We start from the raw sequence: 221,376 nt of genomic DNA, 5'->3' as shown, positions 1-221,376 counted from the left end.
GCCGGGGCCGCCCATTGACCCATTGACGGGGCGCGAGCTGGATCAGCAATCGGTGCTATCGGTGGCCGAGCTTGATGCCTTTGATGCCTTCTTTTCCGATGTCTATGAGGGCGCCGAGGCGATGGGCATCCCCGCCAAGGACGCCATTTCCGAAGCAGGCCTCGGCCAGTTCGAAATCAACCTCGATCACCAGGACGCCATGCGCTGCGCCGACGATGCATGGCTGTTCAAGGCCCTGGTCAAGGGCCTGGCGCGCAAACACGGATTTGCCGCCACCTTCATGGCGAAACCCTATGCCGAAGAGGCCGGGAACGGCATGCATGTGCATTTCTCGGTGGTGGATGAGGCCGGGGACAACATCTTCGACAATGGCACCGATACCGGGTCCGACCTGCTGCTGAATGCTGTGGCCGGCTGTCTGGCGGCGATGCCCGCCAGCACGCTGATCTTTGCCCCGCACGGCAATTCCTACGACCGGCTGATCCCCGGCGCCCATGCGCCCACCAGCGCCGCCTGGGCCTATGAAAACCGCACCGCCGCCATCCGTATCCCCGGCGGCAGCCCCAAGGCCCGCCGGATCGAACACCGGGCCGCGGGCGGCGACATCAACCCCTATCTGATGCTGGCCACCGTGCTGGGCGCGGCCCTCGTGGGGATCGAAGACGCGATGCAGCCCCCCGCCCCCTCCAGCGGCAATATCTACGACATCAAGGGGCTGCCACAGCTTGCCGCCAGCTGGGCCGAGGCCATCGATCTGTTTGAAAGCGATCCGCTGATCGCCCGCATTCTGCCCGCCATGGCAATCCGCAACCTGGTGATGACAAAACGGCAGGAACTGGCCGAATTCGCCAACCGCCCGCAAGAGGCCCACTGGCTGTCCTGGCTTGAGGCGGTATGATCTCTTGCCCGAGCATCATGTATCGGATAGGGTGAATTTGATCAAATTTGGTGACCTATGAAAATCGGCATTCTGCAAACCGGCCATGCCCCCGAAGACCTGATCGAAAGCTCGGGCGACTATGACGAAATGTTCCGCACGCTTTTGGGGGGGAACGGCTTTGAATTCCAAACCTGGGCTGTGGTGGATGGTATCTTCCCGGATGGACCGGAAGAGGCCGATGCCTGGCTGATCACCGGATCCAAACACGGCGCCTATGAGCCGCACGCCTGGATCCCCCCGCTGGAGGAACTGATCCGCCAGATCAATGCCCGCAAACAGCCCATGGCGGGGATCTGCTTTGGCCATCAGATCATCGCGCAGGCTCTTGGCGGCACGGTTGCCAAATACGATGGGGGCTGGGCCGTGGGTCATGTGACCTATCAGCAAGACGGCAAGGAAATCACCCTTAACGCCTGGCACCAGGATCAGGTGATCCAGCGCCCCGAAGGCGCCCGCGTGCTGGCAGGGAATGCCTTCTGCGAGAATGGCATCCTGGCCTATGGCGACCACATCTGGACCGTGCAGCCCCATCCCGAGTTCTCGAACGGCTTCGTGCAGGGCCTGATCGAAAAACGCGGTCGCGGCGTGGTGCCGGATCAGATCCTCGACAGCGCCGCCCAAGGTCTGAACACCCCCGTAGACAATCCTGAAATCGCAACCTTCCTCGCAGAGTTTTTCAAGAAAGAGAGGACCTGATGTCCGCCTGGCTCGACGCCCTTCCAGATGCCGCAAAATCCTACCTGGAGGGCCGTCGTCTCGACGAGGTTGAATGCATCATCTCGGACCTTCCGGGCATCGCCCGAGGCAAGGCGGTGCCAGCCAGCAAGTTCGAGAAACAAGAGTATTTCCACCTGCCCGACAGCATCTTCTACCAGACCATCACCGGCGACTGGGGCGAGGCTGCCGGAGAGGATGGCTTCATCGAACGGGACATGATCCTTTACCCCGACATGACCACGGTGACGGCAGCCCCCTGGACCGGCGACTGGACATTGCAGGTGATCCACGATGCCTATGACCGCGACGGCGACCCGATTGCCTGCTCGCCGCGCAACGTGTTGAAGCGGGTGGTTCAGCTCTATCATGACAAGGGCTGGGATCCGGTCGTGGCGCCGGAGATGGAGTTCTTTCTGGTGGCGCGCAATGTCGATCCCGCCCATGAGATCAAGCCGATGATGGGCCGCTCGGGCCGCCCCGCCGCCGCGCGCCAGGCCTATTCGATGACGGCTGTTGATGAATTCGGCCCGGTGATCGACGACATCTACGACTTTGCCGAGGCGCAGGGCTTCGAGATCGACGGCATCACCCAGGAAGGCGGCGCCGGGCAGTTGGAAATCAACCTGCGCCATGGCGATCCGGTGAAGCTGGCGGATGAGGTCTTCTACTTCAAGCGCCTGATCCGCGAGGCCGCGCTGCGCCACGACTGCTTTGCCACCTTCATGGCAAAACCGATCGCGGATGAGCCCGGCTCGGCCATGCATATCCACCACTCGATCATCGACAAGGAAACCGGCGAAAACATCTTCTCCGGCCCACAAGGCGGTGAAACGGATGCCTTCTATCACTTCATCGCCGGGCTGCAGAACCACCTGCCCGCCGGCGTCGCGGTGATGGCGCCCTATGTGAACTCCTACCGGCGCTACGTGAAGGACCACGCCGCCCCCATCAACCTGGAATGGGGCCGCGACAACCGCACCACCGGGATCCGCGTGCCGCTCTCCGGCCCCGCGGCGCGCCGCGTGGAAAACCGCCTTGCCGGGATGGACTGCAACCCGTACCTCGGCATCGCCGTATCGCTGGCCTGCGGCTATCTCGGTCTCATCGAAGAGGAACGCCCCCGCCGCCAGTTCAAGGGCGACGCCTATGAGGGCGACGGCGACATTCCCCAGGTCATGGGACAGGCGCTGGATCTCTTTGACGAGGCCAGCAAGCTGCACGAGGTCCTCGGCCCTGAGTTCGCCCGCGTCTATGGCATCGTCAAACGCACCGAATACGAGGAATTCCTACAGGTGATCTCCCCCTGGGAGCGTGAGCACCTGCTGCTGAACGTCTGATCCTTGGTTCCTGCCGCCCGCGCGGTGCTACACCGACCAAATCCCGCGCCGCTGATCCCGGCGCGCCCCGTCTGCATGAGGTGATCCCATGGGTTTGAACCTGCTCTATTCCAATGACCGCAAGGGCCACTACCCGGACAGCTGGTACGCGGCAACGGCGACCGCAACCGCGCCATTTCCCGCGCTAAAGGGCGATATCCGGGCCGATGTCTGCATCGTTGGCGGCGGTTACACCGGCCTGTCTGCCGCGCTGCACCTGGCAGAGGCTGGCATGGAGGTGGTCCTCCTGGAGGCACACCGCGTCGGTTTTGGCGCCTCTGGCCGCAATGGCGGGCAGCTTGGCAGCGGGCAGCGCATGGATCAGGAAGGTCTCGAAAGCCTGATGGGTGAGACAGAGTCCCGGAAACTCTGGCAATTGGGGGAAGAGGCGAAGGATCTGGTGAAATCCCTGATCGCCCGTCATGACATCGATTGCCACCTGAAACCAGGGGTGGCCTGGACCGGCTCCTCCCACGCTGAGGTCAAACATCTGCACGACTATGGCCACCACCTGCAGGAGCGCTATGGGTACGATCAGCTTGAAATCCTAGACCAGAGCGCTTGCCATGCCATGTGCCCATCACCGGATTACAAGGGCGGTTTCCTTGACCATGGCGCGGCCCATCTGCACCCGCTGAACTATGCCCTGGGCCTGGCCCGGGCGGCCGATGCGGCCGGCGCAAAGATCTATGAACAAAGCGAAGCCCTGGAGATCAGCGAAGGCGCCAAGGTCAAGCTGCGCACGGCGGCAGGCAGCGTCACCGCCGATCACCTGATCCTGGCCTGTAATGGCTACCTTGGCGGGCTCAACCGTCAGGTTGCGGCCCGCGTGATGCCGATCAACAATTTCGTGGTCGCCACCGAACCCCTGGGAGACAGGGCGACCGAAGTGCTGACCCGCGATGTGGCCGTGGCCGACAGCAAATTTGTGGTCAACTACTTCCGCCTCAGCCACGACAAAAGGCTGCTGTTCGGCGGCGGCGAAAGCTATGGCTACCGCTTTCCCACCGATATCGAAGCGACGGTGCGCAAGCCCATGCTTCAGATCTTCCCGCACCTGCGGGATGTGCGCGTCGATTACGCCTGGGGCGGGACCCTGGGCATCACCATGAAACGCATGCCCTATCTTGCCAGGCTGGCGCCCAATGTCCTGTCGGCCTCGGGCTATTCCGGCCACGGGGTCGGCACTGCCACCCATGCCGGGCAGTTGATGGCGCAGGCCATCAAGGGACAGGCCGAAGGCTTTGACACCATGGCCCGCGTCCCCGCCCCGGCCTTTCCCGGCGGATCGCGCCTGCGCTCGCCGCTATTGGTGCTGGCAATGACCTGGTTCGCCATGCGGGACCGTTTGGGGCTCTGATCGCGGCGCAAACACGCACAGCCTCTCCTGCGACATCGCAACAGTTCTGTGAATTTTTTCCCGTCCGACGGTTGAAGCCGGGCCTTTTGCTTGGCTTTACCCGCCTGCTGTTTTAGAATTACCAAATCAGATATTTGGGAAATTGAAATATGACGCTGCCCCCGAACGTTCATGACGCCGAACCGATCCCCGCAGCCGCCCGCGAGGCGATTGACGCGCTGATGCAATCGGGCGACCTGTTTCGCTACACCGCCCCAGAGGATGCCCCCGTCGCCCTGCTGGAACAGGAGTTCGCGGAACTGATCGGCTGCAAATATGCCCTTGCGGTCTCCTCCTGCTCGGCAGCGCTGTTCCTGTCGTTGAAGGCGCTGGGCCTGCCCCGTGATGCCCGTGTGCTGATCCCCGGCTTCACCTTCGCGGCCGTTCCCTCCTCTGTGGTGCATGCCGATTGCATCCCCGTTCTGTGCGAGGTGGGCGAGAATTACCGCATCGACATCGCCGATTTCGAGACGCGTCTGGATCAGGACATCTCGGCCGTGATCATCAGCCACATGCGCGGTCACACCTCGGACATGGATGCCATCATGGCCCTGTGCGCGGCCCGCGACATCCCGGTGATCGAGGATGCCGCCCATTCGCTCGGCACCACCTGGAACGGGCAGAACATCGGAACCATTGGCCGGGTCGGCTGCTTCTCCTTCCAGTCCTACAAGATGATCAACGCGGGCGAAGGCGGTATCCTGGTCACCGACGATGCCGACCTGGTGGCCCGCGCGGTGATCATGTCGGGGGCCTATGAGCACAACTGGCAGAAACACAAAGGTCCGCGCGGTGAGAACACTCCGGACCTGGCCGAGGCCTTTGCCAAATGGCAGAACCAGCTGCCGCTCTATAACCTCCGGATGAGCAACCTTTCCGCCGCCGTGATCCGCCCGCAGCTGCCGGAACTGGCGCGCCGGGTGCGGGACGGGCTGACGAACCATGACTATGTGGCGGACCGCCTGAATGCCGCCCCCTATTTCGACGTGCCCGCCCCGCTGGCGCCTGAACGGCGCGCGCCGGATTCGATCCAGTTCAATCTGGTCGGCATGAACGAGGAAGAGATCAAGGCCTTTGCCAAATCCGCCGCCGAAAAGGGCGTCAAGGTGCAGGTCTTTGGTCTCTCCACGGACAATGCCCGCGCTTTCTGGAACTGGCAATTCCTTTCGGATCTGCCCGAACTGCCGCAGACCCGTGCCATGCTGATGAAGGCCTGCGACGTGCGCCTGCCGGTGCGTCTGACCAAGGCGGAACTGGATATCACCGTCGATATCCTGCTGGCCGCAGCCAATGAAACCATGGGCCGCGCCGCAGCCTGACCCTTCGCCATGGACGCGCCCGCGCCGCGCCTCTGCGCGGCGCTTGGCCCAACGGCTCCGCGCCGCCCGTCAGGGCTGCGCAGGATCGGGCGGGAGCGCCCCCGCCAAGGCCCTTCCCAGAGACGAAAAAACCCGGCAAAACAGCCGGGTTTCATCAGGTCAGACATGGAGCAGGCTGCCGCCAGAGCCGCGTCACCGGATCACTTGATCCTGGACAGCTTGTCCTGCAACTCGCTCAACTGGCGCTTGATCGCATCCAGATCCTCTTCCCCTTCGCTGTCGGACCCTGCGCTGTCCGGTTCGGGCGTACTGCTGCCCCCGGTCCAACCGCTGGACAATCCCCCGGTCATCGCCTTGAGGAAGGCTTCCTGCTGCGCCTTCATCGCCTCGAACCCCGGCATGTTCGCCATCGGGTTCATCGCATTCATGTTTTCCATCATCTTCGACTGACTGTCGCGCAGCATGTCAAAGGAGCTCTGCAGGAACTGCGGCATCACACCGCCGCCCGGCACCATGTAGCTGCGCACAAGATCGTTCAGCACATTGACCGGCAGCACGTTCTCGCCGCGGCTTTCATGTTCGGCAATGATCTGCAAAAGATACTGGCGCGTCAGATCGTCTCCGGTCTTGAGGTCGACGATCTGCACCTCGCGCCCATCCCGGATGAACCCGGCGATATCCTCCAGCGTGACGTAATCGCTGGTCTCGGTGTTATACAGGCGCCGACTGGCGTAGCGCTTGATAAGCAGGGGCTTTTCCTGTTCCGCCATGTCATACCTCCCCAGACATGATGCATTGCAGAAAACCCTATGCGAGCGCAGAACAAAAGAAAAGCCTCGCAGGGCCTTAGGCGGAAAATGTTCCCCTTCCTGCCCTCAGAGCCTGCAAAAACCGCTTGACCTAAAGTTGGCTTGAACTTTTACACAGCTCCCCCCAACGGCAACTGCACAGGACGGGCTGCGACATGCGCGTATTGCTCTTGGGGGGCACCGGCTCCATCGGAACCGCCATCACGCGGGAACTTGTCCATCATGGCCACTCGGTGACGGGACTTGCACGCTCGGAGCAATCCGCGGCCCGGCTGGCAGAAATTGGCGCCCTCCCGCTACGCGGCAATCTCAAGGAGCCGCAGCGCTGGTCCGACAGGGTGCACCATGTGGATGCGGTGATCCAGGCCGCTGCCACCTTCGAAGCGGATATGGGAGAGACCGACCGCAAGGTGATCACCGAGCTGCTGAACCAGGCGGCCCGGCGCGACACGCCGCTCAGGTTTCTCTATACCGGGGGCTGCTGGCTGTACGGCGCAACCGGAGAGCGGATTGCCGATGAAACCACCTTCAAACGACCAATCTCCAGTTTCGAGTGGATGATAGCGCAGGCCAGGCAGGTGCTCACCGCAAAAGGCGTGTCAGCAGCGGTTCTGCACCCGGCGATGGTCTATCACGAGGATGGTGGCGGCGTTTTTTCCCGCTATCTGGACGCGGCCCGCCGGGAGGATCCGATCGAGGCCTGGGGTGGCCTCGGCACCCGCTGGCCGCTGGTGCATCGTGACGATCTGGCCCGGGCCTATCGCAGCCTGTTGGAGCGCCCGGATCTGACCGGTGAATTCAACGTCTGCGCCCAGTCCGGCGTTCCCGCCCACGAGATCATCAGTGAAATCACCCGTAGACGCGATCACGCCTCGGGCTATGTGGTGCGCACCCTGAAATATGTGCTGTGCAAATACGGCGATTGGGCCGAAGGCCCGACGCTGGATCAGCAACTCTGCGCCGAGAAACTGAAACTCTCATGCGGCTGGGAGCCAGAGCACCGCTGTTTCACCCAGGCAGCCTTTTAAGCCCGAGGTCATTGGCCCCGGACCCGAAACGAAAAGGGCAGGCCCGCGTGGCCTGCCCTTTCATCACATGTTGGCACCGATTGGGAGGAGAGCTGGTGCCTCCATGTGTTGGTTCTTACTTCGCGGCCGCTTTCTTGGCTGCGGTGGTCACCTCTTCGGTGGCCTTCTTCACAGCGGCGGACGCCTCTTCGCTGATGTCCTTACCGGCGGCCATCAGCAGCTCGACGGTTTCGGTCTGTGCCTTCTTGGCGATCTCGGCGAAGGCAGCCATGTTTTCGGCGGCCACTTCAGCGGAGGCGCTGGCGAAATCGGTCGCGGCCTTTGCGTAATCGGCCGGCTCTGCCTGGGCCTTGGAGACGGCGCCCAGCTTGGCCAGGGTGTCTTTGGTCCATTTGGTCGAGATTTCCGCGGACTGCTCAGCGGCGCCCAGCGCAACTGCTGCCAGCTTCTCGTTCAGAGCGGCGGAGTTCTTGAAGGCATCTTCCATGGCTTTGGTGTCCATCGGGAATGCGCCCATCATGTCTTTCATCATCGCAGTAAAATCTTGGGTCTTAGCCATCGTACTGGTTCCTTTCGCTGCAGGATCCGGGACAACCCCGCCTGCCCTTGTCTGAAACCAATATGCTTTCTGCAGCGCAGCATTTCAAGAAATTTCTTGCCGCACTGCAGAAAATCTTCGCAAAGGCTTTAATATCAGGATCTTGCAACCTTGCGCACATAGCTCCCCGGGGCCGCAGCCAGGGGTGGATGCTGCGAATCACCGGGTTCTCGGGCCGGAACCTGCTTGCCGGAGCGCTTCTTCAGCCAGGCCTCCCAGCGGGGCCACCAGGAGCCTTCGTTGAAGGTGGCGCCCTCCATCCAGGCCTCGGCATCGCCTTTCAGATCGTCATTGGTGTAATGACCATATTTGTTGCGCGAGGGCGGGTTCACGATGCCCGCGATATGGCCCGACTGCGACACGATGAAGGTCTTGCTGCGCGATCCCATCTGCTGCACGCCGCGGTAGCAATCCTTCCAGCGGGCGATGTGATCGGTCTCGCAGGTCACCGCCATCAGCGGCACATCCACATCCCGCACATGCAGCTTGTGGCCGAGGATCTCGAAGCCGTCATTGACGAAATCATTGCTCTGGCACAGGCCGCGCAGATACTGGATCGCCATCTTGCCGGGCAGGTTGGCGCCGTCGCCGTTCCAATAGAGCAGATCAAAGGCCGGCGGCGTCTCTCCCATCATGTAGCTGCGGATCGCTGGCGCGTAGACCAGATCATTGGCCCGCAGGAACGAGAAGGTCCGCGCCATGATATAGGAAGGCAGCAATCCATCGTCGCCGATCTGCTCTTCGATGGCATCGACGAAATCGTTCTGCAGGAAGGGGGTGAATTCGCCCTGATCGCCAAAATCGGTGAGCGCGGTAAAGAAGGTGGCCGATTTCACCGATTTGTCGCCGCGCTGTTTCATCAGGGACAGCGTCAGGCTCAGCGTGGTTCCGGCGATGCAATAGCCGACGGCATTCACCTGCTTGACCTTGCAGATCTTTTTGACCTCATCGATGGCGGTCAGGAAGCCTTCCTCGATGTAGTCTTCCAGGCCCACATCCGCATAAGAGGCATCCGGGTTCACCCAGGAGACGACGAACAGCGTGTAGCCCTGCTCTGTCACCCATTTGATCAGGCTGTTCTGCGCCTTGAGGTCGAGAATGTAGAACTTGTTGATCCAGGGCGGGAACAGAATGATCGGTGTTTCATGCACCGTATCGGTGGTGGGGCGATACTGGATCACCTCCATCATCCGGTTGCGAAAGACGACCTCTCCCGGCGTGGTGGCAAGATTGCGACCAACCTCGAAGGCGGTGTCATCGGCCAGACGCACAATCAACTCCCCGTCGTTGGCCTCCAGATCGGCAACGAGGTTCTCAAGCCCCTTGATCAGCGACTGTCCCTCGGTCTCCAACGCCCGTTCCAGGGCATCCGGGTTGGTGGGCAGGAAATTGGTCGGCGCCATCATGTGGATGATCTGATCGGCAAAATAGGACAGGCGCTGCTTGTCGACCGGGTTCAGATCGTCGGCTTCCTCCACCGCGTCACGGATGGCCTCGGCATTGGTCAGATACTGTTGCTTGATGAAGCGGAAGTAGGGGTTCTTGTCCCACATCGGGTTGCTGAAGCGACCGTCCTTCGGCGCTGCGTCGCGTTCCTCCTCCACATGGCCGGTCAGAACCTGCTGCGCTTCGGCGAAATTCAGCACCGATTTGCCCCAATATTCGATCTGATGCTCCAGCATCTTGGCCGGGTTTTCCAGCATCGAGGCCCAGTACGAGGTTGCTGCACGTGCGAACAATTCGTGATTCGGAGCATCAAGTCCCGGATGATGAGGCTTCTTCGAGGCCATCACATCAACCAGCCGCTTGGAGAGTTGTTCTACTTTTTCGAGATTTTCCTTAAGCCGTTCAATGTGTTCAGGCGAAGTTTCGGCATCCATCACGTCGCTTGTTGTCATCTTAAAGAATCCCCCCTACTCTTTCTGCTGTGCAGAATTCTTACCAAAGCAGTCTACGGTAAAGTGACACGAGGTTCTAATCTCTGCGCATCATCCGCCCATGATTTGTGCAATGGGTTGCAGGGCGGACACCGAAAAGGAGCAGCCATGCGCTACATGATGTCCTACGACCTGATGGAAACCGCCCGCAACATGAACCAATGGCTGGGGGCAACGGCCTTGTCGATGGCATCCTACCCGGCCTTTTCCGCCATCCCGAACCCCGCGCTCAGCTGGATGGCAGCCTGGGGCGAGGTGACCGAGCGGACCTTTCAGCGCATGGTGGCGCGCCCCGACTGGGGGATCGGCACCTTCACCTGCGAAGACGGGAAGGACCACACGGTCGAAATCGACACGGTGGTGGAACGGGCGTTTGGAGATCTGATCCATTTCCGCGTCGTCGGCCGCGAGGTGCAGCCGCGCAAGGTACTGCTGGTGGCGCCGATGTCCGGCCACTACGCGACGCTGTTGCGCTCCACCGTCAAAAGCCTGGTGGAAAACTGCGAGGTCTATGTCACTGACTGGCATAACGCCCGCGACATCCCCGTGTCGGCCGGCAAGTTCGATATCGAGGATTACACGCTTTATCTGGTCGACTTCATGCGCGAACTGGGACCCGAAACCCATGTGATCGCCGTTTGCCAGCCCGCGCCACTGACCCTAGCCGCCACCGCTTACCTGGCCGAACAGGACCCCGAGGCGCAGCCCTCTTCGCTGACACTGATCGGCGGCCCTGTGGACCCTGACGCCACCCCGACCGAGGTCACCGACTTTGGCCGCCGCGTAACCATGGGCCAGCTGGAAGAAACCATGATCCAGCGCGTCGGCTTCAAATACGCCGGTGTCGGGCGCAAGGTCTATCCGGGGCTGCTGCAGCTGTCCTCCTTCATGTCGATGAACATGGACCGCCATTCCAAGGCCTTCATGGACCAGATCCAGCGGGTCTCCCAGGGCGAGGCCTCGGATCATGACGCGCACAACCGGTTCTATGATGAATACCTGGCGGTGATGGACATGACGGCGGAATTCTACCTGTCCACGGTCGAGCGCGTGTTCAAGAACGGCGAGATCGCCAAGAACGAATTCGTCGTCGATGGCCACAAGGTCGACATCGGCAAAATCACCGATGTGGCCGTGAAAACGGTTGAAGGCGCCAATGATGACATCTCGGCCCCGGGTCAGTGTATCGCGGCGCTGGATCTCTGCACGGGTCTGCCGGATTCAAAAAAGGCCAGCCACGTGGAGCCGGGTGCCGGTCACTACGGCATCTTTGCCGGTCGCAGCTGGCGCAACAACATCCGCCCGCTGGTGATCGACTTCATGAATGCCAACACGCGCAGCGACAAGCCGAAAGGCAAGCGCGCAAAACCCAAGATCGCGGCGGTCTGACGTCATGGCGACTGCCCCCGATCAATCCGTCTGCACCTTTTCTTGTACGTGCGGCGGATTGCAGGGGCATATCGCGCCCGAGGCGCTGAAAACAGGCACCCATATCGCCTGCTACTGCGCCGATTGCCGCGCCAATGAGATCTATCACGGGCGCCCTGACCCGGCGCCTGATCCGGTAGAGCTGTTTCAGCTGTCCCCCGATGCAATCCACATCACCAAGGGCGCAGAGAACCTGCGCCTGATGCGGCTTGGCCCCAAGGGGCTGTTTCGCTGGTATGCGGGATGTTGCGGCACGCCCTTTGCCAATACCCTGAAGACTCCGGGTCTGCCCTTTGCCGGCATGCGAACCAATCTCTTTGCCCAGCCAGAGATCTTCGGCAAGATCACCACCCGCGCCTTCATGCCCCGTCCGGGAAAGCCTCCGCTGACCAAAGGCGCCCTGTCGATGGTCTACGGCCTCTTCACGCGGATGGTGGCTGCCCGCCTGTCGGGACGCTGGAAGGAGACCCCGTTCTTCGACATCGAAACCGGCCGCCCAATCTGCGAACCGATTGTGCTCAGCAAGGCAGAGCGGACCGCCGCAACCCGGGGTTAACCGGCCGCAGACTGCCGCACCGCAGGGGTGGACAACCATTGCAGCAGGGCGCGCGTGACCGCCTCTGGCTGTTCCAGGCTCGGCAGATGCCCGGCCCCCGCAATGACTTCCAATCTGGCATGGGGGATGAGATCCGCCAGCAACTGGTGCCGTTTCACCGGCGTGAGCCGATCGTATTCGCCGCACAGGACCAGCGCAGGCACATGGCAACGGCGCGCCGCGGCCTGTTGATCCATGCGCCGCTGCAGCGCGCGGCTTTGTGCCACGAAAACATCGCTGCCAAAGGTCAGCCCCATCTGCCGCACCGTCTCAAGGATCGCAGGGCGAGCGGGAGCCGGTGCCAGGCATTCTGCCGGCAGCGCCTTTTCCAGCATCTCCGCCAGACGCCCGGTCCGCGCCCCGATGATCAAGGGCTCCCGTTCGGCCGCCTGGGCCGGGGTTTCCGCCAGCGGCGTCGTTGCCATCAGGCACAGGCGGCTGACCCGCTGCGGCGCACGGCGCATGATCTCCATCGCGATGATCCCGCCCATGGAAAGCCCCGCCAGCGCAAAACGGTCGGGCAGCATGGTCAGGATATGCGCGGCAATCGCCTCGATCCTCTCGCCCCCCAACAGGGGCGCCACGGTGACCGGAAGATGGGCCGACAGCGCTTCGATCTGGGGCTGGAACAGCCGCGCATCGCACATCATTCCGGGAAGCATCACCAGCGGTTCTGTTCCCAGCGGGCTGGATCCAACCTCGGACATCTCGTGTGTCATGCGCCCTACCTTATCGTTACTCCCGCCGAACCATCGAGCTCTCTGCGATCGGAGGTTTCCCATCAACCATGGGCAACAACAGGAAAAAGCGCAAGAAATTTGACCTCAAGATGAGACGGGAAACCCGTTCCAGCGAAAGGCACCATCTTCGGAGAGCGGAGAAAACGGGTTGTGGGCGATCTCCCAGATGTGACCGTCCGGCGCGCGGAAATAGCCGATGTAGCCGCCCCAGAACACCTCTGCTGCGGGGCGCAGGATCTCGGCCCCTGCCGCACGTGCGGCTTCCATCAAGGCGTCCACCTCCTGCGGGCTGCGCAGGTTGTGGCTAAGGGTCATCGCCCCGGTGCCCAGCGCCGCAACCGGCAGGCCGATGTCCTCGGCCAGCTTGTCGAGCGGATATAACCCCAGCGTCTGGGACATCAGATCAAAGGCGATCACCCCATCGGGGCTCTGTGCCCGCTGCCAGCCCAGCGCCTCGTAAAAGGCGGCGGCGCGCTCCATGTCGGGCACCCCAAGGGTGATCAGGCTGACACGTTGCTCCATCACTTCACCTCCAGATCGGAGAGCCAGGACAGGATATCCTGCACCGCCGTATCGGTTTGCCCCGGCGACATCACATCCCCCGCCATCACATGGGCGTAAGGATCATCATCCGGGCCGGGATCACGGTTCTGTAGCTTAACCAGCCCGCCCCAGCGCGCGGCCACCTTTTGCGTCAGGTCCGGGCGCACCACCTGATCCTTTTCAGAGAACCAGAACAGGGCCGGGATGCGCGTCTCTTCGAGCTTCAACTGCGTGACCGCCTTCACAAGTGCGGCCATCGGCATTGCCGCCACCGACGGGTACGATGTGGTCCAGAACCGTTCATGCTCCGGGCTGCGCGCCGGGAAGGAGCGTTCTTTCCCGGCCAGCAGCGGCAGCCAGTGACGCGCAGCGGGCCAGGTCAGCAGGGCGGCCACCGGGTGATTGATGCCATAGTTGGGCGAGACCATTACGATCCCCGCCAGATCGCGCGACAGTTCGGGATCCAGCGCCGCTGCCGTCATCAGCGTGGCCCCGGTGGAGGTGGCAATCACCACCACGCGCTCGCCTACCTTACGCGCCGCCGCCAGCGCCTCGGCCAGATCCTGCATCCAGTCATTGACGGTAGGCTCAGCCATGGCCGAGCCCGGGCGCCCGTGACCGGCCAGCCGGGTATAGACGAGGTTTGCACCCAGCGCCTGCGCCACGCGGTCCGGCACCGGGCGGATTTCCTCGGAGGTGCCCGAAAAGCCATGGATATAGACCACCGAGACGGGCGTGCGCGCCTCAGGCTCCCCCGCCCAGATCACTCGTTTCTCGGTCCCCGGCGTGATATCGGAAAAGGCGCCTTCCACACGTTCAAAATAGGCCGCAACTCCCCCATCGAATTTCGCGGGATCAAACGACGCCTTCAGATCCACAGGTTCATAGGGGCCAAAGGTCCAAAGCCCAGCCCCAAGAACCCCCAGCCCAAGGACGGCCTTTCCCAGCGCCCCCAAGATCCCCTCCATTACGCATCCCCCAGCACATCCAGCACCGCCTTCTCGATCAGTGTCAGGCAGGCCGCATCAGAGAACCGGTGATCTGCATCCTTGACCAGGGTCAGGCGCATATCGGCGCAGTCCGCATGGTCGAGCAGCCGGAGCGCCGTCTCGGTGGAAACCGCCGTGTCGGCCGTCCCTTGCAGGCAGCGCACCGGGAAGGGCAAGCTGAGCGGCGCGCGCAGGACAAGGCGGTTGCGCCCATCCTCGATCATGCGTTTGGAAATCCGGTAGGGCTCCATATAGTCGCTGGGCAGCTCCACATAGCCCTGCGTCTCCAGTTCGGCCTTCTGGCCTTCGGTGAAGCTGGCCCAATAGCCGTCCTCGGTGAAATCCGGTGCGGCGGCGATTGTGACCATCCCCGCAATCCGCTCTGGCCGCACGCGTGCCAGCAGAAGCGCCTGCCAGCCCCCCATGGAAGAGCCGACCGGCACGATGGCTCCATCGGTCAGCGCATCAATGGCTGCCAGCGTATCCTCATGCCAATCGCCGATACATCCCTCTTCAAAGGTACCCGAGCTTTCGCCATGGCCGGAATAGTCGAACCGCAAGAAGGCGCGGCCTTGCGCCTTGGCCCAGGCCTCCAGGTGCACCGCCTTGGTGCCTTCCATGTCCGACTTCAAACCGCCAAGGAAAACAATGGTCGGACCTGTTCCGGCTGTTAGGTGATAGGCGAGCCGCCGTCCCTGAGCGGTGTCCAGATAGTTGGCCGTCATCGCAAAATTCCTTTGTCCTATCCCTGTTTTTCAAAGCACTGCCATGTCCGGCGGCGATTTGCAAAACCAAGGTTTCACCTGCGTGCCGCGAAGATGGCCCAGGACCGCAAGCAACCGCGTTCAGATGCTCAGCGCCAAGATGCGAGAGACTTCAGCAAGTGGCCGATCCGACTCCGCCTGCCAGGTATTGAACGCCTCCTGCGCGGCCAGCATGGCTTTTTTCGAACTGGGCGCGTTTGAACCAACGCCCTCTGCCACCAGCCGGGCAACCACGTCGCGGGTAAAGACATATCCATCGCGTCCCAGATGCCGCAGCACGTAGGCCCCGGTGGTACCGCCCAGCCGAGATCCTTCGGATTTGAGCCACAGCAGGAGTTCCCCGAACCGCGCATCCGGCCAATCCGCGATTTTGCGACCAAATCCGCCTGCCTCAGCCGAGACCTCTTGGATGAAGACCGCGTTTTCCTGAACGGCCCGCACTTTTGGGGCGTTTCGCACGATCCGCCTGTCCTTGAGCAGCGCATCGAACCACTCCTCCGACATCATTGCCACGCGCCCGACGTCAAAGCCCTCGAAGGCCGCAACGATATCGTCATGCTTGTTCTCGATCACCTTGGTGCTCATGCCGGTGGCAAAGATTCCCATCGCCATGGTTTCAAGCCAGATGTGATCGGGCACGGCTGCCACCACGTCCTTGGGCTGCACCTTCGGAAGCTTGGCCTCAACGGCGGCAAGCCCGCCATGGCGTTCTATTGCAATGTCCAAAATCTCTTCAAATCTACGCATGGTCGTCTTTCAATCAAGAGAAACACCGCTGAAGCGTGAACCCGCTCCCGACAAAAGGCAAGACGGGAGACAAATACCTGCATCACAGATGATCCCTACCATCGCCTTCGGCGGCGCCAGCAGCGACCACAGTGGTTGACAGCGGCGGCGCCTCGGTCAAAAAGGGCACAGACACCATAACCCGCAACCGGGCGTTCAGTGGGCGCCAAACCGACGAGGAGCAGCCGATATGGCCCAAATCTCTCTCACCCTTCCTGATGGCAATGCACGTTCCTATGACGCAGGCGTAACTCCTGCTCAGGTGGCTGCCGATATCTCCACATCTTTGGCAAAAAAGGCAATTTCAGCCACCGTCGATGGCCAGCATTGGGATCTGCAATGGCCGATCAATGCCGATGCCTCCATCGCCCTGCACACGATGAAGGACGAAGAGCAGGCGAATGAGCTGATCCGCCACGATCTGGCCCATGTCATGGCCCGCGCCGTGCAGGAGATATGGCCCGACACCAAGGTCACCATCGGCCCGGTGATCGAGAACGGCTGGTATTACGACTTTGACCGCGCCGAACCCTTCACCCCCGAAGATCTGGGCGTGATCGAGAAGAAGATGAAGGAAATCATCAACAAGCGCGAGCCGGTGACCACCGAGGTCTGGGATCGCGCGCGTGCGGTGAAATTCTACGAGGCCAACAACGAGCCCTACAAGGTCGAGCTGATCGACGCCATTCCCGGCGACGAACCGCTGCGCATGTACTGGCACGGCCATTGGCAGGATCTCTGCCGTGGTCCACACCTGCAGCACACCGGTCAACTGCCGGGCGATGCCTTCAAGCTGATGTCCATCGCAGGCGCCTATTGGCGCGGCGACAGTGACCGCGCCATGCTGCAGCGGATCTATGGCGTGGCCTTTACAGGCAAGGAAAAGCTGAAGGCCCATCTCACCATGCTGGAGGAGGCCGCCAAGCGCGATCACCGCAAGCTGGGCCGCGAAATGAACCTGTTTCACATGCAGGAAGAAGCCCCCGGTCAGGTCTTCTGGCACCCCAACGGCTGGAAGGTCTACACCACGCTTCAGGACTACATGCGCCGCCAACAGGAACGCGGCGGCTATGTGGAGGTGAACACGCCGCAGGTGGTGGACCGCAAGCTGTGGGAGGCCTCGGGCCACTGGGACAAGTACCAGGAGAACATGTTCATCGTCGAAGTGGACGAGGACCATGCCCGCGAAAAGGCGGTCAACGCGCTGAAGCCGATGAACTGCCCCTGCCACGTGCAGGTCTTCAACCAGGGTCTGAAATCCTACCGCGACCTGCCGCTGCGCATGGCCGAGTTCGGCTCCTGCGCACGCTATGAACCCTCGGGCGCGCTGCACGGGATCATGCGGGTGCGCGGCTTTACCCAGGATGATGGCCATATCTTCTGCACCGAAGACCAGATCGAAAGCGAAACCGCCCGTTTCATCGACTTCCTGTCGAAGATCTACGCCGACCTCGGCTTCCATGACTGGACCATCAAGCTCTCGACCCGCCCGGAACAACGGATCGGCTCGGACGAAAGCTGGGACTTCGTGGAAAAGGCGCTGGGCGATGCCTGCAAGGCGGCCGGCTATGATTACGAGATCCTCGAGGGCGAAGGCGCCTTCTACGGGCCGAAGCTGGAGTTCACCCTGACCGACGCGATCGGCCGGAACTGGCAGTGCGGCACCCTGCAGGTGGATCCCAACCTGCCGGAACGGCTCGATGCGACCTATATCGGGCAGGATGGCAACAAGCATCGCCCCTTCATGCTGCACCGGGCAACGCTGGGCTCCTTCGAGCGTTTCATCGGCATCCTGATCGAGGAACACGCAGGCAAGCTGCCCTTCTGGCTGGCGCCGCGTCAGGTGGTTGTGGCCTCCATCACCTCGGAGGCGGACGATTACGTCAATGAAGTCGTGCAGACCCTGCGCGATGCGGGCGTGCGCGCCGAAGCGGATATCCGCAACGAGAAGATCAACTACAAGGTCCGCGAGCACTCGGTGGGCAAGGTTCCGGTGATCCTCGCTGTCGGCCACCGCGAGGTGGAAGAGCGCACCGTTTCCGTGCGCCGCCTGGGCGAAAAACAGACCAAGGTCGAAAGCCTGGCGGATGTAACAAAGGCCCTTGGCCGCGAGGCAACACCGCCTGATCTTCTGTAACATTTGGCGCAGATCAATCGCTTCTTCCGGCTCCCACCTGGGGGCCGGTTTTCGTTTGGGGCGCAAATTCCCTTTAAACACTGACCCTTGAATGCATTTCACCTGTCACGGGTTCTGACGCACGCGTGAGGCACAGCCTCGTGAATTCAAAGCGCTGTGCAGCTGGGCTAGAGTGTTCTCGTACCCCAAGCGGATCACATCGATACCGCATCCCATACCGAGGAGGACACTTACATGTCGAAGCACGCCAAATCTCTTGCTGTCGCCAGCGCCGTTGCCGCAGCCCTGACCGCAGCAACCACCATGCCTGCCGCCGCCCAGAGCAAGGAAAAATGCTATGGCATTTCCCTGGCCGGCAAGAACGACTGCGCCGCCGGTCCCGGCACCACCTGCGCCGGCTCTTCGGTTGTCGATTACCAGGGCAACGCCTGGACGCTGGTCGATGCAGGTACCTGCCTTGACATCGAACTGCCGGAAATGGCCGATGGCACCGCGCGCAAGGGCTCGCTGGAACCGCTGGAACGCGACCTGCCCGCATAACCCTCTCTCCATAGCGGGGGGCGCAGGATCGCGCCCTTCGCGCCATCCCTGTTGATGTTCGCTCTTCCCGAAGTGTCAGGATACGCCATGTTGGACAGCACCAGATCTGACCGGCTGCCCGCCGCCCCCGGTGTGGGCTACAAGCCGCAGCATTTCGACGCCCTGATCCGCGCGCCCGAACACCGGGACGGCCCCGGCCCGGTGCGCTGGCTGGAGATCCACGCGGAAAACTACATGGGCGATGGCGGGCGCCCGCTGGCGCAATTGCGCCACCTGGCGGAGCGCTACGCCATCTCGGTTCATGGCGTGGGTCTTTCGATCGGCGGCGAAGGGCCGCTGGATGCGGATCATCTCGCCCGCCTCAAGTCCCTCGTGGGCTGGCTCAATCCTGCAAGCTTTTCCGAACATCTGGCCTGGTCCACCCATGACAGCCATTTCCTGAACGACCTGCTGCCCCTGCCCTATACCAAGGCCACGCTCTCCCGTGTCTGCGCGCATATCGACCAGCTGCAAGACGCCATTGGCCGCAAGATGCTGCTGGAGAACCCCTCCAGCTATCTCGCCTTTGCCGAAAGCGACTGGTCCGAGCCAGACTTTCTGGCCGAGGTCAGCCGCCGCACCGGCTGCGGGCTTCTCTTGGATGTGAACAACGTCTTTGTTTCGGCCACCAATCTGGAGTTCTCCCCAACCGGCTATATCGACGCCTTCGCGCTCGACAAGGTGGGCGAGATCCACCTGGGCGGCCATGACGAGGATGAGGACGACCACGGCGCGCCGCTGTTGATCGACAGCCATGGCGGCGAGGTGGTGGATCCAGTCTGGTCGCTGCTGGACTATACCCTGGGCAAATCCGGCCCCAAGCCGATCCTGATCGAATGGGACACCGATGTGCCGGACTGGCCGGTGCTGCTGAACGAAGCGGTGCGGGCCGACTGGGCCTTGTCGAAACTGGCGCCCACCGCGGTGATGGCATGACCCAGTCGCAAACGGAATTTGCCGAGGCGCTTCTTGCGCCCGAGGCCCCGGTGCCCGGCGGCTTGCAGGATGCTGCAGGGCGCCCGGCGGGGCGCCGGTTTTCCGTTTACAGGAACAATGTCGCCGCCTCCCTGACCGAAGCGCTGCACGAAGGCTTCCCGGCTGTCGCCAGTCTGCTCGGCAAGGAGAACATGGACGGGCTGGCGGGGATATACCTGCGCCAGCACCCGCCAGCATCTCCGCTGATGATGCATTTTGGCGCGGAGTTTCCCGACTTTCTCGCCGGGATGAGCCAGCTTTCCCACCTTGGCTACCTACCGGATGTAGCCCGGCTGGAACTGGCCCTGCGCCGCTCCTATCACGCGGCAGATGCAGCCCCCCTGCCCGCCGAACGCTTGGCAGGCCTCTCCCCGGATGCGCTGATGGCCGCGCGCCTGCAGCTTGCCCCGGCGGTGGAGTTACTCAAATCCGACTGGCCGCTGTTTGATATCTGGCGCTATGCCACCCAAGAGGGCGCCCCGAAACCCCAGGCCAGCGCCCAGGACGTGCTGATCACCCGCCCAGACTTTGACCCGGTGGCGCAGCCGCTGCCCCCGGGATCCGCCCAGTGGATCGCTGCCCTGCGGGTTGGGCACAGCATCGGCGAGGCTTTTGAAACCACACTCGAAATTACTCTCGATTTCGACCTATCCGCACCGCTTGCCCTGTTGTTGGAGGGGGGCGGTTTGACCGATCTCATGACATAAAGGAAATCCCCATGCGTTCTGTTGTTTCGCTTCACAACGCGGTCTTCGAGATGATCGAGACCGCGGGCAGCTGGCTTTTGCCTATCGCTGCGCGGTTCGTCTTTGCCGCAACCCTGCTGATGTATTTCTGGGTCTCGGGCGTGACCAAGCTCGGGGACGGCATTCTGGGCCTGTTCTCGCCCTCCATCGGCGCCTATTCGCAGATCTTCCCGAAGCAGCTAGAGGCGGTCGGCTATGACGTCTCGCAACTGGGGGTGTTCCACTGGCTGGTGGTGATCGCGGGCACCTGGGCCGAGTTCATCCTGCCCCTGCTGCTCATCATCGGGCTGTTCACCCGTCTGGCGGCCCTCGGCATGATCGGCTTTGTGGTGGTGCAGTCCCTCACCGATATCTACGGCCACCATGGCACCGACCTCAAAACCCTGGGAGCCTGGTTCGATCGCTTTCCCGATGGCGTGATCCTGGATCAGCGGCTGTTCTGGGTCTTCCTGTTGAGCCTTCTGGTGGTCAAGGGTGCCGGCGCCCTGTCGGTCGATGCGCTGCTGCGCGACAGGCAGATGGAACAGGTCCCGGCCTGATGGGCCGCATGTGCCAGTGACAAAGCAAAGGCCATCCCGACAAGAGAAATCGGGATGGCCTTTTGCTATTCCACTGTGCTCAGCGCTCACTCCGGCAGAAGCGCTGCCTGAACGGACTTGTCCCAGCCCAGAAACAGGGCCCCGTCCTTTTCGATCAGCGGTCGCTTCATCAGTGCTGGATGCTTGCGCAGCAGATCAAGCGGCGCCTCTGCGCGCTCTGCCTCGCTGAGCCCCCGCCAGGTCGTGGACCGCGTGTTCACCAGCTTGTCCCCGAAGGTGGCCAGCGCCTGCTCCAGCATCGCATCCGGCACGCCCTCGCCTCTGACATCGACAAGCTGCGCCTCCGGCAACAGTTTCAGCGCCTTGCGGCAGGTATCGCAGGTCTTCAATCCAAAAAGCTGCATCTTCCAGTCATCTCTCCCGTTCACTTCGCAGGCGCAATTTGCGGTAGAATTCGGATCCCAGCCTTGATTTTCGCATCATACCTGCAACAGTTGATGGCGCTTTACCACGTTTGGGTTTCGTTTGTCTTCGCACATCCGGCGCCTTGGTCAGGCTATTTGTGAATACCCCGCACCTGTTCGGGGGAGTACTACGGTAGAAGGAGACACGGGAAATGCCAAGTGGCACCGTGAAATGGTTCAACACCACAAAGGGTTACGGATTTATCGAACCCGACACCGGCGGCAAGGATGTTTTCGTTCACATCTCTCAGGTCGAGCGATCGGGATTGAAAGGGCTCGCTGACAATATGAAAGTCGGCTATCAACTCACCGAAGGTCGGGACGGTCGCGAAATGGCCGGTGAACTGGTCGAACTCTGACCGCCTGCGGGCATGATCAGAGCCTCAACAATTCTGTCCGTTTTGGCCGGTCGGGCCTCCCCTCTCAGCACGCGGATGAAGACAGGGCTGTTCAGGGCCTTCCGCCCGCACAGCGATCTTCAGGCGGGATCTTGAGCCGGGATCCTGAGGTATTCGACCAAGATGCAGCGCGGCGCTGTCAAGCGCAGGGTGCTTGTGCCGATGCGTGCCCAATCCTGCTCTGCAAACTTGGGAAAGAAGGTATCAGCCCCCTCAACCGCAAGATCCACCTCGGTGATCAATAGGCGGTCGGCGCGCTCCATCATTGCGCCATAGATCCCGGCGCCGCCGATCCCGTAGATGCGCCGGTATCCCCGCCCATAGGCCAAGTCGATGGCCTCATCGATTGAGGCGCAGACCGTCTCGGCAGCCTTCGGATCAGATGATACGACAATGTTCAGCCTGTTTTTCAAAGGCTTGACCGGCAGGCTGTCCCAGGTGAGGCGCCCCATGATGATGGCGCCCCCAAGGGTTTCCCGCTGAAAGGCCTTCAGATCCTCTGGCGCGTGCCAGGGAATGGTATTGTTCTTGCCAATGGCGCCATCGCGGGCGCGGGCTGCAATCAAAGTGATCATCTCTCGTCCTTCCCGCTCAGACCGCCACCGGGGCCTTGATCGCCGGATCGGGATCGTAGTTCAGGAACTCGAAATCCTCGTAGCGGAAATCGAAGATCGACGTGACCTCCCGTTTGATCCGCAGGCTGGGCAGGGGTTTTGGCGTGCGCGACAGCTGCTCCTGCACCTGATCCATATGGTTGGTGTAGATATGCGCATCGCCCATGGTGTGAATGAAATCCCCCACCTCATAGCCGGTCACATGGGCCAGCATCGCCTGCAGCAGCGCATAAGAGGCGATATTGAAGGGCACGCCCAGGAACATGTCGGCAGAGCGCTGATAGAGCTGCAGATGCAGCTTGCCGCCCAGGATGCGCACCTGCCACAGGGTATGGCAGGGCGGCAGCGCCATATCCGGCACATCCGCCGGGTTCCAGGCGGAAACGATCAGGCGGCGACTGTCGGGGGAGGTCTCGATCATCCGCACCAGATCGGCAATCTGATCGACGCTGCCCGCACGATAGAGCGGCTCGTCCCCGGTGGTGCCGGGAACCAGCTCCAGCCGGGGAAACCGGCGCCACTGGTAGCCATAGACCGGCCCCAGGTCACCGTTTTCATCAGCCCATTCATCCCAGATCGACACGCCGTTGTCCTTGAGATAGCGGATATTCGTATCGCCGGAGAGGAACCACAGCAGCTCGTGAACGATCGAGCGCAGGTGCAACTTCTTGGTGGTGACCAGCGGAAACCCATCGGCCAGGGGATAGCGCGCCTGCATGCCGAAACAGGACAGCGTGCCGGTGCCGGTGCGGTCACTGCTTGGCACACCGTGATCCAGAATATGGCGCAATGCATCGTGATATTGCTGCATGGTTTCCCCCTTGCCGCCCCTTACCAGCCCTTGCCCACCTGGCGGGCCGCTTTATCCACGGTCATAGCCGTTGCACGCGGTCACGCCAAGGCCCGGCGGCCAGACAAAACATATAGGACTATGGCTTTCCAGTCAGTCTTCCGCATAAAGCCGCACGCCCAGGCGCAAACCCGTTGACTTTTCGCCTGCAGCAGAAAAGGGTGAAGAAAAAACGCCGAGAACTTCGAGCAGAGGCAGGCACATCATGAACAAGATCACAGGCGCATTTATTGCGGCGCTTGCGCTATCCGCATGCGGGGGTGGCAATCCGTTCTCCGAAGACACGACGGACGCAGGCACCGGGACCGACACAGGCACCGACACCGGAACGGGCATCGACAGCGATGGTATCCCGCCGGGCACGGCCTCACCCGCTCCGGAAGTCGGCATTTTCCGCCGTGAGGGCACCAGCACCGAAGAGCCCTATGACGGCAACGGCTATGCCACCGACATCAGCTACAACCGGCGCAACGACACCTTCTCGGTCGACAACCTCGCCTTTGACGGTGACGGAACCTATGCCCGCGGCTCTGCGGTCAGCAGCCTGGGGCCCTTTGCGGTCTACGAGGCGGATGCGCAATACACCGACATCAACGACAGTGAGGCGATCAACCAGTTCACCCATCGCGCCATCTATGGCGTCAGCACCTCGGGCAATACCCAGTTCGCCATCGTGCGCACCGGCGCCTATGCGGATTACGGGTTCGGTGGCTTCATCTATCAGCGCGACAACGCCGTCACCCTGCCCTCCTCCGGGCAGGCGCAGTACAATGGCACGCTGGCCGGGATCCGCGATTTCAACGGCTCCGGCGGCCTCGAATACACCACGGCGGATGTGCAGATCGCCATCGACTTTGACGATTTCAACCCGACCACGGGCGGACGCGGAGACGCGGTATCCGGCACCCTGTCCAACCGCACCATCTACGATATGAACGGCGCCGACATCACCAGTGACGTCATCAACCGGATCAACGCCGACAACAACCTGACCCTATCGGGCATCCCGGTCGTGACCTTCGATGTCGGCCCCAACAACCTGGACGAAAACGGCGAGATCATCGGCACGCTGCACAGCAGATACACCGATGCAAACGGCGAGTTGCAGATCTACGAGACCGGCAATTACTACGCCATCGTGTCCGGCGACGATGCCGAGGAGATCGTCGGGGTTGTCGTTCTGGAAAACACCCTGGATCCGATCGCCGCCTCGACCCGTGAAACCGGCGGCTTCATCGTCTACAACAACGTCCCCTAATGCGGCGCGCCCGGCGCATAGGAAAATCAGCACATCGGGGGGGGGCGCTGCTGTTCTGCGCGCTCCTGCCCTGGGTTGGCAGCGGCCCGCTGGCCGCAGCCCCCGAAGACCGCACCGTGCTGACCCCGCCGCAGATGCGCACTGCGGCGGCCGATTTGCTGCGCCTGCGCAACCCGAGGCAGGCCATGGCGCTTGCGGATGCGCTGATTGCGCGCGACCCGCATGACCGCTCGGCCCTGCTGATCAGGTCCCGTTCCGCACGGGACCTGGGCGATTACACCCTGGCGCGCAAGGCGGCCAAACAGGCCTGGACCCTTTCCGAAACAGAGGAAGAGAAATACGCCGCTGCCCTGATCATGGCGCAGGCGCTGTCCTCGGGCGGTCAACGCACCCTGGCGCAATTCTGGCTGCGCCGGGCGGTCGAACACGCACCCGACAAGCACCTGGAGCGCCGGGCGGTGCGGGATTTCCGCTATCTGCGCGCCAGCACCCCCTGGCTGCACCGGTTCTCATTCTCGGTTTCCCCGGAATCCAATATCAACAACGGCTCCTCCGAACGCTCTTCCTTCCTGAATTACGAATTGTCCGAACTGCTGCTGGGACAACCGGTCGAGTATCAACTGGGCGGAAGCCAGCGCGCGCTTTCGGGAATCGAATATGCGCTGGGGCTGCAGTCCAGATACAGGTTTCACCAGACCGCCACGCGGGCGCATGATCTGGCCTTTTCGCTGACTGCCCGCAGCTACACGCTGTCCTCAGAGGCAAAGGCCCAGGCGCCTGGCGTGGAGGGCAATGATTTTGCCTTCACCTCCTATCAGATCGGCTATGGGCTGCGCGGCATCAACCTAGGGCAGAAGGGCGAGTTTCGCGCGGCGGCGGACCTTGGCCAAAGCTGGTACGGCGGTGAGGAATATGCGCGCTTCCTACGCCTGTCAGCCGGTCAAAGCTTCAAGTTAGACCGGGGCCGCAGGATCAACGCGCGCCTGTCGCATGAAATCCAGGACGGGATTCTCACCAGCGATCAAAACACCTGGCGCGCCGACATGTCCTACAGTTTCAAGCTGCCGTCCGGTGCCGCGCTCTGGACCAATCTGACCCTTGCCGGAGCGACCTCGAACCAGGCCGCCGATGAATTCGAGGAAATCGGCGTCCGCACTCAGCTGACGCTGGCCAAGCCCATATTCGGAGCAACCGCGCAGTTCGGCCTATGGGGACGCATCCGCGATTACGACCAGTCCCCCCATAGCCCGGACGGACGACAGGATGACCGCTTCCAGGCGGATCTGTCCCTCACGTTCAACAAGATCGACTACTACGGTTTCAACCCGACGCTTCGGATGTCTGCCGCCAAGGTGGACAGCAATATCGGACTCTACGAATCGCATCGATTTGGCGTGAATTTCGGCATTCAGTCGGCGTTCTGAGCTCCGCCCCTCGACTTTCCCGCCCTGACAGCTAAGCTCTCCCCCAAGCGAAATCTGACCAGGGAACAACTGATGCCCCTTACCTATCTGCATACCATGATCCGGGTGAAGGATCTGGAGAAGTCCATGGCCTTTTTCAAGCTCCTGGGCCTGGAAGAGACACGCCGCTACGACAGTGAAGAAGGCCGCTTCTCGCTGATCTTCCTGGCGCCTCCCGGACAGCACGAAGCGCCGATCGAACTCACCTACAACTGGGACGGCGACGACGGCCTGCCCAGCGACAGCCGCCATTTCGGGCATCTCGCCTATGGCGTCGATAACATCTACGCGATGTGCCAGCATCTGCAGGACAACGGTGTCACCATCAATCGCCCGCCGCGGGATGGGCGCATGGCCTTTGTCCGCTCGCCGGACAATGTCTCGGTCGAACTGCTGCAAAACGGCGACGCGCTGGAGCCTGCCGAACCCTGGGCCAGCATGGAAAGCACCGGCCACTGGTGAGCAGACACAACATGTCATTATGACGAAGGCGGCCCAGTGGGCCGCCTTGTTTAGTCTTGACTTGACCTTGTTGCTCGCAGGCTGAACCTACCGTGACTGCTGCAGCTGATACCGCCTGATGACAGCGGCTGCCGCTTATGCGCCTAGCCCGGACCGTTTCCGTCCGGGCGCTTGGGGGTGTGATCTGGGGGGAGGTATTCTTACCTGAGCGACGCCCCGTTTTGGGGGAACTGTTCTGGCGTCGCTGATGTCCAAACCTTGAATTCTTCAAGTCGGTGAAATGTGGCTGCCTTTTGCAGCTTTAGTCCCAAAGCGCCGATCTGGCAGGCAGGGCAGCAATTCTTGCCGCAGACCGTCACGCGGTCCAGAAACGCCTGCGCAAAAGGTCAGTAGATATAGCGGATCTGGTCAGACCAGTAACGCTCTACCCGTTTCAATGCGGTTGTGATGTCATCGATCCCCTCGCCGCTGATCACGCCCTTGCCTTCCAGGCCTTCGGCATGACGGGAGAACAGACCCGCTACGATGTCGCGAATCTCGCGGCCACGCGGCGTCAGACGCACACGCACGGACCGGCGATCGATCTCGCAACGCTGGTGATGCATATAGCCCATGTCCACCAGCTTCTTCAGGTTGTAGCTGACATTGCTGCCCTGATAGTAGCCGCGCGTCTTCAACTCGCCAGCGGTGACCTCATTGTCCCCGATGTTGAACAGAAGCAGCGCCTGCACCGCATTAATTTCCAGAACGCCGACGCGTTCAAATTCATCCTTGATCACATCCAGCAGCAGGCGGTGCAGACGCTCCACCAGTGCCAGCGCTTCAAGATAGCCAGTCATGAACCCTTTGCGGTCCTGCTGGCCAATTGGCATTTCCATACTCATGCGCATCTCCGACTCGAATTTGCTGAGACAGAGAATGCAGACAATTCCCGAAAAATCAGTTAAGCTGGATTTTTATGATTATTGATAGGTTTGCGATATGTCGTGCACCAGGTCCCGAAAGACATCAGGCGCGCCGACTTGCCCCGTAACCCATTGATATAAATCCTGATCGTTCTCATGAAGCAGACGGTCATAGAGATCAAGCCGAGCCGCATCCATACCGTCCAGATTAGCATCCGCGAAAGCAGACAGCAGGATATCCATCTCCTTGATGCCGCGCCGCATCGAGCGCATGCGCAGCCTTTTGAGTCGATTTTCACGGGTTTCCATCTGTTCTGTCATCAGAATCGCTCGTCTTATTGGGCCGCGTTTTGCAGCAGGGTTCGCAGTTTCTTCTCCAGCCTCGCGGCGCGGTCGGAATTGGCACGCAGCTCGGTGCGCAGGTCCCGCAGCTCGCTCAGCACGGCGGCGAAATCGCCTGTCTCAAGCTCCAGATCGCCAGGTTCGGACATGCCTTCTCCCTCGCCGGTCAACAGCCAGCTCATGGAGACATTGAGCAGCCCCGACATCATCGACAGCTTGTTGGCACGTGGCTCAGAGAGATCCTGCTCCCAGCCCATCAGCGTGGATTTCTTCACCCCGAGCCGCCGCGCCAGCTGGCTCTGGTTCATGCCGGCCGCCTCGCGCGCCGCAGCCACCCGATCCCCGAAGGTCGCAGCATCGGGGCCGAACCAGTCTGTCGTTTCATTGGCCATTTTAGCTCTCCCTTGATCGATTGGGCCGATGCCGCTTGATCGTGATTTGGCCGCACCCTATGACAGTTGCCAGCAACATTCAAACCGAGGCCTTTTGCCATGTCTTTCCTGTCCGCAACACTTTCTCGCGTGAAACCGTCACCCTCCATCGCGATCAGCACCCTGGCGGGCGAGTTGAAGGCGCAGGGCCGCGACATCATCGGCCTGAGCGCGGGTGAACCGGATTTCGACACACCGCAGAACATCAAGGATGCCGCCGTCGCCGCCATTGCAGCGGGCAAGACCAAATACACCGCCCCCGATGGCATTCCAGAACTGAAAGAGGCGATCTGCGCCAAGATGAAGCGCGACCACGGGTTGACCTACATGCCCAACCAGGTCTCGGTCGGCACCGGCGGCAAACAGACGCTGTATAACGCGCTGATGGCCACCCTGAACCCCGGTGACGAGGTCATCATTCCGGCGCCTTACTGGGTCAGCTATCCGGATATGGTGCTCTTGGCAGGCGGCACGCCGGTTGCGGTAGAGGCCACGCTGGAAAACAGTTTCAAGCTGACGCCCGAACAGCTTGAGGCCGCCATCACACCAAATACCAAATGGTTCATCTTCAACTCCCCGTCCAACCCCAGCGGCGCAGGCTATAGCCGGGCCGAGTTGAAGGCGCTGACCGATGTGCTGATGCGCCATCCTCATGTCTGGGTGATGACGGATGACATGTATGAACATCTGGTCTTTGACGGGTTCGAGTTCTGCACCCCGGCCGAGGTGGAGCCGGGCCTTTATGAGCGTACGCTCACCTGCAATGGCGTCTCCAAGGCCTATGCCATGACCGGCTGGCGTATCGGCTATGCCGCGGGCCCCGAACATCTGATCGCCGCCATGCGCAAGGTGCAGTCGCAATCGACCTCCAACCCCTGTTCGATCAGCCAATGGGCCGCGGTAGAGGCGCTGAACGGTCCGCAGGATTTCATCGCGGAAAACAACGTCGCCTTCAAACGCCGCCGGGATCTGGTGGTGAGCGCCCTCAATGCAATCGACGGCATCACCTGCCCCACACCAGAAGGGGCATTCTATGTCTACCCTTCAATCGCCGGGCTGATCGGCAAGACCTCCCCCAAGGGCACGGTCATTGCCGATGACGAGGCCTTTGCCACCGCATTGCTGGCCGAGCAGGATGTGGCCGTGGTCTTTGGCGCGGCCTTTGGCCTGTCGCCGAATTTCCGCGTCAGCTATGCCACCTCGGATGAAGCCCTGGTGGAGGCCTGCCGCCGCATCAAAAGCTTCTGTGACAGTCTGAGCTGAACCGGAGAAACCCCCATGTCGACCGCGCTGCCAGAGTATTACTTCCGCGTCCGCGACAACGGCGCCTTCGTGTTCCGGGTGGATACGGAAAACCGGCAGCGACGGATCGACATGGATCAGATCGCGGTTGTGAACATCCGCAATGGCGAGATTCGCGCCCACGGGGATCGCGAACTCAGCTCTCGCGACCTTGCCGAGATCAAGGCCTGGATGGACGAGCGCAGCGAAACGCTGGCCCGGCGCGAGGTGGACGATATCCATCGCGCCGTGGACCATCTGAACCTGACCACCCATTGGGTGCAGAGCCGGGCCAGTGACGCGCAGCTGGACGAGGTCACCGATGCGCTGTTGATGGCCATGCACGATCTGCGCAGCGTTCTGGTGCGCAAGAAGGCAGATCGGTTGATGCGCCAGCGCAAGGACTGATCCTCCTGCTTACTGCGCAGGCGAAGGCGAAGGCACCGTCAGGATCGACCGTCGCCAGAATCGCAACAGCAGGAAAAACCCGGCGCAGCTCAGCCCGATGACCAGCCCGTACCAGACACCGACACCGCCCCAGCCGAAGGTGAAGCCAAAGAGATAGGACGCCGGGATACCAATTGCCCAATAGCTCAGCGCGGCAATGACCATCGGCACCCCGGTATCCTGCACCCCTCGCAACAGCCCCAGGGCCACGACCTGCATGCCGTCCATCAGCTGAAACAGGGCCGCGGCGGCCAGCAGCCCGGCCCCGATCAGCAGGATCTGCGGCTTGTCGGGATCGTCGGGGGCCAGGAACAGCGAAATCAACGGATCCGGCGCTGCCAGGAACAGCACGATCGTCGCCAGGGACATGGCCAGCGACAGGACGATCACCACCCGTGCGCCCCGCGCCATATGCAAGCGATCCCGCCGCCCAAAGGCATTCCCGGCGCGGATCGTTGCCGCATTGGACAGGCCCAGATGTACCATGAAGGTCAGCCCCGACAGGGTGATGGCCACCCCATGCGCCGCCAGAGTGGCCGTGCCCAGCCAGCCCATCATCATCGCCGAGGCGGTGAACAGGCTGATCTCGCTGAGATTGGTGAGACCAATCGGCAGCCCGAGGCGAAACACCAGACCCAGCATCTCCCAGTCGGGACGGTGAAAGTTGCGCAACAGCTCATGTTGGGCCAAGGCCCGCAGCGCGTAGATCAAGATGGCAACAAGCGACACGCCCTGGGTCAGGATCGACGCCAGCGCCGCCCCCTCGATCCCCATTTCGGCGGCGCCAAGGTTGCCAAAGATCAGCGCGTAGTTGACGACAGCATTCAGCACCGCGGCCAGAACGGTGACCCACAGGACAATCTGGGTGCGCTCCAGGGCGGCTAGGTAGGACTTCAGCACCATCACCAACAAGGCCGGGAACAGTCCCCACCCGGCAAGCCGCAGGTAGGTTGCCGCATCGGCAGCCACCCCGTGTTTTTGCCCCAAGAGCAGAAGGATCGGCTCGGAATACCACATGGCGGGCAGCGCGATGACCCCATAGCCCAGCGACAGCCACAGCCCCATGCGGGTGGTCCGGCGGATCTGGCGCTCCTCCCCCGCCCCGGCCGCTGCCGCCACCAGGGGCATCACCGCAAAGGCAAAGCCGGCACCCAGCATGAAAAAGACAAAGAAATAGGAGCCGGCCAATGTCACCGCCGCCAGTTCCTCGGCTCCATACCATCCCAGCATGATCGTGTCGGTCATTCCGATCGCAAACTGGGCCACATGCCCGCCGATCAGGGGCAGGCCCAGAACCGCCACGGCACGGGCATGGTCACGATATGCTATCCTAGTCTCCATGGATCCGCCTTATGCCCGGCAAAGGGGGCTGGCAATAGGCCTCAACCGGTTTTCTGCGCCACGCCCATCTGCAGCCACAGGTTTGGGAGGCGCCGGTCAGTGACGCAGTGTCACCAAGAATTCACGCAACAATCACTTCACATGCCGGGTGCGCGAACTACCGTTGCTCCACTTATTGACAGGAGAGCATTCATGCGCGAACAGTTTACAGTGATCGGCCTTGCCGCAGGTCTGGCCGCAGCTGCGCCAGGCGTGGCATCAGCAGAGAACCGGATTGACCGGATCCGCCCGGACGCCCCGGAGCTGGCAGCCTTTGGCAGCTATGCAATCGGCGTTCAGACGCTGGAGTTCGTCAACCCGGGCCAGCATGACATTCTGAACACCACGGCGGACAGCCAGCCGCTTTATGACCGCCCGCTGACCGTGGAGGTCTGGTATCCGGCGGCAGATGCAACCGCCGCGGGCGGCAGTTATCAGACCGTGCTGCGCGATGGCGTCACACCCACCACCCTGCAGGGCCGCGCCACCCGTGCCGCCACGCCGGTCAGCGGAGCGCGTTTTCCCCTGGTGGTGATCTCGCACGGCTATCCGGGCAACCGTTACCTGCTGTCTCACCTGGGCGAAAACCTTGCCTCCAAGGGCTATGTCACCGTCTCCATCGATCACACCGACAGCACCTATTCCGATCAGGCGGCCTTTGGCTCGACCCTGTTGAACCGCCCCTTGGACCAGAAGTTCGTCATTGATCAGATGGCCGCGTTGGAAGGGCCGTTGGGCGAGATCACCGATACCACGCAGACCGGGGTGATCGGCTATTCCATGGGGGGCTACGGGGCGCTGATCTTTGCAGGGGCCGGGGTGACCGAAGCCTCCACCGGATATAGTTGGGGCACCCCCGCGGGCCTGCTGAAACGCCACCAGGCCGGGTCCAACAGCCACGCCGCGCTGATCGACGAGCGGGTCAAGGCGGTGATCTCCATCGGCCCCTGGGGCATGAATACCGGTTTCTGGGACGCCGCCGGGCTGGCTGGCGTTGAAAAACCCATCCTGATGATGGCGGGCGGCGCCGACGATGTATCCAAATACCCCGCCATGCGGCAGATCTTCGAAGGCATGGTCAATACCACCCGCCACCTGCTGACCTTTGAGGCGGCCAATCACAATGCCGCGGCCCCCATGCCTGCCCCCATTGAAAGCTGGGAGCCATCGGACAAGCTCGATTTCGTGCCCTTCGAGCACTATACGGATGCGGTCTGGGACACCAACCGGATGAACAATATCGCCCAGCATTTCGCCACTGCCTATATGGATCTGCATCTGAAGGGCGATGCGGAGAAGGCCGCCTATCTTGACCTCATTGTGCGCGCCGCCGATGGCGTCGTCGATCTGGATGATAACGGCAAGCAACAAGCAGGACATAGCTACTGGAAAGGCTTTGCGCCGCGCACCGCGCAGGGGCTGACCTTCGAAACCCTGCCCAAAGGGAAATAAAAAGGCATGCGCCCCGCCGCTGGCCTGCATCCTGCGGCGGGGGCTATGTCACAGCGCGCGCAGCATGATCTGCAGCGCCAAGGCGGCAATCACCGCACCGGCCAACAGTTCCAACCCGGCAGCAAGGGCCAGTGCCCCGCGCCCCTGCAACCGCTGCAGACTGCCCTCGCGCAGGAAGACCGAAGCCACGGCAACGGCAACTGTCACGCTGGCGGTTCCCAACCCCATCACAAAGGCCCCCGCGATCCCGGCGTAAAGGACATCCATCCGCCAGGTCACCAACAGCAGAAACACCGCCCCGGTACAGGGACGCATCGCGACCGCACCAATGATCGCCAGGGCATCGCGCAGACCGTGGACCTGTGCCGCTTCCTCAAGGGTCGGGCCGTGCCGGTGCCCGCAGCTGGGACAGGTGCCACCATGATCATGGTCGTGGTCGTGATGATTATGCTCATGCACAGGCCCGTGGTCGCATCCCGCATGATCTTTATGCAGCTCTTGGGCGCGAGCGACAGGACGCAACGCCCACAATCGGCGCCCGCCGCGCAACACAAGGTAAAGCCCCAGACAGGCAATCAGCCCATAGGATATCGGCGCCAGGACCCCCTCGGCCACGTCGGTCAAACGCTGCCTGCTCCAGTCGAACGCGACCAGGCCACCGGCCACCAGAACCACCGCCGTGGCCGCCTGCGCCAGGGACGAGGCCACCGCCAGCCCGGCCAGCCGCGCCAGGGCAACCGGCCTGCCGATGCCATAGCCTCCGATCACCAGTTTGCCGTGCCCCGGTCCGGCCGCATGAAAGAACCCATAGGCAAAACACAAGGACAAGAGCGACATCAGCGCCCCCGGTTGCCCTGCCTTCAGCGCCCTCAGCCCGCGTGCCAGAGCGTTTTGCGCCTCGCGCTGCCCCTCGGCGGCCCAGCGCGCAACGTCCTGTGCGCCGCCAAATCCCCAAAGCCAGAGAGCCACGGCAACAACGGCAAGGGCAAGAACAGCCGTCAGGATCCGCATGTCACCCCTCGCAGATCAACAATACGGTGTCCGCAAAGGCCGCGCCCACCTCTGGGTAGGCGGTCTCGGCCTGATCGGCGGGCATGGCATAGAGCAGCTCTTCAACCAGAGTATAGGCCCGGTCGAGATCCGGCGGCGTGATGTCCACCCGGCATCCCGGGCTGACCGATACCTCTTGGGTGACGGTATAGGCCGTATAATAGGTGGGATCATAGGCCTTGATGGTCACCCCATCCGCCGCGACAGGCTGCTGGAGGGGGCGCCGGTGGCGGGTGACGATCCGCCCGTCCACGACCTCGGTCGAGACATGTTCGGGCGCACCCAAGGCAATCGGCGCCTCATTGCGGCTCAGATAGGTATCGCCGGCATAGCCCGCGGTCCAGCGCAGGTCGAACCCCTGCAGAAGGCCCAATTCGGCCGGGTTCAACCGGCCATCCATATCGCCATCAAGACCGAGATCCTCGAAGACGAGGAGCGAATAGAATTCATCGTAGACCCATGTGACTTCCACCGCATCAAGCCGCCCGCCCCCGTCAACGGAAAGCGAAAGCCCTGTGTCCACAAAGACATGCGGATGCGCCTGCACGGCGGCAGGCGCAAAGATCAGGGCGGCACAGGCTGCAAGGCGGGCTTGGATCAGGGTCATTTCAAAGGTTTAGCGACCCCTGAGCAGACCGGCAAGTGCTCCCCCTGCAGTAGCCCGTGTACAGTGGCAATAGTCAGCGCATGCGGGTGTCGGGATGCAGCGCCTTGCCAAGGATGTGGTCGGACCTGTGGATCACATGATGCGCCTGGCCAATGATCAACGGATCCGGTGCCGTGGCGATTTCGGGATCCTTGTCAGGATAGTCCAGCGTGCTCAGGAAATGGCGCATGCAGTTCAGACGCGCGCGTTTCTTGCAATTGGACTTCACCACGGTCCAGGGGGCATCGGCGGTATCCGTATAGAAGAACATCGCCTCCTTGGCCTCGGTGTAATCGTCCCACTTGTCCAGCGATGCCTTGTCGATGGGCGACAGCTTCCACTGTTTCAGCGGATCGGTCTCGCGCGATTTGAAGCGGCGCAGCTGTTCGTCCTGGGTGACCGAGAACCAGTATTTGTAGAACCGGATGCCCGAACGCACCAGCATCTGCTCCAGGTCCGGCGTCTGGCGCATGAACTCCAGGTATTCGCTGGGTTCGCAGAAGCCCATCACACGCTCAACGCCCGCCCGGTTGTACCAGGAGCGGTCATAGAGCACGATTTCACCGCTGGTGGGGAGGTGCTGCAGGTAGCGTTGGAAATACCACTGGCCGCGTTCTTCATCGGTTGGCTTGTTCAGGGCCACCACCCGTGCGTGGCGCGGGTTCAGGTGTTCGGTGAAGCGTTTGATGGTTCCGCCCTTGCCGGCCGCATCGCGCCCTTCGAACAGCATCACGAATTTCTCGCCGGTCTCCAGCGCCCAATGCTGCACCTTGAGCAATTCGGCCTGCAGCTTGGCCTTTTCATCCTCATAGGCCTTGCGGGCCATCTTGCGGGCATAGGGGTACTTGCCACTTTCAAAGGCACGGCGGATCTCGTCCGGCGCGGGCTTGGTTGCGGCGCTGTCGGTCTGGCCATTCGCTGGGGCTTGGGGCTGAGGGGGGGATGTCGGCATCTGGTACTCCTAATAAATCAAACTTGGGACGGATCCTAACATGGCTCGCCCCATCCATCGCTGACCTGTGTCAAACAGATTCAAAAACTGCCGGTGACGTGACGAACCGCTTGCACGGTCGGGGTCGCCGCACCAGCCTGTGACGAAAACCGGAGGATCTTGTAGTGCAGACAGGTTTCGAGACCCTGAACGGCCAGCCGTTCTACGTAAGGTGCTGGGGTGATCCCTCTCTGCCGCCCCTGCTGATGTTGCATGGCTTCCCCGAATATGGCGGTGCCTGGCAGGAGCTGGCAGAGCAGATGTGCCACCGCTTTCACTGCATTGCCCCGGATCAGCGCGGCTATGGGCAAAGCTGGGCACCGCAAGAGGTCGAGGATTACGCCACCTCCAAGCTGGTTGCCGACATGGCCGCCTTGATCGACCGGATCGGAGCGCCGCTGACCGTTCTCGGCCACGATTGGGGGGCGGCGGTGGCCTATGGGCTGGCGATGTTCCGCCCCGAACTGGTGTCGAGGCTGATCATCGCCAACGGGGTGCACCCGGTGCCCTTCCAGCGCGCCCTGGCCAGTGGGGGGCCGCAGGCCGCTGCATCACAGTACATTCTATCCCTGCGGCGGGAGGGATCCGAGGCACGGCTGATGGCCGATGACTTCAAGATCCTGCGCGCCCTGTTTTCCGCCCATATGGATCTTGGCTGGCTCACCGGCGAACAGCTGGACGCGTATAAGGCCGAGTGGTCACGCCCCGGGCGCATGCGCGGCATGGTGAACTGGTACCGGGCCTCGCCCTTGCAGGTTGCGCGGCCAGAGCAACCGATCCCGATGCCCGAACTGCCGCTGGAGCGCCTGCATGTACCGCAGCCGCACCTGTTGATCTGGGGGGCCGACGACACCGCGCTGCTCCCGGAGGCCACCGAAGGTCTGCAAGAGTTCGCCCCGCATCTGAGCCGTGTCGACATCCCCGGCTGCGACCACTGGCTGCACCACCAGAAGCCCAAGGAGATGGCCGCCGCGATCCTGTCCTGGCTGGAGGCTTGACCACCCTCCCAGTCGGATGCGACCTCAGCTGTGGTTCCAGTCGTCCGGGTTGTCCGAATTGTTCGGGCTCAACCCCAGCACATCGCCCTTGGTGGAACAGCCCAGCCCAAGCACCGTCCGGTTGGCGTAAGAGAAATAGGCGGTGACCTGGTTGATCTCCAGGATCTGCCCGTCATCGAACCCGGCCTGGCGCAGCGCCTCGACATCGGATTGCTCCAGGCTGGACGGGGCCTGCGTCAGTTTTCGTGCATATCCCATCGCCACCTGTTGGGCAGGGTCCAGCGGCGCCGCCTCGGGATCACGCGCCTCGATCGCGGCGCGTATGGCCTGCCCGCGCGCCTCATCCCCCAGCAGCCGCTGCAAACCCGCAAAATGATGTTCGACGCAATAGGCGCAATCGTTCAGCGAAGACACCCAGACGCCCAGCACCTCGAGGAACCACTTTGGCAGCGTATTTCCCGAATGGTGCAGCACGTTCTTGTAGATCGCCATATGCCCCTCCATCGAATGAGGGCGCAGGCTGTGCACCATCATGATGTTGTCGACATTGCCACCAGGTCCGGTGACGCGATCGTAGAGCCTCTTCAGCTTGCCGGTGGCCTCGGCAAAGGGAATGGTGTTGATCCAGGCCATGCATGTCCTCCCGTGGTTGCCAGGCAGATTAGCCGTCCTCTCGCGAGGCGAAAGCCATTTGCCCCGGGGAAGCGATCACAATTCCGGCAGCTCTGCCAGTCGTGCCACCGCCGCAATGGCCGCCTTGATATCCTGCTCCTGCGTACGATGGTTGGTGATGGCTGCGCGCAGCATTGTGACTTCGCCTGCGCGGGTGGTGGAGAATACCGCCTCACCACTGTTCTGCAGGACCTGGGCGATCTTTGCGTTCAGCCGCGATTGCGCCTCGGGCGGCAGATCCGCGCGGGCCGTGAACACACAGACGTTGGAGACGACCCTGCCCCCCAGTGCCATCCTGGGGTGTTCCTCGACCTCCGCCCCCATCAGGGCTGCAAGGGCGCAGTTGCCCGTGATGGCGGCGGCAAAGGCCGCTTCCCCGTATGCCTCCAGCGCGCACCAAACCTTGAGCGCGCGATTGCCGCGCGACAGATCGATGCCGTAGTCGCAATACCAGGGATCACCCCCGGCAAGGCCGCTCTCGGCGCCTTCCAGATAGGCCGGGCGCGCGGCAAAGGCGGCGCGATGGGCTGCCTCATCCGCGATCAGCACGAGGCCGCAGTCATAGCCCACATACATCCATTTATGGAAATCAAGCGCGATACTGTCGGCCCGGCCGATCCCGTCACTCAAGGACCGCCAGGGGGCATCCGCGATCCGCGTCCATGCGCCAAAGGCCCCGTCCACATGCAGCCACAAGCGATGCTCTGCAGCGAGATCCGCCAGCGCATCTAGGTCATCAAACAGCCCCAGATCGACAGACCCCGCCGTTCCCACCAGTAGGAAGGGCACTGCACCTGCGTCCCGGTCTGCCGCAATCATCCGGGACAGCGCCTCTGGGTCCATCTGCCCGTCCTTCAGCGGCACCTGGCGTAGATTGTCGGCCCCGACCCCGATCAGCTCCAGCGCCTTGCGGGTGGCATTGTGCACGCCCACCCCCGCATAGGCCGCGAGCCGCACAGCCCCCTGCCCGGTCTTGCGCACATCAGGCAGTGCCCGCACCCGGGCTGCCTGAAAGGCGATCACCGTCGCCTGCGAGGTTCCCGTGGTCAAAACGCCGCTAGCGCCCTCGGGCAGGCCCATCTTGGCTCGGGTCCAGTCGATCACCGCGCGCTCCATGTAAACGGCGCCATGATCGCGCCCGCCGACATTGGCATTGACCACCGCCCCCGCCATGCCCGCGATCAGGTCCGAGGCCAGCCCAGTCCCCTGCACCCAGCCCCAGAAGCGCGGATGGATATTGCCGCCATGATGGGGCAGCACGTCCCGTTCGATCCGCCCCACCAGATCACCGCCCTGCCCGATCTGGTAGCGCTGCGGCAAATCCCCCGGCACCGGCTGCCAGGGACGATCCCGCACATGCTCGAGCTGATCCAGCGCAGCCTCCAGCATCCGATGCGCCTCGCCTCGGAAAGCCGTCCAATCCTTTGGATCCAGATCATTCCCACCTGTCATCCGCCCATGCCTCCAGCAGCTGTTTCCGCCTACATGACATATGGAAGCAAGCTTATCCACAGGGCCGCTCCCCCTCTTCCCCGCAAGGCTGACACCTGCCATAATGCCCCTCAACCAAAAGCAACCAAGAGCAGCCCGACAAAGATGGCCAACGATCTTCTGAGCACGCCTGACGCCGAAACCTATGACGCCTCCTCGATCGAGGTGCTGGAGGGGCTGGAGCCCGTCCGCCAACGCCCCGGCATGTATATTGGCGGCACCGATGAACGCGCGCTGCATCACATGGTGGCCGAGATCCTCGACAACTCCATGGACGAGGCGGTCGCGGGCCATGCCAACCGGATCGAGGTGGAGCTGCACGCCGATTACTCGGTCACCGTGCGCGACAACGGTCGCGGCATCCCGATCGACCCGCATCCCAAGTTCCCGGACAAATCCGCGCTTGAGGTCATCCTGTGTACCCTACACGCGGGCGGCAAGTTTTCCGGCAAGGCCTATCAGACCTCGGGCGGTCTGCATGGGGTCGGCTCCTCCGTGGTGAACGCGCTGTCGGATTCGATGGTCGTACAGGTCGCCAAGAACAAGGAGCTGTTCGAGCAACGCTTTTCGCGTGGCATCCCGCAGGGGCCGGTGGAAAAGGTGGGCGCCGCCCCTAACCGGCGCGGCACATCCGTGACCTTCCACGCGGACGAGCAGATCTTCGGCTCGCACCGGTTCAAGCCCAAGCGGCTGATGACCCTGGTGCGGTCAAAGGCCTACCTGTTCTCGGGCGTCGAGATCCGCTGGAAATCCGCGATTGACGATGGCGAAACCCCGCAGGAGGCCACATTCCACTTCCCCGGCGGCCTGAAAGACTACCTGTCCGAGGTGCTGGGCAAGGCCACCACCTATGCCGACGCGCCCTTTGCCGGCAAGGTCGAGTTCCGCGAAAAATTCGGCGAGCCGGGCTATGTGGAATGGGCGATCAACTGGACCCCGACCCGCGACGGTTTCATCCAGAGCTACTGTAACACCGTGCCCACGCCCGAGGGCGGCACCCATGTTGCGGGCTTCTGGGCCGCAATCCTGAAGGGCATCAAGGCCTACGGGGAGCTGGTCGGCAACAAGAAGGCAGGCCAGATTTCGCGCGATGATCTTCTGACCGGGGGCTGCGCGCTGGTCTCCTGCTTCATCGCCGATCCCGCCTTCGTGGGCCAGACCAAGGATCGCCTGTCGACCGAAAGCGCCAACCGCATGGTGGAAAACTCGGTCCGCGATCATTTCGACAACTGGCTGGCCGCTGACACAAAATCCGCCGGCGCCATCCTCGATTTCCTTGTCCTGCGCGCCGAAGAACGCCTGCGCCGCAAGCAGGAGAAAGAAACCCAGCGCAAAAGCGCCACCAAGAAACTGCGCCTGCCGGGCAAGCTGACCGATTGCACCTCCAAGGACCGCACAGGCACCGAGCTGTTCATCGTGGAAGGCGACTCGGCCGGTGGATCCGGCAAGGGCGCGCGCAACCGGGAATATCAGGCGCTACTGCCGCTGAAGGGCAAGATCCTGAACGTGTTGGGCGCGGCCTCGAACAAGCTGGGATCGAACCAGGAAATCAGCGACCTGTGCGAGGCGCTGGGGGTTGGCCTTGGCACCAAGTTCAACCTCGATGATCTGCGTTATGACAAGATCATCATCATGACCGATGCGGATGTGGACGGGGCGCATATCGCCTCGCTATTGATGACCTTCTTCTTCACCCAGATGCGCCCGCTGATCGACGGCGGCCACCTGTACCTTGCCTGCCCGCCCCTGTTCCGCCTGACCCAAGGCGCGCGCCGGGTCTATTGCCTTGACGAGGCAGAGCGCGACGTCTGGCTGGAAAAGGGCTTGGGCGGCAAGGGCAAGATCGATGTCTCCCGCTTCAAGGGTCTGGGCGAAATGGACGCGAAAGACCTGAAAGAGACCACCATGGATCCCAAGACCCGCAAGCTGATCCGGGTCACGATCGACGAGGACGAACCGGGCGAGACCGGCGATCTGGTGGAGCGTCTGATGGGCAAGAAACCCGAACTGCGGTTCCAGTATATTCAGGAGAACGCGAAGTTCGTGGAGGAGCTGGATGTTTAAAACAAGAAGACCCAGCCAGTGCTGGGTCTTCTAGTTTAAGAATTCGCGTTTACGCTGCTTTTCGAGTTTTGTTCTGCTCAGCATCGACGTTGCGTACGAACAATGTCGTCTGTTTGAGTTCACAAACCCCCACTTCCCTAATGGCCTTCAGAAATGCGCCATACAGCTGCGCTTTCCGCTGGTTATTTTCCATAGTAGCCTCTCACAGTGTTTCTAAGCGCCATTATACGCAGATAACAGTTACGCTTTGCTTACAAATAGCCACGACCCTACCATTTTAACAGATGAAAAGTGGCTCAACTGATCCAAATTCTCCGCGAACTTGCGAAAAATCGCCACATCGGCAGGGCTGCGGAAGTGAACTTTCACGTGAGGGCATGGCAGCCTTGTATCGGATTCGTTCAATACCCGCTCGAAAACCGTCGAAAGAAGGCGCGCATACTCGTCCTCACTGTAATCACCAAAGTCATATTTTGGAGCCAATATCAGGTGGCGAACTCTCAGCACCCGTCCCGTAAACTTAGGAATGAATGCTCCGTTGAGGAAACAAACAGCTTCATACGCTTCATCGTCTCCCTGAATGCCATACACTCCGGACCATTTGTCGTTAACGCAAGTCTCGATCTGATCCGCAAGCATGGGTAGGGTAGTAGGCATGTACGACACAAAGTCTTCATCAAACTCGTGACATTCTCGTTTCCATTTCTCGAGAAACTCACTCCACGAACCATCGTCATGGGACAACCGCTTCATAAAGCCTCCTATATTTCAAAGTCTTAAGGTCAAACCAAGCCAAACACAATCCATAGGAGATTCTTGCCACCATTCAACACGCGAAGCAATAACATTCTACATCCTACCACAATCCGAAGGTGTTGAACCGCTGTACTAAGCGAGATCTCAAGCAACAGGCATAGCGCCTCCCGAAGGAGAAGCGCGCGCGCAATTGCCCGTTTCCATTACCTCTGGCTGCCGCTAACCTCGCCCCAAAAACAGGGAGAGACCCATGACCCCACAGGATTTGCAGTCCGTTCTGGCCGAAGGCTTTGCCGATTGGGTGCAGGCGCTGGATCTGACCGTGACCGAGGCCAGCCCAGAGGAAACAACCCTCCGCATGCCGCTGACACCGAACCTTGCGCGCATGGGCGGGATCGTCTCGGGTCAGGCCTTGGCCGCACTTGCCGATACCTCGATGGTGCTGGCGGCCTTTGCCCATAATGGAGCCGTGCGGGCGCTGGCGACGACGGATCTGCACACGCAATTCCTGCGCCCCGGTGTGGGCACCGCGATCCTCTGCCGTGCATCCGTGGTGCGGGCCGGGAAATCGCTGGTCTTTGCCCGCGCCGAGATGAGCGAAGAGGACAGTGGCAAGCTGGTCGCCACCGCCACCGCAAGCTTCTATGCCGCATAAGGCAGCTTTGCAGCCCGCGCCTGCTGCGCTAGCCTGATGCCATGATCCTGCGTCTTGTCCTGATTGCCCTGATCCTCAGCTCCTGTGGGCGCGCATTGACGCCGCAGGAGCACGCCTTCCTGTCGGATATTCACGGGGCAGATGTGCAGGTGGAGAAGCTGCGTATCGTCGATGGCGCGCCGGTGCCGACCACCACCTTTTATCGCAAACCGCGCCCGCGGGTGGCCTGCCGTGAACGCATCCTGCCACCGATGAAGGAAGGCCGTGTCACCTCCTCCCCGGCGGCGATGACGGTCTTCAACAAGATCCTGTTCATCAGCGACTGGTACGCGGAGAACTACCTGCCCGCCTACCCCGAACGGCTGTACCTGGTGGAGGCGATGCTGCTCGCCCATGAGGTCACCCATGTCTGGCAATGGCAGAACCGGGCGCGCACCGGCTATACGCCGCTTCTGGCCGCCGCCGAGCACCAGGGCAACCCCGATCCCTACCTCTTCGAATTGGATCAAAGCCCCGATTTCCTGAGCTACGGCTACGAACAGCAGGGCGCCATCGTCGAGGAATACGTCTGCTGCCGCGCCTTGGCGCCACAGGGCGCGCGCACCAAGCGGCTGCATGCCATGCTGAAAGAAGTGATGCCGGTCACCGACCTTCCAAAGACCCGCCAAAGCGACGTCTACCTGCCCTGGAAGAACGCCGATCTGCGCGGGATCTGCAACTAGGCGCGTTAGGCTTCCGGCTGGAGGCTTTCGAGATAGGTCATCAGCGCCGCCAGCGGGCGCGGCGTCGGCGTCAGGGTGCCGTCTACCTCGACCGGGATCAGGTCGCCTTCCAGCAGGGTTCCGAACTCCGGCATGAGGTCTGCGCCGACCTTGCCGCGCCCGTATCCATCAATCTGCGACATCACCTTGGCACGCGGAAAATCACCGCCGTGACGGGCGCTGATCCGGCGCAGATCCGGTGCCTTGCCGGTGGTCTCACGGTTGGCGATCTCTGCGTTGGTGCCGTGGCAGATGGCACAGTTGCGGTTGAAGATCGCCTGCCCCTCCTCTGGGGTGGGCATGCTGATCACCGCTTCGGTGCAGGCCACCGCCAGGGCTGCCAATACCGGAAGGGCCAACAGGGTTGCTCTTCTATTCATCGTATCGCTCCTGCCGAATGGGTCGCGCCGAATACGCTGTTTTTTCGAAGTTTAGCCGCCTCTTTGAGCAGGGTAAACCGCTTCTCCATGAGCCGCGAACACGTGCGGTTCCCGGCTCAGGAGATCTGCAGCAGCTTGCCCTGTTCAAGCCGCAGCATGCGGTCCATACGCGCGGCAAGGTCAAGGTTATGGGTGGCGATCAGCGCCGCCAGGCCAGAGCTGCGCACCAGCTCCATCAGAACCTCGAACACCTGATCGGAAGTGCCGGGATCAAGGTTGCCGGTCGGCTCATCCGCCAGCAGGACGCTGGGCCGGTTGGCAAGCGCCCGACAGAAGGCAACCCGCTGCTGCTCCCCACCGGACAGTTCTGCCGGGCGGTGCGCGGCACGTGCCGAAAGGCCGACAAGATCCAACAGCTCCCTGGCCCGCTGCTCTGCCTCTTTCGGGCGTGTCCCATCGGCCAGTTGCGGCAGGATGATATTCTCGGCGGCGGTGAATTCGGGCAGAAGGTGGTGGAACTGGTAGATAAAGCCGATATCGCGGCGGCGCAGGCGGGTGCGGCTGCCCTCCCCCAGGCCTGTGACCTCTTGCCCCGCAATCGACAGGCTGCCCGCATCCGGCGTGTCGAGCAGGCCCGCGATATGCAGAAGGGTGGATTTCCCGGCCCCGGAGGGCGCCACCAGGGCCACCACCTCTCCGGGTTGCAGCGACAGATCGACACCGCGCAGGACGTCCACCTGCGCACTGCTGCCACGATTATAGGCCTTGGTGATGCCCTTCAAATCCAACGCCATCGGCGGGTTCCCTGCGGTCAGATCATTCATAGCGCAGCGCCTCCACCGGGTTCAGCCGGGCGGCGCGCCGGGCCGGGAAGATGGTGACCACGAAAGACAGCCCCAGCGACAGTGCCACGGCAGACAGCACATCGGGCAGGTTCAGCTCGGCCGGGAGCGCGTAGATGCCCCGGATCGACGGGTCCCAGACACCGCCGCCCATGACATAGTTCACGAAAGAGAAGATCGGATCGATATAAAGCGCAAATATGCAGCCCAGGATCACGCCGCAGATGGTGCCGATGACGCCGGTGAAGGCGCCGCAGATGAAGAAGACGCGCATCACCGACCCTTCACTCAGGCCGATGGTGCGCAGGATGCCAATGTCACGGCCCTTGTTCTTGACCAGCATGATCAGCCCCGAGACGATATTCATGGTGGCGATCAGCACCAGGATCGACAGGATGATGAACATCACGTTGTCCTCCACCTCCAGCGCGCGCAGGAAGCCGCCCGAGGCATCGCGCCAGGTCCAGGCGCCGATCCCCTGCCCCGCCGCCATCATCAACGGCACGACGACGCGATCCACCGCTTCGGGATCCGCAACCATCACCTCGATCTCATCGGCGACGCCTTCGCGGTTGAAAAAGGCCTGGGCCTCGGCAAAGGGCATATAGAGCCGGGTGCGGTCGATGTCATAACGGCCGGCGGTGAAGATATAGACCACCTCATAGGCGTTAACGCGCGGGCTGGTGCCAAAAGGGGTTTTCACGCCATTTGGGGAGATCAGCTTGATCCTGTCGCCAGCACTGACGCCAAGCTCGCGCGCGACCCCCGATCCGATGGCGACGCCCTGTTCAAAGCGGGCCAGATCGCCAGAGTAGTCCTCGCTTTGCGCCACGCCCGGAATCGCCTGGAGATCCGCAGCCGAAATCCCGAAGACCTCCACCCCCGCATTGCGCTGGCGCAGATTGGCCATGACCTGCCCCTTGATCAAAGGTGCGGCGCGCATGACGCCGGGCACCTCGCCCACGCGGGCGGCAAGGTCGGTGTAGTCTTCCAATCTGCGATCCAGGCGCCCGTCCTCGGTCATCTCGCCATAGGAATAGAGCGTCACATGGGCATTGGCGCCCAGGATGGTGCCGACAAATTCTGAGCGAAACCCCGAGCGCACCGCCAGGGTGGCAATCAGCGCAAAGACCGCAAGCGTGATGCCAATCAGGCTGATCCAGGTCATCACGCTGACACCGCCCTCGGCCCGGCGCGCGCGCAGATAACGCCATGCAATGATCCATTCAAAACGCGCAAATGGCGGGGGGGAGGAGGTCATGGCTGCTCGGCTCTTTCGTGGCGCGGATTATTGCTTGCGCCAAGCCTATTGTGCGCCACAAACAGGGTCAAGCGCACCCATTTGCGACAGCCTATTCTAGCGGATCGAAAGCCCACGCACACCGCACATTCACGTGAACCTCGGCCCTACGTCCTGAGCGCCTTTCCCACCTCAACCCACGGGAAAGAGAGCAAAAATCGCGTTTTTGTGGTTTCACGGGGATCTCGCTGCCAGGTGATGGAACGTGAGGGTCGCAAGGCTATCCGGCGGACGTGTTCAACGGCAGGCTGCACCCACTTCAGCAACGAAGTCCTACACAACAACCACGGGCACAGTTTCATGACCGACATTCGAATTGTAACAACCAACACCTCCCTGCACGGCGGCACCTTCCTGACGCCGCTTTGGTTTGCCGCCCATGACGGCTCTTTCGACCTCTACACCAATGGCGAGGCAGCCTCGGCAGGGCTAGAGGCCCTGGCCGAAGACGGCAATTTCGCCCCGATCAATGACGAGGTTCTTGCCGCTGACGCAGATGCGGTGACCGGCGCCGTCCTGGGCGCCGCCGGTCCGATTGCCACCGGTGAAACCGCAAGCAGCACTGTCAGCCTCGATGGCAGCGCGACCAGCCATATCTCGCTGAGTGCGATGATCCTGCCGTCAAACGATGCCTTCATCGGCACCGAGAGCGCCATTCGCCTGTTTGATGAAGACGGCAATTTCCTGGGCGCCCAGAACATTCGCTTTGACGGCGCTGACGTTCTTGATGCCGGAACCGAGGAAAACACCGAAGAGGATGCAGCCTTTTTGAACCAGACGGCGGCCGATACAGGCGTTGATGAAAACGGCGTTGTGCATGAGCACCCGGGCTTCCTGGACGATGGCAATATCCTGGGCGGCACCAATGCGGCCGGCGCCTTCATTGATCCCGAGGCCGCGGATTTCACCCAGCCCGGCGCACAGATTGCGGACGTGCATATCAACACCGTGGAGACCTTCGAAGGCAGCCGTGGCTCGGATGTGCTGATCGGTTCGGCCTCTGATGATCTTGCGAGCGGCGGACGTGGCCAGGACGCCTTGCTGGGGCGTTTGGGCTGGGACGAACTGTCGGGGAACGCGGGTCGTGACTATCTTGATGGCGGCAAGGGCAATGACACGCTGGACGGTGGCCGTGGCAATGACGTTCTGCTTGGCGGCCAGGGTGCGGACGTCTTTGTCTTTGAACAGGGTGACAAGCGGGATCGCATTCAGGACTTCAATGCGGATGAAGACGTCCTGACCCTGTCCATCGAAGGCATCGAGAGCCTGGATGATCTGACAGCCCTCGCCGAACAACGCGGCCAGAACACGGTGATCGATTTTGGTGAAGGCGATGTCCTGGTGTTGCGCGGCCTTGAGCTGGACAGTCTGACCGATCTGAACGTGGACTTTTTCTAAGTCAGGCGGATCACCTCGGCAGCCCTCCGGTCTACTGCTGGAGGGGAAACGCAAAAGGCAGGCCATCCGGCCTGCCTTTCATCCTATCGTCCAATGGCAAGTCTCAGAAACCGCGACCGGCGGTATGCGGCTCATAGATCTTGGCGATCTTCTTCACCGCCTCTTCCGGGCTCAGCTCTTCACTCTCGCCGGTGCGGCGGCAGGTGACTTCGACCACGCCGTTTTTCAGCCCGCGCGGGCCGACTGTGATGCGCCAAGGCAGACCGATCAGGTCCATGGTGGCGAACTTGCCGCCAGCGCGTTCCTTGCGGTCATCATACAGCGGCTCAAGGCCCGCTGCGACAAGCGCTGCATAGATCTGGTTGCAAGCCGCGTCTGCTTCGTCATCGCCCTGCTTGAGGTTGACGATCCCGCAGTGGAAAGGCGTCACACCCTCCGGCCAGATAATGCCGTTTTCATCGTGGCTCGCCTCGATGATGGCGCCAACCAGGCGGGAGACCCCGATCCCGTGGCTGCCCATGTGCACCGGGATGGACTTGCCATCAGGCCCCTGCACGGTGGCACCCAGGGGATCGGAGTATTTGGTGCCGAAATAGAAGATCTGCCCCACCTCGATACCACGGGCGCTACGTTGCCGTTCGGCTGGGATCTGGTCGAACAGACCTGCATCATGGGTTTCATCGGTGCGGGCGTAGAGCGCCGTGAATTCTTCCATCACCGCGTGGCACTGGTCCACATCGTTATAGTCGATGTCCCGCTCGCCCAGGCGAATATCGGTGACGGCGCTGTCATAGAAGACCTCGGATTCGCCGGTGTCGGCCAAGACCAGGAATTCGTGCGTGTCATCGCCGCCGATGGGGCCGGAATCCGCGCGCATCGGGATCGCCTGCAGGCCCATGCGCTCGTAGGTGCGCAGGTAGCTCACCAGGTGACGGTTGTAGGCGTGCAGCGCGTCTTCCTTGGTCAGGTCGAAGTTGTAGCCGTCCTTCATGTAGAACTCACGCCCCCGCATCACGCCGAAACGCGGACGGATCTCGTCGCGGAACTTCCACTGGATCTGATACATGGTCAGCGGCAGATCCTTGTAGCTGCTGACATGGCTACGGAAGATATCGGTGATCAGCTCTTCGGCGGTGGGGGTGAACAGCAGGTCCCGGTCATGACGATCGGTGATGCGCAGCATTTCCTCGCCGTAGGCATCATAGCGCCCGCTCTCGCGCCACAGGTCGGCCGATTGCATGGTCGGCATCAGGACCGGGATATGGCCCGCGCGCATCTGTTCTTCGTGGACGATGCCTTCGATCTTCTTCAGCACCTTGAAGCCCAGCGGCAGCCAGGAATAGATCCCGGCGGCGGATTGTTTGATCATGCCGGCCCGCAGCATGTAGCGGTGGCTGACGATCTGAGCCTCGGAGGGCGTCTCTTTCAGAACAGGCAGGAAGTAACGGGACAGGCGCATGTCGCTCTCATTCGTTCGAAGGGTTTTCATGCGGTCTAAGCCATCGTCGCGCCTCAGGCAATCGGGCTTTGAAAATGAGGCGCACTGCGCTTGGACTTTCCAGGCAGAAAAATACTTGAACAATGATTTCAGTTTGTGAATGGTCAAACAAACCCATCGGAGGCGCGCATGCACGATACAATCACTGAACCCGCTCGGGAGATCCCTGTCGTGCACCGTACCGATGTGCTCGTGGTCGGCTCTGGTCCCGGCGGGCTGGCGGCGGCCTTGGCGGCGGCCCGCTGCGGGGTGGAGGTCACGCTTCTGGAGCGGTTCGGCTGCTTTGGCGGCAATATCACCACCGTCGGGGTCGAGGGCTTTGCCTGGTACCGCCACGAGCAGACGGTCGAGGCAGGCGGCATCGGCTGGGAGTTCGAGGAACGCGCCAAGGCGATGGACGCGGCCGTTCCCGAAAGCCAGTCCCTGTCCTATGAGCTGGACGCCGAAGGTTTCAAACTGGTGGCAGACAAGCTGGTCGAGGAGGCGGGCATTCACCCGATGCTCCACCGCATGTTCGTGGCGCCAATCCGCGAGGGCAACCGGATCACCGGCGTCATCGTGGAATCCAAGGCCGGACGCGAGGCAATCCTGGCCCGGCGCGTCATCGATGCCACGGGAGATGCAGACATCGCGCATGCGATGGGCGCCCCCACGATCAAGACCCCGATCGAGGAAATGCAAGCCGCCAGCGTGATGTTCCACATCGCGGGCGTCGACAAGCAGAAGTTCATGGAAGGCGTCAAGGCCGACCCGCAAACCTACAAGGACTGGTCCACCGGTGAATGGGAGGTCGAGACCTCGGGCAAGGAGGATGACATGTTCTCGCCCTTCCTGGCCAAACCCTTTGCCCAGGCCTTGCGCGACGGGGTGATCCCGGCGCATCTCAATACCATCGGCGGCACCTGGGGCGCGGTGCATGACAGCGGCGAGATGACCTATATGAACCTGGTGCACCTGGCGGGCTGCGACGGCACCGATCCCGACAGCATGACCCGGTTCGAGATCGAGGGCCGCAAGCAGGCCATGCACGCGATCAATGCGCTGAAAGCCTATACGCCGGGCTGCGAAGGCGCGCGGCTGCGCAACTTTGGCATGACCATCGGTATCCGCGACACCCGCAAGATCGACGCGCATCACAACATCACCGAGGATGAGACCCGCAACCAAGGCCGGTTCGAGGATACCATCGGGATCTACCCCGAATTCATCGACGGCTACGGCATCCTGATCCTGCCCACCACCGGGCGCTACATGCAGATCCCCTATCGCGCGATGCTGCCGAAGGGCGTCGAGAACCTGCTGGTCACCGGTCGTGCCATCGGCGGCGACAAGCTGGCCCATGCCGCCACCCGCAACATGGCCTGCTGCGCCGTTGCCGGTCAGGGGGCAGGCGTTGCGGCGGCCCTGTCGGTGAAGTCGTCCTGCAGCCCGCAGGACATCGCCATCTCTGCCGTGCAGGCCGAGTTGACCCGCCAGGGTGTGCGGATCCACTAAACGAGCCCCGGCCTGTTGACCCCATAACCCGGTTTCCCGCTCATATCGCACTTGCGGCCGCTTGGCGGTTGCATGCGCGTGCAGCATGGGCAATGACTGGACGAGACTGGCAGACAGATCATCAAAGGGCAGCTTGCGCATGGCACTACCGGCGAAGAAGCAGTTTCTCTACTGGGGCATTGCCGCCTTGGTCTTTGCGGTGGTGCTTTGGGCGCTTGGCGATGTGCTTTTGCCGTTTGTGCTGGGCGCGGCGATTGCCTATCTGATCGACCCCATTGCCGACCGGCTCGAGGCCGCGGGCCTCAGCCGGGCCGCGTCCACCGCGGTCATTACAGTCGGCGCCATGCTGACCTTTCTGCTCATGCTGCTGGTGGTCCTGCCGACGCTGATCTATCAGCTCAGCGACCTGATCCGGGTGCTGCCCGAAGCCTTTCGGGATCTGCGCGCCTTTGCGCAAGCGCAGTTCCCCTCGGTCTTTACCGAAGGCAGCCGCGCGCAACAGACCATCGCCTCCATCGCCGGAACCCTACAGGGCAAGGGGATCGAGCTGTTCGAATCGCTGGTCGGCTCGGCCATGTCCGTGGTCAATCTGCTGGTGCTTTTCGTGATCGTGCCGGTGGTTGCGGTCTACCTGCTGCTGGACTGGGACCGGATGATCGAGCGGATCGACGCCTTGCTGCCGCTGGATCACGCCCCGGTCATTCGCAGGCTGGCAGCTGATATCGACAAGGTTCTGGCCTCCTTCATCCGCGGCATGGGCACGGTCTGCCTGATCCTCGGCGTCTATTACGCCGTGGCCCTGATGGTCGTGGGTCTGAACTTCGGGCTGGCTGTGGGCTTCATTGCAGGGCTTGTCACCTTCATTCCCTACCTGGGGGCCCTGATCGGCGGCGCCCTGGCCATTGGCCTCGCGCTGTTCCAGTTCTGGGGTGAATGGTGGTCCATCGGGCTGGTTGCGGGCATCTTCGTGATCGGCCAGGTGATCGAGGGCAACTACCTGACTCCCAAGCTCGTCGGTGGATCGGTGGGGCTGCACCCGGTCTGGCTGCTCCTGGCCCTGTCGGTCTTTGGTGCGCTCTTTGGCTTTGTCGGCATGCTGGTGGCCGTTCCGGTGGCGGCAGCCTTGGGCGTGGTTGCACGTTTCCTCACGGAACAGTATCTGGACAGCCGATTGTACCAGGGACTGAGCCACCGGGATTCGAAGAAGTAACATGGCGCAACAGCTGAGTTTCGATCTGCCCGCCAAGACCGCGCTGGGCCGCGACGATTTCTTTGTGGCCCCGTCCAATGCAATGGCCGTGGCCCTGCTTGATCCCGGCTTTTCCTGGCCCAGTGGCAAGCTGGTGCTGACGGGACCGGCGGGATCGGGAAAGACCCACCTTGCCCATGTCTGGGCCAAGGCCTCGGGGGCGCGGATCCTGCAGGTAGAGGATCTGACCGAAGCCATGGTGCCCGCATTGGCCGCCGGTCCGGTGGTCGTCGAAGATGTGCCGCTCATCGCCCGGGACACGGCCGCACAGAAAGCCCTGTTCCACCTGCACAACCTGGTCCTTGCCAACGGGCATGCCATGATGATGACCGGCCGCGCGGCGCCCAATCTCTGGGGCCTCAGCCTGCCCGACCTGCAAAGCCGGGTTCAGGCCGCCACCCATGCCGAACTGCAGCCACCGGATGATGCGCTGCTCGCCGTGGTTCTGGCAAAGCTCTTCAACGATCGCCAGATCACACCGAAACCCGATGTGATCCCCTATCTGGTGGCCCATATGGACCGGTCCTTTGCCGCTGCCGCTCGCATCGTGGAACAGCTTGACCGGCTGTCGCTGGCGGAAAAACGCACCCTGTCGCGCCCCCTTGCGGTGCGGCTGATGTCGCAAGAACCGGGGATCAACGCCCCGGAAACCATCGCCGGATCCAAGAGTTGACCCAGCCCCCTTCCTTCGCCCATCCTGCAGCAAGACACCTAACGGAGCGCTCATGACCGTGACCGAGGACCCTGCCACCGCCGACTGGGGGCCCTTTGGGCGACCGCTGTTTGACGATCCCAGTGCGCGGGCGCTGTCGAGGGTGGGCGTGGTGGACGTGGGATCGAACTCGGTCCGTCTGGTGGTTTTTGACGGCGCCGCCCGCAGCCCGGCCTATTTCTACAACGAGAAGATCATGTGCGCGCTTGGCGCCGGGCTCTCGGAAACCGGGCGTCTCAATCCCGAGGGGCGCAGCCGCGCCCTGGCCGCCCTGCGCCGCTTTCAATGCCTGGCCGAAGGCATGGGATTGCCGCCTCTTTCCGTTGTCGCCACGGCCGCGGTGCGCGACGCGAGCGACGGGCCGGACTTCTGTGCCGATGTGCTGCGGGAAACCGGGCTCAAGATCTGGGTCATCGACGGGCGCGAAGAGGCGCGGCTATCGGCGCAGGGGGTTCTCTTGGGCTGGCCCGGCTCCTATGGTCTGGTCTGCGACATCGGCGGCTCGTCCATGGAGCTGGCGGAAATTCACGACGGCGAAGTCGGCAAGCGGGTGACCTCTTCCCTGGGGCCGTTGAAACTGCGCGACATCAAGGGCGGGCGACGTGGACGCAAGGCGCATATCGCCAGCGTGATGGATGAGCTGCACGCCGAGATGGGCAAGCAGAAGGACCGCCTGTTCCTGGTGGGCGGCAGCTGGCGCGCCATCGCCCGAATCGACATGGCGCGGCGCGGCTATCCCCTGAAGGTGCTGCACGAATACCGGATGAGCGCAAAGAGCGTGCGTGAAACACTGAAGTACATCGAGAAGCGCGACCTTGAGGAGCTGCGGGCCGAGACCGGGATTTCATCGGCGCGGATGTCGCTGGTGCCCTATGCCATCGATGTGCTGACCCGGCTGGTCAAGACCTTCAAGCCCAAGGATATCGCGATCTCCAGCTACGGGATCCGCGAGGGGCTGCTGTATGAACAGATGCCCCAGCGCCTGCGCGAACGCGATCCCCTGATTGAAGCCGGCCGTTTTGCCGAAGCCAAGGACGCGCGCATCCCGGGCTTTGGCAAGACGCTCTATGATTTCGTGATCCCCCTGTTCAGCAACCGACCGCACACGAAAAAGCGCCTGATCAAGGCCGCCTGTCTGCTGCATGACGTCAGCTGGCGCGCCCATCCCGATTATCGCGCCGAGGTCTGTTTCGACAACGCCACCCGCGCCAATCTCGGCGGGCTGAAACACTCCGAACGCGTCTTCCTGGGGCTGGCGCTGCTGCACCGCTACCGCAACAAACGCCAGGGAACCGCTTTTGAATACCTCTATGACCTGCTGGACGAAAAGGGCCAGAGGGAAGCGGAGATCCTTGGCAAGGCGATGCGGTTTGGCGCCATGCTGATGGTCAGTGACACCGGCGAAATCGGCGCATTCAAATGGCAGCCGCGCAAGAAGCACCTGACGCTGGAGCTTCCGCGCGCGGCAGAGCCTCTGTATGGGGAGGTTGCCGAGGCCCGCCTGCGCTCTCTCTGCGACACGCTGGAAGCCGAACTGAAGGTCAAGATCTCCGGCTGATACCGGGCGAATTCGCCCGGCAGGCGCCCAGATCACAGATCGATGGCATTGCCTTCCGGGGCGGGGTTTTCCTGTGGATCATCCGGCGCCGGATCGGGTTTTCTGCGAATGATGATATCGCCATTGGGGAGGATTTCCGGCAGCTCATAGCGGCTCCAGTCCTCCACCTCGGCGGCGATCTCGGCAAGGGCCGGTCCCATGCGGGCCAGGAAATCCCGCATCGACGGACCAACCTCGCTGGCGAAATTCTCGGCGAACTCCTGCAGATCGTCCAAAGCCGGGCTCATCTCCTGACGCAGCCCTTCCCAGAACAGCTCTGCCCCTCTTTCCATCAAACCCTTGCCGTTATTGTCTGCCTGCTCGGCAGCGACTGGTGCCACGAGGCAGCTCAGGCACAGGGCGCTTATGCATAATGTCCGTTTCATGACACCAATATAGGCAGGGTACGCGACGATTTTAAGTCAGATCGATATCCAGGCTGACCGGGAAATGATCCGACGCCATCAAGAGCGCCTCGCGCAGCACCTCATCCTTGTAGCAGGCGGCATCCTCGAACGGGTGCCAGATCCGCCAGCGCGGGTTGCACCCCTCCAACCCCTTGGAGATCATCACGTAGTCAAGACAGGCGCGGAAGAAACGTTTCCTGTCTTCATCGTAGAACCGCGCGGTGCTGGGCGGGCTTCCGGGGCGCGGCTGGCTCAGGATCTGAGCATGGGGATCGCGCAACTCCTGCCCCATGATGATCTCGACCGAGGAGCGACCAAAAAGCCGCTCGTACTCATCCAGACCGGGACCATCGTTCAAATCCCCCATCACGATCAGATCGTCCCCCGCCGCCATATGCGCCTCGATGCGCCGGTGCAGCCAAATCGCCTGTGCCAGCTGGGTGCGCCGGTTCTCCAGCGCCCGCTGGATGATCGCATCATGCCCCTGCACGCCATAGGGGGCCTTGGATTTCAGATGCGCACCGATCAGGCGGAGTGTCCTGCCGCCATGAAGGGTGACCGCCAGTTCCAGGGGCGGCTTGGAAAACCGCACCCTGTCAGGCCGTTCATCGATATCAAGATCAATTTCGAAACTGCCGTCAAAGCGGGGCGCCTCCGGGCTGCTTTGGGCGTCATGTTCGGCGCTGAGCACCGCCGGATCATACATCAGGGCGATTTCCTGATGGGTATCGGTGGCAAAACCGCTGACCACCTCGCAGGCGCGCAGGCCCGCCTCGGCAGCAAAGGCGCCAAGCGCGCGCACGGTGCGCTGGCGCCGCCCGGTATTGGGCGCCTCGATCACCATCACCGCATCCGCATCCAGCGTCTGAAACACATGCGCCAGCGACACCGCCTGGGTGTAGCGGTCCACATCGTAGCGCCCAGAGGGCTTGTCATCCAGAATCAGCTGGTCGTTCTTGTCGAACAGATGCGAGAACCACTCGACGTTATAGGTGACCAGCCGCATGGGTCCCGCATCCGTTGATCTCGTCCCAGGCGCGGTTGATATCGATCATCCGTTTTTCCGCCAGGCGCACCGCCTCTTCGGGGACACCGCGCGCCATCATCGCATCCGGGTGAGTTTCCCGCACCAGGCGGCGCCAGTGCTTGCGGATCTCGACGAGGGGCATATCGGCAGGCACGCCGAGCACCGCATAAGGATCCTTTGGCGCATCGGTCACAAACCGCGCCCGCAGGGCAGTGAACTGCTGCGGGGTTTGCCCGAAGATGCGGCTCACCTCTTCCAGAAACTCGTTCTCGCCGGGGTGGTAGAACCCATCCGCCATGGCGATGTGAAACAGACCCTCCATCAGGTCGCACAGGGTGGCCGGGTCATTGGCAAACATGCGCTGGATACGGGCGGCATAATCCTGGTAGCCCGCCACATCGGTGCGCGCCATGTTGAACACCCGGGCCGCACCCGCCTCGTCAGCGCGGGCAATCTGGAAAACCTCGCGAAAGGCGGTGACCTCGTCCCGCGTCACCTGCCCGTCCGCCTTGGCCATCTTGGCGCCCAGGGCGATCACCGCGATGGCAAAACCGACGGTACGCTCAGGCGGTGCCTTAAGCTTGTCAAAGACATGCGCCAGGCTTTCCCCCTTGGCCAGCGCGCCCAGCGCCTCGGATATGCGGGTCCACAGAGACATGCCCAGAGGTTAACCGGTCTGCGCCGCGCTGTCAGGGGCTGCGTCGGCCTCTACCGTCAGAATTTTCTGCATCAGCACAAGATCCAGCCACCGCCCCGCCTTGCGACCGACCTGCGGCAGGCGTCCCACCTCGTCAAATCCCATGGCGGCGTGAAAGGCCAAGCCTCCGGTATTGACCGCGCTGATCCCTGCCACAAGCACATGGATCCCCTCGGCGCGCGCGACATCCTCGATCGCGGCGATCAGGGCGCGGCCTGCCCCGCGGCCACGGGCCGTTTCGGCCAGGTAGATCGTGTGTTCGCAGGTGCGGGCATAGCCGGGGCCCGCGCGAAAGGCCCCCAGGCTCACATAGCCAAGGAGCGTGCCTGCCTCTTCGGCCACCTGAAAGCGTGCGCCTTTTTGAGCAATCTCGCTGGCGATCTGATCCGCAGGTTTCTCTGCCGTCGTGAAGGTGATCAGCGTGTCGCGGATGATCTGATTGGTGATCTGCGCGATCCCGCCCGCATCCGCCGCAGTGGCCTGTCGGACGATCACCGCAGGACCCGCTGCCCATGCGGGGTGTCGAATTCCGCTTCCATGGCGGCAGGCCCGGTCTCGAACACCAACCGCCCATCGTTGAGCGGCAGCATCTCCTCCAGCTTCGCCGCGTCAGGATGAGAGATCACCAGGCGACGCAGCGCGCAGCCCTGCTGCTCCAGCCGGGGGGCGGGGTGATCGCTGTGCCATTCAATGAGCGCCGGAAAGAGATTGCCATAGGGCAGCTTGCCATCTGCAGGCACTGCCATGTCCCAGACCAGATCGCCGCGCGTCAATGCGACGGGCGTACCAGCCCCGTCCGGCATCCGCTCCAGCAGTTTCGGCAGGCCGGTTGTGCGACAGATCCAGTTGGTGAGACGCGGCGTCCCGCTGAAATTATCAAGATCAAACCAGCACGGGCTGCGTTCCGGCGTTGCACCCGGATCAAGGGCGATGGCTTCCAGATACAACCCATCCGCCAGCCCCAAAAGCCGGTTGTGGGTGCCAAAAACCTGGTGCTGCCCACCCGCCTGCAGCGGGACGCCCAGCGCTGTCTCAACGTAGTCTGCAGCCGCCTCCAGCGTCTCGCCGGCCACGGCAATGTGATCCAGTTCCATCATCGCCTATCACTCCCCTGTTTTCGCCGCACCTTAACGGCAAATCCAAGGTTCACAACGTGAAAGCCACGGCGCCCAACCACCCTATCAAACAGGAAACCCGGCGCCACTGGGGCACCGGGTCGTTTTCTTGGCGTTTTGTCCGCGCTAGCGGATCAACGGGATCAGCTGCGCGCTTCGCGGATCAGCTTCAGGATATCCTGCGCCGCCTCGGGGATATTGGTGCCGGGGCCGAAGATCGCCTTGACGCCATTATCATAGAGGAACTGATAGTCCTGCTGCGGGATAACACCGCCGCAGATCACGATGATATCCTCGGCGCCCTGCTCCTTCAGCTCTTTGATCAGCTGCGGTGCCAGCGTCTTGTGACCGGCCGCCTGGCTGGAGATGCCCACGACATGCACGTCGTTGTCGATGGCATCCTGTGCCGCCTCGGCCGGGGTCTGGAACAGCGGCCCCACGTCAACGTCAAAACCGATATCGGCAAAGGCGGTGGCAATCACCTTGGCGCCGCGGTCATGACCGTCCTGGCCCATCTTCACCACCAAGAGGCGCGGACGGCGGCCTTCTTCCTCCGCGAAGTCCTCGATGGATTTCTGGATCGCGGCAAAGCCTTCGTCGCCTTCGTAAGCGGCGCCGTAAACGCCCGCCAGGGTTTTCACCTCGGCGCGGTGACGGCCGAATTCTTTTTCCATTGCCATGCTGATTTCCCCAACAGAGGCCCGGGCACGGGCAGCTTCGACAGCGGCTTCCAGAAGGTTGCCACCTTCCTTTGCACGACGGGTGACCTCATCCAATGCACTCTGACAGGCGGCCTCGTCGCGTGTTGCGCGGATCTGTTGCAACCGGGCAATCTGGCTTTCGCGCACCGCGACATTGTCCACGTCGAGAATGTCGATCGGATCTTCCTTTTCCTTGCGGTACTTGTTCACGCCGACGATCACCTCTTCGCCGCGATCGATCATTGCCTGACGTTTGGCCGCGGTTTCCTCGATGCGCAGTTTCGGAATGCCGCTGGCCACCGCCTTGGTCATGCCGCCCATATCCTCGACGTCCTGGATGATGGCCCAGGCCTTTTCGATCAGCTCTTCGGTCAGGCTTTCGACGTAGAACGACCCAGCCAGGGGATCGACCACCTTGGTCACGCCGGTTTCCTCCTGCAGCACCAGCTGGGTGTTGCGCGCGATGCGGGCCGAGAAGTCGGTCGGCAGGGCAATGGCTTCATCCAGCGCGTTGGTATGCAGGGACTGGGTGCCGCCCAGAACCGCCGACATCGCCTCATAGGCGGTGCGGATCACGTTGTTATAGGGATCCTGCTCCTGCAGGGAGACCCCCGAGGTCTGGCAGTGGGTGCGCAGCATCTTGGAGCGGTCGTTCTTGGCACCGAATTCGGTCATCACCCGGTACCACAGGGTCCGCGCCGCGCGCAGCTTGGCGATTTCCATGAAGAAATTCATGCCGATGGCAAAGAAGAACGACAGGCGGCCGGCGAATTTGTCCACGTCCATGCCGGCATTGATCGCCGCCCGCACGTATTCACGGCCATCGGCAATGGTATAGGCCAGTTCCTGCACCAGGTTCGCACCCGCTTCCTGCATGTGATAGCCGGAAATCGAGATCGAGTTGAATTTCGGCATCTCGTTCGAGGTATATTCGATGATGTCCGAAATGATCCGCATCGAAGGTTCGGGCGGATAGATATAGGTGTTGCGCACCATGAACTCTTTCAGAATGTCGTTCTGAATGGTGCCCGCCAGCAAGCTCTTGTCGTGCCCCTGCTCTTCGCCTGCGACGATGAAGTTGGCCAGGATCGGGATCACCGCGCCGTTCATGGTCATCGAGACCGAAACCTTGTCGAGCGGGATACCATCAAAGAGGATCTTCATATCCTCGACACTGTCGATGGCCACGCCGGCCTTGCCGACATCGCCGACCACCCGTTCGTGGTCACTGTCATAGCCGCGGTGGGTGGCCAGGTCGAAGGCGACCGAAACCCCCTGCTGACCGGCGGCCAGGTTGCGGCGGTAAAAGGCGTTGGATTCTTCCGCCGTGGAAAACCCTGCATATTGGCGGATGGTCCAGGGGCGGCCTGCATACATGGTGGCCTTCACACCGCGGGTAAACGGTGCAAATCCAGGGATCGTGCCGACATGCGGCAGATCCTTCGTGTCCTCAGCCGTGTAGAGCGGCTTGACGTCGATATCCTCGAGCGTCTTCCAGGTGAGATCGTCGAGCGGGCGTCCGCGCAGCTCTTTTTCAGCCAGAGCCCGCCAATCGTCTGTCTTCGTCATGGGGTCTTCCTCTCGTCAAGTCGTTCTGGGGCAGGTTCTGTCCCGCCACCTGTTTGTCTGGGTCATACATCAGCCGGATCTGCGACAGCCCGTCGGCGCCCGCAGCCAGCCACATCAAATCGTCCGCATAGCGTTCACGCAGGGCGGCACTTTGCACCTCGTCCAGCGGCCGCCAGCGTCCTTCGCCCTGCGGCAGGGCAAGGGCGGCAGAGGTCGGCATCGTGCGGCGCAGCTCTTCCAGCCGCGGCGAGGCGGCATGGCGCATACGCGCATTCTCACGCGGCCCCTTGCAGCCGGTCAGCAGTTCCAACTGCAACTCGGGCCGTCCACCGAAGGTCTCGAACGGCAGCACGCGGATCTCGACCTCCGGCATGGAGCAGGCGATATCCGTCAGCACATCCCGCCAGCTGCGCGTGCTGTGCAGCAGCCGGTCCAGTTGCCCGGCGACCGGCACCCGGTGGCCGCGCGCCACCGCATAGGTCAGTGCCGAGGTCCAATAGCTTTCCAGGCTGCGCAGGTTGACCGCCAGAACCGAGATGTTCCCGTCAAAGGCCTCGTGAAAACGTGCCAGCCGTTCGCCCACACCGCAGTATAGGTCGGCCAGGCGCAGGTTCTCGCGGATGCTGCCCATCATGTTCTCGTCGCTGATCAGCAACTGTTGCGTGCCCGCCTGCCGGGCCTCGTCCAGGCGCATCTTCAGTCGCCCGCGCGCCCGTTTGGCACCCTTGGCAGCCCCGATCACCGACGGATTGGGCAGGATACCGTGAAACAGCCCCTCGCGGGTGCGATCCGGCCCCCAGGCCACCAGGCCCTGCTCGGCCAGCGGGGCGGCATTGAAGCGCAGATAATCCTGAAACGAAGTTGTGGCGCACCGGTGGGCACCCAGATGAACAATCACTTGCATCGCTTTTCCAGTCCTTTGGACAGGCCCGCCTTTTTGCGGACGGTGAGAGGAAGACGGCGTGATCATGCGCAGCACACCCTCTCAAAGCGGTTAATGCGAGTTGAATTTTTTTCCCGCCCCATGCAATCGACCATCGCATTCGCCAAGGCGCGGCATATATTGTCGGCAACAGGAGGAGCCATGAAACCCATCCTAGCCCTTGTTCTGACAGCTTTTCTGCCCACAGCCGTCCTGGCCGAAGACACAGCGCAGCCGGATGCCCCGGCCTGGATCCTGCCGGAATATGAAGGCGATCTCAGCGCGTTCCTGTGGCACAACAGGCCGGTGGTGGTCTTTGCCGACAGCGCCGAAGACCCGCGGTTCCAGGACCAGTTGCAGCGGCTGGAAAAAGGCGCCGAGGATCTGTTGGAGCGGGATGTAGTGGTTCTGACCGACACCGATCCGGGCAAAAACTCCGAATTGCGCAAGAAGCTGCGCCCCAGGGGATTCATGCTGGTGCTGGTGGGCAAGGATGGTGGTGTGAAACTGCGCAAACCGCATCCCTGGTCGGTGCGCGAGCTGAGCCGCACCATCGACAAGTTTCCGTCCCGCCTGCGCGAGGTGGAGGAGCGTCGCGGCAGCTGACGGGTTAGCCGTTGCCGCGCACGTAGATCAGGGCGCCCGCCTGCCGGTCCACCACGATCATCGCATCCCCGTCGGGCACGAAGATCAGCCGCGACTGCGGGTTCATGATCGCCTGATAGTAGATCGACTTGACCAGTTCGGACATGCAATTGGCACCCGCCAGCCCGGAGTTCAGCACGCTGATCCCCTGCGGCAGGTCGCGCGACATGATCTCTTCGGTCAGCATATTGGGTGTCTTGCCGCCCACGTCGAAGGATACCGGCTTGCCTTCGGAGAGCATCTTCATGCCAGTCGACACCGATCGCGCCTTGGACACCAGCGAACTGATCCGCGGGCTTGCCGTGTGAAACACCGCCGCCGTACAGGTCGAGGAAGATTCGAAGAAATAGGTATCGCCCAGTTGCACCCAAGGCGAGACCATCGCGCGCACCTCTTCCTCCTCGTCCAGCGCGCAGGCCGACAAGAGAAACAGGCCCGCCATCAGAGCCAAAGTCATACGCCGCATATGGTGCCTCCAGAACCCCTTGATACCGATCACACCGGGGCAGTCTGACATCCACTCCTGAAGAATTGGTGCACGTGACGGTCATTAGACCGGACGCGATGGTCGGGGCAGCCCCGGAGACAGGCATCCGCCCGCCCCCGGCCCGGACAGAGGCGCATGGCCCCATCTGGAAAGCTGCCCCGTGGTGCATCTTATTCGAACTCCATGATCACATCGTCCACCGCCAGGCTGTCGCCCGCGCTGGCGTTGATCTTGGAAACCACACCCTTCTTCTCGGCGCGCAGGATATTCTCCATCTTCATCGCCTCGACGGTGCAGAGCGCCTGACCTTCCTGGACTTCCTGACCGACTTCCACATCGACCTTCACGATCAGACCCGGCATCGGGCAGAGCAGCAGTTTCGAAGTGTCCGGCGGAAGTTTCTCCGGCATCAGACGGGCGAGTTCCGCCTGACGGGGGGTGCGCACATGCACCTTCAGATCGGCGCCACGGCTGCGGATGCGGAAGCCGCCCGAGATCTTGCCCACTTTCAGAACCAGCATGTCGCCATCGGTGGACACCCGCGCCAGCTGATCGCCCGGCGTCCAGTCAGATGCCACCCGGATCGAGGTTCCGTCGGCGAACCGCACGGTCGATCCGTCGTGATCGGCGTCGATCTCAACGTCGAAGGACTGCCCCTGCAGGGTTACAACCCAATCGGTGCCAACCTTGCGCTCGTGGTTGTCCATACGGCCCGACACGCGGGTGCGGCGGATTTCGGCGACCCGGTGCATGGCAGCAGTCGCAGCCGCGATACGGCGCAGCTCCCCTTCGGGCAGCTCCACGCCTTCGAAGCCTTCGGGGTATTCTTCGGCGATGAAGGCGGTAGTCATGTCACCGCTGACGAATTTCGGATGATCCATCACCGCCGACAGGAACGGCAGGTTGTGACCGATGCCTTCCACTTCGAACCCGTCCAGCGCATCGCGCATGGCGGCGATTGCGGCCTCGCGGGTGGGCGCCCAGGTGCAGAGCTTGGCGATCATCGGGTCGTAATACATCGAGATCTCGCCGCCCTCGTAGACGCCGGTATCGTTGCGCACCGCAACCACGCCCTCGGGCGCATCCCCCTGCCATTTGCCGTTTTCCAAGAGCGGCCCGGAGGCCTGCTCTGCCGGGGGACGGTAGCGGGTCAGACGTCCGATCGAGGGCAGGAAGTTGCGATAGGGATCTTCGGCATAAAGACGGTTCTCGATCGCCCAGCCGGTCAGTTTCACATCGTCCTGGGTGATCGACAGCGGCTCACCACCGGCAACCCGGATCATCTGCTCCACCAGGTCAACACCGGTGATCAGCTCGGTCACGGGGTGTTCCACCTGCAGGCGGGTGTTCATTTCCAGGAAGTAGAAGTTCTTGTCGCCATCGACGATGAATTCCACGGTACCGGCAGAGGCATAGCCCACGGCCTTGGCCAAGGCGACGGCCTGCTCGCCCATCGCCTTGCGGGTGGCTTCATCAAGGAAGGGCGACGGCGCCTCTTCGACGACCTTCTGGTTGCGGCGCTGGATCGAGCATTCCCGCTCGCCCAGGTAGATGCCGTTGCCATGGGTATCGCACAGGACCTGGATCTCGATGTGGCGGGGTTGCGTCACGAATTTCTCGATGAAGATCCGGTCATCCCCGAAAGAGTTTGCCGCCTCGTTCTTGGAGGACTGGAAGCCTTCGCGGGCCTCTTCATCGTTCCAGGCGATCCGCATGCCCTTGCCGCCACCGCCGGCGGAGGCCTTGATCATCACCGGGTAGCCGATCTCGTTGGAGATCTTCACCGCCTCGTCGGCGTCCTCGATGAGGCCCATATAGCCGGGCACCGTGCTGACCTGGGCATCCTGGGCGATCTTCTTGGAGGTGATCTTGTCCCCCATGCTTTCGATGGCGCCAACGGGGGGGCCGACAAAGGCGACACCCTCGGCGGCCAGCGCCTCGGCAAATTTGGCGTTTTCCGACAGGAAGCCATAGCCCGGATGCACCGCCTGGGCGCCGCTTTGACGGATCGCATCCATAACCTTGTCGATCACGATATAGGACTGGTTGGCGGGCGGCGGGCCGATGTGCACGGCTTCATCCGCCATCTGGACATGCAGCGCCTGCTTGTCCGCATCCGAATAGATGGCAACGGTCTTGATGCCCATCTTGCGCGCGGTCTTGATGACACGGCAGGCGATCTCGCCCCGGTTGGCGATCAGGATCTTATCAAACATTGGCAGTCCCTTGTGCTCTGGTGGACCCTCGGTCTGTCTTGGGTCGGAATGCAATGCACCGCCCGCGGGACAGGCCCGAGCGCGGTATCATCTGTGTGGTGGTGGAACCGACCGCGACGGGTCGGAATATCGTGGCAAGGCGCAGGGCGGTGCGATCAGCACCGGCCGGGGCTTTCCTTGCAGAGGATGAGAGGTGCAGCGGCGCCGACAGCCGCGCCTGTGATCGGCGTGCGCTCCGGCCCGGGCGCGCCGGACCGCGCAAAAAAGAAGGCAGGCCGCGGATGGGATCGCGGGCCTGCCTTTCCAGGTCAAGGGACTGGAACAGATGCGAAGCAGCGCAGAACGCCTGCGCCACGGGGCAAGGTTTGCAGGTCTTGCCCGCAAGGAAAACCCCGCCAGCAGCCACAGCACCGACCTGCGCGGCATCCCGCTGACCATCGCCTGCGATGTGCAGAAACATGCCGATACCAGCCCCCCTGCGGGCGTTGGCATCGCACGTTTGCGTGATATGGCAGGCCGCAACGCGCATCAGTATCCCTCGCCCTCAAAGGCCTCGGGGAAAGACTGGCGCGCCAGATCCACATTGATGACCAGCAGGGCCTCGTAATCGGCGGGGTCGAAATCCTCCTCGACCGCAACCACTTCGCGCCCGAACAGCCAGCTCAAGCGCCCGGCATCCAGATTGCCGCGTTCAAACGGCTGATCGCCAAAGTGCTCCCACAGCGCCTTCATGAAGGCGGCATCGGCGCGCCGGTCCGGCGCACGGCGGTCGCGATAGCGTTCCCGCCGGGTGATCGGCGTGACCCCCTTGGGATTTGGACGACGGATTATGAATTGAAAATCGGTGCCCGGAAGACGCCCGGGAAAGCCACGGTGTTTCAACATTGCGATGCCTCCGATCCGGCACCGCGCGCGGCGGATGGGGCCGGCCACAGGGCCGGACCCCAAAGAGTGTTACTTGTATTTGCCGGTGTAGGTCGGCTCGACCGAAATGGGCTCGGGCTCGACGACGACAAATTCTTCTTGCTTGCTGCCGCAGGCTGCCACAGCCGCCAGCAGACCTGCCAGCGCGAAAAGTTTGATGCTCTTGGACATTTCTGTCTCCTGATTACTGCCTTTGAACCGCCACCCGGACCGTTCCGGGTGTGGCCTGTCCTCAATGAACGGGCAACCATCTGATCGCCCGCGCCGATCATAGCCGGCAGGCAGGGGTTTTCACATCGAAAAGACAGAGCTTCCGCCTTTTGTGACCGCAAAGCCGCAAGCGAGGCAGGCGCTGACGAAAGCACCGCAAGATCTTGTGGAGCCATCAGAATCCCTCCCAGATGCAGGTGTCGCCTTCCGGGCGGTAGACCTCGAAAAACTGGGTTGCCGCAGCGTCCTGAACCCCAAAGGGCAGCAGCCGGTCGGAAAAGGAGATCGCGATCCGCGCCGGATCGATGTCCTGGTCCTTCATGTAGCGCAGCGCAAGACGGTTGCAGAGGTGATCCATATCGGCGGCCGCCTCTTCATGCGAGGCCGTACCGCCGTTGCGGGCGATCTGCGGCGCGACAAACCGCAAGCGCAGCCAAAGTTCGCCCGGATCGCTGTCCAGCAGGATCTCGGACAGGGTCACGGGCTGTCCCGATGGCACGCTGACCGGAACGACAGAGGCGTCAGAGGCGGCAGCCCCACCCGCAAGCGATGAATTCAGCAAAACCAAAGACAGTGAAGCGGCATAACCGCAGCCCCGACCCCATAGACAATGGGCTCCTCCTGCCGGGGCTGCAGGCGCTGCGCACGCGGCGCGCGCTATCCTTATGCCGATGCGGCGGATCATGGAGCCGATTCGCCCTTCGTGTCAAATGTTGTTACAAATTTGTGCAGAAAGATATCTCCGCGCGGCTTTATTTGGCGATGCAACAAAAGCCCACACGCATGCGGTGATGTCGCCCTGCCAAAACTCGCGCCCTGAGGCCGCCTTCCGTACAAATTGAAACAAATCCGGGGGTTCACAATTCACCCCCTTGATCACGCCTGGCTTGACCACGCGTGGCATGGCGCAGCCAGCGACGCCGGTTCGCAGGGTTGGCAAGCACGTCGGAAATCCGCGCTGCCAGAACCGGCGCAACAACGCCCTCCACGCGTCCACCGGCCGTGACCCTTGCGCCATCCCCGCAGCGCTCAACCCGAACCACCGGAGAAAACCCGCGCACATTCTGCAAGGCCCGCCAGATATCCTGCCGGATCTGATGCGCCAGCCGCACCGGATCCGCCAGAGGCAGATCGGTGACAGATGCCACGTCAAAGCGGGGCGGAGACTGACGGCACAGCGTCAAAGCCCCCTCCTCGCGCAGGATATGCCAGCGGGATGCCATCAGCGCATCACAACGGAATGTTGTCGTGCTTCTTCCAGGGATTCTCGAGCTTCTTGTTGCGAAGGCTCGCGAAGGCCCGGCTGACCCGCTTGCGGGTGGATTGCGGCATGATCACCTCGTCGATGAAGCCACGCTCTGCCGCCACAAACGGGTTGGCGAAGCGGTCTTCGTAATCGGCGGTATGGGCCGCGATCTTTTCCGCATCGCCCAGATCGGCGCGATGGATGATCTCGGTCGCGCCCTTGGCGCCCATCACCGCGATCTCGGCCGTGGGCCAGGCGTAGTTGAAATCGCCGCGCAGGTGCTTGGAGGCCATCACGTCATAGGCGCCCCCATAGGCCTTGCGGGTGATGACGGTGACCTTTGGAACCGTGGCTTCGCCATAGGCAAACAGCAGCTTGGCGCCGTGTTTGATGACGCCGCCATATTCCTGCGTGGTGCCCGGCAGGAAGCCCGGCACGTCGACCAGCGTCAGGATCGGGATCTCGAAACAGTCGCAGAAGCGCACGAAGCGTGCCGCCTTGCGGGAGCTGTCGATATCAAGGCAGCCCGCCAGAACCATCGGCTGGTTGGCCACGACACCCACGGTCTGCCCTTCCAGGCGGATGAAACCAGTAATGATGTTCTTGGCGTAATCTTCCTGGATCTCGTAGAAATCGCCCTCGTCCGCCACTTTGACGATGAGTTCCTTCATGTCGTAAGGCGTGTTGGGGTTTTCCGGGATCAGGGTATCGAGGCTCTCCTCGATGCGGCCCGGCTGATCGAAGAAGGGGCGAACGGGGGGCTTTTCGCGGTTGTTGAGCGGCAGGAAATCCACCAGGCGGCGCACTTCGGCCAGGGCCTCCACGTCGTTTTCAAAGGCGCCATCGGCGACTGAGGATTTCTTTGTGTGGGTCGAGGCACCGCCAAGCTCTTCGGCGGTGACAACCTCGTTGGTGACGGTCTTCACCACGTCGGGGCCGGTCACGAACATGTAGGAGCTGTCTTTCACCATGAAGATGAAATCGGTCATGGCGGGCGAGTAGACCGCGCCACCGGCACAGGGGCCCATGATGACCGAAATCTGCGGCACCACGCCCGAGGCCATGATATTGCGCTGGAAGACCTCTGCATAACCGGCGAGCGAGGCAACGCCTTCCTGGATGCGGGCACCGCCGGAATCGTTGATGCCGATCACGGGCGCGCCGTTCTGCACCGCCATATCCATGATCTTGCAGATCTTCTGCGCATGGGTTTCGGACAGGGAGCCGCCGAAGACGGTGAAATCCTGGCTGAACACATAGACCATGCGGCCATTGATGGTGCCCCAGCCGGTGACAACCCCGTCGCCCGCCGGCTTTTGCTTTTCCATGCCGAAGTCGGTGCAGCGGTGCGAGACGAACATGTCGAACTCTTCAAAGCTGCCCTCATCCAGCAAAAGATCAATCCGTTCGCGGGCTGTCAGCTTGCCGCGTCCATGCTGCGCATCGATCCGCTTTTGCCCACCGCCCAGCCGCGCGGCCTCGCGGCGCTCTTCCAGCTCGGAAAGGATATCTTTCATGGCACAGGTCCCCTATGATTTTCCGGGGATCATACCCTGCCGCAGATCCGGACCAAAGCCCTTTGTCGCAAATTTGCAAAGTGTTTGCATACACCGTCTGAAAATTTGAAAACCTCGCAAACCCCTCACAAATCCCCGGCTCCAAACGGCTGTTTCCCCCCGAAGCCCGTGTGACTTTTGCTTTCTTGCCGGGCCGACGAGGTCTATCATCACAGTCATTGTGACCATAATTCGTTCTTGAAGGGGACCGTATCCAGATGTTGAACCCATCGGAAATCATCCGCGCCATGCAGTTCGACCGCTTCTATCAGAGCGATCCTGTCAATCTCAGCTCCTCGCCCCGGATGGAAATCACCTACCAATATGCCGGAACGCAGGCGCCCGAGGATTTGCCGACCGGCGTCACCTACAGCGGATGGCGGGATTTCACGGCAGCCGAACAGGCCAATTTCGAGGCGGCGCTCGCCCATATCGAAACCTTTCTGAACGTCGAATTCGTCGAAGTCAGCGGACAAAGCGATCCGGACATCAATGTCGGCGCGGTCACGCTGCCCGGCAGCACCACCGGATATGGCGGCTACAGCGTTCGCTACTCCGGGACGACCATCACCCAGTGGGATGGCTATGTGGTCTTTGATGAGACACTGGACCTGTCCGCAGATCAATACATGAACCTTCTCTTGCACGAGATGGGCCATGCGATGGGGCTCCGGCACACATTCGATGACGACAGCGACCTGCCCTCGGAATATGACAGCAACCTCTACTCGGTCATGTCCTACACCGCGAACCCCAACAACGGGCAGGACAGCGACGCGATGATGCTGTTTGATGTCCTGGCCCTGCAGGATATCTGGGGTTCTACAGCGTTTAACGCCGGTGACACCACCTACACCGGTTCGCGCACCGCAACGGTGGATGCAATCTGGGACAGCGGCGGCCAGGACATGATCAGTGTCGCCGACCGCACGAGCGATGTTGTCATCGACCTGCGACAAGGCAGCTTCTCCAGCATTGACGCCGAAAGTGACGTGGTGATCACCTTTGGCACGGTGATTGAAGACGTCCGCGCAGGCGTGGGCAATGACCGCATCACCGGCAACACGGATAACAATTACCTCTACGGAAACATCGGCAACGACACGGTTTACGGCGGTCGAGGCGGCGATCATCTGGTCGGGGGCAGTGGACGGGATCGGCTCTATGGAGAGGGCGGGCGCGACAGCCTGGTAGGAGATAGTGGCCGGGATCAGTTGCGTGGCGGCGCGGGTGCAGACACCCTCTCTGGCGGCGTCCAGCGTGACCGCCTGTTCGGCGGCGCTGGCAACGATACGCTGGCGGGTGGCGGCGGCAACGATGTGCTGAACGGCCAGGCTGGCAATGATGTTCTCTACGGAGGGCGCAGCACTGACACCTTTGTCTTTGCCAATACCTTCGGAAACGACACGATCCGCGATTTCGACGACGGCCTCGACACGATCAAGATCAGAGGTCACGGCGATCTATCCGCAGTTCTCGCGGCGGCCAGCGACACAGCCGATGGCGCCCTGTTCGACTTCGGCTCTGACACACTGCTGGTGCGTGGCGTCTCCGTATCGGATCTGAGCGACGACATCCTGGTCTGACGGCAAGCCGGGATCTGCAAGACTCGGTTGGATTGCACATAAGCTGTGGAAATGCGCCAATGGACAAGAGGCGCTGGCGGCACTAGATCGTTGTCATGACAATGAGTTCTGGCAACGGCCGTATCCCTTTGACCCCACCGCATATTGGCACGCTGATTCTTTTGGCGGGACTGTCAGCGCTGGCCATGAATGTGTTTCTGCCCTCCCTGCCCGGGATGGCCGCCTATTTCGAGGCCGACTATCGCCTGATGCAGCTGTCTGTCGCCCTCTATCTTGGGGTGAACGCGGTGGTGCAGATCCTGGTCGGCCCCATCTCTGATCAGATGGGCCGCCGCCCGGTGATCCTGACCAGCATCATCCTGTTCCTGCTGGCGACGCTGGGCTGCATCTTTGCCCCCACCGCCGGGGTCTTTCTGGTCTTCCGAATGGCCCAGGCCGCGATTGCCGCCACGATGGTTCTGAGCCGCGCCGCCGTGCGCGACATCTACGACACCGACAAGGCCGCCAGCATGATCGGCTATGTCACCATGGGCATGGCCGTGGTCCCGATGATCAGCCCCGCCATTGGCGGCGTTCTGGAGGAAAGCTTTGGCTGGCAAGCGAATTTCTGGCTGCTGATTGCACTGGGCCTGGCCACCTATGCGATCACCTATTTCGATTTCGGCGAAACCGCCCAGAAAAGCGGCAAGACCCTGATTGCCCAGTTCCGCGAATATCCGGAGCTGTTCCGCTCGCCCCGGTTCTGGGGCTACTCGCTGGCCTCGGGCCTCGCCTCGGGCGCATTCTTCGCCTATCTGGGCGGCGCCCCCTTCGTGGGCACCCAGGTCTATCACCTGGACCCGGCTGTCTTGGGTGTGTGCTTTGCCGCCCCCGCGGTGGGCTATTTCCTCGGTAATTTCGTCTCTGGGCGCTACTCGACAAGGCTCGGCGTCAACCGGATGGTCCTGTGGGGCTGTATCGTCAATGGTGTCGGGGTCGGGATTTCCCTGGCAATCGCAATCGCCGGGCTGGACAGCCTGTACAGCTTCTTTGGGTTCATGACCCTTGTGGGGCTTGGCAATGGCATGGCGATCCCCAATGCCACCGCCGGCGCCATTTCCGTGCGCCCGCATCTGGCAGGCTCCGCCTCTGGCCTGAGCGGCGCGATCATGATTGGCGGCGGCGCGGGCCTCAGTGCCTTTGCCGGCTGGCTCCTGGTGCCCGGAGCCACCGCCGTGCCACTGCTGGCCATCATGTTTGTCACTGCGCTGCTGGGGCTTGCCGCCATCATTCTGGTGATCCAGCGCGAGAAATCCCTGCATCTGTGACACCTTGCCGGGCCTGATTTGCATTTATACAATGCAAGCGACCAGGATTTGCAAAGGTACGCCCGATGGCCACCCAGAAACTCTATGCCGGTGCCAAGCTGCGCGAGATGCGCACCCGGCTTGAGCTGACGCAGAAGGACTTTGCCGCCAAGCTGGGCGTCTCCCTGCCCTATCTCAACCAGATGGAGAACAACAACCGCCCGGTGTCGACAACTGTGGTCCTGGCGCTGGCGCAGGAATTCGGCATGGATGTGACCGAGCTGAGCGCGGGCGACAGCGAACGCCTGGTCAGCGACATGCGCGAAGCGATGGCCGATCCGGTCTTTGCCGATGATCCCCCGCCCCTGGCCGATCTGCGCCTGACCGCATCCAACGCCCCGGCGCTGGCTCGCGCGTTTCTGACACTGCATCGCGCTTACCGGCAAACCCATGAAAGGCTGGCCTCCCTGGACGAGGCCCTGGGACGCGAGGATGCCCGCATTCAGGCCAGCCCCTGGGAAGAGGTGCGCGATTTCTTCCACTACTGCGACAACTACATCGATGCCGTCGACCGGGCCGCGGAACGTTTTGCCGGTGAGGCCGATGTCCGCGCAGCGGCGCTTTCGGCGCTGGAGACGGCCGGGATCACCGTGCAGATGGCCGATATGGACGGCTTGCGCAGCTATGATGTCGAAACGCGAACCCTGCGGCTGTCAAACCGTACCGCCCCCTCGACACAGGTGTTTCAACTGCTGTTGCAGGTGGCGCTGCTCAGCCAGGACAACCTCCTGGAGGCGACCCTCGATTTCGCCCGCTTCCAGACCAACGAGGCCCGCGCCATCGCCAAGATCGGCCTTGCCAACTATTTCGCAGGCGCCGCCCTGATGCCCTATGGCCGCTTTCTGGCAGCGGCACAGGACAACCGGCATGATCTGGAACGCCTGGCCACCCGATTTGGCGCCTCCATCGAACAGGTGGCGCATCGCCTCTCCACCCTGCAGCGCCCCGGCGCCAAGGGGATCCCCTTCTTCTTTGTCCGCGTCGACCAGGCCGGCACCATCACCAAACGCCATTCGGCAACCCGGCTGCAATTTGCCCGGTTCGGCGGGGCCTGCCCCTTGTGGAACGTGCACCGGGCCTTTGAGACGCCGGGACATTTCCTGCGCCAACTGGCCGAAACACCGGACGGCGTGCGCTACATTTCCCTGGCGCATGATGTCTCCAAACCCGGAGGCTCGTTCGGCTCACCGGTGCGGCGCTATGCGATCGCGCTGGGATGCGAGGTGCGCCATGCGGATGCGCTGGTCTATGCCGACAGCCTGGATGTGAACAACGCATCGGCCTATGAACCCATCGGAATCTCCTGCCGTATTTGCGAACGCAAGCATTGCCACCAGCGTTCGGTACCGCCGCTGGAAAGACGGTTGAGCATCAATGCCGATGCGCGCGGCATCCTGCCCTATGAGGTGAGCTAGGCTCTGACCCAATTCATCCTGCGCCAAAAGAAAACGGGGTCCGCATCGCGAACCCCGGATACCAACCAACACACGCAGTTGGCTCAGGCCTTGGCCAGAATGCCCCAGATCTCATCCTTGAGAGCCGCGCGCTTCTTGCGCATTTCCACTTCGGCCAGTTCCTCGACCGGCTCCACATTGGTTTCCGCCCGGTGAACCGCACGGTTGATCTCGTGGTATTCATCCGCCAGCTTCGCGAAATGGGCATCCGACTGCTTCAACGCGCTCATCACGTCGACCTTGTCAGGGAATTCCTCGGCCAGTTCATGAGGTGTATTCGACATCTGTTCGCTCCTTCTATTCATCTGTCTCCAAGACAGTAGAACAGCGAGACTCCCGCCACTTTGACCGGGATCAAATCATTCCCCCAAATGCAGGTTTTTCAAAGACACCGAAATGCGACGCTGGCCGCTCAGCTGTCCACCCCGACGCGTCGCAGCAATCCCGGCAATCCCGAGATGTCTTCGGATTTGATCCGTCGCACGGCAAGGGTCTTCACCCCGTCCTCCTGCTTCCAATAGGGCTCGAGCACATAGACAAAGAAGGTGATTTCGATATTGTCCCCCGCGATCCCCTCAAGCCCGCGACCATTCAGGCGCACCTTGATGCTGCCGTCCTTTACAGGAACCGACAAAGACCCGTCGGCCCCCGCCTCGGCATCCACTTGTAGCCGGATGGTATCGCCATAGGTCACATCCCGGACGATGATGAACCGTTGATCCGGATCCCCGATCGCCTCGCTGATTCCCCACTCTTCGATCAGGCTGCCCCCATCCGCCATGTCCTTGCTCAGGTGGTCCGTGATCTTGGTATAGACATTGCTATAGGCAACGCGCGTGCCATTCTTGATCTCAAAGGCCGAGATTCTGCGCACCCAGGCATCGGCCTTGGCCCGCGCCAGGCGCCCGTAGGTCGCATATTCGCCGCCGATCTCAAGACCGCCCGCATAGGAGGCAACCACGTCCCTGCCGCGTCCCGGCTCGGGCGGTTCAAACCCCGGGACATTGCCCAGGAACACCAGCTCATCCTGCGCCTTGTTCCACGCAAAGAAGCTGCCCGCGGCGTAGCCCCCGGAGTTGATGAAACCGTAGTTCGTGCGGGAAAAGTCAAGATTGACCGGCACTGTCTCGGTTGAGCCGAAACAGCCCGCCAGCGACATCGCGGCGGCGCATATCAAGGCGCCCAATTGCAGGTTCTTCATGGTCCCCCCAGACAATAGCTTTCCTTGGAATACCCCCAACGATAGGAGAGTTCCCCGGACGTGTCACCCCCAAGGGGAGAGTGAGAAGAGACAAGCGCTACCTTTGACTGTTGCGCCAATCCGGGTGGAACCAGGGTTCTGCATTGGATGCGGGCAAGCGCCGACCCAGGATGTGATCGGCAGCCTTCTCGCCGGTCATGATCGATGGGCCATTCAGGTTGCCGTTGGTGATGCGCGGGAAGATCGAACTGTCCGCCACCCGCAAGCCGTCGACGCCGATCACCCGGCAGTCGGGGTCCACAACCGCCATCGGATCATCCACCGCCCCCATCTTGCAGGTGCCGCACGGGTGATAGGCGCTTTCGGCGTGTTCGCGAATGAAACCGTCGATTTCGGCATCGCTCTGCAGGGCATCGCCCGGCTGGATCTCATGCTTCACGAAGGGCTTCATCGCCTCCTGGGCAAAGACTTCCCGCGTCAGCCGCACGCATTTGCGGAAATCGATCCAGTCCTGCTCGGTCGACATGTAGTTGAAGAAGATCCGCGGATCCTCCTTGGGATCGGCTGAGTTGAGCGTGACCTCTCCGCGCGACGGCGACCGCATCGGTCCCACATGCGCCTGAAAGCCATGGCCCTCGGCCGCTGCCTGCCCGTCATAGCGCACCGCGATGGGCAGGAAGTGGTATTGGATGTCCGGGTAATCCACGCCCTTGTCAGACCGGATAAAGGCGGCGCTTTCGAATTGGTTCGAGGCGCCAAGGCCGGTCTTAGTGAATAGCCACTGGGCCCCCACCAGTGCCTTGCCAAAAAGATTCCAGTACTTGTAGAGCGTGATCGGCTGTTTGGAGGCGAACTGAAAATAGAACTCCAGATGGTCCTGCAGGTTTTTTCCAACACCTGGACGGTCCGCCACCACCTCGATCCCGTGCTCCGCCAGATGCGCGGCGGGGCCGATGCCCGAGAGCATCAACAGCTTCGGCGAATTGAGCGAAGAGGCCGAAAGGATCACCTCGGCATTTGCACGGATAACTTCGACCTTGCCCCCACGCTCGATCTCGACACCTACGGCGCGCCCCTCTTCGATCACCACCTTGCGTGCAAGCCCCCGGATCAGATCGCAATTGTCGCGCTTCAGCGCCGGTTTCAGATAGGCATTGGCCGCCGACCAGCGCTGCCCCTTGTAGACGGTCATCTCCATCGGGCCAAAGCCCTCTTGCTGCTCGCCGTTGTAGTCTGCGGTCACCGGATATCCGGCCTGACGTCCGGCATTCACAAAGGCATCGTGCAGCGGGTTGTCGCGCGGGCCGCGTGTGACATGAAGCGGGCCATCAGTGCCCCGCCAATCGGGATCACCGCCATGGCCCCGCGGCTCCCATGCCTCCATCCGTTTGAAATAGGGCAGCACATCGGCATAGGACCAGCCCGCCGCACCGCTTGTCGCCCAGTGATCGTAGTCCCCCGCATGGCCGCGCACATAGACCATCCCATTGATGGACGAGGAGCCGCCGATCACCTTACCACGCGGCGTGACCAGTTGTCGGTTGTTGAGCTGAGGCTCGGGCACCGATTTGTAGCCCCAGTCATAAAGGGACATATTCATCGGATAAGACAGCGCACCCGGCATCTGGATGAACGGCCCCGCATCCGAGCCGCCATGCTCGATCACCAAGACGGACTTGCCAGCCTCAGACAGGCGGTAGGCCATAGCGCAGCCAGCGCTCCCTGCGCCGACGATCACGTAATCCGCGTTCATAACCGCTCCTAGAACAAGACGTCATGCATGATGCGCCCCGGCAGGAACGTAAAAGCTCCCGCCCCGAGCAGCGCGCAGACGAACAGAATTTTCATCAACCGCCTATGGGCGGCGATATCCCCACGGCGAGCAGCGGCAACCGCACGCCACAGCCAGAAAAGAGTGAAGAGAGACAACAGGTGGATCGGCGAGAACGCCCCTATCATCCTCAGTTCCCAGATAAAGAAGCTGGAGAGCGCCACCGCCACCATCAGCCCAACCCATAGCCTACCGACCGCGCGATGCAGCAGGGTCCCCTTGGCCAGAACAAATTGCGCCACGCCCAAAACAAACGCCCCCATCGCCCCAAAGGCATGAAGAGGAATAGGCGCGGAGGCTTGAGTAAGCGGCGCAAGATCCATCAGAACGCCGCCTCCACATCGCCCATGCGCACATAGACGGATTTCACCTGGCTGAAGTGCTTGATCGCTTCCTTGGAATTCTCGCGCCCCACGCCCGAGGCCTTGACCCCGCCAAAGGGCGCCTCGACCGGCGCATCATTGTAGGAGTTGATAAAGCAGCTTCCGGCCTCCAGCTGGCCAATCACCCGATGGGCGCGGGTGAAATCCTTGGTAAAGACACCAGCGGACAGGCCAAACTCGGTGCCATTGGCGCGGGCGATCACATCCGCCTCATCCTCGAAATCAAGGACCGACATCACCGGGCCAAAGATCTCTTCGCGGGCGATCACCATATCGTCACTCACATCGGCAAAGACGGTGGGTTCGATGAAATAGCCGGGCATATCGGCGCGCTGGCCGCCACAGATCAGACGCGCGCCCTCTTCCTTGCCCTTTTCAATGTAGCCCAGAACGATATCCATCTGCCGCTCCGACACCATGGGGCCAAAACTCGTTGCCTCATCCTGCGGATCGCCCAGCACCGCGCCTCCGACGCGCTCGGCCAGACGGGCGAGGAACTTTTCCTTGATGTCCTTGTGCACGAAGACGCGGGTGCCATTGGAGCAGACTTGCCCCGAGGAATAGAAATTGCCGTTGATCGCACCGCCCACGGCATTGTCGATATCGGCGTCTTCGAAAATGATCAGGGGCGATTTGCCACCCAGCTCCATGGTGACATGCTTCATGCCCTCGGCCGCCGCCGCATAGACCTTCTTGCCGGTCGGCACGGATCCCGTGAGCGACACCTTGTTGACGCGCGGATCGGTGACCAAAGCGCCGCCCACTTCGCCCATGCCCTGAACGACGTTGTAGACCCCGGCAGGCAGTCCCGCCTCATGCAGGATCTCGGCGACCTGCAAGGCGCAAAGCGGCGTGGTTTCCGAGGGTTTGAACACCATCGCATTACCACAGGCGAGCGCGGGCGCGCCCTTCCAGCAGGCAATCTGGGTCGGGTAGTTCCAGGCGCCGATGCCGACGCACAGGCCCAGCGGTTCACGCATGGTATAGACCCAATCCTCGCCCAATTGGATATGCTCGCCGGTGAGGCTGCCTGCCAGCCCGCCGAAGTATTCCAGCGCATCGGCGGCAGAGGTTGCATCGGCCACCAGGGTTTCCTGCAGGGGCTTGCCGGTGTCATAGGTTTCCAGCACCGACAATTCGCGATTGCGTTCGCGCATGATGTCGGCGGCACGGCGCAGGATACGGCCCCGCTCGGTGCCGCTCATCCTGGCCCAGGCTTTCTGGGCCTCCTTCGCAGTTGCCAGCGCGTGCTCAACGATCTGGGGCGTCGCCGCATGGACCATGGCGATCTGTTCGCCCGTGGCGGCATAGATCACCGGGATCGGCGTGCCGCTGGTGTCCTCGACATATTCACCGTTGATGAAATGGCTTGCTTTGGGTTGCGGGGTCATTCGTCAAACCACCTCTTGTACATTTGTTTCAAAAACTCTGGCGACAGGGGCACGTCCGCTTCGGCGAGGACCGCATCGATGCCACAGCACGGGCACATGGCCGTGAACCCGGCAGGGCGATCGGCAAAGGGGTTTTCCTCGATCCATTCGTCGATCTCGGCAGGGTCGAAGATCGTGCAGCAATGGAAACACCCCGCCCGGTCGCTGTTTTGCAGGCTCTCCCTGTGCCGGGTGCTGAAAGTATGGGCCTGATCAAGATCCATCATTCCCCCCTCGGGAAACGGGCGTTTTCCTCAACCACGTTGAGGTCCATGTGATTGCGCATGTAGCGTTCGGAGGCCTTTTGCAGCGGCTGGTAATCCCAAGGGTAATAGCCCCCCTCACGCAGCGCCTCGTAGACGACCCACCGGCGGGCCTGGCTGGCGCGCACATCGGCATCGAAACGGGCCAGATCCCAGCGGGTTTCGGATTTTGCCCGCAGGGTCTGCAGGGTTCCCGTATGAGACGGATCCTCGGCCAGATTGCGCAGCTCGTGCGGGTCTGTGTCCAGATCGAAGAGCTGATCAGGGTCCAGCGCGCAGCGGTTGTACTTCCACTTGCCATAGCGCAGCGACACCAGCGGCGCATAAGATGCCTCGGCTGCGTATTCGATCGCCACCGGCGCGGTGCGCTCTTCGCCCATGGCAAGCGGCACCAGGCTTTCTCCGTCGGTCCAGGGTTCGATCTCGGCCAGATCCAGCCCGGCCAGCGCCCCCAGGGTGGGCGTCACATCCAGGGTCGAGACCGGCGCATCGATGCGCCCGGCAGGAAGATCCGGCGCCGAGATCATCAAGGGCACGCGGGAAGAGCCTTCGAAGAAGCTCATCTTGAACCACAGTCCCCGTTCCCCCAGCATGTCACCATGATCCGAGACAAACAGGATGATCGCCTCCTGCCGGGTGGTTTCCAGTACCTCGAGGATCTCACCGATCTTATCGTCGAGGTAAGAGATATTGGCGAAATAGGCCCGGCGCGAGCGGCGGATATCATCTGCGGAAATGTCGTAGCTGCGCCAGTCGTTGGCATCGAAAATCCGCTTGGAGTGCGCGTCGTGCGCCTCGTAGTCCATCGCCGGAACCTCGGGCAGCAGATGCTCGCAGTCCTCGTAAAGATCCCAGTATTTCTTGCGCGCCACGTAAGGGTCATGCGGGTGGGTGAAACTGACGGTCATCGCCCAGGGCCGGTCATCCTTGCCGCGCGCCAGATCATAGAGCTTGGCCTTGGCGTGATAGGCAACCTCGTCGTCATACTCCATCTGGTTGGAGATCTCAGCGACCCCTGCCCCGGTGACCGATCCCATATTGTGATACCACCAGTCGATCCGCTCTCCGGGTTTGCGATAATCCGGCGTCCAGCCGAAATCAGCCGGGTAGATATCGGTGGTCAGGCGTTCCTCGAAGCCATGCAGCTGATCGGGGCCGACAAAATGCATCTTGCCGCTGAGACAAGTGTAGTAGCCCGCCCGGCGCAGATGATGCGCATAGGTGGGGATATCGCTGCGAAACTCGGCAGCGTTGTCGTAAACGCCGGTGCGCGAGGGGAGCTGCCCGGACATGAAGCTTGCCCGCCCCGGCGCACAAAGCGGCGAGGCGGTATAGGCATTTGCAAACCGGGTCGAGCGCGCCGCCAGGCGTTTCAGATTGGGCGCATGCAGCCAGTCGGCCGGGCCATCCGGAAACAAGGTTCCGTTCAACTGATCCACCATCAGGATCAGAATATTGGGTCCACGCATGGGCAATCTCCTGGCTTCTTTCGCAATCGCCCGCACTGGAGCAGAGCCCCTATCAGGGCAATCGCTTGACCGTTCCTATCACGTCCCGGCTCCAAGCCAAATATTTTTTAAATAGCGATACAACTTTTTAAACTCAGATAACAGCGGTTGAAACCCGTGCCCATGTGCCGCAAGACTGCGGCATGGGCAGAAAACGTATTCGTGACATCCGCAACGAAGAGCTGATCGAGGCCACCATCGTGGCCGTGCACAAACGTGGCTATAGCGTCGTGACCATGGCAGAGATTGCCGCCGAGGCCGGGGCCTCGGCAGCCTCGATCAACTATTACTTCGGTTCAAAGGAAGGGCTGATGGAGGCGACCATGCGCCATCTGTTGCGCAAGCTGCGCCGGGCCATGGTCACGGGCTACAGCCAGGCCAGAACGCCGAAAGAGCGGCTTTATGCGGTGATGGATGCGAATTTCTCGGATGATCTGTTCACCGTGCCGCAATGCAGCCTGTGGATGCAGTTCTGGGCCAGCGCGCCCTATTCACCGCGCCTGTCGCGGCTGCACCGCATCAACCGCGCAAGGGTGCGCAGCCATTTCCTGGCCGAACTGCGCCGCCTTGTCCCCGAAACCCAGGTGGAGACCGCCCGCCAGGCCTTGCAGTGCTACATGGATGGGGTCTGGCTGCAGGCCGCGCAATCCGAAGGCAGCGTCGACCCAGAATCCGCCCGTGCCGCCGCCCATCGGGTTGTGGATATCGCGCTTCCCTAAAGGCCGCCCGATCAGACCTTGGTTGCAGGCACCGGCGGGGTGATGGCCCGGCGTTTCAGCACTGCTTCGCGCCAGGTGATGAAACTGATCGCTGCCAGAATCAGCGCGCCGCCGGAAACCACCCAGATATCCACCGCCTCATCAAAGACCAAAGCGCCAAGAAGCGTCGCCCAGATCAGCTGCAAAAAGGTGACCGGCTGGGTGACGGCCACCGGGGCGGCCGAAAAGGCAAGCGTCATTGTGTAGTGGCCCGCAGTGGCAAAACAGGCCACCCCGAAGAGGATTGCCAGTTCGGCAAGCGTCGGCGTCACCCAAACCGCCATGGCAAACGGTGCCAGCCCCGCCGTCACCCACAACGACAACATGGCCACCACAACGGTTGGGTTGGTGCCATCCACGGTGAACTTGGCCAAAAGATATGATCCACCAAAAACGACGGCTGCCACCAGCATGGCGATATGCCCGGGAGACACCTCGCGAAAGCCCGGGCGAAGGATGATGATGGCGCCGATCAGGGCCGCCACAATCGCCGCAATCCGCCGCAGGGCGAGTTTCTCCCCAAGGAAAAGCGCCGCTCCCAGGGTGACATAGACCGGCGCGAGATAGTTCATCGCCGTGACCTCGGCCAGGGGGATCCGGGTCATCGCAAAGAACCACAGCATCACACCCAGCGTGTGCAAGGCGCCGCGCCCGGCAAACAGCCCCCAAAGCCGCGGCGTGAGCCGGGCCCGCCGCAGCGCGCCCACCATCGGGATCAGGAAGACAAGGCCCAGCAGATAGCGCAGAAAGGCGGATTCCGCAGGCGGAATGCGCCCTCCGAGATGTTTCACCAGCGCCGTCACCGCCACGAAACACAGACCGGTCACCAGCATCCAGAAGATGCCCATGACGGGATTCTGGGCGGGTTTCTCTATCTGCTGTGCATCACTCATGGATCAGACAGAACACCCAAAATCAGGCAGGCACAACCCTGAACATGACAAGGATCCACAACGTCACATCGCCTGGCTCACATCAAGAGGAGCTTTGCGGCAATCCCCCACATGGTGAGGCCAATCACCACCTCCAGCACCTGCCAGGACCGGGGCCGTGCAAAGACCGGCGCCAGCAAAGCCGCGCCATAACCCAGGGAGAAGAAGAAGGTGAAACTGGCGCAGATGGCCCCCAGGCCAAAGATCATCGGGTCGGGATATTGCGCCGAGATGCTGCCCAGAAGGACAACCGTATCGAGGTAGACATGCGGGTTCAGCCAGGTCAGCGCCAGCACCGTGGCCAGAACCGGCAGCAGCGCCTGAGGCGCCGCGCCCGCGTCTGGCTTCAGCGCAGCACCACCGCGCCGGGCCGCCAGAAGGCTGCGGGCGCCATACCAGACCAGGAACCCCGCCCCGGCCAGGCGCATGGCCAGTTCAAACCCCGGCACGGCCTCGGACAGGGAGCCAAGACCCAGAACCCCCGCATAGATCAGCGCCGCATCCGATCCCGCACAGGTGAGACAGATCCAGAAGACATGTTCGCGCCGCAACCCCTGGCGCAGCACAAAGGCATTCTGCGCGCCGATCGCAAGGATCAGGCTGAAACCAAGCGCAAAACCGGCAAGAAGGCTAGAAGGCATCGCAGCTGACTTTCCTCGAAATCCCCATCTGATCCGCTTTGACTAAGTCCTCCGCTGTCGATAATCCAATTAAATATGATTAATTGAATTAAGGTATTCTAATGCAGTTCGTGCCGAACCAACTGGCCGCCTTGCGGTCTGTCCTGCGCCACGGCAGCTTTGAGGCTGCGGCCCAATCGCTCGGCGTCACGGCCTCGGCGATTTCGCAACGGGTCAAGGCGCTGGAGGACCGGACCGGCACCGCCCTGGTGCACCGGGGACCGCCCAGCACCGGCACCGCCGCCGGTCTGCGGCTTGCCAAACATGCCGAAGATGTTGCCCTCTTGGAGGATCAGGTCGCGCGGGACTTGGCGCTTTCGGCCCCCGGCAGCGCCGCCCAGCTGCGCTGCGCGATCAATGCCGACAGCCTGGCGACCTGGTTCATCCCGGCCATGGCGGCCTGCCCTGATCTGCTGTTCGACCTGGTGATCGACGATCAGGACCACAGCGCCGACTGGTTGCGGCGCGGCGAGGTTTCGGCTGCCGTCACCTGCGGCAACAAGCCGGTGGGCGGCTGCACGCTGCATGATCTGGGCGCGCTGCGATACGTGGCAACCGCAAGCCCTTCCTTTGTGGCGCGATGGCTCGCAGAGGGGGTCACCACGACCACATTGTCGGCCGCCCCCTGTCTGGTCTTCAACGCCAAGGACGCGCTGCAACGTCGCTGGATGGAGACCTACGTGGCCCCGGGACTGGCGCCCCCGGCGCATTTCCTGCCCTCCAGCCAGGCGTTCATCGAGGCCGCCAAGGCGGGCTTGGGCTGGGGCATGAACCCCTTGTCTTTGGTCCAGGATGCACTGGCGGCAGGGGATCTGGTGGAGCTCGTCCCGGGCACGCCGTTGGATGTGCCGCTTGGCTGGCAGGTGAGCCGCGTCATGGCCGCCGCGCTTGGGCCTGCAACCAGGGCAATCGTCCGCACGGCACGACAGCATCTATTGCAGTGACACCATAGCCAACAAAACGGCGGCCTTGCCTCGCCTTCAAATTTCTTGCGCGACCTCTTTGGCTTGCCTAGCCTGACCTAAAGTAATGTCAGGGCATATTATGAAAAAAGCATCCTTCGGCCTATTGCTGGCCTGTACCGCAACGCCTGCTTTGGCCGGGCTGGAAATCTGCAACGATGCCGACAAGAGCCTGAGCGTTGCCATCGGCTATGCGGATGGCAAGACCTGGGTGTCGAAAGGCTGGTGGAATATCGACCCGGGCGCCTGCAAGACGCCGCTGTCCGGGGACCTGAAGAACCGATATTATTACTACCGCGCCAATGCCTCTGGCAGCCCCTTTGCCAGCGGCGACTATACGTTTTGCACGACGTCCTCGGCCTTCACCATTGCCGGTGATACGGAATGCGGCAACCGGGGCTATGAAACCACCGGCTTTCGCAAGCTGGATACAGGCGAAACCGCCAAGCATTTCACCCTGACCCTGGTCAACACTTCAGACAAGAAGAGCGATCCTGCCCCGGCACCGGTTCCCGCCCCTGCTGCGCCGACCGGTGTTGCGCCTGCAGGCACCTATGGTGAACCCTATTCGAACATGGCGAACCTTCAGGAGTGCTATTCGGAAGGCGTCCGCACCTGCAGTTTCCACGCGGACGGAACGAAATTCTACGTCACCGATGACGGGCGCACCCCCCAGTTTGTCTTTTCGATCATGGGCAACCTTGATCCGGGCACCCCAATCCAGGTCGAGGGTGACCTTGAGGCGCTCTATGACCGCAGTGCCGATGTGGTGCTGCGAGACGTCACCATCCGCCCCTGGACCAATGCGGATTCCATCCTGAACCGCATGCAGGGGCACTGGTATTCCGTCGATGATCCCAATGCGCAATTTACCGTCCTGGGGTCGGAGCGGGACAACACCTATGATGGGGCCATCACCGGCCGGGATTATCTTTCGGTGACAGATTGGTGCGACGGTATGGAGGGGGGCGGCCCTTATCTCTATGCCCGCGAAGAAGAAACCGGCGACTCCTACTGCTATGCCATCGACAGCATCTCCGATTTCGAGATGACCCTGATGTATCTGCCGCGGGGCAATTTCCTATCCTACCGCAAGCTGGACTGATAGCGCCCCCAAACGAAAAAGACCCGTCGGATTGGCGGGTCTTCTTTATCAAGCGTCTATACCTGCCGGCATCTGCCGACCTGGCACCAGCCGATCAAAGCTGCGCCATCACCTCGTCGGAGGCTTCGAAATTGGTGGTCACGCGCTGCACGTCATCATCGTCTTCCAGCGCATCCACCAGCTTCATCAGCTTCTGCATGCCTTCCAGGTCCAGCTCGGTGGTGGTGGTCGGCTTCCAGATCAGCTTGGTCGATTCAGATTCGCCCAGCTCCGCTTCCAGCGCGTTCGACACCTCGTTGAGATCGGTATCGGCGCAGTAGATGCTATGCCCGTCTTCCGAGCTTTCGACATCTTCGGCACCTGCCTCGATCGCAGCCATCATCACGGTATCCGCATCGCCAACGGACGCCGGGTAGGTCACCTCGCCCTTGCGGTCGAACATGAAGCCGACCGAGCCGGTCTCGCCCAGGTTGCCGCCGTTCTTGGTGAAGGTGGAGCGCACGTTCGACGCGGTGCGGTTCTTGTTGTCGGTCATCGCCTCGACGATCACCGCAACGCCGTTGGGACCATAGCCTTCATAGCGGATCTCGTCGTAGTTCTCCGCATCACCGCCAATGGCCTTCTTGATCGCACGTTCGATCACGTCCTTGGGAACCGACTGGCTCTTGGCTTCCTTCACCGCCAGGCGCAGGCGGGGGTTCTTGTCAGGATCCGGATCGCCCATTTTTGCGGCCACGGTGATTTCCTTGGCCAGCTTGGAAAAGAGTTTCGAGCGCGCCGCATCCTGGCGGCCCTTGCGGTGCTGAATATTCGCCCATTTTGAGTGGCCTGCCATGTGCCAGTCTCCATTCTTAGCGGTTTTGCGTGTCGGAGCGTTTGATACAGGCAGGCCGTGCGAGCCGCAAGAGATTGGTGCCACCAGCGCCGCGCTGGTCAAAATGCTCCGCCTGAGCAGAGGGTGCGGCTTGTACTGGCGCAGGATATAGCTTGTGGTAACAGTGGCCCTGAGACTGGGCACCCCCCCCGATAAAACGGGACGCGATTTAGGAAAACGCAGAAATGACATTTGACCAAGGCATTCTTTTTGCGATCTTCGCAGCCGTTTTCGCCCTGCTGCTCTGGGGGCGCTACCGATACGATCTGGTTGCATTCTCGGCGTTGATGGCGGCGGTTCTGCTCGGTGTCGTCCCCACCAAGGATGCCTTTGCCGGATTTGGCCATCCCGCAACCTTGGTGGTGGCGCTTGTGCTGATCGTCTCCGCCGGGCTGGTGCGGTCGGGGGCTGTGTTCCTGATCACCCGAACCCTGGTCGACAGCACCCGCGCGCTTGGCCTGCACATTGCCCTGATGGGCGGGGTTGGCGCCGTGCTTTCGGCCTTCATGAACAACGTGGCCGCCCTGGCGCTGCTGATGCCCGTCGACATCCAGACCGCGCGCAAGGCGGGTCGGGCGCCGGGCCTCAGCCTGATGCCGCTCAGCTTTGCCACCATCCTCGGCGGCATGGTCACGCTGATCGGCACCCCGCCCAATATCATCATCGCCTCGATCCGGCACGAGACCCTGGGCACCCCCTTCGGGATGTTCGATTTTGCCCCCGTCGGCCTGGTCGCCGCCTGTGCGGGCCTTGCCTTTGTGGCGCTGATCGGATGGCGCCTGATCCCCCAGCGCGAGAATGCCGCGGGCGCCTCCGAAGCGCAGATCGCGGACTATATCGCAGAGCTGACCGTGCCAGAAGACTCCTCCCTGGTGGGCAAGCGGCTTGGGGAGCTGGACAGCGAGGCCGAAAAGGCGGATGTGGCCATCCTCGGCCTGATCCGGGAGGGCAAGCGGCTTTATGGGCGGGCCGCCGGGTTCACCCTGCGCGCCGCCGACACCCTGGTGATCGAGGCAACGCCCGAAGCGCTGGACGAGTTCCGCACCGCCCTGTCGCTTGATTTCGCCGATGCCGCCCGCCAGGAAAAGCTGACCGCCGCCGGGGAAGGCCTGGAGCTGGTCGAGGTGGTGGTGCCGGAAACCGCCCGCGTCAACGGGCGTAGCACCCAATCCATCGGCCTTGCCTGGCGCCAAAGCACGGTTCTTTTGGGCATTTCCCGACAGGGGCGGCGTCTGACCAGCCATATCCGCCAGACCGTGATCGAACCGGGTGATATCCTGTTGCTGCTCTGCCCGCGCGACCGCGGCGCCGATGTGACGGACTGGCTTGGCTGCCTGCCACTGGCGCAACGTGGGCTTGCGGTCACCGCCAACGACAAGACCTGGATGGCCATCGGCCTGTTTGCCGCCGCCGTCATCGCCGCCTCTGTCGGGATCGTCTACCTGCCCGTGGCGCTGGGGCTGGTGGCCGTGGCCTATGTGCTGACCAAGATCCTGCCGGTGGCCGAGATCTACGACCATGTGGAATGGCCGGTGGTCGTTCTTCTGGGGTCGATGATCCCGCTGGGGGCCGCGCTGGACAGTTCTGGCGGCACCCAGCTGATCGCCAACGGATTGATCGGCCTGACCGAAGGCCTGCCCGCCTGGGCCATTCTGACCGTGCTGATGGTGGTCACCATGACCCTGTCGGATGTCTTGAACAACACCGCGACGGCCATCGTCGCAGCCCCCGTGGGAATCCAGATGGCAACCGCGCTTGGCGTCTCGCCCGATCCCTTTCTGATGGCGGTGGCCGTGGCCGCCTCTGCCGCTTTCCTCACCCCCATCGGGCATAAGAACAACACGCTGGTGCTGGGTCCCGGTGGCTATCACTTCGGCGACTACTGGCGGATCGGTCTGCCGCTTGAGATCCTGATCGTGTCGGTTTCGATCCCCGCAATCCTGATTTTCTGGCCGATGTAACCGCCGGTCACAACGGCCAGATGAACGGGATGACCGCCGAGGCCAGGAGGCCGATGCTGAGGTTCAAGGGAACCCCGACCCGCAGGAAATCGGTGAACTTGTAGCCCCCCGGACCATAGACCAACATGTTGGTCTGGTAGCCGATCGGCGTCGCAAAGGAGGCCGAGGCCGCAACCATCACCGCGACCACCAGCGGGCGCGGATCCAGTCCCATCGCCTGGGCCAGGCCGATGGCGATCGGCGTCACCACCACGGCAACCGCGTTGTTGGAGACCAGCTCGGTCAGGACCGAGGTCAGAAGGTAGACCGCCCAGACCAGCAGGAAGGGCGGCAGGACCGACAGGCCCGGCGCCAGGAAGCTCACGATCAGGCTGACCGCGCCGGAACTTTCCAGCGCCGCACCGATGGCAAGCATGGAAAAGATCAATGCCAGCAACCGCCCGTCGATGAAGGAAAATGCCTCATCCGCGTCGATGCAGCGACCGATCAGCACCAGCGCCACCGCAACAATCGACAGCATCAGGATGGGTGCCACCCCAAGTGCTGCCAGCACCACGATCCCCAGAAGCGCCGCAATCGCATAGGGCGCATGGCTGCGGCGATAGGCGCGCTGTGTCGGCTGCGAGACATCGGCCATATCCGTATCCGCGGCAAGGCGCTGAATATCCTCGGGCGCCCCTTCCAAGAGCAGCGTATCGCCGACCCTCACCACCAGATCATCCAGTTGCACGCCGATGTTCTGATTGCGCCGATGCACCGCCAGCACATAGACACCATAGCGGCGGCGCAGGCGCATGGCCCCCAGGGAACGCCCCACCAGGCGGCAGCCGGGTGTGATCAGCACCTCCACCGTCTTGGTCTCCACCGCCGAGACCTGATCGACCCGCTTCAACTCCTTGTTGCTTTGCAGGCTCAACAGCTCGGTCATCTGGGTGCGCAGGACCACCCGGTCGCCCACCTGCAGCTCAACCCCCTTCAGATTGCGCCGCAGCGAGACATCGCCGCGAATGACGTCGATCAGGCGCACGCCGGGCCGTTTGAACAGTTGAACGCCGGTGACCTCGCGGCCGATCAGGTTGCTTTCCGGAGGGATCACCGCCTCGGTGAAGAACTTCATCTTGGAGCGGTCGCTCAGCAGATTGGCAAGGTTGTCGCGGTCCGGCAGCAGCCGCGGCGAGATGAAGCGCAGGTAGATCATGCCCCAGACCACCAGGATCAACCCCAGTGGCGTCACCTCGAAGATGGTGAAGGGCGCCAGACCCTGCGCGCGGGCCACACCATCGACCAAGAGGTTCGTCGAGGTGCCGATCAGCGTCAATGTGCCCCCCAGAATGGCCGCATAGCTGAGCGGGATCAGCATCTTTGAGGCAGAGACACCCAGCGTGCGGGAGATCTGTACAAAGACCGGGATCATCACAACGACAACCGGCGTGTTGGAGACGATGGCCGAAGCGCCCACCACGAAGCCCATCAACATGGCAACGGCCAGCTTCGGGTTCACCTCGGCCTGTTTGCGCGCGCTCTGGGTGAAGGCATCCAACGCGCCTGTGCGCACCAAGGCGCCCATGATGATGAACATGGCCGCAATCGTCCAGGGCGCCGGGTTGGACAGCACCGGCAGGGCAGCATCATAGGGAAGCACCCCCGTCACCAGCATCAGCGATACGCCCGCCAGCGCCACAACTTCGGTCGGGTAGCTTTCCTTCAGGAAGGCCAGGAACATCGCCGCGACGATCAAGAGCGCAAGAATGGCGCTACCGTTTTCCGCGATTTGAAATGACTGCATATCGGGCAATAGACTCACATTCGTTGCGCAGGGTGGACCCCGGCGATCAAGACACGCCGGCGCCGAGTTTTCCCGATCGGAAATGGAGAGGCAAGGGCTTCAGCATCCTTGCCGGATCCAAACTCGAAATCGGGATGAATTTACGGCAAAGCGCCAATTGGCGGAACAGACGTCTTCGCGATCAGGCTTGCGGCCCGGCGTCTTGCAACAGGCCACCATTGCGCACCATTCGGATCTCCTTGGCGGCACCGGTCCTGTCGTCGGTTTCGATGAAAACCCCCGACAAGGTTGCCTCCCCATTTGCCGGGGTAAATCGGCTTTTCGGCATTCCGGTCAGGAAACGGCGCATCGGTTCTGCCTTTTCCATACCGATCACAGAATCATAATCGCCGCACATGCCCGCATCCGTCAGGTACCCGGTGCCCCCTGCCAGGATCTGCGCATCCGCAGTCGGCACATGGGTGTGGGTGCCAACAACCAGGGACGCCTTGCCATTGCAGAAATGTCCCATCGCCATCTTTTCAGAGGTGGCCTCGCAGTGCATGTCCACGATCACCGCCTGGGCCAACCCGCCGCGCGGATGGGACTTCAGCACGCCTTCGACCGCCCCGAATGGATCATCATAGGCGCGTTTCATGAAAACCTGGCCCAGCGCCTGGGTCACCAGAACCTTGCGCCCTCCGGCGGCATTGAACAGCCGGTGCCCCCGCCCCGGCGCCCCCTTGGCAAAGTTGATGGGCCGGATGATGCGCGGCTCCTTCTCGATGAACTGCAGCATGTCCTTTTGATCAAAGGCATGATCACCCAGCGTCAGGCAATCCGCCCCCGCATCCAGCAGCAGCTTTGCGTGATCGCCGCTCAGCCCCATGCCATTGGAGGCATTCTCGCCGTTGACCACCACGAAATCGAGCCGCCACTCCTTGCGCAGGCGCGGCAGGTTCTCGGTGATGGCGCGGCGCCCGGCGCGGCCCATCACATCGCCCAGAAACAGTATTCTCATGCCCTCTCTCCTAGGCCTCGAAGCGGATGGGAGCAAGCCCCGCCACGGCGGCAGCATGGGGTCTCGGCGCGAAATGACGTCACATTTTCCGGCATTCAGCGCCGAAACTGCAGGATGCGGCTTTCCGTCACCACCATGTCGAGCGGCTGATCGGTCGCTTCCAGCGGCAGGCTGTCAGCCTCCTGCGCTTCAAAGGCAAAGCCGATGGCCAGGGTCGCCCGGCGCGCGCGCAGCTGTTGCAGCGTGCGATCATAGAAGCCGCCACCATAGCCCAGGCGACCGCCGGACGCATCAAAGGCCACCAGCGGCACGATCACGATCTCGGGCTCGAAAAAGTCATCCACCTCAGGCACCCTGGCGCCAAACGGCCCGTCGCGCAGCGCGCCCTCCGGCTGCCAGCGGCTGAACCGCAGCGGCAGCCCCTCGCCTTCAATCACCGGCAGGCCGACATCGCCATGGGCGGCGGCCTCGGCCATGGCGGGCAAGGGATCGATCTCGGTGCGGATCGGCATGTAGCCTGCCAGCGGCACGCCGCGGTATCCGGCCAGCACCTCGGACAGGTGCCCGGCCGCCCCCGGCTTTTTCATCTCAAACGCCGCCTTGCGCCGCGCAAAGGCGGCCTTGCGGGCGCCTGCCTTGATCTGAGCAAGATCCGTCATTCACTCCTCCCGCACAGGTCTTCAGAGCTACAAGAGTACCAGCGCCGCAAGGCCGAGGAAGGCAAAGAAGCCCACCACATCGGTCACCGTGGTCACAAAGGCACCAGAGGCCAGCGCCGGATCGACGCCGACCTTTTCCAGAATAACCGGCACCGCCGTCCCGGCCAGACCGGCGACGACCAGATTGATCACCATCGCGACGCCGATCACCGCGCCAAGCATGGGGGAGCCGAACCAGACGATCCCGACCACCCCCATGACCACCGCGAATATCAGCCCGTTGACCAGCCCGACCAAGGCTTCGCGCCGGATCACCCGCCAGACGTTGGAGCCGGTAAGGTCGCGTGTTGCCAGCGCCCGCACCGCAACCGTCAGCGATTGGGTGCCGGCGTTCCCGCCCATCGAGGCCACGATCGGCATCAGCACCGCAAGGGCAACAAACTGCGCGATGGTCGCCTCGAACAGCGCGATCACCATCGAGGCCAGCACCGCCGTCACCAGATTGACCGCCAGCCAGGGAAAGCGCCGCTTGGTGGTGTTGATCACCCGGTCCGACAGGCTGCCCTCGCCGACACCGGCCAGGCGCAGGATGTCCTCTTCGTGTTCCTCATCCAGCACCACCATGGCGTCGTCGATGGTGATGACGCCGACCAGCCGCCCCTCGTCATCCACCACGGGGGCCGAAATCAGGTGGTACTGGTTGAAGGCATAGGCGACATCCTCTTCATCCTGATCGGCGGGGATTACCTGAAAGGTCTCTTCCAGGAGGTCCACCAGCGGCACATCCCGGCGCGAGGACATGATCCGTCCAAGCGTCACATTGCCCACGGGATGCAGGCGCGGATCGACCACCACCACGTGGTAGAACTGCGTCGGCAAATCGGACCGCTCGCGCATCAAATCTATGGCCTGCCCCACCGTCCAGTGTTCCGGGGCCATGACAACCTCGCGCTGCATCAGACGGCCGGCGGAACTCTCGGGATAGCTCAGCGATTGTTCAACCGCGATCCTGTCGGAATCCTCCAGCACCCCCAGGATCGCCTCCTGCTGCGGCTCTTCCAGGTCCTCGAGCAGATCGACCACATCGTCGCTGTCCAGGTCGCGCACCGCCTCAGCCAGAACCTGAGGCGTCAGGACCGCGATCACCTCTTCGCGAATCGACTCGTCCAGTTCAGACAGAATGTCGCCGTCGAATTCACGATCATAAATGCGGATCAGACGGGCACGATCAAAGGCGTTGATCTGCTCCAGAAGGTCGGCGATATCGGCCGCATGCAGCGGCTCCATCAGGTCCGCAAGGCGCGCCTGATCGTTGGTATCCACCGCATAGAGGATCTGCGCCACATGCTTGCGATCCAGCGTGTAGGCATCCTCCTGCACGATGTCGGATCCGCTGATCTCGTCGCCTCTGCTCATGCGCTGCCTCCTTGGTGCCGGTTGTTTCATGAATAGAAGAAGCAGCTACCGAAAAACAATGACAATGACGGAATTTACCCCCAGCCTCGTCGCGCCTATCCTGTGACTGGTCACCCTGCGCGAAAGGACACCTGCAGATGAACACAAGACCCATGCCTGATACCCGCACAGGGCATATTCTACGCGGTCAGGTCCTGTCCTTCACGCAAAGCCCTTTTGGCGCCGCAGCCCCGGACGAGGCCGCCACCCTGCATGACGCCGTCGCGTTGCAGAACGGTGTGGTAACCGCCCTCGGAGCCTTCGCGGATCTGCAACACCGCTTCCCCCAGGCCCAGGTCCACGATCACAGGGACAAGCTGATCCTGGCCGGCTTTGTCGATGCCCATGTCCATTATCCGCAAACCGCGATCATCGCCAGTTGGGGCAAGCGGCTGATCGACTGGCTGAACAGCTACACCTTCCCCGAGGAAATGCGGTTCAAAGACCGCGCCTACGCCGAAGAGGTCGCCGCGCGCTATCTGGATCTGACGGCGGCCCATGGCACCACCACGGTCTGCAGCTATTGCACCATCCACCCCGAAAGCGTCGATGCCTTCTTTTCCGCCGCCCAGGCCCGCGGGCAACGGGTGGTGGCGGGCAAGACCTGCATGGACCGCAACGCGCCCGAGGGCCTGCGCGACACGCCCCAATCCGCCCATGACGACAGCGCCGCATTGATTGCCCGCTGGCACGGGGTGGATCGCCTTGAATATGCGATCACGCCGCGGTTCTCTCCCACCTCGACGCCAGAGCAGCTGGAAGCGATGGGCGCGCTTTGGGCCACCAATCCGGACTGCCTGATGCAGACCCACCTGAGCGAGCAGACGGATGAGATCGCCTGGGTCAAGGAGCTGTTCCCGAAGGCGCGGGACTACCTGGACACCTACGAGAGTTTCGGCCTCTTGGGCGCGCGCGGGGTCTATGGCCATGCCATCCACCTGGAGCCGCGCGAACGGGACCGCCTGCGCGAACACGGCGCGGCTCTGGTACATTGCCCCACATCGAATACCTTCATCGGTTCGGGTCTGTTTGACATGGGCGGGCTGATGGCCGAGGGGCAGCGCATCGGCCTTGCCACGGACACCGGCGGCGGCTCCAGCTTCTCCATGTTGCGGACCATGGCGGCGGCCTATGAGATCGGTCAGCTGCGCGGAACGCCCCTGCACGCGGCAGAGCTGCTGTGGCTGGCCACGCAAGGGTCGGCCCGGGCGCTGCGGCTCGATGACAAGATCGGCAATATCGCACCGGGCATGGAGGCCGATCTGGTGGTGCTGGATCTCGCCTCCACCCCCGCGATCGCCCAGCGCGCGGCCAGGGCAAATGACATTTGGGAAGCCACCTTTGCCACGATCATGATGGGCGATGACCGGGCCATATCCGAGGTCTGGATCGGCGGCCAAAAGGTCTGAGATCAGCCCTGCTCTGCCAGGGCGCGGGCGAGCCGCCCGTGACGTTCCAGCAGGTGCGGCAGGTCGATGCTGGCGACCTCACCGCCCGAGATGATCTGACGCCCTTCGACGAAAAGGTGCTTCACTTGGCTCGGTCCCGCCAGCAAAAGCGCCGCCGGATCCCAACTGCCGCTGGAGGCAACGCCACTCACATCCCAAACCGCCACATCGGCGCGTTTGCCAGGGGCAAGCCGTCCGCAATCGGGGCGCCCCAGGATGTCGGCACCGCCACGGGTGGCGATCTCCAGCGCCTCATAGGCGCTCATGGCATCGGCACCGTTTGCCACCCGCTGCAACAGCATGGCCTGACGCGCCTCGCCGATCAGGCTGGCCATGTCGTTGCTGGCCGATCCGTCCACCCCCAGCCCGACCGGGACACCCGCATCCCGGAAGCTGCGCAGCGGAGCGATACCGCTGCCAAGGCGACAATTGGAACAGGGGCAATGGGCAACGCCGGTGCGGGTGCGCGCGAAAAGATCGATCTCCGCCGCATCCAGTTTCACGCAATGTGCATGCCAGACGTCATCTCCGGTCCAGCCCAGCTCCTCGGCGTATTGGCCGGGGCGGCAACCGAACTGCGCCTCGGAATAGGCGATATCCTCGTCGTTTTCCGCCAGATGGGTGTGCAGCATCACCCCCTTGTCGCGCGCCAGCAGGGCGGCATCGCGCATCAGTTCGCGGCTGACCGAAAAGGGAGAGCACGGCGCCAGACCGACCCGGCACATGGAGCCTTCGCTGGCATCATGGAACCCGTCCACCACCCGGATCATGTCCTCCAGGATAGCGCCTTCCTCTTCGACCAGGCTATCGGGCGGCAGGCCGCCCTTGCTTTCGCCGATGCTCATGGCGCCACGGGTGGGATGGAACCGCAGGCCGACCTCGTGGGCGGCATGAATGGTATCTTCCAGCCGGGATCCGTTTGGATAGAGGTAGAGGTGATCGGAGCTGAGCGTGCAGCCCGACAGCGCCAGTTCCACCAACCCCAGCTGCGCCGAGACGAACATCTCCTCCGGGCCGAAGCGCGCCCAGATCGGGTAGAGCCGCTGCAGCCAGCCGAACAGTAGCGCATCCTGCGCGCCGGGAACGGCGCGGGTGAGGTTCTGATAGAGATGGTGATGGGTATTGACGAGGCCCGGCGTCACCACGCAGCCCGCCCCCGAAACGATCTGCCCAAAGGTCTGCAGCCCCTGCCCCACTGCCGCGATCTGCCCGTCCCGGATCAGGACGTCGGCATCGTGCAAGACGCGAGCATCGTCATCCATGGTGATGACGGTCTGGGCATTCTGAATCAGGGTTTCCTGCATGGTTTCACACTCCGATATCGCCCGTTTCGGTGGTGAAGTGTGAAGAAGGTCCGACAGAATACGGGCAAAGGACTCGGGCCTGCCCTCAGCTATAGCCCGGCATCCAGCCTGCGCTCAAGCCTGTTTCAACCGCCCTGCAGCAAGCCCAGCGCCTGCGCATGCAGCTCCTTGTTCGCCGCCGCCAGAACCTGCCCGCCATCATGAGCCGGGCCACCCTGCCAATTGGTGACAATGCCGCCTGCGGCTTCGATCACCGCGATGGGCGCCTGGATGTCATAGGCGTTGAGCCCCGCCTCGATCACCAGATCGATATGGCCGGCGGCCAGCAGCGCATAGGCATAGCAATCCATGCCGTAGCGGGTCAGCTTAACCTGTGCCGCGACGCGTTCGAACCCGGACCGCTCGTCCGGGGTCCCTACTTCCGGAAAGGTGGTAAAAAGGATCGCCTGGTCCAGTGCCGCGCCCTGCCGGGTTGCCAGCGCACAGGTCCCATGCGGCCCCGACATCTGCGCATGGTCGGCACAGCCGACAAATCGCTCTCCGGTATAGGGCTGGTCGATCACGCCCAGAACCGGACCGGTCGCATCGGACAGCGCGATCAAGACACCCCAGGTCGGTGTGCCGCTGATGAAGCCACGGGTGCCGTCGATCGGGTCCAGAACCCAGGTGCGGCCAGAGCGGCCCTCGACTGCGGGAAACTCTTCCCCCAGGATCCCGTCCTCGGGGCGCAATTCGGCCAGAACGGCGCGCATGGCCTGTTCGGCATCGCGGTCGGCCACGGTCACAGGGTCAAACCCGGCTGCGAGCTTGTTGTCAGCACCAAGGCCAGGCTTTCGGAAATGGGGGAGGATCACCGCGCCGGCGGCATCTGCCAGCCGCTGCGCCACATCAAGATCAGAGGGAGATTTATCGGTCATGATCCAGCGGGTGCCATCGCACCCCGCCGGATACAACAAAAAAGACCCCTCAGGGGTCTTTTCTCTTTCAGGCTGCGTCGCTCAGAACACGGGCCAGTTCAAACAGGCGCCTGCGCTGGTTTTCCGGGATCGCATAATAGGAGCGCACCAGATCCAGGGCTTCCTTGTCGCCCATCAGATCCTCGGGAACCGAGCTCTTCTCCGCCGCCGCTTTGCCCTCTTCTTCGAGACCATCGAAGAAGAAGCTGACCGGAACCTCCATCGCGTCAGAAATATCCCACAGCCGCGATGCGCTGACCCGGTTGGCACCGGTTTCATACTTCTGAATCTGCTGGAACTTGATCCCGACCTTTTCGGCCAGTTGCTGCTGTGTCATACCAATCAGCCAGCGCCGGTGACGGATCCGTTTACCGACATGCACATCTACTGGATGAGCCATGTGCCATCTCCTAGTTATACCAAAGTAGTTCGCGCCAAGGTTGCCGCGACAATTGCCAAATCCGTCAGGATATCAACACTGACCCGAACAATCGGACCACCCCAAACCGCGACACTGGTTCAACCTCATGGCCGACCTTACGACCTCCACGGTTGAATTCAAGCCTCCCAAGGTAGAGCTGAGAGTCGAAGACATCCAAATACATGATTTCGCGTGTCATTTTGTCATGTTAATTTGAACAATAACATATGAAATATCCCCTCCCCATAAATAGCGAGGTGAAATTGCGCGACCTGTTGTCGAACAGTCACGCATCGAATCACCAACGCGCGCCGCATCTGCGAGGACACCATGCAGGCCTTCCAAGTGACCGCCTTTGACACCCCCCCAACGCTCATCTCGGTCGACTGCCCGCCGCCCGGCGCAGGTCAGGTCGCGGTGCGAATTGCGGCCTGTGGCTTGAACTTCGCGGACCTTCTGATGATGAAAGGCACCTACCAGGATACGCCCGCGCTGCCCTTTGTGCCGGGGCTGGAGGTGGCCGGGACCGTGACCGCCCTGGGTGACGCGGTTGCGGGGCTGTCTCTTGGCGACCGTGTCGCAGTCTATGGCGGCCAGGGCGGCCTTGCCGAAGAAGGCGTCTTTGACGCAAACCGCGCCGTGCACATTCCCGATGACATGTGCTTTGAAGACGCCGCGGCAATGCTGATCGCCTATGGCACCAGCCTCGTGGCCCTTGACCATTGCGCCCGCCTGCAACCCGGAGAGACGCTGCTGGTCACAGGCGCTGCGGGCGGCGTCGGCCTGACGGCCGTGGAAATCGGCAAGCTGATGGGCGCACGCGTCATCGCCCATGCGCGTGGTGCCGACAAGCTGGAGGTCGCCCGCAAGGCCGGAGCCGATCACCTGATTGACGACAGCGAGGATCTGCGCAGTATCGTCAAGGAACTGGGCGGCGCTGATGTGGTCTATGACGCGGTTGGCGGCCCGGTCTGGAAGGCCGCCTTTCGCGCCACCAACCCCGGCGGGCGCCTGCTGCCGATCGGCTTTGCCAGCGGCGAGGTTCCGCAGATCCCGGCCAATCATCTGCTGGTCAAGAACCTGACGGTGATCGGTTTTTATATCGGCGGCTACCTGAAGGCGCGGCCCGAGGTGATCCAGACCGCCTTTGCCACCCTGTTCGACTGGTACAGTGCAGGCCGGATCAAACCGCATATCAGCCATGTCCTGCCCCTGGCACAGGCGGCAGAGGGCCTGGAGCTGCTGCGCAGCCGCGCCTCGACCGGCAAGGTGATCATCACCCCCTAGGGCCTCCCCCGGATCAGCTGGCTGCGCGCAACGGGGCCCGGCGCAAAGCGGCAAAGCCCTGGCGGAGGATATCTGCCAGATCGCTCACATATGCGGCCCGAACGCGATCGGCGCCATAAAGATTGATCTGCTGCACCGGCAATTCGGGCAGGACATCACCGTGATCGATGATCTCCTGATGCCCGGGCTGGGTGCCCTCCAGCAGGACGCCGATGGCCAGATCGGCGCTGACGGTCGCCTCGACCGTGCGGTCGGATTCACTGTCCACCGCCATGTCCCACTCGATCCCGGCCTCATCCAGCGCCGCCGTGGCCGAGGCGCGGAAGATACAATTGCGGCAAAACCCCAGCCGCAGGGGGCGATGACGCCAGGCCGACCCATCGGCGGCCCCGATCCAGCGCAATGGCATTTCGTGGATTGCCTCGCCGCCCTCGCCTGCCGTGCCTTCGGTCGTCAGGATCAGATCATAGGCCCCCTTGGCAAAGCCCGCCTTCAGATCGCGTGTGTTCGAAGTCACCAGGTTGACGCTGACCCGTGGGAAGGTGGCGTTGAACCGCTGCAGGACGCGCGGGATCACCGGGTAGACCACATCATGGGGCACCCCCAGGACCACCTCGCCCTCAAAGGCCTGGTCGGTCAGCCGGGTGATCACCTCGTCATTGAGCGCCACCATGCGGCGGGCATAGCCCAAGAGCTGCTCCCCCGCCGGGGTCAGCGCAATGCTGCGCCCCGACCGATCCAGCAGCTCCAGCCCCAGCAGCTCCTCAAGCCGCTTCAGCTGCATGGAGACCGCAGACTGGGTCAGATGCAGAAACCCCGCCGCCCGTGTCACACCGCCATTGTCCGCCACCGCCACGAAAGAGCGCAGCGTCGTAAGATCCAGATTTCGAGCCATCACAATCCCTGATGCTAAGTATCAAAAACATTCGTTTTCAAAATAAATCACACTCCCCCATATACATCAACAGAAATGATGAACGAATGAGAAACCATCACAATACCAGAAAAGGACACAAGACATGACCTACGTGACGCTTTCCGCACCCCGCCGCAGATCCCGGATCGGCCTGTCCGCGCGCCTTGCCACGGCCTTTGCCCTGATCCGCCAGCGGCGTGCCCTGGCCAAACTGGATGACGCCGCCCTGCTGGACATCGGTGTCAGCCGCGCCGCGGCACAGAGTGAAGCCAAACGCCCGTTCTGGGATGCGCCGGCGTCGTGGCTGCGCTGAACAGGGCCTTTCACATGACACCACCGGCCTGAAGGCGCATCATTGATTTGATGCGCCTTTTCATGTTTTTGCTGCGAATCTTTTTGTCCCGGCCTTGAACCGATTGCGCTTTGATCCGATATTCGCACAGAACGCTGTGCGCAGCCTGAAGGCTCTGATACAGCAAGGGAGAGTTTTTGAAACGGAGACCATGATACATGGCACAGTTTGACACCATTCGTTCTGCAGCAGGCGCCCGCTCTGCCGAGATCGATGCGGGCCTGCGCGCCCACATGAACAAGGTCTACGGCACGATGTCCGTGGGCACCTTCATCACATTCCTGGCAGCCTGGGCCATCGCCGGTCTGGCGGTCACATCCGATCCGTCGGGCGCAGCCGCCCAGCTCAGCGCAGACAAATACCTGACCAGCCTTGGCTATGCGATCTATGCTTCCCCGCTGAAGTGGGTGATCATGTTCGCCCCGCTGGCCTTTGTCTTTGGCTTCAGCGCCGCCATCAACCGCCTGTCGGCCGCCGCCGCACAGCTGGTGTTCTACACATTCGCGGCCGTGATGGGCCTGTCGATCAGCTCGATCTTCCTGGTCTTCACCGGTGAATCCATCGTCCAGGTGTTCCTGATCACCGCCATCGCCTTTGCGGGCCTCTCCCTGGTGGGTTACACCACCAAGAAAGACCTGTCGGCCATGGGCACCTTCCTGATCATGGGTCTGATCGGTCTGATCGTGGCCTCGATCGTGAATATCTTCCTGGCCTCCTCCGCCATGGCCTTTGCGATCTCGGTGATCGGCGTTCTGATCTTTGCGGGTCTCACCGCCTATGACACCCAGAACATCAAGAACACCTACCTGCAGATGGCCCATTCCGGCGATCAGGAGTGGCTGGGCAAGGCCGCGATCATGGGCGCCCTCAGCCTCTACCTGGACTTCATCAACCTGTTCATGATGCTGCTCCAGCTGCTTGGGAACCGCGAATAAGCGCCACAGACACCAAGAGTTCAGCAAGGGGCGGATCGGCAAGATCCGCCCTTTCTTTTTTCGCATAGCAAAGGATTTGACCCATGAAGATTTCGGATATCCCGGCCGAGCAGGCAGAGCGCCTGCTGCCCCTGTTGCAGGAGCTGCATGCGCTTCACGCCGAAAACCAGCCACACCGCTACCCCGCAGACCCACAGGACGCAGAGCTGCGGGAGTGGCTGTCAGACTGGCTGGACGAGGACGGCGTTCACGCCATAGGCGCCCAGAGCCCCTCTGGCGCGCTGATGGGCTACGCAATCTACCAGATCGAAGACAGACCCAGCCTGCCGATCGTGCATGGGGGAAAGCGCATCATGCTGCATCAGATCGCGGTGGAGGACCCCTTTCGCCGTTTGGGCGTCGGGAGCAGCCTGATCAAAGAAATCCAAACGCGCTGCAAAGCCATGGGGATCGAAACGCTGGTCACGACCTACGCCACGTTCAACGCAGCCTCCAGCGCGCTTATGAGCCGTATGGGGCTGGCGCCTGTCACCACGGTTGCCGAATGGAGGATGGGCGCCTGAGGGCGCCCCGACAGCTCAGGAGCAGCTCAGCCCTGTGGCCAGGGCCACGGTGCCACGGGTGCTGCCCATCACCTGTACCTCCCCTGTCGTGCTGCAACCGCTTTCGCGCGCGGCCAGCGCCTGGAATTCGGACAGTGCGATATCGGGCAGGCTGGAGATCACGCTGCGCTGTGGCGTGGTCAGCACCGCAAACCCGGCAGACCCGGACCGCACCAGATCCAGTGTCAGAAAACGCCCCTTGACCTCGACGCGCAGGCTCTGGCTGCCCGGTTTGGTCACTTTGCGGCCCGAGATTTCCGCCTCACCGAGCACGGACAGGGGCCCCGCCTCGACCGGCGCCGGGGCAGGCACCACACCGGCCACGGTCGGCTCCGGTCCGGGAACAACTGCCACTGCAAAGACCACACCACTCAAGATACGTTTGAACACCGTTAAACCCACCCGGTTCTGTTAACTCACATTAACAAGCTACCTCTGAAATGAGGCGAAAAGGCGACTATCCTTTCGTACAGTGGCACTGATCTAAAGGGCAATTTGTTCAAATTCGAACGATGGAATAACGCCCCGGATCCGGCAGCCCAGGCAGGAAACCCGCCCGCAAGAGCCCTTCAAACACGAAAAAGGGCCACGCTGTCGGCGTGACCCTTTTGATCGTCCGGGTTGGAAAATCCAGTCAGCCGATTGGGCTTACTTGATTTTGCCTTCCTTGTATTCGACGTGCTTGCGCACGACCGGGTCGTACTTACGCACAACCATTTTTTCAGTCATGGTGCGTGCGTTTTTCTTGGTCACGTAGAAGTGGCCCGTGCCCGCGGTCGAGTTCAGGCGGATCTTGATGGTCGTCGGCTTCGCCATGGTGCTTCTCCTGCGTCCGAAAAGGCAGGGGGCCTCTCGGTAAATTCCTATATGAGCGTGCGCTTTTACCTGCACTGCCCCCCAAGTCAATAGGATTCGGGGGGATATTTTGCGCAGAAGGCCTGTAAGCCGGATTCTGTCCCGGGGCATAGCCCCATAGACGACCATTCATCTGCGATACGCATTGCTGCGCACCTCTAGCTGCCAACCCGGCCCCTCTTGGCTAAAGCGTGCCTAGCGGCGGCTTCCCGTTGCCGGGACCTGCCCGCGCGGGGGCCCTATTTGGCATTGCTCCCGGTGGGGCTTGCCGTGCCACCCCTGTTGCCAGGGGCGCGGTGGGCTCTTACCCCACCGTTTCATCCTTACCATGCCCTGATCCGTTGCCGGGGGCCTGGCGGTTTCATTTCTGTGGCGCTCTCCGTCAGGTTGCCCTGCCCGGGCGTTACCCGGCACCGTTGCTTTAGGGAGTCCGGACTTTCCTCGCGGAAGGCAAGCCTTCTGCGCGGCCGTCCAGCCTTCTGCGCAAGGCAGCACCTATGCGCTCATCCAGCTGCGGTCAAGAGGATGATAAGGGGAGGTCAGCCCCAGAGTTCAGCCTGCCCAAGTGGTGCGAAATCCGCGGCACAGAGCGCCCCCCTGCCCTGCGGGCGGTAGCGCAGGCGCACGGCCCTCAGCAAAGCCGCATCCTCCACCGGTGCTGTATAGCCGATATCACGCGCATAGGCCCGAAACCGCACCATATCCAGCATCTCCGGCTCCATCAGGCCAGCCCCACCGCCAGCTTCCGCCCCCGGGCGTGCAAGGCCCTGCCGCGCAAGGCGCGCCCAGTCGAACCGCGCGCCCGGATCGAACTTGCGATCCGGCGCCATGTCGGAATGGCCGATCACGCCCTCGGGCGGGATCGCCCACCGCTGCATCACGCCAGCCAGCAGATCCTCCAATTGCCGCATCTGAGGCTCGGAAAACGGATGATCGCCGCCATTGTCCAGCTCGATCCCGATAGAGCGCGAATTGATGTCCTCTTGCCCGCACCACTGCCCGGCGCCGGCATGCCAGGCGCGCTGGTCTTCCTCGACCAGCTGCCACAGGGTGCCGTCCCGACCGATCAGGTAATGCGCCGACACCTCGGCTTCGGGGTCGCACAGACGTTCCAACGCGGCCTCGGCGCTTGTCATGGCGGTGTAGTGAAGCACCACGAGCTGTGGCGTCAGGCCATCCCGGCGGGCGGTGAAATTGGGGCTGGGCTGCCAGATGGCATCTGGGGTGCGCCCGGCCATCAGGAACCGTCGCGCAGGACCAGGCGATAGGGGGACGGATCCCAGCCACAGGCGTAGCCGTCGCCATCGGGATCCAGCGCTTGGCGGTCGCGTTTCGGACCACCCGCTTCCAAAAAGGCGATCTGCGCCAGTTCCGGCGAGGCATAGCCTGCGCAATTGCGCGCCGAGCGGGATTTCAGGTTGATGCCCGAGCGGCTGTAGATTCGGTTGCCCGGCGGGTTGGAGGTGCTGAGCGCATATTGCACGATATTGGGATCGCGCTGGCCCGGCGCCACGCTGGGCAAGGCCGTGGGCTGCACCACCTGATACTGCGCCCGCTGCTGCTTCAGCCGCTCCGCATCGCTTTCGATGGTCTGACGGGAAGAGACCGCATCAAAACTGTTCTCATCGGACAGCCCCGGATTGCCGACGATTTGCGGCGCCGGGTTCGAAGGGCTGGCCTCCAGCGGCACCTGCCCCGAGTTGCTCTGCGCCGCGCTGAGGGCCGCAGCGGTTTCCCGCGCGATATCGGCGCCGGAAGACCTGTCGGCAAGAAGCCCGGCTCCGGAGACGGACCCGGCACTGCGTGGCGCAGGCGGCAGCGACGATCCGGTTGCGTCCAGCGGCTGGCCGGACACCCGGACGGGCGGGATCAGCGCATCGCCGTTGATCGTGGTGCCAAAATCGGGCGGTGCCGCGAAGGGGTCATTGTCAATCCCAACGCCGGCGGCGCTGTCCGGCACCGGCGGCGTGCAGGCTGCAAGGGCCAGAAAACTGCCCGCAAAGGCGAGAGAGACGAAGACACGCATCGGGATCACCTGTTTATGGTCGACTGTAAGCTGCTCTTGTTTGCGCTCAGCTTACCACCATTTGCCCGGCTTTGCCACAAACCCGGCGGCCTGCTCCAGCGCATAGGCGGTGTTCAGCAGATCGCCCTCTTCCCAAGGACGGCCGATCAGCTGCAGCCCCAGCGGCAGCCCTTGCGCGTCCAGACCGGTCGGCACCGAAATCCCCGGCAGGCCCGCCAGGTTCACGGTGACGGTAAAGACGTCGTTGAGGTACATCTGCACCGGATCCGCATCGGTCATCTCGCCCAGGCCAAAGGCCGCCGAGGGCGTCGCCGGGGTCAGGATCGCGTCCACGCCTGCGGCAAAGACATCCTCGAAGTCCTTCTTGATCAGGGTGCGGACGCGACGGGCGCGGTTGTAATAGGCGTCATAGAAGCCTGCCGACAGCACATAGGTGCCGACCATCACGCGGCGCTGCACCTCGTGGCCGAAGCCCTGGGCGCGGGTCTTCTCGTACATCTCGGTGATGCCATCCCCCGCCTCCAGCGTGGCGCGGTGGCCGTAGCGCACCCCGTCATAGCGCGCGAGGTTCGAGGAGGCCTCTGCCGGGGCAATCACGTAATAGGCGGGCAGCGCGTATTTGGTGTGCGGCAGCGAGATATCGACAATCTCGGCGCCTGCATCCTTCAGCATGGCGGTGCCATCGGCCCAGAGCTTTTCGATCTCGGCGGGCATGCCCTCCATGCGGTATTCTTTCGGGATACCGATCTTCTTGCCCTTGATGTCGCCGGTCAGCATGGCCTCGAAATCCGGCACGGCCAGATCGGCGCTGGTGCTGTCCTTGGGGTCATGCCCTGCCATGGCTTCGAGCATGATCGCCGCATCGCGCACCGATTTGGTCATCGGCCCGGCCTGATCCAGCGATGAGGCAAAGGCCACGATGCCCCAGCGCGAGCAGCGCCCGTAGGTGGGCTTGATGCCCACGGTGCCGGTAAAGGCCGCAGGCTGGCGGATCGAGCCGCCGGTGTCGGTGCCGGTTGCCGCAAGGCAGAGGTCCGCCGCAACAGCCGCAGCCGAGCCGCCCGAGGATCCACCCGGGGTCAGCTTTGCATCGCTGCCGTCACGCCGCCACGGGCTGACCACATCGCCATAGGCGGAGGTCTCGTTGGACGAGCCCATGGCGAATTCGTCCATGTTCAGCTTGCCCAGCATCACGGACCCCGCATCCACCAGCTTCTGCGAGACGGTGGATTCATATTCCGGCTTGAAGCCTTTCAGGATGTTCGATGCCGCCTGGCTATCGACGCCCTTGGTGCAGAAGAGATCCTTGATCCCCACCGGCAGGCCGCACATCGACGGCGCATCGCCAGCCTTGATGCGGGTATCCGCCGCCTTGGCGCGCTCCAGCGCGATCTCGGGGGTCTTGTGCACAAAAGCGTTCAGCGCATCGGCTGCGTCGATGGCCTTGAGGCAGGCTTCGGTCAGCTCGACAGAGGTGGTGTCACCCTTGCGCAGGGCATCGCGGGCCTCGGCCAGGCCCAGTTTGTTCAGATCGCTCATGTCTTACTCCACCACCTTGGGGACCGCAAAGAAACCCTCGCGGGCGTCGGGCGCATTGGACAGAACCTTGTCCTGCTGATTGCCGTCGTTCACCACATCCTCGCGCCGCTTCAGACGCTGTGGCGTGACCGAGGTCATCGGCTCGACCCCTTCCACATCCACTTCGTTCAGCTGTTCGATGAAACCCAGGATGGTGTTGAACTCGTCTGCCAGCGCAGGCAGCGCGTCCTCTTCGACCTTGATCCGGGCCAGTTTGGCCACCTTGGCGGCGGTGCTTTGGTCAATCGACATGGAAACCCTCATCTCGTCTGCCTCGGCATTTACCGTCGCACCGCCGCCACCGCAAGACTGAGGGTGCCCTTCTGCCGGATTTCTGGTGCGAATCCACAGGTCAGGTGGTTTAATCATCCTGTTTTGAGCGTTTCATTGTAAAAAGGATTGGACCTATGATCTTTACCACGGGGCCAGGGGACGACAGATTTCTCTTCCAAGACCTGCCATATGACCCTTCCGAATGGCACGACAGCGGCGGCACCGATACATTGGTCTTCAGCTGGCATATCGCTCCGGTGTCTCTTCAGATACGCGAGGTGGACGGCGGGCTGGAAGTGCGCGAATACGGCCAGACCCGCCTGTTCATTCCCCAGGAGGCGGCTGGCGTCCCGTCGGTTGAACGGTTTGAAATCGGGCCCGCCAGCTATTCCGAGCTTGACGTTTTCGCCACCCAGGAGGTCATCAGTGACCCGGCTGCGATCGCCGGCCTCAGCACAGACGGTGTCTTGACCCACCATGTTGCGCTGGTTGCGGGCAGGCACGGCGAGGTCATCACGCTACGCACCCAGGATGACACATTGTTTGACAGCGGATTGAGCCAGGTCTTCGGCAATGGCGGCGCAGATCGTTTGACAGCGGCCTCCCCCCTGGCCGCCTGGCTTTATGGCGGCCAAGGCAACGACACCCTGCGCGGACACCACAACGATGACCTCCTTGCCGGGAACGCCGGGGCCGACCGCCTTTTCGGGCGCGGTGGCGATGATACGCTGAATGGCGGGCACGGCAGCGATGTCCTGCGCGGCGGGCTGGGCGATGATCGCCTGGTGGGGGACCGCTACGGCCTGGGGCTGCGCAACGGGTTTCGCGACAGGCTTGATGGTGGCGCCGGAGATGACACGCTGGTCGGCGGGCTGGATCGGGATCGCCTGACCGGAGGCAGCGGGGCCGATGCATTCGAATTTGAAATCGGCGCGGGATCCCGTCCGGATATCATTCTGGATTTTGAAGCCGGTATCGACAGCATCAGCCTGGACACCCATACGTTTCCCGGGCGCCTTCAGATCGCACACAGAAATGGCGACAGCATCCTGAGCTTTGGAGAGCTTACCTTTGCCATTCTGCGGGATGTTGAGCTTGATCGGGCGGATCTTGACTGGTCGACATACTGAACCAACCGACATCATCCGAGCCGGGCAGCACCCCAATTGCCTTGCCGGTGATTTGCTCTGGTCAAATGCCTGGCCGATGCTAGTCTTTGCCCGGACATTTAGGGAGATTTGACATGAAAATCATCTGGCTGGGCCACGGCAGCTTCCGTTTTGAAACCGGGGACAAGGTGCTGCTGCTGGATCCCTGGCTGACCGGCAACCCGAGCCTGCCCGAAGACCAGCACGACGCCGCCATCGCGGGCGCCACCCATATCATCCTGACCCATGTGCATTTCGACCATGTGGTTGATGTTCTGCCCCTCGCCAAGAAGCTGAACATCCCGGTCGCAGGTCAATACGATCTGATGGGCTTCTGGGGCGAAACCGAAGGGGTAGAGACCGTGGGCTTCAACAAGGGCGGTACTGTCGATCTGGGCGGCGTGAAACTCTCGATGGTGCCTGCGTCCCACAGTTCCACCTTTGCAACGCCCGAAGGGCCGCGCACCGGTGGGTCGGAAGTGGGATATGTGCTGCAGGCCGAGGGCAAGACCATCTACATCAGCGGCGATACCGCGATCATGGCCGACATGGACTGGATCGGGGATTACTTCAAACCCGATGTGGGCATCCTCTGCGCAGGCGGTCATTTCACCATGGACATGAAACAGGCGGCCTATGCGGCCAAGCGCTATTTCGACTTCAAGACGGTGATCCCCTGCCACTACAAGACCTTTCCGCTGTTGGAACAATCCGCAGAGGATCTGGTCGCGGGGCTGCCGGGCGTCGATGTGATCGAACCCGAGGTGATGACGGAGATCGAGGTCTAGGCCGGCTTTTGAAACTGCGCCCGCGCACGGGCGGCCTTTTGCCTGCAATGGCATCCCTGCGCGTGGTCATTGATCAGCCCCATCGCCTGCATGAAGGCAAAGACGGTGGTGGGGCCGACAAATTTCCAGCCGCGTTTCTTCAGCGCCTTGGACAGAGCGACGGACGCAGGACTGGTCGATTGGGTCTGCGGCTCGGGCAGGGTTTCGGGATCCGGCTCATAGCACCAGAAAAACGCGGCAAGCGATCCGGCTTCCTCCACCAGCTCCTGCGCGCGCCGGGCATTGTTGATCACCGCTTCGATCTTGCCGCGGTGACGGATGATGCCCGCATCCTGCAGCAGCCGCTCCACGTCCTGTTCGGTAAAGGCGGCAACCTTGTCCCAATCAAATCCGCAAAAGGCGGCGCGGAAATTCTCCCGCTTGGCCAGGATGGTGCGCCAGCTGAGACCCGACTGGAAGCTTTCAAGGCAGATCTTTTCAAACAGCCGGATGTCGTCACCAACGGGGTAGCCCCACTCGGCATCATGATAGGCATCAAATTCTGGCGCAGAGGCGCTCCAGGCGCAGCGGGTCAGCCCATCTTCACTGGTCACGGTCTTATTCATCGATCTTCTCCGCACAGGACAGAAGCGTGGTCAGCAGCGGCAGTTCGGGGTCACGGGACAACCGCCCCTGGCTGCGCCAGGCGATCGACAGCGCGCATTTGGCGGCGGCCCATTGCAACAGACGCAGGCGATCGACACCAAAGCCCGCCGACCACAGATCCGCCAGCGCCAGGATGCGCCTTGGTTCGCGGATCAGATCCTCGCAGCCCTTGGGATGGCGAAAGGCATTGGCCAGCTCATAGCTGCGCTCCCCGACCAGCCCCTTGGCATCAAAGGCACAATAGCCCCGCCTGGCCTTGCGGATATTGTCGTGATGCAGATCTCCGTGCAGCGGTCGCAGGTCCACCTGAGAGGACAGCAATTCCCGCGCCATCGACCGCGCCCTGGCCATTGCCGCGCGCAGCTGCGGGTCGCAACCCTCTGCCAGGCCCAGATCGAACAGCGCTGCGAACCGATCGGTGAGCAAAGGGTACCCCTCAGTCGGCTGAGCGGCCCCCCGATGCAGACCCGAGGCAACGCGGAGGAGCTCTTCCGCCGCCTGCAGATCATGCCTCGCACGCGCCATATCGCCCAAGGACGGGCCTTCCAGCCATTCGATCAGGGCTGCATCCGGCCGCGTGGCATAGACCTGGGCGGCGTGATCCGGGGGAGACGCCGCAAGGAACCTGAAGCCCTGCGCCTCGCTACCCATGCCGCCTGCCCCATAGACCTTCAGGACCGCGGGTTGGCCATCGGCGCGCGTCACCCTCCAGAGCTTTGCGATTGCGGTCTGCGCAAGGGGCACCGGATCTGACACCTCAAACTGCGCCAAGAGCTGCGCGGGAGGCTCCGTTGCCCTGGTCATTCAGTCCGCTTTCCGCCTGGCGCCAAAGAAATCCTTCAGCAGCGCCGCGCTTTCCGCTTCGGCAATGCCCTCATAGACCTCGGGCGCATGGTGCGCCTGCGGATGCGAAAAGACGCAAGCGCCATGAGCCACCCCGCCCGACTTGGGATCAGAGGCACCGTAGTACACCCGCGCGATCCGGGCCGCGGCGATGGCAGCGGCACACATGGCGCAGGGCTCCAGCGTCACATAAAGATCAAACCCCGCCAGCCGCTCCGATCCGCGCGCGGCACAGGCAGCCCGGATGGCCAGGATCTCGGCATGGGCAGTGGGGTCGGAAAACTCGCGTGTCCGGTTGCCGGCGCGTGCCGCCACGGTTCCGTCCGGGGCGATCAGCACCGCACCCACCGGCACCTCGCCGCGCCGGGCAGCGGCGCGGGCCTCCTCCAGGGCGATGGACATATGGGAGCGAAACACCATGCCCCTCCCTGCCGCAGAATGGGTGCTTTCGCAAGCCATCGGAATGCTCTATGGCGAAGGCATGAGCAAAACACCCGCATCCCCCAAGCGCCCCAATCGCCCCAAATCCGCGCCCAAGCCGCGCCCTGCTGCAAAGGCCGCGAAGGCGGATCACACGGCCAGCCCCGAGGGCGACCGCATTGCCAAGGTGCTGTCGCGCGCAGGCATTGCCTCGCGTCGCGAGGCCGAGCGGATGATCGCCGAGGGGCGCATCGCGGTGAATGGCAAGGTGATCGACAGCCCGGCGCTGAACGTCACGGGCAAGGATCGGATCCTGGTCGACGGCCAGCCCCTGCCCGAGGCAGAGGCCCCGCGCCTCTGGCTCTATTACAAACCGGCGGGTCTCGTGACCACCACCAGCGACGAACGGGGCCGCAAGACCATCTTTGACGAACTGCCCGAGGATCTGCCGCGGGTGATGACCGTGGGGCGGCTTGACCTCAACTCCGAAGGTCTGCTGCTGCTCACCAATGATGGTGGCATCAAGCGCAAGCTGGAACTGCCCGCCACCGGCTGGCTGCGCCGCTACCGGGTCCGCATCAACGGGCGCCCGCAGGACAGCGATTTCGAACCGCTGCGCAAGGGGCTGGTGATCGAGGGCGAAAAGTTCCAGCCGATGATCGTCAACCTGGACCGCCAGCAGGGCGCCAACGCCTGGCTGACCGTGGGCCTGCGCGAGGGCAAGAACCGGGAGATCCGCCGCGCGATGGAGGATATCGGGTTCTCGGTGAACCGCCTGCTTCGCCTGTCCTACGGTCCCTTCCAGCTTGGCAGTCTCAAGCCTGGCGAGGTGGAGGAGCTGCGCCCGCGCGTGATCCGCGACCAGCTGGGGTTGGAGCAGGACGACACCGCCGAGGCCCCCAAACGGCGCAAGCCCACCCGTGGCCCGCGCCCCGGCGGCAAGCCTGCCGCAAAGGCAGCTACCACCCCTGGCAGCGCGGACAAGCCGCGCGGCAAGCGCGCCGCCCCCCAAAAGCCCGGCAAACGTCCAATCGGCAAGAATCCCCGTCGCTGAGGACAATGGACCAGACTTCCCCCTAGTAAGCGGCCCCGTGATCTCTTAGATTTCAGGGATGTAACACTTGCCCAGGGAGAGCCCGCGTGCAGAAAGTCGCCTTTGCAGCCCTGATGATCCTGATGTTCGGGCTGACCACCGGATGGATTGTGGGAGGCTGACCCATGGCACAACGGTATGGCGGCAAATACAGCCCTGACGGCGCAGACGGGCAGCAGGCAAACGGCAGCTCAGGCGCGCAGGCGACGCAAGAGACGAACTCCTTTCGCGGGGCACGGGTCGATCCGGTGGGCGCACGCGCCAATACCATGTTCGTGCCCGGCGCCATTCTGCTGATCATGTCGGTCGATGATGGCGCCACCGGGCTGGCCCTGGGCGGTATTGCCGCCGCGCTCTGGACCGGGGGGGCCTTCCTGTTGCGCGAAGGCCTGCGCGCCGAGGCCGCCTATGCCGCCCGCAAGGTCGCCCGCAAACCCGCCCTGCCGCGGAAAATCCTGGCCTCCATCCTGACTGGCGCCGGGGCCGCGCTTGCAGCCTGGAAGGCCGAGCCGGGCCTGGTGATCGCCGCCACATATGGATTGGCTGCCACCGGGTTGCATCTGGCCGCCTTCGGGATCGACCCCTTGCAGGACAAGGGTGTTGAAGGCGTCGACGATTTCCAGCAAAGCCGCGTTGCCCGCGCCGTGGACGAGGCCGAAAGCTACCTTGGCGCCATGCGCGATGCGATCCTGCGCGCGCAGGACCGAAAGCTTGAGACCCGCGTAGAGCGGTTCCAGAGCGTCGCCCGCGACATGTTTCGCACCATCGAGGAAGATCCCCGCGACCTGAGTGGCGCACGCAAGTATCTGACCGTCTACCTGCAGGGCGCCCGCGATGCGACCATCACGTTCGCCGATATCTACGCCCGCAGCCAGGATGCCCATGCCCGCGATGATTATCTTGCCCTGCTGGACGATCTGGAACAGAATTTCGCGGCGCGCACCCAGAAGATGCTGCTGGAAGACCGCAGCGACCTGACGATCGAAATCGACGTGCTGCGCGACCGTTTGCAGCGCGAAGGGGTCCGTCTGGACCGCAATTGAGACTTTGACTTGAGGAACGACATTCATGTCCGAGACCATTCAGAAAAAAGCAATTGAGGCCGAAGCCCTGGTCTCGGAAGTCACCGCGGTCGAGCTGGCCGCACCCCAGGCCGAGGTTCTGGCCCTGGATCAGGCCGACGCCCCCACCAGCGAGGCGATCCGCAGCCGCATGGGCGAGATCGACATGAGCGACAGCAATTCGATCATCGGCTTTGGCTCGGGCGCCCAGGCGGAATTGCAGACCATCAGCCAGGCCATGCTGGCGGATGTGCGCAACAAGGATGTGGGGCCTGCGGGCGACTCTTTGCGCAATATCGTCACCACCATTCGGGGCTTTTCCGTCTCGGAACTGGATGTGCGCCGCAAGCCCACCTTCTGGGAACGGCTTCTGGGGCGCGCCGCGCCCTTTGCCAAGTTCACCGCCCGCTACGAGACGATCCAGGCCCAGATCGACAAGATCACCGATGATCTTCTGGGGCATGAGCATACGCTTTTGAAGGACATCAAATCGCTCGATATGCTCTATGAGAAGACGCTTGATTTCTATGACGAGCTGGCGCTTTACATCGCCGCCGGAGAGGCCAAGCTGGCGGATCTCGACAGCAATGATATCCCCGCCCTGGAGGCCAATGTGCAGGCCGCAGCCGAGGCGGATCAGGTGATCCGCGCACAGGAGCTGCGCGATCTGCGTGCCGCCCGCGACGATCTGGAACGCCGGGTGCACGATCTGAAACTGACGCGCCAGGTCACCATGCAGTCGCTGCCCTCGATCCGGCTGGTGCAGGAGAACGACAAATCGCTGGTCACCAAGATCAACTCGACCCTGGTCAACACCGTACCGCTTTGGGAAACGCAGCTGGCCCAGGCCGTGACCATCCAGCGCTCGGCCGAGGCCGCCGCCGCCGTGCGCGATGCCAATGACCTGACCAATGAGCTGCTCACCTCGAATGCCGCCAACCTGCGTGAAAGCAACAAGATGATCCGCCAGGAGATGGAGCGCGGCGTCTTTGACATCGAGGCGGTGAAACAGGCCAATGCGGATCTGATCGGCACCATTCAGGAAAGCCTGCAGATCGCCGATGAAGGCAAGGCCAAGCGTGCCGCCGCCGAGGGCGAGTTGAAGAAGATGGAAGCCGAACTGCGCGACACCCTGGCCGCCGCCAAGGCGCGGCGCGATGGAATCGGCGACAACGCGGGCACTGCGGTTCCGTCCTGATCGGATGATCTGGACGAAGACGCATACCCGGGGCGCGCCCCGCATAGGTCGTGCCTGGCCCCGTGGCAGGCGCCTTGCAGCGGTTCTAAACCCCATGATCCCGATGGCCCTGAGGCTGGGACTTGGGCTGGGGCTGGGCGTTCTAAGCGGGTGCATGCCTGCGGGACGGGGGGAGTCCCGGATGCCGCAACCCCGTCCGGCGGCCCTGTCCATTCCAGCCGCACCTTCGGCGGCCAGTGCTGAGCTGCGGCAATACTACCGCGTACTTCAGCGCGATCTTCTGACCCGCGGGTTGCTGCGCACCGACGGCGGCGGCCCCGACACCCCCTATGATGCCGAAGACCTGGCGGCGAATTTCGAAGCGATCTCGTTTTTTAACGAATACGCCGGACGCGGTGGCGGCGCCACCGGCGGGCTGTCGCGCTGGTCGGGACCGGTGCGCATCCAGGCCGAGTTCGGCCCATCGGTGCCCGAAAGCCAGCGCCGCCGCGACAGCGAGAAGGTCGCAGGCTATGCCGCGCGGCTGGGACGCATCACCGCGCATCCGATCATGGCCGTGCCCCGGCGCGGCAATTTCCACGTCATCTTTGCAGGCAAGGACGACAGCGCCTTCGTGGCAAAACGGCTGCGTGCAATCTTGCCCAATATCAGCCAAAGCGATTTCCAGCTCTTCGTGGATCCGCCGCGCACCCATTATTGTTTCGTTCTTGCGGGGGGCGCTCAAAGCAGCCCCTTTGACTATATTCGCGGCGTCGCGCTCATTCGCGCCGAACACCCGGATCTGGTGCGCGACAGCTGCATCCACGAGGAAATCGCCCAGGGCCTGGGCCTTTTGAATGACAGTCCCAAGGCACGCCCCTCGATCTTCAACGACGACGACGAATTCGCCTTTCTCACCAGCCACGATGAAAAGCTGCTGCAGATGCTTTATGATCCGCGGCTGGAAACCGGGATGAGCGCCGAAGAGGCCCGCCCGATCACCCGCATCATCGCCCGAGAACGGATGGGGCAGGAGCTATGATGCCTGTGCCCACCCGCCCCGCATATTGCCCTGCCCCGCATATCCCCAAGAAGAGGACCTGACAGATGGGTATTTTCGACTTTCTGACCGGAGAATTCATCGACGTCATCCACTGGGTGGATGATACCCGCGACACCATGGTCTGGCGCTTCGAACGCGAAGGCCACGAGATCAAATACGGCGCCAAGCTGACGGTGCGTGAAGGACAGGCGGCGGTCTTTGTCCATGAAGGACAGCTGGCGGATGTCTTCACCCCCGGTCTTTACATGCTTGAGACCAACAACATGCCGGTGATGACAACGCTGCAGCACTGGGACCACGGGTTCCAATCGCCCTTCAAGTCCGAGATCTATTTTGTCAGCACCACGCGTTTCAATGATCTGAAGTGGGGCACCAAGAACCCGATCATCTGCCGCGATCCTGAATTCGGCCCGGTGCGCCTGCGCGCCTTTGGCAGCTATTCGGTGCGGGTGGTCGATCCCGCGCGCTTCCTGACCGAGATCGTCGGCACCGATGGCGAATTCACCATGGATGAGATCAGCTTCCAGATCCGCAACATCATCGTGCAGGAGTTCAGCCGCGTGGTGGCGGGCTCGGGCATTCCGGTGCTGGACATGGCCGCCAATACCGCCGATCTGGGCAAGCTGGTCGCAGCCGAGATTTCGGCCACGGTGGCGGAATACGGTCTGTCGATCCCGGAACTCTATATCGAGAACATCTCCCTGCCGCCTGCGGTGGAACAGGCGATGGACCGGCGCACCCAGATGGGGATCGTCGGAGATCTGGGCCGCTACACGCAGTTTGCCGCCGCCGAGGCGATGGACGCCGCCGCCCGCACCCCCAACAGCGGCATGGGCGCAGGTTTGGGGATGGGAATGGGCATGGCGATGGCCCAGCAGATGGGCAACGCCATGACACAGGGCAACTCGGGTGGCGGATCTGGCCCCTGGGGCGCCCGCCCCGCACCCGCGGCTGCACAGCCCCAACCCGCACCGATGGCGCCGCCGCCCCCGCCAGTGGAACATGTCTGGCACATCGCCGAAAATGGCGCGACAACCGGCCCCTTCTCCAAGGCGCGACTGGGACGCATGGCCCAGGAGGGGCAGCTGAAACGGGATACCTACGTCTGGACCCCTGGTCAGGACGGCTGGCAACGGGCCGGGGATGTGGCGGAACTGGCGCAGCTCTTCACCATTCTGCCCCCGCCCCCGCCGCCACCGCCCGGCGCTTGACATGGATGCAGGGACCACTCTACCGGGCCTGCCTGCAACCGGCTTGGCGCTTGGGTTACAAGCCCATGCGCCAGGCCATCATGTGGGTGGTCAGCTCCTTGGTCTTGAGCTCAAAAGGCGTGCCGGGCTGCAGATCCCGCTTGGCTGCGTCCAGGTCGCCACGCTCGATCTTCTGCGCGATGGCACCGGCAGCCTGGTGGAACTCGGCGTGCAGTTTCTTGGTGCGTTCGTAATTCGCATCGCCCGACAGGCCCGATTTGGTGCCAGGCGCATGCAGCCACTGGCCAAACTTGCACTTGTCATCCCGGCAAATGTCCCGCGAAGACGCCTCAAGCGGACCACCGGCAGAGGCCGTGCGCAATCGCAGCTTCCAGGTGCCATGCGCCTTGATCGCTTCGGAGATCTCTTTGCGGGTGGTTTCTGATGACATGGTAATACTCCTCATTAATCCTTTCCCGCTCTAACCTTTTCCGGGTTAAGCAGCTGCTAATCCGCGCCAGAAAAATCAGGCAAAAAGACAACATAGCGCATAAATATCAAAGTGATACGCCATATTCGCAATCGTGTTCAGTGACAGTCCGAGAGAGTCTCATGCCATCTTCCCCGCCTCCCCCGCCGGCCAGTGACAGCCCGCCGCCCGCCGCCCCGCATGAAACCCACCGATTTCCCTGCGAACAGTGCGGCGCCGACTACCGGTTTGATCCCAAGACCGCCACGCTGACCTGCAGCCATTGCGGACATGTGGAGAAAATCGCGGGCGGTCCCTGGCGCGGCGGGGCCTTGCGCGAGCTGGACTTTCGCGCCGCCCTGGATCGTCAGCTGCCCGAAGCGGATATGGAGATCACCCGCGTCTCCAAATGCCCCAACTGCGCCGCCGAGGTGGAATTCGACCCCACCACCCATGCCCGCGAATGCCCCTTCTGTGCCACCCCGGTAGTGACGGACACCGGCGAGAGCCGTCACATCAAACCAAAGGGCGTGCTGCCCTTTGCCCTGGAGGAGCGCAGCGCTCACAAGGCAATGACCGACTGGCTCGGCCGCCTGTGGTTCGCCCCGAACGGGCTGCAGGACTACGCGCGCAAGGGCCGCAAGATGGAGGGGATCTATGTCCCCTTCTGGACCTATGACGCCGATACCCAGAGCGCCTATCGGGGGGAACGGGGCACGGTCTACTATGTGACGGAAACCGTCATGGTCGACGGCAAACCCCAGGCGAAACAGGTGGCCAAGGTGCGCTGGAGACCGGTCTCGGGCCGGGTCAAGCGGTTTTTCGACGATGTGCTGGTGCTGGCCTCCCGCAGCCTGCCCAAACGCTATACCGACGCTCTGGAGCCCTGGGACCTGTCAGCCCTGGAACCCTATCAGCCACAATATCTGGCGGGCTTCAGGGCCGAAGCCTATGCGGTCTCCCTTCAAGAGGGATTCGACGAGGCGCGCGCCCATATGGACCGGGTGATCGAACGGGATGTGCGCTTTGACATCGGCGGCGACCGCCAGCGCATTTCCCATATCGATACCGAGGTCTCGGACGTCACCTTCAAGCACATCCTGCTGCCGGTCTGGCTGGCGGCCTATAAATACCGGGGCAAGACCTATCGGTTCGTGGTCAACGGGCAATCGGGCCGCGTGCAGGGCGAACGACCCTATTCCGCGTGGAAAATCGCGGCCGCTGTTGCCGTCGCCCTGATCCTGGTCGGCGTGGCGATATACTTCGGTAATCAATAGGTCGCCCCCCAAGCCCCGCCGATAGAGGCTTGGGGCACACCCCGCCAAGGCTGATCAGCCCTTGGAGATTTCAATCTTCTTTGCGGTCTCGGGCTTTTCCAGGGCCTTCTTGGGCACGCTGATATGCAGCACGCCGTCCTCCATCCGGGCGCTGGCCGCAGCGCCATCGGCATCCTCGGGCAGACGGAAAGCGCGGCGGAAGGCGCCGTACTGGCGTTCGCTGAAATACCAGGTATCGCCCTTCTTCTCGGTTGCGGTCTTCTTCTCGCCGCTGATGGTCAGGACGCCGTTGTCCACGGTCAGTTCCACATCGTCATCGGTGACGCCGGGCAATTCCATCGTGATGTCATAGGCCGTGTCGCCAGCCGAGGCTTCGGTTGCCGGATTCAGCCAATCCGCAACCCGCGAACCAAGAGCGCGAAAGGGATCATAGAGCGAGGGCCAAAACCCCGACTGTTCGGTCTTTTCCACCATTGATCTTCCTCCTGATTGAGATGAGCGGATGGTAACGCAACCCTGCGCCGAGCAGTTTGATCCAACTCAAATCGGGACTTGCGGCCCCTGCCCCCCGTGGCCATTGTGGCGCCGCGCAATGCGGAGGAGACCCCAGAATGACGACACTGCCCGACCTTGAGGCCCTGGACGCCCTTTTGAAAGAACGGCACAGCTGCCGGGCCTTCCTCCAAACAGAGGTAGAGCGTGGGGTGATCGAAGGGATCCTGCGCGCGGCACAGAAGGTCCCCTCCTGGTGCAATGCCCAGCCCTGGAAGGTGACCGTGACCCGCGGCGAAGAGACCGACCGCTTGCGCCAGGCCCTGACTGAAGCCGCGATGGCTGGGGGACACGCCCCCGACCTGGCCTTTCCCGCTGGCTATTCGAATGAATACCAGGCCCGGCGGCGCGAATGTGGCTGGACACTATATGAGGCGGTCGGCGTCGCCAAGGGTGACCGGGCCGGATCTGCGCGGCAGATGATGGAGAATTTCAACCTGTTCGGGGCGCCTCATTGCGCGATCCTCTCCTCCCCGGCGGAGCTGGGACCCTATGGCGCGATGGATTGCGGCGGTTTTGTCTCGGCCTTCACGCTAGCGGCACAGGCGGCCGGAGTCGCCACCGTGGCACAGGCTGCTGTTGCCTCCTATGCGCCGATGCTGCACGAGATGCTGGAGATCCCCGAAGACCGGCTGATCCTCTGCGCCATCAGCTTTGGCTATGCCGACACGTCGCACCCCGCCAACGGCTTTCGCACCAGCCGCGCGCCGCTGGATGACTTTGCAACCTGGCGCGGCTGATATCCCCCCACGCAAAAGCGACGAAAGGCCCCCGATGCGAGCCCTCATTCAACGCGTTTCCGAAGCCTCGGTCACCGTCGACGACACGGTGATCGGAGCGATCGACAGCGGCCTTCTGGTCCTGGTCTGCGCCATGCAGGGCGACGGGGTGGCCGAGGCCGAGCGGATGGCCGCCAAGGTCTCGAAACTGCGCATTTTCCAGGATGAGGCGGGCAAGATGAACCGCGCGGTTGGCGACATCGGCGGCGCGGTTCTGGTGGTCAGCCAATTCACCCTGGCCGCCGACACGCGGCGCGGCAACCGTCCCGGTTTCTCGACCGCTGCCGATCCCGAGACCGGCACGCGGCTTTATCAGCATTTCTCCAGAGCCCTGACCGAGCTTGGCCTGCCGGTGGAAACCGGCAGGTTTGGAGCCGATATGAAAGTGCGCCTGCTGAACGATGGCCCGGTCACGATCTGGATGGACACCGCCGACTGGTGAGCGCAGATTCTGCGGCTGCTGCCGCCGGTTTCGGCGAGCGATTCTGCGCAATTTTCTGGCTCAGGCAGGTTGCGCCCCCTTATCCACATCGCTTGTCGCCTCGCGCAAAAACGGCACCAAAATGTCGTTTTTGATCACTTTCCCTCAGCCAACGGTTTTCTTTCACAAAAATGCGGCATATCACTGCCAAAAGGCGACCCGTTGTCCCCGGCCCTGCCTGCACCAATGAAAGGGCGCACCGTAACGGCACGGGGAATAATGCTTGCGAGGTCGCTGCAAATGCGCAAATCTTGAATAACCAATCAAGAAATAAGCTGCGCGAAGCGGCACATTCAACTGGGAGATATCTATGAAAGATCAACTGCATTATCTGGCACGTCAGGCCGCCACTGGCATGATGAGCCGCCGTGAATTCATGGGCCGCGCCGCCGCATTGGGCCTCACCGCCGCCGCCGCAAATTCGCTGCTGTCCACCAAGGTGATGGCAGCGGGTCCGCAAAAAGGCGGCACCATCCGGGTCGGCCTGCAGGGCGGCAGCACCACCGACAGCCTGGATCCGGCGCTGGCGACCAACCAGGTGGCCCTGTCGGTGATCCGTCTCTGGGGTGAACCGCTGGTCGAACTGACCGACGATGGCGGCATCGAAGGCAAGGTGGCCGAAAGCTACTCCGCCTCGGCCGATGCGCGCGTCTGGACCTTCAAGGTGCGCCAGGGCATCACCTTCTCCAACGGCAAATCCGTCACCGCCGAAGACGTGGCGCAGTCGCTGGATCGCCATTCGGGCGAAGACACCAAGTCCGGCGCGCTGGGGATCATGCGCGGCATCAAGAACATCTCCACCGAGGGTGACAGCGTCATCATCGAGCTGGACACCCCCAACGCCGACCTGCCCTACCTGATGGCCGACTACCACCTGATCGTGCAGCCCGGTGGCGGCAAGGACGATCCTTCGGCCGCAATCGGCACCGGGCCTTACGTGCTGAAAGAAGCCGACATGGGCGTGCGCTTCGTGGCCGAGAAGAACCCCAACTACTGGGGTGACCTGGGCAATGCCGACACCATCGAATATGTGGTGATCAACGACAACACCGCCCGCGTGGCCGCACTGCAATCCGGTCAGGTGGACATGATCGACCGCGTGCCGCCGCGCACCGCGAAACTGGTCGGCCGCGCGCCGGGCATCAACGTGCATTCCACCAGCGGCCCCGGCCACTATGTGTTCATCATGCACTGCAACACCGCACCGTTTGACAACAACGACGTGCGGATGGCGCTGAAATACGGCATCAACCGTCAGGAAATGGTCGACAAGATCCTGAACGGCTTCGGCTCGGTCGGCAACGACACCCCGATCAACGCCTCCTACCCGCTCTACACCGAGTTCGAGCAGCGCGAATATGACCCGGACAAGGCCATGTTCCACCTGAAGAAATCGGGCCATGACGGCGAGATCCTGCTGCGTACCTCGGACAACTCCTTCCCCGGTGCACCGGATGCGGCCGCCCTGTTCCAGCAGTCCTGCGCGGGCGCGGGCATCAACCTCAACGTCAAGCGCGAGCCGAACGACGGTTACTGGTCTGAGGTCTGGAACAAGCAGCCCTTCTGCACCAGCTACTGGGGCGGCCGTCCGACCCAGGACCAGATGTTCACCACCGCGTACCTCTCGACCGCCGACTGGAACGACACCCGCTTCAACAACGAGCAGTTTGACCAGATGCTGCTGGCGGCGCGGGCCGAGCTGGACACCGGCAAGCGGACCCAGATGTATGCGGATATGTCGACCATCCTGCGCGATGAAGGCGGCTTGATCTGCCCGATGTTCAACGACTTCGTCGATGCCACCTCGGACCGGATCGCGGGCTGGCTCGAGAACGTCAACGGCTTTGCCCTGATGAACGGCTACGCCCCGCACAGACTGTGGGTGAAGGCATAAGATGCCCCTCATTGCAAAACTGTTGGTCCAGCGCATCGCGCTGGGCCTTCTTCTCTTGTTCCTGGTCTCGGGGCTGATCTTTGCCGGCACCATGATCCTGCCCGGTGATGTGGCGCAGTCGATCCTGGGACAGTCGGCCACGCCCGAGGCGCTGGCCAACCTGCGCGCCGAACTTGGCCTGAACGAGCCGGCCATGCAGCGATATTTCAACTGGCTCGGCGGCATTCTGACCGGCGATCTGGGCACCGCCCTGACCAGTGGCACCGATATTGCCGAAAGCATCGGCAAACGCCTGTCCAACACGCTTTTCCTCGCCTTCTGGGCCGCCATTATCGCGGTGCCGCTGGCGATCTTCCTTGGCCTTCTTGCGGTGCGCTTCAAGGACCGCTGGCCGGACAAGATGATCTCGGCCGTCACCCTGGCCTCGATCTCGATCCCGGAATTCCTGATCGGCTATGTGCTGATGTACCTGATCGCGGTCAAGCTGCGCTGGTTTCCCTCGGTTGCGATGATCAACGACGGCATGTCGCTGGGGGACAAGCTGAGCGCCATCGCCCTGCCCGTGGCGGTGCTGACCCTGGTGGTACTGGCTCATATGATGCGCATGACCCGCGCCGCGATCCTCAATGTGATGCAATCGGCCTATATCGAGACGGCTGAACTCAAAGGTCTGAACGGCTTTCAGGTGATCTTCCGCCATGCCTTCCCCAATGCCATCGCCCCCATCGTCAACGTGGTGATGCTGAACCTTGCCTATCTGGTGGTCGGCGTCGTGGTGATCGAGGTGGTCTTTGTCTATCCCGGCATGGGGCAGTATCTGGTGGATCATGTCTCCAAACGGGATGTGCCCGTGGTGCAGGCCTGCGGTCTGATCTTCGCCGCTGTCTATATCGGGCTCAACATGGTGGCCGATATCGTCGCGATCCTGTCCAACCCGCGTCTGAGGCATCCGAAATGAAGAATATCCCCATTTCCGCCCTCATCGGGCTGTTCTTTACGGCGCTCTATTTCCTGATGGCGATCTTTGCGCCGCTCATCGCCCCCTATGGCATGGCCGAGGTGGTCGGCGATGTCTGGGAGCCCTCCCGCATCGAGATCATGCTGGGCATTGCCCCCGATGGCTTTACCGAGTCCCAATACTGGCTCGGCACCGACAACATCGGTCGAGACCTCCTCAGCCGGATGATCTACGGCGGGCGCACCACAATCTTCATCGCCACCATGGCGACGGTGGTTTCCTTCACCCTTGGGTCTGTGCTGGGCTTTTTTGCCGCTGTCACCGGGGGCTGGGTGGATCAGTCCCTGTCTCGTTTTGTCGATCTGGTGATGTCGATCCCGACGCTGATCTTCGCCCTGGTGGTGCTGTCGGTCACGCCGGTGACCGTACCGATGCTGATCATCGTCATGGGGCTGCTCGACTCCACCCGCGTCTATCGCCTGGCCCGCGCCGTTGCCGTGGATATCGAGGTGATGGACTACGTCGAAGCCGCCCGTCTGCGCGGTGAGGGCACCTCCTGGATCATCTTCCGGGAAATCCTGCCCAATGCCCTGTCGCCGCTGGTGGCCGAGATGGGCCTGCGCTTCATCTTCATGGTTCTCTTTGTCTCCACCCTGTCCTTCCTGGGTCTTGGCGTGCAGCCGCCCGAGGCCGACTGGGGCGGTATCGTGAAGGAGAACAAGGACGGCATCGTCTATGGCATTCCCGCCGCCCTGGTTCCCGCCTTTGCCATCGCAACGCTGGCGATTTCGGTAAACCTGGTGGCCGACTGGGTGCTGAACCGCACCACTTCGCTGAAAGGAGGCCGCGGATGAGCGATCCCCTCGTAAATGTCCGCGACCTCAAGATCGGTGCGACGGTCTACCCGCCGGGCGAGCGGCCCCATGACATTGAAATCGTGCATGGGGTCAGCTTCGATCTGCAAAAGGGCAAGGTGCTGGGCCTGATCGGTGAATCCGGTGCGGGCAAGTCCACTATTGGTCTTGCCTCAATGGCCTATGGCCGGGGCGGTGTGAAGATCACCGGCGGCGAGGTCTGGATCAACGGGCGTGATATCCTGCAGACCTCGGTCCGGGATGTGCGCGCCCTGCGTGGCGGTGAGGTCACTTACGTGTCACAATCCGCGGCGGCCTCCTTCAACCCGGCCAAGAAGATCATGGAGCAGGTGATCGAGGCCGCGGTCGAGCATGGCAAGTTCTCGAAGAAGGACGCCGAGGCGCGGGCGCGGGTGCTGTTTGCCAAACTCGGCCTGCCCGATCCGGACAATATTGGCGACCGCTACCCGCATCAGGTGTCGGGCGGGCAGTTGCAGCGCTGCATGACCGCGCTTGCGCTGTGCCCCGAGCCGGATCTGGTGGTCTTTGACGAACCCACGACGGCGCTGGATGTGACCACGCAGATCGATGTGCTGAAGGCGATCAAGGAAGCCATCCGCGACACCGGTGTGGCGGCGCTTTATATCACCCACGATCTGGCCGTCGTGGCCCAGGTCAGCGATGACATCATGGTTCTGCGCCACGGCGACATGGTGGAATACGGCGATGTGGACCAGATCATCAATGCGCCGCGCGAAGACTACACCAAGGCGCTGGTCTCGGTCCGCTCCATCGAACATGAGGAGAAAGCCCCTGCAGGCGATCCCGTCCTCAGCATCCGCAATGTGACCGCGCGCTACAAGGGCACCAAGTTCGACGTGCTGCACAATGTGAACGCCGATCTCTACCCCGGTCAGACCCTGGCGGTGGTGGGGGAGTCGGGTTCCGGCAAGTCCACCCTCGCCCGCGTGATCACCGGCCTTCTGCCGCCACGCGAGGGAGAGATCGAATTCGCAGGCCGCGTGCTCTCGCCCGATCTGGCCAGCCGCACGCGGGACGACTTGCGCGAATTGCAGATGATCTACCAGATGGCCGATGTGGCGATGAACCCGCGCCAGACCGTGGGCACCATCATCGGGCGCCCGCTCGAGTTCTACTTCGACATGAAGGGCGCCGAGAAACGCAAGCGCATCGTCGAACTATTGGACGAGATCGAGTTGGGCGAGGAGTTCATCGATCGCTACCCGGCAGAACTGTCGGGCGGGCAGAAACAGCGCGTCTGCATCGCCCGCGCGCTGGCCGCAAAGCCGAAGATGATCATCTGCGACGAGGTGACATCGGCGCTGGATCCGCTGGTGGCCGATGGCATTCTGAAACTGCTGCTGAACCTCCAGAAGATCGAGAACGTCGCCTATCTGTTCATCACCCACGATCTGGCCACAGTGCGGGCCATCTCGGACAATATCGCGGTGATGTACCAGGGCCGCGTGCAGCGCTATGGCAGCAAGTCAGAGGTGCTGTCGCCGCCCTTTGACGATTACACCGATCTGCTGCTGGGGTCGGTTCCCGAAATGCGTCTGGGCTGGCTGGAAGAGGTCATCGCCAATCGCAAGATGGAAAGTGCCGGCAACTGAGCCTGTCACCACTCCCGCCATAGATTGACCAGGGCCCGCAGATTTTGCGGGCCCTGCGTCGTTTTGCACCTTTATATTCCATTCTTGGCATGTAATTAATATTCTGAATTTGGAATACAAGGAGGGTGTAATGTCCCGTTCCTCTACCGCCTCACAGAATTATTCACCGACCTATTTCCTTGCCGCGCTTGGCGCGGGTGGACTTGCGGTCAGCTTTTTCATGTATCTGATGTTCTGGGTGCCGCACCCCGATCAGGCCGTCCCGGTGTTTGAAGACATCCTGAAGGCCTTTCTGACCGGATCGGTGCCGATGAAGGCCGCGATCCTGGTGGCCTGGATCGGCATTGCCGTCTTCGCATTCCTCAACATCAAATCGCTGATCTGGAACTTCACCGCGCTGGCGGCCTTCCGCAAGACCGATGCCTATGCGCAACTGCGCCAGACCAATGCCGAAAGCACCCTGCTGGCCGCCCCCCTGGCAACAGCCATGACCGTCAACGTGGGCTTCATCCTCGGGCTGGTCTTCGTGCCGGGCCTCTGGAGCATCGTCGAGTTTCTCTTTCCTGCCGCCATGGTGGCCTTTGTGCTGATCGGCATCTGGGCCTTCCGCCTGATCGGGGCCTTCCTGGGCCGCGTGCTGACCGAGGGCGGCGCCTTTGACATGACCGCGCATAACTCCTTTGCCCAGCTCCTGCCCGCCTTTGCCCTGTCGATGGTCGGCGTGGGCCTTGCCGCCCCTGCCGCGATGAGCGCGGCCACCACGGTGGTGGGCACCGCGCTGGTGCTGTCGACCTTCTTTGGCATCGCGGCCCTGGTCTATGCGATCTATGCCTCGGTGACGGCGTTCTCCTCGATGCTGATGCATGGCACCCACCGGGAATCCAGCCCCACCCTGATGATCATCGTGCCGCTGCTGACAGTGCTCGGCATCCTGTTCCTGCGCCAGGACCACGGGCTGCACACCAGCTTTGACGTCCATGGCAACCCGGCCGAGACGCTGACCTTCCTGGCGCAACTGCTGACCATTCAGGTCCTGTTCCTGATGCTGGGCTTCCTGGTTCTCCTGAAGCAGCGCTATTTCGACGACTTCGTGCTGGGCAGCAAAACCTCTCCCGGTTCCTATGCCCTGGTCTGCCCCGGCGTGGCCCTGACCGTGATGATGCATTTCTTCATCAACAAGGGGCTGGTGGGCAGCGGTATCATCGCCAAGTTCGACCTAGCCTACTGGATCCTCTGCCTTCTGCCGCTGGCGGTTCAGGCCATCACGGTCCTGCTGGTCCTGCGCCTGAACCGGCAGCATTTCGGCGCCGCAAAGGATGCGCCCAGCCCGATGCCCGCAGAATAATCAACCTGACCACTCGCGGAGGAAGCGGGCGGGATCTTCCCGCCCGTTTTCATATGGTCATTCCAGTTTTTTGCTGAAACTCTGACCGCATGCAGCAGGCCCAAGCAAAGGGATTCGAGACATGGACCGCAAACTCCTTCTCATCATTCTGGACGGTGTGCCCTGGCGCAATTTCCGCCGTCTGTTCGGCAACCTGGAAGGCTGGGTCGATAGCGGCGATGCCCGCGTCTGGAAGCACCGGGCGGTGCTGCCGTCGATCTCGGCCAGTTGCTATGCCTCGATCCACACCGGCGTTGCCCCGGCCGAACATGGCTGCACCGGCAATGGCAATGTCTTTCGCCTCTCCCACAAGGATGTCTTCACCCAGGTGCGCGCAGGCGGTGGTGTGACCGGCGCGGTGGCGCACAGCTTCTGGTCGGAGTTCTTCAATCGCCACCCGTTCGATTTTGTCCGCGACATCGAATATGACGAACCCGAAAGCGACACCATCAACCACGGGCGGTTTCACACCATGACCGGCTACGGGCTGATCAACCAGATGACGCCCTCGGATGTGGATCTCTTTGGCACGCTCACCAGCCTCGCCCATCGGTTCGATCTCAACTACGGGATGCTGCACACCTGCACGCTCGACAGCATGGGGCACCGGTTCTTCCATGACTGCCAGGAGATGGACCATGCCTGCGCCGTGATGGACGAGATGCTGGCCCCCTTCATCCCGCGCTGGCGCAAGATGGGCTACGAGGTGATCGTCACCGCCGACCACGGCCAGGACGAACGCGGCCACCACGGCGGGCGCAGCCCCTTGCAGCAGGAAACCGCGCTTTATTACTTTGGTGAGGCGGAAGGCCCGTCCGAGGACACGTTCATCGACCAGCTACAGCTCGCGCCGACGATCCTGTCTCGTCTTGGAGCGCCCATCGCTGAGACCATGAAGGCGAAATCCTTCCTGGCTTGAGCTCATCGGCCTGCCATAGTCGCAACACCAGGTCTTCTGGCCATTCTCAGTCGTAGGGCCAGATCTCTTGCCCCAGGGCCTCTACCGCGAGCGAAATCCGCTCAAAACTGGCGCGGGCGCGCTCTACCGAATGGCGGGCGCGCAGGTATCCATGGATCAGGCCTTCCTCGTTGACCCAATGCGCCTTGCCCCCGGCGGCCAGGATCCGATCGCGATACGCCCGGCTGTCATCCCGCACCGGATCACAATCGGCCGTGAACAGAACCGTCGGTGGCAGAGCGGAGAAATCACTGTCATGCAGCGGCGCAAATGTGGGGTCGCCCACAGGCAAGTCCCCACCCTCGCTGCGGATACGCTGGTAGTAGAGGATCTCGTCCCGCGTCAGCATCGGAGCCTCGGCATGCTCGATGTAAGAGCCTGAATTCACGTCGCCCCCAAAGGCACCGTAGATCAGCACCTGCCCCAGGATACGGTCGGTCGTGCCACGGGCGCGATGCGCAACAGCGGCACAGAGATTGGCCCCCGCGCTGTCGCCCGCCAGGACAATTCCCCCCTCGAATTCGGACAGGATCCATTCAAAGGCTGTCCAAGCATCCTCGAACATCGCCGGATGCAGGTGTTCGGGCGCAAGGCGATAATCGACCGCAACCACCCGGTACCCGGTCAGCGCACAGAGTTCGGCGCAGACGTCATCGTGACTTTCCAGACCGCCAACGACGAAACCGCCCCCATGGCAATACATGACCGTCCGGGTCGGATCGCCGGCCCAATAGATGCGAAGCGGCACGCTGCCTGCCTGGCAGTCTTCGACCTGCACAACATCGGGGCGCGGCGCCAGGAAGCTCTCGGCCATGGCATCGTAGATCTCGCGCTGTTCAGCCACCGGCCGCTCGGCGGTGTCGGGCGGGTAGTGGTCGGCGGTTCTGCGGATGAAGGCCCAGGTTTCCGCATCGATCAGCTGTTCATAATCCATGACGTTGGCGCCTCCTGTTCTGCATCCGCAGAGACTAGGCCACGTGTCGGCACAAAGGGAATGCCAAAACGGCAGAAAAGCGCCCTGGGGGACGCTTTTCGAACTCTCTCAGCCGGTCAATCAGGCCGCAGTCTGCGCCTTTGGCAGATGCTCCCAGGGACGCGTGAAACCGCCCAGGACCTGTCCGATCTCGGCATCGGAGGCGCCGTTGGCTTCGACCTGGGCGACAAGACCGCGTTTCTTGTCGTCGATCACCGCCTCGACACGGGTCGGAAGACCGGCCTTCAGCAGCGCCTCGTTGTAGATGCGGGTGATGGCGTTCTTGCGCAGATCCGGCTTGAAGACCTTGCCCACGGCGGTCTTGGGCAGCTCGTCCAGCACCGTCATGTGTTTGGGGATCGCCGCCCGTTCGTGGATGTGGACCTTGCAATAGTCCATCAACTCCTCCGGGGTGGCGCTGGCGCCCTCCACCAGCTCGACAAAGGCGCAAGGCACCTCGCCCGCGTGCAGATCCGGCTGGCCGATGGCCCCGGCAAAGGCCACGGCCTCATGACCCAGAAGCGCCTCTTCGATCTCGGCGGGGTCGATATTGTGACCGCCGCGAATGATCAGATCCTTGGCCCGGCCCGTGATCCAGACATAGCCATCGGCATCGATACGACCCAGATCGCCGGTGCGCAGATAGGTGTCGTGGAAGTAGAGATCGGCGTTCTTCTCGGCTTCGGTATAGGTATTGCCCGCATAGACGCCGGGGTTGGAGACGCAGATCTCGCCCACCTCATCGGTGGCACATTCGACCAGCCCGTCGGGGGTGGACTTGATGATCTTCACATCCGTGTAGGGAAACGGAATACCGATCGAGCCGATCTTCTTTTCCCCGTCCACCGGGTTACAGGACACAAGGCAGGTCGCCTCGGTCAACCCGTAGCCTTCAACGATATTGATGCCGGTCGCCTTCTCGAAGCGGCGGAACAGTTCCACCGGCAGCGGGGCAGAGCCAGAGAAAGCTGTCTTCACGGTCGAGATATCCGCATCCACCGGGCGCTGCATCTTGGCGGAAATCGCCGTGGGCACGGTGATGATGAAGGAAATCTTCCAGCGCTCCACCAGCTTCCAGAAATTGTCGAACACCCCGTCGCCGCGATAGCCCTGCGGGGTGGGGAACACCACATGCGCCCCGGAGGCCACAGCCGCCATGACGATCACATGGCAGGCAAAGACGTGAAACAGCGGCAGAGGACACATGATGTTGTCCTCTTCGGTGAAGAGCAGGCTGTGCCCGATCCAGCCGTTGTAGATCATGCCGGAATAGGTGTGCTGGGCCACCTTGGGCATGCCGGTTGTGCCACCGGTGTGGAAATAGCAGGCCACACGGTCTTCGGTGCTGTCGGCGAATTGCAGGGTGGTGGGCTGTTTGCGCAGCTCCTTGGTGAAGCTCTTGTAATCGGCGTGGGCCAGCTGCGCCTTGTTTTCCAGCTTGGGGCGCACCAGCGGCACGATCCAGGATTTCGGCGGCGTCAGATAGCGGTTCAGATCCACTTCCAGGATGGTGTTCACATGGGGCGCGTGGCGCACCGCCTCGGCCACCTTCTGAGCCACATCCGTCTTCGGGAAGGGTTTCAGCGTCACCACCACCTTGGCATTGGTTTCGCGCAGGATCGATGCGATCTGTTCCGGCTCCAGCAGCGGGTTGATCGGATTGACGATCCCTGCCACGGCACCTGCCAGCATGGTCACCAGGGTTTCGGTACAGTTGGGCAGCACATAGGCCACCACGTCCTTCTCACCGACGCCCAACTCGCGGAACATATTCGCCGCCTGGGTCACCTGATCCTTGAGCTGGCTCCAGGTCAGGGTCTCGGCCTTGTCATTGGGGCCTGAGAAGATCTGGTAGCTTGTCGCGTTGTTGTTCGGGAAATTGCCCGCGGTACGCGACAACAGCCCGTAAAGGGTGGTGGGCAGATCCCGCTCACCCCACGGCATTTCATTTTCAATCGCCTTGGTGTCTTCCAACGTGGCAAACGCCATTGATAACCTCCCCTGCCCCCGTTTTCGGGGGATTGTCTCCTTCGCATAAAATGATTGGAAAACCCGCGCGGTGCAAGCGCGTCGCAAGGGTCACGTCAAGGCAAGCAGCCTTTTTTACAGCTTTATTTGGCGGCCAAGCGGTGCTGGACAGCAGGACGGCCATGCCAGAGGGTGCCAGCGGGGTGCAGACCGCAGGTTTACTCGGCGGCAAGCCCGTCGGTGAACTGCAGTCGAGCCAGACGCGCATATAGCCCGCCCTCGGCCACCAGCGCGTCATGGGTGCCGGTGGCGACGATGCGCCCCTGGTCCATCACCACGATCCGGTCGGCCTTTTTCACCGTCGCCAGGCGGTGGGCCACGATCAGCGTTGTGCGCCCCTGGCTCAGCTCATCGACGGCGGCCTGCACCAGGCGTTCGCTTTCCGCATCCAGCGCCGATGTCGCCTCGTCCAGAAGCAGAACCGGCGCATCGCGCAGGATTGCACGGGCAATGGCAATGCGCTGTTTCTGGCCACCTGACAGCATCACACCACGTTCCCCGACAAAACTGTCGTATCCCTCAGGCAGCGCCGAGATGAACTCATGCGCGGCGGCGGCCTGGGCGGCGGCCTCAACTTCGGCATCAGTGGCATCGGGGCGGCCAAAGCGGATGTTTTCACGCGCCGAGGCTGCAAATATCACCGCATCCTGCGGCACCATGGCGATATGCTTGCGGAAGGCATCGCGCTGCAGATCGCTGAGCGCAATACCGTCCAGCCGCACCGCGCCTGCGTTCGGGTCATAGAAGCGCTGGATCATCTGAATGATCGTCGTCTTGCCCGCGCCCGAGGGGCCGACGAAGGCAACGGTTTCCCCCGGCTGGATCTCAAGGGAAACATCATCCAGCGCCAGCACATCGGGGCGCGCGGGATAGCGGAACATCACGTTCTCGAACCGGATCTCACCGCGCACGGGCTGTGCCAGCGCCTTTGGAGCCGCGGGATCGACCACCGGATCCTTGGCGTTCAACAGTTCGACCAGACGTTCGGTGGCACCGGCGGCGCGCTGCAACTCGCTCCAGATCTCGGACAGGGCCGCAACCGATCCCGCCACCAGAACCGAATAGATCACGAATTGAACCAGGGTGCCCTCGCTCATGATGCCGGCCCGCACATCGACAGCACCCATCCACAAGACCCCGACAATGCCGGAAAACACCAGAAGGATGACGATCACCGTCAGATAGGCCCGCGTGCGGATCCGTTTCTGCGACACGTCATAGGCGGTCTCGGTCATCTGGGCGAACTGCTGGCGGCTGGCGTCCTCATGGGTGAAGGCCTGCACCGTCTGCACCGCGCCCAGCGCCTCACCGGCATTGCCGGAGGAGGCCGCGATCCAGTCCTGGTTTTCGCGGCTGATTGCCCTCAGGCGCCGCCCCAGAACCAGGATCGGCACGATCACGGCAGGCACGATCAGCAGGACCAGCCCCGTCAGCTTGGCCGAGGTCAACAGCATCAGGATCAACCCGCCCCCGAACAGAAGCATGTTGCGCAGGGCGATGGAAACAGAGGAGCCCAGAACCGATTGAATGAGCGTGGTGTCGGTGGTGATCCGGCTCAGCACCTCGCCGGTCATGATCTTTTCGTAGAACTCGGGGCTCATCCCGATCACGCGGTCAAAGACCGCCTTGCGGATGTCCGAGACGACCCGCTCGCCCAGACGCGTGACCAGCGCATAGCGCAGGCCGGTGCCCACGGCCAACAGGGCGGCCATGCCCAAGGCAGCCAGGAAATACTGGTTCAGCAGCGCATTGTCCGAGATGCGGAAGTTGTCCACCACCCGGCGCACCGCCAGCGGCAGGCTGAGGGACACGCCCGCCGTCAGAACCAGGGCGCAGGTGGCCAGGAACATCAGGGCGCTATAGGGGCGCATGAAGGGCCAAAGCGCTGCCAGCACGCCGATCTTGCGCGATCCCTGCCGCTCTTCGTTTGCGTTCGGTGCTGCCGTCCTGCGCGCCATTCCTGATCCTTATTGCATGTCCCCTCGCGCGGCCCGCCGCCGTACGATCCATTGTGGTTCATGGCCTTGCCAGCCCCATAGGTCAAGCATTGAGGCCGAGGGCATCTGGCCGCATGTCTTTAGACGTGATGCCGCGACGGTTCTGGACCACCCGCCAGAGAGGCCCAAAACGGGCCACAAGACTGCCAAAACGGGCCACAAGACTGGCCCTCAGCACGGCAAACAGCCATGGCAAAGCATCTCATCTTGATCGCGGAAGAGGTTTTGGAGCGGGTAGCGGGAATCGAACCCGCACCTTAAGCTTGGAAGGCTCTTATGATACCATTTCACCATACCCGCCCGGGGTGATGCGTGATTTAGGTGAAGCCGGTGACGAGGTCAACCACCTTCTTTTACGCCCCAGCCCTGAACCGGACCTTTGGCAAAAACTGTTCTGTAGCAAGGAAATTCCGGGAAATCACATGTCGGCATTGATCCGATCCGGCCCGGCTTGCGTATCCTTGTTGTTTCGTCTTTGACTGGCGCATAGACCCGCCCGCGCTTTGCCGCCCGAATTGCCGTACCGACCTGAAAGCCACAGCACATGCCCGCCAGAAAAACGGCGATCCTGACCGCCCACGGACAACCCTCCACCCCCGAGCCGCCCGAACGGGCGCTTGCCGCCCTGGCACAGGAGGTCAGCGGCCATCTGCCCGGTTGGGAGGTGCGATCGGCCACGCTGTCCAGTTCCGGCAAGCTGGAGAGCGTGATGGAGGAGGATGCCGTGATCTATCCGTTCTTCATGGCGCGGGGCTGGTTCACCGCCAAGGTGCTGCCCGAACGCCTGAAGGGGCGCAGCTACCATCTGGCCTGCCCCTTTGGCCTTGACCCCGACCTGCCGCGCCTTGCCGCCCAGGCCGTTCAGCAGGAAACCGGGTGGGGCGAGGCCAATGCCACGGTACTGCTGGCCGCGCATGGCTCTGCCCGTGGCCCCAAGGCCGCCGAATCCGCCCAGACATTCGCGGCGCGTCTGGCTGCGCTATTGCCGGGGGCAAGGATCGAACCGGCCTATGTGGAACAATCCCCGGGGATCGAAGAGGTCGCGCGCAGCCTGCCCGCCCATACGCTGTGCCTGCCCTTCTTTGCCCAAAGCGGCGATCACGTGCGCCAGGACATCCCGGAAGCCCTGACCGCCGCCGGTTTTGCCGGGCAGGTGCTGCCGGTCCTTGGCCAATTGCCGGGAACGGCACAGCTGATCGCCGCAGCGATTTCCAGAACCGACCAGGCTCTCTAGGCTCATCCCCCATTCATCCTGCACGCCCTGGGCCCCAAAGCCACGCCAGCGCAGAGCGGCATGTGTAAACCGCCAATATTCCTAAATTTTTATCACATTTCTCTTTTCTCGATTTGCCACGGCAACCGATGATTCACTCTTCATTATAGCCATTGGTATACCCCTGACGTTCGGCACTCCGGGTCACAAAGCTCTCCCCTTTCGCGCCCGGCTGCCGTCGAACGAGTATCAGGATCGAGATGACGCCATGACCCGACCAGAGTGGGTAGATGACCTTGTTGCCAGCCTCACCGGCACCAACCGAGCAGACATTCTGGGCGGCAGCACCGGCAACGATACGATCGACGCCGCACGCGGTGACGACACGGTTGCTGGTGAAGAAGGTGATGATGTCATCGACGGCGGTGCCGGGAATGATGTCATCTATGGCGACATGGGCGACGGCTTTGATCAAGGCGTTGATGCCAGCCCGCTGGTCCTGGATATCAACAACATCGAAAGCGTGTCCCACGATGGCTTCCTCGGCTCTGCCGGGGACAGTGCTGTCTTTCGCGACGTCGCCACACTACCCGATGGCAGCACGGTCTGGGGGCGGCTGGTTCTGGTCGAAAAGGACAACCCCAACCTTCTGGTCGAATTCGGATATGCACAAGGGGCAGAGATCCTTCTGGATGGCGACCAGTCCGGGGACCGCGCCACCTTCCGGCTTGAGTTCTTTGATCCTACCACCGGCGATCCCGTCTACCTGAACTCCACCGCCACCTTCAACGACGTCGATGACAACCGCAGCGGCGGTCACAGCGACCCGGAAGCCGTCATCGTCGATGGCAACAGTTTCACCTCCTTCGGGGTCTCGTCCGATTCTTCGCTGAACACCGCGACCGATGGCAACATGGTCACCGCCACCGGCACCGAAGCGAACATGTATACGGACCAGGATGCCTGGTTCTCTGCCCAATTCGAAGACCGCTCCTCTATCGAGTTCACCCTGCAGACCCGCGTCGGCCTGTCCGGTTTCACACTGTCTGGCGATCTGATCGACGACGCTGTCGTGACTGTCATCGAACAGGGCGCGGATACGATCCTGGGCGGCGATGGCGATGACGTCGTTTATGGCCAGGGCGGCAATGACTCCCTGTTCGGCGAAGAGGGTAACGATAGTCTGGATGGCGGCGACGGCGATGACGTCATGGATGGCGGCGTCGGCAATGACACCATGATGGGGGGAGACGGCGGCGATACCATCGCGGGCGGCGAAGGCGACGATTATATCGAAGGCGGCGCGGGCGACGACTATCTGACCACGGGTATTGGCAACGACACCCTACTAGGTGGCGAGGGTGACGATACGCTGCGAAACTCGGCTGGCGATGACAGCCTTGTCGGCGGCGTCGGCAACGACAGCATCGTGGCCACCGACGGTAACGACACGCTGGATGGCGGCGATGGCAATGACACGCTTTACGGCGGCAACCACAACGACCTGCTGATCGGCGGCGCGGGCGACGATCTGATGTTCGGCGAGGCGGATGCGGACCTCTTCCAGGTGTCGGATGGCTTCGGCAATGACACGCTGACCGGTGGCGAGGCCGGGATCGACTTCGACAAGGTCGATCTGACCGCCGTAACCACCGGCGTTTCTGTCACCTATACGGGCGATGAGGCCGGCACCATCACCGATGGCGCGGATACCATCACCTTCTCGGAAATCGAAGCGCTCGACCTGACCGATCAGGCGGATGTCGTCGATGCCTCTGCCGATAGCGCCGGTGTCGAGATCAACGCAGGCGCAGGGGATGACACCATCCGGATGGGCGCCGGAGATGATGTGATCTATACCGGCGCCGACTACGACCAGGTTGTGCTGACCGCCTCGGGCGGCGTCGATACCATCAAGGACTTCGATCTTGGTGATGATGACGCCGACACATTCTACAATGACCAGCTTGATGTATCCGAGCTGACCGGAGGCTCCGGCCCCGGCGGTGCCGTCCGCACCAGCGATGTGTCCGTTTCCGACGATGGCTTTGGCAATGCGCTGCTGTCCTTCCCAGGCGGCGAACAGCTGGTGCTCACTGGTGTGGCACCTGGGCAGATCGCCACCCACGCGCAGCTGTTTTCGGCCGGCATTCCCTGTTTCACACCCGACGTTCGGCTGACGACCGATCGCGGCACTGTACCCGCCGGGCAGATCCAGGTGGGCGACATGCTGCAAACGGCGGACAACGGGTTGCAGCCGGTGATCTGGGTCGGCAAGCGCACGCTCAGCCCGGAGGAACTCGCCCGGCGCCCGCATTTGCGCCCCTACCGCCTGCGCCCCCACAGCCTGCTTGCGCCCAAGCGGCCCATGTTGCTGTCTCCTCAGCACCGGCTGCTGGTCAACAGCAGCACCTTTGAACGCGACGTGGCCTTCGGGGAAAGCTTTGTTTCGGCCAAGATGCTGTCGGGCCTTGATCCCAACTGCCGTCAACTGGTCTCGCCGCACCGCGGGGTCACCTATGTGCACCTGATGACCGAACGCCACGAGGTCGTCTTTGCCGAGGGCATCGCAACCGAGACCTTCTGGCCCGGCCCCGAGGCCATCCGCGGCCTATCTCCGGACAACATGCGCGAGCTGTTCGAGCTGTTTCCCGCATTGGCAAAAACACAAGGCATGACGGCCAAGGCCGGGCGCCGCAAGGTCCTGCGCACCTACGGCGAACTGGCCCGCCTGCCGCTGAAACAGCGCGACCTGAAACACCTCCACGCGGCGTAACCTGTACGGTGCAACAACAGCCCGAAATCGCGCGCAGGCACTACATTGGCTGCCATATCGCCTAAATCGCTGATTGAGGTGTGGAGGCGAGTACCGGAATCGAACCGGTGTACACGGATTTGCAATCCGCTGCGTCACCACTCCGCCAACTCGCCTTCTGCCTTGAACCAAGGTCTTTGTGGTGTGGCGCAGGACGTAGCGTGATTCATGACCAAGTACAAGTCCAAACATGCCAAGGATTTCTTCGGTGCCCGCCCGTGAAAGACAGGCACCACCAATGGTCTACACCTTCAGGCGGAACCGCTGGATCTTGCCGGTTTCCGTCTTGGGCAGGGCCTTGGTGAAAACCACGGAGCGCGGGTACTTGTACGGTGCGATGGTGGATTTCACATGGTCTTGCAACAGCTTGACCAGCGCGTCTGACGGCACATGCGCCGACGTCAGCACCACATGCGCCTCGACGATCTGACCACGGGCCTCATCGGCAGCACCGATGACGGCGCATTCGGCCACCGCCTCGTGGGACAGCAGCGCGGCCTCCACCTCGGGGCCCGCGATATTGTAGCCAGAGGAGATGATCATATCGTCGTTGCGGGCGGCAAAATGCAGGTAGCCCTCCGCATCCATCATGAAACTGTCGCCGGTAACGTTCCAGCCGTCCTGAACATAGGTCGACTGGCGGTCATCCGCCATGTAGCGGCACCCGGTTGGCCCCTTGACCGCAAGGCGGCCGATTTCCCCACGCGGCGCCTCGTTGCCCGCCACGTCCAGCACCCGCACCTGGTAGCCGGACACGGGTTTGCCGGTGCAGGCCGGTTTGTGATCATCGAAGCGGTTGGAAATGAAGATATGCAGCATCTCGGTGGCACCGATCCCATCCAGCATCGGCTTGCCGGTCTTTGCCATCCATTCCTCGTAGACCGGCGCAGGCAGGGTCTCCCCGGCGGACACGGCAGCACGCAGAGAGGAGAGGTCCGCCCCCTCCTCCATCGCGCGCAGCATCACGCGGTAGGCAGTCGGCGCAGTAAAGCAGACGGTGGCCTTATACTTCTCGATGATCTCGATAAGGTTCGGGGGCGATGCATTTTCCAGCAGGGTTGCCGCGGCGCCAAACCGCAAGGGGAAGATCGCAAGCCCGCCGAGGCCAAAGGTGAAAGCTAGGGGCGGCGAGCCGACAAAGATATCCTCGGGCTGCACGTCCAGCACTTCGCGGGCATAGCCGTCGGCGATGATCAGAAGATCCCGGTGGAAATGCATGGTGGCCTTGGGCGATCCGGTGGTGCCGGAGGTGAAGCCCAATAGAGCCACATCATCGCGGCCCGTCCGCACCGCCTCATAGGTCACGGGTTTTTCCAGCGCCAGCCGGTCCAGTTCCGCATCGTGGTTGGAGGTTCCATCAAAGCCCACCACCGAGGTCAGGAACTCAGAGGTCTTGGCGCAGGACACCAGTTCATCCATCAGTCGGGTATCACAGAGCGCATGGGTGATCTCGGCCTTGTCGACGATGGCCGACAATTCGCCCGCGCGCAGCATCGGCATGGTGTTGACCACCACAGCGCCCGCCTTGGTCGCCGCCAGCCAGCAGGCCACCATGGCCGGGTTGTTGGCCGAGCGGATCAGCACCCGGTTGCCCGGTTTGACGCCCAGATCATCGGTCAGCACATTGGCGAGCCGGTTGGTCCAATCCGACAGTTCCTTGTAAGTGCGCCGCCGCCCGTTGCCGATCAGGGCTGTGTGATCGCCAAAGCCCTTGTCGACCATGGCATCGGTCAGCTCCACCGCCGCGTTCAGATGATCCGGGTAGTCGAACCCATCCAGCAGAAACTCGGGCCACAGATCGGCTGGCGGCAGGTTGTCCCGGGTGAAACTGTCGATATGTGCCGTCGGTCCCAGCATGATCACTTCCCCTCCTGAAAGGCGCCAAGGGTCTGGCGTGCAATCACCACCCGCTGCACGTCCGATGCGCCCTCGTAGATGCGCAGGGCGCGGATATCACGGTAGAGTTCCTCCACCTTCTGACCGTGTCGCACACCATCACCGCCATGCAGCTGCACCGCCCTGTCGATGACCTGCTGAGCCTGATCGGTGGAGAACAGTTTCGCCATCGCGGCCTCGCGGGTCACGCGGGCGGCACCGGAATCCTTGGTCCAGGCGGCGCGGTAGACCAGCAGCGCGGCGGCATCGACATCCAGCGCCATGTCGGCGATATGCCCCTGCACCATCTGCAGATCGAACAGCGGTGCCCCCTGCACCTGACGGGAAGTCACCCGCGCCAAGGCCTCGTCCAGGGCGCGTCTGGCAAAGCCAAGCGCGGCGGCGGCCACGGTAGAGCGGAACACATCCAGCACCGACATGGCGATGCGGAACCCCTGCCCCGGCGCACCGATCATCGCGCTTTTTGGAATGCGGCAATCGGTGAAGCGCAGCGTCGCAAGCGGATGCGGGGCAATCACCTGCTGGCGTTCGACCACCTCAAACCCCGGCAGACCCGCAGGCACGATAAAGGCCGACAGCCCCTTGGCACCTGGCCCCTCTCCAGTGCGGGCAAACAGCGTATAAACGTCCGCAATCCCACCGTTAGAGATCCAGGTCTTTCCTCCATTTAATACATAATCATCACCATCAAGGGTCGCGGTCATGGTGGAATTTGCCACATCCGAACCAGATTGCGGCTCCGTGAGGGCAAAAGCCGAAATCGCCTGCCCGGATCGCGTCAATGGCAGCCATTCCGCCTGCTGTTCCGCATTCCCAAACAGAGAAATCGCCCCGGTTCCAAGGCCTTGCATGGCAAAAGCAAAGTCGGCTAGCCCATCGTGGCGCGCCAGCGTCTCGCGGATCAGGCACAGGCTGCGAACATCCAGGCGCTCGCCCTCTTGAGCGCCGGAATATCGCGCCCAGCCGCCCTGGCCCAGTGCCGAAACCAGCGTCCGGCAGGCCGCGTCGGTGTCGGAATGGCCTATCCCGCCCAGATTCCCTTTGGCCCAGGCCTCAAGATCCGCGGCCAGCTGCCTGTGGCGATCCTCGAAAAAGGGCCAGTTCAGAAATGTCTGATCCGCCATGGTTGCACTCCCTGTTGGCTGTCTTATGCAGCTCTTTCTTGATAAAACGCCCGCCAAGATGGCTTGGCGGGCGGGTCGTCTCAGTCACCCTCGAAGACAGGTTTTTCCTTGTTTACAAAGGCATGGTAGGCGCGCTCAAAGTCGGCTGTCTGCATGCAGATCGCCTGCGCCTGGGCTTCGGCCTCGATCGCCTGCTCAATCGACATCGACCATTCCTGCGCCAGCATGGTCTTGGTCATCATGTGCCCGAAATTCGGCCCCGCCGCGATGCGCGTGGCCCAGGCGCGCGCCTCTGCCGCCAGTTCATCCGCCGCAACCAGCTTGTTGTGGAACCCCCAGGCGGCGCCCTCTTCGGCGCTCATGGAGCGACCGGTGTAGAGAAGTTCCGCCGCACGCCCCTGCCCGATGATCCGGGGCAGGATGGCGCAGGCGCCCATATCGCAGCCAGCAAGGCCGACGCGGGTGAACAGGAAGGCGGTCTTTGCTTCAGGCGTTGCGATCCTCAGATCCGAGGCCATGGCGATGATCGCCCCCGCGCCCACGCAGATCCCATCGATGGCGGCAATCACCGGTTTGCCGCAGTTCACAATCGCCTTCACCAGATCCCCGGTCATGCGGGTAAAGGCCAGCAGCTCTTTCATGTTCATCTTGGTTAAAGGACCAATAATATCATGAACATCGCCGCCGGAGCTGAAGTTGCCACCATTGGAGGCGAAGACCACCGCCTTGATATCATCGTCATAGTGCAGGGCGCGGAACCAGTCGCGCAGCTCGGCATAGCTGTCAAAGGTCAGCGGGTTCTTGCGTTCGGGGCGGTCCAGCGACACCGTCGCGATGCCATCCTCGACGCTGCACAGGAAATGTTTGGTATCCGTTGAAATCATCCGTTCTTTTCCTTGTTTTCCAGTCGGCGAGCCACCGCATCCAGCGCCTCTGCCATGGCTTGGGCGGCATCCGGGGAGACATCCGCAAACATCTGGTCGATCCAGCCTTCATGGGCGGTCGCCTGGCGCGCAAACTCTGCGCGCCCCTGATCGGTCATCCGCACAAGGCTCGCCCGGCGATCCCCCGGCACCGGTGCGCGCTGGACGTGACCATCCTCGACCAGCCGTTCGATGATGCCGGTGACATTGCCATTGGAGACCTTCAGCACGCCCGAGAGCTGGCTCATCTTCAGCCCCTCCTCGTGCTGGACCAATGCCGCCATCACATCAAAGCGCGGCAGCGTGGTTGCAAAGTCCCGACGCAGGTTCTCGCGGATTTCGCTTTCCACGGCACGGGTTGCCTTCAGCACCCGTAACCATAGCCGCAATCTGTCTTTTGAAGTCTCAGGCACGGGTCAGATCTCTCCTCCGGTAATGGGCAGGGCCGAACCGTTGACGGATGCAGCCCCTTCGCTAGAGAGCCAAAGCGCGGCCTCGGCAACCTCGGCAGGCTGGATGAACCGCCCCTGCGGATTGCCAGAGCGCAAGGACTTCTCCGCCTGTTCAGCCGTCATGCCGGTCTTGGCGACGATATTGTCCACCGATCTTTGCAATAGCGGGGTTTCAATGAAACCCGGACAGATCGCATTCACGGTAATGCCGGTGCGGGCCAGCTCTACCGCCAGTGCGCGCGTCAGCCCCAGCACCCCATGTTTTGCCGCGCAATAGCCTGACACATATGGATATCCTTTCAGACCCGCGGTCGAGGCGATGGCAATCATCCGCCCCCATCCCACCTGCTTCATCCCCGGCAGAGCCGCCTGCCACAGGTTGAAGACCCCGGCCAGATTGACCGAGAGCGCATCCCCGAAATCCGCGGCCGTCATCCGGTCGAACGGTTTTGAAGGGGCCGCCCCCGCATTGGCAAGGGCGATGGCAACGGGGCCATTCTTTGACACGGCCTCCTCGAGGGCCAGCGCGACCGCAGCATGATCAGTCACATCACAGGCAAGCGGCAAGGCTGAAACGTCGGACGCCACCTGCTCCAGCGGCGCCATACGGCGACCCAGAATGGTGACGCGGGCGCCCTCACGGGCAAATCGCGCCGCCAGTTCGGCTCCGACGCCAGATCCACCACCGCTGATCACCACATGTTTGCCCGCAACACTCATGCCCGGATCACCTCTGCATCGCGGTCCGCAAGGCGCCAGGCCTGATCGCGACCGGCCTCATAGGGCAGCGGCCAGAGACCCTGACGGTCGCCGATCTTGGTCGCCTCATGCAGGGTCCAATAGGGATCGGCCAGATGCGGACGCCCGACACAGATCAGATCAGCGCGCCCTGCCATCAGGATCGAATTGGCGTGATCCGCCTCGTAGATATTGCCGACGGCCATGGTGGAAATGCCCGCCTCGTTACGGATGCGATCCGAAAACGGCGTCTGGAACATGCGACCATAGACCGGTTTTGCCTCGATCGAGGTTTGCCCAGCCGAGACATCAATGATATCGGCGCCCGCGTCTGAGAACGCCTTGGCAATCTGGACTGCCTCTTCGGGGGTCACACCTTCGTCGCCAACCCAATCATTGGCCGAGATGCGCACGGACATCGGTTTTTGAGCAGGCCAAACTGCCCGCATGGCAGCAAAAACCTCTATCGGATAGCGCAAGCGGTTTTCCAGCGTGCCGCCAAATTCATCCTGACGCACATTCGATTTGGGTGAGATGAAAGAGGAGATCAGATAGCCATGGGCTGCGTGAAGTTCGATCATGTCAAATCCGGCCCGATCCGCCATCTCGGCAGCGACCACGAATTCGGCCTTGATCGCTTCCATCTCGGCTCGGGTGATTTCACGCGGTGTCGCGTTGTTCGGCGACCATGGCAAGGCAGAGGCTGACACCAGATCCCAGTTTCCGTCGGGCAGCGGGGCATCCATCTCCTCCCAGCCGACCTGGGTCGAGCCCTTGCGGCCCGAATGCCCGATCTGGCAGCAGATCTTGGCCTCTGTTTCGCCATGCACGAAGTCGGTGAGCCGCTTCCAGGCGGCCTCATGCTCGGGCGCGTACAAGCCCGGACAGCCCGGCGTGATCCGCCCTTCGGCGCTGACGCAGGTCATTTCGGTGTATACCAGCCCCGCACCGCCCTTGGCACGTTCGCCATAGTGGATCAGGTGCCAATCATTGGGGCAGCCATCCTGGGCCTTGTACTGCGCCATCGGAGAGACAACGATGCGATTGCTGAGCGTCATTTCGCGCAAACGGTAGGGGGCGAACATCGGCGCCCGCACCGGGGCATCTGCGGAGAGGCCAGCGTGACCCTGGAACCATTTTTCCGCCGATTGCAGCCAATCCGGATCCCGCAGGCGCAGGTTTTCATGGGAAATCCGCTGCGAGCGGGTCAGCAGGGAATAGTTGAACTGGACCGGATCCATATCCAGATAGCGCTCGACCTCTTCGAACCACTCCAGTGAGTTGCGCGCCGCCGATTGCAGGCGCAGCACATCAAGGCGCCGCTCCTCCTGGTAACGTTCAAAGGCGCGCTCCATCGAGGTTTCGGTGGTCAGCAGTTCCGCCAGGGCGATGGCGCTGTCAAAGGCCAGCCGAGAGCCCGAGCCGATCGAGAAATGCGCCGTTGCCGAGGCATCCCCCAAGAGCACCACGTTTTCATGGTGCCATTTCTCGCAAAGCACCCGCGGGAAGTTGATCCAGACCGCCGAACCGCGCAGGTGATCCGCATTGGACATCAGGCTGTGACCTCCCAAGTGATCGGCAAAGATCTCCTCGCAGGTGCGGATGATCTCTTCCTTGCTCATCCCCTCGAAGCCCCAGTTCTCCCAGGTCTCGGCAGAACACTCCACGATCACCGTGGCGGTATCGTCATCGAACTGATAGGCATGGATCCAGACCCATCCGTGTTGTGTCTTCTCAAAGACAAAGGTGAAGGCATCATCGAATTTCTGATGGGTACCCAACCAGATGAATTTGCAGGGCCGCACATCGATATTTGGCTTAAAGTGTTCAGCGAACTCATTGCGAACACTGGAGTTCAGCCCATCGCAGCCCACCACCAGATCGTAGTCCTTCTGATAGTCGGCGGCGGGGCCAACTTCGGTTTCGAACCGCAGATCCACCCCCAGCGCCCGCGCCCGCTCCTGCAGGATCAGGAGCATTCTCTTGCGCCCGATACCGGCAAACCCATGTCCGCCCGACACCGTGCGGGTGCCCTTGTGAACAACTGCAATATCGTCCCAGTAGGCAAAGTTCCGGCGGATCTCAGCCGCGCTCTCGGGATCGTTCTCTGTCAGGTTTTCAAGGGCATCATCGGACAGGACCACCCCCCAGCCGAAGGTGTCATCGGCCTTGTTGCGTTCAAAGACCGTGACTTCCGCATCCGGCTGACGCAGCTTCATCGAGATTGCAAAATACAGTCCCGCAGGACCACCTCCCAAGCAGGCAACCTTCATGATCCGACCCTCCGCAACAGTTTGCTATTGGAGATCAGGATAAGGGAGACTGAAAACACTTCAAGCTTAAAATTTCATGCTTGAAATTTAATCAGCATCCTCACGGTAACCATTTGGCAACCAATTTCCCCTAAGATAAGGACTTAAACTGTCCACGCACCCGACCGCACTATTGGCGTGTGGAAGAAAGTATTTCCCGCATTATCAAATGGCCAAGCCGCCTTCTTGATGTGGATAAGGTGTGGATAAAGATCGAACAAACCCCGGCGCATCTTGCCCTGCCCCAGAAGCCTGATCCAGAAATCGCGGCAAGAGTTACATGCCTCGGTACTGACCACGCCACGGCCGAGAAGACGTTGGCAAAATGCGGGGTCAATCCTGTGGATAACGTAAGGGATAACTTGTGAATTATGGGGGCTACATGACGTCAGTGTTCGATTTTGTAAATTACTCCTAAATATTTTTACTAAATGATGCTAATTGCATCGAATATGGAGAATAACAAAAACGGCCCCCAGCGAGGTTAGCAAGCACCCTAGCTTGTGTATGGACCTGGTGTATTGGCGAATCTCACCCCAAAATGCGGACTGCCGGTGGTTTCCAAGGATCTGATGGAGAAATATGCACCGCCGAGAGCATCTCTGGCGGTGATGGACAACCGTCACACCCATGTGAGTGAAACCCGGTCCGTAGTGGTGGAACCAAGCCTGCGTTTACACCAGGCCTGTCGCGGCCAAATGCGCCCGTGCAAGCTCTACGGCGACTCAAATCTCTCTTAGATATCGCATGATCGCAGGTCTGACCGACTGGTCGCCGCGATGACGGCAATCCAATATCAGCTTTCGCACCTCAGACAGATCAACCCGCATTAACAAAGACTTAACAGGCCCAATTGAAGCAGGCCTCATGGAGAGCGTGCGAATTCCCGTGGCCGCCAGGCAGACCGCCTCGATGGGGCGCCCTGCATCTTCGCCACAGAAACTCAGCGGCGTTCCAGAGCGCACGCAGCGCTCCACGATCTGTTCGATGAAGGTCAGGAAGCTCACGTTGAGCGTATCATAACGCTTACGAACGCGCTCATTCTCACGGTCGGCGGCAAAGAAGAACTGCTTCAGATCGTTGCCGCCAATCGACAGAAAATCCACCTCGTCAAAGAACTTATGGGGCGCAAATGCCAAAGAGGGTGTTTCCAGCATGGCACCGACCTCCAGCCGTTCCGGCAGGGGATGGCCCAGGATACGCTCACGCTCCAGCGTCTTGTCGACCTCCAGGCGTGCGGCCCGATACTCTTCGAACTGAGCGACGAACGGGAACATGATCGACAAAGGCCGCCCATTGGCTGCACGCATCAGCGCCTGCAACTGCATGCGCATGATACCGGGCTTGTCCAAGCCGACGCGAATGGCCCGCCAGCCCAAGGCCGGGTTCGGTTCATCCGTCGGCTTCATATAGGGCAGAACCTTGTCCGAGCCGATATCAAGCGTCCGGAACACAACCCGCTTGCCATGAGAGGCATCCAGAACCCGCTGATACAGCGTCACCAGTTCAGAGCGTTTCGGCATCTGATTGCGGACGAGAAACTGAAGCTCGGTTCGGAACAGCCCAACCCCTTCGGCGCCGGATCCCTCCAGCGATGGCAGGTCCGCCATCAGCCCGGCATTCATCAACAGGTTGATCCGGGCGTTGTCACGGGTGATCGCGGGTTTCTCGCGGATCGAGGCATAGCGCTCCTGCGCATCGGCCTGCATCGCGATCTTGTCGCGGAAGGCGCTGACAACGGTTTCATCGGGACGCAGGTGCACGATACCCTGGTCGCCATCGACCATGATATGGTCTCCGTTCAGCGCCTCGGTGGTGATGCGTTTTGCGTTGACCACCAGGGGGATCGCCAGCGCCCGCGCAACGATCGCCGCATGAGAGCCGACAGAGCCTTCTTCCAGCACGATCCCGCGCAGCGAGCGGCCATATTCCAGCAGCTCTGCCGGGCCGATATTGCGGGCAATCAGGATCGGGTTCTCCGGCAGCTCAGCGCCGGTCTCCGCCCCCTGCCCGGTCAGGATCCGAAGCAGCCGGTTGGAGAGATCGTCCAGATCGCTCAGGCGCTCGCGCAGGTAGGCGTCCTGCACCTGCGACATGCGCGCACGCGCCTGGGATTGCTCTTTCTCCACGGCGGCCTCGGCGCTCAGCCCGCGCGAGATGTCTTCCTCCATGCGCCGCATCCAGCCCTTGGAATTGGCAAACATGCGGTAGGTTTCCAGAACCTGCAGCTGGTCCTTGTCGCCGTTTTCCGAGATCTTCAGCATTTTGTCGACGCCGACGCGCAGCTCTTCCACCGCCTCGGTCAGGCGCTGCAGCTCGCGGTGCGGATCTTCGGCGATCGGGTTGGTGACCACGACACGGGGTTCATGCAGCCAGACATGGCCCTCTGCGGCGCCTTCCTGGGCGGCTGTGGCATGCAGCAAGACCGGTTGCTGGTGCAGTGGCGACAGCGCGGCCCCCTCCCCGACAAAGGCGCCAAGCTCGGTCATCTCGGCGATGACCATGGCCACCACCTCCAGCGCGTAGACCGCATCAGAGGAGAATTCCCGGGCCTCCTTGGACTGGACGACCAGAACCCCCATCATCTCGCCCAGGCGCTGGATCGGAATACCCAGGAAGGAGGAATAGCGCTCCTCTCCGGTTTCCGGCATATAGCGGAACCCCTTGGCATTGGGAGCATCGGGGGTATTCACCACCTTGCCGTATTTGGCAACGCGCCCAACCAGACCTTCGCCGATGCGCATGCGGGTCTGGTGCACCGATTCGACGTTCAGCCCTTCGGTGGCGCAGAGCTCCAGCGTCTCATCATCGCGGAACAGGTAGACCGAACAGACCTCGGTCCCCATGCTGTCTGCGATCAGATGGGTGATCTTGTCCAGACGGGCCTGACCGGGGGCATCCCCGGCCATCGCCTCGCGCAGGCGGCCAAGCAGCCTGCGGCTTTCTGATTCAGTACTGTCGACCATGGGCCCTGTTCACGCGTTTCTTGTGTCAGACAGCCCGGGTGCGATCAGGCTGCTTTATCCAATTCAAAGGCATCATGCAGTGCTTGCACGGCAAGTTCCATGTATTTCCGATCGATCAACACGGAAATCTTGATCTCTGAGGTTGTAATGACCTTGATGTTGATCCCCTCATCCGAGAGCACCTTGAACATCTTGGCCGCCACGCCCGACTGCGAGCGCATGCCGATGCCCACCACGGAGACCTTGGCCACATCCTTGTCGGCCACCAGTTCGGCGAAGTTCAGCTCGCCCTTTCCCTTGGCCTCCTGCATGGCCTGTTCGGCGCGCGCCACCTGATCGGTGGGGCAGGAGAAGGTCATATCGGTGCGGCCCTCGTCCGAGATGTCCTGCACGATCATGTCGACGTTCACGCCCGCATCCGACAGGGCGGTGAAGATGGTCGCGGCGATACCGGGGCGGTCGGCCACCGATTGCACGGTCAGCTTCGCTTCGTCGCGGGAATAGGCCACACCGGCCACAACATTGGATTCCATGATGTCCTCCTCAGCACAGACCAGCGTGCCGGCATTGTCATTTTGCTCTTCAAAACTTGATAGCACCCTCAGGCGCACCCGATAGCGCATCGCCAGCTCGACCGAGCGGGTCTGCAGGACCTTCGCCCCCAGCGAGGCCAGCTCCAGCATCTCTTCAAAGGCGATTTTGTCCAGTTTGCGCGCCTTGCTGCAGATGCGCGGGTCGGTGGTATAGACCCCATCCACATCGGTGTAGATATCGCAGCGCTCGGCGTCGAATGCGGCGGCAAAGGCAACGGCAGTGGTGTCGGATCCGCCGCGGCCCAGGGTGGTGATGCGTCCCTCGGGGCTGATGCCCTGGAAACCGGCCACAACCGCGACCCGCATGCCCTCGCCGAACTTGGCGTTGATATTGTCGGTCGGGATTTCCTCGATCCGCGCCTGACTATGGGCGCTGGTGGTCTTCAGCGGCACCTGCCAGCCCTGCCAGCTGCGCGCCGGAATGTCCATTTCCTGCAGCGTCAGCGCCATCAGGCCCGCGGTCACGTTCTCACCGGAGGAGACCACCGCATCATATTCGCGCGCGTCAAACAGCGGCGAGGTCTCATTCACCCAGCCGACCAGTTCGTTGGTCTTGCCGGACATGGCCGAGACGATGACAATCACGTCATAGCCCTTTGCCACTTCGACGCCAACGCGTTTGGCCGCGCGGCGGATCCGGTCCAGGTTGGCGACCGAGGTGCCGCCGAATTTCATTACTAGTACGGGCATGGGGCAGTCGTCTCCGTGCGCTCGCAGATTTCGATCACTGCCTCATAGGGGAGCTGCCCGGTCAGGGCAAGTGTGCGGATTGTAACGATACAAGGGCCAAACCGTCGCAGGCGCCGCTGAACCCGTCAACAGCCAGCCCCCCCTGTTCAGTTGCGCCAGAACTTGATGGTCACGATGGCATAGACCGCCAACAGCTCCAGGCGGCCGATCAACATGGCGCCGCTCAGGATCCACTTGGCGGCATCGTTGAGCGTTGAGAAATTCCCCGCAGGGCCGATTATATCGCCCAGGCCAGGCCCCACATTCGCCACCGCAGTGGCAGCCCCCGACAGGGCGGTGATGAAGTCCAGCCCGGTCAGCGCCAAGGCCCAGGCAACGATCCCCAGCGTCACCACGAAGAACATGAAGAAGGAGATCACCGAGCTCAGCACATCCGGGCCGACGGGTCGCCCCTCGAAACGGGGAATGAAGATGCCGTTGGGGGAACGGATGCGCTGGATCTGCACCCGGATCGAGGCAAACAGGATCTGGTACCGGAAGATCTTGACCGAACAGGCGGTCGATCCCGCGCAGCCTCCGATCAACCCGATGAAGAAAAACATCATGATCAGGAAGCTGCCCCACTGCATGTAGTCCACGCTGGCATAGCCGGTGCCCGAGATGATCGAGGTGATATTGAACAGGGCTTCGCGAAAGGCCTGCTCGGGGTGGTGTGGAAACACATAGACCAGCACATTGGCCGTCACGATGATCAGCACCATAATGGTGCCGAGAAAGGCGCGGATCTGACTGTCCTGCAACAGGGGCCCGCTGTGCCCGTTGATCAACTGCACGTAGCGCACGAAGGGCAGCGCCGCCAGGATCATGAAAAAGGAGGCCGCATATTCCGCCGGGCCAGAGAAGGTCCCAAAGGAGGCATCATAGTTGGAGAAGCCGCCCGTGGACATGGTGGTCAATGCGTGGACAAGCGCGTCGAACCACCCCATGCCCAAAACCATGTAGACAGCAATACACGTCACGGTCAGACCAAGGTAGATCAGCGAGATCTGCTTTGCGATCGCCTGGGCCTGGGGCAGGATCTTTCCCATCGTATCAAAGGCTTCGGAGCGGAAGATCTGCATGCCACCGACCCGCAGTTCGGGCAGGAACACCATGGCGACCACGATGATCCCGATGCCGCCCAGCCATTGCAGGATGCCACGCCAGAGCAGAATGCCACGGGGCAGATCGTCCAGGCCGGAAATCACCGTGGATCCGGTCGTGGTCAGCCCCGACATGGCCTCGAAAAACGCATCCGTGAAGCTTAGCTCTGTCGCCCCCAGCATCAAGGGGATCGCCCCGAACAGCGGCAGTGCCGCCCACACCATGGTGGTCAACAGGAAGGTCTGGCGGATGCTCAGCCCCTCGGCCACGGAATTCGCGCAGCTGAGCGCAAGCAGACCACCAACCAGAATACAGAACAGGCCGCTTTCCAGAAAAACCGGCCATTGCCCCTGACCGTCATAGAGATCGATCAGGAACGGAAAGACCTTCATCGCGCCAAGAATGACGACCAGAAGGCCAATGACATATGCAACCGGGCGAAGATCCAACATGTGCGGCAGCGTTGGCGTCCCGCGTCCGGAGTGTCAAGTCAAACCGGCGCGGAACGCCCCTGTCTGCGCCCTGGGATCAATGGGCCTTCCGCCTAGGCCTTTGTGGGTTTGTCTGACCCGGCCAGCGCTTCGGGCAGGCTTGGCGGTTTGGAAGGGGCACGTTTCGCCTTTGGAGAGGATGCGGCAGAGGTGGCCGGTGTCGCGGCTGCGTCGGTTGTCTTGCTGGCAGCGCTGTTTTTTGCAGGCGGAGTGGAACTGCGCGCGGCGGGTTTTGGTGCCGGGGCGGGCGACGCCTCGGGCGCCGTCGCAGCAGCCTTGGGTGTCACGGCAGCTTTTCGCGCTGTTGTCTTGCGCACTGTTGTCCGGCGTGGCTTCGTCACCGGCTCTGCACTGTCCGCCTTCACGGTTTCCGCTTTGCGCTGGGTCGCCTTGCGAGGGGCCGGTTTGCGGGGACTGGCCTTTTTGGCAGTTGTTGCGGATTTCGGTCTTGGCGATGTCTTGCGCTGGCTTGGCTTTGCCTTGGGTGCCTCCGGCGTAGGCGCTGCCCCTTCGGGGGCTGCCGCGATCTGCGGCGCCAGACCGGCAAGAACCACCTGTCCGCTGTCGATCATGGCCTGTGTCAGCCGCAACTGTTCAAGCGGCGCCTGCACGGCAAGGGTAGCCCATGCCCGCAGGTATTTCATCTGAGCGCCAGTCGCCTGGCCCACCCATTGCGCAAGTGTTTCAGGCGGGGTTTGCGGGATCGGCGAAAAAAACATCAGGATCTCCTTCCGTCAAAGAGATCCGGATACACCACTCAGGCACAGAAATTCCGCAGCCACATGGGATCCGGACTTGAAAGAAGCCTAACATGAAAAAGCTGCATTGCAGCAAAATAATGCGGCAATGCAGCATAAAACCCGGAAACCGGGGAGACAGCCGATCTTACCCCTTGTGGATCAGGGTGGAAAAAAGCAGCGGATCAAGGCTGGTTTGCGAAAACAGGGAGCCCTGCGTCAGCACGCTGACCGCATCATGGCTGTGCAGGCTCTCCTGATGGCTGGCCACCACGCGGAAATCGCCGATGCGGGGATCGCTTTGCAGGGCTTCACAGAACAGGCGCGCGGCATCTTCGACAAAGATCGGATTGGCCGCATTCAACTCGGCAAAGGCCTGCTCGTCCTCGCGTTTCACCATCACCTGCGTTTCCGTCGGCACCGCGCGGCGGCAGTGATCAATCAGGTCTTCAAACCACAGGCAGGGCGCATCCGGCTCCAACTGAACGGAAATCCGCGCAACCGAGCGCTGCGAGTGCGGTGTCGCCAATTGCCCGCGCGCCTGGCGCGCGTGTTCGGACAGCTCGAGCGAACAGGGGCAGGTGGAGGAATAGACATAGTCCAGATGCACGATCTTGTTGCGCACGCCGCCCCGATCCACCAGCTCCAGCGCGATATCGTAATACTGATAGCCCGACAGGCCTGAGCGCAGGCTATCGACCCGCACCGGGAAGGAGAACCGCATCTGGATCCGCGCATCCATACTGTCCAGATCGCTCAGGTAATCCTCCAGCGCGGCCTCGATCACCTCGAAACTGAAGGTCCGTTCCGCATGTTTGTAGAAGGACCGCATGATCCGGGACATGTTGATGCCCTTCTTGTCGGCCTCCAGGCTGACGGTCCCGGTGACGCTGGTCTCCAACGTCAGATCGCCATTGTCGCGGGTGTGAAAGCGAATCGGCAGACGGAAATTGGAAATCCCCACATGCTGGATCTGCTCATTGGCGCCGCGGATCAGGCTGGACGGGCCATTCTGCAGATCGGGCAGCGTGGCGCGGTAGGTCTCGTCCGACAGGAAATCCTGCGGGTACTGGCGCGACAGGTCGGGATAATTCTGCACGGCGCGCTCCGGCAACAGCCGGGCTACCGCGGGATCCAACTGGGCAATCTCCGTCTCGGTCACGGTCTTGGCCCATTGGCGCAGGGTTTCCAGCGCCGCCTCCGCCTCGGTCCGGTCGGGAGCCTCATCCATGTCGCGCGTATGGATATTCATGGAACCATTTCCTCCGCTGCTGCCACCCCATCTGGAGCAGCACGATCCAATTTAATGTCATACGCAGGAAATTACAAAACGGATCAGACAAATCCGGCAGCCTCTGTCCCGGAAGGGACCATCGCAGGCATGGACCCCAAGACAGAGCCCATGCCGCGCCGTTGGATCAGCCCTGTCGGATCACCCCTGTGCACTCTCCAATGCACGGGTCAGATCCGCGATCAGATCGTCCGGATCCTCCAACCCCACCGAGAATCGCACCAGACCCGGTGTGATTCCCAGCGCCACCTTCTGATCCTCGGGCAGGCGCTGGTGTGTCGTGGTTGCAGGATGGGTGGCAATGGATTTCGCATCGCCCAGATTGTTGGAAATCACCGGAATCGTCAGCGCATTGAGGAAGGCAAAGGCCGCCTCCTTGCCGCCCTTGAGGTCCAGCGACAGAACCGTGCCGCCCTTGCCGCCCAACTGCCGCTGCACCAGCGCGTTCTGGGGATGGGTCACGAGGCCCGGATAGATCAGACGGGCCAAGGCCGCATGGCCGTTCAGTGCTTCGGCGATGCGCAATGCGCTTTCAACCTGGGCATTGACCCTGAGCGAAATCGTCTCCAGCCCCTTCAGAAGCGTCCAGGCGTTGAACGGGCTCAGCGAGCCGCCGGTGTGTTTCATGTAAGGCTCCACCGTGCCACGGATGAACTCCTTCGTGCCAAGGATCACACCGCCCAGCACCCGGCCCTGCCCGTCAATGTGTTTTGTTGCCGAATAGACAACGACATCGGCGCCCTGTTCGATGGCGTTGGAGAAAACCGGCGTTGAAAAGACATTATCCACGATCACCGTCGCGCCCACCGCATGGGCGATCTCGGAAACCGCAGCCACGTCGATCACCTCCAGCGTCGGGTTCGACATGCTTTCAAAGAACACCGCCTTGGTGTCGGGGCGCATCGCGGCGCGCCACTGGTCCAGATCGGTGCCATCGACGAATGTCACCTCGACCCCGTACCGCGCCAGGATGTTCTCCAGGATATAAAGACAGGAGCCAAACAGCGCCCGCGCCGAAACCACGTGATCCCCCGCCTTCAGAAGCGAGGTCAGCGCGCCATTGACCGCAGCCATGCCCGATGCGGTGGCAAAGGCGTCCTCGGCCCCTTCCAGCGCAGCGATCCGCTCTTCGAACATCGCCACGGTCGGGTTGCCGTAGCGGGCATAGATGAATTCATCCGGACCGGTTTCCACGAACCGCGCCTCGGCCTGCTCGGCCGTGTCATAGACAAACCCTTGGGTAAGGAAGATCGCCTCGCTCACCTCGCCCCACTGGCTGCGCTTGGTACCGCCATGCACTAGCTGCGTGCGGCTGCTCCACGCCTTCTCGGTCTTGTCACTCATGTCATTCACTCCTGCGCCTTCGCGCACAAAAAAACCCCGTTCGGCCAAGCGAAAGGGGTTCCTTCACATCCTGACCTCTTTAGCGGTGAGTTTTACGTGGTCCGCAATCCGGTAACAAATCGCCCACGCGGCAGAATAGCTCCTGCCGAATCTTGTCCGTCCACATAGCGCCCAGAACGCCCATTTTGCAACTCTTGACGTGGTCGGCGCGCGGCATTTTATGCAAAACGGGTGAGGGCGGCCTTGGGGTCCCCCAGAACTGCGGCAGGCCAGCCCCCCTCACAGGCTTGTGCACATCGGCGCGAAGAGGCTGTCTTGTTCTTGGCCTATGCCCTGTGATCAACTCGCCCACAGTCAGACCCGGAGGACAAACGTGCAGGACCCCATCGAACTCTACTACTGGCCCACGCCAAACGGCTGGAAGGTCTCCATCGCGCTAGAGGAGATGGGCCTGCCCTATCGCACCAGGCTGATCAACATCTCCAAGGGCGATCAGTTCGCGCCCGATTTTCTGAAGATCGCCCCCAACAACCGCATGCCCGCGATCATCGATCCCGCAGGGCCGGATGGCGCGCCGATCTCGCTCTTTGAAAGCGGCGCGATCCTGCAATACCTCGCCCGCAAGACCGGGCGTTTCTATGGAAGCAGTGAGCGTGAGCGCATCGCGGTGGATCAATGGCTGATGTGGCAGATGGGCGGGGTCGGCCCCATGGCGGGCCAGGCGCATCATTTCCTGAAATACGCCCCCGAAGATCTGCCCTATGCCAAGGACCGCTACCGGTCCGAGGTCTCCCGCCTGTACGGCGTGCTGGACCGGCAGCTGGCCGAAAACGAATATGTGGCCGGATCAGAGTTCACCATTGCCGATATGGCGATCTGGCCCTGGGCCTCCCTGTGGGAGGGGCAGGAGCAGGTGCTGACCGACAAACCACATCTGGCGCGCTGGCTCGACACCCTCTGGCAGCGCCCCGGCCTAGTTGCCGGTCGCGCCCTTCATGCCGACCTGCGCGGAGATCGCTCCGACAGCAAGGCACAGGAAATCATCTTCGGGCTGAAAGACTGACGCCGCCATGGGGCTCATCCGCAGCGCGCCTTGCGCGCTGCCAGGCCCAAGGCTGTTTGCGGCTCATCTTGGATGAGCTGCACAGGCGCGGGAGCCCCCTGCCCCTATTTGCCTCAGGACTCGGGGTTTTCATCCTCTTCGATCCCGTATTTCTGCAGCACCGCGCCTTGCGTCATGAAGAACAGGAACATCGCCACCGGCAGGCCGAAGGTCTTGAAATAGACCCAGGTGTCCGTCGACAGGAACCGCCAGATCACCTCGTTGGCGACCGCAAGGCCCAGGAAAAAGGCACAGATCCGCCGCGTCAGGATCATCCAGCCTTCCTCTTCCATCGGCATGACCTCTTCCATCACCACTTTCAGCCAGCTCTGCCCACGCATCAGCCCCACCGCCAGCAGTCCGCCGAACAGAAGGTAGATCATCGTCGGCTTCATCTTGAAGAAGCGTTCGTCGTTGAACCAGACCGACAGGCCACCGAACAGCACCACCAGAACCAGCGTCGCCAGCTGCATCTTCGACAGATGCCCGGTCAGACGCCACAGCGCCGCGGTCGAGAGCATCATCAAGGGCACGAAGACCGCCGTCACAAGGATGAACCCCTTGTACTCCTGCCCGGCCAGCAGGAACACCTCGTCCTTCAGCTTCAGGTAGCCGATGAAAAACACCACGATGGGGCCGAACTCCAGCACCATCTTCAGCATCGGGTTGATCTTCTTGCCTGCCATGGGCGCTCCTATTTCAGTCTCCTGGCGGATCAGCCGCCCATTTCCACGATCACCGCGCCCAGCGCGATCAGCGCCATCAGCGCGATGCGTCGCGGGCCTACGGTTTCCTTCAGCACCAGCCAGCCGATCAGCGCGGCAAAGACGGTCGAGGTCTCCCGCAGCACCGCCGCCTCGCCCACCTTGTCCAGCCGCGTTGCCAGCATCACCGCCCCAAAAGAGGCAAAGGCGACCAGCCCGCCAAAGACGCCCTTGACCAGCAAAGGCCCCGGCGCGGGCCGATGCGCCATGTTGCGCCAGCGCAGGTAGGCCACCGGCGGCATGACGATCCCGTCGATCATGAAGAACCACGCCAGAAAGGTGAAGGGATCCGCCGTCGCGCGAATGCCATAGGCGTCATATGTGGTGTAAAGCGCCACGAACAAGCCGGTCAGCACCGCCAGGCCCAGCGCCACCATCAAGGTATCGCGATTGGTTTCCAGGTAGCGGTAGTTATAGGCGGCAAGGCCAAAGATCCCCATCAGAAGGACCGCAACACCCAGCCATTGCACCGCCGTGAAACTCTCGGAAAACAGGTAGTAGGCGCCGATCACCGTGAACAGCGGCCCCGTGCCGCGCACCACCGGGTAGACCACAGTGTAGCTGCCCTTGGTATAGGCCAGCGCCTGCAAGATCTTGTAGGCCACGTGAATGACCCAGACCACGGCAAAGATCGCCCACATATGCGGCTCGGGCCAGGGCACCACGAACAATGCAAAGGGCGCCGCCATCAGCGCATAGGAGGCATCGATCGCCCCGCGCGACAGCCAGGGATCATGCCGCCCCTTTTGCAGCGCGCCAAAGACCGCATGCAGAAAGGCCGCCATCAGCGCCAGCACCAGCGCCGCCTGATGGCCCGCCTCGGTGCCTTCCAGCGAGATCAGCCAATCGCTCATCGCCGCCACCCAGACGCGAAATGAGGGATCAAGACCGGTCCAGCCCGGTCAGCGCCGCCGCGAATTCCTCGGGGTCAAAGGGCGCCAGATCGTCGATCTGCTCGCCGACGCCGATGGCGTGGATCGGCAGGCCGAACTTATCCGCCAGTGCCACCAGCACGCCGCCCTTGGCGGTGCCGTCCAGTTTCGTCATCACCAGGCCCGAAACATCGGCGAGCTTCTGGAAGGTCTCCACCTGGCTCAACGCATTCTGGCCCGTTGTGGCATCCAGCACCAGCAAAGTGTTGTGCGGGGCGCTTTCGTCCTTCTTGCGAATGACGCGGACGATCTTGGCCAGCTCCTCCATTAGGTCCGAGCGGTTCTGCAAGCGCCCGGCAGTGTCGATCAGCAACAGATCCGCACCGTCTGCCTCAGCCTTGGTCATGGCGTCAAAGGCAAGGCTGGCCGGATCGGAACCTTCCGGCGCGGTCAGCACCGGTACGCCCGCGCGATCCCCCCAGACCTGCAGCTGCTCTACCGCTGCTGCACGGAAGGTATCCCCTGCCGCGATCACGACGTTCTTGCCGGCTGCCTTGAACTGGCTGGCAAGCTTGCCGATGGTTGTGGTCTTGCCGGAACCATTGACGCCAACCACCAGCACAACCTGCGGACGCTTGGCATAGATCGGCAGCGGTTTGGCGACGGGTTCCATCACGCGCGCGATCTCGGCAGACAGCAACTCCTTGATTTCCTGGGTGGACAGGCGCTTGCCGAACCGCCCCTCGGCCATATTGGCCGTCACCCGAAGGGCCGTATCCACCCCCATGTCAGAGGCAATAAGCAGCTCTTCCAGCTGCTCCAGCATGTCGTCGTCCAAAGCCCTGCGCGGTGCCTCGCTGCTGGACCGTCCCATGAGACGCCCCAGAAGACCCGGCCCCTTGGCGGGTTTCTCTACCGCAGCCGGTTCGGGCGCGGGCACCGGTGTCTCTTTTTCGGAGATCTCAGCGACAGGGGGCGCAGCTTTCACAGGCTCCGGCGCGGGATCGGGCTGACGGATCTCTTCCGCAGGTGCCACATCCTTTTCCCCTTCCGCGACAATCGCATCCAGGCCGTCCTCCAGTTTCGAAGAGGACTTGAACAGCCGGTCCTTGAGCTTTGAGAAAAACGCCATCGGTGTCTCCGCAGTAGATCTGCCTCTCACCTAATGCGGATTGGCGCCGGTTGCAAAGCGGATGAGGCCAGGGAAATCACCAAAAGGCGAAGAAAAACCCGATCTGCGCGCCCCAATAGAGCGGCCAGACCGCATAGGGGGCGATCCGGCGCAAGGGATGCCCGTCTGGCAACACGAAATTCTCGAAGGCCAGAACCACATCCGAAACGATAAAGGCCAGGGCCGCAGGCAGCGCCCAGGCCAGCGCGCCCTCCATCGGCAGGGTCGCCGCCGCAGCCCCCATCGACAGGATGATCGGGATATAGGCCAGAACCGCGCCCTTCAGCGCGCCCGCACGCGGGGCCAGGACCCGCACCATGACAAGGCCAAGAACAGCCAGCCCCAAGACGACCCCCAGCCCCGGCATCTGGCCGAGGCGGGCGAATTCCCGGCCCGGCGTGGTCAGGAACAGACCCACATAGGCCAGGTGACCCGCGGCAAAGGCACCGACACCAGCCATGAAGGCGCCTTCGCCCTCGCGCGACAGGCAATAGTCCCCAATGGCACACAGCAGCAGACCAATTCCCAGCAGCAGCGGCGCATCAGACAGGATCGCCAGCAGCGCCAGCAAGGCAACCGATGCGGTCTTCAGCACAGAGCGCAACAGCCCCTCGGGCCGCGCCGTGAAGAACAGATAGGCAAAGGCACATCCCGCCGCCACAAGCAGTATCATTGCGTCCATCTGTTTCCTCCAGGCGGCTGTTCCTGCGACCATGCTTGCCCGATCCCTGGTCATCGGTCAAAGGTGACCAAAGGAAAGTCGCCTTTGACTGGACAGCGCCCGTGACCTCGCTGTCTTCGAAGGGCCGCGATTGGAGACCGCCTCATGTTCTGGTTCGCAACCGCCAGTCTGCTCCCTCCCGTTCTGATCGGGCTGGCTTGCATTTGGGGCGCGATATGGAGCTGGGCGGCGCTGGTCTCGGTCGCATTCCTGGTGCTGCTGCTTGACCCTTTGGGACGGCAGCTACAGCCAGGAAAAGCCGACCGTTCTGCCGACCTTCTGCAGATCACCCTGGCCCTTGCCCATTTCGCCCTGTTGCTGCCGGTGGCCACCGCCGCAGCCCGCATCGGCTGGGGGAATGCGATTCCGCTGATCCTGGCACAGGGGCTGTTCATGGGGCAGATCTCGCATCCCAACGCGCATGAGCTGATCCACCGCCCGAACCGGATGCTGAGACGGCTGGGCGTGCTGCTCTATTCCAGCATGCTGATCGGCCACCACGTCTCGGCGCATTTGAAGGTCCATCACGTGCATGTGGCGACGCCGCAGGATCCCAACACCGCCCGGCGGGGTGAAGGGTTCTACAAGTTCATGCTGCGAGCCTGGTTCGGCTCGTTCCGTGCGGGGCTGGCTGCAGAGAACGCCGCGCGTCGGCGCAAAGCCAAGCCCGCCGCCGCGCTCAGCCATCCCTACATGACCTATGGCGCCGTCGCCGCCTTCCTGATCATCGCCGTCGGCCATGTCGCGGGCGCCGGAGGGCTGGCTGCGTTCCTCTTTGCCGCCGGGCATGCGCAGATGCAGATCTTTCTTGCCGACTACGTGCAGCACTACGGGCTGGTGCGCGACAGGCAAAAGAACAACCGCCCCGCGCCCGTGGGGCCAGAGCATTCCTGGAACGCGCCGCATTGGTATTCCTCGGCCATGATGCTGAACGCACCGCGCCATTCGGATCACCACCTGACGCCCGCGCGCCGCTTCCCGGAACTGCAGTTGACGCCGCAGATGCCCACACTCCCCCATTCACTGCCGGTGATGGGAGCGATTGCGCTGATCCCGCCCCTGTGGCGGCACGTCATGGCACGGGAGTTGCGCGACCTTGACCGCAATCGCCCGTAAGGCTTGGCCTGAGCGCCTGATGTCTGGCACACTCTAAATCATGCGGATCCTGTCGATGATTCCCCTCTGCGCCCTCTTGGTGCTTCCCCTGGCCGGAGAAGCGGCGGAGCCCTTGGATGCGGAGGCCTTCGACCGCTACACAAAGGGCAAGACGCTGTTCTACGGCTTTGACGGCACCGCCTATGGGGTCGAACGCTACCTGCCGGGCCGCCGGGTGATCTGGTCCTTCATGGATGGCCGCTGCCAGGAGGGCTACTGGTATCAGCAGGCCGATCAGATCTGTTTTCTCTACGAAGACCGCAATGATCCGCAGTGCTGGCGTTTTTCCATGACCCCGAACGGGCTGAGCGCGCGGTTCCAGAACGATCCCGAAGCCACCGAACTCTATGAGGCCGAGGATATTGGCGAAGAGATGATCTGCCACGGCCCGGACGTGGGCGTCTGATCGCCCCTGCCGTTGCTCCCTTTAGAACAGCGACCCCTGCCCGCCCTCATCGGGTCCGGTCTTTGGCTTGGCTCTTGGTTTGGGTTTGGGCTTGGGACCTTCGGGCCCCACCGCTGCTGCGGGTGCTGATGCGGCGCCCAGATCCAGCCTGCCATCGCTGAACTCGATCTGCAGCGGCCCGGCCTGTTGCGCCGCCGCGCGGGTGGTCACGACCATATCCCCCGCGCGCACCACCGCATAGCCCCGCGCCAGCGTGGCCTTGTAGCTGAGGATCTCCAGCTGCCGACCGGCGGCCGAAAGCTGCTGGCGCTGGCGCTCCAGCCGCTGGCGTTGCACCGCATCAAGCCGCTGGCCCAATTGCGCGATACGCTCTTTCTGGCGCTGCATATCCTGCTGGATGGGCCTGAGGGTCAGCCGCGACGACAGGTTGCGCAGGCGGTCCTTTCGCCCCTCGACCAATTGCCGCAGGGTCGAGGGGCGCAGGGCGGCTGAAGCCTCGCTCAACTGCACCCGGCGGCGCTGCACCACCGAGGTCAGCGCCCGTGGCAAGCCATCGCTGGCCTGATCCAGCCGCTGGCGCGGTGTTTCCAGCAGCGTTTCGGGACGCGGCAAGGCACGGGACAGATCATTCAGCCGCTGGCGGCGCTGCTGCACCGCCTGCCCGGCGGCTCGCGCCAGCCGCGCGCCCTGGTTTTCGCTCCAGGCCAGCAGATCAAGCCGCACCGGCACGGCAAGTTCCGCCGCCGCAGTCGGCGTTGGTGCGCGCCGATCGGAGACAAAATCGATCAGTGTCGTATCCGTCTCATGTCCCACGGCGGAAATCAGCGGGATATCCGAGGCTGCCGCAGCGCGAGCGACAATTTCCTCGTTGAAGCCCCAAAGATCCTCGATCGAGCCGCCGCCGCGCGCCACGATGATCAGGTCCGGACGCGGCAGGGCACCGCCTGGTGTGAGCCGGTTGAACCCTTCGATGGCGCGGGCCACCTCGGGGGCGCAATTGCTGCCCTGAACAGCCACCGGCCAGACCAGAACCTTGCGCGGGAACCGATCCCGCAGCCGGTGCAGGATATCGCGGATCACCGCACCCGAGGGCGAGGTCACAACCCCGATGATCTGGGGCAGATAGGGCAGCTGTTTCTTGCGTTCGGGCGCGAACAGGCCTTCGGCCTCCAGCTGCTTCTTGCGCTTTTCGAGCAAGGCCATCAGCGCGCCCTGACCCGCGACCGCGACCTCTTCCACGTTCATGTTGTATTTGGACTGCGCACCAAAGGCCGTAAGGCGCCCGGTGACCACCACCTCCAGCCCCTCTTCCGGGACCACCGACAGACCCGCGACCTGCCCCTTCCAGGTGGTGCAGGCCAGCACGCTGCGGTCATCCTTGACGTCGTAGTAAAGATGCCCCGAGCGCGCCTTGAAGACCCGCCCCACCTCGCCGCGCACCCGGATGCGCCCGAATGTGCTTTCCAGCGTGCGCTTCACCTCGCCCGAGATCTCGGAGACGGTGAATTCCGGCGCGTTCTGGCCGGGGGCGGGATCGTCGATCAGGTCAGACATCGGCTGCTCGTTCTGGTCTTGCTTTGGACAGGGTGCAGTGGCTGCGCGCCTGCGACCAAGCGGTTCTTGTTTTACAGGCCCGCGCAGCATAGAAGGCGCGACAAGCATGGCAAGCCCCCGGCGCCGGTCCATCGGCCTCGCGCATCGGAGCCCCTGCCGCAGGACAAGACACGCCCCGAACGCCGGGGCAGGCAGATCGGAGACAGTGCGATGAATATCCTTATCCTTGGCAGCGGCGGGCGCGAACATGCTCTGGCCTGGGCGGTGATGCAGAACCCCAAGTGCGACAAGCTGATCGTGGCCCCCGGCAATGCGGGTATCGCGCAGATCGCCGATTGCGCCAGCCTTGATATCGAACAGGGCGGCGCCGTGGTGACCTTTGCCGAGGAAAACGCCATCGATTTCGTCATCATTGGCCCCGAGGCGCCGCTGGCCGCTGGCGTTGCTGACCGGCTGCGCGAGGCGGGCATCCTGGTCTTCGGCCCTTCGGAAGCGGCGGCAAGGCTGGAAGCCTCCAAAAGCTTCACCAAGGAGATCTGCGATGCAGCCAAGGCGCCCACCGCCGCCTATGGGCATTTCACTGATGCGGATGACGCCAAGGACTATGTGCGCCAGCAGGGCGCGCCCATCGTGGTCAAGGCGGATGGCCTGGCCGCAGGCAAGGGCGTGATCGTTGCAATGGACGAGGCAACCGCGCTTGAGGCCATCGACGACATGTTCGGCGGCAGCTTCGGCGGTGCGGGCGCCGAAGTGGTGATCGAGGAATTCATGGAGGGCGAAGAAGCCTCCCTGTTCGTGCTGGTGGATGGAGAAGAGGTGCTGTCGATCGGCACCGCCCAGGACCACAAGCGCGTCGGCGAAGGCGACACCGGTCTCAACACCGGCGGCATGGGCGCCTATTCCCCGGCGCCGGTCCTGTCGGCCGAGATCGAAGCCCGCGCCATGGAAGAAATCATCAAGCCGACCATGGCGGAAATGGCCAAGCGCGGCGCGCCTTACCAGGGCGTCCTATATGCGGGCCTGATGATCAAGGACGGCCAGCCGCGCCTGGTCGAGTACAACGTGCGCTTTGGCGATCCCGAATGCCAGGTGCTGATGATGCGCCTTGGCGCGCAGGCGCTGGACCTGATGCATGCCGCCGCCGAAGGGCGCCTGGGCGAGGCTCAGGTGAACTGGGGTGACGATCACGCCATCACCGTTGTCATGGCCGCCAAGGGCTATCCCGGTTCCTACCAGAAAGGCACCGAGATCAACGGCCTTGAGGCCCTGCCCGAAGACAGCAGCAATATGGTGTTCCACGCGGGCACAAAGGCCGAGGGCGGCAAGATCCTCGCCAATGGCGGCCGGGTGCTGAACGTCACTGCCCGCGGCGAAACCCTGGCCGAGGCACATGAACGCGCCTATGCCATGGTGGAGCGGATCGACTGGACGGATGGCTTCTTCCGCCGCGACATCGGCTGGCGTGCCCTGAAGTAGGCGCCTGAGCCCGCCGATCTTTTACACCTGCACCTGCGAAAGGGCCATCGCGATGATATTGCGGGAAAAACCGGGGCTTTGGGCGCTGATCTTTGCGATGCAGGGATCGGTCCTGCCCCGGATCCTGCCGCGCATCCTGGCCGTGTCGGCCCTGGCGGCTGCGGTGGTCTGGGTGGATGGTCACATCTATTCCCTGCCCCATACCAATGCCGCGCCCTTTGCCGTCTTCGGGGTCGCCCTGTCGCTGTTTCTCGGATTTCGCAACAATGCCGCCTATGATCGCTGGTGGGAGGGCCGCCGCCTGTGGGGGCAGCTTGTCGCCGATCTGCGCGCCCTTGGCCGCGAGGCAGAGATCTTTTTGCCGGACCGCCGCGACAGGCACCGGCTGCTGCGCCTCGCGCTCGGATTTCTGCACCTGCACCGGATCAACCTGCGAAAGTCGCGGGATTTCGCCAAAGCCGCGGAATGGGCCGGGCAGGATTTCTCTGCTGCGCCACATCCCCCCTGCGCCGCCTTGAACGAGATGGCCAGCATGGTTGGCAACACGGCCCCCGATGGATTTGCCCGCAAGGCACTGTCCGAGCGGCTCGCCGCGATCACCCTGGCACAGGCAGGCTGCGAACGCATCGCCAGCACGCCGCTGCCCTATGTCTATTCGCTCTTGGTGTTTCGCACCACCTACCTTTACTGCCTGCTCATTCCCTTTGCCCTGCTCGAAGGGGCTGGCTGGATGACACCCGTCTTTGTCGCCATTGTGGCCTATGTCTTTTTCGGCCTTGCAGAGGTCACCGAAGAGCTGTCGGATCCCTTTGCCGAAACCGCAAACGGGCTGCCGCTGGATGCCCTCTGCCGGACGGTCGAGATTTCCCTCTCTGCGCATCTGGACCTGCCGCCGCCGCCACCGATGGCGCCTCAGGCCTTTGTATTGAGCTAGCTCAGACCCCTGCCGATCCGAACCGTCGGATATTCATAAGTGTTTTCACGGCCCTTGCCGTAGGCTACTACGTTCGCCAAGCCTTGGAGGCAAAATGGACAATTACCCGGACCAAGCCGCTCTGGACCAGCTTTATGCCGACCGTGACCTGGCACAGCTCGCCTTTGAATTCTCGCCCGTCGGCATCGTGGTGACGGAAAACCGCGTGCTGCGCGAGTGCAATCAGCGCTTCTGCGAAATGTTCGGCTATGCCCGCGAAGAGATGTTGGACCGGCTGTTTGCCTTTCTCTATCCGTCGGACGAGGAATTTCAAAATCTGCGCAACCGGGGGGATACCAGCCTCGGCCAGGGCAATCCCTACTGGGACGAACGGGTGATGAAGCGCAAGACGGGCGAATTGTTCTGGGTGCGCGTGCGCGGCCACACCTTCACGCCCGACGAGCCCCTGGGGCGCGCGGTCTGGAGTTTCGCCGATCTGTCGGGCGTGCGCCCCTATCAGCCGCTGACCCGGCGCGAGCGCGAGGTCTATTCGCTGTTGCGCGAGGGCAAGACCAGCAAGGAAATTGCGCGGATCCTCGACCTCAGCTATCGCACGGTAGAGGTGCATCGGGCGCGCCTGCTGAAAAAGGTTGGCGCCAACAATACCGCCAGCCTGTTCTCTTCGCTTGGCGATATCGGCGGCGACCACGTGGTGCGCAGCAATAGCCCGTGATGATCAGATGAGAGTGGAACGCCTGAACCCGGAGGAGCCGCGCCTTGAGGCGGTTCTGGATCTGATCCGGAGCAGCTTTGCCTTCATGGAGGGGCGTATCGATCCGCCCTCTTCGATGCGGGATCTGACGCCACAGAGCCTGGCCGAACAGTGCCGCAAGGGCGAAATCTGGGTCATTGGCACGCCGCCTCTGGCCTGCATGTTCCTGACACCGAAACAGGACTGCCTTTATCTGGGCAAACTGGCGGTGGCCGAAAGCAGTCGCGGCATGGGTCTTGCCCGCAGCCTGATCGATCATGCCCTGCGCCGCGCACGGGATCTGGGATTGCCCGCGGTTGAGCTGCAGACCCGCGTGGAACTAGTGGAGAACCACGCAGCCTTTGCCCGGCTGGGGTTCGTGCAAACAGGCAGCACCGCGCATCCCGGCTTTGATCGGCCGACCTCGCTGGTGTTTCGCCGGTCTGCCTGAAGATCGAAAAAGCCCTCCCGCCCGCTGCGCGGCCTTCAAAGAAGGCGCTTGGCCGTTGGGCCAGGCGCCGCGCTGCGCGCGGCGCTTCAGCGGTCCGCCGCTGCTGTATCACATTAGGCGCAGTTCAAGGCCCTGGTGACCGAACTGCTGTCGACAAAGCCGCCAATTGCCCTCGTCTTGATCCCCGAAGCCGTCAGGCGCGTGGCCATCACCCGCGACCAATTGGCATCGACGGTGACAAGCTCCACCCCCTCGCCGCAGTCGCGAATGCCGGAGGTGATGAAATCCTGACCGATCCGGTGGTTGGTCAGCCCGGCCAAGCTGGCGACGGCCTCCAGTGCCCCATCCTTGAAACGCCAGATGCGCAGGGTCTTGGCCAGATGGGGACGGTCGATATAGGCCAGTTCCACATATCCGTCGCCGTCCAGGTCCGCAGCTCCGATCGGAGCCAGCCAGCGATTGCGCTGGCCTATATGCGGCGTCTCGGCGATCTTGCCCTCTGCCCCATAAAGCGCCAAAGCTGCGCCCAGACCCATATCCGTCTCAACGACCATAGCCGCATCCGGGCGCCCATCCAGATCCAGATCCACCGGACGCGGGGCCAGATCCTCGAACACATGGTCCACAGGCAGATCGATCTTGAACTGACGTATCGCCCCATCGGATCCGCTCAGGCGCAAGGACAGACCGGTCCATTCAACCGCGTCGCCAAGCACCGCATGGGCATAGCGCGTGGTCGGGCCGTAAAAGCTGGCTTCCGTGAGCGCGACAGCGGCTCTCGAACGGTCTTGGGCGTCCGTCTGCGCCTCGACAGGCGCGCCCGGAACCGCCAGCCACAGGCACATCGCCTGCGCGGCGCGGCGCAAGGAACGCGGCCAGAAAGCAGTCGGTCGACGCCGCGCCCCCTGACCCCGCAGAGCCATCAGATCTGCTTTTCAGGCAGCTGCACGATCAGACCGTCCATCGCGTCCGTCACCTTCAGCTGACAGGTCAGGCGCGAGCGGGCCGGATCGGGCTCATAGGCGAAATCCAGCATATCCTCTTCCATGTCATCCTTGGCGGGCAGTTTCTCGACCCAATCGGGATGGATATAGACGTGGCATGTGGAACAGGCACAAGCGCCGCCACAATCCGCCTCGATCCCCGGGATATTGTTGTCCCGAGCGCCTTCCATCACGGTCAGCCCGTTGGCCACCTCGACAACATGCTCGGTGCCATTGTGTTCGACATAGGTGATCTTTGCCATGGTCGCGTCTTCCCTTTTTCGGTACTTGCAAGCCTGTTTAGCCAAGCCCCCGTCGCTGTGCCAGCCCAATCTATGCAACCTTGCGTCCCGGCTGGACACCCTCGCCATTTGTTCTACTTTTGTTCCAGTTGAGATTTCTGGATGCCAAAGATGAACCGCAAGCCTGCCCCCTCCCGCACTCCGCCCAGCTGCCTGACCTCCGACCGGTTGCAGCAACGCCCCGAGAACGCCCGTGTCTGCGTGGCCGGGCTGGTCATCCTGCGGCAGCGGCCCGGCACCGCAAGGGGGGTGATCTTCATCACGCTGGAGGATGAAACCGGCGTGGTGAACGTGATCGTCTGGCGCAACATATACGAGGCTTACAGGCGCGCCGTGATTTCCGGACGCCTCCTGCGGATCACCGGACGGCTGCAGCGGAGCCATTCGGTCACCCATGTGATCGCGGAAACCATCGAGGATATATCCGGCATGCTGGACCTGTTGCTTGTGCCGCAAGGGCGCAGCAAAGATCCGGCCTTTGCGCCCCTAGCAAAAATACACTAGCCTGCCGCAAAACCCGCCGGTCTGACCAAAAGACCACAAGAGGTGCGCGCATATGAGCAGCCGATCCACCTTCCCGTTCCGCGCCGCCGCCCTGGCCCTGCTGGTGGCCTTGACCGCCTGTACCGCCCCTTCCGAAAGCGACCGTCCCCTCGCGCCGACGGCCCCGCCGGGCGCCGAGCCGGGCAGTTGCTGGGATCGCCACATCAGCCCGGCGGTCATTGAGACGGTGACTGTCCAGGTCCTGGTCGAGCCGGAGCTGCGCGCCCCCGATGGGCAGATCCTGCAGCCCGCCGTCTTTCGCACCGAAACCCGCCAGGACATCGTGCGCCCGCGCAGCCAGACCTGGCTGCAGATCACCTGCCCGGTGGATATGACACCCGATTTCATCGCCTCCCTGCAACGCGCCCTTGCGGTGCGCGGCGACTACACCGGCGCCATTACCGGCTCACTGGATCGCCCGACCCGCCAGGCCATCCTGCGCTACCAGCGCCGCTATGGGCTGGAAAGCCAGCTGCTCTCTCTCGAAAGCGCCCGCCGCCTGGGGCTGATCTCCGTTGCAAACTAGCGCCAGCAACAGCCCCCCGACGCATATGCCACGCCCCTTCTCCCCGGTTCACCCAGCCCGGCGGCTCTGCTAGGGTCCAGCCGGAAACACAGACCGGCCCACAGGCGCTGTGGGCAAATGCGCTCTGGAGCACGATAGATCATGGAACATGACCGCCTGCCGGATACCGGCTTTCTTTCCGGAGCTTCGGCTCCGCTGCGGCAGATGCTGGAAAGCCAAGCCAGTGATATCCGCCTGTCCCAGGGCGAAACCCTGTTCGAACAGGGCGACACCGGAGATGCGCTCTATGCCATTGTCGAAGGCGCGCTGGAATTCTCCATCCTATCGGTCTCCGGGCGCAAGCTGACGCTGGACCTGATGCGTCCCGGCGCCATCTTCGGAGAGATTGCCCTGTTCGACCCCGGTGAACGCACCGCCACGGTGACCGCAACCGAACCCAGCCGCCTGCGCCGCCTGCGCAACCGCGATATTCTCGGCCAGATCGAACGGCACCCGGAACTTGCCGGAGACCTGCTGCGGCTTGCCGGGCAACGCATGCGCTGGATGAGCGCCCAATTGAACGAACAGGTCTTCCTGCCCATGCCGGTGCGCCTGGCGCGCAAGCTGCTGTACCTCACACCGGAAGGCGGCAATGGTCGGCTGGGTCTATCACAAAGCGAGTTGGCGGAGTTTGTCGGTGCCACCCGCGAGGCCGTCTCCAAGACGCTGTCGAATTGGAAACGCTCCGGCATCATCGAGATCAACCGTGGCGCGCTGCAGATTATCGACCGCAAGGCCCTTGGTCTCTTGGCGGAGCCGGAACTGCTCTGATCGCTGAAGAGCGGTTGGCAGGATGTCTGACCGCCCTCACGATGTCTGACGCCCAGGAATTCTGACGCCTATGTGAACTGGATCACAGAAACGTGTACCCGTAGCTGTCATGGTCACTCACAGGTCAGGCATTTATCGTTCCATCCCAATGCCTGACCCATTTATCAAGAGCCATGTGCCCGCCAGCGCATGGCTCTTTTCCTGTCCGCCTGCCCCTCTTGTCATACCTGCCCCTCCCAACGAAAAAAGGCCGGGACATCGCCCGGCCTTTTCCTGATTTCACCCTCGCGCGGGCGTGATCTGATCGCTCATTCGGTGAGGTTCAGGGCCACAAAGCGCGGCTCGCCACTGCGGCGCACCAGAAGAAGCAACGACTTGCGCCCGGCCTCTTTGGCCTCCGCGATGCGGGCCTCAAGATCGCCGATTCCGGACAGTTTCTGCTGACCGGCTTCGGTGATCACATCCCCTGCCCGCAGGCCCTTTTCCCAGGCTTCGGAGGTCTCGTCCACAGAGAGGATCACCAGACCGTCCGTGCCCTCGGGCACGTTCAACTCGCCGCGCAGCTCGTCGGTCAGGATGCCAACAGAAAGGCCGAGAAGCTGTTTTTCGGTCTGCTCGGGCGCGCTTTTGTCATCGTCCGAGCGCCCGGCCTGACGTTCCGCATCCTCACGCCGCCCCAGGACGACCTTCAGCGTTTCGGTCTTGCCTTCGCGGTAGACCACAACCCGCACCGTCTTGCCGACCTCGGCATTGCCGACGCTGCGCACCAGCCCGCGGGTGTCATCCACCACGGCGCCATCAAAGCTGAGGATCACGTCGCCCGCCAGCATGCCGGCCTCCTTGGCCGGACCTTCGGGCACATCGGTGACCAGGGCGCCCTTGGCGGCTTCCAGCCCCATGGCCTCGGCCACGTCATCGGTCACATCCTGGATGCGCACACCCAGCCAGCCGCGACGGGTCTCGCCGTATTCCTTCAACTGATCGACCACCTTGCTGACCACGTTGGAGGCCATGGAAAAGCCGATCCCGATCGAGCCGCCATTGGGCGACAGGATCGCGGTGTTCACGCCGACAACCTCGCCATCCATGTTGAACAGCGGCCCGCCCGAGTTGCCCCGGTTGATGGCCGCATCGGTCTGGATGTAATCGTCATAAGAGCCGGACAGTTCCCGGTTGCGCGCCGAGACGATCCCGGCAGAAAGCGAGAACCCCTGTCCCAGCGGATTGCCCATGGCGATGACCCAATCACCCACACGGGCGGTGTCGCTGTCGCCGAAGGTGACGAATTTCAACGGCATCGGGGCATCGACCTTCAGAAGGGCGATATCGGTGGTGGGATCGGTGCCAATGACCTTGGCCGGCAGCAGTTCCGCAGGTTGACCATCGCCCGGGAAGAATTCGATCTCGATCTCGTCGGCCTCTTTGATCACGTGATCATTGGTGACGATATAGCCATCCTCGGAAATCACAAAACCGGACCCCAGCGCAGACGAACGGCGCGGGCGTTCAGGGGCGCCATTGCCATTGCGATCCTGGAACTCGCGGAAGAAATCCTCAAACGGGGATCCCTCGGGCACGATACCCTGCGGGCCGGTGCGGCCCTCGATCACGGTTGTGGTCGTGATATTCACCACCGCCGGGCTGACCTTTTCCGCCAGGGGCGCCAGGCTTTCGGGGCGGGCCTGAGCCATCAGAGCCTGCGCCAAAACCATAACGCTGCTGATCAGGGCCAGCATGAACAGACGCCAAGGGGCGCCCTGCCTGCTTTCCGAGTCAAAATAAGAAATTGCCTGTGACTGCACGGCACTACTCCTTGTTGTCGCCATTCCGGTCATCGCCATTCCGGTTTCTCCTCCTGGCCTGTCGCTGTGGTTCTGCGGGAAGGGCAGAACTGCAGACTGCACCTAATGTAGGCGCTTCCCTGCGTGCTGCAATGAATGTTGCACGTCTTCAAATCGATGTGAAATCCATTGTCGCCTCTGGCGCCCGGTTTTCTGGTGCTTTTGAAACGCGAAAGGGGCCGACACTCAGGTCGGCCCCTTCCAGATGTCAATAAACCTGGCTGTGCGGTTACCGCGAGGCAGACACCCCGGTCGAGGACTTCAGGTAGTTGAAGAACTCGGAATCCGGCGACAGCACGAGGGAAGAATTGCCCTGCTGCATCGAGCGCGCATAGGCGGTCAGGCTGCGATAGAAGTCAAAGAATTCAGGGTCGCGGCCATAGGCCTCGGCAAAGATGCGGTTACGTTCAGCGTCCGCTTCACCACGAATGATCTCTGCTTCGCGTTCCGCTTCGGAAACCAGTTCCACCTCGGTCCGGTCGGCCTGGGCGCGGACCCGCTGGGCGGCTTCCTCACCACGGGCGATCTCGTCGGCGGCCTCCCGCTCACGCTCGGCGCGCATCCGCGCAAAGGTGGCTTCGAGGTTGGCCTGCGGCAGGTCGGTGCGCTTCAGACGCACGTCGATCACCTCGATGCCGAACCCGCTGGCCTCGCTGATGGCGCCATTGCGGATCCGCAGCATCAGAGCGGCCCGGTCCGAGGACAGGATATCATTGGAGCTGACCGAACCAAGAACCTCGCGGGTCTGCGCGCGCATGATCTTGTCCAGGCGGTTCTCCGCACCCGGAATGCCGGAGGCACCCACCGCTTCGCGGAACTGGCGCAGATCGGTGATCCGGTAGCGGGCGAAGGCATCGACCACCAGGCGGCGATCATCCTCGGGGGTGACTTCCAGCGGGCCAACCTCAAGGCTGAGGATCCGGTCGTCATAGCGCACCACCTCGTCGATCACCGGCAGCTTGAAGGCAAGACCGGGCTGCTCCTGAACCGCAACCACACGGCCAAAGCGCAGGACCAGCGCCTTTTGGCGTTCATCCACGATGAAGATCGCAGAAAGGGCCGCGACGATCGCCACGACAAGAAGCGGGATAATAAGGGTCGACTTGTTCATCGGTTGCCCTCCGTCCGGCGCAATTCGTTGAGCGGCAGATAGGGCACGACACCCTGGCCACCCTCACCGGTGGACTGGTCGATGATCACCTTGTCCACATTGCCCAGAACCTCTTCCATGGTTTCCAGGTAAAGACGCTTGCGGGTCACTTCCGGCGCCTTTTCGTATTCTTCCAGAACCGCCGAGAAACGGCTGGCCTCACCACGCGCCTGGTTCACGACCTGGGCGCGATATGCTTCGGCCTCTTCCAGGGTCTGGGCCGACTGACCCCGCGCAGCCGCCAGTTTGCGGTTGGCATAGGCATCGGCCTGCTTTTCAAGACGGTCACGTTCCTGACCGGCGGATTGCACTTCGCGGAAGGCATCCTTCACCGGTTCGGGCGGGTCGGCCTGGTCGAAGTTGACGCGGACGATGTTCACGCCGCTGTCATAGCTGTCGAGCGTCTCCTGGATCAGCTCTTCCAGCCGCGCGGTGATCACGCCACGATCCCGGTTCAGGATCGGCGCCAGTTCCGACTGTGCGATGATTTCGCGCATGGCCGATTCCGCAACCGCCTGGATCGTGGCCTGCGGATCGCGCAGGTTGAACAGGAAATTGGCCGGATCATTGATGTTCCAGACCACCTGGAAATCGACGTCGATGATGTTTTCATCGCCGGTCAGCATCAGGCCCGCATCCACGCCGCGCGTACCCGATCCGATATTCTCGGTCTGTTCGACCAGAACCGGGATCACCTCATAGGTCACCAGCGGCCAGGGGGCAAAGTTCAGACCCGGCTGGCCGGTGTCGTGGTATTCGCCCAGGAACAGCTCGACCGAGCGTTCTTCGGTCTTCACCGAGTAAAAGCTGGCCATCCCCCAGAGGATCGCCGCCGCAACCGCGCCGATGGCCAGGGTGCCCTTGGTGAACAAGGGCGCGCCGCCGCCGCCAGAGCCGCCACGACCACCGCCACCGGTGCCATTGCCGCCCCGACCGCCCATCAGGACGCGGAATTGCTCCTGCCCTTTTTTCAAGAGCTCGTCGATCTCGGGAATCTGGGGATCCTCGGGGCGTCGGCCACCGCCGCCACCGCCGTTGTTGTCTCCCCGGTTGCCTCCGCCACCGCCGGAAGAGCCTCCGCCCCCCCAGGGACCACCGCTATTGCCAGCCATATGTCTCCTATCCCTTTACTGCCGCAGCTTCGCGGCAAGAGTTTTACTGTGCCCTAACCTGTAGCTTTTGGCCGGTTTTTCAAGCCGTCCGCACAGGTGTTTTCATCGTTACCAGTTCCTCGGACATGGTCGGGTGTACCGCCACGGTCCGGTCAAAGTCTTCCTTGGTTGCGCCCATCTTGACCGCAATGCCCGCCAGCTGGATCATCTCGCCCGCGCCCGGTGCGACGATATGGCATCCCAGCACCTTGCGGCTGGCCTGGCTGACGATCAGCTTCATCAAGACCCGCTGGGCACGCCCGGCAAAGGCCTGCTGCATCGGCTTGAAGGAGGTGGCATAAACCTCGATCGGCTCCTGCTTGGCGGCCTCTTCCTCGCTCAGACCCACGGTGCCCATTTCCGGCTGGGTGAAGATCGCCGTCGGGATCAGGTCGTGATCGGGGCTGGTGGGGTTGCCGTTGAACACGGTCTCCACAAAGGCCATGCCTTCGCGGATCGCGACCGGCGTCAAGTTCACCCGGTCGGTCACATCGCCGATGGCATAGACCGACGGAACGCCGGTCTGGCTGTACTGATCCACCAGGATTTCACCCTTGCGGCCGCGTTCGATGCCGAGGCCTTCAAGCCCAAGATCGTCGGCATTGGGGGCGCGACCGGTGGCATACATCACCTGATCAAACAGCGCCTCGTCGCCATTGGTGGCCTTGACGCGGATCTTGTCGCCCTCTCGGGCCATCTCGATCACATTGGTGCCCAGGTGCAGGTTGATGCCGGACTGGCACATTTCCTCGGAGACCAGACCGCGCGCCTCGTCATCAAAACCGCGCAGGATCTGTGCGCCGCGGTAGTATTGCGTGGTCTTCACACCCAGCCCGTTCATGATCCCGGCAAATTCGCAGGCAATATAGCCCCCGCCGACGATCAGGATGCTTTCGGGCAGTTTCTCAAGGTGGAAGATGTCGTTCGAGGTGATCGCCAGATCGCTGCCTGGGAACTCGGGCACGATGGGGCGGCCGCCGGTGGCGATCAGGATATGCTTGGCGCTCTTGCGGCTGCCGTCCGACAGTTCCACCGTATGGGCATCCACCAGTTTGGCACGCGCATCAAAGCTTTCGACACCGCTGTTCTTCAGCAGGTTCCGGTAGATACCTTCCAGCCGATCCAGCTCGGCTTCCAGCTTGCCCTTGAAGGCACCCCAGTCAAAGGCGCCCGGCTGGATGTCCCAGCCATAGGCCTGGGCATCCTCGACCATGCCGGAATATTCGCTGGCAAAGACCATCAGTTTCTTCGGCACGCAGCCCCGGATCACGCAGGTGCCGCCATAGCGGTCTTCCTCGGCCAGGGCGACCTTGGCACCACCCGCTGCCGCAACCCGCGCCGCGCGCACGCCGCCGGAGCCGCCGCCAATGACAAAGAGATCGTAATCAAAGCTCATGAAACTGCTGCCTTCTCAGTCCGCAAGGTCGGTGAACAGATTGTCGGTTTCGACAAAATCCAGCTTGTCCTGCTCCACCGTGCCTTCGTTTATGTCTCGTGTTTCAACCGTGCCATCGCCGTAGCCGATGATGACGGTGTCACAGATATCGATGAAGAGACCGTTTTCAACCACGCCCGGGATCTGGTTCAAGACCAACGCCAACTGGCGCGCATTGCCGATCCGCTTCAGATGCAGGTCCAGAATGTAATTGCCCTCATCGGTGACAAAGGGCGCATCGCCATTCATCCGCAGGGTCGCGCTTCGGCCCAGAACATCCATGGAAACAAGGGTTTCCTCGATCATGGCCTGTGTGGTCTGCCAGCCAAAGGGAATGATCTCCACCGGCAGGGGGAAGGCGCCCAGGGTTTCCACCTCCTTGCCCGCATCGGCGATAACAACCATTTGATCAGAGGCGGTGGCGACGATCTTCTCCTGCAAGAGCGCACCGCCGCCGCCCTTGATCAGGTTGAGGTCCTCGTCGAACTCATCGGCGCCATCGATGGTGAGATCCAGCCATTTGGCCTCGTCCAGCGAGATCACGGAGATCCCCACCTCGCGCGCCAGTTCCGCGGTGCGGCTCGAGGTCGGCACTGCAGTGAACCTCAGCCCCTGTTCGCGGACCATCTCGCCCAGGCATCGCACCAGCCAGGCGGCCGTCGAGCCGGTCCCCAGGCCGACGCGCATGCCATCCTCGACCATATCGGCCGCCCGCTTGGCGGCAACGAACTTGGCCTTGTCGATGGGAGAGAGGTCCCCGGTCATGTCATCGGCTCCGAACAAGAGGTTTGCAGGCCTTATAAGCAAAGCCGGGCGCAACTGCGAGGGACAATTGAAACCTCACAGTAGATCGCCGGTTCACCCCGCTTGCAGGTTGCGGATGACACGGGCCATCAGGACCAGGAACTGCTGGCGGTCCTTGGCGGTCAGCCCGGTCAGGGCCGTGTCGTTGACACCTGCCGCGGCCGCAATCGCGGCCTCCTGCAAGGCCTCTGCCTTGGCGGTGAGGCAGATCAGCTTTGAGCGTTTGTCGGTTTGAGAGGGGCGTTTTTCGATCAGCCCATCCCGCTCCATCCGGGCAAGCGTATTGGCCATGGTCGCCTGTTCCACCGACAGGGCCGCCGTCAGATCCGCCTGGGTCCGTTCATCCCCTTGCCACAGTTCCAGCAGAACCATGAATTGCGCAGGCGCAATCCCCAGGGGCGCGATCTGGCGGTGCAGCGTTGATGCAAACAGCCGCGCCATGTGATTGGCCAGGAAACCGGCCGAGCTTTGCTTGAAATCTGACATAGCGACAGAAAACACTTGAATAGCATGCTGTGCAACTCTATTTAAATAGCATACTATTTACATTCAGGAGCTCCCCATGAAGACTCGCATCCACGCCGCAGCCGGATCCATCGCCCTTGTGACCATCTCGGGCTTCTGGCTCTCCACGCTGATCTCAGAACTGTTTCTGAGCCAGGCCGCCATAACGACCGTGAAGACAGCCGTTCTATACGGAATGATCCTGCTGATCCCGGCCCTGGCCACGACCGGCGCCACCGGGGCCGCGCTTGGCAAGGGCATGAAACTGCCGCTGGTCCAGGCCAAGACGAGGCGCATGAAGCTCATCGCCATGAACGGCCTGGGGATCCTCCTGCCCAGCGCCATCTTTCTGGCGATGAAGGCACAGGCGGGGTCATTTGAAGGGCTGTTCTATGCCGTGCAGCTGCTGGAACTCTGCGCCGGAGCCCTCAACATCACGCTACTGGCGCTCAACATGCGGGACGGGATCGCCCTGTCGCGCCGCCGCAAGGCTGCCATGGCCCGCTAGACCGGTTCGGGATCACCAAGGCGTGTTTCCTATTGGAAACGCCGGAAACGGACACTACCCATATCGGGGAGACACTTAGAGTGACCCCATGACACCGATCTATCGCCTGCACTACGCCCCGGACAACGCCTCGCTGATCATCCGCCTGGCGCTGGAGGAGCTTGATCAACCTTTTGAAACGGTTCTGGTCGACCGCCGCGGTGGTGCATTGGACAGCCCCGGCTACCGGGCCCTGAACCCGCAGGGGCTGATCCCGGTGCTGGAAACCCCGGATGGCCCGATGTTTGAAACCGCAGCCATCCTGCTGTGGCTGGGAGATCGCCATGGCTCAGTGCTGCCCGATGCGACCAGCCGGGATCGGGCCTGGTGCCTCAAGTGGCTGTTCTTCCTCTCCAATACCCTGCATGCGGATCTGAGGATCCTGTTCTATCCAAAGAAATATATGGGGCCGGATCCCGCCCGGCAGGAGGATCTGCGCCAGGGGGTGACAGCGCGGCTTGTCACCCATCTTGCAACCATCGAAGCCGCCGCCGAGAACACGCCTTGGCTGGCCGGTGACAGGCCGTCGGCACTGGACCTGTACCTGGCCTGCATGATGCGCTGGATGGCGCTGTATCCTGAAGGGCGCGACCGCAGCTGGTTCGATCTGGACGCAACTCCCCGGCTCAAGGACATGCTCACGCGTCTGGAGCAACGCCCCTCTGTTGCTCTCGCACAAGCCGCAGAAGGGTTGGGGGATACGCCCTTCACCCAACCTGTGTATGCAAACCCTCCCGAAGGATCGGCCACCTGAATGTTCCTCTCCGTATTTGATATGTTCAAAGTGGGCATCGGCCCGTCGTCCTCTCATACCATGGGGCCGATGGTGGCCGCGGCGCGGTTTCTCGACATGATGCGTGCCGCCCCCTTCGCTTTTCATGGGCTGCGCGCGTCGCTGCATGGCTCGCTCGCCTTTACCGGGGTGGGCCACGCGACCGACCGCGCCACCATCCTGGGCCTCGCCGGGTTCACGCCCGACAGCTATGACGACGACAAGGCCAAAGCTGCCCTGACCGCCATAGAAGAGACAAAGACCATCGCACCCGAGGGGCTGGGGCAGCTGCAGTTTGACCCCAAGGCGGACCTGATCTTCGACTATGATCACGCCCTGCCCGGCCATGCCAACGGCATGATCCTGATGGGCACCGATGCACAGGGCGACGTGATCCTGCAGCAGGTCTTCTACTCGGTCGGCGGCGGCTTCGTGCTGACCGAAGAGGAGCTGGCCGCAGGCAAGGCCACCGATGAGGGCGCCCCGGTCCCCTACCCGTTCAAATCCGCCGCCGAAATGCTGGAGATGTCCAGGACAAGCGGCAAGAGCGTCGCCGCCATGAAACGCGCCAACGAGATCTCGCGCTCCAGCGCGATCGACCTGACCAACGGCACCGCGCGGATCTGGCAGGTGATGAACGACTGTATCGACCGCGGTCTGGACCGGGACGGCCTTCTGCCCGGTGGCCTCAGCATCCGCCGCCGCGCCAAGGGTATCCATCAGGCGCTCCTGGCCGAACGCGGCATGAATCTCTCGGCACCGCATACGATCAACGACTGGATCAGCGTCTACGCCATGGCCGTGAACGAGGAAAACGCCGCCGGTGGTCAAGTGGTGACCGCCCCCACAAACGGCGCGGCAGGCGTTCTGCCGGCAGTGCTGCGCTACTATCTGGATCACGTCCCCGGCGCGACCGAGCGCAATATCGAGGATTTCCTGCTCACCGCCGCCGCGATTGGCGGGCTGGTGAAGTTCAACGCCTCCATTTCAGGCGCCGAAGCAGGCTGCCAGGCCGAGGTCGGCTCTGCCGCCGCCATGGCTGCGGCAGGCCTTTGCGCCATTCTGGGTGGCAGCCCGGAGCAGGTGGAAAACGCCGCTGAAATCGCGCTGGAGCATCACCTTGGCATGACCTGCGATCCGGTCAAGGGCCTGGTGCAGGTGCCTTGTATCGAGCGCAATGGATTGGGCGCGATCAAGGCGGTCTCGGCGGCCTCGCTGGCCCTGCGTGGCGACGGGCAGCATTTCGTGCCGCTGGATGCCTGCATCGAGACCATGCGCCAGACCGGCGCCGATATGAATGAGAAGTACAAGGAAACCTCGCTCGGGGGGCTTGCGGTCAACGTGCCCAATTGTTGAGCGACAGGCATTCCTGACCTTGTCCTTGTCTTGGCGCGCGCCTAGCGTGCCCGCATGACTGAAGATCGCCCCCTCCTTGGCATTGTCCTGATGCTTGGTTTCTGCGTCCTCGCGCCCTTGGGCGATGCGGTGGCGAAGCTGCTGGGTGGGCATATGCCGCTGGGAATGCTGATCTTTGTCCGGTTTGCCGCCCAAGTCATCCTGCTGGTGCCCCTGGTCTGGGGCGGGCAGCGCCTGTGGCGGATGAAGGGCCGCGTGTTGCGGCTGACCTTTCTGCGCACGCTTTTACATATCGGCGGCATCGGTGCGATGTTCACCGCGCTCAAACACCTGCCTCTGGCGGATGCGGTGGCGATTGCCTTTGTGATGCCCTTCATCATGTTGCTGATCGGCAAATTCATCCTCGACGAAGAGGTCGGTGCCCGGCGGATCATTGCCTGTATCGTCGGTTTTGGCGGCACCCTCCTGGTGATCCAACCGAGTTTCGCCGCGGTTGGCCTGCACGCACTCTGGCCCCTCGCCGTTGCGGTGATCTTTGCCTTCTTCATGATGGTGACCCGGCAGATCGCCAAGGAAACCGATCCGATCGGCCTGCAGGCGGTGTCTGGCGCCATGGCCTGTGCCCTGCTGGCGCCACTGCTGCTGATCGGCGATGCCTTTGATATCGAGGGGCTGGAGATCGTCGCGCCGGACCTGTGGATCAGCTTTCTGATGGCCAGCATCGGGGTGCTTGGCACCGGCGCGCATCTGTTGATGACCTGGAGCCTGCGCTACGCCCCCGCCGCCACGCTGGCCCCGATGCAATACCTGGAGATCCCGGTTGCCACCCTGTTCGGCTGGCTGATCTTCTCCGAATTCCCCAACAGCATGGCCGCCGCCGGGATCGTCATCACGGTGGCCGCCGGGCTATATGTGATCCTGCGTGAACAGGCCGTGGCCCGCCGGGCCGCAAAAGACGCTATGCCGCAATCGCCCGCATGAGCGGCGCAAGATAGCGCCGTGGCACGATGCCCAGCAGACCGGGCCCATCCGGTTCCAGCCAGATCGCGCCCTCGGCCCGGTTCGACGTGCCGATCCGGCTGGTCGGGCACATCTTCAGGCCTTCGATGGGCCAGACCAGCCCGCCCGAACGCCCGGTCACCGGTTGCATCGGAAACAATGAGACGACCTCTCCCGGCTGCATCGGCAGGTCGATGCGCCGGGTCAGGTGAAACACCAGCTCATTGGCGCCAATCAGGATGCAGGGGCTTCGCCCCGGCTGGATCAGCGTGTGGAAGGCCGCCAGCTGGTGATCGACCCGCGCGCCCAGAAAGCCCGCGCCCAGCACCACCGGCGCCCGGATCGAGCGCAGCGCCTTGTCGAAATCGGTGGTGTCCTGTTCGGGCAGATGAAAGAGAACCTCCGGCGGCAGCCCCCGGTGCACAGGTTCTGGCAGCGAATCGAAATCCCCGATCACCGCCTGTGGCACATAGCCCTGCTCCAACGCCTGTGCCGCGCCGCTGTCGGCCGCCACCAGCACCGGCGCCAGGGCCAGAGCCTCCTGCAGATCCCGTTTTTCCAGATGGCCACCGCCGACCAATGTCACCGGCCCGGCCTCGTCAACAATCAGCTTCTTCATGCGGGGATTTCTCGCAGATCTGGAAACAGGTCACAATCTAAACACAAAATGATACGATCAATTGCACGGATTCGCGCAGAATTTGTCGTTGCTGCTCCATAGTGTGAACGGCGACGACTTAGGTGAGGACGAGCTGCCCATGGTACAAAATAACAAAGTTTTGACCGTTTCCTACGGGACCTTCTCCTGCACGCTAGAAGGGTTCGAGGATTCCTTCGACACCATGAAGGCAATTGCCGAGTATTTTCGGGATCTTGCCGCAGACGACCGATACTTTGGCGCGGAACCGCCGCAGCCCGATGCGGATATGCTCGCCCGGATCGCCCAGCGCGAAATCGCCCGCCAGGTCGAGGCCCGCACCAGCGACACCGGCATCCACCTGCGCGCCGCCACCTCGACACCGCTGCCCCCTGTACCAGCAGATGACCTACCAGCAGATGATGCGGGTTTGAGCGACGCAGACGTATCGTCAGAGGCAGAGCCCGCCACACCCGAAGCAGTAACGCCCGAAGCAGCCACCCCCGAGGAGGAGCTGCAGGCGCCCCGCCCCGATGCGCCCACCCCCGATCCCAGCAAGATCGCGGCCATCTCAGCCGCCGTTGCCGCCCATGCTGCCGAGGCTCAAGCTGTAGAGACGCAAGACGAAGCCGAAGCGGCAGAAACTGATGACACGGATGCAGCTACCGCTCAGGACGCTGAAGAGCGAGAGCTGCAGGAAACCGAAGCGGAACCGGTTACACCGGCGGCACACAAACCCTCGGATAGCGAAAGCATCGCCGCCAAGCTGCGCCGCATCCGGGCCGTGGTCGCCAAGTCGCCGGAACCGGAAGAGGATTTCTCCGAGGACGAGCACGCCGACAGCATCCTGCCCGATAGCGCAGCGCCGGAAGCCTCTGTGGATACCAGCGCAGAGCCTGCCGAAGCCCCGGACCCGGCAGAGGAACAGATCGCAGAGGCTGAGACCCCGCCTGAAGCGGCAAGTGCGACCCACGAGGATGACGAGATCAGCCGCGTCCTGTCGCAGCTCAGCGCGGAAAAAGCCGAAGCGACCGCTGCCGAAGCCAAAGCCGAGGCCCCCGAACCGCCAGCCGAGCAAAGCGCTGCCGAGCCAGAAAAGACGGCCCCGCGCCGCCGCGCACGCATTGTCAAAGTCAAACGCGCCGACTTGGAGCAAGCGGTTGCCTCGGGCGCGCTGGAAGAGGCGTCAAAACCCGCCGAGCCGGAATTCGAAAGCTCGCTTTCGGACGAGGATGAAGATGACCTGATGCGCGAACTGGCAGCGGTCGAGGCCGATCTGCTGGCAGCCTCCTCGGAACCGGAGGCCGAAACGCCCGCTGCAGACCAGGAAACGGCAAACCAGGAAGCCGCGTCCGGTGAAGAGATTGAAGACACCAAGGTCGAGGCAGTACAGACACCGTCCGACAGTGGCCGCCCGGAGCGCCCCGCGCCCGATCTCGCCGACCGCGATGTTTCACGTCTGATGGCCGCAGCCGATGAAAAACTCGGCGCGCCCGAAACCGCCTCTTCGCGGGAAACCTACAATCAGCTGCGCGCCGCCGTTGCCGCGGCACAGGCAGATGGATCCGCAGGCGCCGCTGGCGATGGCGAAGACAGCAAGGCCGCCTATCGCAAGGATCTGGCCGATGTGGTGAAACCTCGGCGCCCCCGCGTCCGCGGCGACAGGGAGGCGCGCAAGCCCGTATCCACCGGACGCCCGGCGCCGCTGAAACTGGTCGCCGAACAACGGATCGATCCCATGCCCGCAGCCCAGGAGAGCGCAGCCCCAAAGGCCCCGGTGCGCCCGCGCCGGATCTCTGTACTGTCGCAGGACAAGCGTTCAGCCGAAGAGGCACAGGCGGGATTTGCGGCCTATGTTCGCGACTGCGGCGCCGTGGAGCTTCCAGACCTTCTGGAGGCCGCCGCCGCCTATATGAGTTTTGTGGAAGGGCGCGATTTCTTCTCTCGCCCGCAATTGATGAACGCGGTTCGCCGCACCGGAGCCGCCGAGTTCAACCGCGAGGACGGGCTGCGCTCCTTCGGCCAGTTGCTGCGCGAGGGCAAGATCGAGCGTTCCGAGAACGGCCATTTTGTCGCCACCGAGGACATCGGCTTTCGCCCCGCCAAACGTGCGGCGGGCTAAGCGGGCCGAACCGTCCCTCCCAAGAACGTAAAAAGGCGGACCCTCAGTGGTCCGCCTTTTCTATGTCATGACTGGTGCCTGCCCTATTGCTGCGGCGGAGTGTCCTCAGCGTCCGGATCGGCTTGGCCGACGCCCCGGAAGACGAACTTGAACGGCAGCACCCAGAGAATGCCAAGGGCCACATAGACCACCAGTTCCAGCCACAGCGGCGGGCGCCCCAGCAGGTTCAGGATGGTCACCGCCACCACAATATAGAGCGGCATGCCCACCAGCAGCAGCACCAGCGACCAGCGGCGGCGCGCCTTGTAGCTGAGACCGGGCTTATCCGCCATCAGTCCGCAAACGGGTCGGTCACCAGAATGGTGTCGTCCCGCTCCGGGCTGGTGGACAGAAGTGCCACCGGGCATTCGATCAGCTCTTCCACGCGCTTGACGTATTTGATCGCATTGGCCGGAAGATCGTTCCAGCTGCGCGCGCCTTCGGTGGATTCGGACCAGCCGGGCATTTCCTCGTAGATCGGTGTGCAGCGCGCCTGCTGATCGGCGGCGGTGGGCAGGTAATCCAGGCGTTCGCCGTCCAGATCATAGCCGACGCAGATCTTCAGGGTCTCGAACCCGTCCAGAACATCCAGCTTGGTCAGCGAAATGCCGTTGATACCCGAGGTGGCACAGGTCTGGCGCACCAGGCAGGCATCGAACCAGCCACAGCGGCGCTGACGGCCAGTGGTGGTGCCAAACTCGTGGCCACGCTCACCCAGACGGGCGCCATCCGCATCAGGCTTGCCATCCGGACCAAGCAGTTCGGTCGGGAACGGACCTTCGCCGACGCGGGTGGTATAGGCTTTGACGATGCCCAGCACGTAGTCGATGGAGTTGGGACCGATGCCCACACCCGTCGCCGCCTGCCCCGCAATCACATTGGAGGAGGTGACAAAGGGATAGGTGCCGAAATCGATGTCCAGGAGCGCGCCCTGGGCGCCTTCAAACAGGATCCGCTTCCCGGCTTTGCGTTTCTCGTTCATCACCTTCCAGACCGGCGCCGCATAGGGCAGGATCTGAGGTGCGATCTCTTTCAGCTGCGCGATCAGCGCATCGCGGTCGATCGGCTCGACGCCCAGCCCCTTGCGCAGCGGATCATGGTGCTGCAAGGCGCGATCCACGCGGGCCTCCAAAGTGGCCGCGTCGGCCAGATCGGCAACGCGCACGGCGCGGCGGCCGACCTTGTCCTCATATGCCGGGCCAATGCCGCGACCGGTGGTGCCGATCTTGGTGCCCTTGCTGGCGGCCTCTTCGCGGGCGCGGTCCAATTCACCGTGCAGCGGCAGGATCAGCGGGGTGTTTTCCGCGATCATCAGGGTCTCGGGCGTGATATCGACGCCTTGCGCACGCACGGTCTCGATCTCCTTGACCAGGTGCCAGGGGTCCAGCACCACGCCATTGCCGATCACCGAGAGCTTGCCGCCGCGCACAACGCCGGAGGGCAGCGCGTGCAGCTTATAGACCTTGCTGTCGATCACCAGCGTATGGCCGGCGTTATGGCCGCCCTGGAAGCGCGCGATCACATCGGCGCGCTCGCTCAGCCAGTCCACGATCTTGCCTTTTCCTTCGTCACCCCACTGGGCGCCGACTACGACGACATTGGCCATATCAGGTCCTTTACAGCTGTCTCGTTCAAACCCGGGCCGGTATAGCCGCGCTGCAGGTCCAGTGAAACCGGAAATTCACCGCTGAGGACCATCGCCCCGGCGTTTCTTGCCTGTTAGCCCTCTGCCAGGCGCACCGGAGCACCATGCGGCGTGTCGAGATAGGCCTTTTCCCATCCGTTTCGCGTGGTCTCGACCTCTTGCGGGGCGGCAATGCCCTCTTGCGCCAGAATCGCTTCCAGCGTTTCGAGCCATGCGGCGAAATAGTCTTCGCCGCCATTCAGTTCTTTCGACAGGCCATGGCGAGCCAGGGTGGCCGCAAAGCGTTCGACCCATTGCCCCCAGGTGAAGCGACCGGTTTCGTTCAGATGCACGGTCAGGGCAAAGACCTGGGCATGCCAGGGCTGTTCGAAGGCCGGTTCCGGCGCGGTATGGGGGGTGCAATCAGCCATGGCGACACATCAGACCGGGTCCAGATAGCTTTGCCAGAGGTCCAGAACCACCTCGTCTTCCGGGTGTTCCGGGTGACTCCAGAGTTCGCCCGCCGGGAAGGCCACCGCATAAAGCGGCTCTGGCGCCTCTCCCAGCCCATGCGCGGAGCTGTCGGGCAGAACATGGGTCCCATGCAGGCGCAGGATCCGCCCCTGCGCCCCGGTCGCATAAGTGGGCAGCCGGGTATGGCCGCCATTCACCAGCCGGTTGCCGCCGGGGTGGCGCGTGCGCACGGTCTGGCCTTCGACAAACGCAGGCGATGGCCCGCCCTCCCGCGTGGCCGGGCCTCCCCGGGCAAGAACACCGGCCACCGCATCGGCATGCAGGCATTTTTCGGCCAGGGGATGCGGCGCATCGCTGCCCTGCCCAGCCAGATCGTCCTCGCTCAGCACACCCTTCTGCACCAGCAGATCCGCAAGCGCGGCGAGCCAGATCTCGTAGTAGGTGAAACGGGTGTAATCCTGTGGCGACAGCTTTTCGCGCGCATGGCGGGAGGTGTCGAGGTTCCACTGCCCCAGGGCACCGCAGGCCAGCGTCACCGCCAGGGCACGCCCGTGCCACTCGGCGGCAAAGACCGGCGCCTTTGGGGTATCGGGCCGCACCGGCCCGTCGCCGAATCGCCCGCCCATGTCATGCAATCGACTCATGGCGCCTCGGGAGGGGATTTGGGCAGGCCGGTCCCCACCATGCTGTCGCGGGTGACCAGCTCGGCCAGTTGATCCTCGCTGAGCCCTTCGCTGCCTTCGGGACGCATCGGCAGCACCAGGTAGCGCACCTCTGCGGTGGAATCCCAGACCCGCACGCGGGTGCCTTCGGGCAGGATGACGCCAAAATCCAGGAGAACCGCGCGCGGCTCTCGCACCGCGCGGGCGCGGTAGGCATCGGATTTGTACCAGCCGGGCGGGATCCCGAGCAGCGGCCATGGATAGCAACTGCACAGGGTACAGACGACCATATTGTGCTGCTCGGGCGTGTTTTCCACCACGACCATATGTTCGCCCTGCCGCCCATAATAGCCAAGCTCGGCCAGCACCGGGTCGGCATCCGCCAGAAGCGCCGCCTTGAAGGCCGGATCACTCCAGGCGCGAGCAACGACACGGGCGCCATTCTGCGGCCCGATCTTGTTCTGGTAGGTGTCGATGATCTCATCCAGCGCCGCCGGATCGATCAGCCCCTTGCGGGTCAGAATCGTTTCCAGCGCCTTCACGCGCAGGGCGGGATCGGGCGGACACAGGGCGTGTGGGTGATCGGAATGATCATGTGGCATGAAGAAAGAGTGCCCCCGCGATACATCGCCTGTCCAGTCACATTCTGCTCTATGTCGCTTACGGGGCAGAATTTCCCCGCAACGGCAGCGCCCTGTTTCACCTCCCCCGGGCAATGAGTTTCCGCCCCGGGCAACTCCGCCCTTGCCCCTGTCGGTATTCTTGCCTATTTACCGCCCGATACTGAGCCAACCGCTGCAGGGACCCATGGAAAACGTTGTTCTGATCATCCATCTTCTTCTGGCCCTCGGCCTGATTGCCGTGGTGCTGCTGCAGCGTTCCGAAGGCGGCGGTCTTGGCATGGGCGGCGGTGGCGGCGGTGGCGCAATGACCGGACGCGCCGCAGCAACGGCGCTCAGCAAGGTGACCTGGATCCTGGCCATTGCCTTCATCATCACCTCGATCACCCTGACCGTGCTCGCCGCACAGAAATCGGCAGGCTCTTCGGTCACGGACCGGATCACCGCCCCCGCTGGCAATGAGACGGATGTGCAGACACCGGCCGCGCCCCTGGGCAGCGAACTTTTGCCGCCGGCAGAGGGTGACAATGCCCCGCTGGTGCCGAGCGCCGACTAAGCGACGACACGTAAAGCGACTACACCTAGAACACAGAAAAGGAGCCGTAACAGCATCTTGCGGTTCCCTTGCGCCTTTTGGCCGAATCCTTTATACGTAAAGTCCCGTGGTGCTGCGGTTTTCACAAGCCGCCGGGCAGCTGAAATCTGACTTCTCACGGGAGCAGCCGAACACTCATGGCGCGATTTATCTTCATCACTGGCGGCGTTGTTTCTTCGCTTGGCAAGGGGCTGGCATCGGCGGCCCTGGGGGCATTGTTGCAGGCACGCGGATACTCCGTAAGGCTGCGCAAGCTGGACCCTTATCTGAACGTCGATCCGGGCACGATGAGCCCCTTTGAACACGGCGAGGTCTTCGTCACCGACGATGGCGCCGAGACCGACCTGGACCTGGGCCACTACGAACGTTTCACCGGCGTGGCCGCCCGCAAGACCGACTCGGTCTCCTCGGGGCGGATCTACTCCAACGTGCTGGAGAAGGAACGCCGGGGCGACTACCTTGGCAAGACCATCCAGGTGATCCCGCACGTCACCAATGAGATCAAGGACTTCATCTCCATCGGCGAGGATGAGGTCGACTTCATGCTCTGCGAGATCGGCGGCACCGTGGGTGACATCGAAGGCCTGCCCTTCTTTGAAGCGATCCGCCAGTTCAGCCAGGACAAGCCGCGCGGTCAGTGTATCTTCATGCACCTGACGCTGCTGCCCTACATCAAGGCCTCCGGCGAGCTGAAGACCAAGCCGACCCAGCACTCGGTGAAGGAGCTGCGCTCCATCGGTCTCGCACCGGACATCCTGGTCTGCCGTTCCGAAGGACCGATCCCGCAGAAGGAACGCGAGAAGCTGGCCCTGTTCTGCAACGTGCGCCCCGACAGCGTGATCGCCGCGCAGGATCTGAAATCCATCTACGAGGCGCCGCTGGCCTATCACCGCGAAGGCATGGACCAGGCGGTTCTGGATGCTTTTGGCATCGCGCCCGCTCCCAAACCCAACCTCAGCCGCTGGGACGATGTGGCCGACCGCATCTACAACCCCGAAGGCGAAGTGAAGGTCGCCATCGTCGGCAAATACACCCAGCTGGAAGACGCCTATAAATCCATCGCCGAGGCGCTGACCCATGGCGGCATGGCCAACCGGGTCAAGGTCAAGATCGAATGGGTCGATGCGGAACTGTTCGACCGCGAAGACGCCACCCCGCATCTGCAGGGCTTCCACGCGATCCTGGTGCCCGGCGGATTTGGCGAACGCGGCACCGAGGGCAAGATCAAGGCGGCGCAATATGCGCGCGAACACAAGGTGCCCTATCTGGGCATCTGCCTCGGCATGCAGATGGCGGTGATCGAGGCCGCCCGCAACGTGGCCGGTATCGCCGAAGCAGGGTCCGAGGAATTCGACCATGAGGCGGGCGAGAAACGCTTCGAACCCGTGGTCTACCACCTGAAGGAATGGGTGCAGGGCAACCACAAGGTGCAGCGCAAGGCCGATGACGACAAGGGCGGCACCATGCGTCTGGGCGCCTATGATGCGACGCTCACCGAAGGCTCCAAGGTGGCCGCGGTCTACGGCAGCACCCATATCGAGGAACGCCACCGCCACCGCTATGAGGTGGATACCAAGTACAAGGATCAGCTGGAGGCCTGCGGGCTGAAATTCTCCGGCATGTCCCCGGACGGGCGCCTGCCGGAAATCGTCGAATGGAGCGATCACCCCTGGTTCATCGGCGTGCAGTTCCACCCCGAACTGAAGTCCAAACCCTTTGCGCCGCACCCCCTGTTCAAGGACTTCGTGCGCGCCGCCAAGGAAACCTCGCGCCTGGTGTAACCCCTCTGATCCCGCAGATTGAAACGGCAGGCCATCGCGCCTGCCGTTTTGCTATTCGGCAACACGGGCGAAATCCCCACGCTTGTTAGCGCAACCGGTCGTGGCGCCAGTTGTTTCTGCACACGGGCACGGTATAGACGGTTTGAAATAGTCCAACAGTATTCGTGGAGACCCCAACTCATGACGCAAGAGACGTCCACCAAGCAGGAACAGTTTGACCGTATTGCAAATGGCAAGGGCTTCATTGCGGCTCTGGATCAGTCGGGTGGCTCCACGCCCAAGGCACTGACGCTTTATGGCGTGATGGAAGATGCCTATTCCAACGACGACGAGATGTTCGACGAAATCCAGAAGATGCGCGCCCGCATCATCACCGCACCGGATTTCAACAGCGACAAGATCCTTGGTGCGATCCTGTTTGAAAAGACCATGGACAATGCCATCGACGGCATCCAGGTGCCCCAGTACCTGTGGGAGAAATGCGGTGTAGTGCCCTTCCTGAAGGTGGACAAGGGTCTGGCCGATGAACAGGACGGCGCCCAGATGATGAAACCGATGCCGGATCTGGATGCCCTTCTCGCACGCGCCGTGCAGGCGGGTATCTTCGGGACCAAGATGCGCTCGGTCGTGAAAGAGGCCAATGTAGCCGGCATCCGGAATGTCGTGGCGCAACAGTTCGAAGTGGGCAAGCAGATCGCCGCGGCCGGTCTGGTGCCGATCATCGAACCCGAGGTGGACATTCACTCCGCCACCAAAGCCGAGGCAGAGGCCATCCTGAAAACCGAACTCAAAGCCGCCCTGGATGCCCTGCCCTCCGGCACCAAGGTTGCCCTGAAACTCACCATCCCCACCGAACCCGGTCTCTACGACGAGCTGGCCGATCATCCGGAAGTCGTGCGCGTGGTGGCTCTGTCGGGCGGCTACAGCACCGATGATGCTTGCGCCAAGCTCTCGCAAAACACCAAGATGATCGCCTCCTTCAGCCGCGCGCTGACCGAGGGGCTGAATGCCTCCATGAGCGATGCGGAGTATAACGCAGCCCTGGGTGCCAATATCGCAAAGATCTACGACGCTTCGCTGTAAAGCCGTTTTACGTCACATCTTTGGGCCGTGCCTTTCACCGGGCGCGGCCTTTTCCTTTTGTCCCGGTGGATCTCTGCCTATATTGCCTGTGACATTCATTGGCACGCGCATTTCAGGCAGGGAATATCATGGCACAGGGTGACGACGACAAGATCGATGGCCGCTTGCATGGCGAACAGTTCGAGCCGGACGGGGAAGACAGCCTGCCGATGCGCCTGGTCTATATGGTGATGATCTGGGTGATGATCCAATTCGCCCAGACCGTTCTGGGCGTTGTCACTGTTCTGCAATTCCTCGTCATGGCCCTGAACAACAAGCATCCCAATGAACGTATCGCCGATTTTGGCACCGATCTTGGCATCTGGATGGCCAAGGCCGCGCGATACCAGACCGCCGCCAGCAATGTGAAACCCTGGCCCTGGACTGATCTGGACTGATCTGGACTGACCGATCTGGACTGATCTGGACTGACCGATCTGGACTGACCCGCCTCAGCGAAAGAGAAAGATCACCAGCACCAGGACGATCACCAAGATCACCCCTCGGATCGCCAGGGAAATCCGGCGGCGCAGGGAACTGTGTTTCAGGAATTCAGCCATAGTCGAACCTTTCCGACAGGATGCGATCAGAGGCGCCCCCCCGCGCAATCAGGTGATCCTCCACCGCATCCATCATCGCAGGCGGACCGCAAAGGACAAACAGCCAGCTGCGGATCTCCTCTTCTGTGAAACAGCGATCCAGCAGATCCCCGTCAACCATTCCATGCTCTCCCGCCCAGCCTTTGGGCGGTTCGGACAGCACCAGAACCGTGTCCTCGGCCGCCAGTTCCTCGCGGAAGACGATCTGCTCCTCGGCCCGGTTGCCGTAAATGATCCGCAGCTTGCGCGGATCCCCGGTCAGCCGCAACTGGCGCAGGATACCGAGCATGGGCGCAATGCCAACTCCGCCCGCGATCAGGGCGATGCCCGGCTCATCCCGGCCCTCTACCGTGAGGCTGCCATAGGGCGCATCGAGATAGGCACGGGTTCCCGGCGCCACCTGATCCAGCGCCCCGGTGAAATCGCCAAGCTCCTTGATCACGAAGGAGACATCAGCTCCGGCATCCGGCGCAGAACTGATCGAAAACGGGTTTTCGTGCAGGGAATAGGCCGAATGGCCGATATTGAGCCAGGCGAACTGCCCCGCCTTGTAGTCAAGCCCCGCGTGCCCTTCGGGCGTGACTGTCACGCTCCATTGGCGGGGGGTGAGACGCTTGATCTCCGTCACCCGCCAGGGGCGTGCGCGGGCTGGCTCGATCAGATAGACCCAGATCAGCGAACCGATGGCAGCGGCCACCATCGCCGCCCAGAGCCAGACCATTTCGGCTTCGGCACTGTAGCGCCCGGCACTCAGCGCGTGATGCAACAAAGCGCCCGCGATCAGAACCGCGCCGATCCCGTGCATCAGGCGCCAGGTCTCGTACTTGTAGTCCAGATCGCTGCGATAGACCGCAAGCGCCACCAGCGCGGGCAGCAGGACAAAGGCCAGGATCCCCCCGGCCATGGCGGTCAGATCGGTGCTGACGGTGAGCACCCGCGTGGGATCCCAGGGTCGCGGGCCTCCGACCGCACTTCCGCCGTAGAAGAACGGATGCAGCAGGGCAAACAGCAGCGCCGCCCGCGCCATGACCTGATGAAACCGCATGGTCACATCCATGCCGATCCCCGAGGACACCCGCCGGAACCGGCCCGACAGGACGAACTCCACCAGGATCATGGAGAAGGCCAACATGCCAAGCCCGCTGCCCAGCTCTGCCCAGAACGGTCGCGGCGGTCCGCCAAAGATCCAGGAAACGCCCAGGGGAAGCGTGACCACAAGCACGTATAGCAACAAGAGGGCAAATGATGTCATGGAATCCTTCCTGCGCGCATGAGCGGCCCTGGTCCTTGATCCTGCTCAACTGTGGCATCGGCCTTCTTCCCAGTGGCCCGGTCCGGTGCCTGCCACAGCCCCGCGGTCTGTTGCAGTATCTCGTCGGCACGGGCGGGCACCAACCTGTAGAACACCCAGTTCTTGATCTTCTTGCTGGTCACCAGGCCCGCCTCTTGCAACAGGCGCATGTGATTGGTCACCGTCGGCTGCCGCAAGCCGATCTTTTCTGTGATGAAGCCGACGCAGACCCCATCCTTCACCAGATCCCCATCCTGCTGCGGCGGGAAGTGGCATTCAGGATCGCTCAGCCAATGCAGGATCTGCAGCCGGTTTTCATTTGCCAACGCCTTGAGCGGCGCGGCGATTGACAGAAGATTGGCAGGTGTATAGTCAATCATCTATATAGACACCTCACTATGCAGGCATTCATGCCACAGCTACCCCCCTTGTACAACTTCATCCACTGCGATGTCTTCGCCGCCCGTCCCTATGCTGGCAACAGTCTTTCGGTGTTTCCAGACAGCAAAGGCCTGAGACCTGCGCAGATGCTGACCATGACCCAAGAGCTGCGCCACTTCGAATCGATCTTTCTGGATGAGCACGAAGGACATATCAAAGCGCGGGTCTTTGACCTCGTTGAGGAATTGCCCTTTGCCGGCCATCCGATCATCGGCGCCGCCTGTAGCCTGCACCGTGCCAGCGGCGCGCAAGGGACGAAAGAGTGGCGTTTTACTCTGCGCGGGGACCGCAGGGTGCGCATCACCACGACGGCCCGTGCCGGGCGGTATTTCGGCACGCTCGACCAGGGGCGGCCCTGTTTCCTTGCCACCGTGCCCGACAGCCGCCGCGCGGAGTTCGCCCGCGCTTTCAACCTGGCCCCGTCAGACCTGGCGGATCTGCCGCTGGAGGTCATCTCCACCGGATTGAAATACCTCGTGATCCCTGTGAAGGGCGGGTTGGAGCAGGCCCGGATCACCATTCCCGATCTTGAAACACGGCTTCACATACTCGGCGCCGAATTCGCCTATCTCTTTGATGTCACGCGCCTTGAGGGGCGCCACTGGAACAATGACGGGGTGATGGAGGATGTGGCCACCGGCAGCGCCGCCGGGGTCATCGGCGCCTATGCGCTGAAACATGGGCTGGTGCCTGCAGGTCGCAGCTTCTCCCTGCAGCAGGGGCACTTCATGGATCGGCCCAGCGAGCTGCGGGTGACCCCCTACGGAAGTGCAGCGGAGATCACCCGTGTCACCGTCACCGGAGAAGTCTCTTTCGTCGGAAGCGGCGCACTGGTGGCGCCACGACCTGTCAGCAGTTGAACCGATCTGCCGGTTTGGCCTAGGTGTGCAGGACCAGACCGCCGGTCAGGCGATCTGGCCCAAACGGATCGAATGACGCCGTCTCAATCCTTGAACTGAGGCGCGCGCTTCTGCATCTGGGCGGCGATGGCCTCCATCTGGTTGGGCCTGCCGATCAGGCCAACCTGCTCGCGGCTTTCCTGCATCAGCACGGTGGCACGATCCGATGACTCGGCCACTTCGATCAGCCGCTTGGCCGCGCGGATGCCTTCGGGATTCTTGCCTGCGATCTCTGCCGCAAGGGCCTGCGCCCGCGCCAGGGGATCCTCGGTCACTTCAGTCACCAATCCCCAGTCCAGCGCCTGCGGCGCCTCGAAGATTTCAGCCGTATAGGTCAGGCGGCGCAGCACATCGGAGCGCAGGAGGCGCGGCAGCAACGCCATGCCACCCATGTCGGGAACGATGCCCCATTTCATCTCCATCACGGAAAACCGCGCATCCGGTGCCGCAATTCGGATATCGGCGCCCAGCGCCAGTTGCAGCCCCCCCCCGAAACAGACACCGTTGACCGCCGCGATCACCGGCACAGGGACGCGGCGCCAGGCCATGGCGACCTCTTGTACCTCGTTGGCATCCTCATGGCTGCGGGTCATCAGCCACTCTTCGGGGTCCATCTGCCCCATCTTGGCAAAGCTCATCAGGTCGAGACCGGCGCAAAAGCCCTTGCCCTCTCCCGTCAGCACAACCGCGCGCGCCTTGGAGGCGGCAACCTCCTGTCCGGCCGCGACGATCCCCTTGATCATCTCGTCATCCAGCGCGTTCATCTTGTCCCCGCGCGTCAGCGTCACATGGGCGATGTGATCCTTATACTCGACGGATACCCGTGCCATCTGCAGCTCCTCCTGAAATCCCGTTTGCGCCAGACTGCCCCGGAACGCCCCGGTGATCCAGACTAACGCCGGGGCAGATTGGCCTAGCGCCGGATGGGCGGCATATAGGCGCGTGGCAGCCGGGCAAAGCCGTCACTGTCCAGCGTCATCACATAGAGCTGGTCGCCGACGAGGCGCGCGCCCGTGGTGATGCCGAGCCCCCCGGCCGGATCCTGCAACGTGCGCAGGATGTTTCCATCCTGATCGAACTGCATGACCATGCCGCGATGGATCGGCGCCGGACGCACCTTTGGACCCAGCCGCCACAGCACCTTGCGTAGGAAGGGATAGGGCATCAGCACCTCGGACGGCACGCGTGGGCTGGCGAAGGCCAGCCAGAAGGTGCCATCGCCCTGCGCCTCCAGGTTATCCGGATAGCCCGGCAGGTTACCCAGGAACAGCTCCTGCTTGCCAGCCTCCGGCCCTTTGAGCCACAGGCGATGCACCCGCGCACGCCCCGTTTCATTGATCAGCAGGAAATCCTCGTCCTGCGACAGGGCCACCCCATTGGTATAGACAAAGCCGGTGGCGATCTTCTCGACCTTGCCATCCGGCGTTCGCCGCGCCACATAGCCGGTACCGGACTGCTCCCAGATTGTCAGCACCGAGGTGGGCTTGGTGCCGCCCATGGTTTCGGGATCGAACCGGTCCGAGGAGTTGGAGAAATAGATGGTGCCATCGCGCGCCACATCCAGCTGGTTGGCATAGATCACCGGCCCGCCATCTATTTCGCTCACCAGGGTTTCCAATGTCCCCGGCCCATTCCAGCGCAGGATCCCGCGGAAACTGTCGGCAATATAAAGCGCGCCATCCGGTCCCGCCTTCAACCCCAGTGGCCGCCCGCCCAGCGCCTCTACCCGTTCCGGCACCTCGCCCTCGATACGATAGAGAGTGCCCGCCAGATCCGTGGTGTAAACCGTCCCATCCGGCATCACCGCCAGATCCTCGGGGCCGATGGCCCCATCGGGCAGCACCACCTTCTGCGCCGCCTGCAATGCGTTGTTTTCCTCGAACTCCCCGGTGAAGCCCGGCCCCTTGGGCGGATGATAGGCCACCGGATCCACCGGCACCGGCCAGAACAACAGATAGGCCAGCCCCAGCGCCAGCACCCCCAGAACAATACGCATCAGTATCTCTCCCTTAATGCTCGGCAGTCTGCGCCCAGCATGACCTGCCTGCAAGCCTTACCTGAACTCTTGATGGCAGGGGCCGCTTCACGCTATTTCCCTTCCATGACCACACCTCGCTACACCCCGCTTGCCCAGTCCCTGCCCGCAACCGTGCCTTTCGTCGGCCCTGAAACGCAGGAGCGCGAACGTGGCGCGCCGTTCATCGCACGGCTTGGCGCCAATGAGAACGTCTTTGGCCCCTCGCCCAAGGCGATTGCCGCGATGCAGGCCGAAGCGACGGAGATCTGGAAATACGGCGATGCCCAAAGCCACGACCTGCGGATGGCGCTTGCCGCGCATCACGGGGTCTCGACCGACAATATCATGGTGGGGGAAGGCATCGACGGGCTGCTGGGCTACCTGGTCCGCCTGCTGGTGACCAGCGGCGATCATGTGGTGACCTCGCTTGGCGCCTATCCCACCTTCAACTACCACGTGGCGGGTTTTGGCGGCACGCTGCATACAGTGCCCTACAAGGACGACCACGAAGATCCCGCGAGCCTGTTTACCAAGGCCGCCGAAGTGGGCGCGAAACTGGTCTATCTTGCCAATCCCGACAACCCCATGGGCAGCTGGCACCGGGGCGCCGACATTGTGGCCGCACTGGATCACCTGCCCGAGGGCTGCCTGCTGTTGCTGGACGAGGCCTATGTGGAATGCGCCCCGGAAGGCACCGCCGCGCCGATCGACATCGATGATACACGCGTCATCCGCATGCGCACCTTCTCCAAGGCCTACGGCATGGCCGGCGCCCGCGTGGGCTATGCCATGGCAGAAGCCGGGCTGATCTCGGCCTTCAACAAGGTGCGCAACCACTTCGGCATGAACCGCGCCGCCCAGGCAGGCGCCCTTGCGGCGCTGCTGGATCAGGAATGGCTGGATCACATCAAGGCTGAGATCACCACGGCACGGGCACGTATTGCCGAGATCGCTGCGGAGAACGGCCTCACCCCCCTCCCCTCGGCCACCAATTTCGTCGCCATCGACTGCGGTCAGGACGGCGCCTTTGCCAAGGCCGTGCTGGACGGGCTGGTGGCTCAGGGCGTCTTTGTGCGGATGCCCTTTGCGGCGCCGCAGAACCGCTGCATCCGCGTCAGCTGCGGCCGCCCGCAGGATCTGGAAGCCTTTGCCAAGGCCCTACCGATCGCGCTGGAGCAGGCGCGCAGCAGTTAGGCTCAGGGCCCACGCCGGGCGCTTTACCCGAAATTCACCGCTTTTCGCTAGGCTCCTTCGGATAGCGACCGAGGAGCTGCGTCATGCGAGAGTTCAAGGACTACGACGACCCCGACTTCCACGAGCAGAAGACAACCCCCGACCTGTTGGAAACGGTGCTGAGTTTCATCGGCATCAACCTGATGTGGGTCTTCTTTGCCATCTGGGTTCTATACGGAATGGTGCCGGTGCTGCTGCTGGCGCTTTTCATCAACCACCTGATCACACGGCTCGAGATCAAGCTGGGCCAGCGCCCGGCCTGACCCCGCCTACCTGCGGATCCCGCCTACCTGTCAGGAAGAGGGGGTGCCTGCCTCGGCGATCACCGCAGCGGCCGCATCCAGCGCGCCCTCGCCGTGGGGGATCTTCAGCGCCCGCAGGCCTGCCTCGATGCCGCCCAGCAGGCCCATCACCATATGACCGTTCAGATGCCCCATATGGCCAAGGCGGAAGAAACCATGCCATTCGGGGCTGTTCGGCGGCGCCATGCCAAGACCGATCCCAAGCGTCAGGCCCAGATTCTGCTCCAGCCAGGTCCGGAGTTCAGTTGCACGGGAGTCCCCAAGGCGCAGCGCCGTCACCGCATGGGAGCGCAGGCTCGGATCGCTGACATTCATCGCCAATGGACCGCCCTGCCCCCAGGCCTCGCAGGCCGCCCAGATTGCACGGGCAAGGCGTGCGTGGCGCGCCCAGGTGTTCTCGACCCCCTCCTCGTTCAGAATGTCGAGGGCCGCCCGCAGTCCATACAGATGGTGGGTCGGCGCGGTGCCCCCGAAATACTGGTAGAACTCCTGCGGGTTGGCGCGCGGTGTCCAGTCCCAGTAGCGGCTGACGCGCGGCACAGCCGCGCGCGCCTCTGCCGCCTTGTCGTTGAAAAAGACAAAGGAAATCCCCGCGGGCACCATCAGCCCCTTCTGGCAGCCGGTGACCATGACATCGACGCCCCAATCGTCCATCTCGAAACGGTCACAGCCCAGCGAGGCGATGCAATCGGCCATCAACAGCGCCGGATGCCCGGCCTCATCCAGCAGGGCCCGCAGCGCCGGGACATCGTTGCGGATCGAACTGGAGGTATCCACATGCACCGCCAGCACCGCCTTGATCTGATGGGCATTGTCGGCCTGCAGCCGCTCGGCCACGCGGGCCAGATCCCAGGGCGCGTGGTTGCCGAAATCGATCACCTCGACATCGATGCCCAGCCCCTCGGCCATCTCCGCCCAACCGATCGCAAACCGCCCCGAGGAGGGCACCAGCACCTTGTCGCCCGGCGCCAGCGTGTTCGAAAGCGCCGCCTCCCAGGCGCCATGGCCGTTGGAGATATAGATCGCCGCGTGATGGGCCGTGCGCGCCACCTTTCGCAGATCCGGGATCAAGGTCGCGGTCATATCCACCAATTCGCCCGCGTAGATATTGGGCGACGGGCGGTGCATCGCCTGCAAGACGCGATCCGGAATAACCGAAGGTCCGGGTATGGCCAGATAGGATCGGCCCGCTGCCAGAGTGCCCTTGGATAGCTCTGTACCGCTCATGTCGTGGTATCCTTGCAAATCGGGACCACCCGTGCGGCGGTCTGCTCTCGAAATTGCCGTCACCCTACAATTCGGTTATGGAAGGTCAATTCCGGAAATCGAATCCGGTTCTCAAATGCCCTGCAGATGTTACAGCCGGAACCTCCCCGCATGAAAAAAGAGCACACCTCCTCACGCGAGTTGATTGTCTGGCTGTGGCAGGGCTATCTGCGCCACTACATGGGCCTGTTGGGGCTTGCGCTGATCTTCATGCTGATCGAGGGCGGCACGGTCGGGGCGCTCAGCTACATGATGCAGCCGATGTTCGATCTGGTCTTCGTGGCCGGCAACACCGATGCGCTGTTCTGGGTCAGCCTCGCCTTTCTGATCATCTTTTCGATGCGCGGCATCGCCAGCGTCTGCCAGAAGGTGATCCTGTCGAAGATCTCCCAGACCTCGGCGGCGCATATGCGCAAGGATATGCTGGACCGGCTGATCCGGCAGGATCCGGCCTTTCACCAGGTGCACCCCCCCGGCTTCCTGATCCAAAGAGTGCAAAGCGACGTCATGGCCATCAACCAGGTCTGGCAGGCCGTGATCACCGGCGCCGGGCGCGACATGGCGCAGATGATCGCGGTTCTGGGGGTCGCCATCAGCGTCGATTGGCGCTGGACGCTGATCATGCTGATCGGCCTGCCGCTGCTGCTGCTGCCGATTTCCGCCCTGCAACGCTATGTGCGCAAGAAGGCCGCTGCCGCGCGGGACCTGGGCGCCTCCCTGGCCACCCGGCTGGATGAGATTTTCCACGGCATCGTGCCGATCAAGCTGAACAGCCTGGAAAGCTATCAGACCCAGCGCTTCGGCACCCATATGGACCAGTTCGTACGCTCCGAAGTGCGCGCCTCCTTCGGCACCGCCTCGATCACCGGCATGATCGATATCATGGCCGGTCTCGGGGTCATGGGGGTGGTGCTTTATGGCGGCCAGGAGATCATCACCGGCGAAAAGACCGTGGGCGAGTTCATGAGCTTCTTCACCGCCATCGGCCTGGCCTTCGATCCGATGCGGCGTCTGGCCTCGATCAGCGGCATCTGGCAAAGCGCCGCCGCCGCGATGGAGCGCATCAAGGAGCTGATGGATGCGCCGATCAAGCTGCAGCCACCCGCAAAACCGGTGCAGCCGCCGAAGGGTCTGCCCGAGGTGCGGCTGGAGGATGTGACGCTGAACTATGGCGAGACCACCATCCTGAAGAATCTGTCGCTGACCGCCGAGGCCGGAAAGACCATTGCCCTTGTCGGCGCGTCAGGAGCGGGGAAATCCACCATCTTCAACCTTTTGACCCGGCTGGTCGATCCCGGTGCCGGACGTGTCAGCATCGGAGGCGTTCCCGTCTCAGACCTCAGCTTTGACGGTCTGCGCGGTCTCTTCTCTGTGGTGACGCAAGAGGCGCTTTTGTTCGATGAAACCCTGCGGGAAAACATCCTGCTGGGCCGCACCGATGTCAGTGAGGAGCGTCTGAAAGAGGTGCTGGATGCGGCGCATGTGTCGGACTTCCTGCCGAAACTGGCCAATGGTCTGGACACGCTGGTGGGTCCGCGCGGCTCGGCCCTTTCGGGTGGGCAGCGTCAGCGGGTGGTGATTGCCCGCGCCCTGCTGCGTGACACCCCCATCCTGCTTCTGGACGAGGCGACATCGGCGTTGGATGCACAGTCTGAGAAGGTGGTCCAGCAGGCGCTGGACCGGCTGTCGGGTGGGCGCACCACTCTGGTCATCGCCCACCGCCTCTCCACCATCCGCAACGCCGACAAGATCGTGGTGATGGAACGCGGCGAGGTGATGGACCAGGGCACCCATGCCGAACTGCTGGAGCGCGGCGGCATCTACGCCGATCTCTACCGGCTGCAGTTCCAGGACGGCAAAACCCTGGTGGAACGGAAAGAAGTCGCCACCAAAGTTCCGGCCTCGGCCGACCAGACCGAGGACGACAGCGGGCCGTTCCGCCGCCTCTTGCGGCGCATCTTCGTCGGATCGACCGCCAACAAGGGCTGACGGCGCCTATTTCCGATAGGCCCGCGCCAGTCGTTCCGGATCGGCGCCCAAGGCGTAGCGGGTCAACAACAGCAGATTGCGGGCACCGCGCCGCAGCCAACCCTGATGCTGATACCGCAGGGCAGAGGTGCCCGCCGTAGCGGGCAGCTCCACCAGCCCCTTGAGGCGGCGCACCAGCGCGACATCCTCCATCAGCGGCTGATCGGGATAGCCACCCGACGCATCGTAGTCCCCCCGGCGGATCAGCAGACCCTGATCGCCGTAAGGCAGCCCGAACAGGCGCGAACGCAGATTGGCCCATCCGGCCACCAGAGCGGGGCGAATGCCCAGCGCCCGAAATGCCAGGCGGAAATAGGCAGGCCTGCCCTGCCCCTCTTCCAGATGCTGTGCCACCACCTCGCTCCAGCCCGGCATCAGGCGGCTGTCCGCATGCAGGATCAACAGCCACTCTCCCGCAGCCGCTTGACAGCCACGCCGCAGCTGCCCGCCCCGCGAGGGCGGCCCGGTCAGCACTTCGGCGCCAACCTGCCTGGCCATGGCGCATGTCTGGTCCGTTGACCCGCCATCGGTGACGATCAACTCGCGGATCAGCCCGGCAGAAAGCCCCTCCATCAGGGCCTCAAGGCATTTCGGCAGCTCGCCTTCGCAATTCAGTGTGGGGATCACGATACTGATCGGCGCTGGCATGGGCAGTTTCCTGTTCAACTCGGCTGTCATTCCTATATCACGTGCAGGCCTATATCACTTGGCCGTCCAAGAACATGGCCCAGAGCGCATCCGCCGCATCCAGAGGAGAACAGACATGAGCACCCGCACGATCCTTTCCCTGTCCGGCCCCGATACCCGTGACTTTCTGCAAGGGCTGGTGACCAATGATGTGCGGAAACTGGATCAGGGCGGGCTGGTCTATGCCGCCCTGCTGACGCCGCAGGGCAAGTATCTCGCCGATTTCTTCCTGGTTCCCTGGGGCGAGGAGGTGCTGCTCGATGTGGCGGCAGATCTGGCTGACGGATTGATGAAACGGTTGACCATGTACCGGCTGCGCGCCGATGTGCAGATCGCGGTCAGCGACCTGAAGCTGCGGCGCGGCACCGGTGAGGCCCCGGAAGGTGCCTTTGCCGATCCGCGCCATGCGGATATGGGTTGGCGCCTTTATGGAAGCGAAGAGGGCGACGATGGCAGCGACTGGGACGCCCTGCGCGTTGCCCATTGCATCCCCGAAACCGGCCGAGAACTATCCCCCGACAGCTACATCCTGGAGGCCGGCTTTGAGGCCCTGAATGGCGTCGATTTCCGCAAGGGCTGCTATGTGGGCCAGGAGGTCACCGCCCGGATGAAGCACAAGACCGAGCTGCGCAAGGGGCTGCAGGTGGTCGCTATCGAAGGCACGGCCCCGGCAGGCAGCGAGATCACCGCAGACGGCAAGCCCGTGGGCACCCTGTTCACACAGAGCGGCTCCCAGGCGATTGCCTACCTGCGCTATGATCGGGCCAAGGACAAGCAGATGCAGGCCGGAGAGGCCCGGCTCACCTGGCAGGGATGACCCCCGTGCCTGGCCAGTCAAAGCGGCCCTGGGCGGAACCTTCACAACCAATGGAGGAGACAAGCGCACAAAAATGAGGCAATATACCCTTAACCTCTGACGCTTAGAACGCCTCCAAGCCGCACCACTACGGTCGGCAGACATCCTGAAAGGATCCTGGAATGCTCAGGCTTCTCATTCTGGCACTTGCAACCCTCCCCCTGCAGGCCCAGGCGCAGTTTTACTGGGAATACGATGATTGGCAGGTCTGGGTCGAAGAAACTGACACCGGCGAGGACCTGCGCCGCAGTTGCACCGCCTGGACCGGCGGCGACGGAGAGCCGGTGCTGCGCCTCGAAATCTCCAATGGCGATGCGGGGCCTCCCTATGTCTACCCCTATCCCAGCCTCAGCGAGACCGCGCCACGGCACTACAAAACGCAGATGCAGGATGGTCAGCACGTTCAGTTCGTGACCGATACGGGCGCGGTCTTCTCGACCACGGCGGAGGCACGGTTCAACGAGGAAGGCCTGTTCGAAGCCCATGCCGTGCTCAATCTCGCCGACAACCTGCCAACCCTGCAGGCCATGAAACAGGGCAGCCACATGGAGATCCGCACCGGGGGTAACATGGTCTTTCGTGCCTCTTTGGCCGGTTTCACCGCCGCCTATGGCAAGATGATGGACAGCTGCGGCTTCAGCCTGTCCCTGGACTGAGACACGAAAAACCCCGCGCCGGGCAGCGCGGGGTCTGTCTTTGGATCAGCGGCGACCTTAGGCGCGCTCGGAATATTCCATGGTCTCGGTGTTGACCACGATCATCTCGTCCTGACCGACGAAGGGCGGCACCATCACCTTGACCCCATTGTCCAGAATCGCCGGTTTGAAGGAATTGGCTGCTGTCTGGCCTTTGACCACCGGCTCTGTCTCGACGATCTGGCAAGTGACCTTCTGCGGCAGGGTCGCGTTCAGCGCTTCGGATTCGTAGAATTCCACCACGATGGTCATACCATCCTGCAGGAAGGGGCGGCGATCCCCCAGAAGATCCGCGGGCAGTTCGATCTGCTCGTAGGTTTCGGCATCCATGAAGACCAGCATGCCATCGCTTTCATAAAGGAACTGCTGGTCCTTTTGCTCCAGGCGCACGCGTTCCACCTTGTCGGCGCTGCGAAAGCGTTCGTTCAGCTTGGAACCGTTGCGCAGGTTGCGCATCTCGACCTGGGCAAAGGCGCCGCCCTTGCCGGGCTTCACGTGATCGACCTTCACAGCGGCCCACAGACCGCCATTGTGCTCCAGAACATTGCCAGGGCGGATTTCGTTACCGTTGATCTTGGGCATCGGAAAATTCCCTCTCGGGTGGTTGATGAACTCTTAAGCGCCCCTATATCTGGCGATGAGTCGGCTGGCAAGACAACGATATGTCGTGTGCAAGACCGGAAAGCTATGCACAATTTGCATGAAAGCTATGCAATTGTGGGCTACCCGAATCGTCACACTTCCGTCATAAGGAGCGCCACGCCGAAATTGCAATAGCAAGAACAACAAAGGAAACGGGATGCGAGATTTCGTTGACGGCACAGCTTACAACAACGAACAGGGCAACCGCGCACGCAAGCTTTTTGCCGCAGTGGTCCTGGCAGCGCTGGATGACGCCATCGCCGACGACAAGAAATATGGAAATGGCCCCGAGCAGATCGCCCGCTGGGCACGGTCGCGTGACGGGCGTGAGGTTCTCTCCTGCGCCGGCATCGACCCGAACGAGCGTGTGGTCTCCGGTCTGATGGAATTCGTTGGTCGCGGTGTACGCACATCCGTTGCGCTGTCGCGCGAGGAAAGCGAACGCCGCAATGCGGCCCAGGCCGAAGCTGCCTGAGCATAGCTGCCTGCCATAAAGCTGCCTGTGAGGTAGAGAAAAGCGCGTCCTGGGGGGCGCGTTTTTCTTTTCAGGAACGTGCTTTCTGCCGGTGCCATCCGTACACCACCCGTACACCCCCTATGCACCGCCCGATGCACGCCCCTGAGGCCTGTTCCCATCCTATCCGGCAAACCCTGCGATTGCCGTTGACCTCTGCCCGCCCCCATTGCAACTGTCGGCCCGAACCTAGGCGAACAGCAGGACATAGCGCATGACGGCACGGGCACTCATGATCCAGGGCACCGGCAGCAATGTCGGCAAATCCCTTCTGGTTGCGGGCCTTGCCCGTGCCTATACGCGGCGCGGTCTGCGGGTGGCCCCCTTCAAGCCGCAGAACATGTCCAACAACGCGGCTGTCACCCCCGAGGGCGGCGAGATCGGCCGCGCCCAGGCCCTGCAGGCCCGCGCCGCCCTGCGCCCCCCCCATACCGATATGAACCCGGTGCTGCTGAAGCCCGAAACCGACACCGGCGCCCAGGTCATCGTCCAGGGCAAGCGGCGCGGCACCCGTGCGGCGGGCTCCTTCATGCGCGACAAATCCGGTCTCTTGGAGGCTGCGCTGGAAAGCTACCATCGCCTTGCCCTAGATGCCGACCTGGTGCTGATCGAAGGCGCAGGCTCTCCGGCCGAAACCAACCTCCGCCAGGGCGACATTGCCAACATGGGGTTTGCCTGCGCCGCCGATGTGCCGGTGGTCCTGGTCGGCGATATCCACCGCGGCGGTGTCATCGCGCAGATCGTCGGCACCAAGGCGGTGCTTGATGCGCAGGATCAGCGCCATATCGTCGGTTTTGCGGTGAACCGTTTTCGGGGCGATCTCAGCCTGTTCGATGCCGGACGTGACGATATCGCGGCACGCACCGGCTGGCCGTCGCTGGGCGTGATCCCCTGGTTCTGGGAGGCCTGGAAATTGCCGGCCGAGGACATGATGGATATCGCATCGCGCAAGGGCGGCGCCTGCAAGGTTGTGGTACCACAGCTGGAACGGATGGCCAATTTCGACGATCTCGATCCGCTGGCCGCCGAACCCGATGTCACGGTTGAGATCGTGCCGCCCGGCCGCGCCCTGCCCGGCGATGCGGATCTGGTCCTCATTCCCGGCAGCAAGTCAACCATCGCGGATCTCAGCTTTCTGCGCGCCCAGGGCTGGGATATCGACATCCTGGCGCATCATCGGCGCGGCGGCCATATCTTGGGCCTGTGCGGCGGCTACCAGATGCTGGGCAAGACCATCGACGATCCGGAAGGGGTCGACGGGCGCCCCGGCAAGGTCGCAGGCCTGGGGCTCCTGGATGTGCACACCACGATGGCAGGCGACAAGCGCGTCACCCTGACCGAGGCACAAACCCTGGAGGGCGCCCTGCCCGTCTCTGGCTATGAAATCCACATGGGCCGCACCTCTGGGCCCGATTGCGCCCAGGCTTGGCTCAGCGTCGATGGCAGGCCCGAAGGCGCCACCTCGCCCGATGGGCGCGTGCGCGGCTCCTATCTGCATGGGCTGTTCAGCTCCGATGCATTCCGCGCCGCCTTCCTCGCCGGATTGGGCCATGACAGCCGCACCTCATATGAGGAGGGCGTCGATGCCACGCTGGACGATCTTGCTGCGCATCTGGAGCGCTACATGGATCTCGACCAATTGCTGGCCCTGTCACAGCCGGTCAGCCCGCCGAAATAGGAACCGGACAATTGACCAGGCGCGACCGCGCCGCGCATCGCGCGGCGCCAGGCCCAACGGGAGAGGGGATTTTAACAAATGCCCGATCCGGGCGGGAGCGCCACCGCACTCCCAGGCACCCGGTCAGAGCAGATCCTGCGCCGCCAGGGCGCGATGGATTTCACGGCGGACCAGTTTGCGCACGTTGCGGGTGATCCGCTCCCCCAAGGCGCCCTGCAGCTCCTCACGCACGATATCGGCGACCAGCTCCCGCAGGCTCTCCTCGTCGATGAAGGCCTCCTCACCCGCAAGGGCTTCCAAGGTCTGAGCGGTGATCTCTTCTTCGCTGCCCGCCAGCGCCGCCTCCAGCAGATCCTCTCCACTATGCGAAGGGCTCTGTGACGGCTCATGCTGCTGAGGCTCATAATGGTGGAACTGCACCTCTGTCTGCGGCTCCTGCTGCGTCAGATGGGCCTCCTCGACCTCCTCCTCCTCACAATGATCATGCCATTGCAAGGTCTCGATATTGCTGCCCGCAAAGGGATCTGCCGTGCGCCCGTCGGGCTCCCATTGCTCCTGAGAGCGGGCAACCTTGACCTCCAGCTCGGTGATCTTCTGAACCACCGCAGAGACGCGATCCGAAGGCTCCTGAAACGCCTCGCTCGGCGCAGCCTCCCCATCCGGCACATCAATCAGCTCTGCATCTGCTTCCTCTGCCCCGGACACGCCTGCCGCCTGGTAGAGTGTCGCCCAGGGGTCCTTCCAGGGTGCTGCGTCTTCCAGATCAGTCTCCGGCTCAGGGATAGCGTCGGTTTCCGAAAAGGACTGGACCGAATCCTCCTCCTGGACCGGGTATTCCAGCGCTTCCTCCGTGAGGACAGACGGCGCGACAGCGTCTTCAGCCGCCTCGGCGGCAGCAGTACTGACCGGCGGCTGGATTGGCTCGGGCTGCGCCTCTGCGTCATTCACCCGCAGCGCAGGCGTCAGCACGAGACGTGTCACGGATTTCGGGCTTGGCGCGGCCTCAACAGCTGCGGAGGCTGCTGTCGCCTCCGGTTCGGCAGGGGCGCTTTCAGCCACGGGTTCTCCACGGGCCTCTCGGGCGTCTTCGCTCACCAGACGGCGAATGGAGGACAGCACGTCTTCGATTTCTGCCTGTGTCACCGGTTCGGACATTTCTTCAGTACCACTCTTGCCAATGGCGCAAGTGTAGCCGCACGGCGGCTGCCGCACAACAATTAGGGTAAATTTTCAGTTCTTCCCCGGCTGTTCACCGGTTCTTCCCTGGCGCGACTGGCCTTTGCCGAGGCGCTCAGTTGCGGCCCAGAGCCTTCATCACCCGGTCCAAGTCCCTGCTGCGCTTGCTCAGCGCGGCAGGCGCATCCTTGACCAGATTGTAGTACAGGGTCGGATCGTAGATCTCGACCGCAAGGCCCAGATGCTCGGCTGTCAGCAGCCCCTGCGCCTGCAGCAACTGATAGGCGGCCAGCGCCTGATTGGCCCGCGCCTGCACCCGGCCGGTCTGGGCATTCAGCAGCTCCTGTTCGGCCTGCAACACGTCCAGCGTGGTGCGCGCCCCCAAGGTGGCCTCCTCGCGGATGCCGTCAAAGGCAACCTGCGCCGCGCGCACCTGTTCGCCCGAGGACACAAGGCTGGCCCGCGCCGCCTCCAGCGAGACATAGGCGGCCGCAACGGACTGTGACACCGCCCGCTGGGTCGAAATCAAGGCGCCCTTCTCGGCGTCCATCCGGGCAATGTCGGCGCGCCGCGCCGCAGCCAGGGACCCGCCGCTGTAAAGCCGCTGCGACAGGGTGAGGCTCACCCCGGAGGTATCGGAATCAGAGCTGCTGCTGTTCAGATCGATCGAATGGCCCGCATCGGCGCGCAGCCGCAGACTGGGGCCCAGGTTTCTGTCGGTGCTTGCCGCGGTATGTTCAGCGGCCTTCACCGCATGCTGACGCGCCAACAGGCTGGGGTGGTTGCGCATGGCGACCGCCTCAGCCGCGTTCAGGGATGCCACGCGCTGCGGCAGCGGCGGCTGCCCGGCGACCACCGTGATGGGGCGACCGACGACCTGAATATATGTCGCCTTGGCTTCCAGCAGATCACCCTGGCTTTGGGTCAGGCTGGCCTGGGCACCGGCGACCCGGCTTTCGGCCAGGGCGACATCGGTCCGGGTGACCTCGCCCACTTCGAACCGGTCCTGAGCAGCGCGCAGCTCTTCCCGCAAGAGCCGCAGGTTATTGCCGCGCAGGCGCACCGTGTCCTGCTGCAACAGCACATTCACATAGGCCTGCACGGCGGAAAACAGCACCTGCTGCTCGATGTCGAGCAGGCTTTGACGGGTGGCCAGAACGGTTTCCTGAGCCGCCATCTGGCTCAGCCGCGATGCGCCGCTATCATACAGCAACCATTCCAGGCTGATGCCCGTTTCCAGTGTATTGGTGTCGTGATCGCGAAAACCGAAGGTCCCGAGCCCCCGGTTGTATCGATGGCTTGCCGTCATCGCAAAATCGACGATCGGGCGCAGGCGCGCGACCGCAACCGCAACCCCTTCATCCGTCGCCCGCAACAGCGCCCTGTTCTGTTCAAGAAGTCCGCTGGTCTTATAGGCGCCGATCATGGCGTCAGACAGGTTGTCCGCCGCAGCGGTCTTCGGCGCTGTGAGGGCCATCATCATCGCGCCAGCACATACAAACGTTTTCAGAAACTTCACCGGGGAATTCTTTCGCATCGGTTGCCTTATCGTTTGCCGCGCCGCCAGCCGCGGTTGGTTTTTTGGCCCGCGCCCGCCCAATCGGACGCAGGGGTCTTTCTCCCTCATCAGGGGGTCAGAGCGCGAACTCCCGCGCTGCGGCAAAGCCGGGCAGGACCGGCGCACCAGCATTGAAGGCGAATCGCCAGGACAGCTGATCGCCGGTCTTGTAGCCGATCTTCACCTCGCCCAGCGCACCGGACATGAAGATCGCCGCAATGCGGCCACCGTCACGCAGTTGTTCCAACAGGGCCGCGGGCACCTCTTCCACGCCGCCCTGCACAAGGATCACGTCATAGGGGCCGTGTTCGGCGGCGCCATCGGCCATGGGACCGATATGCACGATGGCATTGTCGGCGCCCGCTTCAGAGAGCTGCGCCTGGGCATCGCCGCCCATGGTTTCATCCTCTTCGACGCCGATCACCATCTGCGCCATGCGGGCTGTCACCGCAGTGGAATAGCCAAGCCCACAGGCCACATCGAGCACCAGCTCGTCGTTCTGGATATCCAGCGCATCAAGGATTTTCGCCAGGGTGCGCGGCTCCAAAAGCACGCGGCCAGTGTCCAGATCCAGGTTCTGATCCGCATAGGCAGCCTCGCGCTGCGCATCCGGCACAAAGCTTTCGCGGGGCACCGCAAGCATGGCTTCGATGATTGGGTATTTCGTCACATCCGAGGGGCGGATCTGGGTATCGACCATCATGCGGCGGCGTTCGGCGAAGTCAGTCATATGCTAAACTCGTCTGTTCAGTCTGTTGCTATCGGTTGTGACACATCAGATCAGGCGCGGCAACGGTCGCTTTGTGAAATTGCGCGGCATATGTGGGGATGCGGCTACTTCTTCTTCACGTATTTAGTAAGGATGACTATGCGCTGGCCTTCCACCCGCCCTTCGATGTGCTCGGGGTTGTCCTGAACCAGCGAAATGCCCCGCACGGCAGTGCCCCGCTTGGCGGTGAACCCCGCCCCTTTGACCGGCAGATCCTTGATCAATACCACCGTATCCCCCTGGGCCAGCGGCGCGCCATTGCTGTCCTTATGCGCGCTCGCCTCCGCGGTGTTCTCGGCCCAGGCGCGGGTCTCATCATCGAGCCACAGCTGATCGGCCAGGTCACGCGCCCAGTCGTGATCCGCCAGCCGTTTCAGCAGGCGCGCGGCCAGAACCTGCACGCCTGGATTTTCCGACCACATCGAGGACGACAGGCAGCGCCAATGGTTCGGATCCAGCTCCCCGGCGATCTGATCCGCGCAGGCCGCGCAGATCTCGGCCCCGGCACCTTCCGGCCCACCCGTGACGTCATAAAAGGCAAGCGGCGCATCGGCCGAACAGAGGGCGCAGGGCATGGGTGAGGTCTCCGACAAGAAATGGTCGACCAAGCCTTTAGAGCGCCCCATGCCGCCCGGCAAGCAGGCAGAGCGATCCGGGGCGCCGGATCATCCGGTTATTTGGCGCATGCCTTGCAGAACGGGGTCGCCGGGAGCAGGTCCAGCCGCTCGGACGAAATCTCATCGCCACAGATCTGGCAGAACCCGTAGGTCCCCTCCTGCAAGCGCGCCAGCGCCGCATCGATCTGGCGCAGCTCGTCCAGCTCGGCCTTTCCAAGGCTTTCCAGAACCTCATCTCCCTGGCGTTCAGAGGAGCGATCCTCCCAATCCTTGGGCATCGGCTCATCCAACGCGTGTTCAACCTCGACCAGATGACCGGACAAGGCCTTGCGCCGCGCTTCAAGCGCCAGTTTGCGGTTCTCAAATGTCATCGCGTGTTTCCTCCCACTGCATATTCGAAGGCTTTTGCCTTGGATCCGAGGATAGGACATTGACCTTTATCAACAAACTCGCAGGAAATGGCGATGTTTTGCCCGAGCGCCCCTGGCCTCTGGCTGTGGCCGGTGCAGGGTGCTAAACCCAGTCCTGCCCCTGTATGGAACGGGACAACGGAGAATAGCATGACCAAACACATCCTGATCGGCATTGCCCTCTTGGGCCTTGCCGCCTGCGAAACCGCAAAAGGCGCGGGACGCGACATCAACAAGGCAGGCACCGCCATCGAACAGGCGGCTTCTGACGTTCAGAAAAAGCTGTGATCGGAACAACCGGCTGGTGGTCTCAGCGCAGAGTGTAGAGCTTGCGCGCCACCAGCCATGTCACCGGAAAGGCGGCCAGGAAACCGACCAGGGCGGCAATCAGAATTGGCTGCAGGGTGTCCTGCCCCATGGCAAGGGCGGCAACGACCGCGCTGCCCGCAAGAGTCGAGCCGATGAACAGGTGCAGGATGAAGGCTAGACGATACATGTGGCAATCTCTCCAAATACCATAAAACGGTCAGCGACCATATATCTTGGATTCGGAATGTACCGCCTTGATCTGGGTCAGGTTCCAGCGCCTCAGCGCGTTGGGGCCGATGTATTCAGGCCAGTTTCGGGCCAGTTTCGGCCCAGTGCAATACCGACAAGGGAAACCGCCCCAGCCAGGCGGCAAAACTCGATCGCGCGGCGCAGCTCAATCGCGCGGTGCACCCGGGCGGCGCTGCTTCTTGCGCGCAACCGCTTCCACCGGGACGGGTTTGAACAGGTTCACGACAGGGGTGCCGCGGCGCGGGCCGTCGTCCTTGTCGGCCAGGGACATCACCGCAAAGGCAAATTGCACCCCGGCAAAGACGATCCCGTTCATGAACCACAGGATGCCCACCGCCAGAAGGCCCACGTCAGAGGTGCTGATCAGCCCCCAAAGGTTCATCACGTTGAACCACAGAAGCAGCCCGACAAAGACCGCCGCAATCGCAAAGCCCAGGGCCACATTGCGGATATAGAGACGAACGAGCTTGGGCATCGGATTCCCCCTCCGGTAGGATGCAAGGGGATGGTATCAGCGAAATCCCAATGGTCCAGCGCCGAATAGCAAAAATACATGCAATCGGCGGAATTCGACCGGCCCGCCCCCAACCATTGCCAGACTGTGCCCGCAAAAACGGCAAAGACGCGCCAGCGGCGCGCCTTGGTCCGTGGATGTCGCAATGGGGCTTGCCCGGTCAGAAGGCCTCGGGGCGCGCCTCGCGGGCCATGTGATCCAGCACCGCATTGACGAATTTCGGCTCCTTGCCTTCCGGGAAGAAGGCGCGGGCCACATCGACGAATTCGTTGATAACCACCTTCACCGGCGTGTCGGATTGCACCATTTCGGCACCGGCCGCACGAAACAGGGCGCGCAGGGTCGGGTCGATGCGGGCAATCGGCCATTTCGCCACCAGGGCGCGGTCGGTCATCTGGTCGATCTTCGCCTGGTAGTTCACGGCATCCTCGACCAGTTTGCGAAAAAGCTTGGGGTCGCCTTCGGCGAATTCATCACCATCGTAGACGGCGCCGAACCGGTGATCCTCGAATTCGACGATCACCTGGTCAAAGGTCTGCCCGCTGTGTTCCATCTGGAACAGCGCCTGCACCGCATAAAGCCGCGCTGCCGATTTCATCTGGGTCTTGCCATTGCCCTTGCGGGCGCCGCCTGAGGTGCTCATGCCGTGGTGGGTCCGTTGTCTGTGATCGCCAGGTCTGTGCCAGCCAGCTGGATGGCGTCGGAAGGCGCCTTGAAGCCGACTCCCTTGGTCTGGGCGCCCCACTTACGCGTCAGCGCGATCAGATGCAAGGCCGCAGCGGCAGCACCACCGCCCTTGTTCTGATCCGCAGGATCCGCGCGCACCTCTGCCTGGGGGCGGTTTTCCACCGTCAGGATGCCATTGCCGATGCACAGCCCCTGCAGCCCCATCAGCTGAATCGCGCGGCTGCTGTCGTTACACACGGTGTCATAATGGGTGGTCTCGCCGCGGATCACGCAGCCCAGCGCCACGTAGCCGTCAAAGTTCGAGGTCCGATCCGCGATGGAGATCGCCGTGGGCACCTCCAACGCGCCGGGCACCTCGACCAGATCCCAGGTGCCGCCCGCCGCTTCGATCTCGGCCTTGGCACCGGCGACCATATTGTCGGCAATGTCCTTGTAGTAAGGCGCGACCACGATCAGCAGCTTGACCGGCTTGTCAAAGCTGGGACGCGGCAGGATGTAGTGGCTTTCATGTCCGGCCATATCACTCTTCCTTCAGAATGGGACGGGTGCCGACAATCGACAGCCCATAGGCATCAAGGCCCACATATTTGGTCGAGGGCGAATCCGTCAGCAGGATAAGATCCTTCAGCCCCAGGTTCGACAGGATCTGCGCACCGATCCCGGTCTGCTTGATGGTCACGGTGCGCGCCCCGTCATCCTCATGGGCATAAAGCGCATTGCGCGGCTGGCGGAACAGGGTGACCACACCACGCCCTTCGGCGGCGATGACCTCCATCGCGCGGGGCAGCTGGCGCGCCGATTTGGGACCAAGGCCCAGAATATCGGTCGCCTCATGCAGCGCATGGGTGCGGGCCAGAACCGGCTCGGGCGTGGTGATATCGCCCTTGATCATCACCACATGTTCGACGCCATGGGTCTGGTCGGTGAACAGGCGCATCTCCCATTCGCCACCGAATTCCGAGGTCACCGTCTCGCGCGAGGTTTCGGTCACTAGGTTGTCGTTGCGCGCGCGGTAGGCGATCAGGTCACTGATGGTACCGATCTTCTGGCCGTGCTTGGCGGCGAACTCCACCAGATCCGGCAGGCGCGCCATAGTGCCGTCTTCCTTCATGATCTCGCAGATCACGCCCGACGGATGCAGCCCCGCCAGGCGCGAGATATCCACCGCCGCCTCGGTATGACCCGCGCGCACCAAGACACCGCCGCGTTTGGCCCGCAGCGGGAAGACATGCCCCGGCGTGGCAATCGCCGCCATCGAGTTCTGATCGTTGATCGCGGTCGCCACGGTCAGCGCCCGGTCGGCGGCAGAGATGCCCGTGGACACGCCTTCGCGCGCCTCGATCGAGACGGTAAAGGCGGTCTCGTGCCGCGAGGAGTTGTTCACCGCCATCATCGGCAGGCCAAGGCTGTCGATCCGCTCGGCGGTCATCGGCAGGCAGATCAGCCCGCGCCCGTGGGTCGCCATGAAGTTGATCGCCTCGGCATCGGCAAACTGGGCCGGGATCACCAGATCGCCCTCGTTCTCGCGGTCCTCGTGATCCACCAGGATGAACATGCGCCCCTGGCGGGCTTCTTCGATGATCTCTTCGATCGGGCTGATCGCGTCGCGCAGACGGGCTTCGACCGGCCCCGGTGTTTCAAAGCTCATGTCATGGCCTTTCATGATCCGTGTCGCAGGCCCTCGAATGGCGCTGCCGCGTTGCCAGCCGGGATAGCCCAGCCGCGCGCCAAAGGCCAGCCCGCTTGGCTCTCTTGAAATTCGGGAAGCGACGTTTGCAGATGCGCAGAAGGCTGCTAGCGTCCCGTTACCTGACATCAGTGAAAGCCAAGCCCATGCGTGCCTCCCGTATCCTGCAAACCTATGAGGTCCACGCCGAGGGCGAACCCGGCCGTGTCATCACCGGCGGCATGCCGCTGCTGAAGGGGGCCAGCGTGTTTGAGAAAATGCAGGACATGGCCACCAACCACGACGAGATCCGCCTGATGATGCTGCGCGAGCCACGCGGCAATCCCGGCCTCTGCGGCAATGCGCTGGTGCCGCCCTGCCATCCGGAGGCCGACGCGGGCTTCATCATCTTCGAGCAGACCGAATACCCGCCGATGTCCGGGTCAAACACCATCTGCGTGGTCACCGTGCTGCTTGAAACCGGGATCCTGCCGATGGTGGAACCGGTGACCGAGCTGACACTGGAGGCCCCCGCCGGGCTGATCCGCGTGCGGGCCGACTGCCGCGATGGCAAGGTGACGAAGGTCAGCTTTCGCAACGTGCCCGCCTTTGCCATGCATCTGGACGCAAATGTCGAGGTCGCGGGCCTCGGCACCGTCACCGTCGATGTGGCCTGGGGCGGCATGTTCTTCGTTCTGGCCGATGCGGACCGGCTGGGCGTGAATCTTGCGGCAGAGAACGGCAAGGAGATCACCCGCGTGAGCGAAGCCATCCGCCACGCCACGGTCGAACAGCTGCCCGTCAGCCACCCGGAAAACCCTTCGATCACCGGCCCCACGATCACCAATCTCTGGGGCGCGCCCATTGCCGCAGGAACCCAGGGACGCGGTGCGATCACGATCTCAACCGGCGCCTTTGATCCCGCCCGCCCGCAGGAGGCCAGCGGCATCCTCGACCGCTCCCCCTGTGGCACCGGCACCTGTGCCAAGATGGCGGTCCTGCATGCAAAGGGGCAGCTTGCCCTGGGGCAGGACTACGTGAATGCAGGCCCCCTCGGCACCACATTCACCGGTCGCATTGTCGAGGAAACCAAGGTCGGCCCCTAACCGGCCATCGTACCGACACTCTCCGGTCAGGGCTGGATCTACGGGTTCTCCAGCTACACGCTGGATCCAAGCGATCCCTTTCCCGAGGGCTATACCGTCGGCGACATGTGGTGATCCGCGCCGCGCCAGCGGCGCGCCCTGCCCAACGCCTCGGGCCTGCATCTACGATGCAGGTTCAGGGGGCGGGAGCGCCCCGCCGCGCGCAAGGGAACCGTTTCAGATGGCAGGATGCCGGAAATACTCCGCTGCGGACAGATAGGCGGCGGCGCGGGCGGCCGTGCTCCACTCGCTTTCCAAGGGCGCATCGCCGATCACCACCACGGAGGACCCCGGCAGACCCTGGCTCTTGATCAGATCCTGCACGCGAGCGCGCATCTCGGACCAGCTCTCGTTGAACCTGGGCGCAGGCCCTGCTGCATCCAGCACCGGATGCGCGGCCAGAACCGCCTCGGGGCTGTTCGGCCTATGCACCAGGGCAAGCTTGCTGGAATTCCGTACCATTTCCAGCGCGCGGCGCTCTGCCTCGGGCATATGGGCGCCGTAGGAAATTATGCGCAGCGCGTTGGAGGAAAACAGCAGCCCGGTGATATCCTGCCCCGAGGTCTGCCGCACGCGGGCATAGGTCTTGTAATCCATGCCCAGCTCGGCCGCCCGGCGGATCCGCATCTGCAGGACCAACTTCGGGATGGTGTTGGGCATCAGCTTTTTCTGAGCCTTCTTCCAGGCATGGATGCGCCAGACGCGCCCGGCCTCCATGCTGGGCCCGTTGTTGTGACCGATCCCGGCGATCCCCGCGCCACTCATCACCCGGCCTCTGCCAGCCGCGCCACGTAGCGGGCCAGGGTGTCGATCTCGAGGTTCACCCGGTCGCCCAGTTTCACATCGCCCCAGGTGGTCACCTCCTTGGTGTGCGGGATGAAGTTGATGCCGAAATCGCAGCCCTGCACATCATTCACCGTGAGGGAGGTGCCGTTGAGGGCAACCGATCCCTTCGGCGCGATGAAACGGGCCAGTTCTTTCGGTGCGCGCAGGGTCACGCGGGTGCTGTCGCCCTCGTCCCGGATCTCCACCACCTCGGCCACGCCGTCCACATGGCCCGACACGATATGGCCGCCCAGTTCGTCGCCCACCTTCAGGGCGCGCTCCAGGTTGACCCGCTTGCCCAGGGTCCAGGCGTCGATATTGGTCTTGGAGACGGTTTCTGCCGAGATCTGCACATCATACCAGTCCGGCCCCAGTTCGATCACCGTCAGGCACACCCCATCCGAGGCGATGGAGGCACCAAGATCGATCCCCGATGTGTCATAGGCGGTCTTGATCCGCGCCCGCAGATCGCCCTGCTGGTCCAGCTCGGCAATGGTGCCAACGTCGGTGATGATACCTGTGAACATGGGGGATGCTCCGTGCCAGTTGTTCCTGTCGTTCCTGACGCCCAGAGGTAGCGCCTGGCCTGCGGCTTCACAAGTCCCCCCCCGCTGCAAGGGGCGAATACCTGTCGCGGCAAAGCGGATTGCCTGCGGCGCGGGCAGGTCATAGTTTCGCCCCAGTCATTGGTTAACCAATTGGCAGTAGTATCGCGGAAAACCAGAGACTTCTCATGCCCGAGACCCGCCCAGACCCCAGCTCAAAGGCCAGTGCAAAGGCCCGCCCGGAGCCGAACCGCCGCTTCCTGTTCCTGCAGGGGCCGCATGGGCCGTTCTTCAATGGTCTGGGCAAGATGCTGCGCGCGGCGGGCTGCGCGGTCTGGCGGGTCGGCTTCAACGCGGGCGACAGCACCTTCTGGCGGCACCGGGACAGCTACATCCCCTATCGCGGTAGCCCCGAGGACTGGCCGGACACATTCGCAGAGCTCTGCGACAGCCACGCCATCACCGATATCGTGCTTTACGGCGACACCCGCCCCATCCACGCCGAGGCGGTACGCATTGCCAAATCGCGCGGGCTGACGGTGCATGTCTTCGAAGAAGGCTACCTGCGCCCCTATTGGGTGACCTACGAACGGGAAGGCTCCAACGGCAATTCCCGCCTGATGGAGATGTCGGTGGCCAACATGCAATGCGCGTTGGAACGCTCGGACATGGAGGCGCCGCTGCCGCCCTCGCATTGGGGCGACATGCGGCAGCATGTGTTCTACGGCGCGCTCTACCATTGGTTCGTGATGTTCTGGAACCGGGGCTATCGCAATTTCAGACCCCATCGCGCCCTGCCGGTGGCCCGCGAATTCCAGCTCTATCTCAAGCGGCTGGTGCTGATGCCTTTGCAGGCGCTGGACCGGCGCATCGCCACCTGGCGGATCCGCAATGGCGGTTTTCCCTATCACCTGGCGCTGTTGCAGCTGGAACATGACAGTTCCTTCCAGATGCATTCGCCCTTCGACAGCATGGGTGATTTCCTGGAAGAGGTGATCACCGGCTTTGCCGCTGGCGCCCCGCGCCATCATCACCTGGTGGTGAAGGCCCATCCGCTGGAGGATGGCCGCGTGCCCCTGCGCAGCGTGGTGCGCCGCCTGGCGCGAGAGCATGACATCGCGGGCCGCGTCCACTATGTGCGCGGCGGCAAGCTGGCGCAGCTCCTGAACGAGGCGCGCACCGCGATCACGGTCAATTCCACCGCCGGGCAGCAGGTCCTGTGGCGTGGCATTCCGCTCAAGGTCTTTGGCCGTGCGGTCTATGACAAGCCGGAGTTTGTCTCGACCCAGACCCTGACCGATTTCTTCGCCACACCGGCCCGCCCGGACAGCCGTGCCTACAAGGATTACCGCCGCTTCCTCTTGGAAACCTCGCAACTGCCGGGCGGCTTTTATGCGCGCAAGGGGCGCCGCCAATTGTTGCGCCAGGTGGTCGACATGATGCTGGCGCCGGACGATCCTTATGATGCGTTGAAACGGGGAACAGCGGCGCCACGGCAACAGTTGCGCGCCGTGAGCTGACGCGGAAATCGCGCAAGACTGGATTTTGCTTCGCTCCTGCGCTACGGTACCCGTAAAAATTGAGGCAAAACAATAACAGGTCGAGGAGACCGAGCAGTGACACACGTCCCATTCCGCTGGGCGCGCCCCGTCGCGATTCTGGCCGCGCTAACGCTTGCGGCCTCTTGCGGGTTGCCCAAGGTCGGCCCCAACAAGCGCCAGATCTTTGCCGGTTCCGTGCAAAAACAGGGCGATGCCTTCATCGTATCCGTGAATGACCGCGTTGCCCGTGCCACCGCCGTGGTGCCAGCCCTTGGCTTTTCCGAGGGGTTCACCTCTGCCGGACGGCTGACCTCGGACACCATCCGCCCCGGCGATGTGCTGGGGCTGACGATCTGGGAAAACGTCGATGATGGTCTGCTGGCCGCCGAGGCCACCAACGCGACCTCGCTCGAAGAGGTCCAGGTCGATAGCGCCGGCTACATCTTCGTACCCTATGCCGGGCGTCTGCGCGCCTCGGGCAATACGCCTGAACAGCTGCGCAAGATGATCACCGAGAAACTGGAAGACCAGACCCCGGACCCGCAGGTGCAGGTGCGCCGCCTGGCCGGTGATGGCTCCACCGTCAGCCTGACCGGCGCAGTGGGCGGCCAGGGCATCTATCCGATCGAACGCCCGACCCGGACGCTGGCCACCATGCTGGCGCGGGCCGGCGGTGTCACCATCCAGCCCGAGATTGCCCAGGTCACGGTCATCCGCGGCAAGAACCAGGGCAAGATCTGGTTCCAGGATCTCTACGATCATCCCGAACTCGATATCGCCCTGCGCGGCGGCGACAAGATCCTGGTCGAGGAAGACACCCGCTCCTTCACCGCGCTTGGCGCCACCAGTGCCCAGGCCCGGGTTCCCTTTGAAAGCCAGGACCTGTCCGCGCTGGAGGCCATCGCCCAGGTGGGCGGCTTGATCTCTACCGCGTCGGATCCGACCGGGGTCTTCATCCTGCGCAACGAACCGGCCGAAATCGCCAATCAGGTCTTGGGCCGCGACGATCTGATCGGAGCACAGCGCATGGTCTATGTGCTGAACCTGACGCAACCCAATGGGCTGTTCATCGCCCGTGATTTCGTGGTGCGCGACAACGACACGCTTTATGTAACCGAGGCCCCCTACACCCAGTGGACCAAGACCATCTCGCTGCTGGTCACCCCGCTTGGCGCGGTCTCCAGTGCCACATCCATCGTCGAGTGATCTCAATCCAATGCACGACACGCCGCAGGGCAACACCAAAGCCGGGACCGAAAGGTCCCGGCTTTTCGTCTATAACGGCGGCTTTCTGACCCAAAAGCGCCTGCGGCGCATCCTGCAGCTGGCGGGCTACGACCTCCGGCTGGGCCTGCCTGGGGATGGCGATCTGGTGGGCATCTGGGGCAACTCCCCCACCGCGCATCGTGGCCGCGCCATTGCTGCAAAATACGACGCCGACCTGCTGCGGGTCGAGGATGCCTTTCTGCGTTCGGTGCATCCGGGGCGCGCCGGCGAGCCGCCGATGGGGCTGCTTCTGGATCGGTCCGGCGTGCATTTCGACGCCGCGACCCCCTCCGACCTTGAACACCTCCTGGCCACGCACCCATTGGACGACAGCCATATGATGCGCCGGGCCCGCGATGCCATCGGGCGGCTGATGGATGCGCACCTCAGCAAGTACAACGCCTATTCTCCCGAGGCGCCTGTCCCCGATCCAGGCTATGTGCTGGTGGTGGATCAGGCGCGCGGCGATGCCTCCGTGACCGCATCAGGTGGCGATGCGGCGCGGTTCCGCGAGATGCTGGTCTTCGCGCAGGAGGAAAACCCCGGCGCCCGCATCGTGATCAAGACCCACCCCGAGACCCGCGCCGGATACCGGCCCGGCTATTTCGGCGCCAAGGATGCGAACGACAGGATCACCCTCTTGAGCGATCCGGTCTCACCCTGGCCTCTGCTGGAGGGCGCCGTGGCGGTCTACACGGTGTCGTCGCAACTGGGGTTCGAGGCCATTCTGGCGGGCCACAAGCCGCGCGTCTTTGGCCAGCCCTTCTATGCCGGCTGGGGTCTGACCCAGGACGAGATGCCGCCCCCCCGCCGCAACCGCCGCCTGACCCGCGCGCAGCTGTTCTCCGGCGCGATGATCCTATACCCCACCTGGTACGATCCCTTCCGCGACCGCTTGTGCGAGCTGGAAACGGTCATCGACAATCTGGAGGCCGGGACCCGCGCCTGGCGGCAAGACCGGGTCGGCTGGGCGGCCTCCGGCATGCGCCTGTGGAAGCGCAAACCGCTGCAGGGGTTCTTTGGCCGCGAAAAGAAGACGCTCTTCACCGAGGATCCCGAAAAGGCAAAAGAGAGCGGGCGCAACTGGATGGTCTGGGCCTCCAAGGCGGACAAGACCCACGCCGGTGCCTATCACCTGGAGGATGGTTTCCTGCGCTCGCGCGGGCTGGGGGCAGAGCTGGTCCCGCCCCTGTCGCTGGTGTTGGATCGCCAGGGCATCTACTACGATCCGCGCCAGCCCTCGGATCTGGACGACCTGATCGCCCGGCGCGCGGATATGAGCCAGGCGGAACACCAGCGCGCCGAGCGGCTGATCAAACGGCTGACCCGGGACAGCCTGTCGAAATACAATCTTGGCGGCGAAGTCCCCGATCTGCCACCCGGCCACCGGATCCTGGTACCCGGTCAGGTAGAGGACGACGCCTCGATCCTGGCCGGTGCGGGCAAGGTTTGCAGCAATCTGGATCTGCTGCGCCGGGTCCGCGCCGAGAACCCGACTGCCGTGGTGATCTACAAGCCCCATCCGGACGTGGAGGCGGGCCTGCGCAAGGGCCAGATCGTGCCAGAGGATCTGGCCGATGTGGTGGCCCATAAGGCCGATCCCATGGCCCTGCTCGATCAGGTACAGGAGGTCTGGACCATGACCTCGCTGCTGGGCTTCGAGGCGCTGCTGCGGGGGGTGAAGGTGACCGTGCTCGGCTCGCCTTTCTACGCGGGATGGGGGCTGACGCGGGATATCATCTCGGCCCCGGCCTGGCGCAAGGCGCGCCCCGATCTGGCCGGTCTCGCCCATGCGGTGCTGATCGACTACCCGCGGTATTTCGATCCCATCACCGGGCAGCCCTGCCCGGTTGAAGTGGTGGTGGATCGCCTGGCCAGCGGTCAGCAACCAAACCCCGGGCTTGCCAACCGGAGCCTGTCGAAACTGCAGGGGCTGTTCGCCACCTACGCCCACCTCTGGCGCTGAGCAGTCCTTAGTTGCCGTGAAACATTAGATCATCTGCAATATGTCACCAAGCGTCTGCCCGGTGGGCGTGGAACGCGCCCGCCGTGGGGCGGGCGGACGCATGCCTGCCGCTAACGCGACAGGCATCAAGGGAAACTCAAAAAGTATCAGTCGCGCAAGGCCCGGCGCCAGCGATGCAGGATATCGCCCCCGACCGGACGTGCCTCGACCAGCTCGAACCGGGGCGCCTCCTCCAGCCGCCCCAGCCCCAGGGCACCGATTGAAGGCAGACCTTCGGCACCGATGCCGATCCCGGCGGTAAAGCCGATGAGCTCATCCACCAAGTCAAAGGCCAGGAGCGAGGCCGCCAGCGCGCTGCCGCCCTCGCAGAACACCCGTGTCAGCCCGGCCTGGCCAAGCTGCTGCAGAACATCGGCGGCGGACAGCTGCACGCCATGACTGGCGCAGGGGATCAGCCGGGCGCCAAGCCCCTCCCAGGCGCGCAGGCGTTCCACATCGGCGCCCTGCCCGTGACAGAGCCAGACCGGCACCTCATTGGCTGTGCGGGCAAGCTGGCTCATCAGCGGCAGGTCCAGATGGCGGGAGGCGATCACCCGCACCGGTTGCCGTTCCACACCCAGATCGCGCACCGTCAGCGACGGATCATCGGCGCGCACGGTGCCTGCTCCCACCATCACCGCATCGTGGCTGGCACGCATGGCATGCACCGCACGGCGTGCCTCGGGCCCGGTGATCCATTTGCTTTGGCCCGATCCGGTGGCGATACGGCCATCAAAGCTGCCCGCAAGTTTCAGCGTCACCAGCGGACGCCCCTGCTCGGTCTTGAGGAAGAACCCGGCGTGATCGCGGGCGGCCTCTTCGGCGAGAACGCCGGTGGTGACCTCGATCCCCGCTTGGCGCAGCATCTCGAACCCCTGCCCCGATACACGCGGGTCACTATCACCGATGGCCGCAACCACCCGGGCCACGCCTGCCTCGATCAGCGCCTGGGAACAGGGCGGGGTCTTGCCATGATGGGAACAGGGTTCGAGCGAGACATAGGCCGTAGCGCCGCGCGCCGCAGCACCGGCCTGCGCCAGCGCCATCGGCTCCGCATGGGGGCGTCCGCCGGGCTGGGTCCAGCCACGCCCGACGATACGCCCATCCTTGACTATCACGCAGCCAACCGCCGGATTGGGCCAGCAATTGCCCTGCCCCCGCCGCCCCAGCGACAAGGCCAGCGCCATGAACCGCGCGTCCACGGCTTTGTCGTAGCGGCTCATCTCAAGGGCTCACTCTTCGGTCGGCGTATGGGGGCGCAGCTCGTGCACAAAATCCTCGAAATCGTCGGCAGCCTGGAAGTTCTTGTAAACGCTGGCAAAGCGCACATAGGCCACGGTATCGATCCGGGCCAGGGCCTCCATCACGATTTCACCGATCTTCTTGGAGGGGATATCCGTCTCGCCCATGCTTTCCAGGCGGCGCACGATGCCCGAGATCATCTGATCGATACGCTCCGGGTCGATCGGGCGTTTCTGCATCGAGATGCGGATCGAGCGTTCCAGCTTGTCGCGGTCGAAATCCTCGCGGCGGCCATTGGTCTTGACCACCACAAGATCGCGCAGCTGCACCCTTTCATAGGTGGTGAAGCGCCCCCCGCAGGCGGGACAAAACCGGCGGCGGCGGATCGATACGTGGTCCTCTGCCGGACGCGAATCTTTGACCTGAGTATCGATATTTCCGCAAAACGGGCAGCGCATCAGCCGGTCCCCTTTATGATCAATGCCTGTACATTGCGCACCCTGTGGCGCACTTATCCACAAGTATAGGGGAGCCTCTACAGTTTGGGTAGAGGTGAATTCACACCGCTAGATCAAGCGGTTCCCGCAAGATGTGCTGCGACTTTGCGCCGGTGCGGCGCATCGCGATGCTCAAACAGGTAAACCCCCTGCCAGGTGCCCAAAACCGGCGCCGCGTCGCGCACAGGAATGGACAGGCTCACCGGCATCATGGCGGACTTGATATGGGCGGGCATATCGTCCGGCCCCTCGTAGGTGTGCCGAAGATAAGACATCGACGGATGTGAGCTGGGCGGTACCAGGCGCGCAAAATACTCCTTCAGGTCCAGCTGCACCTCGGGATCGGCGTTCTCCTGCACCAGCAGCGAACAAGAGGTGTGGCGCACAAAGAGCGTCAACAGCCCGTCCCGGACACCGCCCCCGCCAACCCAGGCGCGCAGTTCGGCGGTGAATTCATAAAGACCCTGCCCACGGGTTTCGATCTGGAAATCGGTTTGCATGAGGCAAGGCTTGCAGGAAGAGCGGCCTCATCACAAGACCTCAATCCAGGATCAGGGCCGCAGGAAGAACGGGTCTTCGATCCGATCATAGCAATAGTTGCGGGCCAAAGAGGCGCTCAGATTGTCGCCAACCCGCTTGATCGACAGGGAATATCCCGTGCTTGTATCCGCCCCCGGCGGCGGTACCAGCGCGAATTTCACCGACTTCCTTCCGGGCCGGTTCTTGGAGGGGCCGATCCCCTCCCAGATGTAGATCCTTTGCGTTGCACTGCTGCGCAGCTGCCGGATGGCAAAGTCACCGATGCCGCACCAATAGTCCTGCGGGCCGGAGCCAACCCGGCTGACCACCTCCCAGACACCCTGGCTGACCGGCAGAACCTCGTGGTGATTCCAGGCCCACCAGGCCTGTGCCGAAAACGGGTAAAGCCCGATCCCGGCCGCCAGAAACACGCCCTTGCACAGCTTCCCCTTCATGATGTCGCTCCCTTCTGGTCAGGCGCAAAGATCCGGTTGCGTCTCGCCTGCCGCCTTTCGACACAGACAGTAGTTGCGACCAACTGGTGCGAACCGACATCCGCACCCGACGAACCACGTGGACCGCGCCTGATGGGCCACAGTGCCTTAAGGATCTATCGACCTGTCGTGACAGTAAAGCCCCGCCTGCTGCACCGACAGGGCATCCCCGACACGCAGACCGATCCGCAACCAGCTCCGGCGACCGACAGATGGGACATCAATCCGCTCGGCTGACAGCGTGAACTGAACCGCAGACCGTTTTCCGGTGGTGACGCTGACACCGCGCCCGCGCAAAACGTAGACCTTGTCCTGCCAGCCCGCGCCAAGCACGCGCCGGGCATATTCTGACGCACCGCACCAGAAATCCCTCGGCGAGCCGGAGTTCTGCGGGATGACTTCGAATACACCGGGGCTGACCGGATTGACCCGAACACCATCGGAGGTGGTGAAGGCCTGCGCCGCGCTGCCCAGGTGCAAGGCCATCACGCAGCAAACGCTAGCAAAGACATGTTTCATCGGATGTGCCCCCTGATCTTTATCTCAAGATAAGACGCATCCCGCTGGAGGCAATGGGACGGGACGCTCACAAATCGGAGATCGGCGAAACCCCGCCCCTGCCCAAAGCAACGGTGGCAAGGGCCGCGCTGTTGCGCTCGACTGAGTCCTGCGGTCAGGCCCGCTTGGGAAAGGGGATGATCTGGGCGCTATGTTCTGTGCCCAGCGCCTGCTCCAGAATGGCCAGAACCTCGGGCTTGGCCGCCTCTGCACCGGTGGGGCCGAAGGCCGCACGAGCCTGCACCCGCAACATCTGCCGGGCCTCGTCCGCCTCGATCTGTTGCAGCCTGTCGCCCTGTTCCTTCAGCACCTCGACCATGAACTGATTGGCCTCGGTCAGATGGCGCAGGTGCAAGAGCTTTTCCTCAAGCCTGCTAAGGGCGGCAGTGTTCCCCTGATTGACAGACATAGTGACCCCCAAAAGAGCAGATTCCTTAACCAAAAGTTTACGCCTGCGGCCAGGCAGGGACAAGCACATGGCAAAGAAATGGTTAACGCACGCGAGGCGCACCGAGTGCTACAAATGGGAATACAAGCTGGCTGTGAGAATCCGGCGTGGGAGCCGCAATGACCGTTCCCAGCCCTTAGCGGAAATGATCAGCCAACCGCTTCAAGTAGGCAGCACCCACACGTCGGGCGGAAAGCTGTCATTCGCCGCGTTCGCAAACCGATCTGATCACAACGCCAGAAGCGGACCTTTACATCCCACGTGTCAGGCCAAGGACAAGACTGCAGAACCCCTTCAATTCGTCGGGATTTGTATCGCCGTATGGATCGCCCTTGATCTCAGCATGGTTCTCGACCCTCGAATAGGCGTTGATATCCTTAAGGTCCTCGAGAGCACCTTTGAACGGGTGATCGTTGTGCGCATCGTTCAGGGCGCGGATGATTTGATCCAGCGTCGCAGCTTCGCCAAAGAGTCCAGGGTCAGCTTTGCGGTAGAAGTCTTCACAGACGGTTCGCAGGCGCGACCTGATAAATGAAAGTTCGTGGGGCTCGCCCTCGATGAACTCCTCAATCTTCATGCGCTCTGTAACATGGCGCGGTTGCGTCGAGCCGGGAATGTCGTAGGGCGTGATGGTCGTAACGCCGGGCGCGCCTGTTTGGAGCGCGAACGATTTGATCAATTTCTGGTCGATTTTATCCCATAGCAGACGGAGGAATCCCTTGTCGTGCGACAGAACGATGGTCTGTTTGGCCCGGTCACAAATCCTTCTGATCTCGATGGCCGTGAACTGCCGCCTAAAATTGTCTAAACTTGTAAACGGATCATCCAGAACAATGATTGTCTCGCCGATGTCAGGGTCCGCGTTGCATTGCGCCAAAAACAGCGCCAGCGCGAGAACCGACTTGTCCCCGGCGCTGAGTGTGTTTCGGAAACTCGGCGCACCGGTTGTATCCCCGCTAGCACGGGGTGAAACCGGAACCTCGTTGATGAGAATTTGGTAGCTGGCGGCAGGCTCCTTGCCGCGATAGTCAGGTTCTTTGTAGTCGATCAGAAAGCCCGCATTCAGACGCTTGAGGTAGGCATTGATCGTCTTGCCGAGACTTTCGGTGATAGTCTTGCCGTGGGCGGTCAGCTCATCGCGAAGCTTGGCTTTCTCTTCTGCAATTTCGCCTTTGCGCTGCCTCTTCGTTTGGAGGTTCGCGACATTCGTGATGATCTCCGCCTTAACGCGATGCTTTTGGGCCTGAAGGGCCTTCAGCTCGTTTGTGAGATTTTCAAGTTGCTCGGCGTCAACCTTGGCCTTAATGGCATCGACCTTCAGGTTGTACTCACCAAGTGCTGCATTGGCAGACTCGATAGCTGCCCTCGCGCTCGTCCAGGCATGGACAGCTGCGCCAAGTCGTTCGATGTCCAACGCCACAGTGAGGTTTGCGGCTTTCGCCTGCAGAGCTAAATCCATTTCCTCAGCAGCGCGCTCCATCTCTGAGATCAACGCTTCAAGGTCGATGGTCGCGGGGGCATCGATGCCAGCGGCCTCGCGCCAATACTCGAACTGTTTCTTGTTGGATTTGGAGCCTTGTTCCGCTGCGTTTCGGAAGTCGCCATTTGAGTAGCGCTGACAGATTTGACGGAGTTTCTGAACATCTTCGGCCAGCTTTCGATACGCTACACTGAAGAAACGGCTATACGCTTCCAGCAGGCTTCGATCTCTAAGTTCCTGACCGCAGAATGGACAAGTGTCCTCAGCTTTGAAGGGCAGACCTTGTTCGAGCCACGTTTCCAGCCCCGGTTCAGTCGGTTTCGCGCATTCATGCGCTGCGACATGGGACCTTACGGCTTCCACGGCATCAGCAGCAATTCCTTCGACCGTTTGGTTCAGGGCCGCCTCGAAGCTCGCCGGTTCGGATGGAAGCGGAAATGCGCTCGCACCTGCGGCCGCTTTCAGCTCCTTTGATTTCGCTGCGCGGGAAACCTCTGTCTGCTTATCAGCGACTGCCGTATCGATTTCCGGGTTCTCTTCCAGAGCTTCGAAGTCCGACAAGCTCATGGCTGAAGGACCTATCCCTCGAAGACCAGCCGTTAGCTCCGCTTCGAGCGCGCGAATGTTCCTATTGTTTTCGGTGTTTTCTCCGTCTAGCGCGACGATCTGGCGAACGAGTTTCACTCCCTTTTCGCCAACAACGAGACCATACTGCCGACGCAGATGTTCGGCTGATACCGTGTCGCCGGAATAGACATTGTCATTCACAAAGAGGCTATCGAACACAGCCGCGCGGAGCTGGGCTCCGTTCCAACTGCCTCCCTCGAAATTGGCCCGTCCGGAATCGAGCTGAAGAGAAATCTTCTGGTCCGGTCCTCCAGCGAGGGTCTTGCGGCCTACGATAATTCCTGGGTCGCCGAGAGTTAGAGATCGCAGAATGTCCGCAATCGTTGATTTCCCCCAACCGTTCTCACCAAAGAAAAACGTGCACTTTTCGAATCTGACATTTTGGGTCGGGAGCGCTTTTTCAAATCGACCGACGTTCTCTATGACGGTTATCTTCTGTAACATGATGCTCCCTCAAAGGCCGCTTCGGGTCGATCAAGACCTCATATTTTTTACCTACTTGAACTTACCATGGCCTTTGGTCCAGTTTTCTCCCACCTCAAGTTTGATGCCATCAGGAAAGTACCCTTGCTCAATCAACTCTTGGCGGCTCCTGTCAGCTAGGTCTTTGGCCTTGGACCACTCACCTTGCACAAGTAGCTCAGAGATGTGTGGAGCAATCTCTACAGAAATGTCGATTTCGTCGGTACCGTTGGGTTCGTCTAGTCCTTCGGTTTGGCTAACTGCCAAAGCTGGAAGGTAATAGTTTTTCCAAGCATCATCCGGGAGCCTCACCTCAAATCAGGGGAATCGCATATGGCGGTGACGAGCTGACAGGCGCGTCTTGCGGCTGACACCGGGATGGATTCTGATGGTGGA

General features: G+C 62.6%; 219 protein-coding genes, 2 tRNA genes, 1 other RNA gene, 1 pseudogene and 1 riboswitch (1 of these 224 only partly in view). Of the genes and pseudogenes, 93 read left to right on the top strand and 130 right to left on the bottom strand.

Annotation, left to right across the window (positions count from 1 at the left end; all coding sequences use genetic code 11):
- The 5 genes from PXK01_RS05680 to PXK01_RS05660 form a co-directional block, all read left to right on the top strand.
- Positions 1-898, top strand: the 3' portion of a protein-coding gene (locus tag PXK01_RS05680) for a glutamine synthetase family protein (protein ID WP_274859206.1). The gene continues 422 nt to the left of window position 1, outside the view; the window shows 898 of its 1,320 coding nt (coding positions 423-1,320); its start codon lies off the left edge, out of view; the stop codon is at positions 896-898.
- A gap of 57 nt (positions 899-955) precedes the next feature.
- A complete protein-coding gene (locus PXK01_RS05675) occupies positions 956-1,636 on the top strand; it encodes a type 1 glutamine amidotransferase (RefSeq protein WP_274859205.1) in 681 nt (226 codons plus the stop codon).
- Positions 1,636-2,994, top strand: coding sequence for a glutamine synthetase family protein (locus PXK01_RS05670; protein WP_274846650.1), 1,359 nt, complete (start codon positions 1,636-1,638; stop codon positions 2,992-2,994). The genes PXK01_RS05675 and PXK01_RS05670 overlap by 1 nt, the downstream gene beginning before the upstream one ends.
- Before the next feature lie 88 nt (positions 2,995-3,082).
- Complete coding sequence (locus PXK01_RS05665; protein ID WP_274859204.1) at positions 3,083-4,393, top strand: NAD(P)/FAD-dependent oxidoreductase; 1,311 nt, start codon at positions 3,083-3,085, stop codon at positions 4,391-4,393.
- Between the two features lie 149 nt (positions 4,394-4,542).
- A complete protein-coding gene (locus tag PXK01_RS05660) occupies positions 4,543-5,751 on the top strand; it encodes a DegT/DnrJ/EryC1/StrS family aminotransferase (protein WP_274859203.1) in 1,209 nt (402 codons plus the stop codon).
- A 200-nt stretch (positions 5,752-5,951) separates the two neighbouring features.
- Here PXK01_RS05660 and phaR read toward each other — a convergent pair whose 3' ends face one another.
- Positions 5,952-6,521, bottom strand: coding sequence for a polyhydroxyalkanoate synthesis repressor PhaR (gene phaR, locus PXK01_RS05655; protein ID WP_274846647.1), 570 nt, complete (start codon positions 6,519-6,521; stop codon positions 5,952-5,954).
- Between the two features lie 194 nt (positions 6,522-6,715).
- Here phaR and PXK01_RS05650 point away from each other — a divergent pair, with 194 nt between their 5' ends.
- The gene (locus PXK01_RS05650; protein WP_274859202.1) at positions 6,716-7,588 is read left to right on the top strand and encodes an NAD-dependent epimerase/dehydratase family protein; all 873 of its coding nucleotides are present in this window, start codon (positions 6,716-6,718) and stop codon (positions 7,586-7,588) included.
- A 115-nt stretch (positions 7,589-7,703) separates the two neighbouring features.
- On the opposite strand, the gene PXK01_RS05645 is transcribed toward PXK01_RS05650, so the two are convergent.
- Complete coding sequence (locus PXK01_RS05645) at positions 7,704-8,147, bottom strand: phasin, PhaP (protein ID WP_274859201.1); 444 nt, start codon at positions 8,145-8,147, stop codon at positions 7,704-7,706.
- 134 nt (positions 8,148-8,281) lie between these two features.
- Positions 8,282-10,084 carry a PHA/PHB synthase family protein gene (locus PXK01_RS05640; RefSeq protein WP_274859200.1) on the bottom strand — a complete coding sequence of 601 codons (1,803 nt, stop codon included), beginning with the start codon at positions 10,082-10,084 and terminating at the stop codon, positions 8,282-8,284.
- A gap of 147 nt (positions 10,085-10,231) precedes the next feature.
- On the opposite strand from PXK01_RS05640, the gene phaZ reads away from it, so the two are divergent.
- Both phaZ and PXK01_RS05630 read left to right on the top strand, forming a co-directional pair.
- Entirely contained in the window at positions 10,232-11,512 is a 1,281-nt protein-coding gene (phaZ, locus tag PXK01_RS05635; protein ID WP_274846643.1) for a polyhydroxyalkanoate depolymerase, read from the top strand.
- Positions 11,513-11,516: 4 nt separating this feature from the next.
- Positions 11,517-12,107: a DUF6151 family protein gene (locus PXK01_RS05630; protein WP_274859199.1), complete on the top strand. Its 591-nt coding sequence runs from the start codon at positions 11,517-11,519 to the stop codon at positions 12,105-12,107.
- Here the strand turns inward: PXK01_RS05630 and PXK01_RS05625 are convergent.
- The 5 genes from PXK01_RS05625 to PXK01_RS05605 form a co-directional block, all read right to left on the bottom strand.
- A complete protein-coding gene (locus PXK01_RS05625; RefSeq protein WP_274846641.1) occupies positions 12,104-12,865 on the bottom strand; it encodes an alpha/beta fold hydrolase in 762 nt (253 codons plus the stop codon). The genes PXK01_RS05630 and PXK01_RS05625 overlap by 4 nt on opposite strands.
- 105 nt (positions 12,866-12,970) lie before the next feature.
- Complete coding sequence (locus PXK01_RS05620; protein ID WP_274859198.1) at positions 12,971-13,408, bottom strand: VOC family protein; 438 nt, start codon at positions 13,406-13,408, stop codon at positions 12,971-12,973.
- Positions 13,408-14,397 carry an alpha/beta hydrolase gene (locus tag PXK01_RS05615; RefSeq protein ID WP_274846639.1) on the bottom strand — a complete coding sequence of 330 codons (990 nt, stop codon included), beginning with the start codon at positions 14,395-14,397 and terminating at the stop codon, positions 13,408-13,410. The genes PXK01_RS05620 and PXK01_RS05615 overlap by 1 nt, the downstream gene beginning before the upstream one ends.
- Entirely contained in the window at positions 14,397-15,143 is a 747-nt protein-coding gene (locus PXK01_RS05610; protein ID WP_274859197.1) for an alpha/beta fold hydrolase, read from the bottom strand. Before PXK01_RS05610 ends, PXK01_RS05615 begins: the two co-directional genes overlap by 1 nt.
- Before the next feature lie 120 nt (positions 15,144-15,263).
- Positions 15,264-15,929, bottom strand: a complete 666-nt coding sequence (locus PXK01_RS05605; protein ID WP_274859196.1) for a DNA-3-methyladenine glycosylase I — start codon at positions 15,927-15,929, stop codon at positions 15,264-15,266.
- Positions 15,930-16,158: 229 nt separating this feature from the next.
- On the opposite strand from PXK01_RS05605, the gene thrS reads away from it, so the two are divergent.
- From thrS to PXK01_RS05580, 5 genes are all read left to right on the top strand, one after another.
- Positions 16,159-18,105: a threonine--tRNA ligase gene (thrS, locus tag PXK01_RS05600; RefSeq protein ID WP_274859195.1), complete on the top strand. Its 1,947-nt coding sequence runs from the start codon at positions 16,159-16,161 to the stop codon at positions 18,103-18,105.
- Positions 18,106-18,339: 234 nt separating this feature from the next.
- A complete protein-coding gene (locus PXK01_RS05595) occupies positions 18,340-18,645 on the top strand; it encodes a BufA1 family periplasmic bufferin-type metallophore (RefSeq protein WP_274846635.1) in 306 nt (101 codons plus the stop codon).
- Between the two features lie 87 nt (positions 18,646-18,732).
- A complete protein-coding gene (gene bufB / locus PXK01_RS05590; RefSeq protein ID WP_274859194.1) occupies positions 18,733-19,620 on the top strand; it encodes an MNIO family bufferin maturase in 888 nt (295 codons plus the stop codon).
- On the top strand, positions 19,617-20,366 hold the full coding sequence (locus PXK01_RS05585) for an HvfC/BufC N-terminal domain-containing protein (protein WP_274859193.1): 750 nt from the start codon (positions 19,617-19,619) through the stop codon (positions 20,364-20,366). Before bufB ends, PXK01_RS05585 begins: the two co-directional genes overlap by 4 nt.
- Positions 20,367-20,377: 11 nt before the next feature.
- Complete coding sequence (locus tag PXK01_RS05580; RefSeq protein ID WP_274846632.1) at positions 20,378-20,944, top strand: DoxX family membrane protein; 567 nt, start codon at positions 20,378-20,380, stop codon at positions 20,942-20,944.
- An 86-nt stretch (positions 20,945-21,030) separates the two neighbouring features.
- On the opposite strand, the gene PXK01_RS05575 is transcribed toward PXK01_RS05580, so the two are convergent.
- Complete coding sequence (locus tag PXK01_RS05575) at positions 21,031-21,348, bottom strand: arsenate reductase family protein (protein WP_274859192.1); 318 nt, start codon at positions 21,346-21,348, stop codon at positions 21,031-21,033.
- A 212-nt stretch (positions 21,349-21,560) separates the two neighbouring features.
- Here PXK01_RS05575 and PXK01_RS05570 point away from each other — a divergent pair, with 212 nt between their 5' ends.
- The gene (locus tag PXK01_RS05570; RefSeq protein WP_192966197.1) at positions 21,561-21,767 is read left to right on the top strand and encodes a cold-shock protein; all 207 of its coding nucleotides are present in this window, start codon (positions 21,561-21,563) and stop codon (positions 21,765-21,767) included.
- Between the two features lie 119 nt (positions 21,768-21,886).
- On the opposite strand, the gene PXK01_RS05565 is transcribed toward PXK01_RS05570, so the two are convergent.
- Positions 21,887-22,381 (bottom strand): dihydrofolate reductase, encoded by a 495-nt coding sequence (locus PXK01_RS05565; protein ID WP_274859191.1) that lies wholly within the window; start codon positions 22,379-22,381, stop codon positions 21,887-21,889.
- Positions 22,382-22,397: 16 nt separating this feature from the next.
- The gene (locus PXK01_RS05560) at positions 22,398-23,231 is read right to left on the bottom strand and encodes a thymidylate synthase (RefSeq protein WP_274846629.1); all 834 of its coding nucleotides are present in this window, start codon (positions 23,229-23,231) and stop codon (positions 22,398-22,400) included.
- 244 nt (positions 23,232-23,475) lie between these two features.
- Between PXK01_RS05560 and PXK01_RS05555 the strand changes: the two genes are divergently transcribed.
- The 3 genes from PXK01_RS05555 (at position 23,476) to PXK01_RS05545 (ending at position 26,453) form a co-directional block, all read left to right on the top strand.
- Entirely contained in the window at positions 23,476-24,528 is a 1,053-nt protein-coding gene (locus PXK01_RS05555) for a hypothetical protein (RefSeq protein WP_274846628.1), read from the top strand.
- Complete coding sequence (locus PXK01_RS05550) at positions 24,528-25,952, top strand: surface lipoprotein assembly modifier (RefSeq protein WP_274859190.1); 1,425 nt, start codon at positions 24,528-24,530, stop codon at positions 25,950-25,952. The genes PXK01_RS05555 and PXK01_RS05550 overlap by 1 nt, the downstream gene beginning before the upstream one ends.
- 72 nt (positions 25,953-26,024) lie before the next feature.
- Positions 26,025-26,453 (top strand): VOC family protein, encoded by a 429-nt coding sequence (locus PXK01_RS05545; protein ID WP_274859189.1) that lies wholly within the window; start codon positions 26,025-26,027, stop codon positions 26,451-26,453.
- A gap of 386 nt (positions 26,454-26,839) precedes the next feature.
- Here the strand turns inward: PXK01_RS05545 and PXK01_RS05540 are convergent, their stop codons facing one another.
- The 3 genes from PXK01_RS05540 to PXK01_RS05530 form a co-directional block, all read right to left on the bottom strand.
- Positions 26,840-27,337: a MarR family winged helix-turn-helix transcriptional regulator gene (locus PXK01_RS05540; RefSeq protein ID WP_274846625.1), complete on the bottom strand. Its 498-nt coding sequence runs from the start codon at positions 27,335-27,337 to the stop codon at positions 26,840-26,842.
- A gap of 78 nt (positions 27,338-27,415) precedes the next feature.
- Positions 27,416-27,679, bottom strand: a complete 264-nt coding sequence (locus PXK01_RS05535; protein ID WP_274859188.1) for a succinate dehydrogenase assembly factor 2 — start codon at positions 27,677-27,679, stop codon at positions 27,416-27,418.
- 14 nt (positions 27,680-27,693) lie between these two features.
- A complete protein-coding gene (locus PXK01_RS05530; RefSeq protein WP_274846623.1) occupies positions 27,694-28,092 on the bottom strand; it encodes a helix-turn-helix domain-containing protein in 399 nt (132 codons plus the stop codon).
- A 99-nt stretch (positions 28,093-28,191) separates the two neighbouring features.
- On the opposite strand from PXK01_RS05530, the gene PXK01_RS05525 reads away from it, so the two are divergent.
- Together PXK01_RS05525 and PXK01_RS05520 are read left to right on the top strand one after the other, a co-directional pair.
- Positions 28,192-29,394: a pyridoxal phosphate-dependent aminotransferase gene (locus PXK01_RS05525; RefSeq protein ID WP_274859187.1), complete on the top strand. Its 1,203-nt coding sequence runs from the start codon at positions 28,192-28,194 to the stop codon at positions 29,392-29,394.
- A gap of 15 nt (positions 29,395-29,409) precedes the next feature.
- A complete protein-coding gene (locus PXK01_RS05520) occupies positions 29,410-29,820 on the top strand; it encodes a hypothetical protein (protein ID WP_274859186.1) in 411 nt (136 codons plus the stop codon).
- 9 nt (positions 29,821-29,829) lie between these two features.
- Here the strand turns inward: PXK01_RS05520 and PXK01_RS05515 are convergent, their stop codons facing one another.
- Positions 29,830-31,200: an MATE family efflux transporter gene (locus PXK01_RS05515; protein ID WP_274859185.1), complete on the bottom strand. Its 1,371-nt coding sequence runs from the start codon at positions 31,198-31,200 to the stop codon at positions 29,830-29,832.
- A gap of 192 nt (positions 31,201-31,392) precedes the next feature.
- Here PXK01_RS05515 and PXK01_RS05510 point away from each other — a divergent pair, with 192 nt between their 5' ends.
- Positions 31,393-32,691, top strand: a complete 1,299-nt coding sequence (locus PXK01_RS05510) for an alpha/beta hydrolase family protein (protein WP_274859184.1) — start codon at positions 31,393-31,395, stop codon at positions 32,689-32,691.
- 48 nt (positions 32,692-32,739) lie between these two features.
- Here the strand turns inward: PXK01_RS05510 and PXK01_RS05505 are convergent, their stop codons facing one another.
- The 3 genes from PXK01_RS05505 to ppk2 all read right to left on the bottom strand — a co-directional run bounded on the left by PXK01_RS05505 (position 32,740) and on the right by ppk2 (position 35,339).
- Positions 32,740-33,702, bottom strand: coding sequence for a nickel/cobalt transporter (locus PXK01_RS05505; RefSeq protein WP_274859183.1), 963 nt, complete (start codon positions 33,700-33,702; stop codon positions 32,740-32,742).
- A gap of 1 nt (position 33,703) precedes the next feature.
- On the bottom strand, positions 33,704-34,348 hold the full coding sequence (locus PXK01_RS05500; protein WP_274859181.1) for a DUF1007 family protein: 645 nt from the start codon (positions 34,346-34,348) through the stop codon (positions 33,704-33,706).
- Positions 34,349-34,421: 73 nt separating this feature from the next.
- Complete coding sequence (gene ppk2 / locus PXK01_RS05495; RefSeq protein WP_274859180.1) at positions 34,422-35,339, bottom strand: polyphosphate kinase 2; 918 nt, start codon at positions 35,337-35,339, stop codon at positions 34,422-34,424.
- A gap of 164 nt (positions 35,340-35,503) precedes the next feature.
- Between ppk2 and PXK01_RS05490 the strand changes: the two genes are divergently transcribed.
- On the top strand, positions 35,504-36,376 hold the full coding sequence (locus tag PXK01_RS05490) for an alpha/beta fold hydrolase (RefSeq protein WP_274859179.1): 873 nt from the start codon (positions 35,504-35,506) through the stop codon (positions 36,374-36,376).
- A 24-nt stretch (positions 36,377-36,400) separates the two neighbouring features.
- Here PXK01_RS05490 and PXK01_RS05485 read toward each other — a convergent pair whose 3' ends face one another.
- Entirely contained in the window at positions 36,401-37,009 is a 609-nt protein-coding gene (locus PXK01_RS05485) for a carboxymuconolactone decarboxylase family protein (protein WP_274859177.1), read from the bottom strand.
- Between the two features lie 75 nt (positions 37,010-37,084).
- Positions 37,085-38,500 carry a pyridoxal phosphate-dependent decarboxylase family protein gene (locus PXK01_RS05480; RefSeq protein ID WP_274859174.1) on the bottom strand — a complete coding sequence of 472 codons (1,416 nt, stop codon included), beginning with the start codon at positions 38,498-38,500 and terminating at the stop codon, positions 37,085-37,087.
- Positions 38,501-38,644: 144 nt separating this feature from the next.
- Between PXK01_RS05480 and parE the strand changes: the two genes are divergently transcribed.
- Entirely contained in the window at positions 38,645-40,603 is a 1,959-nt protein-coding gene (gene parE / locus PXK01_RS05475; protein ID WP_274846612.1) for a DNA topoisomerase IV subunit B, read from the top strand.
- A gap of 240 nt (positions 40,604-40,843) precedes the next feature.
- On the opposite strand, the gene PXK01_RS05470 is transcribed toward parE, so the two are convergent.
- Positions 40,844-41,356, bottom strand: coding sequence for a hypothetical protein (locus tag PXK01_RS05470; RefSeq protein WP_274859172.1), 513 nt, complete (start codon positions 41,354-41,356; stop codon positions 40,844-40,846).
- A gap of 253 nt (positions 41,357-41,609) precedes the next feature.
- On the opposite strand from PXK01_RS05470, the gene PXK01_RS05465 reads away from it, so the two are divergent.
- Together PXK01_RS05465 and PXK01_RS05460 are read left to right on the top strand one after the other, a co-directional pair.
- A complete protein-coding gene (locus tag PXK01_RS05465; protein WP_274859171.1) occupies positions 41,610-42,014 on the top strand; it encodes a PaaI family thioesterase in 405 nt (134 codons plus the stop codon).
- A 41-nt stretch (positions 42,015-42,055) separates the two neighbouring features.
- Positions 42,056-42,736, top strand: a complete 681-nt coding sequence (locus PXK01_RS05460; RefSeq protein ID WP_274846609.1) for a hypothetical protein — start codon at positions 42,056-42,058, stop codon at positions 42,734-42,736.
- Between the two features lie 5 nt (positions 42,737-42,741).
- On the opposite strand, the gene PXK01_RS05455 is transcribed toward PXK01_RS05460, so the two are convergent.
- From PXK01_RS05455 to PXK01_RS05445, 3 genes are all read right to left on the bottom strand, one after another.
- Positions 42,742-43,155, bottom strand: coding sequence for a c-type cytochrome (locus tag PXK01_RS05455; RefSeq protein ID WP_274859169.1), 414 nt, complete (start codon positions 43,153-43,155; stop codon positions 42,742-42,744).
- Between the two features lie 116 nt (positions 43,156-43,271).
- Positions 43,272-43,979 (bottom strand): ABC transporter ATP-binding protein, encoded by a 708-nt coding sequence (locus PXK01_RS05450; protein WP_274859168.1) that lies wholly within the window; start codon positions 43,977-43,979, stop codon positions 43,272-43,274.
- Positions 43,972-45,258, bottom strand: coding sequence for a lipoprotein-releasing ABC transporter permease subunit (locus PXK01_RS05445; protein ID WP_274859167.1), 1,287 nt, complete (start codon positions 45,256-45,258; stop codon positions 43,972-43,974). Before PXK01_RS05445 ends, PXK01_RS05450 begins: the two co-directional genes overlap by 8 nt.
- A gap of 339 nt (positions 45,259-45,597) precedes the next feature.
- Here PXK01_RS05445 and PXK01_RS05440 point away from each other — a divergent pair, with 339 nt between their 5' ends.
- Positions 45,598-46,695: a spondin domain-containing protein gene (locus PXK01_RS05440; RefSeq protein ID WP_274859165.1), complete on the top strand. Its 1,098-nt coding sequence runs from the start codon at positions 45,598-45,600 to the stop codon at positions 46,693-46,695.
- Between the two features lie 103 nt (positions 46,696-46,798).
- Here PXK01_RS05440 and proS read toward each other — a convergent pair whose 3' ends face one another.
- Positions 46,799-48,154: a proline--tRNA ligase gene (gene proS / locus PXK01_RS05435; RefSeq protein WP_274859164.1), complete on the bottom strand. Its 1,356-nt coding sequence runs from the start codon at positions 48,152-48,154 to the stop codon at positions 46,799-46,801.
- A 168-nt stretch (positions 48,155-48,322) separates the two neighbouring features.
- Here proS and PXK01_RS05430 point away from each other — a divergent pair, with 168 nt between their 5' ends.
- From PXK01_RS05430 to PXK01_RS05415, 4 genes are all read left to right on the top strand, one after another.
- Entirely contained in the window at positions 48,323-49,687 is a 1,365-nt protein-coding gene (locus PXK01_RS05430; RefSeq protein ID WP_274859163.1) for an FAD-dependent oxidoreductase, read from the top strand.
- A gap of 139 nt (positions 49,688-49,826) precedes the next feature.
- Positions 49,827-50,897: an AI-2E family transporter gene (locus PXK01_RS05425; protein ID WP_274859162.1), complete on the top strand. Its 1,071-nt coding sequence runs from the start codon at positions 49,827-49,829 to the stop codon at positions 50,895-50,897.
- Between the two features lies 1 nt (position 50,898).
- Positions 50,899-51,609: an HdaA/DnaA family protein gene (locus tag PXK01_RS05420; RefSeq protein ID WP_274859160.1), complete on the top strand. Its 711-nt coding sequence runs from the start codon at positions 50,899-50,901 to the stop codon at positions 51,607-51,609.
- Between the two features lie 52 nt (positions 51,610-51,661).
- On the top strand, positions 51,662-53,206 hold the full coding sequence (locus PXK01_RS05415; RefSeq protein WP_274859158.1) for a Ppx/GppA family phosphatase: 1,545 nt from the start codon (positions 51,662-51,664) through the stop codon (positions 53,204-53,206).
- A gap of 32 nt (positions 53,207-53,238) precedes the next feature.
- Here PXK01_RS05415 and PXK01_RS05410 read toward each other — a convergent pair whose 3' ends face one another.
- From PXK01_RS05410 to PXK01_RS05380, 7 genes are all read right to left on the bottom strand, one after another.
- A complete protein-coding gene (locus PXK01_RS05410; protein ID WP_274859157.1) occupies positions 53,239-53,631 on the bottom strand; it encodes a hypothetical protein in 393 nt (130 codons plus the stop codon).
- Between the two features lie 31 nt (positions 53,632-53,662).
- Positions 53,663-54,658, bottom strand: a complete 996-nt coding sequence (locus tag PXK01_RS05405; RefSeq protein WP_274859156.1) for an endonuclease/exonuclease/phosphatase family protein — start codon at positions 54,656-54,658, stop codon at positions 53,663-53,665.
- Positions 54,639-55,337 (bottom strand): TerB family tellurite resistance protein, encoded by a 699-nt coding sequence (locus PXK01_RS05400; RefSeq protein WP_274859155.1) that lies wholly within the window; start codon positions 55,335-55,337, stop codon positions 54,639-54,641. The genes PXK01_RS05405 and PXK01_RS05400 overlap by 20 nt, the downstream gene beginning before the upstream one ends.
- Positions 55,338-55,346: 9 nt before the next feature.
- Complete coding sequence (locus PXK01_RS05395; protein WP_274846596.1) at positions 55,347-55,871, bottom strand: GNAT family N-acetyltransferase; 525 nt, start codon at positions 55,869-55,871, stop codon at positions 55,347-55,349.
- A complete protein-coding gene (locus PXK01_RS05390; RefSeq protein ID WP_274846676.1) occupies positions 55,868-56,470 on the bottom strand; it encodes a VOC family protein in 603 nt (200 codons plus the stop codon). The genes PXK01_RS05395 and PXK01_RS05390 overlap by 4 nt, the downstream gene beginning before the upstream one ends.
- A gap of 164 nt (positions 56,471-56,634) precedes the next feature.
- Positions 56,635-58,761: a methylmalonyl-CoA mutase gene (gene scpA / locus PXK01_RS05385; protein WP_274859154.1), complete on the bottom strand. Its 2,127-nt coding sequence runs from the start codon at positions 58,759-58,761 to the stop codon at positions 56,635-56,637.
- Positions 58,727-59,665 carry a hypothetical protein gene (locus PXK01_RS05380; RefSeq protein ID WP_274859153.1) on the bottom strand — a complete coding sequence of 313 codons (939 nt, stop codon included), beginning with the start codon at positions 59,663-59,665 and terminating at the stop codon, positions 58,727-58,729. Before PXK01_RS05380 ends, scpA begins: the two co-directional genes overlap by 35 nt.
- Positions 59,666-59,845: 180 nt before the next feature.
- Between PXK01_RS05380 and PXK01_RS05375 the strand changes: the two genes are divergently transcribed.
- The gene (locus PXK01_RS05375; protein ID WP_274846593.1) at positions 59,846-60,289 is read left to right on the top strand and encodes a DUF4174 domain-containing protein; all 444 of its coding nucleotides are present in this window, start codon (positions 59,846-59,848) and stop codon (positions 60,287-60,289) included.
- Positions 60,290-60,293: 4 nt separating this feature from the next.
- Here PXK01_RS05375 and PXK01_RS05370 read toward each other — a convergent pair whose 3' ends face one another.
- The 7 genes from PXK01_RS05370 to PXK01_RS05340 form a co-directional block, all read right to left on the bottom strand.
- The gene (locus PXK01_RS05370) at positions 60,294-60,794 is read right to left on the bottom strand and encodes a hypothetical protein (protein WP_274846592.1); all 501 of its coding nucleotides are present in this window, start codon (positions 60,792-60,794) and stop codon (positions 60,294-60,296) included.
- 191 nt (positions 60,795-60,985) lie between these two features.
- Complete coding sequence (locus PXK01_RS05365) at positions 60,986-63,031, bottom strand: acetyl-CoA carboxylase biotin carboxylase subunit (RefSeq protein ID WP_274859151.1); 2,046 nt, start codon at positions 63,029-63,031, stop codon at positions 60,986-60,988.
- A gap of 528 nt (positions 63,032-63,559) precedes the next feature.
- Positions 63,560-63,916, bottom strand: a complete 357-nt coding sequence (locus tag PXK01_RS05360) for a hypothetical protein (RefSeq protein WP_274859149.1) — start codon at positions 63,914-63,916, stop codon at positions 63,560-63,562.
- A gap of 69 nt (positions 63,917-63,985) precedes the next feature.
- Positions 63,986-64,126, bottom strand: coding sequence for a hypothetical protein (locus PXK01_RS05355; RefSeq protein ID WP_274846589.1), 141 nt, complete (start codon positions 64,124-64,126; stop codon positions 63,986-63,988).
- Positions 64,127-64,340: 214 nt separating this feature from the next.
- Positions 64,341-64,727, bottom strand: a complete 387-nt coding sequence (locus PXK01_RS05350) for a DUF6497 family protein (RefSeq protein WP_274846588.1) — start codon at positions 64,725-64,727, stop codon at positions 64,341-64,343.
- Positions 64,728-65,022: 295 nt separating this feature from the next.
- Positions 65,023-65,388, bottom strand: coding sequence for a hypothetical protein (locus PXK01_RS05345; protein ID WP_274859147.1), 366 nt, complete (start codon positions 65,386-65,388; stop codon positions 65,023-65,025).
- Between the two features lie 7 nt (positions 65,389-65,395).
- A complete protein-coding gene (locus tag PXK01_RS05340; protein ID WP_274859146.1) occupies positions 65,396-66,928 on the bottom strand; it encodes an acyl-CoA carboxylase subunit beta in 1,533 nt (510 codons plus the stop codon).
- Positions 66,929-67,185: 257 nt separating this feature from the next.
- Between PXK01_RS05340 and PXK01_RS05335 the strand changes: the two genes are divergently transcribed.
- From PXK01_RS05335 to PXK01_RS05325, 3 genes are all read left to right on the top strand, one after another.
- On the top strand, positions 67,186-68,553 hold the full coding sequence (locus PXK01_RS05335) for a M10 family metallopeptidase (protein ID WP_274859145.1): 1,368 nt from the start codon (positions 67,186-67,188) through the stop codon (positions 68,551-68,553).
- Positions 68,554-68,648: 95 nt separating this feature from the next.
- Positions 68,649-69,860, top strand: coding sequence for a multidrug effflux MFS transporter (locus PXK01_RS05330; RefSeq protein ID WP_446728344.1), 1,212 nt, complete (start codon positions 68,649-68,651; stop codon positions 69,858-69,860).
- Between the two features lie 65 nt (positions 69,861-69,925).
- The gene (locus tag PXK01_RS05325) at positions 69,926-71,314 is read left to right on the top strand and encodes a helix-turn-helix domain-containing protein (protein WP_274859144.1); all 1,389 of its coding nucleotides are present in this window, start codon (positions 69,926-69,928) and stop codon (positions 71,312-71,314) included.
- A gap of 83 nt (positions 71,315-71,397) precedes the next feature.
- On the opposite strand, the gene PXK01_RS05320 is transcribed toward PXK01_RS05325, so the two are convergent.
- The 7 genes from PXK01_RS05320 to betC form a co-directional block, all read right to left on the bottom strand.
- Positions 71,398-71,637 (bottom strand): YdcH family protein, encoded by a 240-nt coding sequence (locus tag PXK01_RS05320; RefSeq protein WP_274846583.1) that lies wholly within the window; start codon positions 71,635-71,637, stop codon positions 71,398-71,400.
- A gap of 128 nt (positions 71,638-71,765) precedes the next feature.
- On the bottom strand, positions 71,766-72,554 hold the full coding sequence (locus PXK01_RS05315; protein WP_274846582.1) for a hypothetical protein: 789 nt from the start codon (positions 72,552-72,554) through the stop codon (positions 71,766-71,768).
- A gap of 97 nt (positions 72,555-72,651) precedes the next feature.
- Positions 72,652-74,307: a choline dehydrogenase gene (gene betA / locus PXK01_RS05310; RefSeq protein ID WP_274859142.1), complete on the bottom strand. Its 1,656-nt coding sequence runs from the start codon at positions 74,305-74,307 to the stop codon at positions 72,652-72,654.
- Between the two features lie 8 nt (positions 74,308-74,315).
- The gene (locus PXK01_RS05305) at positions 74,316-74,708 is read right to left on the bottom strand and encodes a DUF2306 domain-containing protein (protein ID WP_274846580.1); all 393 of its coding nucleotides are present in this window, start codon (positions 74,706-74,708) and stop codon (positions 74,316-74,318) included.
- Positions 74,708-76,159: a betaine-aldehyde dehydrogenase gene (gene betB / locus PXK01_RS05300; protein WP_274846579.1), complete on the bottom strand. Its 1,452-nt coding sequence runs from the start codon at positions 76,157-76,159 to the stop codon at positions 74,708-74,710. The genes PXK01_RS05305 and betB overlap by 1 nt, the downstream gene beginning before the upstream one ends.
- Positions 76,156-76,422, bottom strand: a complete 267-nt coding sequence (locus PXK01_RS05295; protein WP_274859141.1) for a cytoplasmic protein — start codon at positions 76,420-76,422, stop codon at positions 76,156-76,158. Before PXK01_RS05295 ends, betB begins: the two co-directional genes overlap by 4 nt.
- The gene (betC, locus tag PXK01_RS05290; protein ID WP_274859140.1) at positions 76,422-77,930 is read right to left on the bottom strand and encodes a choline-sulfatase; all 1,509 of its coding nucleotides are present in this window, start codon (positions 77,928-77,930) and stop codon (positions 76,422-76,424) included. The genes PXK01_RS05295 and betC overlap by 1 nt, the downstream gene beginning before the upstream one ends.
- A gap of 182 nt (positions 77,931-78,112) precedes the next feature.
- Here betC and betI point away from each other — a divergent pair, with 182 nt between their 5' ends.
- Positions 78,113-78,688: a choline-binding transcriptional repressor BetI gene (betI, locus tag PXK01_RS05285; protein WP_274846576.1), complete on the top strand. Its 576-nt coding sequence runs from the start codon at positions 78,113-78,115 to the stop codon at positions 78,686-78,688.
- Between the two features lie 11 nt (positions 78,689-78,699).
- Here the strand turns inward: betI and PXK01_RS05280 are convergent, their stop codons facing one another.
- Together PXK01_RS05280 and PXK01_RS05275 are read right to left on the bottom strand one after the other, a co-directional pair.
- Positions 78,700-79,620 (bottom strand): DMT family transporter, encoded by a 921-nt coding sequence (locus PXK01_RS05280; RefSeq protein WP_274846575.1) that lies wholly within the window; start codon positions 79,618-79,620, stop codon positions 78,700-78,702.
- A 77-nt stretch (positions 79,621-79,697) separates the two neighbouring features.
- Positions 79,698-80,300 (bottom strand): LysE/ArgO family amino acid transporter, encoded by a 603-nt coding sequence (locus PXK01_RS05275; protein ID WP_274846574.1) that lies wholly within the window; start codon positions 80,298-80,300, stop codon positions 79,698-79,700.
- Between the two features lie 101 nt (positions 80,301-80,401).
- Between PXK01_RS05275 and PXK01_RS05270 the strand changes: the two genes are divergently transcribed.
- The gene (locus tag PXK01_RS05270) at positions 80,402-81,283 is read left to right on the top strand and encodes a LysR family transcriptional regulator ArgP (protein ID WP_274846573.1); all 882 of its coding nucleotides are present in this window, start codon (positions 80,402-80,404) and stop codon (positions 81,281-81,283) included.
- A 100-nt stretch (positions 81,284-81,383) separates the two neighbouring features.
- Positions 81,384-82,406, top strand: a complete 1,023-nt coding sequence (locus PXK01_RS05265; RefSeq protein ID WP_274846572.1) for a DUF1036 domain-containing protein — start codon at positions 81,384-81,386, stop codon at positions 82,404-82,406.
- A 94-nt stretch (positions 82,407-82,500) separates the two neighbouring features.
- Here the strand turns inward: PXK01_RS05265 and PXK01_RS05260 are convergent, their stop codons facing one another.
- Positions 82,501-83,241, bottom strand: a complete 741-nt coding sequence (locus PXK01_RS05260; RefSeq protein ID WP_274846571.1) for a YebC/PmpR family DNA-binding transcriptional regulator — start codon at positions 83,239-83,241, stop codon at positions 82,501-82,503.
- A 224-nt stretch (positions 83,242-83,465) separates the two neighbouring features.
- On the opposite strand from PXK01_RS05260, the gene PXK01_RS05255 reads away from it, so the two are divergent.
- Positions 83,466-85,241, top strand: a complete 1,776-nt coding sequence (locus PXK01_RS05255) for an SLC13 family permease (RefSeq protein WP_274859139.1) — start codon at positions 83,466-83,468, stop codon at positions 85,239-85,241.
- Between the two features lie 7 nt (positions 85,242-85,248).
- Here the strand turns inward: PXK01_RS05255 and PXK01_RS05250 are convergent, their stop codons facing one another.
- The 4 genes from PXK01_RS05250 to mgtE all read right to left on the bottom strand — a co-directional run bounded on the left by PXK01_RS05250 (position 85,249) and on the right by mgtE (position 90,102).
- Positions 85,249-87,027, bottom strand: a complete 1,779-nt coding sequence (locus PXK01_RS05250; protein WP_274846569.1) for an SLC13 family permease — start codon at positions 87,025-87,027, stop codon at positions 85,249-85,251.
- Between the two features lie 181 nt (positions 87,028-87,208).
- Entirely contained in the window at positions 87,209-88,027 is an 819-nt protein-coding gene (locus tag PXK01_RS05245) for a TIGR00282 family metallophosphoesterase (protein WP_274846568.1), read from the bottom strand.
- A gap of 95 nt (positions 88,028-88,122) precedes the next feature.
- Positions 88,123-88,686, bottom strand: a complete 564-nt coding sequence (locus tag PXK01_RS05240; protein ID WP_274859138.1) for a 5-formyltetrahydrofolate cyclo-ligase — start codon at positions 88,684-88,686, stop codon at positions 88,123-88,125.
- Between the two features lie 27 nt (positions 88,687-88,713).
- Positions 88,714-90,102, bottom strand: a complete 1,389-nt coding sequence (mgtE, locus tag PXK01_RS05235; protein WP_274859137.1) for a magnesium transporter — start codon at positions 90,100-90,102, stop codon at positions 88,714-88,716.
- Positions 90,103-90,239: 137 nt separating this feature from the next.
- Here mgtE and guaD point away from each other — a divergent pair, with 137 nt between their 5' ends.
- Positions 90,240-91,550: a guanine deaminase gene (gene guaD, locus PXK01_RS05230; protein ID WP_274859136.1), complete on the top strand. Its 1,311-nt coding sequence runs from the start codon at positions 90,240-90,242 to the stop codon at positions 91,548-91,550.
- A gap of 2 nt (positions 91,551-91,552) precedes the next feature.
- Here the strand turns inward: guaD and PXK01_RS05225 are convergent, their stop codons facing one another.
- From PXK01_RS05225 to PXK01_RS05215, 3 genes are all read right to left on the bottom strand, one after another.
- Complete coding sequence (locus PXK01_RS05225; RefSeq protein WP_274859134.1) at positions 91,553-92,893, bottom strand: 8-oxoguanine deaminase; 1,341 nt, start codon at positions 92,891-92,893, stop codon at positions 91,553-91,555.
- Positions 92,894-93,018: 125 nt separating this feature from the next.
- Positions 93,019-93,810: a histidinol-phosphatase gene (hisN, locus tag PXK01_RS05220; protein WP_274846563.1), complete on the bottom strand. Its 792-nt coding sequence runs from the start codon at positions 93,808-93,810 to the stop codon at positions 93,019-93,021.
- Positions 93,811-93,877: 67 nt separating this feature from the next.
- Positions 93,878-94,249: a helix-turn-helix domain-containing protein gene (locus PXK01_RS05215; RefSeq protein WP_274846562.1), complete on the bottom strand. Its 372-nt coding sequence runs from the start codon at positions 94,247-94,249 to the stop codon at positions 93,878-93,880.
- A gap of 351 nt (positions 94,250-94,600) precedes the next feature.
- Here PXK01_RS05215 and PXK01_RS05210 point away from each other — a divergent pair, with 351 nt between their 5' ends.
- The gene (locus PXK01_RS05210) at positions 94,601-95,557 is read left to right on the top strand and encodes an NADPH:quinone oxidoreductase family protein (protein WP_274859131.1); all 957 of its coding nucleotides are present in this window, start codon (positions 94,601-94,603) and stop codon (positions 95,555-95,557) included.
- Positions 95,558-95,570: 13 nt separating this feature from the next.
- Here PXK01_RS05210 and PXK01_RS05205 read toward each other — a convergent pair whose 3' ends face one another.
- The gene (locus tag PXK01_RS05205) at positions 95,571-96,452 is read right to left on the bottom strand and encodes a LysR family transcriptional regulator (protein WP_274846560.1); all 882 of its coding nucleotides are present in this window, start codon (positions 96,450-96,452) and stop codon (positions 95,571-95,573) included.
- A 124-nt stretch (positions 96,453-96,576) separates the two neighbouring features.
- Here PXK01_RS05205 and PXK01_RS05200 point away from each other — a divergent pair, with 124 nt between their 5' ends.
- The 3 genes from PXK01_RS05200 to PXK01_RS05190 all read left to right on the top strand — a co-directional run bounded on the left by PXK01_RS05200 (position 96,577) and on the right by PXK01_RS05190 (position 98,323).
- Entirely contained in the window at positions 96,577-96,786 is a 210-nt protein-coding gene (locus PXK01_RS05200; RefSeq protein ID WP_274859130.1) for a DUF1127 domain-containing protein, read from the top strand.
- Between the two features lie 197 nt (positions 96,787-96,983).
- The gene (locus PXK01_RS05195; protein WP_274846558.1) at positions 96,984-97,760 is read left to right on the top strand and encodes a Bax inhibitor-1/YccA family protein; all 777 of its coding nucleotides are present in this window, start codon (positions 96,984-96,986) and stop codon (positions 97,758-97,760) included.
- 83 nt (positions 97,761-97,843) lie between these two features.
- Positions 97,844-98,323 carry a GNAT family N-acetyltransferase gene (locus tag PXK01_RS05190; protein WP_274859129.1) on the top strand — a complete coding sequence of 160 codons (480 nt, stop codon included), beginning with the start codon at positions 97,844-97,846 and terminating at the stop codon, positions 98,321-98,323.
- A gap of 15 nt (positions 98,324-98,338) precedes the next feature.
- Here the strand turns inward: PXK01_RS05190 and PXK01_RS05185 are convergent, their stop codons facing one another.
- From PXK01_RS05185 to gatC, 7 genes are all read right to left on the bottom strand, one after another.
- Complete coding sequence (locus PXK01_RS05185) at positions 98,339-98,752, bottom strand: hypothetical protein (protein WP_274846556.1); 414 nt, start codon at positions 98,750-98,752, stop codon at positions 98,339-98,341.
- Between the two features lie 258 nt (positions 98,753-99,010).
- Complete coding sequence (rpmG, locus tag PXK01_RS05180) at positions 99,011-99,178, bottom strand: 50S ribosomal protein L33 (RefSeq protein ID WP_007814563.1); 168 nt, start codon at positions 99,176-99,178, stop codon at positions 99,011-99,013.
- Between the two features lie 109 nt (positions 99,179-99,287).
- An RNA gene (gene rnpB, locus PXK01_RS05175) (RNase P RNA component class A) lies at positions 99,288-99,700 on the bottom strand.
- A gap of 56 nt (positions 99,701-99,756) precedes the next feature.
- A complete protein-coding gene (locus tag PXK01_RS05170; RefSeq protein WP_274859128.1) occupies positions 99,757-100,455 on the bottom strand; it encodes an N-acetylmuramoyl-L-alanine amidase in 699 nt (232 codons plus the stop codon).
- Positions 100,455-101,243 carry a hypothetical protein gene (locus PXK01_RS05165; RefSeq protein WP_274846554.1) on the bottom strand — a complete coding sequence of 263 codons (789 nt, stop codon included), beginning with the start codon at positions 101,241-101,243 and terminating at the stop codon, positions 100,455-100,457. The genes PXK01_RS05170 and PXK01_RS05165 overlap by 1 nt, the downstream gene beginning before the upstream one ends.
- 51 nt (positions 101,244-101,294) lie before the next feature.
- Complete coding sequence (gatA, locus tag PXK01_RS05160) at positions 101,295-102,782, bottom strand: Asp-tRNA(Asn)/Glu-tRNA(Gln) amidotransferase subunit GatA (protein ID WP_274859127.1); 1,488 nt, start codon at positions 102,780-102,782, stop codon at positions 101,295-101,297.
- A 3-nt stretch (positions 102,783-102,785) separates the two neighbouring features.
- The gene (gene gatC / locus PXK01_RS05155; RefSeq protein ID WP_274846552.1) at positions 102,786-103,073 is read right to left on the bottom strand and encodes an Asp-tRNA(Asn)/Glu-tRNA(Gln) amidotransferase subunit GatC; all 288 of its coding nucleotides are present in this window, start codon (positions 103,071-103,073) and stop codon (positions 102,786-102,788) included.
- A 155-nt stretch (positions 103,074-103,228) separates the two neighbouring features.
- On the opposite strand from gatC, the gene PXK01_RS05150 reads away from it, so the two are divergent.
- Together PXK01_RS05150 and PXK01_RS05145 are read left to right on the top strand one after the other, a co-directional pair.
- Positions 103,229-104,224, top strand: coding sequence for a calcium-binding protein (locus tag PXK01_RS05150; RefSeq protein WP_274859125.1), 996 nt, complete (start codon positions 103,229-103,231; stop codon positions 104,222-104,224).
- A gap of 113 nt (positions 104,225-104,337) precedes the next feature.
- Positions 104,338-105,030 (top strand): metal-dependent hydrolase, encoded by a 693-nt coding sequence (locus tag PXK01_RS05145; RefSeq protein ID WP_274859124.1) that lies wholly within the window; start codon positions 104,338-104,340, stop codon positions 105,028-105,030.
- On the opposite strand, the gene PXK01_RS05140 is transcribed toward PXK01_RS05145, so the two are convergent.
- From PXK01_RS05140 to PXK01_RS05130, 3 genes are read right to left on the bottom strand one after another with little or no spacing between them, the layout of a single operon-like run.
- The gene (locus PXK01_RS05140) at positions 105,027-105,635 is read right to left on the bottom strand and encodes a DNA-3-methyladenine glycosylase I (RefSeq protein ID WP_274859123.1); all 609 of its coding nucleotides are present in this window, start codon (positions 105,633-105,635) and stop codon (positions 105,027-105,029) included. The genes PXK01_RS05145 and PXK01_RS05140 overlap by 4 nt on opposite strands.
- Positions 105,628-106,479 carry an aminoglycoside phosphotransferase family protein gene (locus tag PXK01_RS05135; protein ID WP_274859122.1) on the bottom strand — a complete coding sequence of 284 codons (852 nt, stop codon included), beginning with the start codon at positions 106,477-106,479 and terminating at the stop codon, positions 105,628-105,630. Before PXK01_RS05135 ends, PXK01_RS05140 begins: the two co-directional genes overlap by 8 nt.
- The gene (locus PXK01_RS05130) at positions 106,480-106,938 is read right to left on the bottom strand and encodes a nucleoside deaminase (RefSeq protein ID WP_274859121.1); all 459 of its coding nucleotides are present in this window, start codon (positions 106,936-106,938) and stop codon (positions 106,480-106,482) included. It lies immediately after the preceding gene.
- On the opposite strand from PXK01_RS05130, the gene PXK01_RS05125 reads away from it, so the two are divergent.
- The 5 genes from PXK01_RS05125 (at position 106,937) to PXK01_RS05105 (ending at position 112,543) form a co-directional block, all read left to right on the top strand.
- A complete protein-coding gene (locus PXK01_RS05125; protein WP_274859120.1) occupies positions 106,937-107,992 on the top strand; it encodes a pseudouridine synthase in 1,056 nt (351 codons plus the stop codon). The two genes, PXK01_RS05130 and PXK01_RS05125, sit on opposite strands and share 2 nt — an antisense overlap.
- A gap of 164 nt (positions 107,993-108,156) precedes the next feature.
- Positions 108,157-109,074 carry a 5-bromo-4-chloroindolyl phosphate hydrolysis family protein gene (locus tag PXK01_RS05120; RefSeq protein ID WP_274859119.1) on the top strand — a complete coding sequence of 306 codons (918 nt, stop codon included), beginning with the start codon at positions 108,157-108,159 and terminating at the stop codon, positions 109,072-109,074.
- Positions 109,075-109,099: 25 nt separating this feature from the next.
- On the top strand, positions 109,100-110,290 hold the full coding sequence (locus tag PXK01_RS05115) for a toxic anion resistance protein (protein WP_274846544.1): 1,191 nt from the start codon (positions 109,100-109,102) through the stop codon (positions 110,288-110,290).
- Between the two features lie 181 nt (positions 110,291-110,471).
- Complete coding sequence (locus tag PXK01_RS05110) at positions 110,472-111,311, top strand: DUF2927 domain-containing protein (RefSeq protein WP_274846543.1); 840 nt, start codon at positions 110,472-110,474, stop codon at positions 111,309-111,311.
- 65 nt (positions 111,312-111,376) lie between these two features.
- Positions 111,377-112,543 (top strand): SPFH domain-containing protein, encoded by a 1,167-nt coding sequence (locus PXK01_RS05105; protein ID WP_274859118.1) that lies wholly within the window; start codon positions 111,377-111,379, stop codon positions 112,541-112,543.
- 55 nt (positions 112,544-112,598) lie between these two features.
- Here the strand turns inward: PXK01_RS05105 and PXK01_RS05100 are convergent, their stop codons facing one another.
- Entirely contained in the window at positions 112,599-112,973 is a 375-nt protein-coding gene (locus tag PXK01_RS05100) for a CZB domain-containing protein (RefSeq protein ID WP_274859116.1), read from the bottom strand.
- A 161-nt stretch (positions 112,974-113,134) separates the two neighbouring features.
- On the opposite strand from PXK01_RS05100, the gene PXK01_RS05095 reads away from it, so the two are divergent.
- Complete coding sequence (locus tag PXK01_RS05095) at positions 113,135-114,268, top strand: primosomal protein N' (replication factor Y) - superfamily II helicase (RefSeq protein ID WP_274859115.1); 1,134 nt, start codon at positions 113,135-113,137, stop codon at positions 114,266-114,268.
- Between the two features lie 54 nt (positions 114,269-114,322).
- Here the strand turns inward: PXK01_RS05095 and PXK01_RS05090 are convergent, their stop codons facing one another.
- Complete coding sequence (locus tag PXK01_RS05090) at positions 114,323-114,742, bottom strand: Hsp20/alpha crystallin family protein (RefSeq protein ID WP_274846539.1); 420 nt, start codon at positions 114,740-114,742, stop codon at positions 114,323-114,325.
- 137 nt (positions 114,743-114,879) lie between these two features.
- On the opposite strand from PXK01_RS05090, the gene PXK01_RS05085 reads away from it, so the two are divergent.
- From PXK01_RS05085 to PXK01_RS05050, 8 genes are all read left to right on the top strand, one after another.
- A complete protein-coding gene (locus tag PXK01_RS05085; RefSeq protein WP_274846538.1) occupies positions 114,880-115,560 on the top strand; it encodes a nitroreductase in 681 nt (226 codons plus the stop codon).
- A gap of 34 nt (positions 115,561-115,594) precedes the next feature.
- Entirely contained in the window at positions 115,595-116,041 is a 447-nt protein-coding gene (gene dtd / locus PXK01_RS05080; RefSeq protein WP_274846537.1) for a D-aminoacyl-tRNA deacylase, read from the top strand.
- Positions 116,042-116,390: 349 nt separating this feature from the next.
- Positions 116,391-117,974, top strand: a complete 1,584-nt coding sequence (locus tag PXK01_RS05075; protein ID WP_274859114.1) for an ABC transporter substrate-binding protein — start codon at positions 116,391-116,393, stop codon at positions 117,972-117,974.
- A gap of 1 nt (position 117,975) precedes the next feature.
- Positions 117,976-118,932 (top strand): ABC transporter permease, encoded by a 957-nt coding sequence (locus PXK01_RS05070; RefSeq protein ID WP_274846535.1) that lies wholly within the window; start codon positions 117,976-117,978, stop codon positions 118,930-118,932.
- The gene (locus PXK01_RS05065) at positions 118,929-119,786 is read left to right on the top strand and encodes an ABC transporter permease (RefSeq protein ID WP_274846534.1); all 858 of its coding nucleotides are present in this window, start codon (positions 118,929-118,931) and stop codon (positions 119,784-119,786) included. Before PXK01_RS05070 ends, PXK01_RS05065 begins: the two co-directional genes overlap by 4 nt.
- On the top strand, positions 119,783-121,420 hold the full coding sequence (locus PXK01_RS05060; protein WP_274859113.1) for an ABC transporter ATP-binding protein: 1,638 nt from the start codon (positions 119,783-119,785) through the stop codon (positions 121,418-121,420). The genes PXK01_RS05065 and PXK01_RS05060 overlap by 4 nt, the downstream gene beginning before the upstream one ends.
- Before the next feature lie 130 nt (positions 121,421-121,550).
- Entirely contained in the window at positions 121,551-122,765 is a 1,215-nt protein-coding gene (locus tag PXK01_RS05055) for a TsoY family (seleno)protein (RefSeq protein WP_274859111.1), read from the top strand.
- Positions 122,766-122,886: 121 nt separating this feature from the next.
- On the top strand, positions 122,887-123,723 hold the full coding sequence (locus PXK01_RS05050; protein WP_274859109.1) for an alkaline phosphatase family protein: 837 nt from the start codon (positions 122,887-122,889) through the stop codon (positions 123,721-123,723).
- 46 nt (positions 123,724-123,769) lie between these two features.
- On the opposite strand, the gene PXK01_RS05045 is transcribed toward PXK01_RS05050, so the two are convergent.
- The 4 genes from PXK01_RS05045 to PXK01_RS05030 form a co-directional block, all read right to left on the bottom strand.
- Positions 123,770-124,696 carry an alpha/beta hydrolase gene (locus PXK01_RS05045; protein WP_274846530.1) on the bottom strand — a complete coding sequence of 309 codons (927 nt, stop codon included), beginning with the start codon at positions 124,694-124,696 and terminating at the stop codon, positions 123,770-123,772.
- 120 nt (positions 124,697-124,816) lie between these two features.
- A complete protein-coding gene (locus tag PXK01_RS05040) occupies positions 124,817-126,724 on the bottom strand; it encodes an acyl-CoA synthetase (RefSeq protein WP_274846529.1) in 1,908 nt (635 codons plus the stop codon).
- 197 nt (positions 126,725-126,921) lie between these two features.
- Positions 126,922-128,721, bottom strand: a complete 1,800-nt coding sequence (locus PXK01_RS05035) for an ABC transporter transmembrane domain-containing protein (RefSeq protein ID WP_274846528.1) — start codon at positions 128,719-128,721, stop codon at positions 126,922-126,924.
- 265 nt (positions 128,722-128,986) lie between these two features.
- Positions 128,987-129,060, bottom strand: a tRNA-Gly gene (locus PXK01_RS05030).
- Between the two features lie 244 nt (positions 129,061-129,304).
- Between PXK01_RS05030 and PXK01_RS05025 the strand changes: the two genes are divergently transcribed.
- Both PXK01_RS05025 and PXK01_RS05020 read left to right on the top strand, forming a co-directional pair.
- Positions 129,305-129,994, top strand: coding sequence for a sirohydrochlorin chelatase (locus PXK01_RS05025; RefSeq protein WP_274859107.1), 690 nt, complete (start codon positions 129,305-129,307; stop codon positions 129,992-129,994).
- A gap of 247 nt (positions 129,995-130,241) precedes the next feature.
- Complete coding sequence (locus PXK01_RS05020) at positions 130,242-132,749, top strand: Hint domain-containing protein (protein ID WP_274859106.1); 2,508 nt, start codon at positions 130,242-130,244, stop codon at positions 132,747-132,749.
- An 81-nt stretch (positions 132,750-132,830) separates the two neighbouring features.
- Here PXK01_RS05020 and PXK01_RS05015 read toward each other — a convergent pair.
- The 10 genes from PXK01_RS05015 to PXK01_RS04970 form a co-directional block, all read right to left on the bottom strand.
- A tRNA-Cys gene (locus PXK01_RS05015) sits at positions 132,831-132,904 on the bottom strand.
- Positions 132,905-133,031: 127 nt separating this feature from the next.
- Entirely contained in the window at positions 133,032-134,645 is a 1,614-nt protein-coding gene (locus PXK01_RS05010) for an AMP-binding protein (protein WP_274859105.1), read from the bottom strand.
- 2 nt (positions 134,646-134,647) lie between these two features.
- Positions 134,648-135,808 (bottom strand): acyl-CoA dehydrogenase family protein, encoded by a 1,161-nt coding sequence (locus tag PXK01_RS05005; protein WP_274859104.1) that lies wholly within the window; start codon positions 135,806-135,808, stop codon positions 134,648-134,650.
- A gap of 80 nt (positions 135,809-135,888) precedes the next feature.
- The gene (locus PXK01_RS05000; RefSeq protein ID WP_274846523.1) at positions 135,889-136,692 is read right to left on the bottom strand and encodes an enoyl-CoA hydratase family protein; all 804 of its coding nucleotides are present in this window, start codon (positions 136,690-136,692) and stop codon (positions 135,889-135,891) included.
- Positions 136,689-137,144, bottom strand: coding sequence for a MarR family winged helix-turn-helix transcriptional regulator (locus PXK01_RS04995; protein ID WP_274846522.1), 456 nt, complete (start codon positions 137,142-137,144; stop codon positions 136,689-136,691). The genes PXK01_RS05000 and PXK01_RS04995 overlap by 4 nt, the downstream gene beginning before the upstream one ends.
- A gap of 3 nt (positions 137,145-137,147) precedes the next feature.
- Positions 137,148-137,903 (bottom strand): SDR family NAD(P)-dependent oxidoreductase, encoded by a 756-nt coding sequence (locus PXK01_RS04990; protein WP_274846521.1) that lies wholly within the window; start codon positions 137,901-137,903, stop codon positions 137,148-137,150.
- Positions 137,900-140,194: a bifunctional salicylyl-CoA 5-hydroxylase/oxidoreductase gene (locus tag PXK01_RS04985; protein ID WP_274859103.1), complete on the bottom strand. Its 2,295-nt coding sequence runs from the start codon at positions 140,192-140,194 to the stop codon at positions 137,900-137,902. Before PXK01_RS04985 ends, PXK01_RS04990 begins: the two co-directional genes overlap by 4 nt.
- A 764-nt stretch (positions 140,195-140,958) precedes the next feature.
- Positions 140,959-143,199: a phosphoenolpyruvate--protein phosphotransferase gene (gene ptsP / locus PXK01_RS04980; RefSeq protein ID WP_274846519.1), complete on the bottom strand. Its 2,241-nt coding sequence runs from the start codon at positions 143,197-143,199 to the stop codon at positions 140,959-140,961.
- Between the two features lie 44 nt (positions 143,200-143,243).
- Positions 143,244-144,482, bottom strand: a complete 1,239-nt coding sequence (locus PXK01_RS04975) for an aspartate kinase (protein ID WP_274846518.1) — start codon at positions 144,480-144,482, stop codon at positions 143,244-143,246.
- A 146-nt stretch (positions 144,483-144,628) separates the two neighbouring features.
- Positions 144,629-146,077: a TrkH family potassium uptake protein gene (locus PXK01_RS04970; protein ID WP_274859102.1), complete on the bottom strand. Its 1,449-nt coding sequence runs from the start codon at positions 146,075-146,077 to the stop codon at positions 144,629-144,631.
- Positions 146,078-146,185: 108 nt separating this feature from the next.
- On the opposite strand from PXK01_RS04970, the gene PXK01_RS04965 reads away from it, so the two are divergent.
- Positions 146,186-146,764, top strand: coding sequence for a hypothetical protein (locus PXK01_RS04965; RefSeq protein WP_274859101.1), 579 nt, complete (start codon positions 146,186-146,188; stop codon positions 146,762-146,764).
- 237 nt (positions 146,765-147,001) lie between these two features.
- On the opposite strand, the gene folE2 is transcribed toward PXK01_RS04965, so the two are convergent.
- Both folE2 and metZ read right to left on the bottom strand, forming a co-directional pair.
- Complete coding sequence (gene folE2, locus PXK01_RS04960; RefSeq protein WP_274859100.1) at positions 147,002-148,105, bottom strand: GTP cyclohydrolase FolE2; 1,104 nt, start codon at positions 148,103-148,105, stop codon at positions 147,002-147,004.
- A 180-nt stretch (positions 148,106-148,285) separates the two neighbouring features.
- Positions 148,286-149,488 (bottom strand): O-succinylhomoserine sulfhydrylase, encoded by a 1,203-nt coding sequence (metZ, locus tag PXK01_RS04955; RefSeq protein WP_274859098.1) that lies wholly within the window; start codon positions 149,486-149,488, stop codon positions 148,286-148,288.
- Positions 149,489-149,546: 58 nt separating this feature from the next.
- Positions 149,547-149,625: riboswitch (SAM riboswitch) on the bottom strand.
- A 236-nt stretch (positions 149,626-149,861) separates the two neighbouring features.
- Between metZ and PXK01_RS04950 the strand changes: the two genes are divergently transcribed.
- Positions 149,862-150,551, top strand: coding sequence for a glutathione S-transferase N-terminal domain-containing protein (locus PXK01_RS04950; RefSeq protein ID WP_274859096.1), 690 nt, complete (start codon positions 149,862-149,864; stop codon positions 150,549-150,551).
- A gap of 113 nt (positions 150,552-150,664) precedes the next feature.
- On the opposite strand, the gene PXK01_RS04945 is transcribed toward PXK01_RS04950, so the two are convergent.
- The 4 genes from PXK01_RS04945 to PXK01_RS04930 all read right to left on the bottom strand — a co-directional run bounded on the left by PXK01_RS04945 (position 150,665) and on the right by PXK01_RS04930 (position 154,079).
- Positions 150,665-151,276: an inner membrane-spanning protein YciB gene (locus tag PXK01_RS04945; RefSeq protein WP_274846512.1), complete on the bottom strand. Its 612-nt coding sequence runs from the start codon at positions 151,274-151,276 to the stop codon at positions 150,665-150,667.
- A 29-nt stretch (positions 151,277-151,305) separates the two neighbouring features.
- Positions 151,306-152,208 carry a DMT family transporter gene (locus PXK01_RS04940; RefSeq protein WP_274846511.1) on the bottom strand — a complete coding sequence of 301 codons (903 nt, stop codon included), beginning with the start codon at positions 152,206-152,208 and terminating at the stop codon, positions 151,306-151,308.
- Between the two features lie 28 nt (positions 152,209-152,236).
- Positions 152,237-153,358: a signal recognition particle-docking protein FtsY gene (gene ftsY / locus PXK01_RS04935; protein WP_274859095.1), complete on the bottom strand. Its 1,122-nt coding sequence runs from the start codon at positions 153,356-153,358 to the stop codon at positions 152,237-152,239.
- A 76-nt stretch (positions 153,359-153,434) separates the two neighbouring features.
- A complete protein-coding gene (locus PXK01_RS04930; RefSeq protein WP_274859094.1) occupies positions 153,435-154,079 on the bottom strand; it encodes a lysoplasmalogenase in 645 nt (214 codons plus the stop codon).
- 144 nt (positions 154,080-154,223) lie between these two features.
- Between PXK01_RS04930 and PXK01_RS04925 the strand changes: the two genes are divergently transcribed.
- Positions 154,224-155,234 (top strand): alkane 1-monooxygenase, encoded by a 1,011-nt coding sequence (locus PXK01_RS04925; protein WP_274859093.1) that lies wholly within the window; start codon positions 154,224-154,226, stop codon positions 155,232-155,234.
- 55 nt (positions 155,235-155,289) lie between these two features.
- Positions 155,290-155,679 (top strand): hypothetical protein, encoded by a 390-nt coding sequence (locus PXK01_RS04920; protein WP_274846507.1) that lies wholly within the window; start codon positions 155,290-155,292, stop codon positions 155,677-155,679.
- Positions 155,680-155,700: 21 nt separating this feature from the next.
- On the opposite strand, the gene xseA is transcribed toward PXK01_RS04920, so the two are convergent.
- Positions 155,701-157,233, bottom strand: coding sequence for an exodeoxyribonuclease VII large subunit (gene xseA / locus PXK01_RS04915; protein WP_274859091.1), 1,533 nt, complete (start codon positions 157,231-157,233; stop codon positions 155,701-155,703).
- A gap of 210 nt (positions 157,234-157,443) precedes the next feature.
- On the opposite strand from xseA, the gene purD reads away from it, so the two are divergent.
- The 4 genes from purD (at position 157,444) to PXK01_RS04895 (ending at position 160,824) form a co-directional block, all read left to right on the top strand.
- Positions 157,444-158,709 carry a phosphoribosylamine--glycine ligase gene (purD, locus tag PXK01_RS04910; protein ID WP_274859090.1) on the top strand — a complete coding sequence of 422 codons (1,266 nt, stop codon included), beginning with the start codon at positions 157,444-157,446 and terminating at the stop codon, positions 158,707-158,709.
- A gap of 52 nt (positions 158,710-158,761) precedes the next feature.
- On the top strand, positions 158,762-159,643 hold the full coding sequence (locus PXK01_RS04905) for a bestrophin family protein (RefSeq protein WP_274859089.1): 882 nt from the start codon (positions 158,762-158,764) through the stop codon (positions 159,641-159,643).
- 94 nt (positions 159,644-159,737) lie between these two features.
- Positions 159,738-160,355 carry a LuxR C-terminal-related transcriptional regulator gene (locus tag PXK01_RS04900; protein WP_274846503.1) on the top strand — a complete coding sequence of 206 codons (618 nt, stop codon included), beginning with the start codon at positions 159,738-159,740 and terminating at the stop codon, positions 160,353-160,355.
- A 7-nt stretch (positions 160,356-160,362) separates the two neighbouring features.
- Positions 160,363-160,824, top strand: coding sequence for a GNAT family N-acetyltransferase (locus PXK01_RS04895; RefSeq protein WP_274846502.1), 462 nt, complete (start codon positions 160,363-160,365; stop codon positions 160,822-160,824).
- Between the two features lie 113 nt (positions 160,825-160,937).
- Here the strand turns inward: PXK01_RS04895 and PXK01_RS04890 are convergent, their stop codons facing one another.
- Both PXK01_RS04890 and PXK01_RS04885 read right to left on the bottom strand, forming a co-directional pair.
- Positions 160,938-161,747 carry an FG-GAP repeat domain-containing protein gene (locus tag PXK01_RS04890; RefSeq protein WP_274846501.1) on the bottom strand — a complete coding sequence of 270 codons (810 nt, stop codon included), beginning with the start codon at positions 161,745-161,747 and terminating at the stop codon, positions 160,938-160,940.
- Entirely contained in the window at positions 161,747-162,070 is a 324-nt protein-coding gene (locus PXK01_RS04885) for a 2Fe-2S iron-sulfur cluster-binding protein (RefSeq protein WP_274846500.1), read from the bottom strand. The genes PXK01_RS04890 and PXK01_RS04885 overlap by 1 nt, the downstream gene beginning before the upstream one ends.
- A gap of 141 nt (positions 162,071-162,211) precedes the next feature.
- Between PXK01_RS04885 and PXK01_RS04880 the strand changes: the two genes are divergently transcribed.
- The 3 genes from PXK01_RS04880 to PXK01_RS04870 all read left to right on the top strand — a co-directional run bounded on the left by PXK01_RS04880 (position 162,212) and on the right by PXK01_RS04870 (position 163,988).
- The gene (locus tag PXK01_RS04880) at positions 162,212-162,613 is read left to right on the top strand and encodes an OB-fold nucleic acid binding domain-containing protein (protein ID WP_274846499.1); all 402 of its coding nucleotides are present in this window, start codon (positions 162,212-162,214) and stop codon (positions 162,611-162,613) included.
- A gap of 52 nt (positions 162,614-162,665) precedes the next feature.
- Positions 162,666-163,178, top strand: a complete 513-nt coding sequence (locus PXK01_RS04875; protein ID WP_274846498.1) for a peptidoglycan-binding domain-containing protein — start codon at positions 162,666-162,668, stop codon at positions 163,176-163,178.
- Between the two features lie 141 nt (positions 163,179-163,319).
- Positions 163,320-163,988: a Crp/Fnr family transcriptional regulator gene (locus PXK01_RS04870; RefSeq protein ID WP_274859088.1), complete on the top strand. Its 669-nt coding sequence runs from the start codon at positions 163,320-163,322 to the stop codon at positions 163,986-163,988.
- Positions 163,989-164,296: 308 nt separating this feature from the next.
- Here the strand turns inward: PXK01_RS04870 and PXK01_RS04865 are convergent, their stop codons facing one another.
- The 6 genes from PXK01_RS04865 to PXK01_RS04840 form a co-directional block, all read right to left on the bottom strand.
- Entirely contained in the window at positions 164,297-165,829 is a 1,533-nt protein-coding gene (locus tag PXK01_RS04865) for a Do family serine endopeptidase (RefSeq protein ID WP_446728421.1), read from the bottom strand.
- 229 nt (positions 165,830-166,058) lie between these two features.
- Entirely contained in the window at positions 166,059-166,940 is an 882-nt protein-coding gene (gene hflC / locus PXK01_RS04860; RefSeq protein ID WP_274859087.1) for a protease modulator HflC, read from the bottom strand.
- Entirely contained in the window at positions 166,937-168,091 is a 1,155-nt protein-coding gene (gene hflK, locus PXK01_RS04855) for an FtsH protease activity modulator HflK (RefSeq protein WP_274859086.1), read from the bottom strand. The genes hflC and hflK overlap by 4 nt, the downstream gene beginning before the upstream one ends.
- A 79-nt stretch (positions 168,092-168,170) precedes the next feature.
- Positions 168,171-169,526: a glutathione-disulfide reductase gene (gene gor, locus PXK01_RS04850; protein ID WP_274859085.1), complete on the bottom strand. Its 1,356-nt coding sequence runs from the start codon at positions 169,524-169,526 to the stop codon at positions 168,171-168,173.
- A 15-nt stretch (positions 169,527-169,541) separates the two neighbouring features.
- Complete coding sequence (rpiA, locus tag PXK01_RS04845) at positions 169,542-170,330, bottom strand: ribose-5-phosphate isomerase RpiA (RefSeq protein WP_274859084.1); 789 nt, start codon at positions 170,328-170,330, stop codon at positions 169,542-169,544.
- A 93-nt stretch (positions 170,331-170,423) separates the two neighbouring features.
- Positions 170,424-170,855 (bottom strand): MarR family winged helix-turn-helix transcriptional regulator, encoded by a 432-nt coding sequence (locus PXK01_RS04840; protein ID WP_274859083.1) that lies wholly within the window; start codon positions 170,853-170,855, stop codon positions 170,424-170,426.
- Positions 170,856-170,931: 76 nt separating this feature from the next.
- On the opposite strand from PXK01_RS04840, the gene PXK01_RS04835 reads away from it, so the two are divergent.
- The 4 genes from PXK01_RS04835 (at position 170,932) to PXK01_RS04820 (ending at position 174,529) form a co-directional block, all read left to right on the top strand.
- On the top strand, positions 170,932-171,381 hold the full coding sequence (locus tag PXK01_RS04835; protein WP_274859082.1) for a hypothetical protein: 450 nt from the start codon (positions 170,932-170,934) through the stop codon (positions 171,379-171,381).
- Between the two features lie 88 nt (positions 171,382-171,469).
- The gene (locus PXK01_RS04830) at positions 171,470-172,174 is read left to right on the top strand and encodes a glutathione S-transferase family protein (RefSeq protein WP_274859081.1); all 705 of its coding nucleotides are present in this window, start codon (positions 171,470-171,472) and stop codon (positions 172,172-172,174) included.
- The gene (locus tag PXK01_RS04825; RefSeq protein WP_274846488.1) at positions 172,175-173,548 is read left to right on the top strand and encodes an L-serine ammonia-lyase; all 1,374 of its coding nucleotides are present in this window, start codon (positions 172,175-172,177) and stop codon (positions 173,546-173,548) included.
- 54 nt (positions 173,549-173,602) lie between these two features.
- Positions 173,603-174,529, top strand: coding sequence for a DMT family transporter (locus PXK01_RS04820; protein WP_274846487.1), 927 nt, complete (start codon positions 173,603-173,605; stop codon positions 174,527-174,529).
- Here PXK01_RS04820 and PXK01_RS04815 read toward each other — a convergent pair.
- Entirely contained in the window at positions 174,507-175,166 is a 660-nt protein-coding gene (locus tag PXK01_RS04815) for a thiamine diphosphokinase (protein ID WP_274859080.1), read from the bottom strand. The genes PXK01_RS04820 and PXK01_RS04815 overlap by 23 nt on opposite strands.
- A 139-nt stretch (positions 175,167-175,305) precedes the next feature.
- Between PXK01_RS04815 and PXK01_RS04810 the strand changes: the two genes are divergently transcribed.
- Entirely contained in the window at positions 175,306-177,306 is a 2,001-nt protein-coding gene (locus tag PXK01_RS04810; protein ID WP_274846485.1) for a chemotaxis protein CheA, read from the top strand.
- A gap of 83 nt (positions 177,307-177,389) precedes the next feature.
- Here the strand turns inward: PXK01_RS04810 and PXK01_RS04805 are convergent, their stop codons facing one another.
- The 5 genes from PXK01_RS04805 to nthA all read right to left on the bottom strand — a co-directional run bounded on the left by PXK01_RS04805 (position 177,390) and on the right by nthA (position 180,707).
- On the bottom strand, positions 177,390-177,638 hold the full coding sequence (locus tag PXK01_RS04805; RefSeq protein ID WP_274846484.1) for a DUF2842 domain-containing protein: 249 nt from the start codon (positions 177,636-177,638) through the stop codon (positions 177,390-177,392).
- Positions 177,638-178,951 carry an adenylosuccinate synthase gene (locus PXK01_RS04800; RefSeq protein WP_274859079.1) on the bottom strand — a complete coding sequence of 438 codons (1,314 nt, stop codon included), beginning with the start codon at positions 178,949-178,951 and terminating at the stop codon, positions 177,638-177,640. The genes PXK01_RS04805 and PXK01_RS04800 overlap by 1 nt, the downstream gene beginning before the upstream one ends.
- A 113-nt stretch (positions 178,952-179,064) precedes the next feature.
- On the bottom strand, positions 179,065-179,400 hold the full coding sequence (locus tag PXK01_RS04795; RefSeq protein ID WP_274859078.1) for a nitrile hydratase accessory protein: 336 nt from the start codon (positions 179,398-179,400) through the stop codon (positions 179,065-179,067).
- Positions 179,401-179,409: 9 nt separating this feature from the next.
- Positions 179,410-180,087, bottom strand: coding sequence for a nitrile hydratase subunit beta (gene nthB, locus PXK01_RS04790; protein WP_274846481.1), 678 nt, complete (start codon positions 180,085-180,087; stop codon positions 179,410-179,412).
- Positions 180,084-180,707 carry a nitrile hydratase subunit alpha gene (gene nthA / locus PXK01_RS04785; protein ID WP_274859077.1) on the bottom strand — a complete coding sequence of 208 codons (624 nt, stop codon included), beginning with the start codon at positions 180,705-180,707 and terminating at the stop codon, positions 180,084-180,086. Before nthA ends, nthB begins: the two co-directional genes overlap by 4 nt.
- A 205-nt stretch (positions 180,708-180,912) precedes the next feature.
- On the opposite strand from nthA, the gene secG reads away from it, so the two are divergent.
- The 4 genes from secG to PXK01_RS04765 all read left to right on the top strand — a co-directional run bounded on the left by secG (position 180,913) and on the right by PXK01_RS04765 (position 184,621).
- Positions 180,913-181,281 (top strand): preprotein translocase subunit SecG, encoded by a 369-nt coding sequence (secG, locus tag PXK01_RS04780; protein WP_274846479.1) that lies wholly within the window; start codon positions 180,913-180,915, stop codon positions 181,279-181,281.
- Positions 181,282-181,457: 176 nt separating this feature from the next.
- Complete coding sequence (locus PXK01_RS04775; protein WP_274846478.1) at positions 181,458-183,101, top strand: CTP synthase; 1,644 nt, start codon at positions 181,458-181,460, stop codon at positions 183,099-183,101.
- A gap of 180 nt (positions 183,102-183,281) precedes the next feature.
- Complete coding sequence (locus PXK01_RS04770) at positions 183,282-184,184, top strand: fructose bisphosphate aldolase (RefSeq protein WP_274846477.1); 903 nt, start codon at positions 183,282-183,284, stop codon at positions 184,182-184,184.
- Between the two features lie 128 nt (positions 184,185-184,312).
- Positions 184,313-184,621, top strand: a complete 309-nt coding sequence (locus PXK01_RS04765) for a DUF4389 domain-containing protein (protein ID WP_274846476.1) — start codon at positions 184,313-184,315, stop codon at positions 184,619-184,621.
- Positions 184,622-184,775: 154 nt separating this feature from the next.
- Here the strand turns inward: PXK01_RS04765 and PXK01_RS04760 are convergent, their stop codons facing one another.
- Both PXK01_RS04760 and PXK01_RS04755 read right to left on the bottom strand, forming a co-directional pair.
- Entirely contained in the window at positions 184,776-186,074 is a 1,299-nt protein-coding gene (locus tag PXK01_RS04760; RefSeq protein WP_274859076.1) for a ferredoxin reductase family protein, read from the bottom strand.
- Complete coding sequence (locus PXK01_RS04755; RefSeq protein WP_274859075.1) at positions 186,071-186,493, bottom strand: ArsR/SmtB family transcription factor; 423 nt, start codon at positions 186,491-186,493, stop codon at positions 186,071-186,073. The genes PXK01_RS04760 and PXK01_RS04755 overlap by 4 nt, the downstream gene beginning before the upstream one ends.
- A gap of 30 nt (positions 186,494-186,523) precedes the next feature.
- On the opposite strand from PXK01_RS04755, the gene PXK01_RS04750 reads away from it, so the two are divergent.
- Positions 186,524-187,414, top strand: a complete 891-nt coding sequence (locus PXK01_RS04750) for a PhzF family phenazine biosynthesis protein (protein WP_274859074.1) — start codon at positions 186,524-186,526, stop codon at positions 187,412-187,414.
- A gap of 83 nt (positions 187,415-187,497) precedes the next feature.
- Here the strand turns inward: PXK01_RS04750 and PXK01_RS04745 are convergent, their stop codons facing one another.
- Both PXK01_RS04745 and PXK01_RS04740 read right to left on the bottom strand, forming a co-directional pair.
- The gene (locus tag PXK01_RS04745) at positions 187,498-188,283 is read right to left on the bottom strand and encodes a crotonase/enoyl-CoA hydratase family protein (protein ID WP_274846472.1); all 786 of its coding nucleotides are present in this window, start codon (positions 188,281-188,283) and stop codon (positions 187,498-187,500) included.
- Between the two features lie 83 nt (positions 188,284-188,366).
- Positions 188,367-189,449 carry an SMP-30/gluconolactonase/LRE family protein gene (locus tag PXK01_RS04740; protein WP_274859073.1) on the bottom strand — a complete coding sequence of 361 codons (1,083 nt, stop codon included), beginning with the start codon at positions 189,447-189,449 and terminating at the stop codon, positions 188,367-188,369.
- Between the two features lie 105 nt (positions 189,450-189,554).
- Here PXK01_RS04740 and PXK01_RS04735 point away from each other — a divergent pair, with 105 nt between their 5' ends.
- Both PXK01_RS04735 and PXK01_RS04730 read left to right on the top strand, forming a co-directional pair.
- The gene (locus PXK01_RS04735) at positions 189,555-190,664 is read left to right on the top strand and encodes a pyridoxal phosphate-dependent aminotransferase (protein WP_274859072.1); all 1,110 of its coding nucleotides are present in this window, start codon (positions 189,555-189,557) and stop codon (positions 190,662-190,664) included.
- An 83-nt stretch (positions 190,665-190,747) separates the two neighbouring features.
- Positions 190,748-190,966 carry a histidinol phosphate aminotransferase gene (locus PXK01_RS04730; RefSeq protein ID WP_274846469.1) on the top strand — a complete coding sequence of 73 codons (219 nt, stop codon included), beginning with the start codon at positions 190,748-190,750 and terminating at the stop codon, positions 190,964-190,966.
- Between the two features lie 30 nt (positions 190,967-190,996).
- On the opposite strand, the gene PXK01_RS04725 is transcribed toward PXK01_RS04730, so the two are convergent.
- Positions 190,997-192,232: a pyridoxal-phosphate-dependent aminotransferase family protein gene (locus PXK01_RS04725; protein ID WP_274859071.1), complete on the bottom strand. Its 1,236-nt coding sequence runs from the start codon at positions 192,230-192,232 to the stop codon at positions 190,997-190,999.
- A gap of 126 nt (positions 192,233-192,358) precedes the next feature.
- On the opposite strand from PXK01_RS04725, the gene PXK01_RS04720 reads away from it, so the two are divergent.
- Positions 192,359-194,260, top strand: coding sequence for an ABC transporter ATP-binding protein (locus PXK01_RS04720; RefSeq protein WP_446728420.1), 1,902 nt, complete (start codon positions 192,359-192,361; stop codon positions 194,258-194,260).
- A 6-nt stretch (positions 194,261-194,266) separates the two neighbouring features.
- Here PXK01_RS04720 and PXK01_RS04715 read toward each other — a convergent pair whose 3' ends face one another.
- On the bottom strand, positions 194,267-194,947 hold the full coding sequence (locus tag PXK01_RS04715) for a TIGR04283 family arsenosugar biosynthesis glycosyltransferase (RefSeq protein ID WP_274846466.1): 681 nt from the start codon (positions 194,945-194,947) through the stop codon (positions 194,267-194,269).
- A gap of 115 nt (positions 194,948-195,062) precedes the next feature.
- Between PXK01_RS04715 and ygfZ the strand changes: the two genes are divergently transcribed.
- Positions 195,063-195,803, top strand: a complete 741-nt coding sequence (ygfZ, locus tag PXK01_RS04710; RefSeq protein ID WP_274859069.1) for a CAF17-like 4Fe-4S cluster assembly/insertion protein YgfZ — start codon at positions 195,063-195,065, stop codon at positions 195,801-195,803.
- 161 nt (positions 195,804-195,964) lie between these two features.
- Positions 195,965-196,498 carry a hypothetical protein gene (locus PXK01_RS04705; RefSeq protein ID WP_274859068.1) on the top strand — a complete coding sequence of 178 codons (534 nt, stop codon included), beginning with the start codon at positions 195,965-195,967 and terminating at the stop codon, positions 196,496-196,498.
- Positions 196,499-196,555: 57 nt separating this feature from the next.
- Here PXK01_RS04705 and efp read toward each other — a convergent pair whose 3' ends face one another.
- Positions 196,556-197,119 (bottom strand): elongation factor P, encoded by a 564-nt coding sequence (gene efp / locus PXK01_RS04700; RefSeq protein ID WP_274846463.1) that lies wholly within the window; start codon positions 197,117-197,119, stop codon positions 196,556-196,558.
- A 217-nt stretch (positions 197,120-197,336) separates the two neighbouring features.
- On the opposite strand from efp, the gene PXK01_RS04695 reads away from it, so the two are divergent.
- Both PXK01_RS04695 and PXK01_RS04690 read left to right on the top strand, forming a co-directional pair.
- A complete protein-coding gene (locus PXK01_RS04695; RefSeq protein ID WP_008562897.1) occupies positions 197,337-197,654 on the top strand; it encodes a DUF6280 family protein in 318 nt (105 codons plus the stop codon).
- A gap of 253 nt (positions 197,655-197,907) precedes the next feature.
- Complete coding sequence (locus PXK01_RS04690; protein WP_274859067.1) at positions 197,908-199,371, top strand: cobyric acid synthase; 1,464 nt, start codon at positions 197,908-197,910, stop codon at positions 199,369-199,371.
- Between the two features lie 123 nt (positions 199,372-199,494).
- Here the strand turns inward: PXK01_RS04690 and PXK01_RS04685 are convergent, their stop codons facing one another.
- The 5 genes from PXK01_RS04685 to PXK01_RS04665 all read right to left on the bottom strand — a co-directional run bounded on the left by PXK01_RS04685 (position 199,495) and on the right by PXK01_RS04665 (position 203,862).
- Positions 199,495-200,514, bottom strand: a complete 1,020-nt coding sequence (locus tag PXK01_RS04685) for a hypothetical protein (protein ID WP_274859066.1) — start codon at positions 200,512-200,514, stop codon at positions 199,495-199,497.
- Positions 200,515-200,662: 148 nt separating this feature from the next.
- Positions 200,663-202,084 (bottom strand): TolC family outer membrane protein, encoded by a 1,422-nt coding sequence (locus PXK01_RS04680; RefSeq protein WP_446728342.1) that lies wholly within the window; start codon positions 202,082-202,084, stop codon positions 200,663-200,665.
- A gap of 97 nt (positions 202,085-202,181) precedes the next feature.
- Entirely contained in the window at positions 202,182-202,835 is a 654-nt protein-coding gene (locus PXK01_RS04675) for a protein-L-isoaspartate O-methyltransferase family protein (RefSeq protein ID WP_274846460.1), read from the bottom strand.
- Between the two features lie 104 nt (positions 202,836-202,939).
- Positions 202,940-203,449 carry an alkylphosphonate utilization protein gene (locus PXK01_RS04670; protein WP_274859065.1) on the bottom strand — a complete coding sequence of 170 codons (510 nt, stop codon included), beginning with the start codon at positions 203,447-203,449 and terminating at the stop codon, positions 202,940-202,942.
- Between the two features lie 98 nt (positions 203,450-203,547).
- Positions 203,548-203,862, bottom strand: coding sequence for a TraR/DksA family transcriptional regulator (locus tag PXK01_RS04665; RefSeq protein WP_274846458.1), 315 nt, complete (start codon positions 203,860-203,862; stop codon positions 203,548-203,550).
- Between the two features lie 189 nt (positions 203,863-204,051).
- On the opposite strand from PXK01_RS04665, the gene PXK01_RS04660 reads away from it, so the two are divergent.
- Positions 204,052-204,189: an entericidin A/B family lipoprotein gene (locus PXK01_RS04660; RefSeq protein ID WP_274846457.1), complete on the top strand. Its 138-nt coding sequence runs from the start codon at positions 204,052-204,054 to the stop codon at positions 204,187-204,189.
- Between the two features lie 22 nt (positions 204,190-204,211).
- On the opposite strand, the gene PXK01_RS04655 is transcribed toward PXK01_RS04660, so the two are convergent.
- The 5 genes from PXK01_RS04655 to ribB form a co-directional block, all read right to left on the bottom strand.
- Complete coding sequence (locus PXK01_RS04655; RefSeq protein WP_274846456.1) at positions 204,212-204,397, bottom strand: CTP synthetase; 186 nt, start codon at positions 204,395-204,397, stop codon at positions 204,212-204,214.
- A gap of 207 nt (positions 204,398-204,604) precedes the next feature.
- Complete coding sequence (locus PXK01_RS04650; protein WP_274846455.1) at positions 204,605-204,934, bottom strand: hypothetical protein; 330 nt, start codon at positions 204,932-204,934, stop codon at positions 204,605-204,607.
- Positions 204,935-205,133: 199 nt separating this feature from the next.
- Positions 205,134-205,616 carry a transcription antitermination factor NusB gene (gene nusB, locus PXK01_RS04645; protein ID WP_274846454.1) on the bottom strand — a complete coding sequence of 161 codons (483 nt, stop codon included), beginning with the start codon at positions 205,614-205,616 and terminating at the stop codon, positions 205,134-205,136.
- Positions 205,613-206,179, bottom strand: a complete 567-nt coding sequence (locus PXK01_RS04640; protein WP_274846453.1) for a 6,7-dimethyl-8-ribityllumazine synthase — start codon at positions 206,177-206,179, stop codon at positions 205,613-205,615. The genes nusB and PXK01_RS04640 overlap by 4 nt, the downstream gene beginning before the upstream one ends.
- Position 206,180: 1 nt before the next feature.
- Entirely contained in the window at positions 206,181-207,308 is a 1,128-nt protein-coding gene (gene ribB, locus PXK01_RS04635; RefSeq protein WP_274846452.1) for a 3,4-dihydroxy-2-butanone-4-phosphate synthase, read from the bottom strand.
- 131 nt (positions 207,309-207,439) lie between these two features.
- Here ribB and PXK01_RS04630 point away from each other — a divergent pair.
- Positions 207,440-208,546, top strand: a pseudogene (locus PXK01_RS04630) (proline racemase family protein).
- A gap of 102 nt (positions 208,547-208,648) precedes the next feature.
- On the opposite strand, the gene PXK01_RS04625 reads toward PXK01_RS04630, so the two are convergent.
- Together PXK01_RS04625 and PXK01_RS04620 are read right to left on the bottom strand one after the other, a co-directional pair.
- A complete protein-coding gene (locus tag PXK01_RS04625) occupies positions 208,649-209,236 on the bottom strand; it encodes a hypothetical protein (protein WP_274859064.1) in 588 nt (195 codons plus the stop codon).
- Positions 209,236-209,823: a riboflavin synthase gene (locus PXK01_RS04620; protein WP_274846449.1), complete on the bottom strand. Its 588-nt coding sequence runs from the start codon at positions 209,821-209,823 to the stop codon at positions 209,236-209,238. The genes PXK01_RS04625 and PXK01_RS04620 overlap by 1 nt, the downstream gene beginning before the upstream one ends.
- 206 nt (positions 209,824-210,029) lie before the next feature.
- Here PXK01_RS04620 and PXK01_RS04615 point away from each other — a divergent pair, with 206 nt between their 5' ends.
- From PXK01_RS04615 to PXK01_RS04605, 3 genes are all read left to right on the top strand, one after another.
- Positions 210,030-211,361: a capsule biosynthesis protein gene (locus PXK01_RS04615; protein WP_274859063.1), complete on the top strand. Its 1,332-nt coding sequence runs from the start codon at positions 210,030-210,032 to the stop codon at positions 211,359-211,361.
- A gap of 96 nt (positions 211,362-211,457) precedes the next feature.
- Positions 211,458-212,588: a polysaccharide biosynthesis/export family protein gene (locus PXK01_RS04610; RefSeq protein WP_274859062.1), complete on the top strand. Its 1,131-nt coding sequence runs from the start codon at positions 211,458-211,460 to the stop codon at positions 212,586-212,588.
- A 10-nt stretch (positions 212,589-212,598) separates the two neighbouring features.
- The gene (locus PXK01_RS04605; protein ID WP_274859061.1) at positions 212,599-214,614 is read left to right on the top strand and encodes a capsular polysaccharide biosynthesis protein; all 2,016 of its coding nucleotides are present in this window, start codon (positions 212,599-212,601) and stop codon (positions 214,612-214,614) included.
- Between the two features lie 146 nt (positions 214,615-214,760).
- On the opposite strand, the gene ribD is transcribed toward PXK01_RS04605, so the two are convergent.
- From ribD to PXK01_RS04570, 7 genes are all read right to left on the bottom strand, one after another.
- Positions 214,761-215,840, bottom strand: a complete 1,080-nt coding sequence (gene ribD / locus PXK01_RS04600) for a bifunctional diaminohydroxyphosphoribosylaminopyrimidine deaminase/5-amino-6-(5-phosphoribosylamino)uracil reductase RibD (RefSeq protein WP_274849762.1) — start codon at positions 215,838-215,840, stop codon at positions 214,761-214,763.
- Between the two features lie 45 nt (positions 215,841-215,885).
- Positions 215,886-216,353, bottom strand: coding sequence for a transcriptional regulator NrdR (gene nrdR / locus PXK01_RS04595; RefSeq protein ID WP_274849759.1), 468 nt, complete (start codon positions 216,351-216,353; stop codon positions 215,886-215,888).
- 113 nt (positions 216,354-216,466) lie between these two features.
- Positions 216,467-216,892 (bottom strand): secondary thiamine-phosphate synthase enzyme YjbQ, encoded by a 426-nt coding sequence (locus PXK01_RS04590; RefSeq protein WP_274849758.1) that lies wholly within the window; start codon positions 216,890-216,892, stop codon positions 216,467-216,469.
- A gap of 51 nt (positions 216,893-216,943) precedes the next feature.
- Complete coding sequence (locus PXK01_RS04585) at positions 216,944-217,366, bottom strand: hypothetical protein (protein ID WP_274849757.1); 423 nt, start codon at positions 217,364-217,366, stop codon at positions 216,944-216,946.
- A 147-nt stretch (positions 217,367-217,513) separates the two neighbouring features.
- Entirely contained in the window at positions 217,514-217,924 is a 411-nt protein-coding gene (locus tag PXK01_RS04580) for a hypothetical protein (RefSeq protein ID WP_274859060.1), read from the bottom strand.
- Positions 217,925-218,078: 154 nt separating this feature from the next.
- A complete protein-coding gene (locus PXK01_RS04575; protein WP_274859059.1) occupies positions 218,079-218,372 on the bottom strand; it encodes a hypothetical protein in 294 nt (97 codons plus the stop codon).
- 289 nt (positions 218,373-218,661) lie between these two features.
- A complete protein-coding gene (locus PXK01_RS04570) occupies positions 218,662-220,962 on the bottom strand; it encodes an AAA family ATPase (protein WP_274859058.1) in 2,301 nt (766 codons plus the stop codon).
- Between the last annotated feature and the right edge of the window lie 414 nt (positions 220,963-221,376).

The sequence above is a fragment of the Phaeobacter sp. PT47_59 genome (genome assembly GCF_028890025.1).
Lineage (GTDB): Bacteria > Pseudomonadota > Alphaproteobacteria > Rhodobacterales > Rhodobacteraceae > Phycobacter.
The sequence above is the reverse complement of the archived record's forward strand: the minus strand, read 5'-3'. Positions and strand labels throughout refer to the sequence as shown.

What these genes read in the sequence shown, in the direction of transcription:
- PXK01_RS05515 (WP_274859185.1), bottom strand. Translation starts at nt 31,200, where the DNA reads ATGGAGACTAGGATAGCATATCGTGACCATGCCCGTGCCGTGGCGGTT.
- PXK01_RS05100 (WP_274859116.1), bottom strand. Translation starts at nt 112,973, where the DNA reads ATGTCATCAGAAACCACCCGCAAAGAGATCTCCGAAGCGATCAAGGCG.
- PXK01_RS04990 (WP_274846521.1), bottom strand. Translation starts at nt 137,903, where the DNA reads ATGAGTGTTGCGGGCAAACATGTGGTGATCAGCGGTGGTGGATCTGGC.
- PXK01_RS05335 (WP_274859145.1), top strand. Translation starts at nt 67,186, where the DNA reads ATGTTGAACCCATCGGAAATCATCCGCGCCATGCAGTTCGACCGCTTC.
- PXK01_RS05430 (WP_274859163.1), top strand. Translation starts at nt 48,323, where the DNA reads ATGCACGATACAATCACTGAACCCGCTCGGGAGATCCCTGTCGTGCAC.
- PXK01_RS05455 (WP_274859169.1), bottom strand. Translation starts at nt 43,155, where the DNA reads ATGAATAGAAGAGCAACCCTGTTGGCCCTTCCGGTATTGGCAGCCCTG.
- PXK01_RS05565 (WP_274859191.1), bottom strand. Translation starts at nt 22,381, where the DNA reads ATGATCACTTTGATTGCAGCCCGCGCCCGCGATGGCGCCATTGGCAAG.
- ygfZ (WP_274859069.1), top strand. Translation starts at nt 195,063, where the DNA reads ATGAGCACCCGCACGATCCTTTCCCTGTCCGGCCCCGATACCCGTGAC.
- nusB (WP_274846454.1), bottom strand. Translation starts at nt 205,616, where the DNA reads ATGAGCACCTCAGGCGGCGCCCGCAAGGGCAATGGCAAGACCCAGATG.
- PXK01_RS04755 (WP_274859075.1), bottom strand. Translation starts at nt 186,493, where the DNA reads ATGATTGACTATACACCTGCCAATCTTCTGTCAATCGCCGCGCCGCTC.
- PXK01_RS05500 (WP_274859181.1), bottom strand. Translation starts at nt 34,348, where the DNA reads ATGACCCTGATCCAAGCCCGCCTTGCAGCCTGTGCCGCCCTGATCTTT.
- PXK01_RS04885 (WP_274846500.1), bottom strand. Translation starts at nt 162,070, where the DNA reads ATGGCAAAGATCACCTATGTCGAACACAATGGCACCGAGCATGTTGTC.
- PXK01_RS04735 (WP_274859072.1), top strand. Translation starts at nt 189,555, where the DNA reads ATGACCACACCTCGCTACACCCCGCTTGCCCAGTCCCTGCCCGCAACC.
- PXK01_RS04895 (WP_274846502.1), top strand. Translation starts at nt 160,363, where the DNA reads ATGAGAGTGGAACGCCTGAACCCGGAGGAGCCGCGCCTTGAGGCGGTT.
- PXK01_RS05440 (WP_274859165.1), top strand. Translation starts at nt 45,598, where the DNA reads ATGACCGACATTCGAATTGTAACAACCAACACCTCCCTGCACGGCGGC.
- rpmG (WP_007814563.1), bottom strand. Translation starts at nt 99,178, where the DNA reads ATGGCGAAGCCGACGACCATCAAGATCCGCCTGAACTCGACCGCGGGC.
- thrS (WP_274859195.1), top strand. Translation starts at nt 16,159, where the DNA reads ATGGCCCAAATCTCTCTCACCCTTCCTGATGGCAATGCACGTTCCTAT.
- PXK01_RS05270 (WP_274846573.1), top strand. Translation starts at nt 80,402, where the DNA reads ATGCAGTTCGTGCCGAACCAACTGGCCGCCTTGCGGTCTGTCCTGCGC.
- PXK01_RS05095 (WP_274859115.1), top strand. Translation starts at nt 113,135, where the DNA reads ATGCCATCTTCCCCGCCTCCCCCGCCGGCCAGTGACAGCCCGCCGCCC.
- PXK01_RS05465 (WP_274859171.1), top strand. Translation starts at nt 41,610, where the DNA reads ATGACCCCACAGGATTTGCAGTCCGTTCTGGCCGAAGGCTTTGCCGAT.
- nthA (WP_274859077.1), bottom strand. Translation starts at nt 180,707, where the DNA reads ATGCCACATGATCATTCCGATCACCCACACGCCCTGTGTCCGCCCGAT.
- proS (WP_274859164.1), bottom strand. Translation starts at nt 48,154, where the DNA reads ATGCGCCTGTCCCGTTACTTCCTGCCTGTTCTGAAAGAGACGCCCTCC.
- PXK01_RS05260 (WP_274846571.1), bottom strand. Translation starts at nt 83,241, where the DNA reads ATGGCAGGCCACTCAAAATGGGCGAATATTCAGCACCGCAAGGGCCGC.
- PXK01_RS04625 (WP_274859064.1), bottom strand. Translation starts at nt 209,236, where the DNA reads ATGAGTGGCGCGGGGATCGCCGGGATCGGTCACAACAACGGGCCCAGC.
- metZ (WP_274859098.1), bottom strand. Translation starts at nt 149,488, where the DNA reads ATGAGTGACAAGACCGAGAAGGCGTGGAGCAGCCGCACGCAGCTAGTG.
- ptsP (WP_274846519.1), bottom strand. Translation starts at nt 143,199, where the DNA reads ATGGTCGACAGTACTGAATCAGAAAGCCGCAGGCTGCTTGGCCGCCTG.
- PXK01_RS04830 (WP_274859081.1), top strand. Translation starts at nt 171,470, where the DNA reads ATGACACCGATCTATCGCCTGCACTACGCCCCGGACAACGCCTCGCTG.
- PXK01_RS05625 (WP_274846641.1), bottom strand. Translation starts at nt 12,865, where the DNA reads ATGACACACGAGATGTCCGAGGTTGGATCCAGCCCGCTGGGAACAGAA.
- PXK01_RS04675 (WP_274846460.1), bottom strand. Translation starts at nt 202,835, where the DNA reads ATGACTGACTTCGCCGAACGCCGCCGCATGATGGTCGATACCCAGATC.
- xseA (WP_274859091.1), bottom strand. Translation starts at nt 157,233, where the DNA reads ATGTCTGACCTGATCGACGATCCCGCCCCCGGCCAGAACGCGCCGGAA.
- PXK01_RS04615 (WP_274859063.1), top strand. Translation starts at nt 210,030, where the DNA reads ATGCCCGAGACCCGCCCAGACCCCAGCTCAAAGGCCAGTGCAAAGGCC.
- PXK01_RS05670 (WP_274846650.1), top strand. Translation starts at nt 1,636, where the DNA reads ATGTCCGCCTGGCTCGACGCCCTTCCAGATGCCGCAAAATCCTACCTG.
- PXK01_RS04945 (WP_274846512.1), bottom strand. Translation starts at nt 151,276, where the DNA reads ATGGCAGGCAAGAAGATCAACCCGATGCTGAAGATGGTGCTGGAGTTC.
- PXK01_RS05485 (WP_274859177.1), bottom strand. Translation starts at nt 37,009, where the DNA reads ATGGCCTGGATCAACACCATTCCCTTTGCCGAGGCCACCGGCAAGCTG.
- scpA (WP_274859154.1), bottom strand. Translation starts at nt 58,761, where the DNA reads ATGACGAAGACAGACGATTGGCGGGCTCTGGCTGAAAAAGAGCTGCGC.
- PXK01_RS04575 (WP_274859059.1), bottom strand. Translation starts at nt 218,372, where the DNA reads ATGTCTGTCAATCAGGGGAACACTGCCGCCCTTAGCAGGCTTGAGGAA.
- PXK01_RS04905 (WP_274859089.1), top strand. Translation starts at nt 158,762, where the DNA reads ATGATATTGCGGGAAAAACCGGGGCTTTGGGCGCTGATCTTTGCGATG.
- PXK01_RS05150 (WP_274859125.1), top strand. Translation starts at nt 103,229, where the DNA reads ATGATCTTTACCACGGGGCCAGGGGACGACAGATTTCTCTTCCAAGAC.
- PXK01_RS05560 (WP_274846629.1), bottom strand. Translation starts at nt 23,231, where the DNA reads ATGCAGCAATATCACGATGCATTGCGCCATATTCTGGATCACGGTGTG.
- PXK01_RS05630 (WP_274859199.1), top strand. Translation starts at nt 11,517, where the DNA reads ATGGCGACTGCCCCCGATCAATCCGTCTGCACCTTTTCTTGTACGTGC.
- betC (WP_274859140.1), bottom strand. Translation starts at nt 77,930, where the DNA reads ATGCGTGGACCCAATATTCTGATCCTGATGGTGGATCAGTTGAACGGA.
- PXK01_RS04940 (WP_274846511.1), bottom strand. Translation starts at nt 152,208, where the DNA reads ATGAGCGATTGGCTGATCTCGCTGGAAGGCACCGAGGCGGGCCATCAG.
- hflC (WP_274859087.1), bottom strand. Translation starts at nt 166,940, where the DNA reads ATGAACAAGTCGACCCTTATTATCCCGCTTCTTGTCGTGGCGATCGTC.
- rpiA (WP_274859084.1), bottom strand. Translation starts at nt 170,330, where the DNA reads ATGACCGGGGACCTCTCTCCCATCGACAAGGCCAAGTTCGTTGCCGCC.
- PXK01_RS04750 (WP_274859074.1), top strand. Translation starts at nt 186,524, where the DNA reads ATGCCACAGCTACCCCCCTTGTACAACTTCATCCACTGCGATGTCTTC.
- PXK01_RS04875 (WP_274846498.1), top strand. Translation starts at nt 162,666, where the DNA reads ATGAGCAGCCGATCCACCTTCCCGTTCCGCGCCGCCGCCCTGGCCCTG.
- PXK01_RS04890 (WP_274846501.1), bottom strand. Translation starts at nt 161,747, where the DNA reads ATGGCTCTGCGGGGTCAGGGGGCGCGGCGTCGACCGACTGCTTTCTGG.
- mgtE (WP_274859137.1), bottom strand. Translation starts at nt 90,102, where the DNA reads ATGAGCAGAGGCGACGAGATCAGCGGATCCGACATCGTGCAGGAGGAT.
- PXK01_RS04665 (WP_274846458.1), bottom strand. Translation starts at nt 203,862, where the DNA reads ATGACATTTGAGAACCGCAAACTGGCGCTTGAAGCGCGGCGCAAGGCC.
- PXK01_RS05165 (WP_274846554.1), bottom strand. Translation starts at nt 101,243, where the DNA reads ATGCGTGTCTTCGTCTCTCTCGCCTTTGCGGGCAGTTTTCTGGCCCTT.
- PXK01_RS05550 (WP_274859190.1), top strand. Translation starts at nt 24,528, where the DNA reads ATGCGGCGCGCCCGGCGCATAGGAAAATCAGCACATCGGGGGGGGGCG.
- PXK01_RS05010 (WP_274859105.1), bottom strand. Translation starts at nt 134,645, where the DNA reads ATGCTGGGACCGACGGCACATATCGACAGTTTCACCCGGGACAACCTG.
- ftsY (WP_274859095.1), bottom strand. Translation starts at nt 153,358, where the DNA reads ATGGCGTTTTTCTCAAAGCTCAAGGACCGGCTGTTCAAGTCCTCTTCG.
- PXK01_RS04810 (WP_274846485.1), top strand. Translation starts at nt 175,306, where the DNA reads ATGGTACAAAATAACAAAGTTTTGACCGTTTCCTACGGGACCTTCTCC.
- PXK01_RS04880 (WP_274846499.1), top strand. Translation starts at nt 162,212, where the DNA reads ATGCCAAAGATGAACCGCAAGCCTGCCCCCTCCCGCACTCCGCCCAGC.
- PXK01_RS05210 (WP_274859131.1), top strand. Translation starts at nt 94,601, where the DNA reads ATGCAGGCCTTCCAAGTGACCGCCTTTGACACCCCCCCAACGCTCATC.
- PXK01_RS05595 (WP_274846635.1), top strand. Translation starts at nt 18,340, where the DNA reads ATGTCGAAGCACGCCAAATCTCTTGCTGTCGCCAGCGCCGTTGCCGCA.
- PXK01_RS05295 (WP_274859141.1), bottom strand. Translation starts at nt 76,422, where the DNA reads ATGGATCTTGATCAGGCCCATACTTTCAGCACCCGGCACAGGGAGAGC.
- PXK01_RS05190 (WP_274859129.1), top strand. Translation starts at nt 97,844, where the DNA reads ATGAAGATTTCGGATATCCCGGCCGAGCAGGCAGAGCGCCTGCTGCCC.
- PXK01_RS05305 (WP_274846580.1), bottom strand. Translation starts at nt 74,708, where the DNA reads ATGGATCTTGCGCCGCTTACTCAAGCCTCCGCGCCTATTCCTCTTCAT.
- secG (WP_274846479.1), top strand. Translation starts at nt 180,913, where the DNA reads ATGGAAAACGTTGTTCTGATCATCCATCTTCTTCTGGCCCTCGGCCTG.
- PXK01_RS04730 (WP_274846469.1), top strand. Translation starts at nt 190,748, where the DNA reads ATGCGAGAGTTCAAGGACTACGACGACCCCGACTTCCACGAGCAGAAG.
- PXK01_RS05355 (WP_274846589.1), bottom strand. Translation starts at nt 64,126, where the DNA reads ATGTCCAAGAGCATCAAACTTTTCGCGCTGGCAGGTCTGCTGGCGGCT.
- PXK01_RS05370 (WP_274846592.1), bottom strand. Translation starts at nt 60,794, where the DNA reads ATGCGGCGTATGACTTTGGCTCTGATGGCGGGCCTGTTTCTCTTGTCG.
- PXK01_RS05675 (WP_274859205.1), top strand. Translation starts at nt 956, where the DNA reads ATGAAAATCGGCATTCTGCAAACCGGCCATGCCCCCGAAGACCTGATC.
- PXK01_RS05570 (WP_192966197.1), top strand. Translation starts at nt 21,561, where the DNA reads ATGCCAAGTGGCACCGTGAAATGGTTCAACACCACAAAGGGTTACGGA.
- PXK01_RS04815 (WP_274859080.1), bottom strand. Translation starts at nt 175,166, where the DNA reads ATGAAGAAGCTGATTGTTGACGAGGCCGGGCCGGTGACATTGGTCGGC.
- PXK01_RS05650 (WP_274859202.1), top strand. Translation starts at nt 6,716, where the DNA reads ATGCGCGTATTGCTCTTGGGGGGCACCGGCTCCATCGGAACCGCCATC.
- hisN (WP_274846563.1), bottom strand. Translation starts at nt 93,810, where the DNA reads ATGACCGATAAATCTCCCTCTGATCTTGATGTGGCGCAGCGGCTGGCA.
- PXK01_RS05610 (WP_274859197.1), bottom strand. Translation starts at nt 15,143, where the DNA reads ATGACGGCCAACTATCTGGACACCGCTCAGGGACGGCGGCTCGCCTAT.
- PXK01_RS04580 (WP_274859060.1), bottom strand. Translation starts at nt 217,924, where the DNA reads ATGAAACATGTCTTTGCTAGCGTTTGCTGCGTGATGGCCTTGCACCTG.
- PXK01_RS05420 (WP_274859160.1), top strand. Translation starts at nt 50,899, where the DNA reads ATGGCGCAACAGCTGAGTTTCGATCTGCCCGCCAAGACCGCGCTGGGC.
- PXK01_RS05620 (WP_274859198.1), bottom strand. Translation starts at nt 13,408, where the DNA reads ATGGAGCAACGTGTCAGCCTGATCACCCTTGGGGTGCCCGACATGGAG.
- nthB (WP_274846481.1), bottom strand. Translation starts at nt 180,087, where the DNA reads ATGAGTCGATTGCATGACATGGGCGGGCGATTCGGCGACGGGCCGGTG.
- PXK01_RS04805 (WP_274846484.1), bottom strand. Translation starts at nt 177,638, where the DNA reads ATGGCGGATAAGCCCGGTCTCAGCTACAAGGCGCGCCGCCGCTGGTCG.
- PXK01_RS04975 (WP_274846518.1), bottom strand. Translation starts at nt 144,482, where the DNA reads ATGCCCGTACTAGTAATGAAATTCGGCGGCACCTCGGTCGCCAACCTG.
- PXK01_RS05215 (WP_274846562.1), bottom strand. Translation starts at nt 94,249, where the DNA reads ATGGCTCATCCAGTAGATGTGCATGTCGGTAAACGGATCCGTCACCGG.
- PXK01_RS05040 (WP_274846529.1), bottom strand. Translation starts at nt 126,724, where the DNA reads ATGGCGTTTGCCACGTTGGAAGACACCAAGGCGATTGAAAATGAAATG.
- gatC (WP_274846552.1), bottom strand. Translation starts at nt 103,073, where the DNA reads ATGTCGATTGACCAAAGCACCGCCGCCAAGGTGGCCAAACTGGCCCGG.
- gor (WP_274859085.1), bottom strand. Translation starts at nt 169,526, where the DNA reads ATGAGCTTTGATTACGATCTCTTTGTCATTGGCGGCGGCTCCGGCGGC.
- PXK01_RS05250 (WP_274846569.1), bottom strand. Translation starts at nt 87,027, where the DNA reads ATGCAGTCATTTCAAATCGCGGAAAACGGTAGCGCCATTCTTGCGCTC.
- PXK01_RS05535 (WP_274859188.1), bottom strand. Translation starts at nt 27,679, where the DNA reads ATGACAGAACAGATGGAAACCCGTGAAAATCGACTCAAAAGGCTGCGC.
- PXK01_RS05125 (WP_274859120.1), top strand. Translation starts at nt 106,937, where the DNA reads ATGCCCCTCCCTGCCGCAGAATGGGTGCTTTCGCAAGCCATCGGAATG.
- PXK01_RS05085 (WP_274846538.1), top strand. Translation starts at nt 114,880, where the DNA reads ATGACGACACTGCCCGACCTTGAGGCCCTGGACGCCCTTTTGAAAGAA.
- PXK01_RS04925 (WP_274859093.1), top strand. Translation starts at nt 154,224, where the DNA reads ATGTTCTGGTTCGCAACCGCCAGTCTGCTCCCTCCCGTTCTGATCGGG.
- PXK01_RS04670 (WP_274859065.1), bottom strand. Translation starts at nt 203,449, where the DNA reads ATGCCCTGCGCCCTCTGTTCGGCCGATGCGCCGCTTGCCTTTTATGAC.
- PXK01_RS05575 (WP_274859192.1), bottom strand. Translation starts at nt 21,348, where the DNA reads ATGCAGCTTTTTGGATTGAAGACCTGCGATACCTGCCGCAAGGCGCTG.
- PXK01_RS04715 (WP_274846466.1), bottom strand. Translation starts at nt 194,947, where the DNA reads ATGCCAGCGCCGATCAGTATCGTGATCCCCACACTGAATTGCGAAGGC.
- hflK (WP_274859086.1), bottom strand. Translation starts at nt 168,091, where the DNA reads ATGGCTGGCAATAGCGGTGGTCCCTGGGGGGGCGGAGGCTCTTCCGGC.
- phaZ (WP_274846643.1), top strand. Translation starts at nt 10,232, where the DNA reads ATGCGCTACATGATGTCCTACGACCTGATGGAAACCGCCCGCAACATG.
- PXK01_RS05090 (WP_274846539.1), bottom strand. Translation starts at nt 114,742, where the DNA reads ATGGTGGAAAAGACCGAACAGTCGGGGTTTTGGCCCTCGCTCTATGAT.
- PXK01_RS05020 (WP_274859106.1), top strand. Translation starts at nt 130,242, where the DNA reads ATGACCCGACCAGAGTGGGTAGATGACCTTGTTGCCAGCCTCACCGGC.
- PXK01_RS05075 (WP_274859114.1), top strand. Translation starts at nt 116,391, where the DNA reads ATGAAAGATCAACTGCATTATCTGGCACGTCAGGCCGCCACTGGCATG.
- PXK01_RS05375 (WP_274846593.1), top strand. Translation starts at nt 59,846, where the DNA reads ATGAAACCCATCCTAGCCCTTGTTCTGACAGCTTTTCTGCCCACAGCC.
- PXK01_RS05060 (WP_274859113.1), top strand. Translation starts at nt 119,783, where the DNA reads ATGAGCGATCCCCTCGTAAATGTCCGCGACCTCAAGATCGGTGCGACG.
- PXK01_RS05105 (WP_274859118.1), top strand. Translation starts at nt 111,377, where the DNA reads ATGGGTATTTTCGACTTTCTGACCGGAGAATTCATCGACGTCATCCAC.
- PXK01_RS04840 (WP_274859083.1), bottom strand. Translation starts at nt 170,855, where the DNA reads ATGTCAGATTTCAAGCAAAGCTCGGCCGGTTTCCTGGCCAATCACATG.
- PXK01_RS05540 (WP_274846625.1), bottom strand. Translation starts at nt 27,337, where the DNA reads ATGAGTATGGAAATGCCAATTGGCCAGCAGGACCGCAAAGGGTTCATG.
- PXK01_RS04745 (WP_274846472.1), bottom strand. Translation starts at nt 188,283, where the DNA reads ATGGCACGGGTATCCGTCGAGTATAAGGATCACATCGCCCATGTGACG.
- PXK01_RS05240 (WP_274859138.1), bottom strand. Translation starts at nt 88,686, where the DNA reads ATGACGGATCTTGCTCAGATCAAGGCAGGCGCCCGCAAGGCCGCCTTT.
- PXK01_RS05025 (WP_274859107.1), top strand. Translation starts at nt 129,305, where the DNA reads ATGCCCGCCAGAAAAACGGCGATCCTGACCGCCCACGGACAACCCTCC.
- ppk2 (WP_274859180.1), bottom strand. Translation starts at nt 35,339, where the DNA reads ATGCCGACATCCCCCCCTCAGCCCCAAGCCCCAGCGAATGGCCAGACC.
- betA (WP_274859142.1), bottom strand. Translation starts at nt 74,307, where the DNA reads ATGAACGCGGATTACGTGATCGTCGGCGCAGGGAGCGCTGGCTGCGCT.
- PXK01_RS04820 (WP_274846487.1), top strand. Translation starts at nt 173,603, where the DNA reads ATGACTGAAGATCGCCCCCTCCTTGGCATTGTCCTGATGCTTGGTTTC.
- betI (WP_274846576.1), top strand. Translation starts at nt 78,113, where the DNA reads ATGGGCAGAAAACGTATTCGTGACATCCGCAACGAAGAGCTGATCGAG.
- PXK01_RS05665 (WP_274859204.1), top strand. Translation starts at nt 3,083, where the DNA reads ATGGGTTTGAACCTGCTCTATTCCAATGACCGCAAGGGCCACTACCCG.
- PXK01_RS04720 (WP_446728420.1), top strand. Translation starts at nt 192,359, where the DNA reads ATGTTACAGCCGGAACCTCCCCGCATGAAAAAAGAGCACACCTCCTCA.
- PXK01_RS04680 (WP_446728342.1), bottom strand. Translation starts at nt 202,084, where the DNA reads ATGCGAAAGAATTCCCCGGTGAAGTTTCTGAAAACGTTTGTATGTGCT.
- PXK01_RS05615 (WP_274846639.1), bottom strand. Translation starts at nt 14,397, where the DNA reads ATGGAGGGGATCTTGGGGGCGCTGGGAAAGGCCGTCCTTGGGCTGGGG.
- PXK01_RS05640 (WP_274859200.1), bottom strand. Translation starts at nt 10,084, where the DNA reads ATGACAACAAGCGACGTGATGGATGCCGAAACTTCGCCTGAACACATT.
- PXK01_RS05145 (WP_274859124.1), top strand. Translation starts at nt 104,338, where the DNA reads ATGAAAATCATCTGGCTGGGCCACGGCAGCTTCCGTTTTGAAACCGGG.
- PXK01_RS05055 (WP_274859111.1), top strand. Translation starts at nt 121,551, where the DNA reads ATGTCCCGTTCCTCTACCGCCTCACAGAATTATTCACCGACCTATTTC.
- PXK01_RS04650 (WP_274846455.1), bottom strand. Translation starts at nt 204,934, where the DNA reads ATGCCCAAGCTCGTTCGTCTCTATATCCGCAATGTGGCCCTGGGCTTT.
- betB (WP_274846579.1), bottom strand. Translation starts at nt 76,159, where the DNA reads ATGACCCCGCAACCCAAAGCAAGCCATTTCATCAACGGTGAATATGTC.
- PXK01_RS04725 (WP_274859071.1), bottom strand. Translation starts at nt 192,232, where the DNA reads ATGAGCGGTACAGAGCTATCCAAGGGCACTCTGGCAGCGGGCCGATCC.
- PXK01_RS04900 (WP_274846503.1), top strand. Translation starts at nt 159,738, where the DNA reads ATGGACAATTACCCGGACCAAGCCGCTCTGGACCAGCTTTATGCCGAC.
- PXK01_RS05140 (WP_274859123.1), bottom strand. Translation starts at nt 105,635, where the DNA reads ATGAATAAGACCGTGACCAGTGAAGATGGGCTGACCCGCTGCGCCTGG.
- PXK01_RS04620 (WP_274846449.1), bottom strand. Translation starts at nt 209,823, where the DNA reads ATGTTCACAGGTATCATCACCGACGTTGGCACCATTGCCGAGCTGGAC.
- PXK01_RS05555 (WP_274846628.1), top strand. Translation starts at nt 23,476, where the DNA reads ATGAACAAGATCACAGGCGCATTTATTGCGGCGCTTGCGCTATCCGCA.
- PXK01_RS05265 (WP_274846572.1), top strand. Translation starts at nt 81,384, where the DNA reads ATGAAAAAAGCATCCTTCGGCCTATTGCTGGCCTGTACCGCAACGCCT.
- PXK01_RS05480 (WP_274859174.1), bottom strand. Translation starts at nt 38,500, where the DNA reads ATGACAGGTGGGAATGATCTGGATCCAAAGGATTGGACGGCTTTCCGA.
- PXK01_RS05365 (WP_274859151.1), bottom strand. Translation starts at nt 63,031, where the DNA reads ATGTTTGATAAGATCCTGATCGCCAACCGGGGCGAGATCGCCTGCCGT.
- PXK01_RS04660 (WP_274846457.1), top strand. Translation starts at nt 204,052, where the DNA reads ATGACCAAACACATCCTGATCGGCATTGCCCTCTTGGGCCTTGCCGCC.
- PXK01_RS05000 (WP_274846523.1), bottom strand. Translation starts at nt 136,692, where the DNA reads ATGATTTCAACGGATACCAAACATTTCCTGTGCAGCGTCGAGGATGGC.
- guaD (WP_274859136.1), top strand. Translation starts at nt 90,240, where the DNA reads ATGAACACAAGACCCATGCCTGATACCCGCACAGGGCATATTCTACGC.
- PXK01_RS05120 (WP_274859119.1), top strand. Translation starts at nt 108,157, where the DNA reads ATGGCACAACGGTATGGCGGCAAATACAGCCCTGACGGCGCAGACGGG.
- PXK01_RS05525 (WP_274859187.1), top strand. Translation starts at nt 28,192, where the DNA reads ATGTCTTTCCTGTCCGCAACACTTTCTCGCGTGAAACCGTCACCCTCC.
- PXK01_RS05460 (WP_274846609.1), top strand. Translation starts at nt 42,056, where the DNA reads ATGATCCTGCGTCTTGTCCTGATTGCCCTGATCCTCAGCTCCTGTGGG.
- PXK01_RS05585 (WP_274859193.1), top strand. Translation starts at nt 19,617, where the DNA reads ATGACCCAGTCGCAAACGGAATTTGCCGAGGCGCTTCTTGCGCCCGAG.
- PXK01_RS04705 (WP_274859068.1), top strand. Translation starts at nt 195,965, where the DNA reads ATGCTCAGGCTTCTCATTCTGGCACTTGCAACCCTCCCCCTGCAGGCC.
- ribB (WP_274846452.1), bottom strand. Translation starts at nt 207,308, where the DNA reads ATGAGCTTTGAAACACCGGGGCCGGTCGAAGCCCGTCTGCGCGACGCG.
- parE (WP_274846612.1), top strand. Translation starts at nt 38,645, where the DNA reads ATGGCCAACGATCTTCTGAGCACGCCTGACGCCGAAACCTATGACGCC.
- PXK01_RS04590 (WP_274849758.1), bottom strand. Translation starts at nt 216,892, where the DNA reads ATGCAAACCGATTTCCAGATCGAAACCCGTGGGCAGGGTCTTTATGAA.
- PXK01_RS05450 (WP_274859168.1), bottom strand. Translation starts at nt 43,979, where the DNA reads ATGAATGATCTGACCGCAGGGAACCCGCCGATGGCGTTGGATTTGAAG.
- PXK01_RS04775 (WP_274846478.1), top strand. Translation starts at nt 181,458, where the DNA reads ATGGCGCGATTTATCTTCATCACTGGCGGCGTTGTTTCTTCGCTTGGC.
- PXK01_RS04570 (WP_274859058.1), bottom strand. Translation starts at nt 220,962, where the DNA reads ATGTTACAGAAGATAACCGTCATAGAGAACGTCGGTCGATTTGAAAAA.
- gatA (WP_274859127.1), bottom strand. Translation starts at nt 102,782, where the DNA reads ATGAGCGATCTGAACAAACTGGGCCTGGCCGAGGCCCGCGATGCCCTG.
- PXK01_RS04870 (WP_274859088.1), top strand. Translation starts at nt 163,320, where the DNA reads ATGGAACATGACCGCCTGCCGGATACCGGCTTTCTTTCCGGAGCTTCG.
- PXK01_RS04770 (WP_274846477.1), top strand. Translation starts at nt 183,282, where the DNA reads ATGACGCAAGAGACGTCCACCAAGCAGGAACAGTTTGACCGTATTGCA.
- PXK01_RS04795 (WP_274859078.1), bottom strand. Translation starts at nt 179,400, where the DNA reads ATGGCTGATTGCACCCCCCATACCGCGCCGGAACCGGCCTTCGAACAG.
- PXK01_RS05405 (WP_274859156.1), bottom strand. Translation starts at nt 54,658, where the DNA reads ATGCGGCTGGTCACCTATAACGTCGAGTGGTTCTCGCATCTGTTCGAC.
- PXK01_RS05660 (WP_274859203.1), top strand. Translation starts at nt 4,543, where the DNA reads ATGACGCTGCCCCCGAACGTTCATGACGCCGAACCGATCCCCGCAGCC.
- PXK01_RS05205 (WP_274846560.1), bottom strand. Translation starts at nt 96,452, where the DNA reads ATGGCTCGAAATCTGGATCTTACGACGCTGCGCTCTTTCGTGGCGGTG.
- PXK01_RS05445 (WP_274859167.1), bottom strand. Translation starts at nt 45,258, where the DNA reads ATGACCTCCTCCCCCCCGCCATTTGCGCGTTTTGAATGGATCATTGCA.
- PXK01_RS05545 (WP_274859189.1), top strand. Translation starts at nt 26,025, where the DNA reads ATGCCCCTTACCTATCTGCATACCATGATCCGGGTGAAGGATCTGGAG.
- ribD (WP_274849762.1), bottom strand. Translation starts at nt 215,840, where the DNA reads ATGGCGCTGGCCTTGTCGCTGGGGCGGCGGGGGCAGGGCAATTGCTGG.
- PXK01_RS05400 (WP_274859155.1), bottom strand. Translation starts at nt 55,337, where the DNA reads ATGTCTCTGTGGACCCGCATATCCGAGGCGCTGGGCGCGCTGGCCAAG.
- PXK01_RS05425 (WP_274859162.1), top strand. Translation starts at nt 49,827, where the DNA reads ATGGCACTACCGGCGAAGAAGCAGTTTCTCTACTGGGGCATTGCCGCC.
- PXK01_RS05130 (WP_274859121.1), bottom strand. Translation starts at nt 106,938, where the DNA reads ATGGTGTTTCGCTCCCATATGTCCATCGCCCTGGAGGAGGCCCGCGCC.
- PXK01_RS05645 (WP_274859201.1), bottom strand. Translation starts at nt 8,147, where the DNA reads ATGGCTAAGACCCAAGATTTTACTGCGATGATGAAAGACATGATGGGC.
- PXK01_RS04985 (WP_274859103.1), bottom strand. Translation starts at nt 140,194, where the DNA reads ATGAAGGTTGCCTGCTTGGGAGGTGGTCCTGCGGGACTGTATTTTGCA.
- PXK01_RS05410 (WP_274859157.1), bottom strand. Translation starts at nt 53,631, where the DNA reads ATGAAACGGACATTATGCATAAGCGCCCTGTGCCTGAGCTGCCTCGTG.
- PXK01_RS05360 (WP_274859149.1), bottom strand. Translation starts at nt 63,916, where the DNA reads ATGTTGAAACACCGTGGCTTTCCCGGGCGTCTTCCGGGCACCGATTTT.
- PXK01_RS04690 (WP_274859067.1), top strand. Translation starts at nt 197,908, where the DNA reads ATGACGGCACGGGCACTCATGATCCAGGGCACCGGCAGCAATGTCGGC.
- PXK01_RS05315 (WP_274846582.1), bottom strand. Translation starts at nt 72,554, where the DNA reads ATGAAGAACCTGCAATTGGGCGCCTTGATATGCGCCGCCGCGATGTCG.
- dtd (WP_274846537.1), top strand. Translation starts at nt 115,595, where the DNA reads ATGCGAGCCCTCATTCAACGCGTTTCCGAAGCCTCGGTCACCGTCGAC.
- efp (WP_274846463.1), bottom strand. Translation starts at nt 197,119, where the DNA reads ATGCCCAAGATCAACGGTAACGAAATCCGCCCTGGCAATGTTCTGGAG.
- PXK01_RS05170 (WP_274859128.1), bottom strand. Translation starts at nt 100,455, where the DNA reads ATGGCCGGGCGCACCCCAGATGCCATCTGGCAGCCCAGCCCCAATTTC.
- PXK01_RS05255 (WP_274859139.1), top strand. Translation starts at nt 83,466, where the DNA reads ATGACATTTGACCAAGGCATTCTTTTTGCGATCTTCGCAGCCGTTTTC.
- PXK01_RS04835 (WP_274859082.1), top strand. Translation starts at nt 170,932, where the DNA reads ATGAAGACTCGCATCCACGCCGCAGCCGGATCCATCGCCCTTGTGACC.
- PXK01_RS04640 (WP_274846453.1), bottom strand. Translation starts at nt 206,179, where the DNA reads ATGGCCGGACATGAAAGCCACTACATCCTGCCGCGTCCCAGCTTTGAC.
- phaR (WP_274846647.1), bottom strand. Translation starts at nt 6,521, where the DNA reads ATGGCGGAACAGGAAAAGCCCCTGCTTATCAAGCGCTACGCCAGTCGG.
- PXK01_RS05045 (WP_274846530.1), bottom strand. Translation starts at nt 124,696, where the DNA reads ATGGATTATGAACAGCTGATCGATGCGGAAACCTGGGCCTTCATCCGC.
- PXK01_RS05280 (WP_274846575.1), bottom strand. Translation starts at nt 79,620, where the DNA reads ATGAGTGATGCACAGCAGATAGAGAAACCCGCCCAGAATCCCGTCATG.
- PXK01_RS05195 (WP_274846558.1), top strand. Translation starts at nt 96,984, where the DNA reads ATGGCACAGTTTGACACCATTCGTTCTGCAGCAGGCGCCCGCTCTGCC.
- PXK01_RS04825 (WP_274846488.1), top strand. Translation starts at nt 172,175, where the DNA reads ATGTTCCTCTCCGTATTTGATATGTTCAAAGTGGGCATCGGCCCGTCG.
- PXK01_RS05415 (WP_274859158.1), top strand. Translation starts at nt 51,662, where the DNA reads ATGACCGTGACCGAGGACCCTGCCACCGCCGACTGGGGGCCCTTTGGG.
- PXK01_RS05325 (WP_274859144.1), top strand. Translation starts at nt 69,926, where the DNA reads ATGGCCACCCAGAAACTCTATGCCGGTGCCAAGCTGCGCGAGATGCGC.
- PXK01_RS05380 (WP_274859153.1), bottom strand. Translation starts at nt 59,665, where the DNA reads ATGCAAGTGATTGTTCATCTGGGTGCCCACCGGTGCGCCACAACTTCG.
- PXK01_RS05275 (WP_274846574.1), bottom strand. Translation starts at nt 80,300, where the DNA reads ATGCCTTCTAGCCTTCTTGCCGGTTTTGCGCTTGGTTTCAGCCTGATC.
- PXK01_RS05050 (WP_274859109.1), top strand. Translation starts at nt 122,887, where the DNA reads ATGGACCGCAAACTCCTTCTCATCATTCTGGACGGTGTGCCCTGGCGC.
- folE2 (WP_274859100.1), bottom strand. Translation starts at nt 148,105, where the DNA reads ATGAATATCCATACGCGCGACATGGATGAGGCTCCCGACCGGACCGAG.
- PXK01_RS04760 (WP_274859076.1), bottom strand. Translation starts at nt 186,074, where the DNA reads ATGACATCATTTGCCCTCTTGTTGCTATACGTGCTTGTGGTCACGCTT.
- PXK01_RS05225 (WP_274859134.1), bottom strand. Translation starts at nt 92,893, where the DNA reads ATGCAGGAAACCCTGATTCAGAATGCCCAGACCGTCATCACCATGGAT.
- PXK01_RS05330 (WP_446728344.1), top strand. Translation starts at nt 68,649, where the DNA reads ATGACAATGAGTTCTGGCAACGGCCGTATCCCTTTGACCCCACCGCAT.
- PXK01_RS04920 (WP_274846507.1), top strand. Translation starts at nt 155,290, where the DNA reads ATGATTCCCCTCTGCGCCCTCTTGGTGCTTCCCCTGGCCGGAGAAGCG.
- PXK01_RS05470 (WP_274859172.1), bottom strand. Translation starts at nt 41,356, where the DNA reads ATGAAGCGGTTGTCCCATGACGATGGTTCGTGGAGTGAGTTTCTCGAG.
- PXK01_RS04695 (WP_008562897.1), top strand. Translation starts at nt 197,337, where the DNA reads ATGCGAGATTTCGTTGACGGCACAGCTTACAACAACGAACAGGGCAAC.
- PXK01_RS05390 (WP_274846676.1), bottom strand. Translation starts at nt 56,470, where the DNA reads ATGGAACTGGATCACATTGCCGTGGCCGGCGAGACGCTGGAGGCGGCT.
- PXK01_RS04655 (WP_274846456.1), bottom strand. Translation starts at nt 204,397, where the DNA reads ATGTATCGTCTAGCCTTCATCCTGCACCTGTTCATCGGCTCGACTCTT.
- PXK01_RS05005 (WP_274859104.1), bottom strand. Translation starts at nt 135,808, where the DNA reads ATGGCGGATCAGACATTTCTGAACTGGCCCTTTTTCGAGGATCGCCAC.
- PXK01_RS05115 (WP_274846544.1), top strand. Translation starts at nt 109,100, where the DNA reads ATGTCCGAGACCATTCAGAAAAAAGCAATTGAGGCCGAAGCCCTGGTC.
- PXK01_RS05200 (WP_274859130.1), top strand. Translation starts at nt 96,577, where the DNA reads ATGACCTACGTGACGCTTTCCGCACCCCGCCGCAGATCCCGGATCGGC.
- bufB (WP_274859194.1), top strand. Translation starts at nt 18,733, where the DNA reads ATGTTGGACAGCACCAGATCTGACCGGCTGCCCGCCGCCCCCGGTGTG.
- PXK01_RS05320 (WP_274846583.1), bottom strand. Translation starts at nt 71,637, where the DNA reads ATGTCGAATACACCTCATGAACTGGCCGAGGAATTCCCTGACAAGGTC.
- PXK01_RS05505 (WP_274859183.1), bottom strand. Translation starts at nt 33,702, where the DNA reads ATGCGGATCCTGACGGCTGTTCTTGCCCTTGCCGTTGTTGCCGTGGCT.
- PXK01_RS05135 (WP_274859122.1), bottom strand. Translation starts at nt 106,479, where the DNA reads ATGACCAGGGCAACGGAGCCTCCCGCGCAGCTCTTGGCGCAGTTTGAG.
- PXK01_RS05245 (WP_274846568.1), bottom strand. Translation starts at nt 88,027, where the DNA reads ATGAGAATACTGTTTCTGGGCGATGTGATGGGCCGCGCCGGGCGCCGC.
- PXK01_RS04765 (WP_274846476.1), top strand. Translation starts at nt 184,313, where the DNA reads ATGGCACAGGGTGACGACGACAAGATCGATGGCCGCTTGCATGGCGAA.
- PXK01_RS05580 (WP_274846632.1), top strand. Translation starts at nt 20,378, where the DNA reads ATGCGTTCTGTTGTTTCGCTTCACAACGCGGTCTTCGAGATGATCGAG.
- PXK01_RS05070 (WP_274846535.1), top strand. Translation starts at nt 117,976, where the DNA reads ATGCCCCTCATTGCAAAACTGTTGGTCCAGCGCATCGCGCTGGGCCTT.
- PXK01_RS05065 (WP_274846534.1), top strand. Translation starts at nt 118,929, where the DNA reads ATGAAGAATATCCCCATTTCCGCCCTCATCGGGCTGTTCTTTACGGCG.
- PXK01_RS05035 (WP_274846528.1), bottom strand. Translation starts at nt 128,721, where the DNA reads ATGGCGCGCAGGACGGCAGCACCGAACGCAAACGAAGAGCGGCAGGGA.
- PXK01_RS04800 (WP_274859079.1), bottom strand. Translation starts at nt 178,951, where the DNA reads ATGGCCAATGTCGTCGTAGTCGGCGCCCAGTGGGGTGACGAAGGAAAA.
- nrdR (WP_274849759.1), bottom strand. Translation starts at nt 216,353, where the DNA reads ATGCGCTGCCCGTTTTGCGGAAATATCGATACTCAGGTCAAAGATTCG.
- PXK01_RS04865 (WP_446728421.1), bottom strand. Translation starts at nt 165,829, where the DNA reads ATGGCGATGACCGGAATGGCGACAACAAGGAGTAGTGCCGTGCAGTCA.
- PXK01_RS04970 (WP_274859102.1), bottom strand. Translation starts at nt 146,077, where the DNA reads ATGTTGGATCTTCGCCCGGTTGCATATGTCATTGGCCTTCTGGTCGTC.
- PXK01_RS05345 (WP_274859147.1), bottom strand. Translation starts at nt 65,388, where the DNA reads ATGGCATCCCGCTGGCATATCCTGCGCGAGGAGGGGGCTTTGACGCTG.
- PXK01_RS05340 (WP_274859146.1), bottom strand. Translation starts at nt 66,928, where the DNA reads ATGAAAGATATCCTTTCCGAGCTGGAAGAGCGCCGCGAGGCCGCGCGG.
- purD (WP_274859090.1), top strand. Translation starts at nt 157,444, where the DNA reads ATGAATATCCTTATCCTTGGCAGCGGCGGGCGCGAACATGCTCTGGCC.
- PXK01_RS05605 (WP_274859196.1), bottom strand. Translation starts at nt 15,929, where the DNA reads ATGCGTAGATTTGAAGAGATTTTGGACATTGCAATAGAACGCCATGGC.
- PXK01_RS05510 (WP_274859184.1), top strand. Translation starts at nt 31,393, where the DNA reads ATGCGCGAACAGTTTACAGTGATCGGCCTTGCCGCAGGTCTGGCCGCA.
- PXK01_RS04740 (WP_274859073.1), bottom strand. Translation starts at nt 189,449, where the DNA reads ATGCGTATTGTTCTGGGGGTGCTGGCGCTGGGGCTGGCCTATCTGTTG.
- PXK01_RS04605 (WP_274859061.1), top strand. Translation starts at nt 212,599, where the DNA reads ATGCACGACACGCCGCAGGGCAACACCAAAGCCGGGACCGAAAGGTCC.
- PXK01_RS04930 (WP_274859094.1), bottom strand. Translation starts at nt 154,079, where the DNA reads ATGGACGCAATGATACTGCTTGTGGCGGCGGGATGTGCCTTTGCCTAT.
- PXK01_RS04585 (WP_274849757.1), bottom strand. Translation starts at nt 217,366, where the DNA reads ATGAAGGGGAAGCTGTGCAAGGGCGTGTTTCTGGCGGCCGGGATCGGG.
- PXK01_RS05110 (WP_274846543.1), top strand. Translation starts at nt 110,472, where the DNA reads ATGCCGCAACCCCGTCCGGCGGCCCTGTCCATTCCAGCCGCACCTTCG.
- PXK01_RS05530 (WP_274846623.1), bottom strand. Translation starts at nt 28,092, where the DNA reads ATGGCCAATGAAACGACAGACTGGTTCGGCCCCGATGCTGCGACCTTC.
- PXK01_RS05520 (WP_274859186.1), top strand. Translation starts at nt 29,410, where the DNA reads ATGTCGACCGCGCTGCCAGAGTATTACTTCCGCGTCCGCGACAACGGC.